General features: G+C 70.9%; 185 protein-coding genes, 1 tRNA gene and 6 pseudogenes (1 of these 192 only partly in view). 80 read left to right on the top strand and 112 right to left on the bottom strand.

The genetic code is table 11. The annotated features are described in order from the left end of the window. Positions 1–423: 423 nt before the first annotated feature. From AB0F91_RS22835 to dnaE, 3 genes are all read right to left on the bottom strand, one after another. Complete coding sequence (locus AB0F91_RS22835) at positions 424–1,620, bottom strand: low temperature requirement protein A (RefSeq protein ID WP_360600191.1); 1,197 nt, start codon at positions 1,618–1,620, stop codon at positions 424–426. A 483-nt stretch (positions 1,621–2,103) separates the two neighbouring features. After that, a complete protein-coding gene (locus AB0F91_RS22830; protein WP_360600189.1) occupies positions 2,104–3,579 on the bottom strand; it encodes an MFS transporter in 1,476 nt (491 codons plus the stop codon). Further along, positions 3,579–7,166 (bottom strand): DNA polymerase III subunit alpha, encoded by a 3,588-nt coding sequence (dnaE, locus tag AB0F91_RS22825; RefSeq protein ID WP_360600187.1) that lies wholly within the window; start codon positions 7,164–7,166, stop codon positions 3,579–3,581. Before dnaE ends, AB0F91_RS22830 begins: the two co-directional genes overlap by 1 nt. 374 nt (positions 7,167–7,540) lie before the next feature. Here dnaE and AB0F91_RS22820 point away from each other — a divergent pair, with 374 nt between their 5' ends. From AB0F91_RS22820 to AB0F91_RS22805, 4 genes are read left to right on the top strand one after another with little or no spacing between them, the layout of a single operon-like run. Further along, positions 7,541–8,224 (top strand): FadR/GntR family transcriptional regulator, encoded by a 684-nt coding sequence (locus tag AB0F91_RS22820; protein ID WP_360600214.1) that lies wholly within the window; start codon positions 7,541–7,543, stop codon positions 8,222–8,224. Continuing rightward, entirely contained in the window at positions 8,217–9,476 is a 1,260-nt protein-coding gene (locus tag AB0F91_RS22815; RefSeq protein WP_360600185.1) for an L-asparagine permease, read from the top strand. The genes AB0F91_RS22820 and AB0F91_RS22815 overlap by 8 nt, the downstream gene beginning before the upstream one ends. Further along, positions 9,473–10,435, top strand: a complete 963-nt coding sequence (locus AB0F91_RS22810) for an asparaginase (protein WP_360600183.1) — start codon at positions 9,473–9,475, stop codon at positions 10,433–10,435. Before AB0F91_RS22815 ends, AB0F91_RS22810 begins: the two co-directional genes overlap by 4 nt. 60 nt (positions 10,436–10,495) lie before the next feature. Beyond that, the gene (locus tag AB0F91_RS22805; protein WP_360600181.1) at positions 10,496–12,121 is read left to right on the top strand and encodes a CocE/NonD family hydrolase; all 1,626 of its coding nucleotides are present in this window, start codon (positions 10,496–10,498) and stop codon (positions 12,119–12,121) included. On the opposite strand, the gene AB0F91_RS22800 is transcribed toward AB0F91_RS22805, so the two are convergent. Together AB0F91_RS22800 and AB0F91_RS22795 are read right to left on the bottom strand one after the other, a co-directional pair. Next, positions 12,111–12,878 (bottom strand): metallophosphoesterase, encoded by a 768-nt coding sequence (locus tag AB0F91_RS22800; RefSeq protein WP_360600179.1) that lies wholly within the window; start codon positions 12,876–12,878, stop codon positions 12,111–12,113. The genes AB0F91_RS22805 and AB0F91_RS22800 overlap by 11 nt on opposite strands. 4 nt (positions 12,879–12,882) lie before the next feature. Continuing rightward, entirely contained in the window at positions 12,883–13,500 is a 618-nt protein-coding gene (locus tag AB0F91_RS22795) for a GntR family transcriptional regulator (RefSeq protein ID WP_360600177.1), read from the bottom strand. Between the two features lie 62 nt (positions 13,501–13,562). Between AB0F91_RS22795 and AB0F91_RS22790 the strand changes: the two genes are divergently transcribed. Beyond that, the gene (locus tag AB0F91_RS22790) at positions 13,563–14,762 is read left to right on the top strand and encodes an aminotransferase class V-fold PLP-dependent enzyme (RefSeq protein WP_360600175.1); all 1,200 of its coding nucleotides are present in this window, start codon (positions 13,563–13,565) and stop codon (positions 14,760–14,762) included. Positions 14,763–14,766: 4 nt separating this feature from the next. On the opposite strand, the gene AB0F91_RS22785 is transcribed toward AB0F91_RS22790, so the two are convergent. Beyond that, positions 14,767–15,228, bottom strand: coding sequence for a MarR family transcriptional regulator (locus AB0F91_RS22785; RefSeq protein ID WP_360600173.1), 462 nt, complete (start codon positions 15,226–15,228; stop codon positions 14,767–14,769). Between the two features lie 80 nt (positions 15,229–15,308). Between AB0F91_RS22785 and AB0F91_RS22780 the strand changes: the two genes are divergently transcribed. Then, positions 15,309–15,860, top strand: coding sequence for a carboxymuconolactone decarboxylase family protein (locus AB0F91_RS22780; RefSeq protein ID WP_360600171.1), 552 nt, complete (start codon positions 15,309–15,311; stop codon positions 15,858–15,860). Positions 15,861–16,009: 149 nt separating this feature from the next. Here the strand turns inward: AB0F91_RS22780 and AB0F91_RS22775 are convergent, their stop codons facing one another. From AB0F91_RS22775 to AB0F91_RS22760, 4 genes are all read right to left on the bottom strand, one after another. Then, positions 16,010–17,071, bottom strand: coding sequence for a hypothetical protein (locus tag AB0F91_RS22775; protein WP_360600169.1), 1,062 nt, complete (start codon positions 17,069–17,071; stop codon positions 16,010–16,012). Positions 17,072–17,520: 449 nt separating this feature from the next. Then, positions 17,521–17,592, bottom strand: a tRNA-Val gene (locus AB0F91_RS22770). A gap of 47 nt (positions 17,593–17,639) precedes the next feature. Next, on the bottom strand, positions 17,640–18,101 hold the full coding sequence (locus AB0F91_RS22765) for a peroxiredoxin (RefSeq protein ID WP_360600167.1): 462 nt from the start codon (positions 18,099–18,101) through the stop codon (positions 17,640–17,642). Positions 18,102–18,176: 75 nt separating this feature from the next. Next, positions 18,177–18,611 (bottom strand): DUF3052 domain-containing protein, encoded by a 435-nt coding sequence (locus AB0F91_RS22760; protein ID WP_285969388.1) that lies wholly within the window; start codon positions 18,609–18,611, stop codon positions 18,177–18,179. 431 nt (positions 18,612–19,042) lie between these two features. Between AB0F91_RS22760 and aceE the strand changes: the two genes are divergently transcribed. From aceE to AB0F91_RS22745, 3 genes are all read left to right on the top strand, one after another. After that, a complete protein-coding gene (gene aceE / locus AB0F91_RS22755; RefSeq protein ID WP_360600165.1) occupies positions 19,043–21,838 on the top strand; it encodes a pyruvate dehydrogenase (acetyl-transferring), homodimeric type in 2,796 nt (931 codons plus the stop codon). A 138-nt stretch (positions 21,839–21,976) separates the two neighbouring features. Continuing rightward, a complete protein-coding gene (locus AB0F91_RS22750; RefSeq protein WP_360600162.1) occupies positions 21,977–23,188 on the top strand; it encodes an alpha-hydroxy acid oxidase in 1,212 nt (403 codons plus the stop codon). A gap of 214 nt (positions 23,189–23,402) precedes the next feature. Then, positions 23,403–25,016, top strand: coding sequence for an L-lactate permease (locus AB0F91_RS22745; protein ID WP_360600160.1), 1,614 nt, complete (start codon positions 23,403–23,405; stop codon positions 25,014–25,016). Here the strand turns inward: AB0F91_RS22745 and AB0F91_RS22740 are convergent. From AB0F91_RS22740 to AB0F91_RS22725, 4 genes are all read right to left on the bottom strand, one after another. Continuing rightward, positions 24,997–25,635: a nicotinamide mononucleotide transporter family protein gene (locus tag AB0F91_RS22740; RefSeq protein ID WP_360600158.1), complete on the bottom strand. Its 639-nt coding sequence runs from the start codon at positions 25,633–25,635 to the stop codon at positions 24,997–24,999. The genes AB0F91_RS22745 and AB0F91_RS22740 overlap by 20 nt on opposite strands. A gap of 154 nt (positions 25,636–25,789) precedes the next feature. After that, positions 25,790–26,644 carry a hypothetical protein gene (locus tag AB0F91_RS22735; protein WP_360600156.1) on the bottom strand — a complete coding sequence of 285 codons (855 nt, stop codon included), beginning with the start codon at positions 26,642–26,644 and terminating at the stop codon, positions 25,790–25,792. Positions 26,645–27,020: 376 nt separating this feature from the next. Continuing rightward, a complete protein-coding gene (locus tag AB0F91_RS22730) occupies positions 27,021–28,235 on the bottom strand; it encodes an ABC transporter permease (protein ID WP_360600154.1) in 1,215 nt (404 codons plus the stop codon). Continuing rightward, a complete protein-coding gene (locus AB0F91_RS22725) occupies positions 28,232–29,155 on the bottom strand; it encodes an ATP-binding cassette domain-containing protein (protein WP_360600152.1) in 924 nt (307 codons plus the stop codon). The genes AB0F91_RS22730 and AB0F91_RS22725 overlap by 4 nt, the downstream gene beginning before the upstream one ends. 160 nt (positions 29,156–29,315) lie before the next feature. Between AB0F91_RS22725 and AB0F91_RS22720 the strand changes: the two genes are divergently transcribed. The 5 genes from AB0F91_RS22720 (at position 29,316) to AB0F91_RS22700 (ending at position 34,284) form a co-directional block, all read left to right on the top strand. After that, on the top strand, positions 29,316–30,527 hold the full coding sequence (locus AB0F91_RS22720) for a helix-turn-helix domain-containing protein (protein WP_360600150.1): 1,212 nt from the start codon (positions 29,316–29,318) through the stop codon (positions 30,525–30,527). Between the two features lie 221 nt (positions 30,528–30,748). Then, a complete protein-coding gene (locus AB0F91_RS22715) occupies positions 30,749–31,672 on the top strand; it encodes an ACP S-malonyltransferase (protein WP_360600148.1) in 924 nt (307 codons plus the stop codon). Then, positions 31,669–32,652, top strand: coding sequence for a beta-ketoacyl-ACP synthase III (locus tag AB0F91_RS22710; protein ID WP_360600146.1), 984 nt, complete (start codon positions 31,669–31,671; stop codon positions 32,650–32,652). The genes AB0F91_RS22715 and AB0F91_RS22710 overlap by 4 nt, the downstream gene beginning before the upstream one ends. 71 nt (positions 32,653–32,723) lie before the next feature. Further along, on the top strand, positions 32,724–32,969 hold the full coding sequence (locus tag AB0F91_RS22705; RefSeq protein ID WP_004559006.1) for an acyl carrier protein: 246 nt from the start codon (positions 32,724–32,726) through the stop codon (positions 32,967–32,969). A gap of 64 nt (positions 32,970–33,033) precedes the next feature. Beyond that, a complete protein-coding gene (locus AB0F91_RS22700; RefSeq protein ID WP_360600144.1) occupies positions 33,034–34,284 on the top strand; it encodes a beta-ketoacyl-[acyl-carrier-protein] synthase family protein in 1,251 nt (416 codons plus the stop codon). Positions 34,285–34,360: 76 nt separating this feature from the next. Here AB0F91_RS22700 and AB0F91_RS22695 read toward each other — a convergent pair whose 3' ends face one another. Both AB0F91_RS22695 and AB0F91_RS22690 read right to left on the bottom strand, forming a co-directional pair. Further along, on the bottom strand, positions 34,361–34,954 hold the full coding sequence (locus AB0F91_RS22695; protein ID WP_360600142.1) for a hypothetical protein: 594 nt from the start codon (positions 34,952–34,954) through the stop codon (positions 34,361–34,363). A 31-nt stretch (positions 34,955–34,985) separates the two neighbouring features. Further along, complete coding sequence (locus AB0F91_RS22690) at positions 34,986–35,489, bottom strand: DUF3145 domain-containing protein (RefSeq protein WP_360600140.1); 504 nt, start codon at positions 35,487–35,489, stop codon at positions 34,986–34,988. 266 nt (positions 35,490–35,755) lie between these two features. Here AB0F91_RS22690 and AB0F91_RS22685 point away from each other — a divergent pair, with 266 nt between their 5' ends. Next, positions 35,756–38,311 carry a hypothetical protein gene (locus tag AB0F91_RS22685; protein WP_360600138.1) on the top strand — a complete coding sequence of 852 codons (2,556 nt, stop codon included), beginning with the start codon at positions 35,756–35,758 and terminating at the stop codon, positions 38,309–38,311. 360 nt (positions 38,312–38,671) lie between these two features. Here AB0F91_RS22685 and AB0F91_RS22680 read toward each other — a convergent pair whose 3' ends face one another. Further along, positions 38,672–40,081 carry an NAD(P)/FAD-dependent oxidoreductase gene (locus AB0F91_RS22680; protein ID WP_360600136.1) on the bottom strand — a complete coding sequence of 470 codons (1,410 nt, stop codon included), beginning with the start codon at positions 40,079–40,081 and terminating at the stop codon, positions 38,672–38,674. A 146-nt stretch (positions 40,082–40,227) separates the two neighbouring features. Between AB0F91_RS22680 and AB0F91_RS22675 the strand changes: the two genes are divergently transcribed. Then, a complete protein-coding gene (locus AB0F91_RS22675) occupies positions 40,228–40,686 on the top strand; it encodes an Lsr2 family protein (protein WP_360600134.1) in 459 nt (152 codons plus the stop codon). 3 nt (positions 40,687–40,689) lie between these two features. Here the strand turns inward: AB0F91_RS22675 and AB0F91_RS22670 are convergent, their stop codons facing one another. Together AB0F91_RS22670 and AB0F91_RS22665 are read right to left on the bottom strand one after the other, a co-directional pair. Beyond that, entirely contained in the window at positions 40,690–41,418 is a 729-nt protein-coding gene (locus tag AB0F91_RS22670; protein WP_360600132.1) for a lipoate--protein ligase family protein, read from the bottom strand. Between the two features lie 93 nt (positions 41,419–41,511). Then, complete coding sequence (locus tag AB0F91_RS22665; protein WP_360600212.1) at positions 41,512–42,141, bottom strand: TetR family transcriptional regulator; 630 nt, start codon at positions 42,139–42,141, stop codon at positions 41,512–41,514. Between the two features lie 143 nt (positions 42,142–42,284). Between AB0F91_RS22665 and AB0F91_RS22660 the strand changes: the two genes are divergently transcribed. From AB0F91_RS22660 to AB0F91_RS22630, 7 genes are all read left to right on the top strand, one after another. Next, the gene (locus AB0F91_RS22660) at positions 42,285–43,370 is read left to right on the top strand and encodes an FAD-binding oxidoreductase (RefSeq protein WP_360600130.1); all 1,086 of its coding nucleotides are present in this window, start codon (positions 42,285–42,287) and stop codon (positions 43,368–43,370) included. A gap of 84 nt (positions 43,371–43,454) precedes the next feature. Further along, positions 43,455–44,570 (top strand): acyl-CoA desaturase, encoded by a 1,116-nt coding sequence (locus AB0F91_RS22655; RefSeq protein ID WP_360600128.1) that lies wholly within the window; start codon positions 43,455–43,457, stop codon positions 44,568–44,570. Positions 44,571–44,580: 10 nt separating this feature from the next. Further along, the gene (locus AB0F91_RS22650) at positions 44,581–44,817 is read left to right on the top strand and encodes a hypothetical protein (protein WP_360600126.1); all 237 of its coding nucleotides are present in this window, start codon (positions 44,581–44,583) and stop codon (positions 44,815–44,817) included. Positions 44,818–44,904: 87 nt separating this feature from the next. Beyond that, positions 44,905–45,192: a hypothetical protein gene (locus AB0F91_RS22645; RefSeq protein WP_360600124.1), complete on the top strand. Its 288-nt coding sequence runs from the start codon at positions 44,905–44,907 to the stop codon at positions 45,190–45,192. Beyond that, entirely contained in the window at positions 45,114–46,175 is a 1,062-nt protein-coding gene (locus tag AB0F91_RS22640) for a sensor domain-containing protein (protein ID WP_360600122.1), read from the top strand. Before AB0F91_RS22645 ends, AB0F91_RS22640 begins: the two co-directional genes overlap by 79 nt. A 19-nt stretch (positions 46,176–46,194) precedes the next feature. Next, positions 46,195–46,839 (top strand): response regulator transcription factor, encoded by a 645-nt coding sequence (locus tag AB0F91_RS22635; RefSeq protein ID WP_360600120.1) that lies wholly within the window; start codon positions 46,195–46,197, stop codon positions 46,837–46,839. Positions 46,840–46,851: 12 nt separating this feature from the next. Further along, positions 46,852–47,262, top strand: coding sequence for a secondary thiamine-phosphate synthase enzyme YjbQ (locus AB0F91_RS22630; protein ID WP_360600118.1), 411 nt, complete (start codon positions 46,852–46,854; stop codon positions 47,260–47,262). Between the two features lie 182 nt (positions 47,263–47,444). Here AB0F91_RS22630 and AB0F91_RS22625 read toward each other — a convergent pair. Then, positions 47,445–48,451, bottom strand: a pseudogene (locus tag AB0F91_RS22625) (ABC transporter permease). A 131-nt stretch (positions 48,452–48,582) separates the two neighbouring features. Here AB0F91_RS22625 and AB0F91_RS22620 point away from each other — a divergent pair. The 4 genes and pseudogenes from AB0F91_RS22620 to AB0F91_RS22605 all read left to right on the top strand — a co-directional run bounded on the left by AB0F91_RS22620 (position 48,583) and on the right by AB0F91_RS22605 (position 51,447). Next, positions 48,583–49,254 carry a haloacid dehalogenase-like hydrolase gene (locus AB0F91_RS22620; RefSeq protein WP_360600210.1) on the top strand — a complete coding sequence of 224 codons (672 nt, stop codon included), beginning with the start codon at positions 48,583–48,585 and terminating at the stop codon, positions 49,252–49,254. A gap of 479 nt (positions 49,255–49,733) precedes the next feature. Continuing rightward, positions 49,734–50,378, top strand: coding sequence for a hypothetical protein (locus AB0F91_RS22615; protein WP_360600116.1), 645 nt, complete (start codon positions 49,734–49,736; stop codon positions 50,376–50,378). Beyond that, positions 50,375–50,731 carry a hypothetical protein gene (locus tag AB0F91_RS22610; RefSeq protein ID WP_360600114.1) on the top strand — a complete coding sequence of 119 codons (357 nt, stop codon included), beginning with the start codon at positions 50,375–50,377 and terminating at the stop codon, positions 50,729–50,731. The genes AB0F91_RS22615 and AB0F91_RS22610 overlap by 4 nt, the downstream gene beginning before the upstream one ends. Further along, positions 50,620–51,447, top strand: a pseudogene (locus tag AB0F91_RS22605) (phosphatidylglycerol lysyltransferase domain-containing protein). Before AB0F91_RS22610 ends, AB0F91_RS22605 begins: the two are co-directional and overlap by 112 nt. A gap of 28 nt (positions 51,448–51,475) precedes the next feature. Here the strand turns inward: AB0F91_RS22605 and AB0F91_RS22600 are convergent. Both AB0F91_RS22600 and AB0F91_RS22595 read right to left on the bottom strand, forming a co-directional pair. Then, complete coding sequence (locus tag AB0F91_RS22600; RefSeq protein WP_360600112.1) at positions 51,476–52,516, bottom strand: hypothetical protein; 1,041 nt, start codon at positions 52,514–52,516, stop codon at positions 51,476–51,478. 12 nt (positions 52,517–52,528) lie between these two features. Then, positions 52,529–54,277, bottom strand: coding sequence for a proline--tRNA ligase (locus AB0F91_RS22595; RefSeq protein ID WP_360600110.1), 1,749 nt, complete (start codon positions 54,275–54,277; stop codon positions 52,529–52,531). Between the two features lie 148 nt (positions 54,278–54,425). Between AB0F91_RS22595 and AB0F91_RS22590 the strand changes: the two genes are divergently transcribed. Next, entirely contained in the window at positions 54,426–54,782 is a 357-nt protein-coding gene (locus tag AB0F91_RS22590; protein ID WP_285969414.1) for a VOC family protein, read from the top strand. 25 nt (positions 54,783–54,807) lie between these two features. Next, entirely contained in the window at positions 54,808–55,701 is an 894-nt protein-coding gene (locus AB0F91_RS22585) for a 2-hydroxyacid dehydrogenase (RefSeq protein WP_360600107.1), read from the top strand. A gap of 4 nt (positions 55,702–55,705) precedes the next feature. Here AB0F91_RS22585 and AB0F91_RS22580 read toward each other — a convergent pair whose 3' ends face one another. Next, positions 55,706–56,668, bottom strand: a complete 963-nt coding sequence (locus AB0F91_RS22580; RefSeq protein ID WP_360600105.1) for a GNAT family N-acetyltransferase — start codon at positions 56,666–56,668, stop codon at positions 55,706–55,708. 54 nt (positions 56,669–56,722) lie between these two features. Between AB0F91_RS22580 and yaaA the strand changes: the two genes are divergently transcribed. Next, positions 56,723–57,469, top strand: coding sequence for a peroxide stress protein YaaA (yaaA, locus tag AB0F91_RS22575; RefSeq protein ID WP_360600103.1), 747 nt, complete (start codon positions 56,723–56,725; stop codon positions 57,467–57,469). Positions 57,470–57,485: 16 nt separating this feature from the next. Here yaaA and AB0F91_RS22570 read toward each other — a convergent pair whose 3' ends face one another. Both AB0F91_RS22570 and AB0F91_RS22565 read right to left on the bottom strand, forming a co-directional pair. Next, positions 57,486–58,574, bottom strand: coding sequence for an FAD-dependent oxidoreductase (locus AB0F91_RS22570; RefSeq protein WP_360600101.1), 1,089 nt, complete (start codon positions 58,572–58,574; stop codon positions 57,486–57,488). A 4-nt stretch (positions 58,575–58,578) separates the two neighbouring features. After that, complete coding sequence (locus AB0F91_RS22565) at positions 58,579–60,141, bottom strand: NAD(P)/FAD-dependent oxidoreductase (RefSeq protein ID WP_360600099.1); 1,563 nt, start codon at positions 60,139–60,141, stop codon at positions 58,579–58,581. Positions 60,142–60,368: 227 nt separating this feature from the next. Between AB0F91_RS22565 and AB0F91_RS22560 the strand changes: the two genes are divergently transcribed. The 3 genes from AB0F91_RS22560 to AB0F91_RS22550 all read left to right on the top strand — a co-directional run bounded on the left by AB0F91_RS22560 (position 60,369) and on the right by AB0F91_RS22550 (position 64,478). Then, entirely contained in the window at positions 60,369–61,316 is a 948-nt protein-coding gene (locus AB0F91_RS22560) for an RIO1 family regulatory kinase/ATPase (RefSeq protein ID WP_360600097.1), read from the top strand. 351 nt (positions 61,317–61,667) lie between these two features. Then, the gene (locus AB0F91_RS22555) at positions 61,668–63,203 is read left to right on the top strand and encodes a DEAD/DEAH box helicase (RefSeq protein ID WP_360600095.1); all 1,536 of its coding nucleotides are present in this window, start codon (positions 61,668–61,670) and stop codon (positions 63,201–63,203) included. Positions 63,204–63,302: 99 nt separating this feature from the next. Next, complete coding sequence (locus tag AB0F91_RS22550) at positions 63,303–64,478, top strand: 8-amino-7-oxononanoate synthase (protein WP_360600093.1); 1,176 nt, start codon at positions 63,303–63,305, stop codon at positions 64,476–64,478. Here AB0F91_RS22550 and AB0F91_RS22545 read toward each other — a convergent pair. Further along, positions 64,475–64,939 (bottom strand): GNAT family N-acetyltransferase, encoded by a 465-nt coding sequence (locus AB0F91_RS22545; RefSeq protein WP_360600091.1) that lies wholly within the window; start codon positions 64,937–64,939, stop codon positions 64,475–64,477. The two genes, AB0F91_RS22550 and AB0F91_RS22545, sit on opposite strands and share 4 nt — an antisense overlap. Before the next feature lie 52 nt (positions 64,940–64,991). Further along, positions 64,992–65,816: a serine protease gene (locus tag AB0F91_RS22540; RefSeq protein ID WP_360600089.1), complete on the bottom strand. Its 825-nt coding sequence runs from the start codon at positions 65,814–65,816 to the stop codon at positions 64,992–64,994. Between the two features lie 358 nt (positions 65,817–66,174). On the opposite strand from AB0F91_RS22540, the gene AB0F91_RS22535 reads away from it, so the two are divergent. Together AB0F91_RS22535 and AB0F91_RS22530 are read left to right on the top strand one after the other, a co-directional pair. Further along, positions 66,175–66,858, top strand: a complete 684-nt coding sequence (locus AB0F91_RS22535; protein WP_360600087.1) for a M15 family metallopeptidase — start codon at positions 66,175–66,177, stop codon at positions 66,856–66,858. A 75-nt stretch (positions 66,859–66,933) separates the two neighbouring features. Then, entirely contained in the window at positions 66,934–68,328 is a 1,395-nt protein-coding gene (locus AB0F91_RS22530) for a mycothione reductase (RefSeq protein ID WP_360600085.1), read from the top strand. Positions 68,329–68,389: 61 nt separating this feature from the next. Here the strand turns inward: AB0F91_RS22530 and AB0F91_RS22525 are convergent, their stop codons facing one another. After that, positions 68,390–69,664 carry an MFS transporter gene (locus AB0F91_RS22525; protein ID WP_360600083.1) on the bottom strand — a complete coding sequence of 425 codons (1,275 nt, stop codon included), beginning with the start codon at positions 69,662–69,664 and terminating at the stop codon, positions 68,390–68,392. 49 nt (positions 69,665–69,713) lie between these two features. Here AB0F91_RS22525 and AB0F91_RS22520 point away from each other — a divergent pair, with 49 nt between their 5' ends. Both AB0F91_RS22520 and AB0F91_RS22515 read left to right on the top strand, forming a co-directional pair. Then, positions 69,714–70,379 carry a FadR/GntR family transcriptional regulator gene (locus AB0F91_RS22520; protein ID WP_360600081.1) on the top strand — a complete coding sequence of 222 codons (666 nt, stop codon included), beginning with the start codon at positions 69,714–69,716 and terminating at the stop codon, positions 70,377–70,379. A 178-nt stretch (positions 70,380–70,557) separates the two neighbouring features. Continuing rightward, positions 70,558–71,310, top strand: a complete 753-nt coding sequence (locus AB0F91_RS22515) for a hypothetical protein (RefSeq protein ID WP_360600079.1) — start codon at positions 70,558–70,560, stop codon at positions 71,308–71,310. On the opposite strand, the gene map is transcribed toward AB0F91_RS22515, so the two are convergent. From map to AB0F91_RS22490, 5 genes are all read right to left on the bottom strand, one after another. Beyond that, complete coding sequence (gene map, locus AB0F91_RS22510) at positions 71,193–72,050, bottom strand: type I methionyl aminopeptidase (RefSeq protein WP_360600077.1); 858 nt, start codon at positions 72,048–72,050, stop codon at positions 71,193–71,195. The genes AB0F91_RS22515 and map overlap by 118 nt on opposite strands. Positions 72,051–72,068: 18 nt before the next feature. Next, complete coding sequence (locus AB0F91_RS22505) at positions 72,069–73,892, bottom strand: penicillin-binding transpeptidase domain-containing protein (protein ID WP_360600075.1); 1,824 nt, start codon at positions 73,890–73,892, stop codon at positions 72,069–72,071. 69 nt (positions 73,893–73,961) lie between these two features. Beyond that, a complete protein-coding gene (locus AB0F91_RS22500) occupies positions 73,962–74,816 on the bottom strand; it encodes a GNAT family N-acetyltransferase (RefSeq protein WP_360600073.1) in 855 nt (284 codons plus the stop codon). A gap of 170 nt (positions 74,817–74,986) precedes the next feature. Next, positions 74,987–75,385, bottom strand: coding sequence for a VOC family protein (locus tag AB0F91_RS22495; RefSeq protein ID WP_360600071.1), 399 nt, complete (start codon positions 75,383–75,385; stop codon positions 74,987–74,989). Further along, entirely contained in the window at positions 75,286–76,206 is a 921-nt protein-coding gene (locus AB0F91_RS22490) for an AraC family transcriptional regulator (RefSeq protein ID WP_360600069.1), read from the bottom strand. The genes AB0F91_RS22495 and AB0F91_RS22490 overlap by 100 nt, the downstream gene beginning before the upstream one ends. 75 nt (positions 76,207–76,281) lie before the next feature. Here AB0F91_RS22490 and AB0F91_RS22485 point away from each other — a divergent pair, with 75 nt between their 5' ends. Further along, positions 76,282–76,536 carry a hypothetical protein gene (locus tag AB0F91_RS22485; protein WP_220237842.1) on the top strand — a complete coding sequence of 85 codons (255 nt, stop codon included), beginning with the start codon at positions 76,282–76,284 and terminating at the stop codon, positions 76,534–76,536. Positions 76,537–76,593: 57 nt separating this feature from the next. Here AB0F91_RS22485 and ispG read toward each other — a convergent pair whose 3' ends face one another. The 3 genes from ispG to dxr form a co-directional block, all read right to left on the bottom strand. Further along, positions 76,594–77,745 (bottom strand): flavodoxin-dependent (E)-4-hydroxy-3-methylbut-2-enyl-diphosphate synthase, encoded by a 1,152-nt coding sequence (gene ispG, locus AB0F91_RS22480; RefSeq protein ID WP_326569405.1) that lies wholly within the window; start codon positions 77,743–77,745, stop codon positions 76,594–76,596. A gap of 118 nt (positions 77,746–77,863) precedes the next feature. Next, a complete protein-coding gene (locus AB0F91_RS22475) occupies positions 77,864–79,087 on the bottom strand; it encodes a site-2 protease family protein (RefSeq protein ID WP_360600066.1) in 1,224 nt (407 codons plus the stop codon). 3 nt (positions 79,088–79,090) lie between these two features. Beyond that, a complete protein-coding gene (gene dxr, locus AB0F91_RS22470) occupies positions 79,091–80,296 on the bottom strand; it encodes a 1-deoxy-D-xylulose-5-phosphate reductoisomerase (protein ID WP_360600064.1) in 1,206 nt (401 codons plus the stop codon). 104 nt (positions 80,297–80,400) lie between these two features. On the opposite strand from dxr, the gene AB0F91_RS22465 reads away from it, so the two are divergent. From AB0F91_RS22465 to AB0F91_RS22450, 4 genes and pseudogenes are all read left to right on the top strand, one after another. After that, a complete protein-coding gene (locus AB0F91_RS22465; protein ID WP_326569402.1) occupies positions 80,401–80,655 on the top strand; it encodes a DUF2631 domain-containing protein in 255 nt (84 codons plus the stop codon). Between the two features lie 26 nt (positions 80,656–80,681). After that, a pseudogene (locus tag AB0F91_RS22460) lies at positions 80,682–81,254 on the top strand (peptidylprolyl isomerase). 310 nt (positions 81,255–81,564) lie between these two features. Then, a pseudogene (locus AB0F91_RS22455) lies at positions 81,565–81,993 on the top strand (acyltransferase); the annotation flags it as partial. Positions 81,994–82,105: 112 nt separating this feature from the next. Further along, positions 82,106–82,804 carry an acyltransferase gene (locus AB0F91_RS22450; protein WP_360600061.1) on the top strand — a complete coding sequence of 233 codons (699 nt, stop codon included), beginning with the start codon at positions 82,106–82,108 and terminating at the stop codon, positions 82,802–82,804. 55 nt (positions 82,805–82,859) lie between these two features. On the opposite strand, the gene AB0F91_RS22445 is transcribed toward AB0F91_RS22450, so the two are convergent. Both AB0F91_RS22445 and AB0F91_RS22440 read right to left on the bottom strand, forming a co-directional pair. Continuing rightward, positions 82,860–84,626 carry an MFS transporter gene (locus tag AB0F91_RS22445; protein WP_360600059.1) on the bottom strand — a complete coding sequence of 589 codons (1,767 nt, stop codon included), beginning with the start codon at positions 84,624–84,626 and terminating at the stop codon, positions 82,860–82,862. A 127-nt stretch (positions 84,627–84,753) separates the two neighbouring features. Then, complete coding sequence (locus AB0F91_RS22440; protein ID WP_360600057.1) at positions 84,754–86,136, bottom strand: FAD-linked oxidase C-terminal domain-containing protein; 1,383 nt, start codon at positions 86,134–86,136, stop codon at positions 84,754–84,756. A 110-nt stretch (positions 86,137–86,246) separates the two neighbouring features. Between AB0F91_RS22440 and AB0F91_RS22435 the strand changes: the two genes are divergently transcribed. After that, positions 86,247–86,495, top strand: a complete 249-nt coding sequence (locus AB0F91_RS22435; protein WP_360600055.1) for a hypothetical protein — start codon at positions 86,247–86,249, stop codon at positions 86,493–86,495. Positions 86,496–86,558: 63 nt separating this feature from the next. Here the strand turns inward: AB0F91_RS22435 and AB0F91_RS22430 are convergent, their stop codons facing one another. The 4 genes from AB0F91_RS22430 to AB0F91_RS22415 all read right to left on the bottom strand — a co-directional run bounded on the left by AB0F91_RS22430 (position 86,559) and on the right by AB0F91_RS22415 (position 89,915). Further along, the gene (locus AB0F91_RS22430) at positions 86,559–87,164 is read right to left on the bottom strand and encodes a class F sortase (protein ID WP_360600053.1); all 606 of its coding nucleotides are present in this window, start codon (positions 87,162–87,164) and stop codon (positions 86,559–86,561) included. Then, positions 87,161–87,979, bottom strand: coding sequence for a choice-of-anchor P family protein (locus AB0F91_RS22425; protein WP_360600051.1), 819 nt, complete (start codon positions 87,977–87,979; stop codon positions 87,161–87,163). The genes AB0F91_RS22430 and AB0F91_RS22425 overlap by 4 nt, the downstream gene beginning before the upstream one ends. Before the next feature lie 433 nt (positions 87,980–88,412). After that, the gene (locus tag AB0F91_RS22420; RefSeq protein WP_360600049.1) at positions 88,413–89,057 is read right to left on the bottom strand and encodes a hypothetical protein; all 645 of its coding nucleotides are present in this window, start codon (positions 89,055–89,057) and stop codon (positions 88,413–88,415) included. An 81-nt stretch (positions 89,058–89,138) separates the two neighbouring features. Next, positions 89,139–89,915 carry a glucose 1-dehydrogenase gene (locus AB0F91_RS22415; RefSeq protein WP_360600047.1) on the bottom strand — a complete coding sequence of 259 codons (777 nt, stop codon included), beginning with the start codon at positions 89,913–89,915 and terminating at the stop codon, positions 89,139–89,141. Between the two features lie 84 nt (positions 89,916–89,999). Here AB0F91_RS22415 and AB0F91_RS22410 point away from each other — a divergent pair. Together AB0F91_RS22410 and AB0F91_RS22405 are read left to right on the top strand one after the other, a co-directional pair. After that, positions 90,000–90,846, top strand: a pseudogene (locus AB0F91_RS22410) (helix-turn-helix transcriptional regulator). A 545-nt stretch (positions 90,847–91,391) separates the two neighbouring features. After that, complete coding sequence (locus AB0F91_RS22405; protein ID WP_360600045.1) at positions 91,392–92,570, top strand: hypothetical protein; 1,179 nt, start codon at positions 91,392–91,394, stop codon at positions 92,568–92,570. Positions 92,571–92,630: 60 nt separating this feature from the next. Here the strand turns inward: AB0F91_RS22405 and AB0F91_RS22400 are convergent, their stop codons facing one another. From AB0F91_RS22400 to AB0F91_RS22390, 3 genes are all read right to left on the bottom strand, one after another. Next, complete coding sequence (locus tag AB0F91_RS22400; RefSeq protein ID WP_360600043.1) at positions 92,631–92,903, bottom strand: hypothetical protein; 273 nt, start codon at positions 92,901–92,903, stop codon at positions 92,631–92,633. Positions 92,904–92,933: 30 nt separating this feature from the next. Beyond that, positions 92,934–94,040, bottom strand: a complete 1,107-nt coding sequence (gene rlmN, locus AB0F91_RS22395) for a 23S rRNA (adenine(2503)-C(2))-methyltransferase RlmN (protein WP_360600041.1) — start codon at positions 94,038–94,040, stop codon at positions 92,934–92,936. A 118-nt stretch (positions 94,041–94,158) separates the two neighbouring features. Next, a complete protein-coding gene (locus AB0F91_RS22390; RefSeq protein WP_360600039.1) occupies positions 94,159–95,811 on the bottom strand; it encodes a glutamate--tRNA ligase family protein in 1,653 nt (550 codons plus the stop codon). A gap of 182 nt (positions 95,812–95,993) precedes the next feature. Between AB0F91_RS22390 and AB0F91_RS22385 the strand changes: the two genes are divergently transcribed. Next, positions 95,994–96,641 carry a PadR family transcriptional regulator gene (locus tag AB0F91_RS22385; protein ID WP_360600037.1) on the top strand — a complete coding sequence of 216 codons (648 nt, stop codon included), beginning with the start codon at positions 95,994–95,996 and terminating at the stop codon, positions 96,639–96,641. Here AB0F91_RS22385 and AB0F91_RS22380 read toward each other — a convergent pair. After that, entirely contained in the window at positions 96,584–97,414 is an 831-nt protein-coding gene (locus AB0F91_RS22380; RefSeq protein WP_360600035.1) for a class I SAM-dependent methyltransferase, read from the bottom strand. The genes AB0F91_RS22385 and AB0F91_RS22380 overlap by 58 nt on opposite strands. A 107-nt stretch (positions 97,415–97,521) precedes the next feature. Here AB0F91_RS22380 and AB0F91_RS22375 point away from each other — a divergent pair, with 107 nt between their 5' ends. Then, the gene (locus tag AB0F91_RS22375; protein ID WP_360600033.1) at positions 97,522–98,364 is read left to right on the top strand and encodes a VOC family protein; all 843 of its coding nucleotides are present in this window, start codon (positions 97,522–97,524) and stop codon (positions 98,362–98,364) included. Here AB0F91_RS22375 and AB0F91_RS22370 read toward each other — a convergent pair. The 7 genes from AB0F91_RS22370 to AB0F91_RS22340 form a co-directional block, all read right to left on the bottom strand. Next, positions 98,352–99,713 carry an MFS transporter gene (locus AB0F91_RS22370; protein ID WP_360600031.1) on the bottom strand — a complete coding sequence of 454 codons (1,362 nt, stop codon included), beginning with the start codon at positions 99,711–99,713 and terminating at the stop codon, positions 98,352–98,354. The two genes, AB0F91_RS22375 and AB0F91_RS22370, sit on opposite strands and share 13 nt — an antisense overlap. A gap of 116 nt (positions 99,714–99,829) precedes the next feature. Continuing rightward, complete coding sequence (locus AB0F91_RS22365) at positions 99,830–100,747, bottom strand: phosphatidate cytidylyltransferase (RefSeq protein ID WP_360600028.1); 918 nt, start codon at positions 100,745–100,747, stop codon at positions 99,830–99,832. Continuing rightward, a complete protein-coding gene (gene frr, locus AB0F91_RS22360) occupies positions 100,747–101,304 on the bottom strand; it encodes a ribosome recycling factor (RefSeq protein WP_360600026.1) in 558 nt (185 codons plus the stop codon). Before frr ends, AB0F91_RS22365 begins: the two co-directional genes overlap by 1 nt. 49 nt (positions 101,305–101,353) lie before the next feature. After that, positions 101,354–102,097, bottom strand: a complete 744-nt coding sequence (pyrH, locus tag AB0F91_RS22355) for a UMP kinase (RefSeq protein WP_360600024.1) — start codon at positions 102,095–102,097, stop codon at positions 101,354–101,356. Positions 102,098–102,234: 137 nt separating this feature from the next. After that, the gene (gene tsf / locus AB0F91_RS22350) at positions 102,235–103,050 is read right to left on the bottom strand and encodes a translation elongation factor Ts (RefSeq protein ID WP_360600022.1); all 816 of its coding nucleotides are present in this window, start codon (positions 103,048–103,050) and stop codon (positions 102,235–102,237) included. 82 nt (positions 103,051–103,132) lie between these two features. Then, positions 103,133–104,017: a 30S ribosomal protein S2 gene (rpsB, locus tag AB0F91_RS22345; protein ID WP_360600020.1), complete on the bottom strand. Its 885-nt coding sequence runs from the start codon at positions 104,015–104,017 to the stop codon at positions 103,133–103,135. Between the two features lie 710 nt (positions 104,018–104,727). Then, entirely contained in the window at positions 104,728–105,123 is a 396-nt protein-coding gene (locus tag AB0F91_RS22340) for a hypothetical protein (RefSeq protein WP_360600018.1), read from the bottom strand. 426 nt (positions 105,124–105,549) lie between these two features. On the opposite strand from AB0F91_RS22340, the gene AB0F91_RS22335 reads away from it, so the two are divergent. Further along, the gene (locus AB0F91_RS22335) at positions 105,550–106,107 is read left to right on the top strand and encodes a M23 family metallopeptidase (protein WP_360600016.1); all 558 of its coding nucleotides are present in this window, start codon (positions 105,550–105,552) and stop codon (positions 106,105–106,107) included. On the opposite strand, the gene AB0F91_RS22330 is transcribed toward AB0F91_RS22335, so the two are convergent. The 18 genes from AB0F91_RS22330 to ffh form a co-directional block, all read right to left on the bottom strand. Then, a complete protein-coding gene (locus AB0F91_RS22330) occupies positions 106,108–106,956 on the bottom strand; it encodes a FliA/WhiG family RNA polymerase sigma factor (RefSeq protein ID WP_360600014.1) in 849 nt (282 codons plus the stop codon). Between the two features lie 109 nt (positions 106,957–107,065). Beyond that, positions 107,066–108,079, bottom strand: a complete 1,014-nt coding sequence (locus AB0F91_RS22325; protein WP_360600012.1) for a tyrosine recombinase XerC — start codon at positions 108,077–108,079, stop codon at positions 107,066–107,068. A 237-nt stretch (positions 108,080–108,316) separates the two neighbouring features. Next, positions 108,317–109,498, bottom strand: coding sequence for a DNA-processing protein DprA (dprA, locus tag AB0F91_RS22320; protein ID WP_360600009.1), 1,182 nt, complete (start codon positions 109,496–109,498; stop codon positions 108,317–108,319). Continuing rightward, a complete protein-coding gene (locus AB0F91_RS22315; RefSeq protein WP_360600007.1) occupies positions 109,495–109,644 on the bottom strand; it encodes a hypothetical protein in 150 nt (49 codons plus the stop codon). The genes dprA and AB0F91_RS22315 overlap by 4 nt, the downstream gene beginning before the upstream one ends. Next, positions 109,641–111,152, bottom strand: a complete 1,512-nt coding sequence (locus AB0F91_RS22310; protein ID WP_360600006.1) for a YifB family Mg chelatase-like AAA ATPase — start codon at positions 111,150–111,152, stop codon at positions 109,641–109,643. Before AB0F91_RS22310 ends, AB0F91_RS22315 begins: the two co-directional genes overlap by 4 nt. Then, the gene (locus AB0F91_RS22305) at positions 111,152–111,529 is read right to left on the bottom strand and encodes a hypothetical protein (RefSeq protein WP_360600005.1); all 378 of its coding nucleotides are present in this window, start codon (positions 111,527–111,529) and stop codon (positions 111,152–111,154) included. Before AB0F91_RS22305 ends, AB0F91_RS22310 begins: the two co-directional genes overlap by 1 nt. Continuing rightward, positions 111,529–111,909 (bottom strand): YraN family protein, encoded by a 381-nt coding sequence (locus tag AB0F91_RS22300; RefSeq protein WP_360600003.1) that lies wholly within the window; start codon positions 111,907–111,909, stop codon positions 111,529–111,531. Before AB0F91_RS22300 ends, AB0F91_RS22305 begins: the two co-directional genes overlap by 1 nt. A gap of 447 nt (positions 111,910–112,356) precedes the next feature. Then, entirely contained in the window at positions 112,357–112,680 is a 324-nt protein-coding gene (locus tag AB0F91_RS22295) for a DUF2469 domain-containing protein (RefSeq protein WP_003096226.1), read from the bottom strand. Further along, positions 112,677–113,555 (bottom strand): ribonuclease HII, encoded by an 879-nt coding sequence (locus tag AB0F91_RS22290; RefSeq protein WP_360600001.1) that lies wholly within the window; start codon positions 113,553–113,555, stop codon positions 112,677–112,679. Before AB0F91_RS22290 ends, AB0F91_RS22295 begins: the two co-directional genes overlap by 4 nt. Positions 113,556–113,597: 42 nt before the next feature. Beyond that, the gene (lepB, locus tag AB0F91_RS22285; RefSeq protein WP_360599999.1) at positions 113,598–114,509 is read right to left on the bottom strand and encodes a signal peptidase I; all 912 of its coding nucleotides are present in this window, start codon (positions 114,507–114,509) and stop codon (positions 113,598–113,600) included. Between the two features lie 31 nt (positions 114,510–114,540). Further along, on the bottom strand, positions 114,541–114,909 hold the full coding sequence (gene rplS, locus AB0F91_RS22280) for a 50S ribosomal protein L19 (protein WP_360599997.1): 369 nt from the start codon (positions 114,907–114,909) through the stop codon (positions 114,541–114,543). A 165-nt stretch (positions 114,910–115,074) separates the two neighbouring features. Continuing rightward, positions 115,075–115,821, bottom strand: a complete 747-nt coding sequence (gene trmD / locus AB0F91_RS22275) for a tRNA (guanosine(37)-N1)-methyltransferase TrmD (protein WP_360599995.1) — start codon at positions 115,819–115,821, stop codon at positions 115,075–115,077. Then, positions 115,822–116,337 (bottom strand): ribosome maturation factor RimM, encoded by a 516-nt coding sequence (gene rimM / locus AB0F91_RS22270; protein ID WP_360599993.1) that lies wholly within the window; start codon positions 116,335–116,337, stop codon positions 115,822–115,824. 26 nt (positions 116,338–116,363) lie between these two features. Then, positions 116,364–116,603: an RNA-binding protein gene (locus AB0F91_RS22265; RefSeq protein WP_003103110.1), complete on the bottom strand. Its 240-nt coding sequence runs from the start codon at positions 116,601–116,603 to the stop codon at positions 116,364–116,366. Then, a complete protein-coding gene (gene rpsP, locus AB0F91_RS22260; protein ID WP_360599991.1) occupies positions 116,600–117,043 on the bottom strand; it encodes a 30S ribosomal protein S16 in 444 nt (147 codons plus the stop codon). Before rpsP ends, AB0F91_RS22265 begins: the two co-directional genes overlap by 4 nt. A gap of 194 nt (positions 117,044–117,237) precedes the next feature. Continuing rightward, entirely contained in the window at positions 117,238–118,035 is a 798-nt protein-coding gene (locus tag AB0F91_RS22255) for a CPBP family intramembrane glutamic endopeptidase (RefSeq protein ID WP_360599989.1), read from the bottom strand. Between the two features lie 95 nt (positions 118,036–118,130). Then, complete coding sequence (locus AB0F91_RS22250) at positions 118,131–119,204, bottom strand: amidohydrolase family protein (protein ID WP_360599987.1); 1,074 nt, start codon at positions 119,202–119,204, stop codon at positions 118,131–118,133. After that, the gene (gene ffh / locus AB0F91_RS22245; RefSeq protein WP_360599985.1) at positions 119,201–120,745 is read right to left on the bottom strand and encodes a signal recognition particle protein; all 1,545 of its coding nucleotides are present in this window, start codon (positions 120,743–120,745) and stop codon (positions 119,201–119,203) included. The genes AB0F91_RS22250 and ffh overlap by 4 nt, the downstream gene beginning before the upstream one ends. A 216-nt stretch (positions 120,746–120,961) precedes the next feature. Here ffh and AB0F91_RS22240 point away from each other — a divergent pair, with 216 nt between their 5' ends. Further along, a complete protein-coding gene (locus AB0F91_RS22240; protein WP_360599983.1) occupies positions 120,962–122,755 on the top strand; it encodes an ABC transporter ATP-binding protein in 1,794 nt (597 codons plus the stop codon). Positions 122,756–122,764: 9 nt separating this feature from the next. Next, positions 122,765–123,217 (top strand): MarR family transcriptional regulator, encoded by a 453-nt coding sequence (locus AB0F91_RS22235; protein WP_360599981.1) that lies wholly within the window; start codon positions 122,765–122,767, stop codon positions 123,215–123,217. Positions 123,218–123,660: 443 nt separating this feature from the next. On the opposite strand, the gene AB0F91_RS22230 is transcribed toward AB0F91_RS22235, so the two are convergent. Continuing rightward, entirely contained in the window at positions 123,661–124,041 is a 381-nt protein-coding gene (locus AB0F91_RS22230) for a hypothetical protein (RefSeq protein ID WP_360599979.1), read from the bottom strand. 442 nt (positions 124,042–124,483) lie between these two features. Next, positions 124,484–124,612 carry a hypothetical protein gene (locus AB0F91_RS22225; RefSeq protein WP_360599977.1) on the bottom strand — a complete coding sequence of 43 codons (129 nt, stop codon included), beginning with the start codon at positions 124,610–124,612 and terminating at the stop codon, positions 124,484–124,486. Between the two features lie 83 nt (positions 124,613–124,695). Between AB0F91_RS22225 and AB0F91_RS22220 the strand changes: the two genes are divergently transcribed. After that, a complete protein-coding gene (locus tag AB0F91_RS22220) occupies positions 124,696–124,986 on the top strand; it encodes a hypothetical protein (protein ID WP_360599974.1) in 291 nt (96 codons plus the stop codon). Between the two features lie 13 nt (positions 124,987–124,999). Here AB0F91_RS22220 and AB0F91_RS22215 read toward each other — a convergent pair whose 3' ends face one another. Genes AB0F91_RS22215 through AB0F91_RS22205 form a run of 3 tightly spaced genes read right to left on the bottom strand, consistent with a single transcriptional unit; the run spans position 125,000 to position 129,021 of the window. Then, a complete protein-coding gene (locus tag AB0F91_RS22215; protein ID WP_360599972.1) occupies positions 125,000–127,297 on the bottom strand; it encodes a [protein-PII] uridylyltransferase in 2,298 nt (765 codons plus the stop codon). Then, positions 127,298–127,636: a P-II family nitrogen regulator gene (locus AB0F91_RS22210; RefSeq protein ID WP_360599970.1), complete on the bottom strand. Its 339-nt coding sequence runs from the start codon at positions 127,634–127,636 to the stop codon at positions 127,298–127,300. Further along, a complete protein-coding gene (locus tag AB0F91_RS22205) occupies positions 127,633–129,021 on the bottom strand; it encodes an ammonium transporter (RefSeq protein WP_360599967.1) in 1,389 nt (462 codons plus the stop codon). Before AB0F91_RS22205 ends, AB0F91_RS22210 begins: the two co-directional genes overlap by 4 nt. A 174-nt stretch (positions 129,022–129,195) precedes the next feature. Here AB0F91_RS22205 and AB0F91_RS22200 point away from each other — a divergent pair, with 174 nt between their 5' ends. The 5 genes from AB0F91_RS22200 to AB0F91_RS22180 are packed head-to-tail and all read left to right on the top strand — an operon-like array spanning position 129,196 to position 132,965. Then, complete coding sequence (locus tag AB0F91_RS22200) at positions 129,196–130,050, top strand: putative RNA methyltransferase (RefSeq protein ID WP_360599965.1); 855 nt, start codon at positions 129,196–129,198, stop codon at positions 130,048–130,050. After that, the gene (locus AB0F91_RS22195; protein WP_360599963.1) at positions 130,032–130,643 is read left to right on the top strand and encodes a (2Fe-2S)-binding protein; all 612 of its coding nucleotides are present in this window, start codon (positions 130,032–130,034) and stop codon (positions 130,641–130,643) included. The genes AB0F91_RS22200 and AB0F91_RS22195 overlap by 19 nt, the downstream gene beginning before the upstream one ends. A 15-nt stretch (positions 130,644–130,658) precedes the next feature. Further along, positions 130,659–131,198 carry an alpha/beta fold hydrolase gene (locus tag AB0F91_RS22190; RefSeq protein ID WP_360600208.1) on the top strand — a complete coding sequence of 180 codons (540 nt, stop codon included), beginning with the start codon at positions 130,659–130,661 and terminating at the stop codon, positions 131,196–131,198. After that, a complete protein-coding gene (locus AB0F91_RS22185) occupies positions 131,191–132,480 on the top strand; it encodes an O-acetylhomoserine aminocarboxypropyltransferase/cysteine synthase family protein (protein ID WP_360599960.1) in 1,290 nt (429 codons plus the stop codon). The genes AB0F91_RS22190 and AB0F91_RS22185 overlap by 8 nt, the downstream gene beginning before the upstream one ends. A gap of 8 nt (positions 132,481–132,488) precedes the next feature. Next, positions 132,489–132,965, top strand: a complete 477-nt coding sequence (locus AB0F91_RS22180) for a CoA-binding protein (RefSeq protein ID WP_360600206.1) — start codon at positions 132,489–132,491, stop codon at positions 132,963–132,965. Here the strand turns inward: AB0F91_RS22180 and AB0F91_RS22175 are convergent. The 4 genes from AB0F91_RS22175 to AB0F91_RS22160 are packed head-to-tail and all read right to left on the bottom strand — an operon-like array spanning position 132,962 to position 134,860. Then, entirely contained in the window at positions 132,962–133,537 is a 576-nt protein-coding gene (locus AB0F91_RS22175) for a hypothetical protein (RefSeq protein WP_360599958.1), read from the bottom strand. The two genes, AB0F91_RS22180 and AB0F91_RS22175, sit on opposite strands and share 4 nt — an antisense overlap. Beyond that, on the bottom strand, positions 133,534–133,911 hold the full coding sequence (locus tag AB0F91_RS22170) for a GntR family transcriptional regulator (protein ID WP_360599956.1): 378 nt from the start codon (positions 133,909–133,911) through the stop codon (positions 133,534–133,536). The genes AB0F91_RS22175 and AB0F91_RS22170 overlap by 4 nt, the downstream gene beginning before the upstream one ends. Beyond that, positions 133,908–134,360 carry a hypothetical protein gene (locus AB0F91_RS22165; RefSeq protein ID WP_360599954.1) on the bottom strand — a complete coding sequence of 151 codons (453 nt, stop codon included), beginning with the start codon at positions 134,358–134,360 and terminating at the stop codon, positions 133,908–133,910. Before AB0F91_RS22165 ends, AB0F91_RS22170 begins: the two co-directional genes overlap by 4 nt. Further along, positions 134,318–134,860: a hypothetical protein gene (locus AB0F91_RS22160; RefSeq protein ID WP_360599952.1), complete on the bottom strand. Its 543-nt coding sequence runs from the start codon at positions 134,858–134,860 to the stop codon at positions 134,318–134,320. The genes AB0F91_RS22165 and AB0F91_RS22160 overlap by 43 nt, the downstream gene beginning before the upstream one ends. Positions 134,861–134,974: 114 nt before the next feature. Between AB0F91_RS22160 and AB0F91_RS22155 the strand changes: the two genes are divergently transcribed. Further along, on the top strand, positions 134,975–135,151 hold the full coding sequence (locus tag AB0F91_RS22155) for a hypothetical protein (RefSeq protein ID WP_220237786.1): 177 nt from the start codon (positions 134,975–134,977) through the stop codon (positions 135,149–135,151). 6 nt (positions 135,152–135,157) lie between these two features. On the opposite strand, the gene alc is transcribed toward AB0F91_RS22155, so the two are convergent. Next, positions 135,158–136,177, bottom strand: a complete 1,020-nt coding sequence (gene alc, locus AB0F91_RS22150) for an allantoicase (protein ID WP_360599950.1) — start codon at positions 136,175–136,177, stop codon at positions 135,158–135,160. A gap of 2 nt (positions 136,178–136,179) precedes the next feature. Further along, positions 136,180–137,508: an allantoinase AllB gene (allB, locus tag AB0F91_RS22145; protein ID WP_360599948.1), complete on the bottom strand. Its 1,329-nt coding sequence runs from the start codon at positions 137,506–137,508 to the stop codon at positions 136,180–136,182. 136 nt (positions 137,509–137,644) lie between these two features. Here allB and AB0F91_RS22140 point away from each other — a divergent pair, with 136 nt between their 5' ends. The 7 genes and pseudogenes from AB0F91_RS22140 to AB0F91_RS22110 all read left to right on the top strand — a co-directional run bounded on the left by AB0F91_RS22140 (position 137,645) and on the right by AB0F91_RS22110 (position 141,707). Next, entirely contained in the window at positions 137,645–138,121 is a 477-nt protein-coding gene (locus AB0F91_RS22140) for a helix-turn-helix domain-containing protein (RefSeq protein ID WP_360599946.1), read from the top strand. A gap of 85 nt (positions 138,122–138,206) precedes the next feature. After that, on the top strand, positions 138,207–138,692 hold the full coding sequence (gene uraD / locus AB0F91_RS22135) for a 2-oxo-4-hydroxy-4-carboxy-5-ureidoimidazoline decarboxylase (protein WP_360599944.1): 486 nt from the start codon (positions 138,207–138,209) through the stop codon (positions 138,690–138,692). Then, on the top strand, positions 138,689–139,015 hold the full coding sequence (gene uraH, locus AB0F91_RS22130; RefSeq protein ID WP_360599942.1) for a hydroxyisourate hydrolase: 327 nt from the start codon (positions 138,689–138,691) through the stop codon (positions 139,013–139,015). The genes uraD and uraH overlap by 4 nt, the downstream gene beginning before the upstream one ends. Before the next feature lie 2 nt (positions 139,016–139,017). Further along, entirely contained in the window at positions 139,018–139,926 is a 909-nt protein-coding gene (gene pucL / locus AB0F91_RS22125; protein WP_360599940.1) for a factor-independent urate hydroxylase, read from the top strand. 105 nt (positions 139,927–140,031) lie between these two features. Continuing rightward, positions 140,032–140,815 (top strand): annotated as a pseudogene (locus AB0F91_RS22120) (solute carrier family 23 protein). Then, the gene (locus tag AB0F91_RS22115; protein ID WP_360599938.1) at positions 140,812–141,114 is read left to right on the top strand and encodes a hypothetical protein; all 303 of its coding nucleotides are present in this window, start codon (positions 140,812–140,814) and stop codon (positions 141,112–141,114) included. Before AB0F91_RS22120 ends, AB0F91_RS22115 begins: the two are co-directional and overlap by 4 nt. Continuing rightward, complete coding sequence (locus AB0F91_RS22110; protein ID WP_360599936.1) at positions 141,111–141,707, top strand: TetR/AcrR family transcriptional regulator; 597 nt, start codon at positions 141,111–141,113, stop codon at positions 141,705–141,707. Before AB0F91_RS22115 ends, AB0F91_RS22110 begins: the two co-directional genes overlap by 4 nt. Here the strand turns inward: AB0F91_RS22110 and AB0F91_RS22105 are convergent. The 5 genes from AB0F91_RS22105 to AB0F91_RS22085 all read right to left on the bottom strand — a co-directional run bounded on the left by AB0F91_RS22105 (position 141,704) and on the right by AB0F91_RS22085 (position 148,597). After that, the gene (locus AB0F91_RS22105) at positions 141,704–143,326 is read right to left on the bottom strand and encodes an NAD-dependent malic enzyme (protein ID WP_360599934.1); all 1,623 of its coding nucleotides are present in this window, start codon (positions 143,324–143,326) and stop codon (positions 141,704–141,706) included. The genes AB0F91_RS22110 and AB0F91_RS22105 overlap by 4 nt on opposite strands. A gap of 303 nt (positions 143,327–143,629) precedes the next feature. Further along, complete coding sequence (gene pucD / locus AB0F91_RS22100; RefSeq protein WP_360599932.1) at positions 143,630–145,900, bottom strand: xanthine dehydrogenase subunit D; 2,271 nt, start codon at positions 145,898–145,900, stop codon at positions 143,630–143,632. Then, a complete protein-coding gene (locus AB0F91_RS22095; protein ID WP_360599930.1) occupies positions 145,897–147,237 on the bottom strand; it encodes an 8-oxoguanine deaminase in 1,341 nt (446 codons plus the stop codon). The genes pucD and AB0F91_RS22095 overlap by 4 nt, the downstream gene beginning before the upstream one ends. Continuing rightward, on the bottom strand, positions 147,234–147,707 hold the full coding sequence (locus tag AB0F91_RS22090) for a (2Fe-2S)-binding protein (protein ID WP_360599928.1): 474 nt from the start codon (positions 147,705–147,707) through the stop codon (positions 147,234–147,236). The genes AB0F91_RS22095 and AB0F91_RS22090 overlap by 4 nt, the downstream gene beginning before the upstream one ends. Then, positions 147,698–148,597 (bottom strand): FAD binding domain-containing protein, encoded by a 900-nt coding sequence (locus tag AB0F91_RS22085; RefSeq protein ID WP_360599926.1) that lies wholly within the window; start codon positions 148,595–148,597, stop codon positions 147,698–147,700. The genes AB0F91_RS22090 and AB0F91_RS22085 overlap by 10 nt, the downstream gene beginning before the upstream one ends. A 124-nt stretch (positions 148,598–148,721) precedes the next feature. Here AB0F91_RS22085 and AB0F91_RS22080 point away from each other — a divergent pair, with 124 nt between their 5' ends. Further along, complete coding sequence (locus AB0F91_RS22080; RefSeq protein ID WP_360599924.1) at positions 148,722–150,125, top strand: helix-turn-helix domain-containing protein; 1,404 nt, start codon at positions 148,722–148,724, stop codon at positions 150,123–150,125. A 63-nt stretch (positions 150,126–150,188) separates the two neighbouring features. Here AB0F91_RS22080 and htpG read toward each other — a convergent pair whose 3' ends face one another. From htpG to aceB, 3 genes are all read right to left on the bottom strand, one after another. Then, positions 150,189–152,135: a molecular chaperone HtpG gene (gene htpG / locus AB0F91_RS22075; RefSeq protein ID WP_360599922.1), complete on the bottom strand. Its 1,947-nt coding sequence runs from the start codon at positions 152,133–152,135 to the stop codon at positions 150,189–150,191. Positions 152,136–152,539: 404 nt separating this feature from the next. Beyond that, entirely contained in the window at positions 152,540–153,736 is a 1,197-nt protein-coding gene (locus AB0F91_RS22070) for an aldolase (protein ID WP_360599921.1), read from the bottom strand. Further along, on the bottom strand, positions 153,736–155,310 hold the full coding sequence (gene aceB, locus AB0F91_RS22065; RefSeq protein WP_360599920.1) for a malate synthase A: 1,575 nt from the start codon (positions 155,308–155,310) through the stop codon (positions 153,736–153,738). Before aceB ends, AB0F91_RS22070 begins: the two co-directional genes overlap by 1 nt. A 120-nt stretch (positions 155,311–155,430) precedes the next feature. On the opposite strand from aceB, the gene AB0F91_RS22060 reads away from it, so the two are divergent. Then, entirely contained in the window at positions 155,431–156,195 is a 765-nt protein-coding gene (locus AB0F91_RS22060) for an IclR family transcriptional regulator (protein WP_360599918.1), read from the top strand. On the opposite strand, the gene AB0F91_RS22055 is transcribed toward AB0F91_RS22060, so the two are convergent. The 8 genes from AB0F91_RS22055 to ftsY all read right to left on the bottom strand — a co-directional run bounded on the left by AB0F91_RS22055 (position 156,188) and on the right by ftsY (position 162,282). Continuing rightward, positions 156,188–156,685 carry a GNAT family protein gene (locus AB0F91_RS22055; RefSeq protein ID WP_360599916.1) on the bottom strand — a complete coding sequence of 166 codons (498 nt, stop codon included), beginning with the start codon at positions 156,683–156,685 and terminating at the stop codon, positions 156,188–156,190. The two genes, AB0F91_RS22060 and AB0F91_RS22055, sit on opposite strands and share 8 nt — an antisense overlap. Before the next feature lie 113 nt (positions 156,686–156,798). Beyond that, positions 156,799–157,113 (bottom strand): DUF4333 domain-containing protein, encoded by a 315-nt coding sequence (locus AB0F91_RS22050; protein ID WP_360599914.1) that lies wholly within the window; start codon positions 157,111–157,113, stop codon positions 156,799–156,801. A 12-nt stretch (positions 157,114–157,125) separates the two neighbouring features. After that, on the bottom strand, positions 157,126–157,866 hold the full coding sequence (locus AB0F91_RS22045) for a hypothetical protein (protein ID WP_360599912.1): 741 nt from the start codon (positions 157,864–157,866) through the stop codon (positions 157,126–157,128). Next, a complete protein-coding gene (locus AB0F91_RS22040; RefSeq protein WP_360599910.1) occupies positions 157,863–158,339 on the bottom strand; it encodes a YbaB/EbfC family nucleoid-associated protein in 477 nt (158 codons plus the stop codon). The genes AB0F91_RS22045 and AB0F91_RS22040 overlap by 4 nt, the downstream gene beginning before the upstream one ends. After that, on the bottom strand, positions 158,336–158,836 hold the full coding sequence (locus AB0F91_RS22035; RefSeq protein WP_360599908.1) for a hypothetical protein: 501 nt from the start codon (positions 158,834–158,836) through the stop codon (positions 158,336–158,338). Before AB0F91_RS22035 ends, AB0F91_RS22040 begins: the two co-directional genes overlap by 4 nt. A gap of 29 nt (positions 158,837–158,865) precedes the next feature. After that, positions 158,866–160,323 (bottom strand): putative T7SS-secreted protein, encoded by a 1,458-nt coding sequence (locus tag AB0F91_RS22030; RefSeq protein WP_360600204.1) that lies wholly within the window; start codon positions 160,321–160,323, stop codon positions 158,866–158,868. Next, positions 160,280–160,828: a hypothetical protein gene (locus AB0F91_RS22025; protein WP_360599906.1), complete on the bottom strand. Its 549-nt coding sequence runs from the start codon at positions 160,826–160,828 to the stop codon at positions 160,280–160,282. The genes AB0F91_RS22030 and AB0F91_RS22025 overlap by 44 nt, the downstream gene beginning before the upstream one ends. 107 nt (positions 160,829–160,935) lie before the next feature. Then, entirely contained in the window at positions 160,936–162,282 is a 1,347-nt protein-coding gene (gene ftsY / locus AB0F91_RS22020) for a signal recognition particle-docking protein FtsY (RefSeq protein WP_360599904.1), read from the bottom strand. A 150-nt stretch (positions 162,283–162,432) separates the two neighbouring features. Between ftsY and AB0F91_RS22015 the strand changes: the two genes are divergently transcribed. From AB0F91_RS22015 to AB0F91_RS22005, 3 genes are all read left to right on the top strand, one after another. Further along, on the top strand, positions 162,433–163,638 hold the full coding sequence (locus AB0F91_RS22015) for an anhydro-N-acetylmuramic acid kinase (protein WP_360599902.1): 1,206 nt from the start codon (positions 162,433–162,435) through the stop codon (positions 163,636–163,638). A 10-nt stretch (positions 163,639–163,648) separates the two neighbouring features. Then, positions 163,649–165,217, top strand: coding sequence for a sodium:solute symporter (locus AB0F91_RS22010; protein ID WP_360599900.1), 1,569 nt, complete (start codon positions 163,649–163,651; stop codon positions 165,215–165,217). A gap of 120 nt (positions 165,218–165,337) precedes the next feature. Next, positions 165,338–165,949, top strand: a complete 612-nt coding sequence (locus AB0F91_RS22005; RefSeq protein ID WP_360599898.1) for a DUF3455 domain-containing protein — start codon at positions 165,338–165,340, stop codon at positions 165,947–165,949. Positions 165,950–166,013: 64 nt separating this feature from the next. Here AB0F91_RS22005 and smc read toward each other — a convergent pair whose 3' ends face one another. Together smc and AB0F91_RS21995 are read right to left on the bottom strand one after the other, a co-directional pair. Further along, positions 166,014–169,616: a chromosome segregation protein SMC gene (smc, locus tag AB0F91_RS22000; protein ID WP_360599896.1), complete on the bottom strand. Its 3,603-nt coding sequence runs from the start codon at positions 169,614–169,616 to the stop codon at positions 166,014–166,016. Positions 169,617–169,804: 188 nt separating this feature from the next. Next, positions 169,805–170,092 carry an acylphosphatase gene (locus tag AB0F91_RS21995; RefSeq protein ID WP_220237756.1) on the bottom strand — a complete coding sequence of 96 codons (288 nt, stop codon included), beginning with the start codon at positions 170,090–170,092 and terminating at the stop codon, positions 169,805–169,807. Positions 170,093–170,368: 276 nt separating this feature from the next. Here AB0F91_RS21995 and AB0F91_RS21990 point away from each other — a divergent pair, with 276 nt between their 5' ends. Then, complete coding sequence (locus AB0F91_RS21990; protein ID WP_360599894.1) at positions 170,369–171,046, top strand: hypothetical protein; 678 nt, start codon at positions 170,369–170,371, stop codon at positions 171,044–171,046. A 222-nt stretch (positions 171,047–171,268) separates the two neighbouring features. Here AB0F91_RS21990 and AB0F91_RS21985 read toward each other — a convergent pair whose 3' ends face one another. From AB0F91_RS21985 to AB0F91_RS21955, 7 genes are read right to left on the bottom strand one after another with little or no spacing between them, the layout of a single operon-like run. Continuing rightward, positions 171,269–171,967: a response regulator gene (locus AB0F91_RS21985; RefSeq protein ID WP_360599892.1), complete on the bottom strand. Its 699-nt coding sequence runs from the start codon at positions 171,965–171,967 to the stop codon at positions 171,269–171,271. Then, complete coding sequence (locus tag AB0F91_RS21980; protein ID WP_360599890.1) at positions 171,964–174,558, bottom strand: sensor histidine kinase KdpD; 2,595 nt, start codon at positions 174,556–174,558, stop codon at positions 171,964–171,966. The genes AB0F91_RS21985 and AB0F91_RS21980 overlap by 4 nt, the downstream gene beginning before the upstream one ends. 4 nt (positions 174,559–174,562) lie before the next feature. After that, complete coding sequence (locus AB0F91_RS21975; protein ID WP_360599888.1) at positions 174,563–175,174, bottom strand: potassium-transporting ATPase subunit C; 612 nt, start codon at positions 175,172–175,174, stop codon at positions 174,563–174,565. A 5-nt stretch (positions 175,175–175,179) separates the two neighbouring features. Beyond that, positions 175,180–177,276 carry a potassium-transporting ATPase subunit KdpB gene (gene kdpB, locus AB0F91_RS21970; RefSeq protein WP_360599886.1) on the bottom strand — a complete coding sequence of 699 codons (2,097 nt, stop codon included), beginning with the start codon at positions 177,274–177,276 and terminating at the stop codon, positions 175,180–175,182. Beyond that, positions 177,273–178,934, bottom strand: a complete 1,662-nt coding sequence (kdpA, locus tag AB0F91_RS21965) for a potassium-transporting ATPase subunit KdpA (RefSeq protein WP_360599884.1) — start codon at positions 178,932–178,934, stop codon at positions 177,273–177,275. Before kdpA ends, kdpB begins: the two co-directional genes overlap by 4 nt. Continuing rightward, positions 178,934–179,035 (bottom strand): K(+)-transporting ATPase subunit F, encoded by a 102-nt coding sequence (gene kdpF / locus AB0F91_RS21960; protein ID WP_360599882.1) that lies wholly within the window; start codon positions 179,033–179,035, stop codon positions 178,934–178,936. The genes kdpA and kdpF overlap by 1 nt, the downstream gene beginning before the upstream one ends. Continuing rightward, positions 179,032–179,235, bottom strand: a complete 204-nt coding sequence (locus AB0F91_RS21955) for a hypothetical protein (protein WP_360599880.1) — start codon at positions 179,233–179,235, stop codon at positions 179,032–179,034. The genes kdpF and AB0F91_RS21955 overlap by 4 nt, the downstream gene beginning before the upstream one ends. Before the next feature lie 230 nt (positions 179,236–179,465). Between AB0F91_RS21955 and asnB the strand changes: the two genes are divergently transcribed. Further along, a complete protein-coding gene (asnB, locus tag AB0F91_RS21950; protein WP_360599878.1) occupies positions 179,466–181,304 on the top strand; it encodes an asparagine synthase (glutamine-hydrolyzing) in 1,839 nt (612 codons plus the stop codon). Between the two features lie 89 nt (positions 181,305–181,393). Here the strand turns inward: asnB and AB0F91_RS21945 are convergent, their stop codons facing one another. Further along, positions 181,394–181,897, bottom strand: coding sequence for a GNAT family N-acetyltransferase (locus AB0F91_RS21945; RefSeq protein ID WP_360599876.1), 504 nt, complete (start codon positions 181,895–181,897; stop codon positions 181,394–181,396). Positions 181,898–182,080: 183 nt separating this feature from the next. Here AB0F91_RS21945 and AB0F91_RS21940 point away from each other — a divergent pair, with 183 nt between their 5' ends. Further along, positions 182,081–183,058, top strand: coding sequence for an aldo/keto reductase (locus tag AB0F91_RS21940; RefSeq protein WP_360599874.1), 978 nt, complete (start codon positions 182,081–182,083; stop codon positions 183,056–183,058). Positions 183,059–183,116: 58 nt separating this feature from the next. Here the strand turns inward: AB0F91_RS21940 and AB0F91_RS21935 are convergent, their stop codons facing one another. From AB0F91_RS21935 to AB0F91_RS21925, 3 genes are read right to left on the bottom strand one after another with little or no spacing between them, the layout of a single operon-like run. Further along, the gene (locus AB0F91_RS21935; protein ID WP_360599872.1) at positions 183,117–184,118 is read right to left on the bottom strand and encodes a Gfo/Idh/MocA family oxidoreductase; all 1,002 of its coding nucleotides are present in this window, start codon (positions 184,116–184,118) and stop codon (positions 183,117–183,119) included. A 28-nt stretch (positions 184,119–184,146) separates the two neighbouring features. Further along, positions 184,147–185,631, bottom strand: a complete 1,485-nt coding sequence (locus AB0F91_RS21930) for a CoA-acylating methylmalonate-semialdehyde dehydrogenase (protein ID WP_360599870.1) — start codon at positions 185,629–185,631, stop codon at positions 184,147–184,149. A 9-nt stretch (positions 185,632–185,640) separates the two neighbouring features. Then, positions 185,641–186,639, bottom strand: a complete 999-nt coding sequence (locus AB0F91_RS21925) for a LacI family DNA-binding transcriptional regulator (RefSeq protein WP_360600202.1) — start codon at positions 186,637–186,639, stop codon at positions 185,641–185,643. Positions 186,640–186,789: 150 nt separating this feature from the next. On the opposite strand from AB0F91_RS21925, the gene AB0F91_RS21920 reads away from it, so the two are divergent. From AB0F91_RS21920 to iolD, 8 genes are all read left to right on the top strand, one after another. Then, positions 186,790–187,674: a sugar phosphate isomerase/epimerase gene (locus tag AB0F91_RS21920; protein ID WP_360599868.1), complete on the top strand. Its 885-nt coding sequence runs from the start codon at positions 186,790–186,792 to the stop codon at positions 187,672–187,674. Positions 187,675–187,711: 37 nt separating this feature from the next. Beyond that, positions 187,712–188,728, top strand: a complete 1,017-nt coding sequence (locus AB0F91_RS21915; protein WP_360599866.1) for a substrate-binding domain-containing protein — start codon at positions 187,712–187,714, stop codon at positions 188,726–188,728. After that, positions 188,725–189,759: an ABC transporter permease gene (locus AB0F91_RS21910; RefSeq protein ID WP_360599864.1), complete on the top strand. Its 1,035-nt coding sequence runs from the start codon at positions 188,725–188,727 to the stop codon at positions 189,757–189,759. The genes AB0F91_RS21915 and AB0F91_RS21910 overlap by 4 nt, the downstream gene beginning before the upstream one ends. Next, a complete protein-coding gene (locus AB0F91_RS21905) occupies positions 189,756–190,538 on the top strand; it encodes an ATP-binding cassette domain-containing protein (RefSeq protein WP_360599862.1) in 783 nt (260 codons plus the stop codon). The genes AB0F91_RS21910 and AB0F91_RS21905 overlap by 4 nt, the downstream gene beginning before the upstream one ends. Beyond that, positions 190,535–191,464 (top strand): 5-dehydro-2-deoxygluconokinase, encoded by a 930-nt coding sequence (gene iolC / locus AB0F91_RS21900; RefSeq protein WP_360599859.1) that lies wholly within the window; start codon positions 190,535–190,537, stop codon positions 191,462–191,464. The genes AB0F91_RS21905 and iolC overlap by 4 nt, the downstream gene beginning before the upstream one ends. Further along, a complete protein-coding gene (locus AB0F91_RS21895) occupies positions 191,461–192,357 on the top strand; it encodes an aldolase (protein WP_360599857.1) in 897 nt (298 codons plus the stop codon). The genes iolC and AB0F91_RS21895 overlap by 4 nt, the downstream gene beginning before the upstream one ends. Then, the gene (gene iolB, locus AB0F91_RS21890) at positions 192,354–193,244 is read left to right on the top strand and encodes a 5-deoxy-glucuronate isomerase (RefSeq protein ID WP_360599855.1); all 891 of its coding nucleotides are present in this window, start codon (positions 192,354–192,356) and stop codon (positions 193,242–193,244) included. The genes AB0F91_RS21895 and iolB overlap by 4 nt, the downstream gene beginning before the upstream one ends. Positions 193,245–193,309: 65 nt before the next feature. After that, the gene (gene iolD, locus AB0F91_RS21885) at positions 193,310–195,148 is read left to right on the top strand and encodes a 3D-(3,5/4)-trihydroxycyclohexane-1,2-dione acylhydrolase (decyclizing) (RefSeq protein WP_360600199.1); all 1,839 of its coding nucleotides are present in this window, start codon (positions 193,310–193,312) and stop codon (positions 195,146–195,148) included. On the opposite strand, the gene AB0F91_RS21880 is transcribed toward iolD, so the two are convergent. Beyond that, positions 195,145–195,814 carry the final stretch of an MFS transporter gene (locus AB0F91_RS21880; protein WP_360599853.1) on the bottom strand. It continues 1,307 nt past the right edge of the window, so the window shows 670 of its 1,977 coding nt (coding positions 1,308–1,977); the start codon falls outside the window, past its right edge; it ends in the stop codon at positions 195,145–195,147. The two genes, iolD and AB0F91_RS21880, sit on opposite strands and share 4 nt — an antisense overlap.

Here is a 195,814-nt window from a genome sequence, read left to right as displayed (position 1 = left end):
TCTAGTTTTCTCAAAGGAAACCCCGACGAGGGGGTTTCATATAAGCTCTACTGGCTTAGTTCACTAGCACACTGTTGAGTTCTCAAGCAACACACCGCAACCCAGCCCACCCAGCAGGCGAACCAGACCACCGCGTTGTTTCAAGCTTTTTTGTTCCGGAGACCTACAGTACACCCTGTCGAAGCTCGCGCTTCGCGGGGGGCTGGTTCAGCTCCGGAGGTTTGGGACCACCCACTCTACCACCAGAGGTGGGAGCTTGGTTCGTGTTCCCGGCGGCCGCTCGGTTTCCCTGGCGACTTGGAGAACTTTACATGGCCGAAAACCGGCCCGAACAGGGGGGTCCCCTTTTCGCGCGCCGGCCCCCTGACCTGCCTCGATGTGCCGCTCAAGCCCGCGCGGGCCGCAGCAGGCCCACCGGGCCGCTCAAGCCGACCGCAGCCGCCCGTGGGTCGCGAACGCCGTCAACGCCACCAACGCGGCCGCGAGCACCGCCGCGACGTGGATGGGCGCCGGCCCGAACGAAGCCGCCAGCACGAGCACCGCCGTGACCGGGTACCCGATCGCGATCTCCCGGCACTCGTTCGTCGGCCCGATGTGCAGCAGCCACACGCTCAGCACGAACACCGCGACCGGCACCGTCACCACGAGCGCCGTGGCCAGGCCGCTGATCGCGCTGTGGTGCGTGTCGAAATCCACTGCCAGCTCGAGCCCCGTCCCGACCGCAGCGGCCGAAGCGAAGATCAGATAGTGCCCGTACCCCCAGCTCGACGTGCTGAGCAGCGACGGGTGGCGCACGAGCCGCAGGTGCCCCGGCTGGTCGAAGTACAGCCACCACATCGAGAACACCAGCACGAGCCCCGCCGCGGCGAGCCCGATGAGCGTGCCGATGTGCTCACCCTCGGACACGCCCTCCTTGACGGCGGTGGTGGCGCTCAGCACCACCTCGCCGAGCACGATCAGTGTGAAGAGCCCGTAGCGCTCGGCGATGTGGTGCGGGTGCCACGACGTGCCGCCCCGTGACTCGGCGATGCTCGGCACCGCGAGCTCGCAGACCACCAGCACCGCGAACAGGATCGCCGCCGTGGCCTGGGGAAAGCCGATCAACGCGTCGGCGACCCACAACGCCTGCACGACGGTGATCCCGCCCGCGTACCAGAGCGCCGTCGTGCGGCATTCCGGATCCGATTTCGCGGCGCGCAGCCACTGCGTCACCATCGCGAGTCGCATCAGCACGTAGCCGACCATCACCACGCGGAAGTCGCCGTTGAACGCGCGGTCCACGCCGGCCGCGACGGTAAGGCCGCCGGCGATCTGGACGAGGGTGGCCAGCCGGTAGGGCACGTCGTCGGTGTCGAACGCGGAGGCGAACCAGCTGAAGTTCAGCCAGCCCCACCAGATCGCGAAGAACACCATCGCGTAGCTCAGTATCCCGTGGCCGATGTGGCCTTCGACCAGCTCGTGGTGCAGGTCCGCGCTCGCGGCGCCGACCGCGACGACGAAACACAGGTCGAAGAGCAGTTCCAGCGGGGTGGACACGCGGTGGTTCTCACCGCTGTCGCGCGACCGCATCGGCCGGTACCACACCCGGATCCGCTGGACCGGAAAAATCCCCTGGGACATCGACGCTCCCCGCACTCACCCGACGAACGCCGTCATCCCAACACGGCCAAAGCACTCAGGCGAGCACGACCCTCCACCGAAGGGTGAATGCGGAGAAATCCGAAGTGAGAAAGGGCGGGCCCGGTTCCCCCTCTGCCGGGCCCGCCCGAGCGCCTTCGCCGCACTCCCTCGCCACCCCGGGCACTGCTCCCGGCGGTCGCCGTACGGTCCCCCGCGGACGCCGACGATCCGTTGCCTGGGAGGTGACCAAGAGTGTCCATTCCATGGAACTCCGGAACTCTCAGCCGCTCGGCCGATCGACCCATCCCCGGTCGATCGATCGAAATGCCACTGTAGGTAGCCAAAGTGTCGTGCTGAAGGCTCCATAAGGTCTACCTGGTCGCTCTGAGTAGCACCAGGGTCAAACGTAGCGTGTCACTCGGATGGAGCAGCCTCGAATTGTTGAAAATAGTTCACTGAACCTGCTGAGTGAGAATGATCATCTCACAGTCGGTGAACACCCGCTGCGCGCTCGGCCGCCTCGTGCGCCTCAGTGCGAGCCGCCCGGGCACGTCGCGCGCGCAGCTCCAGGATCGCCAACAGCAGCGCGACGCACGTCAGCGCCGCCGAGCAGCACATCGCGATGGTGAGCGAGCGGGGGTAGTTCCGGTCCGACGCCACCACCGCCGATTCGAACACCGAAGCCAGCACCGCCGTACCGATCGCCGTGCCGATGCGCTGCCCCGTCTGCAACGCACCACCGGCGGCGCCCGCCATGTTCGTGGGCACGCACTCCAGCGTCAGCGTGGTGTTCGGCGAAATCACCATGCCGCCACCGATTCCGCCGAGCAGCAACGGCAGCGCGACCGCCCAGCCCGCGGCCGACGGCGGCACTAACTCCACCACCGCCGCGACGACCAGCAGCGCGAAGACCACGAGGCTCAGGCCCGTGACGGACAGTCGCCTCCCGAACCGGGGCACCAGCCGCCCCGCGACCGCGGCCGACACGGCCGAGCCGATCGCGAACGGCGTGACCGACAGCCCGGACTGCAACGGCGTGTACCCGAGACCCTGCTGGAAGAACAGCGCGAAGACCAGCCAGACGCCGGCGAACCCGCAGAAGTACAGCGCCCCCACCGCGACGCCGGGCGCGTACCCCGGCGTACCCGTGAAAAGCCGGATATCGAGCAACGGCGCCCGGCCGCGCGCCACCACCCGGCGCTCCCACCGCACGAACCCGGCGAAGCACACCGCCGCGATCGGGAAGAGCCACCACAGGCTCCGCAGGCCGCCCTGCTGCGATTCGACGAGCGGCAGCAGCACACCCAGCACCGCGATCGCCAGCAACAGAATGCCGGCGACGTCGAGGTCGGACCGCAGCCGGACCCCGCGCCCCTCGATCTTCGGCAGGAGCCGCAGCGCGAGCCCGAACGCCAGCGCGCCGACGGGCACGTTCACGTAGAACACCCACCGCCAGCCGCCCGGATCGCCGAACACGACCAGGATCACACCCCCGAGCACCGGCCCGATGGCCGTGGAGATCCCGACCACCGCGCCGAACATGCCGAACGCGCGGGCGCGTTCGGCCCCGCGGAACAGGTCCTGGATCAGGCCGGTGTTCTGCGGAGTCAGGAAACCCGCGGCGCAGCCCTGCGCGAGCCGCGCGAGCACCAGCGTGGTCGGGTCCTGCGCCGCGCCGGCCAGCGCGCTCGTGGCGACGAACGCAGCCAGCGCGATGAGGAACATCCGCCGCCGGCCGAGCGCGTCGCCGAGCCGCCCGCCCGTGACGAGCACCAGGCCGAACGTGAGCGCGTAGCCGGACACGACCCACTGGATCGTGCCGCTGCCGGTGTTCAGGCCCCGCTGCATCGCAGGCAAGGCCGTGTTGACGATGCTGACGTCGAGCAGGGTCATGAACCCGGCCGTCAGCGTGACAGCGAGGGCACGCCACCGGAGCGGGTCCGGAACGTACTCCGTCATCAGGTGTTGGCGGTGATCCCGGGGATGCCCTTCAGCTCACCGATGAGCATCGAGCTGACCTTCACGGGGTAATCGTAAAGCGCGAACACGGTCTGGTTCTTGCCGACGAGCTTCAGGTGCACGGGGGTCTCGCCCTTGTGCGCCAGCAGCGTCGACTTGAGCTCGCTCACCACCGACTGGTCGATCTTCTCGGCGGCGGCCAGCAGCATCAGCGGTGGTTCCTCGTCGCCGTTTCCGATCTCGGACAGGTCCAGCGGCACGAGTCCGCCGCCGAACACCGACATCTTGTCCTCGCGCCAGTTGACCCGGCCCTTGACCAGCACCGCGTTGTCCTCGACGAGGTCCGCGGCGAACATCGAGTACGCCTTGGCGAAGAACAGCACCTCGATGGCGGCGTCCATGTCCTCGACCGTGCAGATCGCCCAGGGCTCGCCCTTTTTGTTCACCCGCCGCTCCAGCGAGGTGAGCAGGCCCGAGATCACGACCTCACCCTCCTTCGGCGGGTCGGCGAGCAGGCCCGCGATCGGCTTGGGCGCGTGCTTGCGCAGGATGCGCTCAGCACCGTCGAGCGGGTGCGCGGACACGTACAGGCCGAGCATCTCCCGTTCGTAGGCGAGCAGCTGCTTGCGCGGGTACTCCTCCTCGCCGAACTTCAGGTGCGCGAGCGGCGACGAGGACGGCGTGGCCTCGGCCGAGTCGTCGTCCCCGCCGAAGGAGCCGAACAGGTCGAACTGGCCCATGGCCTCCTGGCGCTTGAGCGGCACGACGGCTTCCACCGCGTCCTCGTGCACCTGGATCATCGACAGGCGGGTGTGGCCCATCGTGTCGAACCCACCGGCCTTGATCAGCGACTCGATGACCCGCTTGTTGCAGGCCACCAGCTCCGACTTGTCGAGGAAGTCGGTGAACGAGGAGTACTTGCCCTTCTCCTCGCGGGTCTTGATGATCGACTCCACCACGTTGGCGCCCACGTTGCGGACGGCACCCAGCCCGAAGCGGATGTCGTTCCCGACGGCCGCGAACCGCAGGGCCGACTCGTTGACGTCCGGCGGCAGCACCTTGATGCCGAGGCGACGGCACTCGGACAGGTAGATGGCCGACTTGTCCTTGTTGTCACCCACGGACGTGAGCAGCGCGGCCATGTACTCCGGCGTGTAGTTCGCCTTGAGGTAGGCCGTCCAGTACGCGATCAGGCCGTACGCGGCCGCGTGGCTCTTGTTGAACGCGTAGCCGGCGAACGGGAGGATCGTGTCCCACAGCGCCTTGACCGCTTCGGGCGAGAAGCCGCCGGGCAGCAGAGGGCTGGCCTTCATGCCCTCCTCGAAGCCCTCGTACTCCTTCTCGAGGACTTCCTTCTTCTTCTTGCCCATGGCTCGGCGCAGCGTGTCCGCTCGGCCCATCGTGTAACCGGCGACCTTCTGCGCGATCTGCATGATCTGCTCTTGGTACACGATCAGGCCGTACGTCTCGGACAGGATCTCGCGCAGCGGCTCTTCGAGCTGCGGGTGGATCGGCGTGACCTTCTGCCGGTTGTTCTTGCGGTCGGCGTAGTCGTTGTGCGCGTTCATGCCCATCGGGCCGGGGCGGTACAGCGCGAGCACCGCGACGATGTCCTCGAAGCCGGTCGGCAGCATGCGGCGCAGCAGGTCGCGCATCGCGCCACCGTCGAGCTGGAACACGCCGAGCGTGTCACCGCGGCCCAAGAGCTTGTAGGCCTCGGGGTCGTCGAAGCCGAGGCGGTCGAGGTCGATCTCCTCGCCGCGGTTGGCCTTGATGTTGGCCAGCGCGTCGCCGATCACCGTGAGGTTGCGCAGGCCCAGGAAGTCCATCTTGAGCAGGCCGATGTTCTCGCACGACGGGTAGTCCCAGCCGGTGATGATCGAGCCGTCGTCGCGCTGCCACACTGGGATCGCGTCGGTCAGCGGCTCGCTCGACATGATCACCGCGCAGGCGTGGACGCCGGCGTTGCGGATCAGGCCTTCGAGGCCGCGCGCGGTGTCGAAGATCGTCTTGCACTCCTCGTCGGTCTCGACGAGGGCGCGGACCTCCGCCGCTTCGGCGTAGCGTTCGTGCTTCGAGTCGACGATGCCGGACAGCGGGATGTCCTTGGCCATGATCGGCGGCGGCAGCGCCTTCGAGATCTTGTCGGCGATGGAGTAGCCCGGCTGCCCGAAGTGCACGCGGGCCGAGTCCTTGATCGCAGCTTTGGTCTTGATGGTGCCGAACGTGATCACCTGGGCGACGCGGTCGGCGCCGTACTTCTCCGTGGCGTAGCGGATCATCTCGCCGCGGCGGCGGTCGTCGAAGTCGATGTCGATGTCGGGCATCGACATGCGCTCGGGGTTGAGGAATCGCTCGAACAGCAGCTTCTGCGGGATCGGGTCGAGGTTCGTGATGCCCAGCGCGTAGGCGACGAGCGCGCCGGCGGCGGAACCACGGCCGGGGCCGACCAGGATGCCGACCTCGCGGGCGTGCTGGATGAGGTCGGCGACGATGAGGAAGTAGGCGGGGAAGCCCTTCTGCTCGATGACGCCGAGCTCGTAGTCGCAGCGCTCCTCGTAGCCGTCGGGCACGCCCTCGGGGAAGCGCCACTTGAGGCCCTCGGCCACCTGGTGGCGCAGCCACGTCGCCTCGGTGTGCCCCTCAGGCACGTCGAAGACCGGCATGCGGTCCTTGTGCGAGTAGACGTCCTCGTACGACTGCACACGCTCGGCGATCAGCAGCGTGCTGTCGGCCGCGCCCGGGACCTCCTTGTCCCAGTACTGCCGCATCTCCTCGGCCGACTTGAGGAAGTAGCCGTCGCCGTCGAACTTGAACCGGGTCGGGTCGTTGAGCGTCTTGCCCGCCTGCACGCACAGCAGCGCCGAGTGCGTGTCCGCCTGGTCCTTGGTGACGTAGTGCGAGTCGTTGGTCGCGAGCGGCTTGAGGTCGAGCAGCTTGCCGATCTCAAGCAGGCCCTCGCGCACGGACCGCTCGATCGGTAGGCCGTGGTCCATCAGCTCGAGGTAGAAGTTGTCGGCGCCGAAGATGTCTTTGTAGTCCGACGCGGCCTGAATCGCGGCCTCGCGCTGACCCAGCCGCAGGCGGGTCTGCACCTCGCCCGACGGGCACCCGGTGGTGGCGATGATGCCTTCGTGGTTCTCCGCGATCAGCTCGCGGTCCATGCGCGGCTTGCGGTAGTAGCCCTGGATCGAGGCGATCGACGAGAGCTTGAACAGGTTCCGCAGCCCGGTGGCGTTCTCCGCCAGCATCGTCATGTGCGTGTACGCACCGCCACCGGAGACGTCGCCGCCCTCACCGAACTCGTCGGAGCCGCGCTGGCTGGCCTGGCCCCAGAACACCGGCTTCTTGTGGAAGCGGCTCTCCGGCGCGATGTAGGCCTCGATGCCGATGATGGGCTTCAGGCCGTGCTTCTTGGAGGTCTGGTAGAACTCGTCGCCGCCGTACATGTTGCCGTGGTCGGTCATGCCCACCGCGGGCATGCCCAGCCGCGCCGCCTCGGCGAAGAGGGGTCCGATCTTCGCCGCACCGTCGAGCATCGAGTACTCGGTGTGGACGTGCAGGTGGACGAAGGAATCGTTCGACACCAGCGAAAACCTCCCCTAGGCAGACGGCTTCCCGGTTGTTGCTGCGGCGCGGCCCGGGGTTCTCCACCCTAGTCCGCGCTCGCGCTGCGCGGCTCGGTAGGGATCCTCTCTCCTCACCCGCCCGCCGCGCCCGCCGACATGCCGCCCGGGGCCCGACGAAACCTTCGCGCGTGACGCCACGGCGCCACCTTCGCACGCCCCACCGACCGAACCCGTGTGAGTGAACCGGCCCACAGGATTCCGGTGATTCCGCCCCTCCGGTTGCGGGAGACCTCCGCCTGACTTGACACCGGTTCGGCGGAACTTCACGATCTCGATCCATGAACCTGTCTGACAGCCAGACAGCCGGACAAGGCCCCCGTCGCGTGAGCGCCATGGAGGCCGTGCTGGCGTACCTGCGCCGCGCCATCGAACGCGGCGAGTACGCCGTGGGCGACAAGCTGCCGTCCGAAGCCGCGCTGAGCAAGGAGTTCGAGGTCAGCCGCTCGGTCATCCGCGAGGCGCTGCGCGGGCTGCAGGCGCTCGGGCTGACCGTCTCCCGCACCGGCAAGGGCACGTTCGTCACCGCGACCGGCCCGGCCGAGAGCCCCACTTTCGGTGACTATTCGGCGCGCGACCTCATCGAGGTGCGCCGCCACGTCGAAATCCCTGTGGCGGGGTACGCGGCCCTGCGCCGCGACGCCGACCACCTCGACCTGCTCGGTCACCTCGTCGAACGGATGGAGCTCGAGACCGACAACACGGCGTGGGTGGCGCTCGACTCGCTGTTCCACATCACCATCGCCCAAGCCTCCGGCAACCCGGTGTTCACCAAGGTCATCGAGGAGATCCGCGACGCGCTGGCCCGCCAGTCGGCCTTCCTCAACCAGCTGGGCGACCGGCGGGCGAAGTCGAACGTCGAGCACCGGGGGATCGTCACGGCGATCACCGAGCGCTCGCAAGAGCGGGCCGTGGCCGCGATGACAGCGCACCTCACGCACGTCGAGCAGGCGCTGACCACCATCGTGCGGCCGGGCCGCACGGCGAAGCAGAACAGGAACGACTCAAAACGTGAGTGAACAGACCCTTCCGTCGTCCGGCGAAACGGAGAAGCACGCCGACGCCGGCTACGACAAGGCGCTGAAGTCCCGCCACATCTCCATGATCGCGATCGGCGGCGCCATCGGCACCGGCCTGTTCCTCGGCGCGGGCGGCCGTCTCGCGCAGGCCGGGCCGGCGCTGGCGATCGTGTACGCCGTGTGCGGGCTCTTCGCGTTCTTCGTGGTGCGCTCGCTGGGCGAGCTGATCCTGCACCGCCCGTCCTCGGGCCTCTTCGTGTCCTACGCGCGGGAGTTCATGGGCGAGAAGGGCGCGTACGTCGCGGGCTGGATGCACTTCCTCAACTGGTCCACGACCGGTATCGCCGACATCACCGCGATCGCGCTGTACGCGCACTTCTGGTCGTATTTCGCACCGATCCCGCAGTGGGCGCTGGCGCTGATCGCGCTGGCCGTGGTGCTGAAGGTGAACCTGGTCTCGGTGAAGCTGTTCGGCGAGATGGCGTTCCGGTTCGCGATCGTCAAGGTCGCGGCACTCGTGCTGTTCATGATCATCGGCATCGTGCTGCTCGTCACGCAGCACCCGGTCGACGGCCTCGCGCCGGGACCCCGGCTGATCGCCGACCACGGCGGGATCTTCCCGCCCGGCGTGCTGCCGATGATCCTGATCGTGCAGGGCGTGGTGTTCGCGTACGCGTCGGTGGAACTGGCGGGCGTCGCGGCGGGCGAGACGGAGAGCCCGCAGAAGATCATGTTGGTGCTCACCGCAGCGATGTCGAGCCTCAACTCGGGCCTGTACTCCACCGGTCGGATCCTGCGGTCGATGTCGGTCGCGGGTTCGGCGCCGAAGTTCACCGGCGTGATGAACCGCAACCAGGTGCCCTACGGCGGCATCCTGCTCATGGCCGCGGTCTGCGTGCTCGGCGTGGGGCTCAACTACGTGGTGCCGAAGGACGCGTTCGAGATCGTGCTGAACTTCGCCGCGATCGGCATCCTCGCCACGTGGGCGATCATCGTGCCCTGCCACCTGCTGTTCGTGCGCAGGGCGAACCGCGGTGAGCTGACGCGGCCGTCGGTCCGGCTGCCGGGCTCGCCGTGGACCGAGCTCACGGCGCTGGTGTTCCTCGCCGCCGTGGTGGTGCCGATGGCGTTCGACAAGACGGGCCGGATCACGGTGCTCGCGCTGCCGGCGATCGTCGTGGCGCTGGTGATCGGCTGGTTCTGCCTGCGCAAGCGCATCGACATCAGCGCGTTCGAGAAGGCCGACCAGTGAGCGCCCCCGAACAGCGCGTGCCGCGGCACGTCCCCCTGGTCCACCTCCTGCGCGACGGCATGGTCGAAGGCGTGCACCACGGTTCGGTGATCGCCCTGGCGCCGGACGGGTCCACGCTCTTCGCCGCCGGCGACCCGGACGTCGCGATGTACCCGCGCTCCACGGCGAAGCCGCTTCAGGCGACAGCGATGGCGCGGCTGGGCCTGATGCTGCCGCCGGCCGGGTTCGCGATCGCCGCGGCCAGCCACTCGGGCGAACGCCGGCACCTCGACGCCGCGGCCGCCGTGCTGGCCGGCCACGGCCTCACCGTCGAAGACCTCGGCAACCCGGCCGACTACCCGTTCGACCCGATCGAGCGCGACGCGTGGGTCGCCGAGGGCCGGCAGCCCGAGCGCCTGGCGCACAACTGCTCCGGCAAGCACGCCGCGATGCTCGCCACCTGCCGTGAGCAGGGCTGGGACCCGCGCACGTACCTCGATCCCGGGCACCCGCTGCAGCTCGCGATCCGGGCCACCGTCGAAGACCTCACCGGGCAGACCGTGCCGCGCGTGGCCGTGGACGGGTGCGGCGCGCCGCTGTTCGCGCTGTCGCTGCGCGGGCTCGCCCGGGCGGCCTCGCGGCTGGCCACCGCCGCAACCGGCACACCGGAAAGCTCGGTGGCCCAAGGCATCCGGCAGCACCCGGACCTCGTGGGCGGCACCCGGCGAGACGTTACCGCGGTGATGGCCGCGGTGCCCGGGCTCCTCGCGAAGGACGGGTTCGAGGCCGTGCAGCTCGCCGCGCTGCCCGACGGCACGGCCGTGGCACTGAAGATCGCCGACGGCGGCGACCGCGCTCGGCCCGCCGTGCTCGCGGCCGCGCTGCAGCTGTGCGGGGTCGACGCCGGCGTGCTCGAACCGCTCACGAGTCCGGCACTGCGGGTCACCTCGGAACTCGGCGGCCACCCGCGAGCTGCGTGACCCCGCTCACGCGAGACGGGTAGCTTCGAAAGCGTCCGGCTTGGTGAAAGGGGTAAACCTGTGCTGCAGCGCGTCGCCGACCTCCTGCTCGGTCTCCCGAAGGCGGAGGGCCCGGCCCCTGTCGCCACCAAGGGCCTGCGGATACCCATGCCCGACGGAGTCCACCTCGTGGCCGACCGGTACGCGCCGGCCGGCCGGCTCTCGGGGCCGGTGGTGCTCGTGCGCACCCCGTACGGGCGCAGCGGGCCGATCGCCGCGCTCTTCGGCAGCGTCTTCGCGCGCCACGGCCTGCAGACGGTGGTGCAGAGCACGCGCGGCACGTTCGGCTCCGAGGGCGAGTTCCGCCCGTTCCACCGAGAACGCGAAGACGGCATCGCCACTGCCGAGTGGCTGCGCGCGCAGCCGTGGTGCGACGGGCGGCTGGCGACGGCGGGCCTGAGCTACCTCGGGCACACGCAGTGGGCGATCGGGCCCTACCTCGACCCGCCGCTCGAAGCGATGGCGCTGGGTGTGACGGCTTCGGAGTTCGTGAGCACGTTCTACCCGGGCGGGGTGCTCGCGGCCGACAACATGGTGTCGTGGTCGGCCATGATCGGCCGGCAGGAGGAACGGTTCGCGGCGCTGCCGAACCCGCTGCAGAAGCGCAAGACGCGCCGCGCCATGGCGCACCTGCCGCTGAAGGCCGCCGACGTGGCCGCGATCGGCAAACAGGTGCTGTTCCTGCGCGACGTGACCACCCACGCCGAACCGCACGACGGCTACTGGGCCATGTCCGACCACAGCGCCGAGGTGGCCGGGCTCACCGTGCCCGTCAGCATGGTCACCGGGTGGTACGACCTGTTCATCCAGGGCCAGCTGCGGGACTTCCGCACGCTGCAGGATGCCGGGCGCGCGCCGCGGATCACGATCGGGCCGTGGGCCCACGGCGACCCGGCCAGCCTGCGGATCTCCGTGCAGGACCAGGTCGGGTTCCTGCGCGCGCACCTGCTCGACGACCGCGCGCAACTGCAGCGCTCCCCCGTGCGGCTGTACCTGCAGCAGGCGGCGACCTGGCTCGACTTCGACGCGTGGCCACCCGAGTCCACGGAAGCCGACTCGCACTTGCGGCCGATCGGCGGTCTCGGCGAGGTGGTCGACGGCGAGGCCCGGCCCACCGCGTTCACCTACGACCCCGCCGACCCGACGCCCGCGGTCGGCGGTCCGCTGCTGACGGGCGCGAACAAGCAGCAGGACAACAACGCGGTCGAGGCGCGCGAGGACGTGCTCGTGTTCACCGGCGAACCGCTGATCGCCGACCTCGACGTGATCGGCGAGGTGAGCGCGACCGTGTTCGTGCGCACCGAACTGGGCCACGCCGACGTGTACGTGCGGATCTGCGACGTCGACCAGGACGGGCGCTCCCGCAACGTCACCGACGGCATCCTGCGGCTGCGACCCGGCGCGCCCGAGGCGGACTTCGACGGCATCGTGACGGCGCAGGTTCGGCTCGACCCCACGGCCTACCGGTTCCGCCGCGCCCACCGGCTGCGCGTACAGGTGGCGGGCGGCGCGTTCCCGCGCTTCGCCCGCAACCACGGCACGGGCGAACCGGTGGCCAGCGCCGTCGACGGCAAGGCGAACCGGTTCGAGATCTTCCACGACGCAGCGCACCCTTCGCGGGTCACGCTGCCCGTCTTCAGCCGCTGAACGCCACCACCCGCTGGTGGGTGGTGAGCCGGCCGTCGTCGTGCAGCACGTGAAGCAGCAGTGACGGCGGCCGCTCGAGGTCGATCGGCCCGCCCTCGGCCCACGAGCGGTCGGCACCGGGCTCGACGGGCAGCAGCCCACCGGAGACCACGCCGGGGGCGACGCGCACGGGGACGCCCGCGAACGTCGTGGCGGCGCCGGTGTGGACGTGGCCGCAGAGCAGCGCGAGTACCCGCGGGTGGCGCCGCAGGACCTCGGCGAGGCGATCTTCGCCCGTCTGGCGGATGGCGTCCACGAGCGGGATGCCGACCTCGACCGGCGGGTGGTGGAAGGCGACGAACGCGGGTCCGGCGTGGGCCGTGAGCGCCTCGTCGAGCCAAGCCAGCGTTGCGTCTTCGAGGTAACCCGCGCCCTGGCCGGGGATCGTCGAGTCGCACATGGCCACGAGGACGCCGTTCACGTCCGTGGCGACGTTCACCGGTGCGGCGCTCGCCGGCTCGCCGAGCAGGCCCTCGCGAAAGGCCTCGCGCACGTCGTGGTCGCCGGGGCAAGTGAACACGGGCGCGGGGTGCTTGAGCAGCTCGGTCGCGCGACGGTACTCCTCGGGCAGGCCGTGGTCGGCGAGGTCGCCCGTCACGAACACGGCTTCGATCGGGTGCGCGAGGGCGCGCAGGTAGTCGAGCACCGCGGTGGTGCGCGCGTCGGCGCGGTCGCCGCCGTCGAGGTGGATGTCCGACAGGTGCGCGAAGACCTTCATGCCGTCAGCTCCGTTCGAGGTATGCCAGTGCCTTGACCCAGTTGCGGATGAGCAGGGCTGTCGCGCGGGGACCATCGCCGGAGCGCAGCGCGTCGGCGATCGCGCGGTGCTCGGCGATGCTCTCGGCGGCCCGCTCGGGGCCGCCGAAGTACACGGATTCATAGCGTTTGAGCAGGGGCTTCGTCTGCTCGATCAGGCGCAGCAGATGCGGGTTGGTGCAGCGGGAGAGCAACAGCTCGTGCCAGCGATCGTCCACAGCGGACAGATCGGCGCCGGAGGGCAGGGCCGTCATCTCGTCGGCGATGGCGTCGAGCGCGTCCGGCAGCAGGGTCAGGTCCAGCGGCGAGGTCCAGCGCAGGGCGAGCGACTCCAGCTCGGCGACCAGCGGGTAGAGCCGCCGGGCCTCCTCCGGGTCGAGCGGCGCGACGAGGAACCCGCGGCCGGGCGCGGCGACGAGCAGCCCGCGGTCGGCGAGCCCGATGAGCGCTTCCCGCAGGGGCGTGCGGCTCACGCCGAGCTCGCGGGCGAGGTGCACCTCGTTGATCCGGGTGTCGAGCCTGCCGTCGAGCACCCGCGCGGTGATCTCCGCGATGAGCTCAGCCCGCAGGAGTCGCTTGGTCATCCGCGCAGCATTACACACGAACCGGCATTGCATACAGACATGCCCTACTGTATTCAGTCTCCATGGTCAGCATCCAGCCCGCCGACGTGGCGCGCGCCCGCGCCGAGACGCCCGGCTGCTCCGGCGTCGTCCACTTCAACAACGCCGGTTCGGCGCTCCCGCCCGCCCGCGTAACCGACACGATGGTCGACTACCTGCGAGCCGAAGCGCTGGTCGGCGGCTACGAGGCCGCTGCGGCGGCGGCCGAGCGCACCGAAGCCGTGTACACGTCCGTGGCGAGGCTGATCAACGCCGCGCCCGAGGACATCGCCATCACGGATAACGCGACGCGCTCGTGGCAGGCGGTCTTCTACGCGCTGCGCTTCGGCCCGGGCGAGAAGATCCTGACCTCCCGCGCCGAGTACGCGAGCAACGCGATCGCCTACCTCCAGGTGGCGCGCCGCACCGGGGCGCGCGTGGAGGTGGTCGCAGACGACGAGACCGGCCAGCTCGACGTGGCCGACCTGCGCCGCCTGATCGACGACGACGTGAAGCTCATCACCGTGAGCCACGTGCCGACGCAGTGCGGCCTGGTCAACCCGGCCGAGGAGATCGGCAAGGTCGCGCGCGAGGCCGGGATCCCGTTCCTGCTCGACGCGTGCCAGTCGGCCGGGCAGCTCGACCTCGATGTCGAACTCCTGCAGTGCGACGCGCTGTCCGCCACGGGCCGCAAGTACCTGCGCGGGCCGCGCGGCACCGGCTTCCTCTACGTGCATCCGCGACTACGCGAGCGGCTCGAGCCGGCGACGCTCGACCTCCACTCGGCCAGCTGGGAGTCGCCGAACGAGTTCGTGGTGGACCCGACGGCGAAGCGGTTCGAGGTCTGGGAACGCGACTACGCGGCCGTGCTGGGGCTCGGCGCGGCCGTCGACTACGCGCTCGAATGGGGCCTGCCGGCGATCGAGCAACGCGTGGGCGAGCTGGGCGCGACGCTGCGCGGCCGCCTCGGTGAGCTCGACGGCGTGCGGGTGCACGACGTCGGCGCGCGCAAGTGCGGGCTCGTCGCGTTCAGCCTCGACGGCCTCGGCGCGGAGCAGGTGAAGGTGCGCCTGTCGGCTGCGAAGATCAACACGAGCGTGACCCACGCGACCTCGGCGCAGTACGACTTCACCGCCCGCGACCTGCCCGACCTCGTCCGCGCGTCGGTGCACTACTACAACACCGAAGGCGAGATCGACCTGCTGACGAGCGAGGTGGCGAAGCTGGCCCGGGAGTCGCGCTGAGGGGCTAGCCGGCGAACCAACCCGCGACGTCGAGCCGGAAGCCGCCGCCGGTCATGGTGCGCAGGTCGGCTTCGAGGGCACGGACGCGGTCCGCGCCGAGTTCTTTCACCCAGTTCGCGCGCAGCGTTTCGAAAATCGCGGCGGAGCGGGCGAGGGAGTCGATGCCGCGCGGGGTGAGCCGCACGAGCTTGCGGCGGGCGTCGCCGGGGTCGTCGGCGCGCTCGGCGTACCCGAGCTGCTCCAGGCGGTCGACGGTCTTGCCCGCGGCCTGCTTCGAGACGCCGAGTCGTTTGCCCAGCTCCGACGCCGTGGCCCCGCGCGGTCCGATGGCTTGCATCGCGAAGCCGAATGTGGGACGCACGTCGGGGTGACCCTGGCGGGCGAGCTCGGTGTGCAGGTCGTCGATCAGCGTGCGGAAGCCCGAGAACAGCAGCAACGGCAGCTCGAAGCCGGGCGCGTCAGCCATGCCGCTTGCCAAATTCGACAACCAGGTTTACCTTCTGGAATTCGACAACCACGTTGACGACTTTACCTCAGGAGGGTTCCGTGCCGCACTTCCCCGAGCACACCGCCGAGAGCGCCCCGCCGGCCGCCCGCCGCGCACTGGCGGCGACCGAAGCCCAGTTCGGCTCGTTGCCCGCCGCCGTCGCCCGGCTGGCGACGTCGCCGGAGCTGCTGAACGGGTTCCTCAAGCTGAGTGCTCTGTTCGAGACGACCACGCTCTCGCCGTTGGAACGCGAGACGCTGATCCTGGTGGTCGCCACGCGCAACGGCTGCCACTTCTGCGTTGCGCTGCACACCGCGAAGCTGGTGCAGCTCGACGCGCCGGCTTCCCTGATCGTGGCCCTGCGCGCGGCGGAACCACTGCCGGTCCCGAGACTGGAGGCGCTGCGCCGGTTCGTGCTGACCACTTTCGCGACGACCGGTGATGTGCCTGCCGCCGACCTCGACGCGTTCCTCGCCGCCGGCTACACCCCACGGCAGGCGCTCGAGGTGGTGCTGGGTATCGGCGCGTACACGCTCGCGACGTTCGCCAACCGGCTCGTGGCCGCTCCCCTGCACCCGAGCCTGGCCGGGCACGCGTGGACCGCCGCCTGACGGTGGCCGGGCTCGGAAGATCACCCGTTTGCCGCAGTCCCCGACGTATCCACGCGGCCCCGCCGGGCCTCCTGCTCCACGTTCGCCCGCGACGCGCACCACGCGGCCGGGCCTGTCGAGGGGGCAGGCCCGGCACTGGGCGGCCAGCATCAGAACGGCGGCGGCTCCGCCCGGCTCGGCGGTTCCACCGCGGTCCACTCCCGGTAGTGCTTGACCGCCTCGCGGATCGCGTATGCCGCGGCCAGTACCGCGATGATCCAGCCGGTGACGCCTTGCGGGAGGTCGTAGTCGCCGTTCGGGGCGGTGAGGTAGCCGTAGACGTAGTTGCCGGCGAGGTACAGCAGGCCCATCCACGGCTGGGCTCCGCGGGTCATGATGTTCAGGCAGGTGGCCGAGCCGAGCAGGGTGCCGCCGACGCCGAGGACGGTCCCCACGACGGTCAAGCCCGCACCGCTGTCGAGCGCGTAGCCGAGCAGCACGAGGCCGATGGCCGTCAGGGAAGCCGGGTGCAGCAGCGCCCGCAGCGCGGACCGGCGCGTCGACCAGTTGGCCAGCATGAGCAGCAGGATCGAGAAGCTCACGACCGCCGGCCCCGCGATCACGTTGAAGCCGCCGGTGGCGAGCTCGTCCGAGGTCGGGCGGTCGTCGTCGGACAGCAGCCGGGGCACGATCGCGCCCGCGAAGAGCAGTGCGTCGACGAGCGTGCCGACGAGCCACATCCGGGTGACCTTCATCGGACGCGGCGGCTCCGGCTCGACCACGACCGCGATTCCCGCTGCCTGCAGCGTCAGGAGCTCGTGGCGTTCCCGGAAGCGCCACGAGTAGTAGCCCGCGGCGGCCAGGACCACGAGGGTCGTGAAGAGCAGCAGGATCGGCCGCGAAAAGTCCACGAGTGCCTGGAGGTGTGCGCGCGAGTCGGCGTCGCCGAGGTCGCCGGCCACGACCGCGGTGCCGGCGAGACCGCCGAAGCCCACTCCGGCCAGCACCCAGGTGACCAGCGTGAAGGGGAACGCCGGCGAGAACCCGGCCCGGCCGCGCCGCAGTGCGTTCTCGACGTACCACCGCGACGCCGCCTTCCGCCCCGCCCGGAGCACGACCACCCCGACCACTGCGACGAGCGCCTGCACGAGCACCCGCATCCACGACACGCCCGGCCCGCGCAGCGCCCCTTCCGCGACGACCGCGGTGCCCACGGAAGTGCAAAAGAGCATCGCGAAACACCCGAACGTCCAGCTCACCCGCCGATACGCACGCTGCGCGTCCACCCGTCCCCCCAGCGCGGACCGGCGCCGCCCGATCACGCTCGAACCAGCGTAGGGCCACCCCTTCGCCCCTGACGCTCCCCGCACCCGACCGATCGCCAACCGTTACGGACCAGACAAAGGCGACCACCGCCGGGGCCCTCCGCCGACACCACCCAACGCAACCACCACCGGGGCCCGGCAGACGCCACCACCCAAGACGACCAGCGCGGGGGTCCGGGGCTTCACCACCCAAGACGACCACCGCGGGGTCCAGAGGCGACACCACCCAAGACGACCACCGCGGGGGTCCGGGGGCGAAGCCCTCCGGGCGGGGTTTGGGGGTTGCACCCCCAAAAGACACCGCGGGACAACCCGGTCCGCGCGTTCCGCGGACACAGTCCACCCAGAGAACCGCGTGGGCGCAGCAGGGTTCGAACCTGCGACCGCTCGGGTGTAAACCGAGTGCTCTTCCGCTGAGCTATGCGCCCGGCGGCGGAACCCCGCGTCGAAGTCGAAGCGGGGTTCCGCCGGAAAGTCAGGCCAGTTCGGCCACGGCCTTCTTCCACGCCGACTGGTCGCGGGCTTCGCCGGGCTGGTTTACCTCGGCGAAGCGGACGATGCCGTCGGTGTCGATGAGGAACGTGCCGCGCAGGGCCATGCCGGCCTTGTCGTTGAAGACGCCGTAGGCCTGGGCGACGGCGCCGTGCGGCCAGAAGTCCGAGAGCAGCGGGAACTGGTAGTTCTGCTGCTCGGCCCACACCTTCAGCGAGAAGACCGCGTCGACGGAGACGCCCAGGATCTGGACGCCCTGGGTGTCGTAGTCGGCGAACTCGTCACGCAGCTGGCACAGCTCGCCGGTGCAGGTCCCGCTGAACGCGAACGGGAAGAAAACCAGCAGCACCGGCTTTTCGCCCTTGAACGACGACAGCGTGACGGGCTGCTTGTTGTAGTCGTTGAGCGTGAAGTCCGGGGCTGGCGTACCGACCTCGACGGTCATGCGGCGAATCCTCTCCGAAAGCGATCACGAAACCTGCGCCGACAACCCTATCGTGTCAGGTGCGCAGGACCCGGTTCACCGCTGTTTCGCCTTCGAAGACTTCGGCGACACCAGGCGGGTCCCGAGCCAGTCGGCTCCCACGCTGATGTTGGCGGTCTGCGACAGACCGACCTGCGGCACGGCTTCGGCGATCTCACTGGGCTCGACGTGCCCGGGCTGACCCGTCTTGGGCGTCAGCACCCAGATCACGCCGTTCTCGTCCAGCGGACCGCGGGCGTCGACCAGGGCGTCGCCCAGGTCGCCGTCGTCTTCGCGCCACCAGAGCAGCACGACGTCGATGACTTCGTCGGCGTCCTCGTCGAGGAGTTCGGCGCCGATCGCCTCCTCGATCGCCGCGCGGACGTCGTCGTCGACGTCCTCGTCCCAGCCGATCTCCTGGACCACCATGTCCGGCTTGATGCCAAGGCTCTCGGCGACGCCGGCAGTGCCTGCGTCTCCCGCGGCGACCACTGCTTCCACTCCTCCAACTACGACGGAGCGCGGTGGTCGGTCACGCAGGTGAAGCTGCGCCGGCCACCACACTCGGGTACACGGTTGTCGATAGCGAACACTGGCGCGGCGCTGCGCGCAACCGTCCACACCGGATCTTTGACAAGTCGTGTCGCAGCGTGGCGGCCCCCCGGGGTCTTCGGTGACCCCGGGACAGGTGTCTGTGGGAAGTGTCGCACGACCGCTCCGGCAACCCCCGGAAACCTCTCCTCTAGTGTTGTGGAGAGAAAAACGCGCGCGCGATACACCGCGTGCGGGGAGTGGTGCACTCGGGGCGACCCTTGTTACCGGACAGTAAAGGTGACGGGAGCCGGGCCGGGGACGACGATGGGAATCGGCGTGCACTCCCGCCCAGCAGCTACAACGGCTACAACCAGCTACAAGGAGACCCCTTGGCCCCGCAGAACGACGGCGCCTCCGGCAAGGAGACCCCGGCACGCGTACGCGTCATCCGTGACGGACTCGCGGCGCACCTGCCCGACATCGACCCGGAGGAGACCGCCGAGTGGCTGGACTCCTTCGACGAGGCGCTGGCCAGGGGTGGCCAGCAGCGCGCGCGTTATCTGATGTTGCGCATCCTGGAGCGCGCTCGCGAACGCAACGTCGGCGTGCCCGCGCTCACGTCCACGGACTACGTGAACACCATCCCCACGGAGAACGAGCCGTGGTTCCCCGGCGACGAGGAGATCGAGCGCCGCTACCGCCGTTACATCCGCTGGAACGCCGCGATCATGGTGCACCGCGCGCAGCGGCCGGGCGTCGGCGTCGGCGGCCACATCTCGACCTACGCCTCGTCCGCGGCGCTGTACGAGGTGGGCTTCAACCACTTCTTCCGCGGCAAGGACCACTCCGGTGGCGGTGACCAGGTCTTCTTCCAGGGCCACGCCTCCCCGGGCATGTACGCGCGGGCGTTCCTCGAGGGCCGCCTGTCCGAGCAGCAGCTCGACGGCTTCCGCCAGGAGTACAGCCACGCGGGCGAGGGCGGCGGCCTGCCGTCGTACCCGCACCCGCGGCTGATGCCGGACTTCTGGGAGAACCCCACGGTGTCGATGGGCCTCGGCCCGATGAACGCCATCTACCAGGCCCGATTCAATCGTTACCTGCGCGACCGCGGCATCAAGGACACCAACGACCAGCACGTCTGGGCGTTCCTCGGCGACGGCGAGATGGACGAGCCGGAGTCGCGCGGCCTCATCCACGTGGCCGCGGGCGAGGGCCTCGACAACCTGACCTTCGTGATCAACTGCAACCTGCAGCGGCTCGACGGTCCGGTGCGCGGCAACGGCAAGATCATCCAGGAGCTCGAGTCGTACTTCCGCGGCGCGGGCTGGAACGTCATCAAGGTCATCTGGGGCCGCGAGTGGGACTCGCTGCTGCACGCGGACCGCGACGGTGCCCTGGTCAACCTGATGAACGTGACGCCGGACGGCGACTACCAAACGTACAAGGCCAACGACGGCGCGTACGTGCGCGAGCACTTCTTCGGCCGCGACCCGCGCACGAAGGACCTGGTCAAGGACCTGTCCGACGCCGACATCTGGAACCTCAAACGCGGTGGCCACGACTACCGCAAGGTGTACGCGGCGTACAAGGCGGCCATGGAGCACCACGGCCAGCCGACGGTGATCCTCGCCCACACCATCAAGGGCTACGGCCTCGGCCCGGCGTTCGAGGGCCGCAACGCCACGCACCAGATGAAGAAGCTCACGCTCGACGACCTCAAGCTGTTCCGCGACGCCCAGCGCATCCCGATCAGCGACGCCGAGCTCGAGCGCGACCCGAAGCTGCCGCCGTACTTCCACCCGGGCCCCGACTCGCCCGAGATCGAGTACATGATCGGCCGCCGCAAGGCGCTGGGCGGCTACCTGCCCGAGCGCCGGCCGAAGCACGCCAAGGCGCTCGTGCTGCCGGGCGACAAGGTCTACGAGGGCATCCGGAAGGGCTCGGGCAAGCAGGAGGTCGCCACCACGATGGCGTTCGTCCGGCTCGTGCGCGAGCTGGCGAAGGACTCGGAGATCGGCAAGCGCGTCGTCCCGATCATCCCGGACGAGGCCCGCACGTTCGGTCTCGACTCGATGTTCCCGACGGCCAAGATCTACAACCCGCACGGCCAGACGTACACGTCGGTCGACGCGAGCCTGATGCTGGCCTACAAGGAGTCCGAGAAGGGCCAGCTGCTGCACGAGGGCATCAACGAGGCGGGTTCCACCGCGTCGTTCACGGCCGTCGGCACCTCGTACGCCACGCACGGCGAGCCGATGATCCCGATCTACATCTTCTACTCGATGTTCGGGTTCCAGCGGACCGGCGACGGCCTGTACGCGGCGGCGGACCAGATGGCGCGCGGCTTCGTGCTCGGCGCCACCGCGGGCCGCACCACTCTGACCGGTGAGGGCCTGCAGCACGCCGACGGGCACTCGCTGCTGCTGTCGGCGACCAACCCGGCGGTCGTGGCCTACGACCCGGCCTACTCCTTCGAGATCGCCCACATCGTCCGCGACGGTCTGCGGCGCATGTACGGCGAGACCGGGCCGCACGGCAACGGCGAGAACGTCTTCTACTACCTGACGGTCTACAACGAGCCCTACCAGCAGCCCGCCGAGCCGGAGAACCTCGACGTCGACGGCCTGCTCAAGGGCCTCTACAAGTACGCCGACGCCCCGGCGGGCGACGGCCCGGAGGCGCACATCCTCGTCTCGGGCGTCACGATGCCGGACGCGCTCAAGGCCCAGCAGCTGCTGGCCGAGGAGTGGGGCGTGCGCGCGGCGGTGTGGTCGGCCACGTCGTGGACCGAGCTGCGCCGCGAGGCCGTGGAGATCGACCACGACAACCTGCTCCACCCGGCCGACAGCCCCCGCGTGCCGTACGTGACGCAGGCGCTGTCGGGTGTCAACGGGCCGGTCGTGGCGGTGTCGGACTGGATGCGTGCGGTGCCGGACCTGATCCGCCCGTGGGTGCCCACCGACATGCTCACGCTCGGTACCGACGGGTTCGGCTTCTCCGACACCCGCCCGGCCGCCCGGCGCAAGTTCCTCGTCGACGCGCAGTCGATCGTGGTCGGTGCCCTCACGGCGCTCGCCAAGCGCGGCGAGATGGCGCAGGACAAGGTGACCGAAGCGGTGCGCCGCTACCGCCTCGACGACGTCTCGGCCGCCGGCCCGCAGACGTCGGACTCCGGCAACGCGTAAGCCGTAGTCGCCGCAAGACCCTCCGGGCCGGGCAATGGCCTGGAGGGTCTTGCTGTTTTGAGGCCCGATCCTACTAAGCTAGACATCGGATGTATCTAAGCCTTGAGGTACCCAGCGCCTGAGGAAGGGTGATCGAGCGTGACCCAGCGTCGTCTGCCGCGGCCGAGTGAACTGAAGCAGATCCTGCGGCCGAAGCCGATCTTGCTCAACCCGACCGAGCGGCGCCTGTCCAACGCGCACACGATCGCCGACCTGCGGATGATCGGGCGCAAGCGCACGCCGCGCGCCGCGTTCGACTACACCGACGGCGCCGCGGAGCTGGAAGACAGCCTGCTGCGCGCCCGGCAGGCCTACCGGCGCGTGGAGTTCCACCCCAACGTGCTGCGCGGAGTATCCGATGTGGACACCACGCGGACCGTGCTCGGCAAGACCTCGGCACTGCCGTTCGGCTTCGCGCCCACGGGGTTCACGCGCATGATGCAGCACGAGGGCGAGAGCGCCGTGGGCCGCGTGGCCCAGCGCAACGGCATCCCGATGGCTCTCTCGACCATGGCGACCACCTCCATCGAGGACCTCGCCGCGGCGGCCCCTGAGGCACGCAAGTGGTTCCAGCTATACGTGTGGCGCGACCACGGCGCCGGTGAAGATCTGATGAATCGCGCGTGGGAGAACGGCTACGACACGCTCCTGCTCACCGTCGACACCCCGGTGGCCGGCGCGCGGATGCGCGACGTGCGCAATGGGCTCACGATCCCGCCGGCGCTCACGCTCAAGACGTTCGCCGACGGCGCGATGCACCCCGCGTGGTGGTTCAACCTGCTCACCACCGAGCCGCTCAGCTTCGCGTCGCTGAACCACTTCGACGGCACGGTGGCCGAGCTGCTGGCCCAGCTCTTCGACCCGACGCTCGACTTCGACGACCTCGACTGGGTGCGCCGCACCTGGCCGGGCAAGCTCGTAGTCAAGGGCGTGCAGAACGTCGCCGACGCGCGGGATGTGGTGAACCACGGCGCCGACGGCGTGGTCCTGTCCAACCACGGCGGCCGCCAGCTCGACCGCGCGCCGACGCCGCTGGAGCTGCTGCCCGCGGTGCTCGACGAGATCCAGGGCACCGCCGAGGTCTGGGTGGACACCGGCATCCTCTCCGGCGGGGACATCGTGGCCGCGATCGCGCGCGGCGCCGACTTCGTGCTCGTCGGCCGCGCGTTCCTCTACGGCCTGATGGCCGGCGGCGAGCGCGGCGTGCAGCGGTGCGTGGACATCCTGCGCACCGAGATGATCCGGACCATGCAGCTGCTGGGCGTGCGCCGCGTCGAGGACCTGCGGCCCGCCCACGTCACCCTGCGCTGACCTGCTCCCTCCCGCCCGGCCCCGACCATCAACGCACCGAACGCCGCATTGGGTGCTCTCAACGCACCCAATGCCACGTTGGGGTGGTCGTCCCGATTGGTCCAGACGTGCGACACCGGGTTGACGTACCGGTGGGTCTGTGACGAGTATCTCAGCCACCTCGTGAAAGGCTGTTTCCGCGATCCGGAAACAGCGGTCCCCCCGGGAGGTCGGCTTGTTCGTGCAGGACCTGGCTCCGCTCGGTGGTCTCGGGCTATCGGCGCTCGTCGCGGTGGTGCCGCTGGCCGTGGTGCTGGTGCTGCTGGGGGTGGTCCGGACCAAGGCCCACCACGCCGCGCTGATCGGCCTCATCGTGGCGCTCATCGTCGGCATCGCCGTGTACGGGATGCCCGTCGGACAAGCGATTTCCGGTGCGCTGCAAGGGGCGGCGTTCGGGCTCTTCCCGATCCTGTGGATCGTGGTCAACGCGCTGTGGATCTACCGGATCACCGTGCACACGGGGCACTTCGACGTGCTGCGCCGCTCGTTCGGGCGGATCTCCGACGACCCGCGGTTGCAGGCGCTGATCATCGCCTTCTGCTTCGGCGCGCTGATGGAGGCGCTGGCCGGCTTCGGCGCGCCCGTGGCGATCAGCGCGGTGATGCTCGTTGCCGTCGGGTTCGGGCCGGGCAAGGCCGCCGTGGTGGCGCTGGTCGCGAACACCGCACCGGTGGCGTTCGGCGCGATGGGCACGCCCGTGGTGACGCTCGCACAGGTGACCGGGCTGCCGCTGGAGCAGGTGTCGTCGATCGTCGGGCGGCAGACGCCGTTGCTGGCCCTGTTCGTGCCGCTGCTGCTGGTGATCATCGTCGACGGCAAGCGCGGCCTGCGCGAGACGTGGGTGCCGGCCCTGGTGTGCGGCGTCGCGTTCGGCGTGGTTCAGTTCCTCGCCTCGAACTTCGTTTCGCCGCAGCTGGCCGACATCGGCGCGGCGCTGGCCGGCGCCGCCGCGCTCGTCGCGCTGCCGATCACGCGCCGCGCGGTGCCCGCCGAGGTCCGCGCGCAGGTGCTCACCGGGTCCCGCACCGCGACGCTCGACCGGCCGGACGAGCGCGGCGAGGTCGTGCGCGCCTACCTGCCGTACGCGTTGATCATCGTGATCTTCTCGCTCGCGCAGGTGCCGCCGATCAAGAAACTGCTCGACGCGGCCACGTGGAAGTTCCACTGGCCCGGCCTCGACGTGCACGGCCCGGACGGCAAAGCCGTGTCCGGCAACACGTTCTCGCTGCCGTTCCTCAACACCGGCGGCACGCTCGTGCTCATCGCCGGGCTGCTCACCCTCGTGGCGTTCAAGGTCGCCGCGGGCACGGCCGGGCGGGAGTGGCTGGCGACGGTCAAGGAGCTGCGGTTCGCGATCGTCACCGTGACCGGGGTGCTCGCGCTGGCTTACGTGATGAACCTGTCCGGCCAGACGAGCACCATCGGCACGTTCATCGCCGCGGCCGGCGCGGGGCTCGCGTTCCTGTCCCCCGTGCTCGGCTGGTTCGGCGTCGCCGTCTCGGGTTCGGACACGTCGGCCAACGCGTTGTTCGGCGCCCTGCAGGTCACGGCCGCGCACCAGACGGGACTGCGCGCGGACTTGCTGGCCGCGGCGAACAGCTCCGGCGGTGTGCTGGGCAAGATGATCTCGCCGCAGAACCTGACCATCGCGTGCGTCGCGGCCAACCTGCCGGGCGAAGAGGGCAAGCTGTTGCGCAAGGTGCTGCCGTGGAGCATCGGGCTGCTGCTGGTGATGTGCCTGATCGTGTTCGGGCAGAGCACCCCCGTGCTCAGCTGGATGCTGCCGTGACCGCCCGGTGCGCGACCACGCGCTTGGCCGAACGGTTCCAGTTCCACGAGCCGTGCACGACCAGCACCGCGAAAACGACGTAGATCGCGGCGGAGAAGTACAAGCCCGAGGAGATCTGCAGCGGCACGCCGATCGCGTCGACCACCAGCCACACACCCCAGAACTCGACCAGCCCCGCGCCCTGCGCGCCGAAGGCGACGAGCGTGCCGACGAAGATCGCGGCGTCCGGCCACGGCGCCCACGACGCGTTCAGCGCCTGCAGCACCAGCGCCATCACCACCGTGCCCACGACGAACGCGCCGACCATCGCCCAGCGCTCGGCGGGCCGGCCCGTGCGCACGACCACGCCGTTGACGGGGTCGGTGCGGCGGCGCCACGCCCACCAGCCGTAGAGCGAGATCGCGAGGATCGCGATCTGCCGCCCGGCCAGGCCGCCCAGGTGCGCGGAAACGTAAACGGAGAACAGCAGGATCGTCGCGCCCACCTGCACAGGCCAGGTCCACAGCGTTCGCCGGTCAGCAAGGAACACGACCGCGAGCGCGAGCACCTGCCCCACGAGCTCCGCAATCGAGACCCACTGGCCGAACACCGTGACACCGTGCTGCAGCAGGAAGTCCACGTCCGCACCCTTTCTCGTCCCCCAGTTGACTTTCGCGCCAACACCCCGGGTGGGCGCGGGATTCCCCGGGGTGTGAGGCGGGCGACACCGTCCCGGCACGCGGACAGGCCCGGTGCCCTCCCGATGCACCGGGCCTGCCCGAACCGCGCCGGGATCAGCGATCGACGCGGTTGAACCCGACCGGCGGGGTCGGGGTGTCGTTCACGGCTTGGTGGCCGTTTCCCGGCTGAACGGGCTGCGTGCGGGCCTGCGTGGTCTGGGCCGCCTGCGTGGTCTGGGGCTGTGCCCGAGTGGTCTGGGCCTGCGGCCGGCCGCCGACCTGGCGCTGACCACCACCGTTGCCCGAGCTCAGCTGGCCCTGCAGGGTGGTGAGCCAGCCGCCCCAGCGGTCCTGGGCGGGCTTGATGAGACCGCCGCCGAAGCCGACCACGATCACCCCGCCGATGGTCGCCAGCACCGTGATGAGCACCGGGCCGGTGATGGCGGTGGCGATGTTGACCTGGCCCAGCGCGGCGATGATGCCGAACGCCATGATCAGCCAGTAGGCGACGGTGCCGAGCAGCCGGCCCGCCGGCCGCGTGGACATCGCCGAGTTCACGACGTCACGCACGACCTTCGCGATGGCCGCGGCCACGACGATCAGCACCAGCGCCACCACGATCCGCGGCAGGAACGCGATGATGTCGTTGAGCAGCTGGCTGACCGGATTCGACTCACCGAACACGCCAAACGCCAGCTGGAGCGCGATCAGCAGAATGAAGTAGTAGACCAGTTTCACGAGGATGCCGGTGGCGTCGACATTCGCCTGCTTCATCATTCCGGTCAGCCCCGTCTTCTCGACGAGCCGGGAGAATCCGAGTTTTCCGAGCACCAGAGACAGCGCTTTGGACACCGCTTTCGCGATCAGCCAGCCGATCAGCAGGATGATCAGAAAACCGACGAGTTTCGGGACGAACGTGGCCACCAGATTCCAGGCCTGTCCGAGTCCGTCCTTGAGTTGCTCACCCACGCTGGCTCCCTTCGTCGTGGATTCCCGACTGCGGACCGTTGCAGCGGGTCGATGATCAGGTACCCAGCCAGCGGGAGTGCGTTGCACCACGATCGAGTGAGACGACTGGCGCCGGAAGATCAATCACGGCCATACTTGTACTACCGGTGGGGACCGGGGAGACGAGGCCGTCCGGCGCAGCGTAAACCGCAAGCGCCGGGCGGCCTCGAGCATTTGCGGGTATTACGACCGGGCGTATTCAGCGGGTGTTCGCGTCGTCGCCCTGCGAATACACTTCAGGTTTCGCCGGACCCGTCAGGGCTTTCAGCACCCGTCGAGGTTTTCGGCAGGCCTGCGGGTTTCACAGGGCGACGACACGTGTTCACCGAACGGACACTCAGGCCGCGCGCAGCGCGTCGCGCAGTTTCACCTTCGCTCCGGTACGCATCACGGCGTTGCGATAGATCCGCGCGGCCAGCCAGATCAAAAGCGGAATCAGCAGCACCACGAGTCCCACCGACACCACAGCTTCCCACACGGGCACCCCGCCCATGGCGAGCCGCATCGGCATCAGCGTCGGCGCGAACACCGGGATGATGGAGAGCACCTCGGCGAACTTGTTCGACGGGTCCGACGGCAGCACCGAAATGCCGACGACGTAGCCGACGATCACCAGCATCAGCGCCGGCGACACGGCGCCGCTCACGTCCTCCTGCCGTGACACGAGCGCGCCGAGCGCGGCGAACACGATCGAATACATGAAGAACCCGAGCAGGTACCACACCACCAGCCAGGCGACGGTGCCAATGGCCGCGGAGACCGAGATGGTGAGCACCCCCGTCCCCAGGCCCGCGGCGATGCCGACGATCCCGATCGCGAGCATCTGGATCAACCCGACCGTGCCGATGCCGAGCACCTTGCCCGCCATCAGCTGCCACGGCTTGATGGTGGACAGCAGCAGCTCGACCACGCGCGAGGTCTTCTCCTCGACCACGCCCTGCGCCACGGTCTGGCCGTTGAGCAGGAGCGACATGTAGATGAGGATGCCCGCGATGATGCCGAGCACGAGCTGCTGGCTGTCGTAGTCGTACGGTTTCTCCAGCGGGGGCAGTTCGTCGATGCTCGCACTCGCGACGGCGGCCTCCACCTTCGCCGGATCACCGTGCTGTGCGAGGATCTCCGAGTTCTGCGCGACGCGGCCCGCGAGCACGGTGAGCACGTTCTTGAGGTTCCCGTCGAGATCCTTCTCGACCTGCACGTGCACTCGGTCCGCGCCCTGGACCAGCAGTGCGTCGATCGAACCGTCCTTCAGCTTCGTGAGGCCGGCCTGGTCGTCGGGAACGGGCTGCGTGGCGATGTCCTGGCCCACCGACCTCCCGATCGCTGTCAGCGGCGCCGACAGCGGTGCCGCGGCCGGCACGTAGCCGACGGTCGCGTCGGGACCGCTGCTGCCGCCCACGAGCTTCAGCACCACGATCGCGGCGACGATGAGGATGAGCAGCACGAGCGTGCTGATCCGGTAGGCCTTCGACTTCAGCCGCGTGCTGATCTCGCGCGAGGCGACGAGCCCGACTCCGGACAGCGGGCTCATGCGGACGTCGGGCGTGCTCATGCCGCCGCCTCCTCGTGGTGGTGCTCGGTGACGACGGAACGGAACAGATCGGTGAGCGACGGGAGCTTCCGCGCGAACTCGCGCACCGGCCCGGTCGCCAGCGCCGCGCGCAGCACGACCTGGTCGTCGGCACCGTCGACCAGCTCGAGCTCGGTCACCGCACCGTCGCGGCCCAGCACCGTGACGCCGGGCAGGTTCGCGGCCCAGCCGTCGGCCGCCTGGGGCGCGTCGACGAGCAGCCGCACTGCGCCGCCGGCCCGCAGCTGCGAGACGGTGCCCATCGCCTCCATCCGTCCACTCCGGACAATCCCGATGCGGTCGCACAGGCGCTCCACCAGATCCAGCTGGTGGCTGGAGAACACGACGGGCACGCCGTCGGCGGCCTTCTCCTTGAGCACCTTGCTCATCACGTCGACCGCGACCGGGTCCAGGCCCGAGAACGGTTCGTCCAGCACGAGGATGCGCGGTTCGTGCACCAGCGCGGCCGCGAGCTGCACGCGCTGCTGGTTGCCGAGACTGAGCTTCTCCACCTCGTCGTCACGGCGGGCGGCCACACCGAGGCGTTCGGTCCAGCGCTCGGTCGACGCCTTCGCGTCGTCCGCCGACATCCCGTGCAGCCGCGCGAGGTACGTCAGCTGCTCGCCCACCTTCATCTTCGGGTACAAACCACGCTCTTCCGGCATGTACCCGATGTGCCGCCGGGTCTCGTGCGTGATCGGCGATCCCGCGAAGCGCACCTGGCCCGCGTCCGCGCTGAGCACCCCGAGCGCGATGCGCATCGTGGTGGTCTTGCCCGCGCCGTTGCTGCCGACGAAGCCGAACAGCTCGCCGGGCCGCACGTCGAAAGTCATCTTCTCCAGTGCCACGACGGTGCCGTAGCGTTTGGAGATCGCGTCGATCTCCAGTCCGGGCTCTGGCATCGGCCCTTTCCCCCTTGTTGTCGCAATTCGGTGACGTACATCACCGATTACGGATCGTAGAGTTCCCGCTGGACGGTGCATAGCGCCCCCGGTTGCGTGTCCGCCGCCGAAAGTTGCCGACCGAATGTCCAACTAGGATTCCCGTGGAGGATCGGAACGAATGGCAGAGACGACGGGGCGCCGGGTCCCCAAGCACCACGGGCTGTCGGCGAAGACGCTGCGCTCGCTCGACCACGCCTCGGGGCGGCTCGCGAGCGCGAGCGTCGCGGTGATGGAACGCCGACTGGTGTGGTTCGGGCGGCTGCCCGCCGACCAGCGCGCCAGCGTGCTGCTGATCACGCAGGCGGGCGCGGCGGGGTTCGTCGACTGGCTGCGCGACTCGAAGGAAGCGCTCAAGCTCACCACCGAGGCGTTCCGCGACGCGCCCGCCGAGCTGTCGCGCTACATCAGCCTGCGCCAGGCCGTGAGCATGGTGCGGCTCGCGATCGAGCAGTTCGAGGAGCAGCTGCCGGAGTTCGCCGCGAACGAGGCCGAACGCGCGGCGCTGATCGAGGGAATCCTGCGCTACGGCAGGGAGATCGCGTTCGCCGCGGCCAACTCCTACGCCGCGGCGGCCGAGGCGCGCGGCGCGTGGGACGCGCGGCTGGAAGCGCTCGTCGTCGACGGCATCGTGCGTGGCGACGCCGAGGAAGCCGTGCTCTCGCGCGCGGCCGCGCTCGGCTGGGACCCCGCCTCGGCCGCGACCGTGATCGTGGGCAATCCGCCTTCGGAGGACCCGCCGACGGTGGTGTTCGAGGTCCGCAGCCGCGCGGCCCGCGTCGGCCGTCCCGTGCTGCTGTCGGTGCAGGGCTCACGGCTGGTGATCGTGATCGGCGGTCCGACCGAAGGCGGCGTGAAGGAACGCGAAACGCTCTCGCGGATGTCGGCGGTGTTCGCTGATGGGGCGGTGGTCGCCGGTCCCACCGTGCCGTCGCTCGCCGAAGCGCACCACAGCGCGGCCGAAGCGCTTTCGGGCCTGCGTGCGGTGGTCGGCTGGCCGGGCGCGCCGCGGCCCGTCCGCTCCGACGACCTGCTGCCCGAGCGCGCGCTTTCAGGTGATCCCGAGGCCGAGCGCCTGCTGGTGGAGCTCGTCGCGCGGCCGCTGGAGGAGGCGGGCCCCGCGTTGCAGCGCACGGTTGAGACCTACCTCGAAAGCGGTGGCGTGCTCGAACGGTGCGCGCAGACGTTGTTCGTGCACCCCAACACCGTGCGGTACCGGCTGCGCAAGGCCGCGGAGCTCACCGGCCGCAACCCGACCGAGCCGCGCGACGCGTTCGTGCTCCGGGCCGCGCTCACCGTGGGCCGGCTGGCCCGCGCCCGCGGCCTCTGGTGACGCTGGTGCCGGCCCCGGCGGTGACTCCGCGTGACCCGCCCGCGCGCGACACCGGTCCCGTGACGGACTTCACGGCAAGCGATGGTTGAATCCCACAAGGCATTTGGGTTAAGGGCAAGGTTCCACCGCGCGTCTTTGGAGGTTTCCTCCAATAACCCCGCACGGACTTGGTGACCGCCCGCATCTGGGTGCGCACCCCTGCCCGTGGTGTCATAGACGACGTGACAGCAGCAGTCCTCTCCCCCAGCCAGGGCTCACAGACCCCCGGCATGCTCTCCCCGTGGCTCGAGACCGACGGCGCACGCGCGCGCGTCGAGGAGTGGTCCGCCCGCGCCGGGCTCGACCTCGTCCGCCTCGGCACGGAAGGCGACGCCGAGGAGATCCAGGACACCGCGGTCACGCAGCCGCTGATCGTCGCGCTCTCGCTGCTCTCGTTCGAGCGCCTGCAGCAGGTGGCGCCGGTGGCCGACGACGCGCCGGTGGCCGGCCACTCCGTGGGCGAGCTCGCCGCCGCCGCGATCGCCGGGGTGCTGACCCCAGCCGACGCCGTGGCGCTGGCCGCGGTGCGCGGCGCCGAGATGGCCAAGGCCTGCGCGCTGGAGCCGACGTCGATGGCGGCCGTGATGCTCGGTGACCCCGAGCAGGTCGTCGCATGGCTCGAAGAGCACGGGCTGGCCGCGGCCAACCGCAACGGCGCCGGCCAGATCGTCGCCTCGGGCGCGGCCGACGCCATCGAGCGGATCGTCGCCGAACCCCTGGAGGGCACGAAGATCCGTGCGCTCAAGGTCGCGGGAGCCTTCCACACGCCGTACATGGCGCCGGCGGAAGACGCCCTTCGCGAGCACGCCGCCGGCCTCACCCCGGCCGACCCCACGCGCCCGCTGCTGTCGAACGCCGACGGCACCGTGGTCACCAGCGGCACCGAGTACCTGGAGCGGCTCGTCGCGCAGGTCACCCGGCCCGTGCGCTGGGACCTCACGATGGACGGCCTCGTGTCGCTCGGCGTGAGCAGCACCGTCGAACTCGCGCCCGCGGGCACGCTGACCGGCCTGGTCAAGCGCCAGCTCAAGGGCGTCGTCACCACAACCACCGCGCTGAAGACGCCGGCCGAGCTGGCGAAGCTGCGCGAGGAGGACGCCCAGTGACCGACCGTCCCAGCCTGCGCCAGAGCACGGGCCCCACCAGCACCCGGATCCTCGGCGTCGGCAGCCACCAGCCGGAGAGGGTCGTGACCAACGACGACCTCTCCCAGCTCATGGACACCAACGACCAGTGGATCCGCGAGCGCGTGGGCATCATCGAGCGCCGCTTCGGGAACAAGGACGAGCTGCTCGTCGACTTCGCCGTCGCCGCCGGCACCGCCGCGCTGGAAGACGCGGGCGTCGACCCGTCCGAAGTGGACACGGTCATCCTGCCGAACTGCACGATGCCCTCGCCCATCCCGAACGCGGCCGGCCAGGTCGCCGCGCGGCTCGGCATCCCGAGCCCCGGCGCCTTCGACATCAACGCCGCGTGCGCCGGCTTCTGCTATGGCCTCGGCGTGGCGTCGGACCTGATCCGCGCCGGCTCCGCGAAGAAGGTGCTCGTGATCGGCGCCGAGAAGCTCACCGACGTGGTGGACCCGACCGACCGCGCCAACGCGATCATCTTCGCCGACGGCGCGGGCGCCGCGGTGGTCGGCGGCTCCGACGAGCCGGGCATCGGCCCGGTCGTGTGGGGCAGCGCGGGCGACCTCGTGGACCTGATCTACATGCGCGACGAGAAGTGGATCTACCAGGAGGGCCAGTCGGTCTTCCGGTGGGCGACCACGAAGATCGCGCCGATCGCGATGCGCGCGCTGGAGGCCGCGGGCCTGCAACCGTCCGATGTGGACGTGCTGATCCCGCACCAGGCCAACCTGCGCATCGTCGAGTCGATCGCGAAGAAGCTGCGCGCCGCCGGCGCGCGCGAGGACATGGTCGTGGCCGACGACATCAAGTACTCCGGCAACACCTCGTCGGCGTCGATCCCCCTGGCGCTGGACCACATGCGCAAGGCCGGTACCGCGAAGCCGGGCGACGTCGTGCTGGCGATCGGTTTCGGCGCCGGGCTCTCGTATGCCGGGCAGGCCTTCGTCTGCCCCTGATGGATACTTCCCTCGCGGGCGCTGTGCCCGCGAGGTGGACCTGTAGAAGAACCGAGAAGGGAACAACTCCAATGGCTGACAACGCTGAGATCCTCGCCGGCCTCGCCGAGATCGTCGAAGAGGTGGCCGGTGTGGCTCAGGACGACGTCACCGCCGAGAAGTCGTTCGTGGACGACCTGGACATCGACTCGCTGTCGATGGTCGAGATCGCCGTGCAGGCCGAGGACAAGTTCGGCGTCAAGATCCCGGACGACGAGCTCGCCAACCTGAAGACCGTGGGCGACGCGGTGAACTACGTGTCCGCCAACTCGAAGTAAGTCCTCTCCGTACCCGGGCCGGGGATGCTCCCCGGTCCGGAGCCGAGACCTTGTGGAGACTCCCATGAGCAACATCGACGTCGTGATCACCGGTATGGGGGCGACCACGCCCCTCGGCGGGGACGTCGCGTCCACCTGGGACGGCCTGCTGTCCGGCCGCAGCGGCATCCGCCCGCTGACCGCGGACTGGGTCGAGGAACTCGGCCTGCCCGTGAAGATCGGGGCGACGCTGGCCGTCGATCCGTCCGAGGTCCTGCCGCGGGTCCAGGCCCGCCGGCTGGACCGGTGCGAGCAGGTGGCGATCATCGCCGCCCGCCAGGCCTGGGCCGACGCGGGGTTCGCGGAGCAGACCGACGAGCACACCGACGTCGAGCCGGAACGCCTTGGCGTGTCGATCGGCACCGGTGTCGGTGGCCCGATGACGCTGCTGAGCCAGAACGACCTGTTGCACCAGCAGGGGCTCCGCAAGGTGTCGCCGCTCACCGTGCCGATGCTGATGCCCAACGGGCCGGCGGCGCACGTGAGCATCGACCTCAAGGCGCGAGCGGGGGTCCACTCGCCCGCTTCGGCCTGCGCCTCCGGCGCCGAGGGCATCGCCACCGGCTACGAGATGATCCGCTCCGGCCGGGCCGATGTCGTGGTCGCCGGCGGGACCGAGGCGTGCATCCACCCGATCACCCTCGCGGGCTTCGCCCAGGCGCGCACGGTGTCGACCCGCAACGACGACCCGGCGGCCGCGTCCCGGCCGTTCGACGCCGGCCGCGACGGCTTCGTGCTCGGCGAAGGCGCCGGGGTGGTCGTGCTGGAGCGGGCCGACCTCGCCAGGGAGCGCGGTGCGCGGATCTACGCGAAGCTCGCCGGCTACGGCATCACGTCCGACGCCTACCACATCACGGGCAACCACCCGGAAGGCATCGGGCAGATCGCGGCGATGCGGGCGGCCATGAGCATGGCCGGCCTGTCCCCGGCGGACGTCGGTCACGTCAACGCGCACGCGACGTCCACTGTGGTCGGTGACATCGGCGAGGCGGCGGCGATCCGCAAGGCCGTGGGCGACCACGCCGTGGTCACCGCTCCGAAGGGCGCGCTCGGCCACCTCGTCGGCGGTGCCGGCGCGGTCGAGGGCATCGCCACGATCCTCGCGATCTACGAAGGCGTGGTGCCCGCCACGCTGAACCTCACCGACCTCGACCCGAAGGTGCAGCTCGACGTGGTGTCGGGCGAGAACCGCAAGGTCGAGCTCACCGCGGCGCTCAGCAACTCGTTCGGCTTCGGCGGTCACAACACCGCCCTGCTGTTCACACCGGCCGCCTGATCGGTTCCACCGCAACGAATCAGGGCCCCTCCCGTCGTGGGAGGGGCCCTGATTCGTTGTCCGGACCAAGGTTGGTTCAGCATTTCTCTTGTTCGGGCAAGGTTCCGCCGGTGACGGTGTCGATCTTGTACCCGCCGCCTTCGAGGATCATCGGCAGCACCAGGCGCCACCGGATGCAGCCCTCCTTGAGCGCTTCCGGTGCCTCGTTGGACGACTGCGTGCTGGTGAAGCCCACGAGCACTCGCAGCGACGAGCCGGCGCCGGGTTCGATGCGGTACAGCAGGATGCTGCCGTCCTTCGTGGACCTGTAATCACTCGTCCACTTCGTGCGGGGGTTGTCCGCGATCCGAGCGTTGCTGACCGAGCGCGTCCATTGGTCGTAGTCGTGGCGGTTGATGCCGTCGAAGTAGTCCTGCAGCACGGTGCGCACGGCTTCGCCCTCCGGGTGCCGGGCGGCGTCGTCGGTGACCTTGACGTCACCGGGGCCGGGCTGGTCGTTCTTGTCCACCGGCGTCGGCGTCGTGGGGACGATGGAGCCGGCGGTGTCGACCACCGGGCGGCGGTACAGCTCGCGCGCGAGCAGGCCACCGCCGACGGTGATCGACAACACCACGACGAGGACGGGTACCAGCCACCGCTGGCGGGCGGGTGCGGGCGGACGAGCGATCACCCCCGAGAGGGTACCCACCCGCCCGCGGGCGTCACCCGACCTGGTGCAGCCACGTGACAGGAGCGCCGTCGCCGGCGTGGCGGTAGGGCTCGAGCGCCTCGTCCCAGCTCGCCGCGAGCAGCTCATCCAGCTTGTGGGCCAGGGACTCCCCGCCACGGGTCATGCTCACGAGGGCACGCAGCTGGTCCTCACCCACCACGATGTCGCCGTTGGCGCTGGTCCGGCCGTGCCACAGGCCCAGTCCTGGCGCGAAACAGAACCGTTCGCCGTCGACACCGGCACTGGGTTCCTCGGTGACCTCGAAGCGCAGCATCGGCCACGCCTTGAGCGCCGAGGCCAGTCTGCCCGCGGTACCGGAAGGCGCGCGCCAGCCGCACTCGGCACGCAGCTGTCCGGGACTGGCGGGCTGCGCCGTCCACTTCAGCTCGACTCGGGCCCCGAGGGTGCCCGAAATAGCCCACTCGACGTGCGGACACACCGCAGACGGCGACGAGTGGACGTACACCACGCCTCGGGTGTTGCCACGAGTGCTCACTGCTGACCTCCGCTTGCTCGACGAGGGACGTCTTCCCCTACGACCTCTCGAGCTTCGCTTCGGCTTGTGGGCCTTCCATGCCACTCCCCGATCTGTGTAGCACATTCTGCACCCCAACCGTGCCGTTTGGCCACACGAACACCACAAGTCGCATGGGAGTCCCTCCTTGAGGAGGGAGGCTCGCCGACGCGTCCGCGTGTAGCACGGATCTGCGGGGTCGGCACGCTAGCGTGGGCCGCGAAACGGACGAGGTGAGGAGGGTTTCGGTGCGACTGGTCCGCCTCGGGCAGCAGCCATCGCGCGTCGCCGAGGATGTGCGGGCGGCACTGGCCTCCCTCGGCCGCGGCAGCACCGTGATCGGTGGCGTGGCCCTGATCGGCGCCCGCCCGGCCGGCGGCGAGCGCGCCGTCGAGGCCGTGGTGGTGCTACCGAAAGGTGTGCTCATCGTGATCGGTGTCGACCTGCCCGACCCCGCGCTGCGCCTCGAAGCGCCCCTCGGTGGCCCGTGGAAGGCCGACGGCTGGCCACTGGTCCACGGGGACGAGGCCGTCAACCCCGCCACCGAAGCCCTGGACCTCTCGGCCGAATGCGAACGCCGCATCGCCGAGCTGGCGCCGGGTTCCGGCCCGGTGGGCACGATCGTGGCGGTCGGGCCGTACGTCGAAACGGTCGACCAGCCGCCCGCGGACCTCGCCGGGCCGGTGCGCGTGCTGCACCCGACGCCGACGACCATGCTGGCCGCGACGGTGTCGCTGGCCACGGCGCGGAGCCCGCGGTCGCTGGACCAGGCGCGGGCGCTGATCGGTGCGCTGGCGCCGGACGCGCCGGCGATGTCGGACGAGGTACTGCTGGGTGAGGGGTTCGTCCGGTACACGGACGATCCGCCGGTTCCTGCAGTGGTGCCTGCTCCTGTTTCGGCTCCTGCTCCTGCTTCCGGTGTGTCGAAGCCTGCGCAGCGCACGCGCATCACCTCGGTGCCGCCGCCACCGCCGGTCATCCCGACCACCCGGCCCGTGCCGCACGTCGCCACGCCTTCCCTGGCGGGCATTCCGGCCGAGGCACCGGCTTTCTCCGGTTCGTCCACTTCGGCCACTTCCCCGGCCGCTGTTCCAGACCAGACCGGCCACCTCGCCACCGCACCCACCCCATCAACGGCGGCACCAGGCTCGTCCACTTCGGCCACTCCCCCGGCCGCTGTTCCAGACCAGGCCAGCCACCTCGCCACCGCACCCACCCCATCAACGGCGGCACCAGGCTCGTCCACTTCGGCCACTCCGCCCTTCCCCGCGGCCGTCCCCCCGGCGGCGGCGGAAACCACCGGCACCGAGCCGGACCCGGCGATCCACCTCGCCGACGCCCCGACGGAGTCCACCACCCCACCGACCTTCCCCGGCGCGCCGGGCGACTCCGCCTCGCCTGCCGTGGCCGAGGAATCGGCTGCGTCGGCGGATCAGCCCGGCAACGCGACCTTCCCCGCTGCGGCGGGTACGGCTGGTTCGCCGGCCGCCGCGGAGTCGATCACCGAGCCTGAGCAGGCGATTCCTCTCACCGACGGGCCGACCGAGTCCACTGCCGCGCCGAGGTTCCCCGGCGCGGAGGCGAACGGTCCGTCCACTTCAGGCGGTGGCCGGGGTGATTCGTTGGAGTCGGCGGCGACGGAGAAGATGACGTCACCGAAGCAGAGTGGGCCGAATCAGCGTGGGCAACGGCCGGCTGCGCAGCGAGCGGCGCCTGCGCCGAGGCCGGCCCCGCCGGGGAATGGCCACGGCGGGCCGACTGGCACTCCCCCTGCGACGCCCGGTGGAAAGCCGCCGGTCTCCGCTGGTTCAACGTCTCCTGTCTCTGCCGGCGGTAAGCCTCCTGTCGGTCCTGGTGGAACGTCTCCCCACTTCGCCGGTGCTAAGTCGCCTCTCGCTGCTGGGGGAACGTCTCCCGAGTTCGCTGGTGGCAAGCCGCCGGTCGCTCCGGCCGGACAGTCTTCTGTCGCTGCTGGGGGCAAGGCCGCAGTCGGTCCTGGCGGCAAGCCCGCCGTGGTCGGCACCAACGCCGGTGGCAAGCCGCCCGCGCCGGCAGCTCGGCGAGGTGCCACGGCGAGCGTGACCGGAGCGAGCCCGTCGAGGGCCGTGTCGTCGGCTCCGTCGGCCTCCGGGTCGGTGGAGGTGCCCGCGGGTGGCGGTGCGCCGCCGCGGGAGAAGGAGCAGTCGCGGACCGTGCGCTGGGTGCCGGTGGCCGCGATCGGCTTGCTGGCGATCCTTCTGGTGACGGCGATCGTCGTGGCGGCGACCGGCGGTGGCGGGGGCGGCGAGGCCGCTCCGGCGCCCAGCTCGAGCGCACGCCCGGTGCCGCCGCCCGCGGCCGTGAGCAGCGCGCCCGCGAGCAGCGCGGCGCCGAGCCTGTCGTTCGAAGCGCGGGCGAGCAGTTCGGATCAGCGGTGCGCGTCGCACGCGTTCGGAGACGTGCAGGCCAGCCTGCAGCAGACGAGCTGCTCCGCCGTCAGCCGCGCCAGCTACACGGCCCTGGTCGACGGGCGCGCCGCCGCCGTGACGATGGCCGTGGTCCAGTTCCCCGACGCCGCCCAGGCCACGCACTTCAAACAGGTCGCCGACACCCCGGGCGGCGGCGGCATCCTCGACGTCGCCACCGAGACCGGCAAATGGCCGGGCCCGCCCCCGCAGTTCGACAGCGCCGCCTACGCCAGCAAACTCGACGGCAACGGCGTCCGGCTGGTGCAGGTCGTGTGGCAGTCCGGTCCGTCCACTCCGGACGACCCCGGCCTCACCCGCGCCGCCCAGGGCGCCCTCGCGATCGTCATGCCCGCCTGACCGCAGCCGACCCCCTGGCGACCGGCACACGAAGTCGCGCCGGCCGCTCCCGCCCGCGGGCCGTCCCTGCCCGCCCCACAGCCAAACCCGGCCCGCAGCGAACCGCCACACACCGCACCGCCCCCGGGCAACCGCACGCGGCCGCCGAAACACCCCAGACCACGCAACCCACGACGCACCCGCGGTGATCCTGCCTGCCGAACCACCACCCACCCCGAACCCAGCGCCTTCGCACAGCAAACCGCCCCCACACCGCACCGCCACCGCACAACCGCACGTGGCCGCCGAAACACCCCAGACCACGCAACCCAGCGGGTCCCCGGCAATCACCGGGGACCCGCCACTTTCACCCAGCCCTGCCTACAGGCCGTAAGCCTCCAGCAGCCGCAGCCAGACCTCGCTGATCGTCGGGAACGCGGGGACCGCGTGCCACAGGCGGTCGAGGGGAACTTCGCCCACGACGGCGATCGTCGCGGAGTGCAGCATTTCGGCGACGTCCTGGCCGACGAAGGTGACGCCCAGCACCACGCCGCGGTCGGTGTCGACGACCATGCGGGCCTTGCCGGTGTAGCCGTCGGCGGACAGCGCCGAGCCGGCGACCGCGATGTCGATGTCGACGACGCGGTCGGCCGAGCCCTCGCGGGCCTCTGTGAGGCCGACGGAGGCCACCTCGGGGTCGGTGAAGATGACCTGCGGCACGGCGTGGTGGTCGGCGGTCGCGCTGTAGCGGCTCCACGGCGCGGTGGAGATGTCCTCACCGCGGCCGCGCGCGGCGACGCTGTCGCCGGCCACGCGGGCGGCGTACTTGCCCTGGTGGGTCAGCAGCGCGCGGCCCGTCACGTCGCCGGCGGCGTAGAGCCAGCCACCGTCCACGGCGGACACGCGTCCGCTCTCGTCCACCTCGAGCGGGCCTTCCGTGGGCAGGCCGAGGACCTCAAGCCCGACGTTGCCGGTCGCGGGCACGCGGCCCGTGGCCAGCAGCAACTCGTCGACCACCAGGTCCTCGCCGCCAGTGAGCTTGAGCGAGGCGCCGCCGCCGTCCACAGCGGACACCTTGTCGATGCCCGAGCCGGTGTGCACGGTCACGCCGTCGGCGCGCAGGCCGGCGAGCACCAGGTCGCCCGCGAACTCCGGCAGCCGCGGCAGCGGGCGCTCGCCCGTGATGATCAGGTGCACCTGCGCACCCAGTCGCGCCCACGCCTGCGCCATCTCCACGCCGACGACGCCACCGCCCAGCACGCCGAGCCGCGCGGGCACGGCCGACGAGGACGTCGCGTCGCGCGAGCCCCACGGCTTGATCGTGTCGAGGCCGGGGATCGGCGGGTGGTGCGGCACGCTGCCGGTGCAGACGATCACGCCGTGGCGCGCGGTGAGCACCAGCCCGTCGGACAGCGTCACCTCCCGTTCACCGGAAATCCGACCGTGGCCGCGGATCGGCTCGACGCCGACCCCGCGCGCCCAGTCCACCTGGCCGTGGTCCTGCCCCTGCGGGTCGTCGCGGCCGGTGAACGAGTCCCGGCGGGCGAGTACTTGCGCCGGGTCGAGCGCGTCGCCGACCACCACCCCCGGCATGCGCTTGGCCGCGGCGAGCAGGTTCCCCGGGCGCAGCAACGCCTTGCTCGGAATGCACGCCCAGTACGAGCACTCACCGCCGAACAACTCGTGGTCGATGAGCGCCACCTTGAACCCGCCTCTGGCGGCGCGTTCCGCGGCGACTTCACCGACCGGGCCGGCCCCGAGCACCACGACGTCGAAAGTCTGTTCTGACATGGGTTCAGCGCACACCACCGCGCGGCTTCACGCAAGCCAGCCGTTATCCTCTTCCACGAGCTGCAAGAAATCGGCGATACCGGGTGACCGGGTCGTCGCCGTGCCGATTGCACGCACGACCACGATCGAGCACGGAGGGCTTTCGCATGGCCAAGAACACCGCCGTCCACGTGTTGGACGACCTCACCGGCGAACCCGCCGCCGAGACGGTGGGCTTCGGCCTCGACGGGCTCGACTACGAGATCGACCTCTCCGCCCACAACGCCGCGGCACTGCGGGAAATCTTCGATCCGTATGTGACGAACGGCCGTCGGACGGGTGGGCGCAAGCAGCGACCGCGGATGGTGGCGGGGGCGAAAGCCGTGGAACCACAGGAAGTTCCGCCGAAGGCCAAGCCCGCCAGGCGCGCCGCCGCAGCGGTGAAGACGCCGGCCCGCCCGGCCAAGCAGGCCGAACCGGCGCCGAAGACCACGCGGGCCAAGCAGGCTCAGCCGGTGAAAAACGCGACCGCGGACCCGAAAGCCGTGGTGAAGACCACTGAGCCGAAGCCGGCCCGACGTCCGGTGAAGAAGATCCCCGCCGTCACGTTCTCCGCCGGCGAATAGCGCTCACCGGCGCTGTTTGCCGTCCGCGTGCCAGCCGTCGTAGTGGTAGCGCGTGTCCAGCAACACGCGCTGCCGCTCGAGCTCCGCGTCCGTCGGCGGCCGCGGCACGAGCGGGCCGAGCAGCCCGGCGGCGGCGGCGCGCACCACCGACTCCACCTCGCCTTCGGCCGGGCGCACGCCGTGGTCGACCAGCGCGGCGACCTTGCTGCGGTGCGAGTCGAGCGGCTTCGGGTCCGGCGGCGGCCCGGTGAGGTAGGCGCCGACGCGCGCGGCATCGGTGTCGATCAGCAGCGTCGAGTGAGCCAGCAGCCCGTTCTTGGTCCGGAACACCGCGAACCCGCACAGCTTCGCATCACCCACGAACAGGCCGCGCTCACCGAGCCGCGGCGGCAGGCCGAGCTTCTCGACGGCCGCCGACATCACCAGCCCGAGCATCTCCAGAGGCCGGTCGGCCGGGCCGGGCAGCACGAGCGTGACGTTGAGGTTGCCCGGGTCGTGGAACACCGTGCCGCCACCACTGGCCCGGCGCAGCACCGGCACGCCGTCACGTTCGCACTCGGCCACGCGCACCTCGCGCGCCACCTTCTGCCCGCGGCCGACGACCACGCTCACGGGATTGCGCCAGAGCCACAGCACCGGCGCGGCCGGGCCTTCCCGCAGCAGCGCCTCGTCGAACGCCAGGTTCTCCGCCGGGTCGCTGAACTCCGCACGCACGTCCGACACGGTGTCCACAGCGCTCCTCCGCGACCTCGCCCGCCGAAGATCCGGCGTCCCCGAAGAACAGGCTGGTCGACGAGATCGTAGCTCCCGGGCGTCGGCTCTCGGCTAGGCGGACGGACGCCAGTGCGGCACGCCGACGAGGATCATCCGCAGGCGCTTGCGGGCCAGCTCCAACGTGCGTTCGTCGGCTTCGCGGTCGCCGTGGCGGACGTCGAGCAGGTCGACGACCGTCGCGAGCATGGCCGTGACAATGAGGTCGGCCAGCGCGTGGAGGTCTTCAGTGGGCCACTCACGCAGGTGGTCGAAGCGGGCGAGGTCGATGGCCAGGTCGCTGGAGAACAGCCGCAGCTCCACGCCGATGGCGCGCGCCACCGGGCCGGTGCCGGCATAGCGCTCGCGCGTGACGAATCGGAAGTGGTCCTCGTGCGCTCGCACGTGCTCGTACAGCGTGCGCACGGACGCGTCGATCATGCCGTGGTGGCTCACGGGCTCGGTGCGAGCGGAGCGGATCATGCCGCGCAGCGTGCGCGTGGTCTCCTCGACCAGCGCGACGCCGAGCTCGTCCATCGAGGTGAAGTGCCGGTAGAACGCGGTGGGCACGATGCCCGCGTGCTTGGTGACCTCACGCAGCGACAGGCTGCCGAACCCGCGGTCGGCGAGCAGCTCCAGTGCGGCGTCGAGCAGCGCCTGGCGGGTGCGCTGCTTGCGCTCCTGCCGGCTCACCGCCGCCGGCATCTCCGCTTGGGACACGTCCGGCAGCGTACTGACCCCTTCAGGATGGTCCACGTCACATCACCTCGCTCCCGCGTTGACAGCCACCCGGGCCGTGCCCCCACACTAGCGAGTGTACAGATGTGCACTCAAACTCGGAGGGCGTGATGACAGCTTTGCTCCCGCAGCGGCTGCGCGGGCTCGCCTCGCTCGCCGAGGCCCTGCTCACCCCGCACGGCGCCGACCGCTACCTGGAACTACTCGATCCGATGCTGGTCCGGCGCGAGATCCGCGGCCGCGTCGTCGACGTCCGGCACCAGACGCCGGACACGGTCACGTTCACCGTCCGCCCGAACCGCGCGTGGCAGGGCTTCGAGGCCGGGCAGTACGTGCGCCTGACCGTGGAGATCGACGGCGTCCGGCGCACCCGCTGCTACTCGCCGTGCGGGCCGGGTGGCGGCGACCTCGAGTTCACCGTGAAGGCCGATCCGCAGGGCCTCGTGTCGCGCCACCTGCACGCCACCACTCGCGTCGGGACGGTCTTCGGGCTCTCCGCCGCGGGCGGGGAGTTCACACTGCCCTCGCCGCGGCCGGAGCGGATCGTGCTGGTCAGCGGCGGCAGCGGCATCACGCCGGTGCTCGCGATGGCGCACCGGCTCGTCGCCGAGGGGCACCGCGGCGAGGTCGTGTTCCTGCACTACGCCAACGCCGCCGACGACGTGCTCTACCGCGCCGAGCTGGCCGGGCTCGCCCAGCGCCACCGCGGGTTCCGGGTGGTCCACGCGTACACCCACGGCCGGGGCGGCGACCTGCACGGGTTCTTCTCGAAGCAGCACCTGGAGCGGGCCGCGCCGTGGTTCCGCGACGCCGAGACGTTCGTCTGCGGCCCGAAACCGCTCATGGACTCGGCCCGCGAACTGTTCGAGGCTGAAGGCCTCGGTGAACGACTGCACACCGAAGAATTCACGGCACCACCGTTGGTCTTCGACACGAGCGCGGCCGAGGGCACCGTGCGGTTCGCGCGCAGCGGCCGGGAATGCGCCAACTCGGGCATGCCGCTGCTGGAGCAGGCCGAGGCCGCGGGCCTGTCGCCGGAGCACGGGTGCCGCATGGGCATCTGCTTTTCCTGCACCCAGGTGAAGACCGCCGGGCGCGTGCGCAACGCCCGCACCGGCGAGGTCTCCGGCGAAGCGAACGAAGAGATCCAGCTCTGCATCAGCGTCCCGGTCGGGGACGTCGAGATCAACGCCTGAGCGTCGGCGTGACGCACACCATGCCCCGCCCGATCGCGACGCCCGACCGGGTGCGGGTGTCCCGCAAGACACAGGAGGTACGCCATGACAGGACTTCAGGACCGCCTCACGCCGGAGCAGATCAAGGAGTTCGGCCGCGAGCTCGACGCGCTGCGCCGGCGCGTCGTCGACGACCTCGGCGAGGCCGACGTCGAGTACATCCGCACGATCATCAAGACCCAGCGCGGGCTGGAGGTCGCCGGGCGGGGGCTGCTGTTCGCCGGCTTCCTGCCGCCCGCCTGGGTCGCCGGCGTCGCGGCGCTGTCGCTGGCCAAGATCCTCGACAACATGGAGATCGGCCACAACGTGATGCACGGCCAGTACGACTGGACGCGGATCCCGGAGCTGAGCTCGCAGCGCTTCGAATGGGACAACGTCGCGCCCGCCGAGAACTGGCGGCATTCCCACAACTACCTGCACCACACGTTCACGAACATCCTCGACAAGGACCGTGACATCGGTTACGGCATCCTGCGGATGGACGCGGCCCAGAAGTGGCACCCGTACTACCTCGGCAACCCCGTGTACGCGACGCTGCTGGCCCTGCTGTTCCAGTGGGGCGTGATGCTGCACGACCTCGAAATCGAGCGGGTTTTCAAGGGCGAGCGCACGTGGGCAGAAAACGTGCCGGTGCTGCGCAAGATCGTGCGCAAGGCCGCGCGCCAGATCGGCAAGGACTACGTGCTCTTCCCGCTGCTGACGGGCCCGCTCGCGCCGCTGACGCTGGTCGGCAACGCGAGCGCGAACCTCGTGCGCAACCTGTGGGCGTTCGCGATCATCTTCTGCGGCCACTTCCCCGCCGACGTCGAGAGCTTCTCCCAGGAAGAGACCGATTTCGAGTCGCGGGGCCAGTGGTACCTGCGCCAGATCCTCGGCTCGGCCAACATCACCGGCGGCCCGCTGTTCCACATCCTTTCGGGGAACCTCTCGCACCAGATCGAGCACCACCTGTTCCCCGACATCCCGGCGCGGCGCTACCCCCAGATCGCGGCCGAGGTTCGCGAGATCTGCGAGCGTTACGGCCTGCCGTACAACACCGGGCCGCTGCGCAAGCAGCTGTGGTCGGTGGCCAAGAAGATCGTGAAGCTGGCGCTTCCCGGAACGCCTTCGGGCGGCCCGGAGGTTACGGTGGATCCCGACCGGCAACTCCGAGCAGCCTGAGGAACCTCACATGGTGGGTCAGTTCGAAAGCGGCAAGGACACGGTGCAGGAGCTCACGGAATCCGCGGCCACCCACATCGGGGCGATCGCGACGATCATCACCGGCGCCGTACGCGACATCGCGCGCGAAACCGGCAGCTGGCTCACCGACGTGATCGAGATGAGCGAAGCCTCGCAACGAGCCCGCGAGGACAACGCCCGTGGCCACACCGCTCACCCAGCCGAGCAGCGTCCCGAAGAACACTGACGTGCCGGGCCGGGCGGGGGAAATCCCCCACCCGGTCCAGGGCGAACCCGGTGGTCGGCCGGCCTTGTGGCGGGCAGACTTCGGGGCATGACTTCTCGGGCCGCGGACGCGCGCACGCCGCGGCGCGGGTGGTGGCCCGGGCCGCCGCTGCAGACGCGGGCGGAAGCGGCGTGGCTGGTGGCGGCCGGGGTGCTGTCGCCGCTCGCGCTCGTCGTCGTGCTCGCCGGGCTCGCGATCGGCGTCGCCTTGAGCCCGCTCGGGCTGGGGCTGCTGGTGCTGGCGGGGGTCGTGCGAGGATGCGGCTGCTCGGGGGCTTGCACCGGCGGCTGGCGGGCGTGTTGCTCGACGCACCGCTGCGCGCACCGGCGCCGGTGACCCTGCGGCCCGGGCTGTGGCACTGGCTGGTCGCGCGGCTCGGCGACCGGCACGCATGGCGTGCGGGTGCGTACCTCGTGCTTCGCGTCCCGATCTCGTTCGCCGGGTTCGCCGTGGCCGGGTCGCTCCTGGTGTTCGGCGTCGCGGCGGCGAGCTACCCGGCGTTGTGGTTCTTCACGCGCGACGTGCTGCCGGTCTACAACATCGTCAGCCGCACGTGGCCGGGCACGGTGCTGTGGGCGGTCGGCGGTGTGATCGCGCTGGCCGCCCTGCCGTGGGTCGTGCACGCGCTGGCGCTCCTCGATCGGCAGCTCGGGCGGCTGCTGCTGTCCGGGCCCGGGCTGTTGCAGCGCCTGCGGTTCCTGGAGGAGACGCGGGCGACGGCGCTCGAGGACGCGGCGCAGCGGTTGCGCCGCATCGAACGCGACCTGCACGACGGGGCCCAGGCGCAGCTCGTCGCGATGGCGATGAAACTGGGACTGGCCAAGGAAGAGCTGGCCACGGACACCGTCGACCTCGACCAGGTGCGCACACTCGTCGAGACCGCGCACGGCAACGCCAAGCAGGCTCTGGTGGAGCTGCGCGACCTCGCGCGCGGCATCCACCCGGCCGCGCTGGACAAGGGACTCGACGTCGCACTGTCCACTGTGGCCAGTTCAGCCGGGATGACCGCGACGGTGTCCGTGCGGCTGGGCCGCCGCCCGCCGCCGTCGCTGGAGGCAGTGGTGTACTTCGCGGCCGCGGAGCTGATGACGAACGTGGCGAAACACTCAGGAAAGCCTTGCACCGTCCGGATCGACGAGCACGACGACGTACTGCGTCTGACCGTCACCGACCCCGGTCCCGGTGGCGCGGCGGTGGTGCCCGGCGGCGGGCTGGCCGGGATCGCGGAGCGGCTGCGGCCGGTGGACGGCGAGCTGACCGTGGCGAGCCCGCCCGGCGGCCCGACCGTGGTCACGGCCGAAGTCCCCCTGCCTCGCTAGGCTGGCGGCAGGGGGACGCATGCGGATCGTGATCGCCGAGGACTCGACCATCCTGCGCCAGGGCCTGGTCGAGCTGCTGGGCCTGCGCGGCCACGACGTCGTCGCGGCGGTGAAGGACGCCGCGGAGCTGCGAGCGGCCGTGCGCGCGCACCGGCCCGACGTGTCCGTGGTCGACATCCGCATGCCGCCTTCGCACACCGACGAGGGCCTGCGCGCGGCGATCGAGCTGGGCGAGGAGCTGGCCGGCTGCGCCATCCTGCTGTTCTCGCAGTACGTGGAGACGAAGTACGCCAAGCAGCTGCTCGCCGACCAGGCGGGCGCCGTCGGCTACCTGCTGAAAGATCGCGTCGCGGAGGTCTCCGACTTCCTCGACGCGCTGCGCCGAGTCGCGGCCGGCGAGACGGTGCTGGACCCCGAAGTCGTGCGCCAGCTCTTCGCCGCCACCGGCCGGTCGGGCCCGCTCGCGGAGCTGACCGCCCGCGAACGCGAAGTGCTCGACCTGATGGCGCAGGGCCGGTCCAACTCCGCCATCGCCGCGGACCTGTTCCTCTCGGCGGGCTCCGTGGAGAAGTACGTGACGAGCATCTTCGCCAAGCTGGGCCTGCCGCCGTCGGAGGGCCACAACCGCCGGGTGCTGGCGGTGCTCCGCTACCTGGGTGTCTGAGACGCTGTCGGTATGTACTCCACCGAGCTCGAAGTGCACACGGGCAACACCGCCGTGGTGCACGACCTGACCCACGAGGCCGAGCAGTTCCTGCGCGACGCCGACGCCACCGACGGCCTGCTGCACGTCTGGGTACCGCACGCGACGGCCGGCCTCGCGATCCTCGAGACCGGCGCCGGCAGCGACGACGACCTGCTCGCCGCACTGGAGGACATCCTCCCCCGCGACGCGCGCTGGCGGCACCGCCACGGCAGCCCGGGCCACGGCCGCGACCACGTGCTGCCGGCGCTGGTACCGCCGTACGCGACGATCCCCGTGCTGGGCGGCGTGCTCGCGCTGGGCACCTGGCAGTCGATCTGCCTCGTCGACACCAACGTCGACAACGCCGTGCGCAAGATTCGCTTCAGTTTTCTTTGCGGCTGACTTGTCTGCCCCGCCTGTGTCGTTGGCCCCGGCGGAGCCGGGGCGGCGAGATCGCCATTGAGCCGGCTTCCGGATGGGGCGCTCGGATCGGCCGGGGGTCGATCGCACCGCCCCATCCCGAAGCCGACGCGAACTCGCTGGTGGGCGCCTCGGCAGGGTGAGATGGGTGGCGGCGCCGGATATCAGCCGGTCGCGACCTCGATGCGCCGTGCCGTGGGCTGCGGTTCGGGTGGCTCGGGCCGCGGGCGGCGCGGCCAGAGTGCCAGGGCCAGGCCGACCGCGAGCAGCCCGGTCAGGGTCCAGAAGCCCGTCGTCACGTCCGGGGCGTCCGGTACGCCCTGCAGCAGGCTGCGCAGGCCTTCGGTCGAGAAGCGGAACGGCGTCCACGACCACAGCAGCGCGCGGTAGGCCGGATTGAGCAACTCGGGCACCTGCCCGGCCACCGCGGGCGCCACGAGGCACAGGTGCGCCAGGATGGCCAGGGCTCGCAGACCGAGCAGCCGCAGCAGACCGGCTTGCAGCGCGGCGAACGAGATGACCGTGAGGAACAGGAAGCCGAGCACGTCCCAGGTCAGCGGCAACGTCGAGTCCCACAGGGCGGCGAAGCCCACGAGCACGCCCGTCACCAGCACGCCACTGCCCAGCACCTGCGCCAGGCGAACCGGAACACTGACGCGCCGGCCGGCGCTGAGCCGCACCAGGACGGCACCGGCGACGAGCGAGCCCAGCCACGCGAGCGCGCTGGCGGCCGGCGGCACGATCCGGCCCGCGACGCTCGCCGGGTGCAGCATTTCGAGCCGCGGCTCGCCGGGCAGCCACCGGGCCGCACCCGCGAGAACCTGCTGCGCCACCTGCGTGCCTGCCGGGTTCACCGCGCCGGAGAGCACGACGGTGGCGGCCGGGCCAGGACGGAGCTCCAGGACTCCGTAGACCTCCTTGTCCGCCAACACGTTCCGGGCCACGGCCGGATCGGCGACGCGCCAGTCGAGCTGCGTGCCGCCGTAGGAGGTGATCTGGCGCGCCAGCCCGGCCACCGGTGGGGGCGCCGAAACGGCGACGGGCACGCGATCGGGCGCGACCGTGGCCTGCGCCCCGAAGGTCAGGACCCCAGCACCACAGCGGCGAGCGCACCCGCCAGCACCGCGACCAGGGCGAACGCACCCACGGGGCGTCGGGCAGCAGCCGGCATGACCGCCTCCCAGCAATTCTTCCTATGTTGAATTATGACCAATGAAGTCGCGCCCTCCAGAAAGTCAACAGACGTTGAATACTTCCGCCGGTACCCTCACGGCCGTGACGACGACGCACGCGCACCGGCTGGTGCTCTGGGACATCGACCACACGCTCGTGGACCTCACGGGCGTCGGCAGCAGCTGGTACGCCACGGCGCTCACGGCCATGGGCACCGAGCTGCGCACCCACCCCGACTACGGCGGGCGCACCGAGCGTGCGATCACCGCCGACATCCTCACCACGCACGGCATCGAGGCGACCGAGGAGAACATCCAGCGCCTCTGGAGCGAGCTGATCGCCGTGGCCGACGAGGCCCGCGCCACGCTGCACGAGGCCGGCCGGGCGCTCGACGGCGCGGCGGCGGCGCTGGCCGCGATGGCCGGCCACGGCGCCGTGCAGACGCTCGTCACCGGCAACCTGCCGGAGATCTCGCTGCACAAGCTCGCCGCGTTCGGCCTCGACGAGCACCTGGAGCTCGAGATCGGTGGGTACGGCTCGCTCTCGGCGCACCGGCCCGACCTCGTCCCCCACGCCGTGGCCGCGGCGGCCGCCAAGCACGGCACGGCGTTCGCGCCCGGCGACATCGTGGTGATCGGCGATACCCCGAACGACGTGAAGGCCGCCCTCGACAACGGTGCCGTCGCGGTCGCCGTCGCCACCGGGCACTACAGCGCCGAAGAGCTCGCGGCCTCGGGTGCCCACACGGTGCTGCCCGATCTCGCCGACCTCGACTCGGTGCGCAAGGCCGTGCTCGGCTGAGCGGCCCAACCCCTGTTTTCGCCCCGCACGGGGGTTTCGGCGCGCGCCCAGGCCGCCGTGCGGGATCCCGCCGCTGCTCGGGCAGTGTTCCCTGAGCCCGCATCCGCCATCGGGTCAAGGTTTTCCCTCCGGGGTAAGGATGTCGCCTTGAGGCCCGGACGCAAGACTCGGATCAAGACGACCGCATCGCCGGCGGCGGGGACCGCCCGCGGTGCCGGCGCGGGCGACGCGGGCGGGCGGCCGGAAGGCCGAGACGCGAGCGGTTCGCCGTGCTCTGGCGCCGCCTTCCGTTCACCACCACCGTCGTGCTCGCGATCCTCGTTGCCGGGGTCGCGAGCGGCAGGCACGCTGTGGCAAGCCGCCGAGCACCAGCCGTCCTTCGCCTACTACTCCTTCGGTTTGCCGTCGCTGGAACACAGCCGCTGGTGGACGCCGGCGACCGGCCCGTTCTTCGCGCTGCGCCGCTGTTCTATCTGCCGATGGCCCGCACTTTCGCGCTGCTGACAGGGTTCGCGGAGTGGCAGCTCGGCACGCGCCGCACGACCCTGGTGACCGTCGGCGGGCAACTGGCCGCGGCGGCGATCCAGTTCCTCGCGCTGTGCCGCCATTGCGGCTGGACGTGGGCCGCGCACATCGCGACCGCCCTCGACGTCGGCTTCTCCGGCGGCACCCTCCCGGCCATCGCCGTGGCCAGCGCGACGCCGCGCGCCGTGGCGGCTGCGGCTGCGCGCCGGGCTGTGTGGGTCCGCGGGCGTCACCACCGTGTACGTCGGCACGCTCGCGGATCTCGTGCACTTCTTCGCGCTGGTGCCGGCCCTGCGCTCGGCCCCCGGTTGGCCGGCAAGGCGCGGCTGCGCGAACCGGTGCGGTCGGACGTGCGCGAGTGGCGCCTCCTGGCGGGCGCGGGACTGCTGCTGCTCACCGTGGCCGTAGTGGTCATGTGGCTCGTTCCCGGCGAGGGCCCGTTCGGCCCGGCCGACGCGGTTTCCCCGTCGGCACCGGAGGTTCTCGTCACGGGTGTGCTCGTGGTGCCGATGCTCAACGGCCTGCGCCGCGGCTCGCGCGTCGCGTGGCGCTGGGCCGTGGGCCGTGTGTGTTCGCGGTGTCGCAGGTGCTCGTGGTGAGCGGGGTGCCGGCCGTGGCGCAGCTCGTGCGTGCCGAGTACGACAGCCACGGGCTATCGCTTCTCTTCGTGGCCGATCTCTTGTGGACGGTCGAGCTGGTGCTGCTGATCGCGGCGAGCGGCGCGTTCCGCGTGCCCTCACGCCGGCGTCGCCGCAAGCCGCTGCGCGGCGGACCGGACGGCAGTTTCGCCCGGCTTCTGCTGGGGCGCAACGGAGGTAGCACGATCGCGTGGATGACGACGTGGCCGCAGAACGCGTACTCCGTCGCCTCCGATGGCGCGTCCCGGCAGATGTGCGACAACTCCGGTCTGGTGCTGTGCGTTTCTCTGCGACGGCCGCCACCGTCGGCGTGACGCGCGAGCCGGACTGGCAGCAGGTGCAGGTCGCGGAGGACACGCTCGTCGATCTCGAGAACCTGGAGTTCCGCGGGACAGCCGGGCAGGACGTGCGTTCGGCGCTGATCAAGGCGCGCAAGGACGGCATCGAGTCACGGCTGGTGCGCCTGGTCGATCAGCCGCCGGCGATCCGCGAGCAGGTGCGCGTGCTGTCGCAGGAGTGGATCGGCGACAAGGGCCTGCCGGAGATGGGGTTCACGCTCGGCGGTGTCGCCGAGGCGATGGACCCGGCGACACGGTGGGGCTCGCGATCGACGCGTCGGGAACGGTCGAGGGCATCACGTCGTGGCTGCCGGTGCACACGGGCTCGGGCACCGTCGGCGGGTGGACGCTCGACGTGATGCGCCGCCGGCCGAGCGGGTTCTGACCCGGTGATGGAGTTCTTGATCACCTCGGCGTGCCTGGCGTTGCGCGAGGAGGGCACGTGGTTCGTCTCGCTCCCCGGCGCGCCGCTCGTGCGCAGCCGTGGCTCCGCGCCGGCGCGTGCGGTGGACCGGGTGCTCGACGCGGTGGGCGCGCGGATGGAGCCGTACTGCTGGTTGCGCTCGCTGCACGCGGTCAACGCGAAGTTCCAGCGCGGCGCGAGCCGCTGTACCTGGGCTACCACGACGAGGCCGACCTGCCGCGCATCGGCCTCGCGCTCGGGCGTGCGTACCTGCAAAGGGCTGGGCTGACGGACTTCGCGAAGCTGGCGTTGCGGCGTCAGCGCGTGGTCGGCGGCGGAGTGGTCGTGGACCGGTCGGCCGCCGGCACGCCGCGGTAGCTCCGCAGCAGGCGGACGACGTCGGCGCGGCTGGTGGCGTCGTCGGTGTAGACGAGAAGCACCACGGATTGCGTCGCGGTGGCCAAGGCGAGCGCGCCGACGGTGACGTGCTTCTGGGTGCAGGCGCCGGTGCCGTCCTGGGTGACGTCGGCGAGCACCACCCGGGCGGGACGGGTTGTGCCTTCGAGCTGCACGGTCGCGTCCTGCGCCGGCGCGTACGTCACCTTCGCGCCCGGGTCGTAGACACTGCCGACGAGGTCGCCGACGGCTTTGCGCGCGGCGGCTTCGGCGTTGCCGCCGTCTTCCGTCGTGACCCCGGACCCGCCGTGGCGGCTGTCGCTGCCGCAGTAGCCGCGGCCCACGGACGCCGTGGTGCTGAGCAGGATCCCCGGCGAGGTCGCCGTGCCGTCCCAGCCGTGGACCACGCCGGGTTCGGGAGTCCAGCTCGGCGGGACGTCGTAGGCGAAGCTGCCGTCGCGCGCGGCCACGGAGGACCAGCCGTCGACCACCGCGGGCACGACGACGTGCGGTTCGGGCCGGAAGGTGACCGGGCCCCGCGGCGACGGGCTCGCCGGGTGGTGACGGGCGGCACCGAAGAAGTTCACCGCGGCCACCCCGAGGGCGATCACGGCCACGAGGATCCACAGCGCCCGCGACGGCCGCCGCTTCAACCGCGTGGGTGGACGGCGCGGCGGCCGGATGCGCTGGGGCTCCGCGCGCGGCGCGTGCCCGGTGACGGCGGGATCCTCGGCGTACCAAGGAGTTCCGTCGGCCTTTTCGCTGTGCGCCGACCGCGGATCGCGCCCCGGTTCGGCCACCGGCTCGGCGGCGGGCGGCCCGGAAACCGGGGAGCCCGTGCCGTAGCCGGCGGCCGGGAAGCCGGGTGCGTCAGCGGGTTCGTACCCGCCGACGCCGGTGAGGGCGGCGTTGTCCTCGTAGCCGCCGTCGTCCTCGCGGCCGGAGCGGCCGAAGAGCCCCACCGGTATGCGCCGTCAGGAGCGGATGAGCTTGACCAGGTGGCCGACGACGGAGTCGACCGGGATCTCCTCGCGCTCGCCGGTGCGGCGGTCCTTGACCTCGACCAGCCCGTTGGCCAGGCCACGCCCGACCACGAGGATCGTGGGCACACCCACCAGCTCCGCGTCGGCGAACTTCACGCCCGGGGTGGCCTTGCGGTCGTCGAACAGCACGTCGACGCCGGCCGCGTCGAGCTCGGCAACGAGCTTCTCCGCACCCGCCGCGATGGTCTCGTCCTTGCCGGCGACGACCACGTGCACGTCGTAGGGCGACACCTCGCGCGGCCAGACCAGGCCGGACGTGTCGTGGTTCTGCTCGGCGAGCACGGCGACCAGCCGCGAGACGCCGACGCCGTAGGAGCCCATCGTGATGCGGATCGGCTTCGAGTCGGGGCCGAGGGCGTCGAGCTCGAACGCGTTGGTGTACTTGCGGCCCAGCTGGAAGATGTGGCCGATCTCGATGCCGCGCGCGGCGACGAGGGTGCCGTGGCCGTCGGGCGAAGCGTCGCCCTCGCGGACCTCGGCGGCCTCGATCGTGCCGTCGGGCGTGAAGTCGCGGCCCGCCACGAGGTCGAGCACGTGGTGGCCGTCCTGGTCGGCGCCGGTCACCCACGCGGTTCCGGTGACCACGCGCGGGTCGACGAGGTAGCGGACGCCGTTCTCCTTCAGCGCCTTCGGGCCGATGTAGCCCTTGACGAGGAACGGGTTCTTCGCGAAGTCCGCGTCCTCCAGCAGCTCGACTTCGGCGGGCTCGAGCGACGCTTCGAGGCGCTTCATGTCGACCTCGCGGTCGCCCGGCAGCCCGACGCCCAGGAGCTCCCACTCCTTCGCGCCCGGCTGGCGGACCTTCAACATCACGTTCTTGAGCGTGTCGGCCGCGGTGAACTCGCGGCCGAGGCCGGCGGCGTTGAAGAACGCCACGAGCGACTCGATGGTCGGCGTGTTCGGCGTGGCGTGCACCTGCGCGGCGGGCAGGCCCTCGATCGGGCGCTCGGCCGGCGCGGGCGTGACCACGGCCTCGACGTTGGCCGCGTAGCCGGACTCCGTGCTGCGCACGTAGGTGTCCTCGCCCGTCTCGGCGACGGCGAGGAACTCCTCCGACGCCGAGCCACCCATCGCGCCCGACGTCGCGGCGACCACCACGTACTCGAGGCCGAGGCGGTCGAACAGCTTGGTGTAGGCGGCGCGGTGCGCCTGGTAGGAGCGCTCCAGGCCCTCGTCGTCGAGGTCGAAGGAGTAGGAGTCCTTCATCACGAACTCGCGTCCGCGCAGGATGCCGGCGCGGGGACGCGCTTCGTCGCGGTACTTCGTCTGGATCTGGTACAGCGTGACCGGGTAGTCCTTGTACGAGCTGTACTCGCCCTTCACGGTGAGCGCGAACAGCTCCTCGTGCGTCGGGCCGAGCAGGTAGTCGGCGCCCCGGCGGTCCTTGAGGCGGAAGAGGTTGTCGCCGTACTCGGTCCAGCGGCCGGTGGCCTCGTAGGGCTCACGCGGCAGCAGCGCGGGGAACTGGATCTCCTGCGCGCCGATCGCGTTCATCTCCTCGCGCACGACCTGCTCGACGCGGCGGAGCACCCGCAGGCCCAGCGGCAGCCACGAGTAACCACCCGGGGCGACCCGGCGGACGTAGCCGGCACGCACCAGCAGCCGGTGGCTGGGTACCTCGGCGTCCGCCGGATCCTCGCGCAAGGTGCGGAGGAACAACGACGACATCCTGGTGATCACGGTGGACTCCCTGCACTGAGAGACTGAGAAGCTGAGCGGGCGATGAGCGGGGTTTGACCGACACAGCGTAGTCAACCGCCGCACGCCCACTCCACCCGGTTATCGCGTGGTCGGAGTTTTGTCGGTGCCCCGGGCTAGCGTCGGCGGCATGGCACTCGAACTTGGCATGATCACCATCGACTGCGCGGACCCCCGGGTCCTCGCGGACTTCTGGACGCAGGCGCTCGGGGTCGCGGTCGAAGCGGACTACGGGCCGTTCGTGATGCTCGCGCGCCCCGGCGGCGGCGGGCCCGCGCTGGCCTTCCAGCAGGTCCCCGAGCCACGCACAGTCAAGAACCGCGTGCACATCGACTTCTCCGCGCCCGACCGCGAGGCGGAGGTGAAACGCCTTGTCGGGCTGGGTGCGAGCGAGCAGGAGCGGCACGCGCAGCCTGGCATCGAGTGGACGGTGCTGGCCGATCCGGAGGGCAACGTGTTCTGCGTGGCGCAGGCGGGCGCGCACTGAGGCCGGCGGCGCTAGGTTGGCGGGCATGAGCGCGCGAGTTCTCCTGCCCTGGACCGACATCGAGCTGCCCGCCGGGCTGGCCGCCGCGTACTACGACGGCGTCACCCCGCCCGGCGACGACCTGTCCGGCGTGGAGTTCTACGTGCTGCCCTACGACGCGGGGCGCGAGCCGCCGAAGCTGATCGGGAAGCTGCCTTCGCTGCGTGCGGTGCAGGCGCTCTCGGCCGGGGTCGAGGCGCTGGTGCCGCTGGTGCCCGAGGGCGTCGTGCTGGCCAACGGCCGAGGTCTGCACGATCTCAGCGTGGCCGAGCATGCGCTGGCGCTGATCCACGCGGCTCAGCGGGACCTGCCGCGCTGGTTCGCGCAGCAGACCACCGGATCGTGGGAGCGCGAGCACACGCGTTCGCTCGCCGACAGCCGCATGCTGCTCGTGGGCTACGGCTCCATCGGCCACGCGATCGAGCGGCAGCTGCTGGCGGCCGAGGCAATGGTCACTCGGGTGGCGAGCCACGCGCGCGAGGACGTGCACGGCATCGCCGAGCTGCCCGAGCTGCTGCCATCGGCCGACATCGTGGTCCTGATCCTGCCCGAAACCGAGGCCACGAGGGGGCTGCTCGGCGCCCACGAGCTCGCGTTGCTGCCCGAGGGCGCGTTGGTCGTGAACGTCGGGCGCGGCTCCGCGATCGACACCGCCGCGCTGCTCGCCGAAACGACCACCGGCCGGTTGCGGGCCGCACTCGACGTCGTGGACCCCGAACCGCTGCCGGCCGATCATCCACTGTGGAGGGTGCCGGGCGTGGTGGTCACGCCGCACGTCGCCGGCGGTTCGGCGTCGTTCTACCCGCGCGCGAAGAAGCTCGTGGCCGGGCAGCTGCGCCGCTTCGTGGCCGGGGAACCGCTGCTGAACGTCGTCGAATAGCGCTTCAGATCGGCAGCACGTAGCCGTAGTAGGTGTCGGCGATCTCGTAGCCGCAGCGTTCGTAGATGCCGACGGCGCTGTGGGCGTTGTCGGTGTCGACGGACAGGGCCGAGCGCTCGAACCCGGCGTCGCGGGCGTGGGCCAGCGTGTGGCCGAGCAGCGCCGTCGCCACGCCGCGGCCGCGCAGCTCCGACCGCGTGCCGACGTAGTCGACGTACAGCTCGCGCACGCCGGTGCCCGCGAAGTCGGCCGGGTGGAACGCGCTGAGCACGAACCCGATCACTGCGTCGTGCGCCGGGGTCAGGAGCAGGAACGACAGGTCGCCGCGGAAGTCCTTCGCGCCCGTGATGCGGTGGCGCCAGGCTTCGGGCGACAGCTCGGCGCTGCCCCAGTGGCCGGAGAAGGTCGCGTTGCGGGCCACGCGGGTGAGGTCGTCGTAGCGCTCGTCGAACGCGACCACCTCGTACTCGGCCGGCAGCGGTCGCGCGGGCGGCAGCGCGCTCAGGTCGGCACGCATCTCGACGAACGACCGCGCGCGCCGGAACCCCGCCCGGACCAGCGCGTCGAGGTACCAGTGCTCGTTCTCGTGCGCGCCCGCGTGCAGCTCCAGCGGAGCCTCGGGGAAGGCGCGCTCGTGCACGCGTTTGCCGGCGTCGAGGAACCACGTGGTGAGGTGCGCGGCGACGTCGGCCGTGCGGAACTCGGGGTGCGTCATCGCCTCGACGCGCGGCATGTGCACCGGGTCGGCGGTGTCGCGGCGGCGGATGGCCGCGTAGCTCACCAGGCGGTCGCCGGCCCACCCGCCGGTGCTGGCGAGCGCGAGGTCGAGCTCGGGCCCCCGCATCTCCTCGCGCAGGTCGGCGGCGGTGTAGTGCTCGCCGGTGCGGTCCACCTCCTCGGCGGCCGCGAACACGGTCGCGAGCTGCTCCGCGTCGCCGAGGGTGAGCGGGCGCCAGGTGAGCTCCATGACCTCAGCGTAGGTGGGCGGTGAACAGCGGTGCACCCCGATTACCCTCGTCGTGTGCTGGTGCTCCTTCCTCCTTCCGAGACGAAGGCCGACGGCGGCAAGGGCGCGCCGCTCGACCTCGAGACGCTGTCCTTCCCCGAGCTCAACCCCGTGCGGGCCAAGCTCGCCGACGCGCTCGTCGAGCTAGCGCAAGACGTCCCCGCGAGCCTCGCCGCGCTCGGCATCTCCGAGCGCCAGCGCCACGAGGTCGCGCGCAACGGGAGCCTGTGGACCTCGCCGACGCTGCCCGCGCTGCGCCGCTACACCGGCGTGCTCTACGACGCGCTCGACATCGGCAGCTTCACCCGCGCCGGCCTGGAGAAGGCCCACCGCCGCCTGGCCGTCACGTCTTCGCTGTTCGGGGTGGTCTCGGCCACCGACCCGATCCCCGCGTACCGCCTCTCGGGCGGCAACAGCGTGCCGGCGCTGGGCACCGTGCGCAGTCTGTGGAAGCCCGCGCTGGAACCGGTGCTGCAGGACATCGAGGGGCTCATGGTCGACCTGCGCTCGGGCACGTACTCGGCGTTCGCGAAGCTGCGCCCCGGCGCGGTGACCGTGCGCGTGGTCACGGAGGACGCCGCCGGCAACCGCACCACGGTGAGCCACTTCAACAAGGCCTACAAGGGCCGCCTCGCCGCCGTGCTCGCGACCTCGCGCACCGAACCATCCACTGTGGACGAACTGGTGAAGGTGATCACCAAGGCCGGTCTCACGGTGGAGCGCACCGGCGACTACTCCTTGGAACTGCTGACCGACGACTGATCTTTTGTGCTGAGCCTCAGCCGAACCGCGAAGGCGAGCACGACATCAGCAGATCCGCCGGCAGGTCTTCGCCGAGGACGAGCGCGGCGATGAGCTTGCCCGCGTACGGTGCCAGCGTCAGCCCCGCCGGGCCGAACCCCGTGGCCAGGAACAGCCCCGGCGCGGCCTGCCCGAGCAACGGCAGCGTGTCCGGCGTCGCCGGACGGAAACCCACGCGGGTCTCGGCGAGCGTCGCGTCGGCCAGGCCCGGCGCGACGGCCAGCGCCTGGTCGAGCACTTCGCGCTGCCCGGCGGCCGTCACGCGGTAGTCGAAGCCGGAGTCCGTCTCGCGCGTCGCGCCCGCCACGACCCGGCCGCCCGCGAAAGACAGCAGGTAGTGGCTCGACCGCGGCAGCACCACGGGCCACGCGGACGTGTCCGTGTCCGGCAGGTCCAAGTGGCTGATCTGCCCGCGTTGCGGCGCCACCGGCACGGCGATCCCGAGCGGTTCGGCCAGCTCCGCAGACCACGCGCCCGCGGCGAGCACCACGGCGTCGCCGGTCAGCTCCTCGTCGCCGGCGCGCACGCGGGAGCCGGACAACAGCGTTGCCTCCGCCGCCACGAACCGCGCGCCCCGCTGCTCCGCGGCGGCCACGAGCGCCGCCCGCATCACGCGGCCGTCGACCCGGCCGGCACCGGACAGGTGCACAGCGGACAGCTCGGGCGCCAGCGGTGGGAACAGCTCGCGCGCCTGCGCTGGATCCAGCCGCCGCACCGCGCCCGCCCCGGGTGCGTCCGCGACCCTCTCGACCAGCCGCCCGTAGGCCTCGTCGAGCTCGGCCGCATCCGCCGAGACGACCATCCCGCCGACGACCTCGAACGACGCGTCCAGCCCCTGCTCACGCAACGCCGCGGCCAGCTCCGGGTAGTACGCCCCGGCGGCGGCCGCGAGCGGGTAGATTGCGCTGTCCCACCGCGAGGTCCAGGGGCTCACGATCCCCGCGCCCGCGTCCGTCGCGGCGCCGGACAGCCCGGCGTCCACCACCACGACGTCGGCCCCGCTGCTCACGAGGTGGTAGGCCGTGGCTGCTCCGGCGATCCCGCCGCCCATCACGATCACGCGCATGCTTTCACCCTGCCTGCTCCGGGCCACGCCGTCGAGCGAGCACCGCCATCGCCGCGTTGTGCCCGGGGATCCCGCTCACGCCGCCCCCGCGCACGGCACCGGCGCCACACAACAGCACGCGCTCATGCGCGGTCTCGACGCCCCACTTCCCCGCGTCGTCCGGATCTTCGGCGTAGGGCCAGGACAGATCGCGGTGGAAGATGTGCCCGCGCGGCAGCCCGAGCTCGGCCTCCAGGTCCAGCGGCGTCTTCGCCTCCACGCACGGGTCGCCGGCCGCGTCGCGCAGCAGGCAGCTCTCGATCGGCTCGGCGAGCACGCTGTCCAGCGACGCGATCGTGGCGCGCAACGCCTCGGCCCGCGCCCGCTCGTTGTCGGCCTCGAACAGCCGCGCCGGCATGTGCAGGCCGAACAACGTCAGCGTCTGCACGCCCGCCGCGCGCTCGGCCGGGCCGAGGATCGACGGGTCGGTGAGCGAGTGGCAGTAGATCTCGCACGGCGGCAGCGTCGGGATCTCGCCCGCCGCGGCCTCGGCGTACGCGGTTTCGAGCTGCGAGTAGGTCTCGTTGACGTGGAAGGTGCCGCCGAAGGCGTCGCGCGGGTCCACGGCCGCGTCGCGCAGACGGGGCAGCCTCGACAGGACCATGTTCACCTTGAGCTGCGCGCCTTCCGGGCGCGGGCCGGGCTCCTCGCCGAGCAGCCGCGCGAGCGTGTCGGGGGCGACGTTGGCGAGCACGTGACCGCCCGCGACGACGTGTTCGGCGCCGTCGAGCGTGTAGCGGACCTCGCCGTCGGGCGACACCGACCGCACCTCGGCGCCGGTGACGAGCGTGGCCCCGGCGCCACGGGCGACATCGGCGAGCGCGCCGGTGACGGCGCCCATCCCTCCGACGGGCACGTCCCAGTCGCCGGTGCCGTTGCCGATCAGGTGGTAGAGCAGGCAGCGGTTCTGCCGCAGGTCGCCGTCGCCGGCCCCGGCGAAGGTACCGATGAGCGCGTCGGTGAGCACCACGCCGCGCACGGTGTCGTCGCTGAACAAGCCGGTGAGCGTCTCCGCGATCGGCCGCTCGAACAACGTGGCCCACGCTTCGGCGTCGCCGATGCGGGCTTTGAGGCCTTCCCGGCTCGGCAACGGTTCGGTGAGCGTGTCGAACGTCGCCGCCGCCACGCGCCCCGCCCGTGCGTAGAACTCGCGCCACGCGTCGAAGTCCTTTGTGGACCCGGTGACGGCGCGGAAGGCCGCCGCGGTGCGCGCGTCGTCTCCCGTGTCGACAAGGAGACCCGTGTCGCCGGACGGTGTGTAGGACGACATCCGGCGCCGGCGCAGCTCGACGCCCAGGCCCAGGTCGGCCGCGATCTTCCGCGGCAGCAGGCTCACCAGGTAGGAGTAGCGCGACAGGCGCACGTCGACGCCGTCGAACGCGCGGAACGACACCGCCGCTCCCCCGATCTCACCGCGCCGTTCCAGCACCAGCACCGAGCACCCGGCCCGGGCCAGGTAGGCCGCCGCGACCAGGCCGTTGTGGCCGCCGCCCACGATCACCGCGTCGTACTTCCCACCGCTGTCCATGCGGCCGAGGTTAGGAGTATTTCGCGGGGCCCGTTAATTCGGTTGCGCGAGCCCCTCGGGCCCCGGCATGCTGCTCGCGAACCGGCGGGGTGCCGGTGGCCGACGGAAGCGAAGGAGGTGCGTCGTGGCGAATGTCCGGGCGCTGACCTGCCCACTTCCGTCCGCCCCCCTCGGCTAGAGCTTCCGCGCTCGCCCGGTGGGGCACCCCGATCGAGGAGAACCCACCAGTGCGCGAGCACGACTACGAAGACCTTCACGCGTCCGATTTCGAGCGTCCCCGTCGTGGGCGGCGCTTCAGGGACGAGCCCGAACCGACCCGCCGGGGCCGGCTCACCGAGGGCGAGCGCGTCCGCCTCGCCCAGGCGCGCGACGACGCCTACACCGAGACCGACCTCCCGGACGGCGCCGACCGCTGGACCACCTGGGACGACGCCGACCAAGGCCCCCACCCGAGGCCCGGCTGGGTGGTCACGGAGCTCGGGGCCGTCGACACCGACCTGGGAGTGCTCAAAACCGGCAAGGAGGCCGACGTGCACCTCCTGCGCCGCAACCTGCCCGGCACGGACGGAGTACTGCTGGCCGCCAAGCGCTACCGCGGCGACGAGCACCGGCTGTTCCACCGTGACGCCGGGTACCTCGAAGGCCGGCGCATGCGCCGGTCCCGCGAGATGCGGGCCATGACCGGCCGCACCTCGTTCGGGCGCAACCTGATCGCCGAGCAGTGGGCAGTCGCGGAGTTCGCGGCGCTGAGTCGTCTGTGGACGATCGGGGCGCCCGTGCCCTATCCCGTGCAGCGCCACGGGACCGAGCTGCTGCTCGAGTTCCTCGGCGAGCCCGACGGCACGGCCGCGCCCCGGCTGGCACAGCTGCGCCCGGAGCACGACGAGCTGACCGAACTGTGGGAACAGGCGGTGTCGGCGCTGGAACTGCTCGCCACGCAAGGGCTCGTGCACGGCGACTTGTCCGCGTACAACCTCCTGGTGCACGAAGGGCACCTGATGGTGATCGACCTCCCGCAGGTCGTCGACCTCGTCGCGAACCCCCGCGGCCGCGAGTTCCTCGAGCGCGACGTGCGCAACCTCGCGGGCTGGTTCCAGGCCCGTGGCCTGCCGGAACGCGTCACGAACGTCGAAGACCTCGTGGCGGAGCTGGCCTACGCCGCAGGGCTGGGCTGATCCGCCGGCCGTACCGTGGGTGGCGTCGCGGCGCTGGGCCGTTCGGCTGTGGCACGGGACACGACTGCGACGCCGCCCACAACCGGAGACCTGGGTGTGAAGCAGAAGCCCTGACTCCGGTACAGTCAACACAGACCGCAACCGGCGGCGTGGATGAGTTGGTGTCCGTCGCCTCCAAAGCCCACTGACGGGCTCGCGGTGAAATCCGAAGCATTTCCATCGGCGCTCGATGGTGGGAACTCCTGAGCGCGCCGGGTCCGTCCCTGTGAACGCCCATTGCACACCATCTTGCCCTGCCTGCGAGCGGGCAGCCCGGGCCTCCTTGTGACGTGCCACGTCCGAGAGGCATAAGTGACAGTCACGTTCAACTCCGGCCATTCCGCTGCGTCGTCCCACTCGGGGCCGGGCCGCGGTGACCGTACCGACCGCAAGCCGCGGCAGCGCCCCGCGCGTGGGGACTTCCTCCGCGACGACGCCGTCGAGACGGTGGCCACGAAGACCTTCGCGGAGCTCGGCCTGCCCGACGAGCTGCTGCGCGCGCTGGCGGAGGCCGGCATCAACTCGCCGTTCCCGATCCAGTCCGCCACGATCCCCGACGCCCTCGCGGGCCGCGACGTGCTGGGCCGCGCCCAGACCGGTTCGGGCAAGACGCTGGCGTTCGGCCTGGCCATCCTGGCCCGGCTCAACGGCGGCAAGGCCCGGCCGAAGCGCCCCCGCGCGCTCGTGCTGGTGCCGACCCGCGAGCTGGCCATGCAGGTGGCCGACTCGCTGACCCCGCTCGCCAAGTCGCTCGGCCTGTGGTGCCGCACGGCCGTGGGCGGTATGGCCTTCACCCGTCAGGCCGACGCGCTTTCGCGTGGCGTCGACCTGCTCATCGCCACCCCGGGCCGGCTGTCGGACCACGTCCGGCAGGGCACCGCGTCGCTGAGCGACTGCAACTTCATCGCCCTCGACGAGGCCGACCAGATGGCCGACATGGGCTTCATGCCGCAGGTGCGGGAGATCCTCGACCTCACCCCGGCGCGCGGCCAGCGGCTGCTGTTCTCGGCGACGCTCGACGGCGACGTGAACAAGCTGGTGCAGCAGTACCTGACCGACCCGGTCACGCACTCGGTCGCGCCGTCGACCGCGAGCGTCGACACCATGGACCACCACGTGCTCCAGGTTTCGCACCAGGACAAGCAGGACATCATCACGCAGATCGGTGCCCGCGAGGGCCGCACGATCATGTTCGTGCGCACCAAGCACCACGTCGACCGCCTCACCGAGCGGCTGCGTGAGCAGGGTGTGCACGCGGCGGCGCTGCACGGCGGCAAGACGCAGGGGCAGCGCAACCGCGTGCTGGCCGACTTCAAGGAAGGCCACACCCCGGTGCTGGTCGCCACGGACGTCGCCGCGCGCGGCATCCACGTGGACGACATCTCCCTGGTGCTGCACGTGGACCCGGCCGCGGACCACAAGGACTACCTGCACCGCGCGGGCCGAACGGCGCGCGCCGGTGCGTCGGGCGTCGTCGTCACGCTGGTGACGCACGACCAGCGCCGCACCGTCCGCCGGATGACCGACCGGGCCGGCGTGCGCGCCGAGACCACGGTCGTCCGCCCGGGCGACGCGGAACTCTCGCGCATCACGGGTGCGCAGGAGCCGAGCGGCGAGCCGGTGATCGAGCGTCGCCGCGAGTCGCCGCGACGCAGCGGTGGCCGTGGCTTCGGCGGTGGCCGCGAGCGTGGTGAGCGCAGCTACGGCGAGAACCGTGACCGCGGTGGTTACGGTTCGCGCGAAGGCCGCCCGAGCTTCGGCGGCCGTGGGCGTCAGCAGCGGTCCGGCAACGGCGCGGGCCGTCCGCAGCGGCCGGGTCGTCCGCAGCGCCGTGGTTACGACAGCTGAGTTTCCGTTCGAGGAAAAGCCCCGCCTTCGTGCGGGGCTTTTCCTTTGTGTGGCAGGGCCCACGGTTACGCATGTGACTCGGGTGGGACACTGCGGGACGTGAACGCCATCCCGCAGCTGCCGCCCGAGAACGTCTTCGACTGGCTCGACACCGAAGCCGAGAAGCGAGCGGACGCGGGTTTGGTGCGGCGGCTGCGGGCCCGGCCCGCGCAGGCGGAAGAGCTCGACCTCGCCGGCAACGACTACCTCGGCCTGGCCCGCGACAAGCGTGTCGTCGGCGCCGCTGCGGCCGCCGCCATGCGCTGGGGCGCGGGCGCCACGGGCTCGCGACTCGTCACGGGCTCGACCGAGCTACACGCCGAGCTGGAGCTCGAACTGGCGCGCTTCTGCGGCGCTCAGGCGGCGCTGGTGTTCTCCTCGGGCTTCGCCGCGAACCTCGGCGCGGTGACGGCCCTGTCCGGCGCCGAGTCGGCGATCGTGACGGACAAGTACATCCACGCCTCGCTCATCGAAGGCTGCCGCCTGTCGCGCGCCGACGTGGCGGCCGTGGCCCACGCGACGCCGTCGGCCGTCCAGCACGCGCTGTCCACGCGCCGCAAACCGCGCGCCCTCGTGGTCACGGACTCGGTCTTCTCCGTCGACGGCGACCTCGCCCCGTTGGGCGAGCTCGCGGAAATCTGCCGCGGCGCGGGTGCCGCCCTGCTCGTCGACGACGCCCACGGCTTCGGCGTCCTCGGCGAAGGCGGCCGCGGCGCCGTCCACGCGGCCGGCCTGTCCGCATCGCCGGACGTTGTCACCACCCTGACGCTGTCCAAGTCCCTCGGCGCCCAGGGCGGCGCCGTTGTCGGCCCGCGACGCGTGATCAAACACCTCGTGGACACGGCGCGGAGCTTCATCTTCGACACCGCCCTCGCGCCCGCCAGCGTCGCCGCCGCCCTGACGGCGCTGAACGTGCTGAAGGCCGACCCTTCGCTGCCCACGAAAGTGACCGACAACGCCGGCAATATCGCGATGCAGCTCAAGGCCGCCGGCCTGCGAGCCAGCCTCCCGGACGCCGCGGTGATCTCGGTGCAGGCCCCGTCCGCCGAGGCCGCCGTCACGTGGGCCGAGTCCTGCGCCGACCAGGGCATCCGCGTCGGCTGCTTCCGCCCGCCGTCCGTCCCGGACGGCATCTCGCGCCTGCGCCTCACCGCCCGCGCCGACCTCACCGAGGCGGAAGTGGACCGCGCCGTGAAGGTCATCACCGCGACAGCCCCGAGGGGGGCGGCTTCCTAGCTCGCCGCAGGGCGCTGCGCAGGATCCTTCGCGACACGGCGCATGGTGATGTGCGGGATGCCGTCGTCGAGGAACTCTTCGCCTTCGGGCACGAAGTCGAAGCGCGCGTAGAGGCGCTGGGCGTACGTCTGCGCGTCCAGGACGAACTCGCCCGAAGCGCCGGACAGAGCGGCCTCCATCAGCGACGCCGCGAGGCCACGGCCGCGGGCCGACGCGGCCGTGACGACGCGGCCGATGCGGGACACGCCATCCGGGTCGGCGAGGACGCGCAGGTACGCGGTGACCTCGCCGGCGGAATCCGTGAACCACAGGTGCCGCGTCGACGGGAGCAGGTCACGCCCGTCGACATCGCCGTAGGCGCACTCCTGCTCGACGACGAATACGTCGGCGCGCAGGCGGAGGATGGCGTAGAGCTCGGCGGCGGTGAGTTCGGGGCCGGTCGCGTGGTGCGGGGTCGTCACGACCCCTGCTTAACACAGCTCAGCCGAGGACCCACGGCGGGGACGGCACAGCTCAGCCGAGGATCCGCGGCTGCGACTGCGCCGCGATGTCGTCCGCGTACGTCGACACGCGGGTGTACACGCCGGGCTTGCCGGCCTTCGCGCAGCCGTCGCCGAAGGAAACGATGCCGATGAGGGTGTCGCCGACCACGAGGGGACCGCCGGAGTCGCCCTGGCAGGCGTCGATGCCGCCGTCCCGGTATCCGGCGCAGACCATGCTCGACGGGTCGTAGGTGTCATACGCCGACTTGCACGTGGAGTCGCTGACGAGCGGCACGACGGCGCTGCGTAGGTAGTCGGAGCGGTCGCCGCCGTCGGCGATGCGGCCCCAGCCGAGCACGGTGGCCTGGGTGCCTTCGGCGTACTCCGCGCGGTCGCTCGCCGACGCGATCTTCGCCGGCCGGTAGGGCAGCTGGCCGCGCACGCTCAGCACCGCGACGTCGGCGCCCTTCGTCGGGTCGGAGAAGTCCGGATCGACCCACTCGCGCGACACGGTGAGCACCACGCCGTCGCTCGTGCGCTTGTCCTGGCGGCCCGCGACCACGCGCACGTTGTTGCTGGGCAACGCCGCGGCGCAGTGCGCGGCCGTCGCGACCGCGGTGGAGCTCACGATCACGGCGCCGCAGAACTGGTTCCCGTTCTGGTCGGCGAGGTACACGGCGTACGGGTGGTCGGACAGCGTGGCCTCGTCTCCGCCGACGATCCGCGGCTGCGCGCCGGAAGGCGGCGTGGGCGCGTCCTGTGCCGACGCCGTGCTGACCGCGATCGGCACCGTCACCGCGGTCACGAGCAAGGCCCCGGCCGCGAGAAGGAGCGGACGGCGGAACTTGGCGGGCATGGGATTCCCCTTCGGCAGAGCATTCGACCAAGACATTCGGGAGGCATTCGGCAAGAGCAAGCAGCGGGATCGCGACGCGTGAACGAGCAGCCGCGATTACCCTAAACGGAGCAGGCCCGAAATGGTGTCACTGGAACGGGTGGACTCAGCGCTCACGGAGCGAGTTTGATTGGCTGGTTCCATGCGACGGAGAGCGACGGCCGCGGGTGGCATCCTGATCACATCCCTGCTGGTCGGCTGCAGCCCGCCGACGCCCTGGGCCCCGCCCGGAACGCCGTCTCCGAGCGCAACGAGCCGGACAAGCACCCCACGTCCGACAACCCGGACAGCGACGAGCCCACCACCCGTCACCTGGCAGGTGGGTGCACACCCGCTCCCCCGCCGTCCCGACGGCTTCGGCGAGATCCTCCCGACGCCACCCGAACTGGTGAACCGCGCCCTGCCGACGCGCGACTTCCTGCCGCCTCCGACCGGCGACACGTACACGTCGAAGATCGTCCCCGTCCCCGCCGACGTGCTGGCGCGCAGCACCTGGCAGGCCGCGTGCCCGGTGAGGTCGACGGACCTGCGCTACGTCACGCTCTCGTTCTGGGGCTTCGACGGGCGCGCCCACACCGGCGAGCTGGTCGTGAACCGCACCGGTGCGCAGGCCGTCGTAACCGTCTTCGCCAAGCTCTTCGCGAAACGGTTCCCCCTCGAAGAGATGCGCGTGACCAGCCCCCAGGAGCTCGACGCGCCACCCACCGGCGACGGCAACGACACAAGCGCCTTCGTCTGCCGGCCCGTCCGCGGCGAGACGAACTGGTCCGCCCACGCGTACGGACTGGCCGTGGACGTGAACCCGTTCTGCAACCCGTACACGAAGGGACCGCTCGTGTTGCCGGAGCTGGCGTCGGCCTACCTGGACCGCTCGCACGTACGGCCCGGCATGGTCGTCGCGGGCGGACCGGTCGTGCGCGACTTCGCCGCCGTCGGCTGGAGCTGGGGCGGCGCGTGGACCTCGCCGGTGGACCGGATGCACTTCACAGCCACCGGGCACTGACCACGGGAACACCCGGTCGGGCCGCACAGTTGACTAGGCTGGGAACGCCCGTTCTACGGCTTTCGGAGGAAGATCGTGCCGCACTACGACCTGGTGATCGTCGGGACCGGATCGGGGAACTCGATCCTCGACCCGCGCTTCGCCGACCTGAAGACGGCGATCGTCGAGAAGGGGACGTTCGGCGGCACGTGCCTCAACGTGGGCTGCATCCCGACCAAGATGTTCGTCTACGCCGCCGACGTGGCCGCAACGCCTTCGCACAGCTCGCGTTACGGCGTGGACGAGGAGCTGAAGGGCGTGCGCTGGCCCGAGATCCGCGACCGCATCTTCGGGCGCATCGACCCGATCGCGGCGGGTGGCGCGGAGTACCGGAAGAACCACGAGGACAACAAGAACGTCGACGTCTACCAGGGCGAAGGCCGCTTCACCGGCATGAAGGAGCTGCGCGTCAGCTTCACCGACGGGCGGCCCGACGAGGTGCTGACGGCCGACCGCTTCGTGCTCGCCGCGGGTGGGCGCCCGGTCGTGCCGGACGTCCCGGGCCTCGCGGAGACCGGCTACCACACCTCCGACACGATCATGCGGCTCGACGCCCTGCCCCGCCGCATCACCATCCTCGGCGGCGGCTACATCGCGGCGGAGTTCGCGCACGTGTTCGCCTCGTTCGGCGTGGACGTGACCGTGGTCCTGCGCTCGGGCGCGATGCTGCGCGGTGAGGACGAGGAGGTGAGCGCCCGCTTCACCGAGCTGGCCGCGGAACGCTTCGACCTGCGCCGTGACCGCAAGATCCTGCGGGCGCACCGAGAAGCGACGGGTGCGGTGCTGGAGCTCGAGGGCCCGCAGGGCGCCGAAAAGCTCGAGACCGACCTCATCCTGGTCGCCATCGGCCGCAAGCCGAACTCCGACGTGCTCGACGTCGCGGCCACCGGCGTCACCACCAAGGCCAGCGGCCACGTGATCGTGGACGACCACCAGGAGACGGTGGTGCCGGGCATCTACGCGCTCGGTGACATCTCGTCGCCCCACGAGCTGAAGCACGTCGCGAACCACGAAAGCCGTGTGGTGCAGCACAACCTGCTGCACCCGGACGACCGCATCGAGGCCGACCACCGCTTCGTGCCGCACGCGATCTTCACCTCGCCGCAGATCGCCTCGGTGGGCCTGACGGAACAGGACGCGCGCGCTCGCGGTGTGTCCTACGTCGTGTCCAAACAGGACTACGCCGGCATCGCCTACGGCTGGGCCATGGAGGACACGACGGGCTTCGCGAAGCTCCTCGCCGACCCCGCCACCGGCCGGCTGCTGGGTGCGCACATCATCGGCCCGCAGGCGTCGTCGGTCATCCAGCCGCTCATCCAGGCCATGAGCTTCGGCCTCGACGCCCGCACCATGGCGCGCGGCCAGTACTGGATCCACCCGGCGATGCCGGAGCTGATCGAGAACGCGCTGCTGAACCTGCCGCTGGACTGAGGAATTCGACGCAGGAAAGGCCTCCCCGGTTCCTGACCGGGGAGGCCTTCGTCGTTGCGGGTCAGACGTAGCGTGGCCGCCCGGCCAGGACGCCGAAGAACATCTGCGCGCACATCACCACGATGAGCACGATCAGCGACACCGACCAGCTGCCCGTCGCGTCGTGGAGGAGGCCGAAGACGAACGGGCCGACGGCCGCGAGCAGGTAACCGTAGCCCTGGGCCATCCCGGACAGGCGCGCGGTGTCGGCGCCGGTGCGGGCGCGCAGGGCGATGACGGTGAGGGCGAGCGAGAAGACGCTCATGCCGACGCCGATGAGCACGCTCCACAGCAGCGGCGCCGCGCTCGGTGCGACGAGCAGGCCGGCCATCCCGGCCAGGCCGCACAGGCCCATGCCGAAGATCCACCAGCTCTGCGTGCCCTGCCGCGCCGCGATGGGCGGGATGACGAGGCTGATGGGCACGGCGATCACGGAGATCAGGCCGAGCAGCAGGCCCGCGTCGCCCTTGCTGACGCCCGAGTCGATGAAGACCTGTGGGAGCCAGCCCATGACCACGTAGGCGATGAAGGCCTGCAGACCGAAGAAAATCGTGACGATCCAGGCGAGCGGGCTCCGGATGAGGGACCGTCCGCCGCTCGTGGCCGCGGTCGGTCGCGGGGCACGGCCGGTGCCGCGTGCGGCGAAGAGCCAGACGGCCAGCGCGAGCCCGCCCAGCACGGCCCACGAGCCTAGGGACAGGCGCCACCCGCCAAGCGCCGTCTCCAGCGGGGGGCTCGCGGCGGACCCCGCGGCGCCGCCACCTTGCAGCGCGGCCGTGTAGACGCCGGTCATCATGCCGACGCGCGCCGGGAAGGAATCCTTGATCACCACGGGGATCAGGACGTTGATCAAGGCGATGCCGGCCGTCGCGACGAGGGTACCGCCGAGGACCACAAGCTCACCGTCGACGACGCGCAGCACCAGCCCGGCCGTGAGCACCGCCAGCGCGAACCCGATCGCCGAGCCGATGCCGAACCGACGGGAGAGCAGCGGCGCCGCCAGGCCCGCGCCGGCGAAACACAGGCCCGGCAACGTCGTCAGCACGCTCGCCCAGATCGCCGACGCGCCCAGGCTGCCGCGCATCTCCGCGAGCAGCGGACCGACGCTCGTGATGGCCGGGCGCAGGTTCAGCGCCGTCAGCACCACGGCGACGGCCAGCAGCGCGCCGCCCGCCATCACCCCCGGCCGGCGCACGCCGCCGCGCTCCTCGTCTTCGATGCCGCCTTCGAGTTCGAGCTCGAGACGGTCGGAGTAGGAGGCGGGGCGTGGGGTGGGATCCCAGGACTCGACGGACACGTCCGCTACTATCGCATACATAGGATGATTGGATGAAGGGATTAATCCTGTGCCTCTCGCCACCACCCGGCGTGCGGGCCTGGTCGACCAGGTCATCGACCAGCTGCGCGACGCGATCGCACAGGGGGAATGGCCGATCGGACAGCGCATCCCCACCGAGCCCGAGCTGGTCGCCCAGCTCGGCGTCGGGCGCAACACCGTGCGCGAGGCCGTACGCGCGCTCGCGCACACCGGCATCCTCGAAGTCCGCCAGGGCGACGGCACGTACGTGCGCGCCACCAGCGAAGTCTCTGGCGCCCTGCGACGCCTGTGCGGCACCGAGTTGCGTGAGGTCCTCCTGGTCCGCCGCACCCTGGAGGTCGAAGGCGCACGCCTGGCCGCCGCCGCCCGCACCGACGCCGACCTCGCGGTCCTGCGCGCCCTCCTCGACCGCCGCGACACGGACCAACGCGACGGCCGCGTCGACGACTTCGCCCGCACCGACGCGGAGTTCCACCTCGAGATCGTCCGATGTGGACACAACAGCCTGCTGTTCGAGCTCTACCGCGGCCTGATGGAGGCCATCACCGCCAGCGTCGCCTCCACCTACGACGCCCCCGAACACGCGGAGGTCATCAAACACCGGGGTCTCGTCGACGCCATCGAAGCCCGCGACGCCACCCGCGCGGCCACCGAAGCGGGCGGCTTCCTGGACGAACTCCTGGCGCGGGCCTGAAGAATCAGGCAAAACGGCCGACTGACCACGTCTTCCCGCAGCGCGCCCTGCCATCGCGCCGTTCGCCCCTTGTCGTGCTGCTCGTGGTCGCCGGTGCCACCGCCGCGGCCGCCGGCACTCCGTCGTGCCGCAAGTACGTCGCGCTCGGCGACGCGTACACCGCCGGGTCCCTGATCCTGTGGCAGCAGCTCAGCTGGTGCTTCCGCTCGAACAACAACTACCCGTCTCGAACCTGGCGCACCCACAGGTCACGCCGTCGCCGAGCATCCCGCTGGCCACGCAGCAGCCGCAGTTCGACGCGCTGCACGCCGACACCGACCTGGTCACCATCGGCATCGGCGGCAACGACGACAGCGTCTTCGGCGACCTCACCGGCACCTGCCCCACGCTGCGCGCCGACGACCCGACCGGCGCGCCGTGCCAGGCGCACTACACCGCGAACGGCGTGGACACCATGGCCGCCGCGGTGCGGGCGACCGGCCGCAACGTCGCGAAGTTCGTGAAAGGCGTGAAGGACCGCTCCCCCGCCGCGACGATCGTCCTCGTCGGCTGCCCGCGCCTGCTGCCGCCCACGGGCACGTGCCCGTGCGTGATCCCGTTCGCCGACGGCGACTACGCGTGGGCCGGCGGCGCCGCGTGGGTCAACGGGCAGAGCACCGACATCGTCGAAGCCGTGGCCTACCACCCGTTCCGCGCCGGCATGGAAGCCGAGGCGAAGCTGATCGACCAGGAGCTCGGCGTGTACACCAGCGCCGAGGAACCGACGCCGAAGAGCAAAGGCCGACCCCGCTCAGCTGGCCCGGACCGCGCACCTCACGGCAGCGTGAGGATCTCCGCTCCGTCGGCCGTGACCACGAGGGTGTGCTCGAACTGGGCCGTCCACTTCTTGTCCTTCGTGGTCACGGTCCAGTTGTCGTCCCACACGTCGTAGTCGATGGTGCCGAGGGTGATCATCGGCTCGATCGTGAAGGTCATGCCCTCCTCGATCAGCGTGTGGACCGAGGGCTCCTCGTAATGCAGCACCGTCGGCGCGGTGTGGAACGACGGGCCGACCCCGTGGCCGGTGAAGTCGCGGACCACCCCGTAGCCGAACCGCTTGGCGTACGCCTCGATCACGCGGCCGATCACGTTCAGCTGCCGGCCGGGGCGCACCGCCTTGATCGCGCGCGCGGTCGCCTCACGGGTGCGTTCGACGAGCAGCTTCGCCTCCTCGGAGACGTCGCCCGCGAGGAAGGTCGCGTTGGTGTCGCCGTGGACGCCGCCGATGAAGGCGGTGACGTCGATGTTGCAGATGTCGCCGTCCTCGATCACGGTCGAGTCGGGGATGCCGTGGCAGATCACCTCGTTGAGCGAGGTGCAGCACGACTTCGGGAAGGCGCGGTAGCCCAGCGTCGACGGGTAGGCGTGGTGGTCGAGCAGAAACTCGTGCACGACCTTGTCGATGTCGTCGGTGGTCGCGCCCGGCTTGACGGCCTTGCCGCCCTCCTCCAGCGCCTGCGCGGCGATCCTCGACGCCACGCGCATGGCCTCGATCACCTCGGGCGTGCGCACACCGTTGCCGGTGTCCCGCTTCGGCGCCGGCCGGTCGACGTACTCGGGGCGGGCGATGTCGGCGGGAACGGCGCGGCGCGGAGTCTGGACGCCGGGCTTCAACGGGGCACGAACGGACATGCCCTCCAGACTACGACGTCACTTCGCGGCCACGCCCGCGAGGAACCGGTGAGCGGCGTCGACGGCCGGTTTCGACGAGCCGGCGTCGGTGAGCAGCACCGCGAACGCCAGGTCGCCCTGGTAGCCGACGAACCAGCCGTGGGAGTGCGTGCCGTCGCCGAACTGGGCCGTACCGGTCTTCCCACGCACGTCGGGCAGGTCGCGCAGCGCGGTGGCCGTGCCGGTGGTCACGACGTCGCGCATCATCGAGCGCACGGCGTCGAGCACCTCGGGCCGCGGCGCCGGGCCGAGGCCGCTCACCTTGGCCGGCCGGCCGCGCACCAGCGTCGGCGAGGGGACCTTTCCCGACTGCACGGCCGCGGCGGCGAGCGCCATCCCGAACGGGCTCGTGACCACGGTCCCCTGGCCGAACCCGTTTTCCGCACGCTGCACCACCGAATCGGCCTGCGGCGCGGACCCGGTGACGGTGGTGAGGCCGGGGATCACGAAGTCGGCGCCGATGCCGAGCGAGCGCGCCGCGTCGGTGAGCGCCGCCGGTGAGAGGTCGGCGGACAGCTGCGCGAACGTCGTGTTGCACGACTGCGCGAACGCCTTCGCCAGCGGCACCGTGCCCAGGTCGAAACGGCCTTCATTGGGCACCACGCGGCCGGCGAACGTCACCGTGCCCGGGCAGGCCACCGGTGAGTCGACTTTCACGCGACCGGCCGTGAGCGCGGCCGTGGCGGTGACGATCTTGAACGTCGACCCCGGCGGGAAGCGGCCGGTGAGCGCGAGTGGGCCCTGTTCGTCGGCGGGCTCGTTCTGGGCGACGGCCAGCAGTTGCCCCGTCGACGACTGCAGCGCCACGATCGCTGCGGCGGTCTTCACGGGAGCCAGGGCCCGCTCGGCAGCGGTCTGGACGTGGGTGCTGAGCGTGCTCGTGAGGGCAGGCGGGTCCTTCGGCGGCACAGCGTAGAGCTCACTGGCCTCGCTGCCGGTGACGTCGAGCGAGACGATCCGCCAGCCCGCGCCGCCCGCGACCTGCTGCTCGACCATCGACCGCAGCGCGGGCAGGATCTGGCGGCCGGTGTCGCGGTCGTCGGGCAGGAGACGTTCCTGGCTCGTGAAGCGGACGCCGGGCAGGTCGTAGATGGCGGGTTTGACTTGCTCGTAGTCGGTGTCGCGCAAGGAAAGCACGGGATACGCGGTGCCGGGTGTGGTGGCTTTGATGCCGTCGAGCACGGAGCGGCCGGTGACCGTCGGCTCGAAGCGGTGCAGCGCCGAGCCGAGCTTGCTGGCGACGGCCGTGGTGTCGCCCGTCTTCGCCGGGTCCACGACGACGCCGATCACGGTCTGCGGGCGTAGCAGCGGAAAGCCGTCGCGGTCGAGCACCGGCGCGGGCTCGGCCGGGTCGGCCACGATCGCGATGCTCTGCGACGGCGCCAGCTGCGGGTGCACGACGGTGGGCTGCCAGTGCACCTGCCAGCCGTCTTCGGCCGAGCGCAGCTGTGCGTCCGAGGTGTAGCTCCAGGTGCGGCCCTTGGGGAGGTGCCAGGTGAGGCGGTAGCCGCCGGTGGCGTTGTCGCCCGACTGCTTCACGGTCTCCTCGCTCGCCTCGATCGACTCGGGCTTGAGCGCGGTGCGGACCTGGGTGAGCAGGGTCTTCGCGGCGTCGGGCGAGTCGGTGCGCGCGGCGGCCGCGGCGAGGTCACCGGAGCTGACGGCGGTGAGGAACGCGGCGAGCGTGTCTTCCGGTCCGTCGGCGGAGAACAGGCCGCAGCCGGCGAGCGGCAGGGCGGTCAGGACAGCGGCCGTCAGGGCCGCTGCGCGGTGTCGACGATGCGGGTGCCGACCAGGTGCCATGTGTCGGATCGAACCAGCCCGACGGGCGGGTCCCGGGCCGAAACGCCGAACCGGAAGGGCGAATCCAGTTCAGAACAGGACGGTCGCGTACTGGCCGACCTGCTGGAATCCGATTCGGCGGTACGCGGCGAGCGCGGGGCTGTTGAACGCGTTCACGTAGAGGCTCGCGGTGCGGCCTAGGCCGTGCACGAGCTGGTTGACGACCGCGGCCGTGCCCGCGGTGCCCAAGCCTGCGCCGCGGCGCTCCGGGTGCACCCACACCCCCTGGATCTGGCCGACGCCGGCCGACATCGCGCCGATCTCGGCCTTGAACACGACCTCGCCGTCTTCGAACCGGGCGAACGCGCGTCCGGTGGCGATCAGCTCGCTGACGCGGGCGCGGTAGCTGGCGCCGCCGTCGCCACTGCGCGGGTCGACGCCCACCTCCTCGATGAACATCGCGACGGCCGCGGGCAGGTAGCGGTCCAGCTCGTCGGGCCGCACCGCGCGTACGTGCGGGTCGGCTTTGACGTGCGGGCTCCCGTCGAGCGCCATCAGCGGCTGGTCGCCCCGCACTTCCCGCGCGGGCCCCCACTCGCTCGACAGCTCGTCCCACAGCCCCAGCACCTGCTCGGCGGGCCCGACGAGCGACGAGCACGTGCGCTGCCTGCGCAACGCCCGGTCCGCGAACGACCGCAACGCCGACGCGTTGCCGCGCAACGGAATGAGGTTCGGGCCGACGAAGCACAACCCCTGGAACCGCGTGGACCGCCCCGGGCGGCCATCGGCGGCCCAGAGTTCGCCACCGAGCCGCCAAGGGTCGAGGCCCGCGGCCTCGACCCTGGCGCTGACCATGCAGCTGCTCACCGGGTCGGCGGCCAGTGCGGCGCGCACTGCCGGATAGTCCCGATCGTCGAGCAGCCGTGCACCTGCAAGCCGCAACACAGCGTCCAGAGTGCCAGATGACGCGGATGAACGGAACGCGAGCCTGCCGACACGCTCAGATGAACGGTGCAATCGGACACCTGCGGCGCTGCACGTACAAGGTCGAAGGGACGGGTGGGCCCTGAAGGGGCGGATGGGCTGTTGGTGACGTTCGAACGGCCGGTCCGGTATCACGCGCCCCGGTAGGTGCCGATCGTCCAGCTGTTGCCTTCCGGATCGCGCAGGCTGAAGGTGTGCGAGCCGTAGTCCGTGTCGTGTGGGTCGAGGGTGATGTCGCCGCCGGCGGCGCGGACGCGGGCGTGGATGGCGTCGACGTGGTCGGAGACGACGTAGACCGCGCCGGTGCCCGGTTTCATGGCGTCGTGGACGTCGTCGGCGGGGCCACCGGTGCTGCCGAGCATCACGGCGCCGCCTTCGGGCCAGCGGAGCTCGGCGTGGGCGATGGCGCGCTCGGCGCCGCCGGGGACCATCAGCGTCTCCTCGAAGCCGAGGACGTCGACGAGGAAGCGCACGGCCGCGGGGGCGTCGTCGTAGCGGAGGGCGGGCCAGACTGTCGGTTGAGGTGACATGCCCTCGAGTCTGGTTCCGAGGGCACCGCGTCGTCTTGGAGGAACGGGAGCTCTTCGGCGATCCACGTCCGCGGCGAGCACCCCGCCAGCGCCCGCCACTCGTTCGACAGGTGCGCCTGGTCGTAGTAGCCGGCCTCGACGGCCACCGAGGCCAGGTCCGAAGCGCCGGCACGAAGCAGCCGACCGGCGCGTTCGAAGCGGAGCACCCGCGCGACCTGCTTCGGGGCCAGCCCGACCTCCGCGCGGAAGCGTTCGCCGAAGTGGCGCCGGCTCCAGCCGACCGAGGAGGCCAGGTCGGTGACCCGCACACCGCCCGCCCGCACCCGAAGAAGACGCCACGCCTCCCCCAGTTCAGGGGCCGGCGACGGCGCCCCGGAAGCCGAAGTGGCCAGCACCTCGTCCAGCACGGCGAACCGGGAAGGCCAATCCGCAGCCTCGGAAAGACGCGAAGGCAAGGAAGCCCACGGCCGGCCGAGCTCGGCGAGGTCCACGACCCGCCCGCTCAGCTCGGCGGCCGTCACGCCGAGCAGGGAACGCACGCCCAGCGGGTCCAGCTCCACGTGCAGGCCCCGCTGCACCCGGTCCTGCGTGATGAGCGCGGGCGAGGTGTGCAGGCCACCGACCAGCGCTTGCAGTGTGCCCTCGCCCGACAGGCCGGCGAAGCGGATCGGCTGCTCCAGGCTGATGATCAGCGTCACGTGCCGGGACGGCAGCCCGCGGTGCACGGTGAGGGTGACGTCGTCCTGGGCGTAGCCGATGTAGCGCGTGACCAGCGGCCGCAGCACCGGGTGCGGCAAGCGGGTGGCCCAGCTGTGACTCACCTGACCAGCGTAGGCCGAGAAGCGCCGGTTTCTGCTACCACGGACAGCGGGGGCCACCGGAGAAAGGACGCGCGAGTGACGATCCAGGAGCAGGCCCAGCAGCTCGAACTGCTGGCCGACTCGGTGCCCACTGGCATCGCCCTCGCGACGAAGGGCGAGCTGGAGGACCTGCAGTCCCAGGTCCTCGGGCTGCTCGGCGAGACGTCCACCGCCACGTCCATCCAGGGCGCGATCCAGCTGGCGAGCCAGCAGATCGACGAGGTCGCCGCGGCCCTGGAGAACGTGCGCATGCAGATCAAGGACGCCGCCCAGCACCACCTGCAGGGCTGAGAACACGAAACCGGCCCCGCGCGACGTACGCGGGGCCGGTCCGACAAAGCCGGAAACTCAGCCGACCGTGACGCTCGGCGAGCCCTCGCCGATGCCCTCGCCGGCTTCCTCGGCGATGCGCATGGCCTCTTCGATCAGGGTTTCGACGATCGCGTGCTCGGGCACGGTCTTGATGACCTCGCCCTTCACGAAGATCTGGCCCTTGCCGTTGCCGGACGCGACACCCAGGTCGGCCTCGCGGGCCTCGCCGGGGCCGTTGACGACGCAGCCCATGACCGCGACGCGCAGCGGGATCTCCATGCCCTCCAGACCGGCCGTGACCTGGTCGGCGAGCGTGTAGACGTCCACCTGCGCGCGCCCGCACGACGGGCACGACACGATCTCCAGCTTGCGCGGCCGCAGGTTCAACGACTGCAGGATCTGCGCGCCGACCTTGACCTCTTCGACCGGCGGAGCCGAGAGCGACACGCGGATGGTGTCGCCGATGCCCTGGCGCAACAGCGCGCCGAACGCGACGGCCGACTTGATCGTGCCCTGGAACGCGGGGCCGGCCTCGGTGACGCCGAGGTGCAGCGGGTAGTCGCACTGCTCGGCAAGCAGCTCGTACGCGCGCACCATGACCACCGGGTCGTTGTGCTTGACCGAAATCTTGATGTCGTGGAAGTCGTGCTCGGCGAAGAGCGAGGCCTCCCACATCGCCGACTCGGCCAGCGCCTCGGGCGTGGCCTTGCCGTACTTCTCGAGCAGGCGCTTGTCCAGCGAACCGGCGTTGACGCCGATCCGGATCGGCGTGCCGTGGTCCTTCGCGGCCTGCGCGATCTCCTTGACCTGGTCGTCGAACTTGCGGATGTTGCCCGGGTTCACACGCACGGCGGCGCAGCCGGCCTCGATGGCGGCGAACACGTACTTGGGCTGGAAGTGAATGTCGGCGATCACCGGGATCTGCGACTTCTTCGCGATCGCGGGCAGCGCCTCGGCGTCGTCTGCGGACGGGCAGGCGACACGGACGATGTCGCAGCCGGCGGCGGTGAGCTCGGCGATCTGCTGGAGGGTGGCGTTGACGTCGGAGGTCAGCGTCGTCGTCATCGACTGGACGGAGATGGGGAAGTCGCTGCCGACACCGACGGAACCCACGTGGAGCTGGCGGGTTTTGCGGCGCTCGGCGAGGACGGGGGGCGGCAGTGCTGGCATACCTAGCGCGACGGTCACGTCCCCAGCCTACCTACTCCATCCGGCCGCGCTTCAACGAAGTCAACCGTCACGGTGAGCAGCGTTACCCCCGGTCGGGGGCCTCTCGGCCGGGTAGTGACCCGACCGGTGGGACCGGTTACTGCAAGCGAATCGGGTTGACGATGTCCGCTGTGACCGTCAGTAGAGTGATGCCGCCGCCGATCACGACGAGCACCATCGTGACGGCCGACAGCTTGGTGTAGTCGACCGGTCCGCCCGCCGCCTTGCCGCGCAGGCCGCGCAGCCAGTCGCGCACCTTCTCGTACCAGACGACGGCGATGTGCCCGCCGTCCAGCGGCAGCAGCGGCAGCAGGTTGAACACGCCGATGAAGAAGTTCAGGCTGGCCAGCAGGAAGAAGAAGATCTGCCACAGCCCCTGCTCCACGGCCTCGCCGCCGATCCGGCTCGCACCGACGACGCTGACGGGGGTGTTCGGGTCGCGCTCGCCGCCGAAGATCGCGCTGACCACGGCCGGGATGCGCTGGGGGAACTCCACGAGGCGCTGCGCGGTCTGGGCGAACATGTCGCCGGTGAAGGAGAACGTGGCGCCGATGCCGGTGAGGCCGTTGTAGTGCAGGTACGCCGGCGGGATCACGGTGGAGGCGCCCATCATGCCGACCTCGTGCACCTTGCCGTCGGTGCCCAGCCGCTGCACGCGCGGGATGTCCACCTGCAGGTTCACGGTCTGGTCGCCGCGCTGCACGGTGATCGGCGTGAGGCCCTTGGCGTTCTGCACGACCTGCAGCACGTCGGTCCAGCTCTCGGTGGGCTTTCCCGCCACAGAGACGATCTTGTCGCCCGCCTTGATCCCGGCCGTCTTCGCCGGCGTCGGTGCGCCGGGCGGGCACGAGGTGTCGCTCAGCTGCTGCGTGGTGGTGGCCGGGCGGGCGCACGACGTGCTCTGGATGATCGGCTGCACCGGCTCCGACGCGGCGGCGATGTTCGGCAGGCCCATGGTGATCGACATCAGGTAGAGCACGATGAAGCCGAGGATGAAGTGCGTGATCGAGCCCGCCGACATCACGACGGTGCGCTTCCACGTCTTGAACCGCCACATCGCGCGCGGCGCCTCGTCCGGGGTCACCTCGTCGAGCGCCGTCATGCCGGCGATGTCGCAGAACCCGCCGAGCGGGATCCACTTCGCGCCGTACTCGGTCTCGCCGCGCCGGAACGAGAAGATCGTGGGCCCGAAGCCGATGAAGTACCGGCGGACCTTCATCCCGAACATCTTGGCCGTGACCATGTGGCCGGCCTCGTGCAGCGCGACGGAGATGCAGATGCCCAGGGCGAACAGCACCACCCCGATGATGTAGGCGAGCACGCGCTACTTCCCCTTACCCAGCATCGATCCTGCGCGCCCTCGAGCCCAGCGCTCGGCGGCGAGTACGTCCTCGACGTCGCGCGGCTCGCGACGCCATTCGTCGGCGGCTTCGACCACCTGGGAAACAGTGTCCACAATCGACGTGAAACCGGTGTTCTGCGCGAGGAAGGCGGCCACGGCCTCCTCGTTCGCCGCGTTGTAGACAGCCGGCAGGCAGCCGCCCACCGTGCCGGCGTGGCGCGCCAGCTCGACGGCCGGGAAGGCCTCGTTGTCGAGGGGTTCGAACGTCCAGCTCGCGGCCGTGTCCCACGAGCACGCCGCGGCGGCGCCAGGCACGCGCTCGGGCCAGTGCAGCGCGAGCGCGATCGGCAGCCGCATGTCCGGCGGGCTGGCCTGGGCGATCGTCGAGCCGTCGACGAACGTCACCATCGAGTGGATGATCGACTGCGGGTGCACGGTCACGTCGATGCGCGCGGGCTCGATGCCGAACAGCAGCGCGGCCTCGATCAGCTCCAGGCCCTTGTTGATGAGCGTGGCCGAGTTGATCGTGATGACCGGGCCCATGGACCACGTCGGGTGCGCCATGGCCTGCTCGATGGTCACGTCGGCGAGATCCTCGCGCTTCTTGCCGCGGAACGGACCGCCCGACGCGGTGAGCACCAGGCGCGCGACCTCGTTGTCCCGACCGGAGCGCAGGGCCTGCGCGATGGCCGAGTGCTCGGAGTCCACCGGCACGATCTGCCCCGGCTTCGCAGCGGCGAGCACCAGCGGCCCGCCCGCGATGAGCGACTCCTTGTTGGCCAGCGCGAGCGTCGAGCCGGTGGCCAGGGCTTTGAGCGTGGGCTGGAGGCCCTGCGACCCCGGCAGGGCGTTGAGGACGACGTCGACGTTCACCGCGTCGATGAGCTCCGTCACGGCGTCGGCACCGGCGAAGATGCGCGGCATGCGGAACTCGCCCCGGGAGTAGCCGCGCCGCTGGGCCTCCGCGTACAGCGCGAGCTGCAGGTCTTCGACCACCGTCGGCCGGCTCACGGCCACGGCCGCCACGCCGTGGGCCAGGGCCTGCGCGGCGAGCGCCTGCGGGTCGGAGCCGCCGGCGGCGATGCCCGCGACGGTGAACAGGTGGGGGTAACGAGCGGTGACGTCGAGGGCCTGGGCTCCGACGGACCCGGTCGAGCCGAGCACGAGGACGCTTCGCGAGGTAGTCATCGCGCACCATTATCGCCCGCCGAGCCGCGGCCCGTCTCCGCGGAGCACTCGGGGGTGTGGGATCATTGCCGCGTACGAGGTTGAGCGGGTCAGGAGGAGTGATCGTGGCAGGCAAGGCGATCGAGAAGCGCCCCGAAGTGGACCCGCGCGACGAGCCGTCGGCCGAGTGGGGCTGGCACGGCTCGTTCCCGAAGGCCACGCGCATCGCCGGCTGGGTCAGCGTCGTCATCCTGCTGCTCATGCTCAAGGGCAACCACGAGAACAACACCGAGAACGTGTGGCTCATCGGCCTCGCCGCGTTCCTCGCCCTGTTGCTGGTGCTCGACTTCCGCAAGCGCCGCACGGCCTGGCGTAAGTAAGTTCACGGTCGCTACCTTGCGGGGCCATGAAGTCACGCTGGGTCGCTCTTGTTCTTTCGGTCGTGGCCCTCTCGGTACTGGGCTCCGTGGCGCTGTTCGCCGCGCCGGCCACTGCTGCGTTCGCCGCCGTTCAGGTTGCCCGCTGTCCTTTCACGCCGACGCCGGACAACCAGGGGGCCCGCCCGGTGCTCCGGCCACTGCCGGTGGCGTTGACGCGCGGGACGGTCGAGGTGACCTTCCACTTCAACTACGGGCCGGTCACCGTGCGGCTGAACCGCGCCGTGCGGCGACCTCTACGAGGTCGAAAAGGGTGGCCCGGGCTACCGGTTCCCGGACGAGGTGTCGGGCACGGAGACGTACGAGCGCGGCACCATCGCGATGGGCAACCAGGGCAGGGGACCAACGGGAGCGAGTTCTTCCTCGTCCATTCCTTCGCGCACATTCCCGCGCAGTATTCGGTGCTGGGCAAGGTCGTGCGCGGCATGGACGCGATCGACCGGATGGTGCAGGACGGCATCATCCCGGCCGATCCGAACGGACCGCTGGGCGGCGCGCCGAAGCATCCGGTGAAGATCGCGACGGCTTCGTTCGGCCGCTAGACCAGGCGAAGGGTCGGTCGTAGGCGTCCAGCTGTCCAACTTCCTCAGTGAACTCATCCACAACGTCCGCTCGATCACACGTCGCTTCCGCCTCCCACGCGGCGACCACCGACGTCGGGATTCCGGCCGGGTACAGCGGGACGAGCATCTCGAGAAGCCGCTCCCGATCCCGCGGTCTGACGCGTCTCGAGTCCGCATCCCCGGAGCCAATGCCGGTCCAGCACCTGTTCTGCCGGTGTCGCGGCTCTCGCGGACTGCTTAACCCCCGACAGGTGACCGGCGGAACAGACCCCGGGTGGGCTCGACGCCCATGGCCACAGCCCCGGCCACCAGCGCCTCGCGAGCCGGCGCGGTGTTCTCACCCGGCGCGGCCGACAACAGCTACGCCGGACTTTCGCGGTCCACATCCACCCGGAAACAGCCCTTGACCAGCACGAAGTCGGGCGGCGGACCGGGGGAGCTCATGCTGATGACCCACGAAACCTACCTCGCCACCAGGCGGTTCCCCGCGCTCGACGGGGTGCGCGCGATCGCCGCGGTGCTGGTGGTGGTGTTCCACTTCGGGGGCAGCGCGTGGGTGCGCGCGAACGGGTGGATCGGCGTGCACGTGTTCTTCGTGCTGTCGGGGTTCCTGAGCACGACGCTGGCGTTGCGCGAGGAGGACCGCACCGGCCGCGTGTCGCTGAAGAACTTCTACCTGCGGCGGGCGTTCCGGATCCTGCCGGTGTACTACGTGGTGCTCGGGATCTTCGTCGTGGTCACCGCCGCCAGGGGCGAGCTGCGCTCCAGCGGCCTGTTCGGCGCGCTCCCCCGGGTTCGCGACGTTACTCAACGGGTTCCACGTCGTCGGGGTGTTCGGGGTCGCGTGGACGCTTGGCGTCGAGCAGAAGTTCTACTTGCTGTGGCCGCTGCTGGCGTTCGGCGTGGCGGGGCTGGGTTCCGCACGGAGGTTCGCCAAGAAGTTCGGGCTCGCGGCGGCACTGGCGGTCGTCCTCGTGGCCCTCGTGCCCGGTGCTGCCGTACTCCGGCGCGTACGCGTCCATCGTCATCGGCTGCACGGTGGCGATCGTTCTGCACCACCGCAACGGGTTCGCGGTACTCAAGCCCCTCACGCACCCGGGGTCGGTCTCGCCGTCGCCGCGGCGATCGTGGTGCTGCAGGTGTTCTTCACCGACCTCACCGTCGCCCTGCACGACGACGGCGGCGTCGCGGTCGGCACGGCCTACGCGGTGCTCGTGGCGCTGCTGCTGCCCTCGCTGCTCGCGGGCGGGCCGCTGAGCCGGCTGCTGTCGGTGAAACCACTGCGGTTCCTCGGGGAGCGGTCGTACTCGCTCTACCTCATCCAGTCCATCGCCGGCTGGATGCTCGCCGGGCTGGTGCCGCAGCTGGCCCACCCGCGCACGCTCACCGCGGTCGGCGTCACGGCCGTCGCGCTGCTGATGGCCGACCTGCTCTACCGCTGGGTCGAGCTGCCGATGATCGCGCTCGGCCGGCGGGTCACCGCGAAGCGCCCCGAGCCGGCCCCGGTGCAAGAGCCCGTCCCGGCATAAACGAAGGAGCCGCCCCGGGAGGGAATCCCGGAGCGGCCCGTACACCCGGAACTGGTCAGCGTTCGCTGGTCGGCGCCACCAGCTCGCTCGGCCCGCCGCCGGACTCCCCGGCGACCGCGGCCAGCTCCTCGCCCACCGATTCCGAAGTCTTGCCCTTGTCCTTCGTGAGCAGCGACGCGACCGCGCCGATCAGGCAGACCACGATGGCGAACCCGAACGCCACGGCCAGACCGTCCTGGAACGGACCCGAGATCAAGTTCGGGAAGAAGCTGCGCCCGGTCAGGAACGAGGCCTGGTCCGGCGGCAGGCTGCCCAGCTGACCGCCCAGCAGCTGCTGGATCGGGTTGTAGCCGAGGAACGCCGCGAAGAGCACGGCCACCGCCGGCAGGTGCGCCACCTGGTCGGCCGGCCCGGCCGGCACGCCGTGGGCGGTGAGGCCCTGGAACATCGCCGACGGGAGGTTGTCCGACAGGCCCGCGATGATCAGGCTGAAGAAGAAGCCGATCGAGAGCACCATGGCCGCGTTCTGGAACGTGGTCATCATGCCCGCGCCGGAGCCGCGGGCGTCGGCCGGCAGGCTGTTCATCACCTCGGCGCGGTTGGGTGAGGAGAACATGCCCATGCCGATGCCGTTGACGAGCAGGATCGCCGCGAACGCCCAGTAGTTGAAGTTCACCGGTAGCAGGATCAGCAGCAGGAAGGTGATCGCGGTGATCACCAGGCCGCTCGACGCGAGCAGCCGGCTGCCGATGCGGTCGGACAGGATGCCGGCCGTCGGCGCGGACACCAGGAAGCCGACGGTCATCGGCAGCATGTAGATGCCGGCCCACAGCGGTGTCTGCTCGAAGGTGTAGCCGTGCTGCGGCAGCCAGATGCCCTGCAGCCAGATGATCAGGATGAACTGCAGGCCACCGCGCCCGAGCGACGCCGTGAGGTTCGCGAGATTGCCCCAGCTGAACGACCGGATCCGGAACAGCGACAGCCGGAACAGCGGGTTGGCCACCTTGGTCTCGATGACGATGAACGCGATCAGCACCGCCACGCCGCCGATGAGGCACGAGAGCACCATCGGGCTACCCCAGCCGGTCGGCGAGGAGCCGTAGGGCTGGATGCCGTAGGTGATGCCCACCAGCACCGCGATCAGGCCGACCGCGAAGGTGATGTTGCCCCACCAGTCCATCTTCGCGTGCTTGCGCACCCCGGTGTCGTGCAGCTTCACGTACGCCCAGATCGTGCCGACCACGCCGAAGGGCACCGACACCAGGAAGATCAGGTTCCAGTCGACAGGCGCGAGCACACCGCCGACGACCAGGCCGAGGAACGAACCCGCGATCGCCGCGACACCGTTCATGCCGAGCGCGAGACCACGCTGGTTGGCCGGGAACGCGTCGGTGAGGATGGCCGACGAGTTCGCCATCAGGAACGCGCCGCCGATGCCCTGCACGATGCGCCAGCCGATCAGCCAGAGCGCCGCCGCGTCACCGTCGAACCAGGTGACGGCCAGGAAGATCGACGACACGGTGAACACCGCGAAGCCGAGGTTGTACATCCTGGCCCGGCCGTACATGTCCCCCAGCCGCCCGAAGCTCACCACCAGTACGGCGGTGACCACCAGGAAGCCCATGATCATCCACAGCAGGTAGCTGGTGTTGGCCGGCTCCAGCGGGTTGATCCCGATGCCCTTGAAGATGTCGGGCAGTGCGATGAGCACGATCGACGAGTTGATCGTCGCGATCAGCATGCCCAGCGTCGTGTTGGACAGCGCGATCCACTTGTATCGCGGACCCAGTTCCGCGAGTGAATACGTTCTGCGCTCGGCCACAGTGAAACCTTTCTCTCGTTCCCTTAGCTAGGCTAAGCAAGTTGCTTGCCTGTGGCAACCAACTTCGTAAATCGGTTACGAGAGAACCGTCACAGGATGATCACCGTCCTTTGAGGACCCTTTACGTTCACTCGACCGAGTGAAAAGCAAACACCTTCCCCGGATTGAGGATTCCGTGCGGGTCCAGTGCGTTTTTCACGGCCTGGTGCATCTGCAGCACGGCCGGTCCGAGCTCGTTTTCCAGCCCCGGCCGCTTGAGCAGGCCCACGCCGTGTTCGCCGGTCACGGTGCCGCCGAGGGCCAGCGCGTCGGCCACGATGTCGTCGAACGCGGCCTGCGCGCGCCGCCGCGCGTCCTCGTCGCCGGCCGGCGTGCTGAGCAACGGGTGGAGGTTGCCGTCGCCGATGTGCGCGACGTTGGCGATGAGCGTGTTGTGCCGCTTCGCCGCGAGGTCGATGCGCGCGAGCATTTCGGGCACGAGGTGGGTGGGCACGCAGACGTCCTCGGTCAGCAGCGGGCCGAGCCGCTCCAACGCCGGGTACGCCAGCCGCCGCGCGGCGAAAAGTGCGTCGGCCTCCGCTTGGTCCGACGACTGCGCCGCCCAGGTGGCGCCCGCCTTTTCGAAGCACTCGAGCATCACGGCGGCCTCGTGCTCCCCCGCCGCACCCGGCGCGTCGCTGCGGCCCAGCAGCACCACCTCCGCGTCGGCCGAGAGACCCATGTTCTTCCACTCGTCCACGGCGACGAGGCAGTGGCGGTCGACCAGCTCCAGCGCCGAGGGCACCACGCCGGCCGCCCGGATCGCGGCAGCCGCTTCGCCTGCGGCGACGGTGGAGTCGAAGTAGCCCGCCACCGTGCTCTCGGGCGCACGCTGGGCGCGCAAGCGCACGGTGATCTCGGTGATGACGCCGAGCGTGCCCTCGGAGCCGACCATCAAGCCGGCGAGGTCGTAGCCCGCCACGCCCTTCGCGGTGCGGCGCCCGAGCCGCACGAGCTCACCGGTGCCCGTGACGACCTGCAGACCGAGCACGTAGTCGCGGGTCACGCCGTACTTCACGCAGCACACACCGCCCGCGTTGGTGGCGACGTTTCCGCCGATCGTCGACCACGGGGAGCTCGCCGGGTCCGGCGGGTACCAGAGGCCGTGCTCGGCGCAAGCAGCCCGCAGGTCGTCGTTCACGACGCCCGGGCCGACCACGGCGAGGCGCTCGACGGCGTCGATCTCGTGGATCGCCGTCATGCGGTCGGTGACGAGCACGACGCAGCCGGCCACGGCGTTGGCGCCGCCGGACAGCCCGGTGCCGGCGCCCCGCGTGACCACGGGCGTGCCGTGCTTGAGGCAGACCTTCACCGTGGCCTGGACGTCTTCGGCGGAGCGGGGCCGCACTACGACCTCGGGCAGCGTCCACGGCGCCCATTCGGCTTCGTCGTGGGCGAAGCCGCGCAGCACGTCGGGGTCGCGCACGAGCACCTCGGGCGGCAGGACGGCTTGCAGGTCTTCGATCAACATGGGCGCTCCCGATCGCATTGCGGCTTCTCCCGCCAGGTTAGGGCGCCGGGATGTCGAACCGGCGGCCTCTGCTTCGACGTAGGAGTAGAGACCGATTTCAGGAGGCAGCCATGGGGACCACTTCACGCGGGATCGCGATGTTGCGGGCCGTCGCCGCCGGGCGCGCGAGGGTGACCTGCAGCGCCGAACCGGACCTGTTCGTCGACGGCCTGCCGTGCTGCGACCAGTTCACCGCCCACGCCCTGGCCCACGAGGGTCTCGTGCGCCCGGCACGGCTCGGGCTCGTCGGGCAGCAGGTGCCGGCGGAGCTGACACCGGCGGGCGCGGCCCTGCTGACGACGGTGGCCGCGGCGGCATGAGATGCGGCAGGGCCCTGTCGTCTCGCCCGAGCGCGAAACGACAGGGCCCTGGTCCGGGGACGGCTACGTGTTGAGCGTGCCGTAGACGATGATGTTGTCGAGGTAGCTGTGCGCGGCGGCGTCGAACGCCCCGCCGCACGTGATGAGGCGGATCTGCGGGTCGGTGGTGTTGCCGTAGACCGCTTCGGTGGGGAACTCCTTCTTCGCGATCTGGTCGACCTTCGTGACGGTGAAGGTGGCCTTCGACCCGTCTTGGCGCCCGATCACGACCTGGTCGCCCTTCTTCACCTCGTGCAGCCGCCAGAAGATGCCTTTCTGGTGGTTGCCGTCGATGTGCCCGAGGACCACGGCGGGGCCGACCTGACCCGGGGTCGGGCTGTTGGAGTACCAGCCCGCCTGCAGTGGTTCGGTCACCGGCGGGACCTGGACGGTCTTGTCGGCGTTGAGCCCCAGCGGCACGAGCGAGGAGTGCGCGTCGATGCTCGGCACGTCGAGCGACACCGGCACCGACCGCGCGAGCCCGACCACGGGTGCGGCGCTCACGGGCGCGGCCGGCTGCTGGGCCGGGGTCGGTTCCGCGCCACAGCCGGACAGGGCGAAGGTGGCGACGAGGGCCACCAGCAGAGCGAAGAACCCGAACCGGCGTCGGGTCACTCCACGGTCACTCACTGAGCGAACACCGTGGCGAGCGAGCCGTCACCGGTCTCCGGCGCGCCGGCCGGGATGACAGTGACCTGGCCGGGGCCCTGGGCCGGCGGCTTGGCAGGCGCGGTGGGCTGGGTGGGCTGGGTGGGCTGGGTGGGCGTGCTCGGCGTCGCCGCGACCTTCGCGCAGGTGGAGGAGGCGAGGACGATGTCGCCGCTGCCCAGCGCGCCGGCGGCCTTGCCGCCGAGGAGCTTCACGTGCAGCGCGTTGACGGTGAGGGAGCCGTCGTCGTGCTTGATCTGCTCGTTCACGATCACCTGCACCACACCGGGCACGCCGATCTTCTGGTTCGGCGCGGTGCCCACGGGCAGCTTGCCGATGCGGCCCAGATCCAGGCCCGCGAGCTCGGACGACGCGGTGATGCCGTCGGGCGTCGACGTGCACTCGGAGCTGATCACGCGCGCCTTCGGCGTCGCGCCTGCGAGCGGCGCGAGCACGGGCAGCGTGGCGTCGACGATGGAGGCCTTGGAGGCGACCTTGCCGTCGGTCTTCTTCGCGGAGCTACTGACCGCCTTCGCCGTGACCAGGCCCTTCAGCGGCACGTCCACCACCGACGCCGACGTGGGACCGTCCGTGTTCGACGGCGCGATCTTGCCCGTCTCCACTGAGATTCCCTTGTCCCCCAACACTCCCGCCAGCAGCGAGACCGACGCGGACGCGCCGTAGGCCGACCCGGCGGGCGCGTCGGCGGCGACCGCCGAGGGGGCGGCGGTGGCGAGCAGCGCAAGGGCTGGAGCGGCGACCACGAGGGTCCGTCCGCGCAGCAGGGCAGAACGCATGAATTGTCCTTTCGAACACCAAGAATGGAACCGCCCGCGGATCCCCGAATCCGCGCGTGACCCGACGCAACTGTCGATCACCGGCGAGAACGCGACGCTATCAAGGGGGACCGGAATTGCAAAGCAAGATCCACTGCGCAGTGCGCCGGTCAGCCGAGTCAGTGACCACGTTTTCCGCAATTTCACCACTAAAGAGTGATGTAACGCTGGGGTTTTGCCGGAGTATTTTCACTCTGCGCTAGGTCCTTCCGGCACCTACTTGGCGGATTGCTCGCGCCACCACTCTTCGGGGTGATCCTGGGGATGGGTGATCGGCGGGTACTCACCGTCATGTGACCACTACGGCGGCTCGGGGTTTTCGTCAAACTCCGTGGGAAATCGGCGCGTGGAATTGTCCACTATGGAGCATGGGGTGGCATTCACGAGCCGCCGGTCAGCACGACGTCGTGATCCGCCGTCGTGCCGGCGACCAAAAACAGAAGGCCGCTCTCGACGGCGCGTCCGGAACTTTCAGCAGGTAGTAACCCGCACGCAGCCCGGACAGCCGGTAGCCGCTGACCGCGGTCCACGTCCGGTCGAGCGTGGCGAGGCTCTGGCTCGTCGCGACGGCGGTGTCCCTCGCGACCGGCTTGCCGTCCTCGACGACGTGCCCGGTCGCCGGCACGACCGGTCCGATCACGTCGGCGGCCGTACCGCTGCGCATGGTGAACCGGCCGGTGGTGACCACGCACGAGGCCGCCAGCCCGCTGCGCCGCACGCCGTCCTCGGTCACCCGCCCGCTCAGCGTCGCCGTCACGGTCTGGTGCGCCCGCAGCGTTCCGGAGAAGCCGCCCGGCAGCGGCTGGTTCGTCCGGATCCCGTTGAGCGCCATGCGATCCGCGGGATCCGCCGACGCACCCGTCACGTGGACACCGTCGACCTGCCGGCCGGTCTCGTTCGTGAGTGTGAGCGTCCCCCGGACCGCCGCACCTGGCTCGTACGTCGTGCGGTCCAGGCTCAGCGCCGCGTCGAGCTTCACCGCCGCCACGGCCGCATCCCCGTCGAGCGGCGCCGCCACCACGGCCACGGCCACGGCCACGGGCAGCGCGAACCACAGGGACTTGCGCGTGACACCCCCGGTGAGCCCATCGCCCCGTCTCAGGAGCGCGGCTTTCGCGGCTCAGACTCCCGCGCCACCGTCGACGCGGAGAACGGCGCCCGTCACGTAGGAGGCGCGGTCGCTCAGGAGCCAGGCCGCGGCTTCCGCGATCTCGGCCGGCTCGGCGCCGCGGCGCAGAGGCGTCGCCGAGACGAGGCGGTCCTGCAGGCCCGGCGATTCCGCTTCCCACGCGCGGATCATCTCGGTGAGGGTGTTGCCCGGGGCGATGGCGTTGACGCGGATGCCTTCCGGGCCGTAGGTGACGGCGGCGGACTCGGTGAGGCTGTTGACGGCCCGCTTCATGGCACCGTACGCGGGCAGCTCGGGGTTGCCGCGCAGGCTGCCGACCGACGACGTGTTCACGATGGCGCCCGTGCCCGCCGTCGCGCGGATGACGGCGACCTCCGCGGCCATGGCGAGCCAGACGCCCTTGAGGTTCACGGCGAAGACGTGGTCGAACTCGGCTTCGGACAGGCGGTCCAGCGGGCCGGGTTGCTGGATCGTGGCGCCGTTGTTGAAGGCGATGTCGAGGCGGCCGTACAGCTCGGCCGCGCGGTCGACGGCGGCGCGAACGCCGGCCGCGTCGGCGAGGTCGCAGAGCACATAGTCGGCGGTGCCGCCGGCGGCGCGGATCTCTTCGGTCACGGTCTTGAGCTGGGCTTCCGTGCGGGCGGCCAGTAGCACGCGGGCGCCTTCCCCGGCGAACAGGCGCGCGGCGGCGGCACCGATGCCCCGGCCCGCGCCGGAGACGAACGCGACCTTGCCGGCCAGCAGGCCGGGTGTTTCGTGGAGTTCCATGAGCCCAGGCTGCGCCGTCGCGGTGCGCCCATTCAGGCATCGGCAGTACCTGGCTGAGCGCCGTGAGGCGCGGATACTGGAAGTGTGGACAGGCGAGAACTGGCCGGCTTCCTGCGCAGCCGGCGCGAGCGGATCACCCCGGACGACGTCGGGCTGCCCGCGGGGCCACGCCGACGCACGCCGGGGCTGCGCCGTGAGGAGGTGGCGCAGCTGGCGTTCATCTCGACCGAGTACTACACCCGCCTCGAGCAGGCCCGCGGCCCGCACCCGTCGCGCGAGGTGCTCGGCGGGCTCACGCGCGCGTTGCGCCTGAGCGACGCCGAGCGGGAGCACCTGCACCACCTCGCCGGCGAACCCGCGGCGCCGCTGCCCGGCCCTTCGCGCGTCGTGCGCCAGAGCATCCTCGACTTGCTGGACCGGCTGCCGCAGGCCGCCGCGATGGTGATGTCGGCGACGTACGAGGTGATCGCCTGGAACGACCTCGCGGCCGCCCTGATGGAGGACTTCTCCGCGCTGCCCCGGCGCGACCGCAACCTGGTGCGCCGCGTGTTCCTGCGCCGCGACGACCAGCGCCTCTACGGCGTGTCCGACGCCGACGAGTTCGCCCGCTACGCCGCCCGCAACCTGCGCGCCACCGCCGCCCGCTACCCGGACGACCCCGAGGTGACCGAGCTCGTCCACGACCTGCTCGCCGGCAGCGAGCACTTCGCGCGCCTGTGGGCTTCGCACGACGTGGCCGCCCAACCCAGCCTGCGCAAGACCTTCCGGCACCCGGTGGGTCGGGCCCCTCACGGTCAACTGCGACGTGCTCGACCTGACCGACCGCGACCAGCACGTGGTGATCTACACGGCCGTACCGGGCTCGCCTTCGGAGGAAGCCATGCGGCTGTTGTCGGTGATCGGCACGCAGCGCATGGACGTGACCAGCTGACGCTCGGAACACCGCGACGGGGTTCACCGGCAACGCGCCGGATCCGGCGTGAACTCCCGGTCGCGTCGCACCACGAGCGCGTCACCGGGGTCGACGCGGGCTCTCCCCTGAACTCCGCCGCTACGAGGTCTTCGGCCGGCACAGCGTGGCTCTCGGGGAGCGGGCCGTCGCCGGCCAGGTCCAGCGGGGTCGTACGGAACGCCGCCCACGCCGCAGCTCGATGACGGGTCGAGCTCGACCGCGCGCAGGTCGACGCCGTGTTCCTTCCAGTCGTCCGCGACGGCCTGGGCCGGCCCGTGCCGCAGTCGGTGACGCCGTCCGACGGTGACCACGGTTTGGCCGGTCTGGACCAGGGCGTGCCGATCTGGCTGTGCGCCGCTCCGCGTCAAGTGTGGGAAAGGCTGCGGCCACAGCTGCGCCACTCCTGGCTCAAGCGCGGTCCTTGCCGAATCGGGCGAATGAGCGCGTCGAGATCCGAGTCCGCAGGGATTGGTTACCCCTTGATCTCAGGACAACTGCCACCGTCGGTGCCTAAAGTGTGGCTGGTGGAGCCGTTGACAGCGATCGCGACGATCGCGGCGAAGTACGGGGCGGCGCAATTGGTCCGGGCGCTCACCGGGAACGACGGTCTCAGCGGTCTGGCCTCGGAGTTACTGGGCGAGCTGGTGGCCAGCGAGGATCGGCTGGGCGAACAGCTGGCCGGGATCGGCCGTCAGCTCGACGAGTTGTTGGACCAGCGTTATACGACCGCCCTCGCCGGCGGGCAGCGAGTGCTGCGCGACGCGAGCACGGCCCCCGATGCTCACTCGCGGGGCGCCGAACTGGCACGCGCGCGTGATTTGTTCCGTGAAGCTGCCGCAGCGGCTTCGACGAGAGCCCCGCTGCAGGTCGCAGTAGCCGAGCGATACGTGGCGCTGTGCTCCATCGCTTCCGGTCGGCATGACGCCGTTCCCACGGCGCTGCGCACGCTGAACGAAACGGCCTTCCAAGCACTGATCAACGCGCTGCCGCTGTTCGGCCCCAAAGCCTATGAACAGGCGCGAAAGCAACTCTCCTGGTCGGGCCGGATGGGCTTGCGCGGCCGACGCGAGGAGCGGGTCGACGAGTTGGGCAGCGATATCGTCGACGCGGTGGACGGTGTGGTGGACCTCGCCCTCAACCTGCTTGAGGAGTCTCAAGTCCTCGCGAGGGGACTCGGTCAGGAACTCGGGCCGGAACTCGACGTGGACTATCTGTTCCCTGATGGGTATGCCCAAGACGAGCGGCTGACCAGGACCGCGCAAGTGGTGATCCGGCCGACGGGGCCCGGACCACTGCAGTTCGGCCCGTTGACGGTGAGCTTCGGCGAGGTCGAAGCGTCTCCCGCCAGGCAGCCGCCGTTCGCACCGGACGAACTCTCACAGTGGGCCGCGGCAGTCGCTCAAGGACTGCCTCAGGTCCGGCCACCGGGATTCGAAGTGGAAGTGACGGTTCGGGCTGACTTTTTCGTATCTCCCGCTCTCGTCGTCGCTTTGCGGCCCGGTTTGGTTCTGGCAGACGAGGTTCCACACGAGGTGGTACCAGGTGTACTGGGTTTCACTGGCGTCGCCGGTGGCATGCTTGCCTCCGGGATGCAGGAGGTCCGTCTGCCCTACTTCGACACCCGGCGATTCGTGAACGAGTGGACCGTGAACGTGAACAACGTGCTGATCTTCCAGTCCTCGGATCGCCAGTTGCTCAAATGAGGCCGCCGCGCTCGCCCGATCCGCCCGCAGGAGACGGGTGCCCCTCAGACCGGTCGGGCGTCAGCGAGTGGCGAGCCAGGGAGCGAGCAGCACTTCCAGATCCGCATCCGACAACGCCCGCGGGCTTTCGCCGAAACCCTGCCACCGCGAAGCGTCGCGCGCGGCGTGGAAGTCCACGGAGTACGCGCGCATCAGCACGTACATGAAGCTCTCCGAATCAAAACGCTCACCCAGCAACGTGCGGGCCGCACGAGCAACCGCCACCCCGCCGGTGATGTCGCGCAGCTTCAGCTCTTCCGCAGCCGGGTCCAGCAGACACGGGGTTGAAATCACAAGAACTTTCCCATCACTGAAACGAAAAACTCAGCCTTCGGCAGCCAACTGGCCACACGCGGCAGCAATGTCCTGACCACGGGTGTCACGCACGGTGCAGGCTACGCCCCCCGCGTTGACCAGCCGCACGAACTCCCGCTCCACCGGCTTCGGCGAAGCGTCCCACTTCGAACCCGGGGTCGGGTTGAGCGGGATGACGTTCACGTGCACCAGCTGACGCAGGTGCTTGCGCAGCCGCTTCGCCAGCAACTCCGCTCGCCACGGCTGATCATTGATATCCCGGATCAACGCATACTCGATCGACACCCGACGACCCGACGTGTCCGCGTAATACCGCGCGGCCGACAAGACCTCGTCCACCGACCACCGGTTGTTCACCGGCACCAGCGTGTCCCGCAGCTCGTCATCCGGCGTGTGCAGTGACACCGCCAAGCGCACCTGCATCTCCTCATCCGCCAGCTTCCGGATCGCCGGCGCCAATCCCACCGTCGACACCGTCACCGAACGCTGCGAAATCCCCAACCCCGACGGCGCCGGCTCCGTAATCCGCCGCACCGCCGCCACCACCCGCTTGTAGTTCGCGAGCGGCTCACCCATGCCCATGAACACGATGTTCGACAAGCGGCCGGGGCCGCCGGGCATGGCGCCGTCGCGCATCACGGCGGCGGCGGAGCGGACCTGGTCGACGATCTCGGCCGTCGACAGGTTGCGGTCGAGGCCGCCCTGGCCGGTGGCGCAGAAGGGGCAGGCCATGCCGCAGCCGGCCTGGCTGGAGATGCACAGCGTCGCGCGGTCCGGGTAGCGCATGAGCACGCTCTCGAGCAGCGTGCCGTCGTGGGCGCGCCACAGGGTCTTGCGCGTGGCGCCGTTGTCGGCCGACAGCGCGCGGACTTCGGTGAGCAGCGGCGGCATCAGGTCCGCGACCAGGCGCTCACGTGCGGCCGCCGGGATGTCCGTCATGTCGGCCGGGTCGACGGTCAGGCGCGAGAAGTAGTGGTTCGACAGCTGCTTCGCACGGAAGGCCTTCTCCCCCAGCTCCACCGCGGCCTCGGCCCGCTCGGCGGAGGTGAGGTCGGCGAGGTGACGCGGCGGCAGGCCGCGCTTGGGCGCGTCGAAAACAAGGGGGAGGGCAGTCATAACCGATCCAGTATTCCACGTCCACCGGACACGCCGTCACCACTCCCCCGGCCGTGTGCCGCCGGTCACCACCGGCGGCTGAGACACGGCACGACGAACCGGCCACCCGCGCCTGCGATCAAGCAGTGAGGGTCTCGAACCGCCGCAAGGTCTCGTCACGGCCCAGTGCCTGCGTGATCGAGTGCAGGTCCGGGCTGCGGGTGGAGCCGGTGATCGCGATGCGGATGATCTGCGAGGCCTCGCGGATGGAGCCCGGGTACGCGTCGGGATCCTTCTTGAGTTCCTTGGCGTTCTTGGCGAAACCGTGCTTCGCCGCGACGTCGCGGATCTGCTGGAACCACTCCTGGCCGTCGTCGAGCTGCCGGTAGTCCGCGACGAAGTCGGAGGCGACGGCGCGCACGACGTTCGGCGCCACGCCCAGTGCGGCGATGCGCTCGTCGTCCGGGCCGGTCACGGGGGCGTGCAGCTGCGGGAAGAAGAACCCGTAGACCGCGCGGAACTCGCTCCACTTCTTGAGGTCCTTGCGCGGGTTCTCGGCGCCTTCGCGCTCGACGGCCAGCGCGCGCAGGGCCAGCTCCTCCGACGACTCGAGCACCGACAGCAGCTCCGGGTCGAACCGCTGCGCCCACGTGCGCACGGCGGCGAGGATCTCCGCGCCGGACATCGTCGCGATGTGGTCGGCGGAGATGTCGTCGAGCTTCACGAGGTCCACGAGCGGTCCCGCGACGCCCATCTCGTCGAGGTTGATCGGCTCGTCCAGGGCCTGGGCCAGCGGCAGCTCGGCGAGGCGGCCGTTGGCGAGCCCGCGCAGGTAGTACAGGACGGCCTCGACCGGGTAGCCGGCCTCGATGTAGAAGTCGACCGACGCCTCGGGGTCCTTGCGCTTGGACAGCTTGCGCTTGCTGCCGCCCTCCTGCTTCATCAGCGGGGCGATGTGTGCGTAAGTGATCGGCTCGAAGCCGAGCGCGTCGAACAGTTGCTGGTGCACCGGCACGGACGAGATCCACTCGTCGCCGCGGATGACGAGGTTCACGCGCATGAGGTGGTCGTCCACGGCGTGCGCGAAGTGGTAGGTCGGCAGCCGGGGGCTCTGGTCGGAACTCTTGAGGATCACCACGTCGTTGCGGTTGGCCTCGGCTTCGATCGTGCCGCGGATGGCGTCGGTGAAGCGCACGCGCGCGCCGGTGTCGTCGGGCGCGCGGAACCGCACGACCCACGGCTCGCCGGCGTCGAGCTTCGCCCGCACGTCGGCCGGGTCGGCGTCGCGCCAGATCGCCCAGGAGCCGTAGTAGCCGGTGGGCAGCTTCGTGGCCTGCTGGCGCGCGGTGATGGCCGCGAGCTCGTCCTTCGTCGCGAAGTCGATGTACGCGCGGCCTTCACGCAGCAGCTCCCGCACGTAGGACAGGTAGATCTGCTCACGGCCCGACTGCTGGTACGGGCCGTAGTCGCCGCCCCGCAGCGTGTCTTCGTCAGCCTGCAGACCGAAGTAGGAGAAGCCGCGCTCGAACTGCTCCAGCGCGCCCTCGACCTCGCGCGACTGGTCGGTGTCCTCGACGCGCACCAGGTAACGGCCGCCGGAGCGACGGGCGACGTCCTGATCGATCGTGGCCACGTAGATGCCGCCGATGTGCACGAACCCCGTGGGGGACGGGCCGAACCGGGTCACCTTCGCGCCGTCGGGCAGCTGCCGCACCGGGTAGCGCTGCTCCCAGTGCTCGGGCTCGGGCAGGTCCACGGGGAACAGGGCGTCGATGACCACTCGGTCCAGCATGGGGGGTCGGGTCTCCCAGGTCGTGTCAGGGCTGTCGTTACGGGGCGTCTTCCTACTCCTTCGAGTATCTCCGACCACCGCGAACGTCCCTCGCGCAGGTCCCCGACAGTCGGCAGGTTGCAGTCCGACCGTTTCCGATATATCGTGAACAAGTCGCAACCGTTCGAGAGAGGAACACCGACATGAGGCACCCTCACCCCGGTGTGCGAGGCGCGCACCAACACGGAGAACACGGTCGTCCCGCTTTCGGCCCCTTCGGCCGCGAGTTCGGCGACTTCGGCTTCGGCCCCGGCGGCCCGATGGGTCGCGGCCGGCGAGGCCACGGCGGTCCCGGCGGACGGAGGGGCCACGGCCCGCGTCGCGGCCGGCGCGGTGACGTCCGCGCGGCGATCCTGACCCTGCTCGCGGAACAGCCGAGGCACGGGTACGAGATCATCCGCGAGATCGGCGAGCGCAGTGGCGGATTCTGGAAGCCCAGCCCCGGCTCGATCTACCCGACGCTGCAGATGCTGGCCGACGAAGGCCTGGTCGTGAGCAAGGACGAGAACGGCAAGAAGCTGTTCGAGCTCACCGACGAGGGCCGCGCAGCCGCGGAGCAGCAGACCGGCACCCCGCCGTGGGAGCACTTCGCCGAGGACGTCGACCCCGTCGAGGTCGACCTTCGCAAGGCGGGCGCCACGCTCGCGGCGGCGGTCGTGCAGGTGATGCGCGCCGGCAGCCCGAGCCAGCAGGCCCGCGTCGTCGACGTGCTCAACGATGCCCGCCGCTCGGTCTACTCGATCCTCGGCGAGGTCGAGGAAACCGACGAGTCGACGGAAGAAGCCGAGTGACCCGGCAGGACGAGGCCGGTGGGCTTGACCCGCGTGTGCACGCGGTAGCCCACCGGCAGCGTCACCCCGGCCCCGCCGGCCGTGCTGACCGTGCGCTTGTGCACTTCGGCGACGGCCCGCGCGGCGACCTGCGCGCTGAACTCGATCTTCAGCACTGACTCCATGGCGGCGTGATCGGTGAACAACCAGCGCGTCGCCACGCGCCGGAGGCTGAAGCCCTCGCCTTCGAAGAACCGCTCGACCTCCGCGGGGTCGTAGTGCGGGAGGTCCGCCCGCAGCCAGCCGCCGTAGGGCTCGCTCGTCGCGTCGAGGTCCACGATCAGGATCGACCCGCCGGGCCGCAGCACGCGTTCCGCTTCGCGCAGCCCCGGCTCGCAGCCGGGGCCGAAGAAGTACGCCGTGCGCGCGTGGACCACGTCGACGCTCGCGTCATCGACCGGCAGCCGCTGCGCGCGGCCTTCGCGAACGGACACGTTCGGCAGTTCCCGCACACGCTTCGCCGCGTCGCGCGCCAGCGGTGCGTACGGCTCGACGCCAAGCACCGAGCGCGCGTCGCGGGCGAAGCGCGGCAAGTGGAACCCGTCCCCACAACCGAGGTCGAGAACGTCGCGCCCGGTCCAGTCGCACTCCTCGCGCAGGACGCGCCAGATCTCGCCGTCGACGTCCTGCGCGCGGTTCTCCACCTCGTAAGCCTGCTGGTAGTACCAGATGTTGGGGCTCGGCAAGACCTCCGTCGCCCGAGACCGGCCTGTGGAGCGGGGGAACCATCGCACGAACTTCTCCAACGACGTCGGCTGCGAGCCGGTTCCGGGGTCCGGGGCTCACAGCGAAAAAATCACGGGCACCGCATAGACTTCTTGCTCACCGGGAGGAGGCCGCGATGACCATCGGTTCGGCCAGCACAAGCGCGATTCCGGCCGGCCTCCCGTGCTGGATCGAGGTTGCGTGTCGCGACGAAGCGGTCTCGCAACAGTTCTACACGGGCTTGTTCGGCTGGCAGTACGACGTGCGCCGCGACCCCGCCGCGCCGACCGGCCGCTACTGGATCTCGTCGCTCGCCGGCGAGCCGACGGGCGGCCTCTACCAAGCCGGGGCGCAGACCGAGCCCGGCTGGACGCTGCACGTCTCCGTGCCGCACACCGCGAGCGCGGCCGAGTGGGTGGAGCACCTCGGCGGCCGGGTGACGCTCGGCCCCGTCGCGATCCCGGAACGCGGCAGCATCCTGCACGCGATCGACGCGGCGGGCGCGCCAGTGGTGTTCTGGGAAGCACCGCAGGACTGGCGGTTCGTCACCGGGATCCCCAACACGTTCAGCGGCGCCGACCTCAACGCGCACGACGGCGCGGCGGCCGACCACTTCTACACCAAGCTCTTCAACTACACGAGCCACCAGATCGGCGACGGCGAGAGCGTCGACTACGCGGAATACCTCATCGAGCACACGCCTGTGCTCTACCGCTACGTGATGGGCCCGGAGTACAGCCGCGCCACTCCCCCGCACTGGCTCGTCTACTTCGAGGTCGACCCGGCGCGCGGCTGCGACGCGACAGCGGGCCAGGCGCTGATGCTCGGCGGATCCGTGGTGATCCAGCCGTACGACACGCCCTTCGGCCGCATGGCGATCCTCGCCGACCCGGACGGCGCGGTGTTCGCGGTGATCGACCACTCGCGCACGCTCGACGACGTCGGACGCGCCGAGGTCGACGACCCTTACGACGACTGAGCCTCACAACGACTGGGCCGCAGCAACCGCGTCAACACGACGATCGCGGCGTAGCCCCCGGCGACCACCCACATCGCCGTGCCCGGCAGCAGCCCGCCGACAAGCGCTACGCCGACTGCGCCGCCGGTCTGGCGTGCTGCGTTGAGCACACCAGCGGCGATGCCCGCCTTGCCGGGCAACGCATTCATGGCCAGCGACGTCATCGCGGGCATTGCGAGCGAGCAGAACCCGAAGACCACCGAGAACACCACCAGCAGCACCGGTGACCGCTCGTCCGGCAGCACCGCCATCCCCGCCGCGCCGACCAGCGCCGTGAGGCTGCCGGCGACGATCGGCAGGCGAGAACCGATCCGGTGCGTGAGCCGGCCGCTGACGAACGCATTGAGCCCCACCGCGAGCGTGAGCGGAACCAGGGCGAGCCCGGCGACGAGCGTGTTGAGGTGCCACACACGTTGCAGGAACAAGGCGAGGCAGAACAGCGTGCCGTAGAGGCAGAAGTTGAACAGGCCGCCGATCGCCGTCGCCACCGCGAAGGCCCGCACGCGCAGCACACCCAGTGGCAGCACGGGCACGGCGATCGCCTTTTCCGCGACCACGAACGCCGTCCCGGCCACGACGCCGGCTCCGACGAGCACGAGCGTGGTCGCGTCCGCCCAGCCCGAGTGCCCCGCCTCAATGAACCCGGCGACCACGCACGCCAGCGCGGCAGTGCCGAGGACCTGTCCGACGCCGTCGATGCGGGCTTGCCGGCGCGCGGTGGTTTCGGCGACGTACCGACGCGTCAACGCGATCGCGATCAACCCGACGGGGACGTTCACCGCGAAGACCAGCCGCCAGTCGGCCAGCCCGACCGCGAGGCCACCGAGCATCGGTCCCGCCGCGAGCCCGACGCCGCTCATCCCGCCCCACACGCCGAGCGCGCGGGCCCGGGCGCCGGCGTCGGGGAACTGGTGCACGATCAGCGCGAGCGACGCCGGCAGCAGCGCCGCCGCGCCGGCCCCCTGCACCCCGCGGGCGGCGACGAGCCACGGCAGGGAATCCGCTGCGGCACAAGCGATCGAGGCGAGCACGAAGACCGCGACGCCGATCTCGAAGACGCGCCGCGACCCCCACCGGTCCCCCGCCTCGCCCCACGTGAGCAGGAACGCGGCGAGCGCGACGGTGTAGGAGTCGACCACCCACTGCAACGCGGCCGTGGACGGTTCGCCGAACTCGGCGCCGATGGCCGGCAGCGCGAGGTTCACGATGGTCGCGTCGAGCGTGATCATCACGAACCCGAAGCACACCGCGGCGAGCGCCAGTCGGGCCGAGGAGCGTTCGCGGGTCGAAGGTGGGGTCGAGGCGGTCATGACCTCGAGTGAAACGCGCGGACGCTTCGGTGGTCCACGAACCGTTCGCTACCCCTGGGAGGCCCAAGCTCTCAGCGCAGGTCCGCGGGTCGGGCGGCTCAGGTGGGTCAGGTGCCTCACGCGGGGACGAACGCCGACAGCAGCAGCCAGGAGACGACGGCCGAGGGCAGCAGCGAGTCGAGGCGATCCATGATGCCGCCGTGGCCCGGCAGGAGCGTGCCCATGTCCTTAATGCCGAGGTCGCGCTTGATCAGCGACTCGACGAGGTCGCCCAGTGTCGCGGTGAGCACGATCGCCGCGCCGAACACCACGCCTTGCCAGGTCTGGCCGTGGAGCATCAGGCTGATCGTGAGGATGCCGGCCACGATGCCGGCGACCATCGACCCGGCGAAGCCCTCCCAGGACTTCTTCGGGCTGATCGTCGGTGCCATCGGGTGCTTGCCGCCGAGCACGCCGGCGATGTAGCCGCCGGTGTCGGAGGCGACCACGGCGATGAGGAACGTAAGGACCCGGCCGACGCCGTCCTCAGGCGGCACGAGCATCGCGGCGAACGCGCCGAACAGCGGCAAGTACGCGCTCGCGAACACCGAAGCCGAGATGTCGCGCAGGTAGCCGTCGGCGCCGCCGGGCAGCCGCCAGAGCAGGCAGGCGAGCACCGTGATGACGAACGCCGTGAGCGCGCCCGCGCGGCCGAACGGCCAGGCCAGCCAGATCATCGCCTGGCCGCCGACGAGCACGGGGATCATCGCGACCTTGATGTTCGCGACGCGCTTGAGCACGCCGGCGAACTCGAAGGTGCCGACCCCGATCGCGATCGCGATGACTCCGATGAAGATGAAGCGGACGGTGAGCAGGGAAACGATGATGGCCGCGCCGAGCACCAGGCCCACGCCGATGGCCGCGGGCAGGTTGCGCCCGGCCCGGGAGTCCTTCTTGGCCGGCTCCGGCTGTCCACCCGGTTCGGGCTTGTCAGCCGGGTCCGGCTGCGGGGTGTGCTCCACCCGCTCGTCTCGTTCCTCGCTCACCTGGCTCATCAGACCTCGAGCAGCTCGGCTTCCTTGTGCTTCACCAGCTCGTCGACCTGGTGCACGTAGGTGTCGGTGAGGTTCTGCAGCTCCTTCTCGGCGCGCGCGACCTCGTCCTCACCCGCTTCGCCGTCCTTGGCGATCCGGTCGAGCTCCTCCTTGGCCTTGCGACGGACGCTGCGGATCGACACGCGGGCGTCCTCGCCCTTGCCCTTCGCCATCTTCACCATCTCCTTGCGCCGCTCCTCGGTGAGCTGCGGGATGACGATGCGGATCACGTTGCCGTCGTTGCTGGGGTTGACGCCCAGGTCGGACTCGCGGATGGCCTTTTCGATGGCACCGAGCTGCGTCTGGTCGTAGGGCTTGATCAGCGCCATGCGCGCCTCGGGCACGTTGACACTCGCCAGCTGATTGAGCGGGGTCATCGCGCCGTAGTACTCGACGACGATGCGCGAGAACATCGACGGGGTGGCCCGGCCGGTCCGCACCGACGTCAGGTCGTCCTTCGCGACGGACACCGCTTTTTCCATCTTCTCCTCGGCGTCGAGGAGGGTCTCGTCGATCACGGCTACTCCCGGTGTTGTGATGGTCGAACCTGTGCTGATCCCAGCAGGTCTAGGCCGACACCCCGTCGGCGGGGGTGCTGACCAGCGTCCCGATCCTCTCACCACTCACCGCACGGGCGATGTTCCCCTCGGTGAGCAGGTTGAAGACGATGATCGGCATGTTGTTGTCCATGCAGAGGCTGAACGCGGTGGCGTCGGCGACCTTGAGGCCGCGCTCGAGCACCTCGCGGTGGCTGATCTCGTGGAACATCGTGGCGCTCGCGTCGATCTTCGGGTCGGCGGTGTAAACACCGTCCACGGCCTTGGCCATGAGCACGGCTTCGCAGCCGAGCTCCAGCGCGCGCTGCGCGGCGGCGGTGTCGGTGGAGAAGTACGGCATGCCGACCCCGGCGCCGAAGATGACCACGCGGCCCTTCTCCAGGTGCCGCTCGGCGCGGCGCGGGATGTACGGCTCGGCGACCTGGCCCATCGTGATGGCGGTCTGCACGCGGGTGGGCAGGCCTTCCTTCTCCAGGAAGTCCTGCAGGGCCAGGCAGTTCATCACGGTGCCCAGCATGGCCATGTAGTCGGCGCGGTCACGGTCCATCCCCCGTTGGGACAGCTCCGCACCGCGGAAATAGTTGCCACCGCCGATCACCACCGCCACCTGCACGCCGGTGCGCGCGACCGCGGCGATCTGGCGCGCGACGGAGTGGACGACGTCGGGGTCGACCCCGATCGAGCCGCCACCGAACATCTCGCCGCCCAGTTTCAGCAGCACCCTTCGGTAGCCACCGTCGACCCGGTCACCCATCTGTGTGTCGCCTCCTGTGTTCGATGACCGCCGTTCCCCTTTGTGAGGGGGCGCCGAGCGGCTGGACCCGACTGTGCCCCCGTCCCCGCACCGCGGAGACGGGGGCACAGTGGCAGAACCTAGTCCCAGTACCTCGCTCAGGCCTGGCCGACCTCGAACCGGGCGAACCGGGTCAGGGTCACGCCGGCCTCGTCGAGGAGAGCCTTCACGGTCTTCTTGTTGTCCTTGACCGATGGCTGCTCGAGCAGGACGTTGTCCTTGTAGTACGCGGTGACCTTGCCCTCGATGATCTTCGGCAGGGCCTGCTCCGGCTTGCCCTCTTCGCGGGCGGTCTGCTCGGCGATGCGGCGCTCGTTCTCGACGATCTCGGCCGGCACCTCCTCGCGGGTCAGGTACTTCGCGCGCAGCGCGGCGACCTGCATGGCGGCACCGCGGGCGGCTTCGGCGTCGTCACCGGTGAACTCGACGAGCACGCCCACGGCCGGCGGCAGGTCCGAGCCGCGGCGGTGCAGGTAGGTGGCGGTCTTGCCCTCGAACGCGACCACGCGGCGCAGCTCGAGCTTCTCGCCGATGCGGGCCGAGAGCTCCTGCACGGCGTCGATCACGGGCTTGCCGTCGAGGTCGGCGGCCTTGAGGGCCTCGACGTCGCTGGTCTTGAGGGTCTTCGCGACCTCGACGATCTTCGCGGCGAGCTGCTGGAAGTCGTCGTTCTTGGCAACGAAGTCGGTCTCGGAGTCGAGCTCGATGAGCACGCCGCCTTCGCCGGTGACGAGGCCCTCGGCGGTGGCGCGCTCGGCGCGCTTGCCGACGTCCTTGGCACCCTTGATGCGCAGGAACTCGACGGCCTTCTCGAAGTCGCCGTCGTTCTCTTCGAGGGCCTTCTTGCAGTCCATCATGCCGGCGCCGGTCATCTCGCGCAGGCGCTTCACGTCAGCGGCGGTGTAGTTCGCCATCGTGTTGAATCCGTCCGTTTCAGGTACGTGTGAGGTGATCAGCGCCCGGGCGGCCCTGCGCGGGCCACCCGGGCACGGTGGATCAGGAGTTGGCCGGGGCCTGCTCGGTCACGGCTTCGGGGGCCGCCTCGGTGGCGGCCTCGGTCGCGGCAGCCGCCTCGGTGGCGTCGGCCGCGGCGGTCTCCGAACCGGCGAGCAGCTCCTTCTCCCACTCGGCCAGCGGCTCGTCCGACGCCACGCCCGGCTCCGGCTTCGCGTCGGCCGACGCTCCACCACGGCTCGAACGGGCCATCAGACCGGCGGCAGCGGCCTCGGCCACCACCTTGGTGAGCAGCGCGGCCGAGCGGATCGCGTCGTCGTTGCCCGGGATCGGGTAGTCGACCTCGTCCGGGTCACAGTTGGTGTCCAGGATCGCGACGACCGGGATGTTCAGCTTGCGAGCCTCGCCGACGGCGATGTGCTCCTTCTTCGTGTCGACGATCCACACCGCGCTCGGCACCTTGGCCATGTCGCGGATACCGCCGAGGGTCTTCTCGAGCTTGTCCTTCTCGCGGGTGAGCGTGAGGATCTCGCGCTTGGTGAGGCCGGCGAAGCCGCCGGTCTGCTCCTGGGCCTCGAGCTCCTTGAGGCGAAGGAGGCGCTTGTGCACGGTCTGGAAGTTGGTCAGCATGCCGCCGAGCCAGCGCTGGTTCACGTAGGGCATGCCCACGCGCGCGGCCTCGTTGGCGATGGCTTCCTGAGCCTGCTTCTTCGTGCCGACGAACATGATCGTGCCGCCGTGCGCGACGGTTTCCTTGATGAACTCGAACGCACGGTCGATGTAGGTCAGCGTCTGCTGCAGGTCGATGATGTAGATGCCATTGCGCTCGGTGAAGATGTAGCGCTTCATCTTCGGGTTCCACCGACGGGTCTGGTGTCCGAAGTGCACGCCGCTGTCGAGCAGCTGCTTCATGGTGACGACGGCCATTGCCGGAATCACACCTTCTCTGTAGTCGCGCACCCCCGCGGTTCGCGCCCGCGGACGTGCTCGTTCGGTTTGTCGCTCGCGGCCGGGTGACCGCTCGCCCTGGTGCTCGTGCCGACATCCGGACCCCGGTGTTCTCACTGCCGAGAATCCCAGGGACCGCCGGGCGCCGTGCGACTCCTCCGTCCGGGCCTCCGCTGGTGTTTCAAGCGGAACCGGCCGGGCCGCGCGCACGAGCACGCGAAGTCAGCCCAGCGAGTGGGCTGCGGGAAAGATTCTACCCCCTGCCACCAGGGGCGCCCCCACCGGCAGCGCTCCCGCCCGGCGGATTTGTCCACAACTCAGGGCTGCCTGTGGATAACTCGCCTTGTTGGCAGGGTGCCGGTCCGGGGGTGCCTCATGATCGAACCCGTGACGACGACCTCGTGTTCCTCGCAGCGTTCCTCGACGCCCCGGCTGGTCTTTGCGCTGAGGCGCGGCGCTGTGCGGGCGTTGCGTGTTCTGCGGCCTTCGGGTGGTGCAAGCACTTCTGGTGTGCTCGCGGATCCGGGAGTTCCGCGGGTTCTGGCCGCTTCAGGTGCGTCGCCTGCTTCAGGCGGCTCGCGCGCTTCGGCTGACCTGTGTGCTTCGGCTGACCTGTGCGCCTCGGCTGACCTGGGCGCTTCGGATCTGTTGGGCCGCCCGGATGGTCGAGGTGCCGGGGGTGCGGCGGGTCAACGAGGGGCGCCTTGGGTTTCCCGACTCGCCTTACCGGGCTTACCTGCCTTCCCGAGCGGCTGTGCCATGCCGGGCGACTTCGCATTGCCGGGCGGGCCTGCCATGCCGAGCGAGTCCGCCGTGCCGAGCGGCTCCGCCTTGCCAGGCGGCTCTGCCAAGCCGGGCGTCACCGCCATGCCGGGCGACTCCGCATTGCCGAGCGGGCCTGCCATGCCGAGCGAGTCCGCCGTGCCGAGCGGCTCCGCCTTGCCAGGCGGCTCTGCCAAGCCGGGCGTCACCGCCAAGCCGGGCGACTCCGCATTGCCGAGCGGGCCTGCCATGCCGAGCGAGTCCGCCGTGCCAGCCGACTCCGCCTTGCCAGGCGGCTCTGCCTCGCCGAGCGACTCCGCCAAGCCGGACGGCTCCGCCTTGCCGGGCGGGCCTGTCACGCCGAGCGAGCCTGCCTTGCCGAGCGAGCCTGCCTTGCCGAGCGAGCCTGCCTGCCGAGCGAGTCCGCCGTGCCGAGCGAGCCTCCCTTGCCGAGCGGGCCTGCCTCGCCCAGCGAGTCCGCCGTGCCGGGCAGCTCTGCCAGGCCGGGCGGGCTTGCCTTGGCGGGCGGGCTTGCCTTGGCGGGCGAGCCTGCCTTGCTTCCCGGGCCTGCCTTGCTCGGCGGCACTGCCCCGCCTGACCGGCCGGCGCTGTCCGGCCGGTCGAGGCTGGCCTGCCCGGCCGCGTCGCCGAGCCGGGGCACGGTAGCCGGAAGGCCGGTGCTGCCCGGGAGGCCTCGGCGGGGCCGCCACCGGCGCCCGGCCCCGCCGTTGTGGAGGCAATGGCTCGATGTGCTGCGCCGGGCCGCGGGCCGGGCCCGGCTGGTGCTGGGCGCCGCGCTGGTGCTGCTCACCGTGTTGCCCGGCGCGTGGGCCGGGAGGGCGTTCGCCGATGTTCCGCCTGCAGCGAATGCCGGCGCACAAGCCGGGCGGTTGGCCTGGCCGCTCACGCCCCGACCGAAGGTCACCCGGTTCTTCGAGCCGCCCGCCACGGTCTACGGGCCCGGCCACCGCGGCGTCGACCTGGAAGCCGCTGCGGGGCAGCAGGTTCTCGCGGCCGACATGGGCGTCGTGATCTTCGCGGGCGAGGTCGGGGGCCACGGCGTCGTCGCGGTGGACCACGACGGCGGCCTTCGCACGACCTACCTTCCCCTCACCCCGACCGTGGCCGCCGGCGACCAGGTTTACCGCGGCCAGCCGCTGGGCACCGTCGCCGCCGGGCACCCCGGCTGTCCCACCACCACGTGCTTGCACTGGGGCGCCCGCAAGGGAGAGGAGTACATCGATCCGCTGGCGCTCGTCGGCACGCCGGGCCGAGTCCGGCTGAAACCGTGGGCCGACCCGCGGTAATCAGGTGCTGGGCTGCTCCGTGAGCTTGGCACGCAGCCGCATCACGGCGCGGGTGTGAAGCTGGCTCACGCGGGACTCCGTGACGCCCAGGACCTTGCCGATCTCGGCGAGCGTGAGGCTTTCGAAGTAGTAGAGGCTGACCACGATCTTGTCCCGCTCCGTCAGCTGGGCGATGGCCTCCGCGAGCTGGCGGCGGTTGTCCTGGTCGACGAGGACGGCGACGGGGTCGACGGCGCCGTCGTCGGGGAGCGTGTCGACGAGCGAGCCGCTGTCCTTGCCGGCCGCGACGAGGTCCTCCAGCGCGACGACGCTGGTGAGCTGGAGCTGGCCGTACAAGTCGCGCAGGTCGTCGAGGCCGATGTTGAGCTCGGTGGCCAGCTCGGCGTCGGTGGGGGTCCGGTGCAGGCGCGCGCCCAGGCGTTCGAGGGCGCGCTCGGCCTCCTTCGCCTTGCTGCGCACGGCGCGGGGCACCCAGTCCTGGGAGCGCAAATCGTCGAGGATCGCGCCGCGGATCCGCTGCATCGCGTACGTCTCGAACCGTAGCCCGCGGGCGGGCTCGAACTTCTCGATCGCGTCGACGAGGCCGAAGATGCCGGACTGCACGAGGTCGCCCACGTCGACGTGCGTCGGCAGGCCCGTGCCCACACGGCCGGCGACGTACTTCACCAGGGGCGCGTAGTGCAGCACGAGCCGGTCGCGCGACACCTGGTCCGGCTTGTCGGCGAACTGCTGCCACAAGGCCTGGATGCCCGCGTCGACGTCATGACCGGGACGCCCGTCCTCGCTGACGGCGCCCTCGCCTCCGGCAGTGCTCACCCCGGCGTCCGTGACTTGCGGCGTGGAGGTCATTGCCCGGTCGTTCTCGGCATGCGGCTCAGTATGGTCTCCGTGCTCGTGCGGACGCGCGTGCGCCGGCGGTTCGGCCCCCGGTTTTCCGGCCGAGCCGCCACCTGCCTCGTCAGGCCCGTGGGTGTGCTCGATCATGGATCGCCTTCAGCCGATCGACGGTCACGTGAGTGTAGAGCTGGGTCGTGGCAAGCGTAGCGTGACCGAGCAGTTCCTGAACGCTCCTGAGATCGGCACCTCCTTCCAGCAGATGCGTCGCGGCCGAGTGGCGTAGTCCGTGTGGCCCCATGTCCACTGCCCCGGGTACCGCGGCCACCGCCTCGTGCACCACGCGCCGCGCCGCGCGCGGATCGAGCCGGCTGCCGCGAACCCCCAGGAAGAGGGCCTGTTCCGACTTCGGACCGGACAGCTCCGGGCGGCCCGCGTCGAGCCACGCGGTGAGCGCTTCGGCCGCCGGAACACCGAACGGCACCGTCCGCTCCTTGTCCCCTTTCCCGATCACCGAGACGACACGCCGCCCGAAATCGACCGCGCCGACGTCCAGACCACACAACTCCGACACCCGGATGCCACTCGCGTAGAGCAGTTCGACGAGCGCACGGTCACGCAGCGCAACCGGATCCCGCTGCTCGGCTCCCCTCGCGGCGGCTTGCATGAGCTCGTCCGCCTGATCGGCTCGCAGCACGCCCGGCAACGTCCGGTGCGTCCGCGGCGCCGCGAGCCGGCCGCCCGGATCCGCCTTCAGCACCCCCTGACGGTGAGCCCAGGCGGTGAACGTCCGCGCCGCCGCCGCCCGACGCGCCAAGGTGGTCCGGCCCGCGCCGTCGGCCCGCTGCCCGGCGAGCCACGCGCGCAGCAGCCCGATGTCGAGATCGGCGAGCCTGCGGTTCTCGCCCTCCGCCGCGGTCAGGAACCCCAGCAGCGACACCACGTCGCCCACGTACGCCCGCACCGTGTGCGGCGACAGCCCGCGCTCCAGCGCCAGATGCCGTTCGTACTCGGCCACCAACGCGCGCTCCGGGCCCGGCAACTCCTCGCGCACCGCCCGCAGATCCGGCCGCTGCGGGCCTTTCCGGTGCCCCGAAGTGCGCGGGGCCGCGTCCCGGCGGGCGCTCGCTGACGACATGCCGATCACGCTGCGCGAACCACCGCCCGAGGTCAAGCATCGCCACGCCGTTCTCCTCGGTGCGGCGCGGCTGATCCGCTGGCCGCGAGCGCCACGGATCGCGTAGCCGAACGCTTTGTCCGGTGCCCTTCATCAGCCGCCCGACACCACCCGGCACCCGGCACCAAGCGATCTCGCACGACAGCTTGTGCGGTGCGTGGTGTGGCCGCAGGCGCTGCCCGGCGCACGCTGCGCTGGTCAACATGGTGCCGCGCGGACGATGCGCCGCCACCCGGTGTCGCCGCGGACGGCGAAGCCGTCGATTTCCAGTTCGGGCAGCAGGGCGCGTACGCGATCGACCGGGACTCCCGATTCGGTGGCGACCTGGTCGGCCGAACGGCCGGCACGGGGTACGAGTGCTTCGTAGACGCGGAGGGCTTCCGGGGCAAGAACGTCGGTGGGGCGGCGCGGCCGGGGGTTTTCCGGTTCGGGGGCGGAGCCGAACCGGCCGACGGTGTCGATCACCTCGTCGACGGAGGTGACGAGGGTGGCCTTGCAGTCGCGGATGAGGGCGTGGCAGCCGGCGGAGTTGGCGGATTGAACGGGGCCCGGCAGCGCCATCACGACTTTGCCGAGAGCGCCCGCGGTGGTCGCGGTGTTGCGCGCGCCGCTGCGGATGCCGGCTTCGACGACCACGGTGCCGTCCGTGAGGCCGGCGATGAGGCGGTTGCGGACGAGGAAGCGGTGGCGCGCGGGTGGGGTGCCGGGGGCGTACTCGCTGACGACGGCGCCGCCGGTGTCGGCGATGCGCTTCAGCAGGTCGACGTGGCCGGCCGGGTAGCCGATGTCGACGGCACAGCCCAGCACGGCGACCGTGACGCCGCCGGCGCCGAGAGCACCGCGGTGGGCGGCGCCGTCGATGCCCAGGGCGGCGCCGGAGAACACCGGGACGCTGCGAGTCGCGAGGCCGTGGGCGAGCTCGGCGGAGTTGTGTTCTCCGTAGTTGGTCGCGAGGCGCGCGCCGACGACGGCGACCGCACGGTCGGCCGCCTCCGCGAGGTTCGCGCCGCCGCGGACCCAGAGGCCGAGCGGGGCCGCGACGTTCTCGATTCCGCGGCCGCTCGCGACCGCCAGCGACAGCAACGGCCACGCCGGCCACTCGTGGTCCTCGGGCACGACCAGCCGGGCTTGGGTTTTCGCGGCCCTCTCCAGGTCTTGCTCGGCCAGGTCGACTTCGCGCCGTGCGGCGGTTTCGCGGCGGACCTTGTCGGGGCAGTCTCCGCTGCGGACGCGGGCCGCGGCCTCGACGGGTCCGCGCTCCCCCACGAACGCCACCAACGCCGGCGCCGGGGGCTCGGCGACGCGCAGCAGGTAGGCGCGGGCGAGGCGTTCTTCGTCGGTGGCCGTTGCGACGGGCTGTTGGGTGGGCAGAGCCGTCACGCCGCACCTCTCAGTCTCACGAGCGACAGCCGGCGCGGCGCGAGGACGGCGCGCACGCGGGCGGGATCGCGTTCGGGCTGGTTGTGGGGATTCGGGACGAGACGCAGGCGGCGTTTCACAGCGGATTCCTTTCGGGGGCGGGTCATGCGGCGGTCCTTTCGCGGAAGTCGAGAGCGGCGGCGACGTGGTCGGGGGTCGGGTGGGGCGTGGCGGACAGGTCGGCGAGCGTCCAGGCGATGCGAAGGCAACGGTCGGCGCCGCGGGCCGTGAGGAGGCCGCGGTCGAGGGCGCGGTCGAGCAGGGCGGTGGTGGCCGACGGCAGCAGGAACTCGCGGCGCAGGGCGGGGCCGGGGACGTCGGAGTTGGCGCGCCAGCCGTGCGTGCGCCAGCGGTGAGCCGCGCGGTCGCGGGCGGCCAGGACACGGGCGCGGACCGTCTCGGACGATTCGGGCGCCACGGACTGGTGAGCGGAGATGGCGGTCAGCGGCCGCAGGCGCACGCGGAGGTCGACGCGATCCAGCAGCGGTCCCGAGATCCGCCCGAGGTAGCGCCGGCGGACGATCGGCGAGCAGATGCAGTCGGTCTCGCGCGGCGGCGCGCAGGGGCACGGGTTGGTGGCCAGGATGAGCTGGAAGCGGGCCGGGTAGCGGACAGAGCCCTTGGTGCGGGCGATGCGAACCTCGCCCTCTTCGAGGACGGTGCGCAGCGAGTCGAGGCGGTGGCCGCTGAACTCGCAGACCTCGTCCAGGAACAGCACGCCGCGGTGGGCCCGGCTGATGGCACCGGGCGTCGCGATGCCGCTGCCACCGCCGACGAGCGCCGCGACGGTGATCGAGTGGTGCGGCGCGACGAACGGCGGCACGGTCACCAGCGGCGAAGCCTTCGACAAGGAGCCGTCGAGGGAGTGGATGGCGGTGACCTGCAGTGATTCCTCGTGGGACAACGCGGGAAGCAGGCCCGGCAGGCGTTTGGCGAGCATCGTCTTGCCGACGCCCGGTGGACCGGTGAGCAGCAGGTGGTGCCCGCCCGCGGCGGCGACCTCCAGCGCCCAGCGAGCTTCGGGCTGGCCGACCACGTCGACGAGGTCCGGCACTTCCGGTGGTTCGGCTGCGACGGTTTCTGGACTCGACTCGAGTTCACCTTCGCCCTTGAGCCACGCGACGAGGTCGGCCAGACGCGAGACGCCGGCGACTTCGAGGCCGTCGACGAGCGCGGCTTCGTAGAGCGACTCCGAGGGGACGACGGCTCGCTCGTAACCGGCGGCGCGGGCGGCCAGGAGTCCGGGCAGCACTCCGCGGACGGGGCGGATGCGGCCGTCGAGGGCCAATTCGCCGAGGAGGATGGTGCGGAGGAGTTTCGTGGCCGGGACCGCTCCGTTCGCGGCGAGCACGGCTGCGGCGATGCCGAGGTCGTAACCGGAGCCGACCTTGGGAAGGTTGGCGGGCGAGAGGCCAAGCGTGACTTTGCCGTCGGGCCAGGGCTGGCCGGAGTTGCGGACGGCCGAGCGCACGCGGTCCTTCGCTTCTCTCAACCCGGCGTCGGGCAGTCCGACGAGGGTCACCCTGCTCAGTCCGCCGCCGAGGTCGGCCTCGATCTCGATCACGCGGCCTTCGATGCCGAGAAGCGCGACGCTCCAGGCTTTGGCGATGGGCATCAGGCCACCTCCGCAACGGTCGCGCGGGTCGCTTCGCGGATCTCGGCGTGGCGACGCCGGACAGAGAGCAGCCCGATGCGACGCACTTTCGCTGTGGGCAACATGTCGCCCGCACCAACCATGTGAGTCGCGGGGACAAGCTCGACACGGCGAACCGGCGGCGATGCAAAACCGCAGGCTGCTTCGGTGGCCATCAGGCCGCCCCCAGCAACGGCAACGCAGAGCGCCAAGGCTGGGGCGATGTAGTTGCTCCGGGGCAGCGCGACGCGGGGCAACTTCGCGAGGACGCCCGCTCCACGTGGGTCGCCAAGCTCGAGGGAGTGGGCTCGGTGCGGGTTCGGCAGCGGTGGAACGCCGTGCGCGGTGGTGATGGGCATCAGAAGGCTCCCGCGATGTGGTGGACCTGCGGGTGGGCCCCGGCGGGGGCGAAGACGGTCACGACGTCGTAGCGGGTGCGGCACCAGCCGACGCGGTGGGCGCGCAGCCAGCGTTGGGCGGCACGGTGGATACGGGTGATCTTCTCGGCCGTCACGGATTCCGCCGGGGAGCCGTAGGCGTTGCTCGCGCGGGTTTTGACCTCGCAGAAGACGACCTTGTCGCCGTCGGCCAGTACCAGGTCGAGTTCGCCTTCGCGGCAGAGCCAGTTGCGGCTGAGCACCACCAGGCCCGCGTTCTGCAGGTGCCGGGCCGCCAGGTCTTCGCCCCAGCGGCCGAACGCGCGGCGCCACTGGGCGCCCGGGTCCGGGCCGTCGTTCATCGCTCCCCCTCGGCCGCGCCGTCGCCGGGCCTTCGCCGGCTGTCACGGTGCGTGTGCGACTTACTGTCTCAGAGTGACGAGGGCAGGCGCCACCATCGAAAAGCCGGGCTGTGGACAACTGGGGAGTTGTGGATAACCGAGGCAAGCGGGGCGGAAGGCGGCGTGAAAATGTCGGTGCCGGGTGCCGGCGCCAGACGCCGACATTTTCACCAGGCAACAGACCCGCGACGCGAGGAATCAGCTGAGCCCAAATCAGCAGGTGCGGCAACGCGGGGCGGGCCACACCGAAGCGCCGGGCTTCGAGACATCGAGGTCGCGCGCACAAGGCCGCTCGGACGGCTGTTGGCCGATCCGAAATCGGCGATCCGGCAGCGGTCGGGCCCACGAAGGAGACGTGAAAACGGCCACCCGGGCGGACCCGGGTGGCCGGTGAAACCGAGAGGGACCTCAGCCCGAGAAGGGGCCGTCCTCAGGGAGGCGGAGGTCGGGTTTGTCGAGTTCCTCCACGTTGACGTCCTTGAACGTGATGACGCGGACGTGCTTCACGAAGCGGGCGGGGCGGTACATGTCCCAGACCCACGCGTCCGACATGCGGACCTCGAAGTACACCTCGCCGCCGCCGTCACGTACCTGTACGTCGACTGCGTTGGCCAGGTAGAACCGCCGCTCGGTCTCCACCACGTACGAGAACTGGCCGACGATGTCGCGGTACTCGCGGTACAGCGAGAGCTCCATCTCGGTCTCGTACTTCTCGAGATCCTCTGCGCTCATGAAATCCGCGCCCCTCCTCGCGTTCGTCTTGCTGCTCCGGCGGCGGAGCGTTCATTCTTACCCACCGAGCGGGCCAGGGCACGGACCGGCGCGCTCGGGTTTTCCCGAGAACCATTCTCCTCCGCGGCGGCTTCCGAAGCCGCGTTCTCCAGAGCAGCGTAGGTGAGCACGACCGGGTGCGGTGGGGTGAGTCCGTGTGCGAGGGCCGCAGTGGCCACATTCGTGTAGGACCAACGGTGCGCGGGGCTCGGGCCGTGCTCGGTGAGAGCCCGCAGGTGGTCGGCGGTGCTGTAGCCCTTGTGCACGTCGAAGCCGTAGTGCGGCAGCTCGTCGTGCAGGCCGGCCATGATGCGGTCGCGCGTCACCTTCGCGAGCACCGACGCGGCGGCGATGGCGGCGACGCTGCGGTCGCCCTTGATGACCGCGACGTTGGGCATCGGGATGCCCGGTACCGGGAAACCGTCGGTGAGCACATACCCGGGATGGCCGCGCAGAGCGGCGACCGCGCGCCGCATCCCCTCGAGGTTCATCACTCGGATGCCGAGCAGGTCGATCTGTTCGGACGGGATCACGATCACCGCGTAGTCGAGGGCGCGCTTGAGGACCAGGTCGTAGACCCGGTCGCGGGCCTTCGCGGTGAGCAGCTTCGAGTCGGTGAGCTCCGGCAACCGTGCGCCGTCGCCGGGGCGCAGCACGCAGGAGGCCACCACGAGCGGGCCCGCGCACGCACCGGCACCGGCCTCGTCCACCCCGGCGACGGGGCCGAGGCCACGGCGTTCGAGAGCACCCTGCAGACCCCAGAACAGCTCGCCGCGCACGACGGCACGCGGCGGCCACAGGGGTTCGGCCGGGGTTCGGGAAGCGGGAACGGTCACAACTGCAATACCCGTCTGACGGACCTTCTCGGGTGGGACACCCTAACGTCTCGCCTTGCGCAGGCCCGCCTTCACCCGCCGGCCGACGAACAGCGTGGGCACGGCGGCGGCGAACCCGAGACCGAGCGGCAGGCCCTCCTGCCATGCCGGGGCACCGAGGGCAACCGGCTGGGCATCGGCCTGCGGATCGTGGTCCGTGACCCCGCCCCAGCGGCTCGGCGGAAAGACGATGATCCGGGCCTTGCCGATCACGTCGCTCACGGGCACGGCACCGTTGGCACCGCCCCCGCCCTGGTACCGCGAGTCGGACGAGTTGTTGCGGTTGTCGCCCATCACCCAGAGGGTGCCCTGCGGCACCTTGACCGGCGCGAACGACTCCTGCATCGCGTGGTCAGGGTCTTCCCAGTGGATGTACGGCTCGTCAAGTGCCTTGCCGTCGACGATCACGCGGTTCTGCGGATCGCAGCACTGCACGGTCTGGCCGCCGACGGCGATCACGCGCTTCACGAAGTCGCGCTCGTCCGGCGGGGCGAAGCCCACCAGCGAGCCGAGACCCCGGAGGCCGCGGACGATGATGTTGCTGGATTCCTGCGGCGCGATCTCGTTCTCGGTCCACGCGGGCGGACCCTTGAACACGATCACGTCACCCGGCGAGGGATCCGTGAAGTCGTAGGTGACGCGGTCGACCAGAATCCGGTCACCCGTGCAGCCGGGGCAGCCGTGAAGCGTGGCCTCCATGGACCCTGAGGGGATCATGAAGACCTTCGCCAGGAAGGCCTGGATCAGGATCGTGAGCACCAGGGCGATCGCGATCAGGATCGGCAGTTCCTTCCAGAACGACCGCTTCTTCTGAGGCTTGCCCCGCCGGTGGGAGCCCCGACGCTCTTCGGAACGAGAATCGTCCGAGCCGTCGGGGTCGTCCTCAGCGGCGTTCTGGGGCACGGGGTCGACCACGTCGCCAGGCTACCGGGTACCGCGTGGGCACTCAGGAAGCAGAGGTGGTCTCGCGGTTCTCGCGGCGCTCCTTGATCTTCGCCTTCTTGCCACGCAGGTCGCGCAGGTAGTAGAGCTTCGCGCGCCGCACGTCGCCGCGCTTGAAGACCTCAACCTCGGCCAGGTTCGGCGAGTGCACCGGGAAGGTGCGTTCGACGCCCACGCCGAACGAAACCTTGCGCACGGTGAAGGTCTCGCGGACGCCGCCGCCCTGGCGGCGGATCACGACGCCCTGGAAGACCTGGTTGCGCTCGCGGTTGCCCTCGATGACGCGGACGTGGACCTTGAGCGTGTCGCCCGGGCGGAAGTCCGGGATGTCGGAACGCAGTGACTGCGCGTCCAGCGCGTCCAGGGTGTTCATCGGTGGTCCGTCCTCGTCGATTCGGTAGTGCTTGCGTATCTCCCCGGGCGCGCAGCAGTGCTACGGCCATACCCGGGAGCTGATGGCGGGCTCGTGAACGAGGCGGTCCACTCACGCCAACCTGTCGATTATGGCAGAGGCGCTGGTGCCCGCTTCGCACGGGGTCTAGCCGAGGTCCTCGCCGAGCCGGTCGAGTACCTCGTGATCTCGGCTGTTCAGACTACCCTCCGGCAACCGGGCCAGGAGATCCGGGCGCCGCAGCGCCGTGCGTTCCAGCGCCTGGTCGCGCCGCCAGCGCTCCACGAGGGCGTGGTTCCCGGAGCGCAGAACGTCGGGCACCGCCAGGTCGCGCCACACTTCCGGGCGGGTGTAGCTCGGGCCTTCGAGCAGCCCGTCGGAGAACGAGTCCTCGGCCGCCGACCGCGCGTTGCCGAGCACGCCCGGCAGCAACCGGACCACGGCCTCCACGATCACCAGCACCGCGGCCTCGCCGCCGACCAGCACGTAGTCGCCGATCGACACCTCATCCACGGGCATGCGGCGCGCGGCGTCGTCGACCACGCGCTGGTCGATGCCCTCGTAGCGACCGCATGCGAAGACCAGGTGCGCCTCCTCGGCGTACGCGTGGGCCAGCTCCTGCGTGAACGACTTGCCCGCCGGCGTCGGGACCACGAGCCGGGTCTCCGGACCGCAGACCTCGTCGAGCGCGGGCCCCCAGACCTGGGGCTTCATGACCATGCCGGGGCCACCGCCGTACGGCGCGTCGTCGACCGCGCGGTGAACGTCGTGGGTCCAGTCGCGCAGGTCGTGCACGCCGATCTCGATGAGGCCGCGGTCGATCGCCCGGCCCAGCAGCGCGGCGCGCAGCGGGTCGAGGTACTCCGGGAAGATCGTGACGACGTCGATGCGCATCTAGGCCTCGTCCAGCAGGCCTTCGGGCGGGTCCAGCACCACGCGCCCGCCCGCGACGTCGACCGCCGGGACGATCGCGCGCACGAACGGCACGAGCACTTCGCGCCCGGCCACGTCGAGCTCCAGCAGCTCCCCCGCCGGCGAGTGCACGACCTCGACGACCTTGCCCACAACCGTGCCGTCGGCCAGCTCGGCGCTGAGGCCGGCCAGCTCGTGGTCATAGAACTCGTCGGGGTCGCTCGTCGGCGGGAGTGCGGCGGTGTCGATGAGCAGCAACGCGCCGCGCAGGGTCTCCGCGACGTCGCGCGTGAGGACCTGCTCGAAACGCACCAGCAGCCGCCCGCTGTGTTCGCGGGCGGCTGCGATGGTGAGATCCCTCTTGCTGCCGTCACGCAGCTGCGTCGTGACGACCGCACCAACGGCGAACCGCTCTTCGGGCGAGTCCGTGCGCACGTCCACCGCGAGCTCGCCGCGGATACCGTGCGCCTTCGCGATGCGGCCTACTACGACGTCCATCCTGACCGTCCGAGTTCCGCCGCGGGTCAGCGATCGGTGTCGACGACGTCCACACGGACGCCGCGGCCACCGATGCCGCCCATCACGGTGCGCAGAGCAGTCGCCGTGCGACCGCCCCGGCCGATCACCTTGCCGAGGTCGTCGGGGTGCACGTGCACCTCGAGCGTGCGGCCACGGCGAGTGGTCAGCAGCTCGACCCGGACCTCGTCCGGGTTGTCGACGATCCCGCGCACCAGGTGCTCGAGGGAGTCAGCGAGAAAACTCACTCGGACTTCTCGCCCTCAGCGGCTTCGGCCTTGTCGGCCTCGGCCTTCTTGGGAGCGGACTTCTTCTTCGGCGTGGTGGCCTCGGCGGAGGGCTCCTCGCCGGCGGCAGCAAGCGCCGCGTTGAACAGGTCCTGCTTGGACGGCTTCGGCTCGGCCACCTTCAGGGTGCCCTCGGCGCCCGGCAGGCCCTTGAACTTCTGCCAGTCGCCGGTGATCTCGAGGATGCGCTGGACCGGCTCGGTCGGCAGGGCGCCGACGCCCAGCCAGTACTGGGCGCGGTCGGTGTCGACCTCGATCAGGCTCGGCTCTTCCTTCGGGTGGTACTTGCCGATCGTCTCGATGGCCTTGCCGTCCCGGCGGGTGCGCGCGTCGGCGACGATGATGCGGTAGTACGGCGCACGGATCTTGCCGAGGCGCTGCAGCTTGATCTTGACGGCCACGGGTGTGGGTACTCCTCAGTGCTCTCTGGTGCAGGGTGGGCGCACGACGACCGCGTGGGGACACGATCACGGGCACCCGAAGGTCAGGAGCTCCCGAACGGTGAGAGGGTCCGGACGGAAGCGGGCAAGCGAACATTCTGCCAGATGGTTCGAAGTGCCTGCGCAGGGCCTCGGAAGACGGGCCGGCGCGCACCTCAGAACGAGCTGACCCCGAGCGAGCCGAGCAGGATCGCGACCGAGGGCAGGAAGTTGTTCATCGAGTGCGCCACCACGCTGCCCGGCAGCCGGCCCGTGGCGAAGCGCGCCAGGCCGATCGGCACGGCGATGACCAGCAGGAGCGTGGTCCGCAGCGGTTCGAGGTGGCTGGCGGCGAACACGGCCGTGGACAGCAGGAAAGCCGCCATGCGACGCAGGCGTTCGCTGCGCCACTGCAGCCGCTCGACCGCACCCCAGAGCAGGCCGCGAAAAATGATCTCCTCGCAGATCGGCCCGAGCAGCCAGAGGTAGACGAACGTCACGATGGCCGCCGACACCGACATCTTCCGGTCGTCCACCAGCGCGCTGATCGCCGACGTCGCGTCGGCCGAGCCCACGATCTCGGTCCACACCCAGGCACTCAGCGATGTGAGCACCAGCCCGAGCAGGCCGAACTTGAGCCCGAGCTTCACGTCGGCCCAGCGCCATTCCAGGCGCAGATCCAGCTTGGGTCCGTTGCCGCGCACGACCGTGGCCAGCAGCGCGACGCCGGCGGCGAACATCGCGGGCAGCATCGTGCCCAGCAGCACCGTGCGGATCGGCAGCGGCTGCCCGGCCGGCGGATCACCCAGCAACGCGCTCACGAACGCCGCCGACGCGATGAGCACGGCCTCCACAAGCAGGAACGCCCCGAAGCCCCACCGGTGCGGCGGGTACTCGCGCGGCGCGCTCACCAGGTCCTCCGGACGGATCGGCGTGGCACCCGGAATCGGTTTCCGGGGCTGGGAAGTGGTCACGCCGGCCCTCCGGTGATCGCTCGGCTCACCGGTCGAGCGTAACCGCCGAGGAGACTTCGCACAGTACTCGGGCGATCACCGATGCATGAGGGGTTTCAGCCGAAAACCGTGCCACGCAGGACGACGTGCGACGGGTGGCGCAGCACCGCGAGATCTTCACGCGGGTCGGCCGGGTACACGATCAGGTCTGCCGGAGCGCCGTCTTCGATGCCGGGGTGGCCGAGCCACTCGCGGGCGGCCCAGGACGCGCTCGCCAGCGCCTGCTCGCGGGTCATGCCGGCGCGGTGCAGCGCTTCGACCTCGTCGGCGATGCGGCCGTGGGCGACCATGCCGCCCGCGTCGGTGCCGGCGAACACGCGCACGCCCGCCTCGACGGCCGAGGAGACCATGTCGGCGACGCCCGCGTGCAGCGCCCGCATGTGCGCCGCGTACGTGGGGTACTTCGTGGCCTGGTCGGCGATGCCGGGGAAGTTCTCGATGTTGATCAGCGTCGGCACGAGTGCCACGTCACGGCGCGCCAGCTCCGCCAGCTGCTCCGGGTTCAGCGCGGTGCCGTGCTCAAGGCAGTCGATGCCCGCGTTGATCAGTCCCGGCAGGGCGGCTTCGCCGAAGACGTGGGCGGTCACGCGGGCGCCGAGGTCGTGCGCGACACCGACGGCCTCGGCCAGCACGTCGTCGGGCCACAGCGGCGCGAGGTCACCCTCGCCGCGGTCGATCCAGTCGCCGACGAGCTTGACCCAGCCGTCGCCGTCGCGCGCCTGTTCCGCGACGGCCTCGGGCAGCAGCGCGACGTCGTCCAGCTCGATGGCGAAGCCGGGGACGTAGCGCTTCGGCAGGGCCAAGTGCCGGCCGCAGCGGATGATCGTGGGCAGGTCGGCGCGCGCCTGCAGCGGCCGCACGTCGAGCGGCAGGCCGCAGTCGCGGATCAGCAGCGTGCCCGCGTCGCGGTCGGTCACCGCCTGCTCGGCCGCCTCCGCCACCGGCACCGCCCCGTGCGGGCCGAGGCCCGGGTGGCAGTGGGCGTCGACGAGGCCGGGCACCAGGAATCCGCCGGTCGCCAGCGTCTCCGCGCCGGGGACGGACTCGAACGAGATGCGCCCGTCGGTGATCCAGAACTCACACGGCGAGCCGTCGGGCAGGACGGTGCCGGAAAGGTGCAGGGCGCTCAATTGTTCTTGGGGTCCTTCGGCAGCTTGAACTTCGTCGGGTCGAAGCCCGGCACGTCGTTCATGCCGCCGAGCTGCGACAGGTCGGGCATCCCGCCGCCGGTGGGCATACCACCCGGGGGCAGCATCGGCATGCCGCCGGGGAAGCCGCCGCGGACCTTGGGCTGCGTGGGGCCGCGCCCCTTGCCCTTCTTCCCCTTCTTGCCCTTGCGCGTCTTGCTGCCGCCACCGCCGCCGAAGCCGAAGCGCCCGGCCATCTGCGCCATCATCTTGCGGGCTTCGAAGAAGCGGTTGACCAGGTCGTTGACCTCGCGGACGGTGACGCCCGAACCGTTGGCGATGCGCAGCCGGCGCGAGCCGTTGATCAGCTTCGGGTCGTCGCGCTCGGCCGGGGTCATGCCGCGGATGATCGCCTGCAGCTTGTCGAGGTGCTTGTCGTCGACCTGCGCCAGCTGGTCCTTCATCTGGCCCGCGCCCGGCAGCATGCCGAGCAGGTTGCCGATCGGGCCCATCTTGCGGACCGCGAGCATCTGCTCGAGGAAGTCCTCCAGCGTCAGCTGGCCGCTGGTCAGCTTCGCCGCGGCCTTTTCGGCCTGGTCTTGGTCGAAGTGCTGCTCGGCCTGCTCGATGAGGGTGAGCACGTCGCCCATCCCGAGGATGCGCGAGGCCATCCGGTCGGGGTGGAAGGTGTCGAAGTCCTCGAGCTTCTCGCCGTTGGACGCGAAGAGGATCGGCTGGCCGGTGACCTCACGAACCGAAAGCGCGGCACCACCGCGGGCGTCACCGTCGAGCTTCGTGAGCACCACGCCGGTGAAGCCGACGCCGTCGCGGAACGCCTGGGCCGTGGTCACGGCGTCCTGGCCGATCATCGCGTCGACGACGAACAGGATCTCGTCGGGCTGGACGGCGTCGCGGATGTCCGCGGCCTGCTTCATCAGCTCTTCGTCGACACCGAGGCGGCCCGCGGTGTCGACCACCACGATGTCGTGCTGCGCGTGCTTGGCCTCTTCGATGGCGCGGCGGGCGACGTCCACCGGGTCGCCGACGCCGTTGCCGGGCTCCGGCGCGAACGTGACGACTCCGGCGCGCTCGCCGACGACCTGCAGCTGCGTGACGGCGTTCGGGCGCTGGAGGTCACAGGCCACCAGCATCGGCGCGTGGCCCTGTTTCTTCAGCCACATCGCGAGCTTGCCGGCGAGCGTCGTCTTACCGGCACCCTGCAGGCCCGCGAGCATGATCACCGACGGTGGGTTCTTCGCGAGGTTCAGCCGGCGCGTCTCGCCACCGAGGATGCCCACGAGCTCCTCGTTGACGATCTTGATGACCTGCTGCGCCGGGTTGAGCGCCTGCGAGACCTCGGCGCCCTTCGCCCGGTCCTTGATCCGGGCGATGAACTCCTTGACCACCGGCAGCGCGACGTCGGCCTCCAGCAGCGCGATGCGGATCTCGCGCGCGGTGGCGTCGATGTCGGCGTCGGACAGCCGGCCCTTGCGAGACAGCGTCTGCAGGGCGGCGGTGAGCCGATCGGAGAGGGTGTCGAACACGGGTGTGCACGCTCCAGCTGGGTCGTCGTTCGCGTACCGGGCATCGCTGGGCGACCCCGGCAACCTCCCAGGGTAGCGGTCCGGACCCGGTCGCCTCGCGGGTGCGCGAACCTTCCTAGAAGTTAGTACGCACATGCGTACTAATCTTGAACGCCACTTCCCGCAAGCGCAAGAGAATCGCTCGACTCGGCAGAGTGAATCGGTAAACATCTGCGTATGACTTCAGCAACGACACCGCGTCCGACGCTGGCCGAGCCGGAGGCGGACACCGACGAGAAAGCGCCGTTCAGGCGCATCGCCGCGCTGTTCCGGCCGCATCGGGCACGGATGGCCGGGCTGTTCGCGCTCCTGGTGGTGCAGGCCGGACTCGGCGTCACCTCGCCGTTCCTGCTGCGGGCGATCCTCGACGACGCGCTCCCCCACCGCGACGCGCTGCTGGTGAGCGTGCTGGCACTCGGGATGATCGCCGCGGCGCTGGGCTCCGGCGCGCTCGGCGTGGCGACGACCGGCCTGTCGAACACGATCGGGCAGCGCGTGATGAACGAGCTGCGCGTGTCGGTCTACGGGCACCTGCAGCGCATGTCGCTCGGCTTCTTCACCCGCACCAAGACCGGCGAGATCCTCTCGCGGGTGTTCAACGACATCAGCGGCGTGGACAACGTGGTCACGACCACCGCGGCGTCGATCGTGCAGAACGGCACCACGGCGCTGGCGATCGCCGTGGCGATCCTGATCATGGACTGGCAGCTGGCGCTGCTGTCACTCGTGGTCGTGCCGCTGTTCCTGCTGTTCACGTTGCGGCTGGGCGGCAAGCAGCGCAAGCTCGCCCGCGGCCGGACCCGGCGGATGGCGCGGCTGACGACGATCGTCGAGGAGTCCCTGTCCGTCACCGGAGTGCTGCTGGCCAAGACCATGGGCAACGAGCGGCAGATGCGCGAGCGGTTCGCCGAGGAGTCGCGCGAGGTCGCGGCACTGGAGCGCAGTGCGGCGCTGGCCGGGCGCTGGCAGCGGGCTTCGCGGACGATGAGCCTCACGATCGTCCCGGCGCTCGTGTACTGGGTCGCCGGACTGGAGCTGGCCGGCGGCTCGGCGCCGGTTTCCCTCGGCACGGTGGTGGCGTTCACGAGCATGCTCAACCGGCTGCTGGGGCCGGCCACCGCCATGCAGACGGTGAGCCAGAGCGTGGGGGCGGCGAAGGCGCTGTTCGGGCGGATCTTCGAGGTGCTCGACCTGGGCGTGGAGATCGACGACCGGCCGGGGGCGCGGGAGCTGGGCGTGCGAGAGGGCGCGGTGTCGATGCGGTCGGTGTCGTTCCGCTACGACGACGACGGACCGTGGACCCTGCGCGACATCGACCTCGACGTGGCGCCGGGAACGACCACGGCGCTCGTCGGCTCGACAGGTTCGGGCAAGACCACGCTCGCGTACCTCGTGGCGCGGCTGTACGAGGTGATGGACGGCCGTGTGGCCATCGACGGCACGGACGTCCGCGACGTCACACTCGCGTCGCTGGCTGCGGGAGTCGGGTTCGTGTCGCAGGAGACGTACCTTTTCCACGCTTCGGTGCGGGAGAACCTGCGCTTCGCCAAGCCGGACGCCACCGACGCGGAGATCGAGGAGGCCGCGAAAGCGGCGCACATCCACGACACGCTCGTGAAGCTGCCCGAGGGCTACGACACCGTGGTGGGCCAGCGCGGCTACCGGTTCTCCGGTGGCGAGAAGCAGCGGATGGCGATCGCGCGGATCCTGCTGCGGAACCCGCCCGTGCTGATCCTCGACGAGGCCACGAGCGCGCTCGACAACCGCACCGAACGCTCCGTGCAGGCGGAGCTCGACCGGCTCGCCGCAGGCCGCACGACGCTGACCATCGCGCACCGGCTGTCCACTGTGGAGAACGCGGACCAGATCGTGGTGCTCGACACCGGCCGGATCGTGGAGCGCGGCACGCACGCGGAACTGCTGGCGCTCGACGGCCGGTACGCGCGGCTCGTGCGCGGGGAAACCGCCTAATGTGGCGGTATGCAGACCGAAGCCGACACCCGCCGTGCCGACGAGCTGGCCGAGCTGGCCCGTCACGTCCGGGAGGGAGTCGGGCGGCTCAACTGGCGCATGCGCTCGGAGGCGGACTCGCCGTCGCCGGGCCCGACGGTGCTGGCCGTGCTGTCGCGGCTCTACCGCGCGGGCACGCACTCGCCGAGCGAGCTCGCGGAGGCCGAGCGGATGCATCCGCAGTCGTTGACCCGCGTGCTGGCTTCGCTGACGGCGCGGGGGTTGATCACGCGGACGGCGGACCCGTCGGACGGGCGTCGATCGTTGCTCGACATCACGCACGCCGGGCGCGTGGTGCTGCGGGAGTACTCGATCTCGCGCGAGCAGTGGCTGGCAGCGGCGATGGAGCGCGCCCTGAGCCCGACGGAGCAGCAGCTGTTGCGTATGGCCGCGGACCTGATGGTGCGGATGGCGGATTCCTGAACTCCCCCAGGGGTTCCGGGACGCGGCCGCTCCCCACGGCCGGCCCCGGAACCTTGGCGGAAGGGCTCACCTCCCCGGGAGCCTTCCGCCGCGTGCACGCCAGGCGGATGCCCCGTCACCCGCTCGCCGCCCCCAGTACCGGGCGAACGCGTTCCGCCTTGCGTTGGGGAGAAGTCTGCCGGGACACAGGCGGGCGAGGCAGTGTGAAGACCCCCAACCGGAGTTGCGTAGAACTACTCAAGCCGCGGGTCTTCGCCCGCACGCCGGCCTCGGGAACGGGCACTCGCGGCCTGCTCGGCGGCGGCGCGGGCCGTGGCCACCACGTTCCTCCGGCGAAGGTGGTTCAGCAACCGTTGAGGCCTTCGGCCGGTTCACGTCCGGTGAAGCCCTTGGCGATCTCCGCGCCGCTGACGTCGGCGCCGTCGACCTCGCAGACGCGACAGCTACAGGCGGGTGTCGGGCCCCACGGACTCGCTCACGCATTCGAACGACGGCTCGGCCTCGGCCAGCGCCTCGGCCGAACAACCCACCGCGCACGCCGCTGCCTGGAGCACCTCGGTGACCACCTCGACGTCCACGGACGGCGCGGCCGCCAAGGCCCCGTTGCGCACGTCCACGCGCCCCGCGAGGCCGGCCAGCGCGTGCGCGAGCGCGTGCTGCCCCGCGACGAGCTGGGTGACCACCTCGGTGAGCTCCCCCAACGTCGCCGCTTCGCCGTCCGTGCGCAACGAGCCGGCCAGCTCCTCCGCACACGACCTCAGGTGCGCCGCGACCACGGTGGGCGGCAACGAAAGCCTCGGCAGGTTCTGCTCGGACCCCAGCACCTCACACCCCGCCCTCCGCACAGCCGCTCCGGACCCGCGCCATATTGCCACCGGGGCCCGTCTTCGCTAGCGCGACACCCCGATCGTGTGACGGGCGGGTCGGGTAACGGGGCTGGTCAGCCCGGTTGGGTGCGGGGTTGGGGTGGGTGGAGGTGTTTGCGGGTGGGGACAGTTCTGGGGTTTTCGGTGGGCTGCTGTCCTCGCGGGGGTGTTGCGTGGGGTGTGGGAGTCGGGGCCTCGCAGGGCGTGTTGCGTGGGGTGGGCACCCCGAAGCTGGATTGTGTTGACGGCCGGTGAGCCGTCCGCAAAGAGGCTTCGGATCGGGGTGCCGGGACGGGTCTGGGTGCAGGTTCCGTTGAGTGGGGGCGGAAGTCGGAGGGTGGATACGGCGTGAGTTGGATGGGTGGGCGAGCGGGCGGAGTGGAGGTGCCGCGCGGTGGGGTCAGTTCAGGAGGTCGGGGTTGAGCTGTTCGAACCACTCGGCGAGGGTGGTGAAGTCGGCCGCGGTGAGGCCGGTACGGGGATCGGCGCGGTGCAGCAGAGCGGCGCCGGGTGGTGCGCGGACACCCACGCGCGGTCCGCGGCGGCGATTTCGTCGTCTACCCAAGCGAAGGACCGCCCGGCGGCGAAGGTCACCAACGGCCGGGTTTTCCAGTGCAGGCCGTCGATATGGGGCTGGGCCGGCTCGTCGACGAGTGGCAGCGCCGGCAGGCCGAGGCGCGGGGCGATGACGTCGTCGGCGTCGGTGAACCAGGTCGTGGCCCACACGAGCTCGCACGGCAGGGCGGCGAGCCGCGCGCCGTGGGCAGGGTCGAGGCGCGCCAGGAGCGGGTGCTCGGCCGGGCCGGGCAACGGCGGGAAGAGCGGGTAGTCCGAGGCGCCGAACGGGATGAGGGGACCGTCGACGTCGAGGAAGAGGAGGGGCGGGCCACCGGAAAACCGTAGCCCGCCTGCACGCTCACGAAGCGGCTGCCAGCACGGCCTCCTCGACTTCGGCGCGCCAAAGGGAATCGATGCGGCCGGTCGACGGACTGACGGCGAAGGAGTCCACGACGGCGCCGCCGAGGGTGGTGGCTTTGGCCCAGTGCACGGAGGCGCCCGAGCGGCTCAGGGCGCGGGCGACGCGGAAGAGCAGGCCGATGCGGTCGGTGGCGCGCAGTTCGAGCACCACGGTGTTGGGGCCGCTGGTTTCGTCGTCGAACCAGAGGACCTTGGGCGCGACGACGGACGACGCAGTGGAGGCGTAGTCGCGTTCCTTGGCGGCGAGGCGTTGGGTCAGGGGCAGAGTGCCGGCGACGGCGCGGGAGAACTGTTCGCGCAACAGCGCCGAGTCGGGCAGGGAACCGAACTTGGGTGAGGCGGTGAAGACGCCGACGCGGTCGCGCAGGACGGCGGCGTGGACTTCCAGCGAGTTGAGCGCCAGGACGCCCGCGGCGGGCGCGAGGAGTTCGGCGCGCGACGGGACGGCGAGGGTGACCGTGACGACCTTGCCGTGGGCGGTGATGCGGACCTCACCGATCCCCGACCGGACGGCTTCGGTCATGAGCTCGCGTTGTGAACTGTCGAGGGGATCCGGCGCGGTGAAACCCTTGCCGTGGAGGGCTTCTTCGCCTGCCGCGACCAAGTCGGCGAGCAACCGGGCTTTCCAGTCCGTCCAAACGCCCGGGCCGGTGGCCAGGGAATCGGCGCGCGTCAGGGCGTGGAGCAGATCCAGCAGTACGACGTCGCCGTCCAGGGTTTTGACCACGCGGGACACGGTGGCGGGGTCGGCGATGTCGCGGCGGGTGGCCGTGTGCGGGAGCAGGAGGTGGTGGCGGACCATGGCGGCCACCGTTTGCACGTCGGTAGCAGGCAATCCGAGGCGTGCGGCCACCTGAGCGGCGATGTCGGCGCCCAGCTCGGAGTGGTCGGCGTCGCGGCCCTTGCCGATGTCGTGCAGCAGCGCGCCGATCAACAGGAGGTCGGGGCGCGCGACGGTGGTGGTCAAGTGGGCGGCCTCGACGCATGCCTGCACGAGGTGCCGGTCCACCGTCCACTGGTGCACGGGCGACCGCGGCGGCAGGTCGCGCACGGCGCCCCATTCCGGGAACAGCCGGGCCCACAAGCCGGTGCGATCCAACGCCTCGACCGCGTCGACCAACCCCTCCCCCGTGCCGAGGAGCTCCACCAGCGCGTTGCGCGCCTCGTCCGGCCACGGCGCGCGCAGCTCGGGTGCGGAGTCCGCCAGCGTGCGCAAAGTGCCGTGCGCGATCGGTTTGCCCGTGCGCGCCGAAGCGGCGGCAACGCGCAACAGCAGAGCCGGGTCCTTGGCGGGTACGGCGTCGCGGGCCAAGGAAACCTCGTCGCCGTGCAGCACCACGCCCTCGGCCAACGGGGTGCGCGAAGGCCGACGGCCGAACCGCGGCCGGGAAGGTTCCACAGTGGACCGCAGGGCGACGTCCACGGCATACGCGATCGTCCGCCCCGCGCCGGAAAGCTTGCGGGCCAACGCGAACCGGTCGGCGAGCCCGAGCTCCGCAGCCACCACCTCGGCTTCGGGGGCGCTCAGGATGTCCCGCTCGCGGCGAAGCTCCCGACGCAGCTCCGTGCGCACGTCGAGCAGCAACGCCTTGGCCGCCAGCAGCTCTTCCCCCGGACGCGCCGTGAGCTGCGCCAGCGCCAACGCCTCCAGCACCGCGAAATCCCGCAGTCCCCCGCGGCCGTGCTTGAGATCCGGTTCCGCCGACTGCGCGATCTCGCCACTGCGCCGCCACCGGGTGCGCACCGAGTCGGCCAGCTCGTCGAGCCGCTTGCGGGCCGTGCGCCGCCACTGGTCGCGCGCGGCGGACGCGAGCCGTTCGGTCAGCTCGGCGCCGCCCGCGAGGTGGCGGGCGTCCAGCAAGCCGAGTTGCGTCCGCAGGTCCTCCGACGCGACCTTCAGCGCTTCACCCGGCGTACGCACCGAGTGGTCGAGCCCCAGTTTCGCGTCCCACAGCGGATACCACAACGCGTCGGCGAGCTCACCGACGCGCGGGTTCCCGTTGTGCACCAGCACCAGGTCCAGATCCGAGAACGGCACCAGCTCGCGCCGCCCCAGGCCGCCGACGGCGACCAGCGCGACACCGGGATCAGCGGTGTCCACGCCGGCCGCCGTGGCGCCCTTCGCGAGCCAGAATTCGTACAGGTCCACCAAGGCCGCCCGCAGCGCGGCCGGACCGTGGCGGCCGTCGAGCAGCTGTTCTCGAGCCCGGACCAGTTCACCCCCGTGAGTGCTCACCTAGAGCGCGTCCGCTCCGCGCTCGCCGGTGCGCACCCGGATCACGGTCTCGACCGGCGTCACCCACAGCTTGCCGTCACCGATCTTGCCCGTGTGCGCAGCGGTGGTGATGGCGTCGAGGACCTTCTCGACGTTGGCGTCGTCGGTCACGACCTCGATCTTCAGCTTCGCCACGAAGTCCACGGAGTACTCGGCGCCGCGGTAGACCTCGGTGTGGCCCTTCTGCCTGCCGTAGCCCTGGACCTCGCTCACGGTCATGCCGAGCACGCCCAGCTGCTCCAGCGCGGAGCGGATGTCGTCGAGTGTGAACGGCTTGACGATCGCGGTGATGAGCTTCATGCCTTGGTCTCCTCGAACTTCGCAGGGGCGATGGCGGACTTGACCGGGATCGTGGTCGGCTGGCCGATCCCGCCGCCCATGCCGGTGAAGTCGTAGGCGCTCTCCGCGTGCTGCGCCTCGTCGATGCCGCTCACCTCGTCCTCGGTGCTGACGCGGAAGCCGCCCGCCTTCTTGATGACGAACCCGATGATGAAGGAGAGGATGAACGAGTACGCGAGCACCGCGCCTGCCGCGGCCGCCTGGCGGCCCAGCTGGGTGAAGCCACCGCCGTAGAAGAGCCCGTCGGCGCCGAGGGAGTTGACGCTCGTGGTGCCGAAGAAGCCGATGAGCAGCGTGCCCACGATGCCGCCGACGAGGTGGACGCCCACGACGTCGAGCGAGTCGTCGAACCCGAAGCGGTATTTCAGCGACACGGCCAGCGCGCACAGCACACCGGCGATCACGCCGATCGCGATCGAGCCGAGCGGGCTCACGAACCCGCACGCCGGGGTGATCGCGACCAGACCCGCGACGGCACCGGAGGCGGCGCCGAGGGTGGTCGGCTTGCCGAACTTCAGCTGCTCGACCAGCAGCCAGCCGAGCACGGCGGCCGCCGTGGCCACGGTCGTGTTGGTGAACGCGACGGCCGCGAGGTCGTTGGCGGCCAGCGAGGAACCGGCGTTGAAGCCGTACCAGCCGAACCACAGCAGCGAGGCGCCCAGCAGCACGAACGGCACGTTGTGCGGCCGTCCGGTGTCCTTCGGGAAGCCCTTGCGCTTGCCCAGCACGATCGCGAGGGCCAGACCCGCCGCGCCGGCGTTGATGTGGACCGCGGTACCACCGGCGAAGTCGAGCGCCTTCAGGTTGTTGGCGATCCAGCCGCCGACCGAGTTCTCACCGAGGAAACCGTTGAACGAGAACACCCAGTGCGCCACCGGGAAGTACACGACGGACACCCAGATGACCACGAACAGCGTCCAGCCCCAAAACTTCGCGCGATCCGCGATCGCGCCGGAGATCAGCGCCGGCGTGATGATCGCGAACATCAGCTGGAACATGCAGAAGGCCAGCAACGGCAAGGCGTCCGGGCCCGGCCAGGGGACAGCCGGTGCGGAGTCCGTGGCCGACGCGGCGAAGCCGACCAGCTTGCCGAAGGTGTCCGACAGCCCGGCGAGGTCGAAGTTGCCGACCAGGCCGCCGAAAGCGTCGTTGCCGAAGGACATGGAGAAGCCGAAGAGAACCCAAAGCACCCCCACCACGGCCAGCGCGATGAAGTTCATCATCAGCATGTTCAAAACGCTCTTCGCGCGGACCATGCCGCCGTAGAAGAACGCCAGTCCCGGTGTCATGAGCATGACCAGCGCGGCGCCGGCCAGCACCCACGCGGTATCTCCTGCGTTCAGCACAATTGTCCTCCCGTGCCCTGGGTAGATGACCCGGAAGTCTTGGTTCCGGGTGTTTCGCGGGGCGGCGCCGAAGGTTTCACGGGCGTGAACTCATCCGTCGCGGTTGTTACGGGAAGGTTTCCCGCCACGCGGGGTGGGGTGTCCGATTGCGAAACGTCATGGTCGAATAGCCGCATGACCTCGGCCGGACCCGGAAATGACCCACTGCCACGACGGGTGGTGGAAGCACTCCGGTGTTCGGTGTGCCTTGCCCCGGTCGGGTCAGCGGGCCGCACGGTGCGTTGCGAAAAGGGCCACTCGTTCGACTTGGCGCGCCAGGGTTACGTCAACCTGTTGCACGCACGCATCCCCGCCGGCACCGCCGACACCGTGCCGATGGTCCAGGCGCGTTCGGAGCTCCTGAATTCGGGCGCGTACGCACCCCTCGCCGACGAGCTCGCCCGCGTGGCCGCGCCGGCCGCCACGGGCCTAGTGATCGACGCGGGCGCCGGCCCCGGTTACTACCTCGCGCGTGTGCTCGACGCGGCGCCCGAGGCGACCGGGCTCGCGCTCGACGTGTCCGCCGTCGCGCTGCGCCGGGCCGCCCGTGCGCACGAGCGGCTCGGCGCCGTGGTGTGGAATCTCTGGGAGCCGTGGCCCGTCGGCGACGGCGTGGCTTCCGTGGTCCTCGACGTGTTCTCCCCGCGCAACCCCGCCGAGTTCCACCGCGTGCTCGAGCCCGGCGGCGTGCTCGTGGTGGCCGCGCCGCTGCCCGGGCACCTCGCCGAGCTGGGCGACCTCGTGCTGTCCGTGGACGAGCGCAAGGAGGAACGGCTCGAAACCTCGCTCGGCGACCGCTTCACGCGCGTGTCGCGAGTGGACGTGGTCCGCACAGCGCCGTTCACCGCACGCCAGGTGCACGACGTGGTCGCCATGGGTCCCGCCGGTTTCCACCTCGACCGCGACGGCCGCAGGGCGCGTCTCGAAGCCGCCGAGGGCCGCGATGTGACGCTCGCGGTGGGGGTGAGCGTGTGGCGGAGGCAGCCGTGACGCCGGCCGCGCTGCTGGCCGACGCGACGTGGGTGCGTGCCCGCATCGGCGGCGCCGCGAAGCTGTACGGCTGCGCGGCGCCCGAGGTGATCGGCACGATCTGGTGGTACTCGCTGTCGTCCGTGCTCGTCGCGCCGACGATGGAATCGCTGGCCTCCGGCGGTGAGGTGCTGGACCCGTCGCTGGACGCCGTCGAGCTCGACATCGTGTCCGACGGGCGGTTCCGCGGCTCCCGTTCGACGCGGGCACTGAGCGGGCCGCTCGGCCCGGCACTCGGCGCGGCGCTGGGCACGGCCATCACCACCACCGCCGAGGTCACCGGTGCCCGGGCGCGAGCGCTGGGCGCCATCGCGACGGACTCGATCGCCAACCGCCTGCTGTGGGCTTCCGCGCCGCAGCTTGCCGCCGACGTCGTGGCGTCCACCGGCCTCGGCCTGCCCGCGCCGCGGTACGTCACGGTCGGCCGGACGCGGGCGGTGAAACGGGCGTCGTGCTGCCTGATCTACGAAGTGGGCAACCCGAAGTGCGTCAGCTGCCCGCGGCAGACGCCCGCGGAGCGCGACGCACGGCTGCGTGCGGCCCTCGGCGGCTAGGACTCACACCCCGGCCTGGCACCACAGCGAAGCACTTCGACTGCGTCTGCGCGTCGATCGGCCCGACCTGGTCCGGCGCGAACCGCTGCACGCCGGCGCTATCGGAGAACCTCGGCCACGCGGGCAGGCTCGCGCCGTTGGGGTCGCCGGTGCAATGCCACCGCGGCCCGGCAGCAGCTGTCGCGCACGATGATCGGATACTGGACGAACTTCGCGCGCGGGTCCGCCGGTCTGCCGGCTCGAACGGTGGGCCGGCCGGCGCTCGCCGCGTTCACCGAGGACGGCGGCGAATCTTCCTGGCCGACGGTGCCGTCGCCCTACGTCGTGTGCGTCGACGATCAAGCGCTGCCACCGGATGCCCAGCGGCGGATGGCCGCCCGCATCGGCGGCCAGGTGGACGAAGTGCGCGAGGTGCGCGAGATGCACGTCAGCCATTCGCCGTTCCTTGCCGAACCCGCGAGCTGTGGCGGACATCCTGAAGTCGGTGTGACGATCAAGGTTCGGGAGGGATGGCCCGCGGCAGCCGCGCTGAGTAGCGTGACGGCTGATGAGTGAACGCACCTGGGGCTTCCGCACCCGCGCCCTGCACGCGGGTGGCACGCCCGACCCCGCCACCGGCGCGCGCGCCGTGCCGATCTACCAGACCACCAGCTTCGTGTTCGAGGACGCGGCCGACGCGGCCAACCTCTTCGCGCTGCAGAAGTACGGCAACATCTACAGCCGCATCGGCAACCCGACCGTCGCCGCGTTCGAGGAGCGCCTCGCGAGCCTCGAGGGCGCCATCGGCGGCGTGGCGACGGCGAGCGGCCAGGCAGCGGAGTTCCTCACCTTCTCCGCGCTGGCGGAGGCGGGTGAGCACATCGTGTCCGCGAGCGGTCTCTACGGCGGCACTGTCACGCAGCTCACCGGCACACTCAAGCGCTTCGGCGTCGAGACGACGTTCGTCAACGGCGGCATCGAGGACTACGCGAAGGCCGTCACCGACAAGACGCGGCTGATCTACACCGAGGTGATCGGCAACCCGTCGGGCGCCATCGCCGACCTGGCCGGGCTCGCCGACCTCGCGCACTCGCACGACATCCCGCTGGTCGTCGACGCGACACTGGCGACGCCGTACCTGTGCCGCCCGATCGAGCACGGCGCGGACATCGTGCTGCACTCGGCCACGAAGTTCCTCGGCGGCCACGGCACCACGCTCGGCGGCGTGGTCGTGGAGTCGGGCCGCTTCGACTGGGGCAACGGCAAGTTCCCGCGCATGACCGAGACCGTCGACTCGTACGGCGGCCTGAAGTACTGGGAGAACTTCGGCGAGTACGCGTTCTGCACGCGCCTGCGCGCCGAGCAGCTGCGCGACATCGGCGCGGTGCTCTCGCCGCACTCGGCGTTCCTGTTGCTGCAGGGCGTGGAGACGCTGCCACAGCGGATGGACGCGCACGTGGCCAACGCGAAGGCCGTGGCGGAGTACCTGAACGCCGACGCGCGCGTGGCCTGGGTTTCCTACGCCGGGCTGCCCGATCACGCCGACCACGAGCTGGCGCGCAAGTATCTGCCGGCCGGGCCGGGCGCGGTGTTCTCGTTCGGGGTGAAGGGCGGCCGGGCCTCGGGTGAGAAGTTCGTGGAGTCGGTGGAGCTGCTGTCGCACCTGGCGAACGTCGGCGACGCCCGCACGCTCGTGATCCACCCGGCCTCGACCACGCACGCGCAGCTGTCGGACGACCAGCTGGCGGCCGCCGGCGTCGGCCCGGACCTGATCCGGCTTTCAGTGGGGCTGGAAGACGTCGAGGACATCCTGTGGGACCTCGACCAGGCGCTGGACAAGGCGGTGGCGAACCAGTGACGACGGCGGTGAACTACGACGTTTCGGCCGTGGAGCGGCGGCGAATCCTCGGCCGCACGCGGTCGGTGACGGTGATCGGCGCGTCGGCCAACCCCGCGCGGCCGAGCTACTTCGTGGCGACGTACCTGACGTCCTCCACGCGGTACGAGGTCAACTTCGTGAACCCGCGCCTCGACACGCTGCTCGGCAAGCCCGTGTACCCCACGCTGGCCGACGTGCCGGGCGAGATCGACCTGGTGAGCGTGTTCCGCAAGCACGACGACCTGCCGCAGGTCGCCGAGGAGGTCATCGCGGCGGGCGCGCGCACGTTGTGGCTGCAGCTGGGCCTGTGGCACGAGCAGGTGGCCGACCGCGGCCGCGAGGCCGAGCTCGACGTGGTGATGAACCGCTGCGTGAAGATCGAGCACGCGCGCTTCGCCGGTGGCCTGCACCTGGCCGGCTTCAACACGGGCGTGATCAGCTCGCGGCGCCAGTCCGCGCCTTAACGGACGGCCAGAGGGACCACGACCACGGCGGCGATCAGCACCACGAAACGCCGATCGCCACGGGACGCGGTGTAGTGCAACGTCAGCGTGGCCGGCAGGTCCGGGTAGCGCACGACGCCGGCCACGACCGTCGCGGCGAGCACGAGGAGCGCGGGGACGGCCCACCGCCACGGGAACGGCGGGCGCGTGACGCGGGAGGTGTCGGCGGTGACCGTCTGGCGCAGGCCCTGGTACCAGTCTTCGCGCCGCTTGGCCGAGCGAATCACCGCACGGGCCCGCACATACGCCGGTGTGACGACCCCCAGCAGCGCCACGACGACGAGCACCGGCACCAGGACTTGCTGCACGACCACGCCCACGACCAGCCCGGCCACCACCAGCGCGGTCCCGGCCACGCCCACCCACCAGCGGTAGATCCGCCGCTGCTCGGCGATCAGCGGGTCGTCCACCCGCGCCGCCGGCACGCGCACACCGAACGGCACCGTCGGCTTCGCCACCGACGGCATCACCCACGCACTGGCCAGCAACAGCACCGGGACCAGCAGGTGCCGCAGGACGATCACCTCGATCACGCGCGCACCTCCTCGAACGCCCGCAGCGTCGTTTCACAGTGGCCGAGGACTTCGCGTTCGCCCAGCCCGTGGGCGATCGCCTCGGCCAGCAGGGTCTTCAGCCGCGCCTGCCACTCGGCCGCGAAACCCGCGGTCGAGACCCGCTGCACCACCGCGCCGCTTTTCCGGGTGATCAGCAGCAGCCCCTCGCGCCGCAGCTGGTCGTAGGCCTTGTTCACGGTGTGGAAGTTGATGCCGAGGTCCACGGCGAGCTGGCGTGTCGAGGGCAACGGGTCGCCGTCGGCGAGCTCACCCGCAGCGATCGCCTCGACCACGCGGTCGTGGATCTGCTGGTAGATCGGGACCTCGCTGGTGAGGTCGACGTCGAGGATCATCGGTGCTCCAGGAAGGTGCGCAGGACGGTGACCACGCTCGCGTCGAGCACCTGGTCGTCGACCGGTGTGCCGGTCGCGTGCTGGAAGTGGTCCACGGGCAGGAGCTGCGGCAGCGTGTGCAGGGCGGCGGCCAGCGGCGGCGTGGTCCGGCAGGGCACCTGGCTGTCTCGCGTTCCGCATGTCAGCAGGACGCGCGTGCCCGGTCGCGCGATGGACGGCGGGTAGACGGCGTCGTCGCTGCGGACGAAGTGGGCGCTGACCGGGTTGAAGACGGCCTGCTGCGGGAAGGTCGCGAGCTGGGCGCTCATCCCGGTGTAGTCGAGTGGGCGGCCGGCGCGGAAGTCGGTGATCACTGTGGTCAGCGCGACCTGGTCGGGCGCGGTGAGCTGGGCGTCGAGCTGGATCTTCAGCAGGTCGAGCAGCCGGAGGTCCTGTGGTGCGAGCAGCACGAGGTTTTGACGCGGACGTGCCGCGCGACGAGCATCGCCCGCAACCCGCCTTCGCTGTGCCCGACGATCGACACGTCGTCGCGGTCGACCTCGGGCTGCTTGGCCAGCGTCTGTTCGGCGACGAGGGCCTGCCTCGTGAACGCCAGCAGCTCCAGCGTCGCCGGATCCAGCCCGCCGAGTCGCGTGCGGCCGGTGCCGTACTTGTCGAACCGCAGCGTGGCCACGCCGTCCTGGTCCAGGGCGTGGGCGAGCAGCTTCAACGTTCCCGGCGTGACCGTGGGCGGCTCGTCGCCGTCGCGGTTCGTGGGGCCGCTGCCGGGGATCACCAGCGCCGCCGGCACCCGCGTGCCGACCCGGTGCGCGGGGACGTGCAGCGGGCCGTAGGCGGTCACGCCGTCGGAGCCGAACTGCACTTCCCGGTCGGTTGCCGCCACCGTGCCGGCCGCGGCGGTGGTTCCGCTCGCGACCAGCACGGCGGCGGGAAACAGGCCAAGGCTCATAGGTCTGTTCTACAACTCATAGAACACGTGTGCAAGCTCTGCTTCCGCAACCCGCGGCCACTGCGCCCCGGTCCTGCCGCGAGGGGCTGGTCAGGCCCGTGAGAAGGTGGCGGCATGGCCAAACCGACCCCGCTTCAGATGCGCAACGCCCTGGCCGCCGTGTTGATGGCGGCGGGGTTCATCTGGAACGTCGTGACCGGCGGACCGTGGTGGCTCGGGGCGATCTTCGCCGTCGGCACGCTGCTCTCGTGCGCCTCGATCTACCTGAACCGGCCCGGGGCGAACTCCTAGCACCTCTCAGGCCGTCGTTTCGGTGAAGCGCGAGATGACGGCTTCGCGGCCGCGTTTGGTGAGCTCGCCGTAGAGGCGCAGGCGGGCGAGGCCGCCGTCCGGGTAGATGTCGAGGCGGGCCTCGGTGATCTGCGGGCCGTCTTCGAGCGCGAAGCGGTGGCGGGTGTCCGGCTGCAGACGCGTGCGGGGAAGCAAAGAAACCCAGTCGCCGTCGTCGAGGCGGCCGGAGAGCGCGGCCCAGCCCGGCGCGTTGCCCTTGAGGTTGCTCGTGTCGACCTCGGCGAAGCGGACGATGCCGGCGCCGGCGAGGCGCACGGTCACCCAGTCGTTGCCGTCGTCGCGGCGGCGCGCGGTTTCCCAGCCCTCGGCCTGGTGCGCGGCGAGCCCGGGCGAGAACAAGTTGCTGGGCGACGAGTAGAACATGTTGCTGCAGCCCGTGACCACCCCGCCGTTGGCCAGCGCGGCGAGGTCGAGCGAGCGCGGGTCCAGCAGCGCCGGGTCGGGCACCGGCGAACCGTGCACGCGCAGGCGGGCCACGCCGCCGTCCGGGTGCTGTGTGAGGCGGACGTGGGTGAACCGCCGGGACGACGACACGTCGAAGAAGTTCTCCGCGTCGCCGACCACCGGCTCGTGGTCCACCAGCACCTCCCAGTCCACTTCGGACAGTTCGGCCGCGCTCGGGTAGCCGGGCACCGACACCGCTTCCACCGACACGAACGGCGGGTAGTTGCCCTTGAAGAACGCCGTGTCCACCACCACGCCCGACACCACACCGGCGACGCCGAGGCGCAGCACGGCCTGGTCGTCACCAGGCTCACGGTGCCGGCGCGTCTCCCAGCCGTCGTAGACCTGACCCTTCGGCCCGAACGTCTCGGCCCGGTGCGCGGGGCGCCACGGGTTGACGAGGTTCTCCTTCTCGGCGAACAGCTCGTCGCTCGCCCACATCACCGTGCCCCCGAACACGCGCGAAGCGAGGTCCGGCCGGGCTGTCCACTCGGGACGGTCGTGCGACACGTGGTCCTCCATCTCTAGCAGTTCCCCCTGGTCAACAGCTCTCCCCGCGGCTCGTCGCCGGTCACCGGCGAACCCCGCAGCCACGTGCCGCGCACGACGCCGGCCAGCGGTCTTTGGTCATACGCGCTCACCGGGTTGCGGTGCTTGAGCGCGGCCACGTCGACGACGAACGCCTCATCGGGCGCGAACACCGAGAAGTCGGCGTCGTAGCCCACGGCGAGGTGGCCCTTGCGCGTCATTCCCACCTGCGCCGCCGGGCGCTCGGCCATCCAGCGCACCACGTCGGCGAGGCCGAATCCGCGTTGGCGCGCCTGCGTCCACACCGCGGGCAGCCCCAGCTGCAGGCTGGCTATCCCACCCCACGCGAGGCCGAAATCGCCGGTGTCGAAGCGTTTCAGCTCCGGCGTGCAGGGCGAGTGGTCACTCACGATCGTGTCGATCACGCCGCCGGCCAGGCCCTGCCACAGCAGTTCCCGATTGGCCGCCTCCCGGATCGGCGGGCAGCACTTGAACTGCGTGGCGCCGTCGCGGATCTCCTCCGCGACGAAACTCAGGTAGTGCGGGCACGTCTCCACCGACAGCGCCACACCCTCGCGGCGCGCGCTCGCGATCAGTGGCAGAGCGTCCGAAGAGGACAGGTGCAGCACGTGCGCGCGGGCGCCGGTGCGCCGGGCCGCCTCGATCACGTGCGTGATGGCCAGGTTTTCGGCGCCACGCGGGCGCGAGCCGAGGAAGTCGGTGTACTTCTCGCCGTGCGGGTCCGGTGCGGCGTCGATGGCGTCGGAGTCCTCCGCGTGCACGATCATCAGCGCGTCGAACGAGGTCAGCTCGCGCAGCGCTGCCTCCAGGCCCGCGGCGTCGAGCGGCGGGAACTCGTCGACGCCGGAATGCAGCAGGAAGCACTTGAACCCGAACACGCCCGCCTCGTGCAGTGCGCGCAGAGCGCCGGTGTTGCCCGGGATCGCGCCACCCCAGAAACCGACGTCCACGTGCGTGCGCCCCGAAGCCGCCTTGCGCTTCACCTCCAGGGCGGCGACGTCGACCGTCGGCGGCAGGCTGTTGAGCGGCATGTCGACGATCGTCGTGACCCCGCCGGCGGCGGCCGCACGCGTCGCGGTCTCGAAGCCCTCCCATTCGGCCCGGCCGGGGTCGTTCACGTGCACGTGGGTGTCCACGAGGCCCGGCAGCAGCACCTCGTCGGCGGCGAGTTCGACCACGCGATCACCGGGCAGGTCGACGATTCCCCGCTCCAGCGCGACAATCCGGCCGCCGTCGACCCCCATTGTCGCGGAGCCGGCACCAGCCGCCGTTACCGCACGTGCGGCGCGCACCACGAGATCCATCTGTGGGCACACTCCTTCTCCTGTCGGCAAGACCGGCCAAGTTGTTTCACAGTACGGAAATTCTCTTTCGCCAACCGAGATTAACCACCACGCTCTCGCCTCGTCAACGCCTCGCTCTCCACGTTACGGTCACGGGGTGGAGCTAGAAGCCGAGTTCACCAGCGAACCCTTCCAGGGCGAGGGCCCCCCGCCGGAGCACGCCGTGCGCGCTCGCGACGCGGCCCGAGACGCCGGACTCGACACCGACTTCGGTCCACTCGGCACACTCGCGCGCGGCCCTGCCGACGACCTGGTGAACGCACTGCCGGCCATCGCGCGGGCCGCGCTCGAAGGCGGTGCCACGCGCGTCACCGTCCAGCTCCGGCGCACCGACGAACCCGCGCCGGCCCCGCCCGTCGAGCTCAACACGGCGCTGGCCCGGCTCATCGCCGACGTCGAGCGCGAGCTGGGCGCGAAGCTCGGCGACCTCGACCGCCCGGACAAGCAGCGGGCAGTGCGGCTCTTGCGCGAACGCGGCGCTTTCAGCCTGCGGAAATCGGTGTCCGCGGTGGCCGAGGCACTGGGCGTCACGCGCTTCACGGTCTATAACTACCTCAACCGGGAAGTGGACTGACCAGCGCGTTCAACAAAATGTTGACGGTGGCGCGAGGGCGCCGTACCGTCGGCAGGCACCAGCTCCCCCGCAGCGAGGAGATCCCGTGCCACTCGCACTCGCCGAGTTCAACACCGCCGCCGCCGCCGACGTGCGGCCCGCCCTCACGGCCTGCCTGGCCGTGCCGCGCTGGGTCGACGCGGTGCTCGCGGGCCGGCCGTACGCGGACTTCGACGCGCTCCTGACCGCCGCTGAAAAAGCCACCCCCCTGCACCGCGACGAGGTGCGCGCCGCCATCGCCGCCCACCCGCGGATCGGCGAAAAGCCGACGAGCAAGGGCGCCGACGCTGAGTGGTCACGCTCCGAACAGTCCGGTGTGGACAACGCCGACGAGTTCGCTGCCGCCAACGCCGAGTACGAAGCCCGCTTCGGCCACGTGTTCCTCGTGTGCGCCGGCGGTCGCAGCGGCGCGGAACTGCTCGCGGACCTGCGGTCGCGGCTGGGCAACGACCCTGAGACCGAACTCGACGTGGCGGGTGCGGAGCTGGCGAAGATCGCCGAGCTGCGCCTGCGGAAAGCGATTGACGCATGAGCTTGGTGACTACGCACGTGCTCGACACCGCCGCGGGCAAACCCGCCGCCGGCATCGCCGTGCGCTTCGAACGCGTGGACGGCACGGGTGGCACGCCGATCGCCGAGGGCGTCACCGATGACGACGGCCGCGTCCGCGACCTCGGCCCCGACACCCTCGAACCCGGCGTCTACCGGTTGGTCTTCGACACCGGCGCCTACCTCGGGCCCGAAGCGTTCTTCCCCGACGTCACCATCGCGTTCCGCATCGCCGACGGCAGCTCGCACCACCACGTGCCGGTGCTGCTGAGTCCCTTCGCCTACTCGACCTATCGCGGGAGCTGACCGTGGGAATCTCCTTGGGCCCCAACCAGTACGGCAAGGCGGAGGTCCGCTTGGTGACCGTCCGCCGCGACGGGCCGGTGCACCACCTGCGCGACCTCACCGTGTCCACGGCCCTGCGCGGCGACCTCGCCGCCACACACCTGGCCGGCGACAACAGCGCCGTGCTGACCACCGACGCGCAGAAAAACACCGTATACGCCTTCGCGAAGCAGCAGGACGTCGGCGAGATCGAGGATTTCGCGCTGCGCCTGGGCCGGCACTTCGTGGCCACGCAGGAGGCGATCACCGGCGCGCGCGTCACGGTCGCCGAGCACGCGTGGGAGCGCATCCCGGTCGAGGGCAGGCCGCACGACCACGCGTTCAGCCGCTCCGGCGGGGAAAGCCGCACCACCACTGTGACCGTGCACGCCGGCCGCGCGTGGGTGGTGTCCGGTGTGGACGGTCTGACCGTTCTCAAGTCGGGCGGCTCGGAGTTCCACGGCTTCCCGCGCGATGAGTACACGACCCTCGCGGAGACCGACGACCGCATCCTCGCGACCGCCGTCACCGCGCGCTGGCGCTACGACGGCGACCCGGCTGACACCGATGGCCCGGGCGTTGCCTGGACCAAGAACCACCAGGAGATCCGGCGGACGCTGCTGCAGGCGTTCGCCACGAAACACAGCCTGTCGTTGCAGCAGACCCTGTACACGATGGGTGAGGCCGTGCTGCTCGCACGGCCCGAGGTCGCCGAGGTCCGGCTTTCCCTGCCGAACAAGCACCACTTCCTCGTCGATCTGAGCCCCTTCGGCCTCGAGAACTCAGGCGAGGTGTTCTACGCCGCCGACCGTCCGTATGGCCTCATCGAAGGCACCGCGGTCCGCGACGAAGCCGAAGAGCCCGGCCCGGCCTGGACCGACGCCGTGCTCTAGCCCCGAATCCCCACCGGGAGAGCACGTGTTCAGAACGACCATCCCGTCGATGTGCGCCCGAAGTGGCCGCAACTCGTGCTCGGCGGAATCCAGCACGTGGCGGCGATGTACGCCGGCGTGGTGGCCCCGCCGCTGGTGATCGGCGCGGCCGTCGGGCTCTCGCCCGGGCAGCTGAGCCTGCTCATCAGCGCGTCCCTCTTCACCGCCGGCCTCGCGACACTCCTGCAGACGCTCGGCGTGTGGCGCTTCGGCGCGCGGCTGCCGCTGGTCAACGGCGTCACCTTCGCGTCCGTCGCGCCGATTCTCTCGATCGCGCAGCAGCACGTCGGCAACGCGCTGGGCGTCGTCTACGGCGCGACGCTCGCCGGCGGTGTGTTCGTGGTGCTGGCCGCGTCGTTCTTCGCCAAGCTCACGCGGTTCTTCCCACCGGTGGTGACGGGGACCGTGATCACGCTCATCGGCGTCTCGCTGCTGCCCGTGGCCGTGCAGTGGATTTCGGCGCAGCAACCGGCCGCGCGACCGAGCGGGCTGCTGCTGGCGGGCGTCACGCTGGTCGCGGTGCTGGTGTTCACGCGGTTCCTCACGGGTTTCTGGAGCCGGATTGCGCTGCTGGTGGGCCTCGTCGCCGGGACGCTGCTGGCGTGGGCCGCTGGGCGAAATCGACACATCGACACTCAACCAGGCGCCCGTGTTCGGCGTCGCCACACCGTTCCACTTCGGCAGGCCGGCGTTCGACATCGCGGCGATCGTGGCGATGTTCATCGTGATGCTCGTGGTCATGGCCGAGAGCACAGCCGACCTGCTGGCGCTCGGCGAGATCGTCGGACGGCCCACCACGAGCCGGACCCTGGCCGAAGGCCTGCTGCAGACGGGCTCGCCACCGCCGTGAGCACCGTGTTCGGCGGGTTCGCGTGCACGGCGTTCGCGCAGAACATCGGGCTGGTGCGGACGCTGGCGAAGGCGTCGTCCGAGCACCCGGGCAACGTCGCGATCGTGGCCGCGTCTTGGGGCGTGGGCCTGATTCCCATCGCGATGCCGGGTTTCTGCTCGGGCTTTCCGGCGGCGCTGCAGGTGGTGCTGAACTCCGGGATCAGCGCGGGCTGCCTCACGGCCGTGGTGCTGAACCTGGTGTTCGGCGAGCGGTTGATAGAACGCTCTACCGCCACGGAGCTATCCTCGGTGCCGTGACAGGCACGAAGGACCGCATCCTGGCCGCGGGCGCGGAGTTGTTCCGCCGCGGCGGCTACACCGGCACTGGCGTGAAGCAGATCGTCGAGAACGCCGGCGCGCCCTTCGGCTCGCTGTACCACTTCTTCCCCGGCGGCAAGGAACAGCTCGCCGAAGCGGTCATCCGCACGTCGGGGATGGAGTACGCACAGCTCTACGATCTCTTCATCGCCCCGGCGCCCGACGTGGTCGCCGGCATCGAGGCGTTCTTCGCGGCCGGCGTGACGACCCTGCTGGACACCGACTACGTCGAGGGCTGCCCGATCGCCACGGTGGCGTTGGAGGTCGCGACGACGAGCGAACCACTGCGCCGGGCGACGGCCGACGTGTTCACGGCGTGGATCGACGCGGGCACGGAGAAGTTCGCCGCGTTCGGGCTGCCGGCCGAGCAGGCGCGGGTGCTGACGATCGCGCTGATCACCAGCCTGGAGGGCGCGTTCGTGCTGGCGCGCTCGATGCGTTCGCCGGAACCGATGGCGGTCGCGGGTGCCGCCGTGGTCGACGTGGCCCGGCGGATCCTGGGCGAGCTGGGGCACGACGGGAAGAAGCGCTAGCGGTACTCGGGCGTCCAGCGGGCTCGCCGGACCGTCTCGGCGAGGTGGTCGTCCGGCCGGGCGACGCCGTCCTTCACGGCCTGCTCGGCGACCGCGATGGCGATCCGCGTGGCGACTTCCGGCACGTCGTCCCACGCCGGCAGCAGCGGTTCGTCCGGGTCGGCGAGGGCGGGTGACGCCTCGCCGAGCGTCTTCGCGGCGACGCGCATCATCGCGTTTGTCACGCGGGTGGCGCCGCAGGCCGTGACGGCCAGGCCGATGGCCGGGAAGATGTAGACGTTGTTGCACTGCGCGACGCGGCGCTGCTTGCCGTCGCGCTCGATCGGCGCGAACGGCGACCCGGTGGCGACGAGGGCGCGCCCGTCGGTCCACTCGTCCAGCTCACGCGGGTGCGCCTCGGCGCGGCTGGTGGGGTTGGAGAGCGGGAAGATGATCGGCCGGTCGGTCTTGGCGGCCAGCTCGCGCACGAGGTCCTCGGTGAACGCACCCGCCGCCGTCAAGAGGCCCAGCAGCACGCCGACGTCGACGTTGTGCACGACGTCGGCCAGCCCGGTGCCGGTCCAGCCCCGGGTTTTCGCGGCGGGCTGGGCGAACCGGCGCTGGCTTTCCGACAGGTCGGTGCGGTCGTCGGTCAGCACGCCCACGATGTCGACGACCCAGATCCGCTCGGCCGCCTCCGCGTCGGACAGGCCCTGCACGACCATCTCCTGGCGGACCATGTCGAGCACGCCGATCCCGGCCGAGCCCGCACCGAGCATCACGACCTGCTGCTGGGACAGCGGCCGCCCGGCCACCTTCGCCGCGCCGTGCAGCGCGCCGAGCGCGACGGCGGCGGTGCCCTGGATGTCGTCGTTGAAGGTGAGCATGCGGTCGCGGTAGCGCTCGAGGATGGGCTCGGCGTGCGCGGTGGCGAAGTCCTCCCACTGCAGCAGCACCTCGGGCAGCTCTTCGCGCACTGCCGCGACGAAGTCGTCGACGAATGCGTAGTACTCGACGTCGCCGATGCGACGGTGGCGCCAGCCGAGGTACTGCGGGTCTTCGAGGCGCTCGACGTTGTCGGTGCCCACGTCGAGCACGATCGGCAACGTGCGCGCGGGGTCGATGCCGCCGATGAGCGTGTACAGCGACAGCTTCCCGATGGGGATGCCCATGCCGCCGATGCCCTGGTCGCCCAGCCCGAGGATGCGCTGGCCGTCGGTGACCACGATGACGTCGACGTTTCGCCGCGGCCGGTTCCTGAGCACTTCCCTGAGGTGTTCGCGGTCGGGATAGGCCACGTACAGCCCGCGCGGGCGCCGGTAGATCTCGCTGAACCGCTGGCACGCCTCGCCTACGGTGGGCGTGTAGACGATCGGGAGCGTCTCCTCGAGGTGCTCGGTGAGCAGCCGGTAGAACAACGTCTCGTTGCGGTCCTGCAGCCCGCGCAGGAACACGTGCTTGTCCAGCTCGGCCTGCTGGCGCGCGAGCTCCTGGTAGGTGTGCGCCACCTGCTCGCCGATCGTCTTCTCTGCGACCGGCAGCAGCCCGAGCAGGCCGAGCTCCCGCCGCTCGTCGTGGGTGAACGCCGTGCCTTTCGTCGTCAACGCGTTGAACAGCCGCTCGTGTCCGCGGTCCGGCATGCGCACTCCCCGTCTGATCCACATCGGACGTTCCGCGTCGACTCAACCACGGCGCCGCGACGCCCGCCAGCTCGCCATCCACCAACCCGACACCCCGGCTCGGAACCGGCAATAGCGGCTCCGGCAACGCAGCCGCGGCTTGCTCGGACGCCACAGTGGACGAATACCTGAGATCGAAGGCGGCCTGGTCCACGGTGAGCATGCCCGGCGCGCCGGCGCTCAGTCCGGCGACCACCGCCGCAGCGAGGTCCGTGGGCAGGTGGGCCCGGCCGGTCGGCCCGGCCCCGGCGAATTCGCCGGGCCCTACGTCCCCGTCAGGTGTTCCGGCCTGACCGGCACCCGGGTGAGCGCCAGGCCCGTCGCGGCGCGGATGGCGGCGACGATGGCCGGGGTGGAGGAGATGGTGGGCGGTTCGCCGACGCCGCGGAGGCCGTAGGGGGCGTGGGGGTCGGGGCGTTCGAGGACGTCGATGGACATCGGGGGCATGTCGAGGGCGGTGGGGATGAGGTAGTCGGTGAAGGAAGGGTTGCGGACGCGGCCGGCGTCGACCTGGATTTCCTCCATGACGGCGAGGCCGAGGCCCTGGGCGGAGCCGCCCTGGATCTGACCGAGGACGGCCTGCGGGTTGAGCGCGCGGCCGACGTCCTGGGCGCAGTCGAGGGCGACGACCTTGACCAGGCCCAGCTCCACGTCCACGTCGACCACGGCGCGGTGGGCGGCGAAGCCGTACTGCACGTGGGCGGTCCCCTGGCCGGTGCCGGGGTCGAGCGGATAGGTGGGACGGTGGCGCCATTCGACCGCCTCGTCGAACGTCGAGGAGCCCAGCACCGACGCGAGATCCGCCAGCACCACGCCGTCGGCCGCGACGAGCTTGCCGCCGGCCGCGCGCGTCGAAGCGGGAAGCCCGGCGTGGGCCAGGACGCGTGCGCGCACGGCGGCGGAAGCGGCCTGCACGGCGCCGCCGGTCACGTAGCTCTGGCGCGAGGCCGACGTCGACCCGCCGTTGCCGATGGAGGTGTCCATGGGCAGCACGGTCACCTGCTCCACGCCGAGCTCGGTGCGCACGATCTGCTGCATGATCGTCACGAGCCCCTGCCCGACCTCGCACGCCGCGGTGTGCACGGTGGCCGCGGGCTCGCCGCCGACGAGCTGCAGCCGCACGCGCGCGGTGGAGTAGTCGTCGAAGCCCTCGGAGAAGCAGACGTTCTTGATCCCCACGGCATACCCGACGCCGCGCACGACGCCTTCGCCGTGCGTGGTGTTGGAGACGCCGCCGGGCAGGTGGCGCAGGTCGAACGAGCGCGCGGCGGGCAACGGCCTGGCCCGCAAGCGTTCCAGCAGCTCGGCGACGGGCGCGGCCGAGTCCACGACCTGGCCCGTCGGCATCACGGCGCCCTCGGTCATCGCGTTGCGGATGCGCAGCTCGACCGGGTCGAGGCCGCACGCGGCGGCCAGCTTGTCCATCTGCGACTCGTAGCCGAACGCGGCCTGCACCGCGCCGAAGCCGCGCATCGCGCCGCACGGCGGGTTGTTCGTGTAGGCACCCCAGCAGTCGACCGACACATTGTCCACTGTGTACGGTCCGACGCCGAGCGTCGCCGCGTTCGCCACCACCGCACCGGTGGACGACGCGTACGCGCCGCCATCGAGGAACAGGCGCGCACGGACGTACACGAGCCGGCCGTCGGAGGTGGCGCCGTGCTCGTAGTACATCTTCGCCGGATGCCGGTGGACGTGGCCGTAGAAGGATTCCTCGCGGTTGTATACCATCTTCACCGGCTTGCCGGTATGCAGCGCGAGCAGACACGCGTGCACCTGCATCGACAGGTCCTCGCGGCCGCCGAACGCCCCGCCGACGCCGCCGAGCGTCAGCCGCACCTTCTCGACCGGCAGCCCGAGCGCCGCGACGATCTGCTGCTGGTCCACGTGCAGCCACTGCGTCGCGACGTACAGGTCCACGCCACCGACCGTGTCCGGTACCGCGAGGCCCGACTCCGGCCCGAGGAAGGCCTGGTCCTGCATGCCGACCTCGTACACGCCGGACACCACGACCTCGGCTGGCACGTCGGAAGAGCCACGCCGGATCCGCACATGCCGCACCACGTTCCCGCCGTCGTGCAGCGACGGACCCTCGCCCCGCACCGCCGCCTCGGAGCTGGTGACCGGCGACAGCTGTTCATACGTCACCCTGATCCGCTTCATCGCCCGCCGTGCCGTCTCCGGGTGGTCGGCGGCGACGAGCGCCACGGGCTCGCCTTGGTAGCGCACGACGTCGTCGGCCAGCACCGGCTGGTCGGCGTGCTCCAGCCCGTAGCGGTTGACGCCGGGCACGTCCTCGTGGGTCAGCACCGCGTAAACCCCTTGCACCGCAAGGGCTTCCGTGAGGTCGATCCCGGTGATCCGCGCGTACGGGTGGGGGCTGCGCAGGGTCGCGCCCCACAGCATGTCCTCGTGCCACAGGTCCGAGGAGTACGCGAACTCGCCGCGCACCTTCACCGTGCCGTCGGGCCTGGGCGCGTCGGCGCCGACACCGTTGGTAGTGCCGGTGGCCTGCGAAGTGGTGGTGGTCGTCATCGGTCCTCCCGCAGCCGGGCGCTCGCGGCACCCAGGTCACGGGCGATCACGGACTCGTCCTCCTCACGCAGCGCGCCGTGCTCCACCACGGTCCGGCCGCCCACGAGCAGCCGCGCCAACGGCGGGGTCGCGCCCAGCACGAGCGCGGCGACCGGGTCGGTGATGCCCGCGTAGCCGAGCCCGGACAGGTCCCACACGGCGAGGTCGCCGAGCTTGCCCGCCTCGATCGAGCCCAGCTCGGCGTCGCGGCCGAGGCAGCGCGCGCCGCCCATCGTGGCGAGCCAAAGCGCTTCCCGGGTGGTCAGCGCCGTCGGCCCGCCGCGTTGGCGAGCCTGCAGCAGCGCTTGGTGCAGTTCCTCGCCCAGCCCGCCGGACTCGTTGGACGCGGCGCCGTCGACCCCGAGGCCCACGGGCGCGCCGGCGTCCAGCAGGTCGCGCACGGGAGCGATGCCCGCGCCGAGGCGGCCGTTGGACGTGGGGCAGTGCGCCGAGCCCGTGCCGGTCGCGCCGAAGCGGCGGATCGCGTCGGGCGAGAGGTGGATGGTGTGCGCGAGCCAGACGTCACCCGCCAGCCAGCCGAGCTTGTCCGCGTACTCGGCCGGCGTGCAGCCGACCTCGGCCAGGCACTGGCGTTCCTCGTCGAGCGTCTCGGCCAGGTGCGTGTGGAGCCGCACGCCCTTGCGGCGCGCCAGGTCCGCCGCGCCGGTCATCAACCGCTCGGTGACGGAGAACGGCGAGCACGGGCCGACCGCGATCCGCAGGTGCGCGTCGGGCGACGAGTCGTGGAACCGGTCGATCACCGCCTCCGTGCCGAGCAGCGCGGCATCGGTGCCCTCGACGAGGTTGTCCGGCGGCAGGCCACCGTCGGGCTCGCCGCGGTCCATCGAGCCGCGCACGAGGTGCAGCCGCACGCCGATGCGCTGCCGGGCGGCGACGAGCGCCTCGACCTGGTCGCCGCCGTCGCGCGGGAAGACGTAGTGGTGGTCGGCGACGGTCGTACAGCCGGTGAGCGCGAGCCGCGCCATCCCGGCGGTGCCCGCGGCGTGCGTGATCTCAGCGTCGAGCCGGCCCCACACGGGGTAGAGCGCGACGAGCCACTCGAACAGTGTGGAGTCGGCCACCATCCCGCGCGTGGCCCACTGGTAGAGGTGGTGGTGGGTGTTGACCAGGCCCGGCGTGACGAGGCAGCCTGTCGCGTCGACGTGCTCCTCGGCGTCGCCGGTGAAGGTGCCTTCGCCCACTTCGGCGATCACGCCGTTGTCCACGAGCACGTACCCCGAGTCGTACTCGGGGCCGCTGACCGTGGCGATCGCGGCGTTCTTGACGACCGTCCTCATGCGACGCCCGCCTTCACAACGGCAGCGGCCCGCACGGCGTCGAGGATCTTCTCGTAACCCGTGCACCGGCACAGGTTCCCGGCCAGCGCCTCGCGGATCTCCTCGTCGCTGGGCCGGGCCACGCGGTTGAGCAGGTCGTGAGCCGCGACCACCAGGCCAGGCGTGCAGAAACCGCACTGCACGGCGCCGTTGTCCAGAAAGGACTGCTGCACGGGATCCAGCTTGTCGCCCTCGGCGAGTCCTTCGACCGTCCGCACGGAGCGGCCCTCGACCTGGCCCGCCGCGACGAGGCACGAGCACACCGGCACGTCGTCGAGGTACACCGTGCAGGCCCCGCACTCACCCTGTTCACAGGCGTTTTTCGAGCCCGGCAGGCCGAGCCGCTCGCGCAGCACGTAGAGCAGGCTCTCGCCTTCCCACACGTCGTCGGCCTCGCGGGCCTCGCCGTTGACGGTCACGTTCACGCGCACGTGCGCTCACTCCCCCGATGTTCGTCCCAGGCCCAGGTCAACGTGCGCCGAGCGAGCACGGCCAGGGCGTGTCTGCGGTAGTCCGCGCTGCCGCGGACGTCGTCGATCGGCGCGGCGGCCTCGGCCACGAGCTCGCCGAAGCGCCGTTTCAGTGAGTCCGCCAACGCCACGGGCGCGTCCCACGGCAGCTCGGCGGCGAGGAATTCCTCGGCCGCGTGGGCCCGGAGCGGGGTGGGGGCGGCGGACCCGACGGAGGCGCCGACCTCGCGCTGCGCAGGCCGCAGGTTCACCGCGAAGGAGCAGACTGCGATCACCATCGCGTTGCGCGTGCCGACCTTCGCGAACTGCTGCGGACCCGCGTGCGCGGGCAGGTGTATGGCGGTGATCAGCTCGTCGGGCTCCAGGGCGTTGCGCTTCACGCCGAGGTAGAACTCCTCCGCCGGCAGCACCCGAGTGCCCCGGACGGACGCGACCTCCACCCGCGCGCCGAGCGCCAGCAGTACCGGGTGCGTGTCGCCGGCCGGTGACGCGGCGCCGAGGTTGCCGCCGACCGTGCCGCGGTTGCGGATCTGCGGCGAACCGACCGTGCGCGAGGCCATCGCCAAGGCCGGCAACGGTTCACCCAGCTCGGTGATCACGCGCGAATAAGGCACGGCCGCACCGAGCCGGACGGTGCTTCCCGAGTGCGGGCTGCCCGAAAACGTGGCGTCCGAAGTGGACCACTCCGCCAGCTCCGCGACACCGGTGAGATCGAGCAGCGCGGCGGGGCGGCGGTGGTCGAAATTCAGCTCGACCATCACGTCCGTGCCGCCGGCGATCGGCACCGCGTCGGCGCGTTCGGCCTTCACGGCCAGTGCCTCGGCCAGATTGGCGGGTCGCAGGAAATCCACGCTCGAGCTCCTCCCCTCGGGCTGATGTCCCAGTACACGCCGAACGCGCCCGCGCGGCAACGGTGCCCCGCCATGAAAGCCGCCCCAGCGGAAGACCACCCGGTTGTGCTTTCCTACAAGTCTGATGACGACCGTGAGAACCCTGCTGGGCCTGCCCGGCCTGCGCCCGCACCCGAGCACCGCCGCGGACCTGCTCGATCGAGCCGTCACACGGATCTACGTGACCGAGCTGCCGGACCCGGGCCGCTACCTGACGGCGGGCGAGCTCGTGCTGTCCGGGCTGCTGTGGTGGCGCGCGCCGGGCGACGCCGAGCCGTTCGTGGCGGCGCTCGCCGCCGGGGGCGCCGCCGCGCTGGCCGCGTCGGGTGCCGACGCCGGTGGCATCCCGGAAGACGTCATCGACACGTGCGCCCGCCACGGCGTGCCGCTGCTGGAGGTGCCACCGGACCTGTCGTTCGCCGTGGTCACCGAACGCGTGGTGCTCGCGCTCGCGGCCGCCGCCGACGGGGCGCGCAAACGCTTGCTCACCGCCGCCGCGGAGGACGCGCCGCTGGAGGACCTGCTGGCCCGCGCGGCCGAAGAACTCGGCACGGCGTGCTGGGTGCTCTCGGGCGTGCCCCGCGTAGTGGCCGGCACGGCGCCGCTGCCGGTGTCGGCGGCCGAGCCGGTGCGCCAGTTCGCCGCCGACCGTGCCCGGCCGACGGCGGCGGGCGGCCTGACCGTGCTGCCGGTGGCGAGCCGCCACGCCGTGCCGTGGCTGCTCGCCGTCGACGGGCCGCTGAGCACCGCGCAGACCGAGCTCGCCGAGGAGCTGGCCGGGCTCGTGGGCTTGGCTCGCGCGCGGTCTCGGCCGTCGCCGGCACCGCTCAGCGGGAACGTCCGCGCGGTCGCGTTGCGAACGGAAGGCAGCGCGGAGGCCGACGACGTCCTGGTCGAACTCCTGGCCACGACAGGCTCGGCCATCTCCACAGAAGCGATCAGGCCCACCGGCGGCCGCGACCACACGGCAGCCCTCGTCGCCGACGACGGTTCGTGGCCCGCCGACTGGGCCGACGACGCGGTGACCGCTCTGTCCACAGTGGAACCTCTCCTGCGCGCGACGCGGATCCTCGCCGGGGTCAGCGACCCCGTCCCCGCGGCGGAATCACGCGGCGCGTTCGAAGTGGCGCGCCACGCACTTTCCCTCGCGGCGGATCGGGAAGGCGACGTGGTGGTCGTTCCCGCCGCCGCGCTCGGCGTACACCAACTCCTGCTCGCCGGCACGTCGACCGAACTGCGCACCGCGTTGCGCCGGCGCCTGCTCGGCCCGCTGCTCGACTACGACGCCGAGCAGCACTCGGACCTCGTGCGCACCGTGCGCGTGTTCCTCGAGTGCTCCGGCTCCCCCACGCGCGCGGCGAAAACCCTGCACATCCACGTGAACACCCTGCGCTACCGCATCGGCCGCGCCGCCGAGCTGCTCGGCGTGGACCTCACGGACTTCGTCGCCCAGGTCGACGTCTACCTGGCGCTCGCCTCGGAGTCCTGAACCACCGTGAAGGGCACCGCAAGGGGATCGGAGCCCCTCGAGGTGCCCTTCACGGACCGATGGTCAGAGAGCCTTCGCGGCCCGGTCGGCGACCAGCTTCAGGAACCGGCCCGGGTCGGCCAGCTCGCCGCCCTCGGCCAGCAGCGCCATGCCGTGCAGCAGCTCCGCCGTCTCGGCCAGTGAACCGTCGGCCGGGTTCTCCGCGAAGGCCTTGCGCAGCCCGGAGACCAGCGCGTGCTCCGGGTTGAGCTCCAGCACCCGCTTGATCTGCGGCAGCTCCTGGCCCATCGCGCGGTACATCTTCTCCAGCGTCGGCGTCATGTCGCCCGAGTCGCCCACGATGCACGATGGCGAGGTGGTCAGCCGCGCGGACAGGCGAACCTCCTTGACGCTGTCGGCGAGCGTCGCCGACATCCACTTGAGCAGGTCCTCGTACTCGGCCTTCTGCTCGTCGGACGTCTCGTCGCCACCGAGGTCGACCTCACCCTTGGCGACGGACTGGAACGACTTCTCCTCGAACCCGCCCACGCCGTCGACCCACATCTCGTCGACCGGGTCGGTGAGGATGAGCACCTCGTACCCCTTGGCGCGGAACGCTTCCAGGTGCGGCGAGTTCTCGATCACCGTGCGCGACTCGCCGGTGAGGTAGTAGATGTGCTCCTGGCCTTCCTTCATCCGCGAGACGTAGTCGCGCAGCGAGGTCGGCTTCTCCGCGTGGTGCGTGGACGCGAACGACGAGATGTCGAGGATGGCCGGGCGGTTCTCCGGGTCGTCGAGCAGACCCTCCTTCACCGCGCGGCCGAACTCGCGCCAGAACGTGGCGTACTTCTCGGCGTCCTCGGTCATCATCGTCTTGATCGTGGAGAGAACCTTCTTCTCCAAGCGCCGCCGGATCGCGCGGATCTGGCGGTCCTGCTGCAGGATCTCGCGCGAGACGTTGAGCGAAAGGTCTTGCGCGTCGACCACACCCTTGATGAAGCGCAGGTAGTTCGGCATGAGCGCTTCGCAGTCGTCCATGATGAACACGCGCTTCACGTACAGCTGCACGCCGCGCTTCGCGTCCCGCATGAACAGGTCCATCGGCGCCCGCGAGGGGATGAACAGCAGCGCCTGGTACTCGAACGTGCCCTCCGCCTGCATGCGGACGGTCTCGAGGGCGTTGTTCCAGTCGTGGCTGATGTGCTTGTAGAACTCCTGGTACTCCTCGTCGGACACCTCCGACGAGGGCCGGGCCCACAGCGCCTTGCGCGAGTTGACGGTCTCGAACTCCGGCTCGGCGCGTTCTTCAACGCCCTCTTCGGAGCTTTCTTCGGCAGCGTCCAAGGGGCCGGTCTGCTTGGCCATCCGCACGGGCCAGGTGATGAAGTCGGAGTACCGCTTCACGATCTCGCGGACCTTCCACTCCGACGTGTAGTCGAAGAGGTGGTCCTCGTCGTCGGCCGGCTTGAGGTGCAGCGTGACCGCGGTTCCCTGCGGCGCGTCGGCCACCGGCTCGATCGTGTAGGTGCCCTCGCCCTCGGACTCCCAGCGCACGCCGTCGGCGGTGCCCGCCTTGCGCGTCACGAGGGTGACCTTGTCGGCGACCATGAAGCTGGCGTAGAAGCCGACGCCGAACTGGCCGATCAGGTCCTGGGAGCCGGCCGCGTCTTGGGATTCCTTGAGCTTGCGGAGGAACTCGGCGGTGCCGGACTTGGCGATGGTGCCGATGAGGTTCACCACGTCGTCGCGGCTCATGCCGATGCCGTTGTCGCGGACGGTGAGGGTCCGGGCGTCCTTGTCGAGGGTGAGCTCGATGTGGAGGTCCGAAGTGTCGGCTTCGAGGTCCTTGTCGCGGTAGGTCTCGAGGCGGAGTTTGTCGAGGGCGTCGGAGGCGTTCGAGATGAGCTCGCGGAGGAAGATGTCCTTGTTCGAGTAGATCGAGTGGATCATCAGCTGGAGCAGCTGGCGGGCCTCGGACTGGAATTCCAGGGTTTCGGGCTGTGCTGCTTGAGTCGCCGCTTCTTGAGACATGGTGTTGCGTTTTCCTTTCCCACCCCACACCAGAAGGACGGCCGCGAGCCTACCTGGGGGTGGGCTGGGTCGGTTGGGGGTGCAGGCCCGCGCGGGGCGTGTCGTGGGCTCTCGGTCCGCGCAGGGCGTGTTGCGTGGGGTGTGCACCCCGAAGCTGGATTGTGTTGACGGAGGCTTCGGATCGGGGTGCCGGGGCGGGGCTGGGTGCAGGTTCCGCTGGGTGGGTGGGCGCCGGTTGGTGGGGGTGGCGCGGCCTGGGTGGTTAGTGAGTTGGGTGGGCGAGTGGCGGTGGGTGGTGACCGAGCGCCCCCATGTGGCGTTCGGTGCGCTCAGCGCAACCAATGCGGCGTTCGGTGCGTTGGGCGCAAGGAATGTGGCGTTGGCGTGCGGCCGGGCGGGGCGCGTCAGGCCAGGCGGCGGGCGTAGCGGTCGAGGGTCGCGGCGTCGAAGGGGAGTTCGGCCGCTTCCAGGGCGCCGCAGTGCAGGCCGCCGAGGAGGTAGCGGGCGAGGGCCTCGGCGGTGGCCGGTTCGTCGAGGACGCCGGTCGAGGCTTGGGAGGCGTAGTCGCTGAGGCGTTTCACCGCGGCGGGGAAACCTTCCCGGTAGAAGGCGTAGGTGGCGGCGAAGCGGGTCGGCAGCTGGTTCGGGTGGAGGTCCCAGCCCTGGTAGAAGCCGTTTTCCAGGGAGCGGCGGACCAAGCGCAGGTGTTCGGCCCAGGCGCCGGGCAGGTCGTCGCCGAGGGGTAGGCGGTTGGTGGAGCCGTCGGAGAGGCGTACGCCGGTGCCGGCGGCCGCGACCTGCATGAGGTGCTTCGCGAAGTCCGCGGCCGGGTGGGCCATGCTCTGGTAGGCGGCGCCGATGCCAAGGCCCGCGCTGTAGTCGTAGGTGCCGTAGTGCAGGCCGGAGCAGCGGCCGGCGGCGGCCTGGATGATGCGGGCCGCGGTGACGGTGCCGTCGTGGGCGAGGATGGACTGCGCGGTCTCGATCTGTACCTCGAAGCGCAGCGTGCCCTCAGCCAGGCCGTGGGCGACCTCCAGCTGCCCGAGCACTTCGGCCGCCACCGAGACCTGCTCGACGGCGGTGACCTTCGGCAGCGTGACCACGAAGCCGTCGGGAAGGTCGCCGTTGCTGAGCAAACCGTTCAGGAACAGGTCCAGGGTGCGGATGCCGCGTCGGCGGGTGGTGGCCTCGAAGCTCTTGAAGCGGATGCCCACGAACGGCGTGCCGCCCGTGGTCGCGAGTGTCTGCCCGGCGGCCAGCGCGGCGGCGTCCTCGGCTTCGTCGCCCGGGGTGCCGTAACCGTCCTCGAAGTCGATCCGCAGGTCCTCGATCGGCTCGGTGAGCAGCTTCGTGCGCACGCGCTCGGCGACGTCCGCGTCGAGGCCGAGCACGTCACCGCGCTCGACGAACACCCGCATGGCCTGTTTGCCCCAGTCGGCGACCAGGCGGGTGCGGTACTGGGACGCCGGCACGTACACGGTGTGCACGGGCCGGCGACCCGGCGGCTCACCGGGGTACAGCGCCGCGACGCGCGCGTCGGCCTCGGCCAGGCGCGCGTCGGCGGCGGTGTAGACGTCCTCGGTGAGCCTGCCGTCCCGCATTACTTGATGTGCTCGTAGGCCGGGAGTGTGAGGAAGTCCGGAAACTCGTCGGCCAGCGCGACCTGCTCGAACAGCTCGACGGCCGGGGTGAGCACGTCTTCGGAGACCTCGGCCGACAGCTCACCGCGCACCTCGGCCAGCACGCCGCGCACGAGCTCCGCGGTGACCGTGTCGCCGGTGTCGAGCCGCGTGCCGTTCTTGACCCACTGCCACACCTGCGAACGGGAGATCTCGGCCGTGGCCGCGTCCTCCATGAGGTTGTGGATGGCCGCCGCGCCGTTGCCGCTCAGCCAGGAGGCGATGTAGCGGATGCCGACCTCGACGGCGGCGCGCAGGCCGGCCGCGGTGGCGTTGCCCGGCGTCGAGGCGACGTCCAGGAGCTGGTCGGCCGTGACGCTGACCTCGTCGCGGGTGCGCTCGAGCTGGTTCGGCTTGTCGCCGAGGACCTTGTCGAACTCCTCCTTGCAGAGGGCGACCATGCCGGGGTGCGCGACCCAGGAGCCGTCGAACCCGTCGGCGGCCTCGCGCGCCTTGTCGGCGTGGACCTTCTCGAACGCACCCTCGTTGACCTTCGGGTCCTTGCTCGGGATGAACGCCGCCATGCCGCCGATCGCGAACGCGCCGCGCTGGTGGCATGTGGCCACGAGCAGTTCGGTGTAGGCACGCATGAACGGCGCGGTCATGGTCACCGAGTTACGGTCCGGCAGCACGAACTTCTCACCGGCGTCGCGGAAGTACTTGATCACGCTGAACAGGTAGTCCCAGCGGCCGGCGTTGAGGCCCGACGCGTGCTCACGCAGCTCGTAGAGGATCTCCTCCATCTCGAACGCGGCCGGGATCGTCTCGATCAGCACGGTGGCGCGGACGGTGCCGTGCTCGATGCCGAGGGCCTTCTCGGCGTGGGTGAACACGTCGTTCCACAGCCGCGCCTCGAGGTGGCTCTCCATCTTCGGCAGGTAGAAGTACGGTCCCTTGCCGCGCTTGAGCAGCTCAGCCGCGTTGTGGAAGAAGTAGAGGCCGAAGTCGACCAGCGCGCCGACGCCCTGGCGACCGCCGAAGGTGAGATTGCGCTCGTCGAGGTGCCAGCCGCGCGGGCGCACCACGATGGTGGCGTGCTCGACGTCGTCCTTCAGTGCGTAGCTCTTGCCACCGCTCTCCAGCGTGATGGTCTCACGGATGGCGTCGGACAGGTTGACCTGGCCGGACACGACGTTGGCCCAGTGCGGCGTGTTGGCGTCCTCGAAGTCGGCGAGCCACACCTTGGCGCCGGAGTTGAGCGCGTTGATGGTCATCTTGCGGTCGGTGGGACCGGTGATCTCCACGCGGCGGTCACGCAGCGCCGGCGGCGCCTCGGCGACCTTCCAGTCGCCTTCGCGGATCTCCTTCGTCTCCGGCAGGAAGTCGAGCCGGCCGGTCGTGCGGGCCTCTTCGCGGCGCTTGCCGCGGGCCGCGAGCAGCTCGTCCCGGCGCGCCGCGAAGGCGTCGTGGAGCCCCGCCAGGAAGGCGAGGGCTTCCGGCGTCAGGATCTCGTCGCCGCGCTCCACCGAGCCGCCGAGGACCTGGACTTCAGACATGCGAAACACCCCGAGTCGTTCTTGGATAACGTCCCTACGGTTTTTACCTGACGGACTATAGTTTCTGCATAGCGGAAGCTCAAACGCGTCTGTGAAGAGGACCTGTGAGGAGGACCACCGGTGGCAGCTGAGAAAGGCGGACGGGACGGCGGCGTCCAGTCCCTGCAGCGCGCGTTCGAGCTGCTGGAGCACCTCGCGGACACGGGCGGGGAGGCCAGCCTGTCGGAGCTCGCGACCCTGTCGGGGCTGCCGATGCCGACCATTCACCGGCTGATCCGCACCCTCGTGGACCTCGGGTACGTCCGGCAGAACACCAACCGTCGCTACGCCCTCGGCGCGCGGCTCATCCGCCTCGGCGAGAACGCGAGCATGCAGTTCGGCTCGTGGGCGCGGCCGCTGCTGGTCGAGCTTGTGGAGGAGGTCGGCGAGACGGCCAACCTCGCCGTGCTGGAGCGCGACGAGGTCGTGTACGTGGCCCAGGTGCCCTCGAAACACTCCATGCGCATGTTCACGGAAGTCGGCCGGCGCCTGCTGCCCCACGGCACCGGGGTCGGCAAGGCGATGCTCGCGCAGCTGCCCGCCGACGACGTCGCGGCGCTTTTGGCGCGCACGGGCATGCCCTCGTACACCGAACACACCTACACCGACCCCGAAGCACTCGCAGCGGAGCTCACTCGCATCGCTTCGCAGGGCTACGCGCTGGACGAGGCGGAGCAGGAGCTCGGGGTCCGGTGCGTCGCCGTCGCGGTGCCCGGCATGCCGGTGCCCGCGGCGGTGTCCGTGTCCGGTCCGTCGGGCCGGCTGACCGCGGACGCGGTGGCGAGTATCGCGCCCGTCGTGCAGAAGATCGCCGACCGGCTTTCGCAGCAGCTGCCGGTCACCTGAGCTCGCCTTCGAGCAGGTCCATGAGCAGGCCGTCGTGGAAGGTGCCGTCGGGGCCGCGTTCGTACCGGCGCAGCAGGCCGACGGGCCGGAAGCCGAGCTTGGTGTACACGTGCACGGCCTTCTCGTTGGCCGCGGCCGGGTCGATCGTCAGGCGGTGGTGGCCCTGGGCGAACAGGTGCGCGGCGAGCACGCGGATGGCCTCCGCGCCGAGGCCGCGGCCGTGGTGGCTCGGGGCGACGGCGATGTCGATGCCGGCGTGGCGGTACTGCGGGTCGAGCTCCTCGGAGCTCTGGATGAGCCCGACGACCTCCCCGTGGAGCTCGATGGCGTAGCTGGAGAAGCCGGCTTCCTCCTCGAGGAGGCTTTCGACCTCGTGCACGGCTTCGCCCCACCACCGCGCGACTTCGGGCGTGGACAGGATTTCCTGGGCGCACTGCCGATCGTCCCGCGTGAGCGGACGCAGGCGGACGCGCGGGCCTTCGATGGTCATGACCGGGTTTCCTCTCGTCTCGGGTGTGTTCGGGTGACGAGGGGAAACGGGGCGGTCCACGCGGGCGTCAATCCATGGCAGGAGTGTGCGCCGGCGCGGGCCGGTGTGTCACCTCAATTGCAGATGACGTGGTCATCGACCTTCACGGAGTAGCGGACGTCGCTGCCGTTCACGGTGTTGACGGTCGCCGTGAGACCGGCCCGGGTCGTGCCGGCACTCAGCTCGCAGCGCATCTGCTGCCCGACCTTCGCGTCGATCGACCCCGGGCACGTGACGGAGTCCGGCCGCTGCCCGATCGACCGCTGCAACGCGTCGGCGATCCCCTGCTCCAGGTCGGCCTTCGCCACCTTCCGCTGCACCTCCACGTGCGCGGGACACCCGGCCACCAACGCGATACCGCACACTGCGACAACCACCCGACGCAACACTGTTTGCCTCCTCTAGGCCCAGACGGAACGCGGAATCAGCTCGAGCAGGTCGCACCGCAAATCCAATGCGGCGACGAGTTCTTCGGGATCACGGTGATCGGCGAGGCGGTCGTAGACCTCGAAGTTCGCGCCGAACAAGGAGAATCCCCGGAACTGGCGGGGGTCGGTCTTCAGGAAGTGGGTGACCGGCGGTGCCAGCACCGCACGCGCGAAGCGATCGTCGCCGGTGAGCACCTCGTAGCGCTCATCGAACTCGGCGTCGCCCACTCGAAGGTCGCCGCGTCCGATCGAGGCGTTCACGCGGCTCTCCAGCCGCACCGCCGGGCCCACCTGCAGGGCCGGGCCGAGTTTCGGAGTGCGCACCCACACGGCTCGCGCGTAATAGGTGGCCACTCCGCGTTGGCGCACCTTGAACCTGGCGCAGAGGAAGGAACGTCCCCGGTGCGTCCCGCTCACGATCTCGTGCGCTTCGAACGCCTCGGGCGGCTGGGCGAACACACTGGTCGGCGAGAACAGCTCGTCCGCGAAGGAACGCTGCAGGTGCTGGTCACCTTCGTTGTAGTAGACGCAATAGGAGTCGTTGCGCTCCTCGTACCGCCAGCCACGCCGCGGCGCTTCCTGGTTCAACCGCTGCAGCACCCCGGCTTCGGCGCGCTGCATGCTCCGGTTGTTCCACACCACGAACCAGGTCACCGCGGCCGCGATCAGGAGCGTGCCGCCGATGACGATCACGAGGATCAGCGCGACACTCACCGGGTCGATTCCTGGTCGTACACGGAGAAGTCGTCGAACTCGCCCTCCGGCGGCGCCTCGCGAACCGGCGGACGCGGCGGCGGAGCCACCGAGGTCGGGCGAGGAGCACCGAAGAGCTGCTCGTCGGAGTCGAGCACGCGGTCGAGGAACTCCGTGCTGCCGAGGCCGCGGCGCACCACGTCAGCCTGCATCCGCGCCGCCGCGGCCTGCGCTTCGTCGATCGCTCGCAGCACGTCCGCCGACAGCACGGCGGGATCGGTCTCGCGGGCGCGTTCGCTGAAGGTGACCGACGCGATCGCGCCGCCGGGACCGGCGACCACGGTGACCACGCCGTCGGGCGAGGTCGCGGTGCCCATGGCGTCTTTGAGCTCGTCGGCGACCCGTTGGTACGCCTCGGCCCGCAGGCGGTTGTCGGTCGCGGCCGCGTCGATCGCTTCGATGCGCGCCAGCAGCTGCCGCGCGGTGTCGTTCATGCCGCCTGCTCCGGTTTGATCGTGGCTAGGAACTTCTGGAAGTCGTCGATCACGTGCTCGAACTGGTTCTCCAGCAAGGCCGACAGCACCACGTGCAGCACCGCGCGCCGCTGCGGGTCCCGCTGGTCGCGCATCGCCAGGAACACCTGGAACTGCACGAGATCCACCTGCTTGCCCTTGAGCCCGACGGTCAGCTTCACCGCCTGCGTGAGACCCGGGTTCTCCGCCGAGCCGACCTCGTTGCGCCGCCCGAGCTGCACGCCCTGGGCGCCGGCCGCGCGCAGCTTCTCCACGGCCTCGTCGCCGACGGCGGTGAGCGCGACGTCGTCCTCACGCAGCTCGCCGGTGATCGTGACGTTCGCCGTGAACCCCTCCCGAGCCGACGCGGGGTTCAGCGCGACGAACGCCGCGTCCGGCGTGCCGACCTCGTCGGGGGGAACCGAGCGCCACCCGTCCGGCAGCTCGAACACGATCGGGACGGGGAAGGTGCCTGCCACTGTGTCTGCTCCAAATCTGCTGGTTCTGCTCAGAAGCCGAGGAAGTCGCCGACGGCGCCCGCCGCGTCCGAGATTCCATGCCCGACGTCGGACGCCACGTCGGCGACGTCACCGGCCACGTCCTGCACGGTGTCGACGACCTCACCCGGGTCGATACTGAGGTCGAACCCGACCTTGCCACCGATACCCAGGGCCACGCCGACCGAAGCGCCGACGTGGAACTTCCCGTCGTCTCCCATGCCGAACTGGCCGCTCGCCTCGGCCCCGACACCAGCCCACGCCTCGCCGTGCGCACCGGCGGTGACACCGGCGACCTCGGCGCTGACGTTGCCCTCGACGCGGCCGCCCGCGAACCCCTCGACGCTGCCCTGCATCCCCGACCAGCCGAGCGACCCCTGAGCGGACGCCTTGGCCCCGACTTCCGCCGAGGCGTCGCCCTTCACCGCAACGTGGTCGCCGTAGTGAATTTCGCCTTGTGCGCTGCCCTTGGCCAAATACGCCTCGGCCGACGCGCCCGCAGTCAGGCCGAGCGCTGAAGCCCCCGCGTGGGCCTCGGCCCCGGCTCCCAGTGCCGCGCCCTCGATCTTGCCGCTGCCGCCGAAGGTCCCGTCGCCGAACTTGCCGTCGAGCGAACCGTCGACCAGGTCGACGCTCGCCGAGGCCGACACGGTGCTCTCCGACGTGTCGATGCCGAGCTTTTCGAGCAGGCCGCCGAGTTTGTCGGTGAGCATGCCGTCGGACTGCGAACCCCATTCGCGGGTGTAGTTCTTGCCGCCCTTGTGGTCCTGCCAGCCACCGGGGTCCTCCTCGACCTCGGCCCATTCCTTCTTGTCAGGGTCCCACTTCTTCGTCTTCTTTGTGTCGCGCTCCTCGGCGCCGAACTCGTGGGTCTTGCCGAGATCCTTGGAGTAAGTCCCGTCGTCCTTCTTCTCGAAGCCCAGCTTCTTCGCCGTGGAACCGCCTGCCGCTTCGAGAGCGGCGCGGGCGGCCCTCAGGATCCGCTCGGCCTCCTGCGTCGCGGACTGGCCGGGGTCGGCGAAGGCCGGGACCGCATGTCCTCCGGTGAGGGCCTGGTAGGCCTGCACGGTCCACAGCGCAGACGCGGCCCGGGTGGCCGCCTGCCCCTGCGTGTACAGCTCGATCGCCCGCTGGGCTTCGGACTGGCTGCGGGTGAGAGCGTCGCCGTAGTCCGCGAGGGCGTTGGCGCCGGTGCCCAGCACGCCGATGGTGTCGCACCACTTCTTTGGTTCCTGGCCGAACGTCTCGCGGAACCGGTCGCTCGCCTCGCCGGTCCACTGCTTCGCGTCGACACCGGACAGGCCATCGGAGATCGCGGCCATCCTCTGGATGTTGCGGACGAGTTCCTTCAGGTCACCCGAGATGAACCGCGGTTCCCCCGGGAGGAGTTCCTCGGGTCGGTCGTCTCCCCCAGCTCGGCGGCCATCAGAACACCGGCCCTTCGCGGTCCGCCTCGGCGACGGGGCCAGGGCCCTCCACCTCGGACTTCGGACCGGGGAACAGCTCCCGGGAGCGCTCGGGGCTCATCACGTCCGGCGGGAGTTCGTCGATCGACCCGCTGATGCGGCCGGTCCCGCCGCCGGTCCACGCGGGACCGAGCTTCTCGGTTTCGGCCGGACCGACGGACCTGTGCAGGATCTCGCCGAGCGGGCCGAAGATGCCGCCGTCCGAAGGCCCGCCGAACGCCTTCGCCGCGGTCTTCACGATCGCGTCGCTCGCGGTGTCGTCGGCGCCCGCGTAGCGGACCGCCGCCGTGCGCAGGTCCTCGCCGTGGCCGTGGGCCTTGCCGGTGAGTCCTTCGACGACGGACGCGATGTCTGCGATGAAGCTGCCCCAGCCCGCCTGCACGCCCGCGTGGCCGTAGTCGCCGCTCGGCCCCTGCCACAGCAGGCCCGCGGCGCCGCCGACCACGTCACCGATGGTGTCGGCGGCGCGCTCGAGCTCCTCCGTTACGGCGTCGAACCCGCCCGTCATCCCCGCGAACCCCTCGTCCGGCTGTCACGACGTGATCACCGTGGCAGAGACCGGCGGGGCTTCTGCGCTCTTCGCCCGTTGATCACCTCAACGGGCGAATTTCACCCTCAGCCGAGCAGGGCGTCCACGAACGCGCCGGGCTCGAACGGCGCCAGGTCGTCCGGTCCCTCGCCGAGGCCGACGAGCTTCACCGGCACCCCGAGCTCCTTCTGGACCTGGAAGACGATGCCGCCCTTGGCGGTGCCGTCGAGCTTGGTAAGGACGATGCCCGTGACGTCGATGACCTCGGAGAACACGCGAGCCTGGGCGAGGCCGTTCTGGCCCGTGGTGGCGTCGAGGACCAGCAGGACCTCGTCGACCTTCGCCTGCTTCTCGACGACGCGCTTGACCTTGCCGAGCTCGTCCATGAGGCCGGTCTTGGTGTGGAGGCGGCCGGCGGTGTCGACGAGGACCGCGTCGGCGCCTTCGTCGATGCCGCGCCTCACCGCGTCGAACGCGACGGCCGCGGGGTCGGCGCCTTCCTTGCCGCGCACGACCGACGCGCCGACTCGTTCGCCCCAGGTCTGGAGCTGGTCGGCGGCCGCGGCGCGGAAGGTGTCGGCCGCGCCGAGCACCACGGTGGAGCCCTGCGAGACGAGCACGCGCGCGAGCTTGCCGGTGGTAGTGGTCTTGCCGGTGCCGTTCACGCCGGCGACGAGCACGACGGCGGGCTGCTTCTGGCCGTCGATCTCGTGCGGCAGCGCGCGCACGGCGCGGATGCCGTCCGTGGACAGCGAAGCGGTCAGGACCTCGCGCAGCATTTCGCGCGCTTCGGCGGGCGTGCGCACCGCGCGGCGCGAAAGCTCGTCCCGCAGACGTTCGACGATCTGGGTCGTGGTGGCGGCACCGAGGTCGGCGATGAGCAGCGAGTCCTCGACGTCCTGCCACGAGTCCTCGTCGAGGTCACCGGCGCCGAGTAGGCCGAGCAGGCTCTGGCCGAACATCGAGCGCGACTTCGACAGCCGCCCGCGCAGGCGCTCCAGGCGACCGGTCGCGGGGTCGATCTCCTCGATCGGGAGGACCGGCTCGATCGGTTCCACCGTGCCCTCGACCGGCGCGGCCGCGGGGCCCTCCGACTCGGGCTCGGGCAACTTGACGTCGCGCATCGTGCGCTGGTCGGAGTCGCGCGGCACCGCGGCGTCGTCGCCCACGGCGGGCTGGCCGTCGACCTCCGGGCGGTCCGCGACCGGGTGCTCGGCCGGTTCCACCGGCGCAGCGACAGCGTCGGCCTCACCCCCCGGCGCGAAGGTGATGCCGCCGGACGCGGTGTACCCGCCGCCCTTCGGCTTCTCCTCGACCTTGCGCGTCTGTTCGAGGCTGATCCGCCGCCGACGTGCGATGAGCAGCCCGGACACCAGCACGGCGACCAGGACGACGACGGCGACGATGACGATCCAGAACCAGGTGCTCGACACGCACCCATCCTGTCATCCGCTCCTCGGCTCCCCCGGACACCCCACCGAGCTACTGCCTTCAGGCCAACGGATCACACGCCGAATTCCGATTCGGCCAAGACTTCACGACTCGCCTTGCGTCTCCGCTTCACCCCGGCTAAACCACTCCGGATGAAAACCCACGGCTTCCGCGTCCTCGGCCTCCTCTCGGGGACTTCGGTCGACGGCATCGACGTCGCCGTCGCCGACCTGCACGCCGAAGACGGCATCGTGGTCCTCACCCCGCTCGGCGAGCTCGACGTGCCCTTCACCGCGGAAACCCGCGAAGCCGTGCTGGCCGCGCTGCCGCCCAACCCGAGCAGCGCCGAGGCGCTCACCGTCCTCGACACCCGCGTCGGGCAGGCCTTCGCCGAAGCCGCCGCACGGGGCATCGCCGAGCACGGGCCCGTGGACGTGATCGCCTCGCTCGGCCAGACCGTCTACCACTGGGTGGAGAACGGCGTGGCGCTCGGCACGCTGCAGCTGGGCCAGCCTGCATGGATCGCCGAACGCACCGGCACGCCCGTCGTCGCCGACCTGCGCATCCGCGACATCACCGCGGGCGGCCAGGGCGCCCCGCTAGCCAGCACGCTCGACGCGTGGTGGCTGCGTGGCCTCGCCGAAGAGACGGGCGAGGCCGTGGCCGCGCTCAACCTCGGCGGCATCGCCAACATCACAGTGGTCGGCGAGCGCGACGCCGTGCTCGCCTACGACACCGGCCCCGCCAACGCGTTGCTCGACCTCGCCGCCGCCCGCGTGACCGGCGGTGAGCAGCACGCCGACGTCGACGGGAAGCTCGCGCTGGCCGGCACCGTCCGCCACGACCTGCTCGACCGGCTGCTCGCCGACCCGTACTTCGCCGCCGCACCACCGAAGTCCACCGGCAAGGAGCACTTCCACGGCGCCTACCTCGACGCCGCCCTCGCCGGCCTCCCGCCACTCACCGGCGAAGACCTCCTGGCGACGCTCACCGAGCTCACCGCCGCGACCGTCGCCGCCGAATGCCGGCGCCACCACGCGGCGACGCTCGTCGTGTCCGGCGGCGGCATGTGCAACCCCGCCGTGATGGCGGCGCTGGCCGGCAACCTCCGCGGCGTCGCCCTGCGCACCAGCGACGAGCTCGGCCTGCCCGGCGCGGGCAAAGAGGCGTACCTGACCGCGCTGCTCGGCTGGCTGAGCTGGTGCGGCGTGCCGGCCACACTGCCTTCGGCGACCGGCGCGCGCGGGCCCCGCCTGCTCGGCGCGCTCACGCCCGGAGCACACCCCCTGAACCTTCCGGCCCCACTGGGGGGCACCGTGGACCGCTTGCGGGTCACGGAAGTTGGCGCACGACGGTAGGAGAATCCCCATGAACCCAGTCGATCTGGTGATCGTCATCGTGTACCTGGCGGCGATGCCGATCATCGGCGTGCTGGTCGGTCGCAGACAGAAGTCCGCGAACGACTACTTCGTCGGCGAACGCAGCATGCCGTGGTGGGCCGTCACGCTGTCGGTCGTGGCCACCGAGACGTCCACACTCACGGTGATCTCGACGCCGGGCCTGGTCTTCGGCAGCGAGTTCCTCTTCCTCGAGGTGGCGTTCGGCTACATCCTCGGCCGCATCGTCGCCGCGTTCGTGCTGCTGCCGCGCTACTTCCGCGGCAACTACGTGAGCGCTTACGAGTTCCTCGGCCGCCGCTTCGGGCGCGGGCTGCAGGGCACGGCGTCGGTCACGTTCGTGATCACGCGCCTGCTCGCCGAGGGCCTGCGGCTGTTCGCCGGCGCCATCCCGATCAAGGCGATCCTCGACCACTACGGCATCCACACGTCCTACTGGCACATCGTGGTACTGCTGACCGCGCTCACGCTCATCTACGCGTTCGTCGGCGGCATCAAGTCGGTGATCTGGGTCGACGTGATCCAGTGGTCGCTCTACGTCCTCGGCGCGATCGGCGCGGTCGTGTTCCTCTCGACCAAGCTGCCCGACGGCTGGACGTCGATCGCCGCGAGCCAGGGCCGCTTCCAGCTCACCGACTTCACGTCGAACATCATCACCAGCCCGTACGCGTTCATCGGCGCCGTGGTCGGCGGCGCGTTCCTGTCGATGGCGTCGCACGGCGCCGACCAGCTGATCGTCGGGCGGCTGCTGTCGACCAAGAGCCTGCGCGACGGCCAGCGCGCGCTGATCGGCTCGTCTTTCGTGGTGTTCGTGCAGTTCGCGCTGTTCCTGGTGGTCGGCGCGATGCTGTGGGTCTACACGGGCGGCAAGACGGGCGCGACGGCCACCGCGGTCGCGGCCGGGAAGATGTCCGGCGACGACGTGTTCTCCAACTTCATCGTCAACGACCTGCCCGTGGGCCTGGCCGGTCTGCTCATCGCCGGCATCCTCGCCTCCACGATGGGCGCACTGGCCTCGGCGCTCAACGCACTGTCCACTTCGACCATCGCCGACCTCTACCAGCGCTTCACGCACCGCTCGGTGGAGGACTCGAAGCTGCTGCGCCACGGTCGCATGTGGACGCTGATCTGGGCGGTGGTGTTCGCGATCTTCGCGTCGCTGTTCACCAACTCCAAGGACCCGGTGATCCAGCAGGGTCTCGGCATCGTCGGCTACACCTACGGCGCGCTGCTGGGCTCGTTCTTCCTCGGCCTGATCGTGAAGAAGGCACGCCAGGCCGACGCGGTGGTCGCGTTCGCGTGCTCGGTCGTGGGCATGGCGTTCCTGATCCTGTTCGTCAAGTTCGACAAGGCCACCACGGCCGTGCACATCCAGTTCGGTGCGGCCACGAAGACGCTCGTGCCGCTGGCCACGTACTGGTACACGTTCGTCGGCGTGGTGATCACGATGGTCGTGGGCGGGCTGCTCGCGCTGCGCCACCGCGACGCCGACCCGCACGCCGCCGAGGTCGACGCGCCGAAGGCGGAAGTCGCCGCCTGACCGGCGCTTGACCACACCGTCGGGAAATTTTCCCCGATCGGGTGAACCGTCCCGGGGTGGGCGCTCGTGCACCTGACGAGCGCCCGCCACCGGATGACGGGCCCGGATCAGGCGGGGACGATGAAGCGGATTTCTCTGGCACTGGCGGCGGGTTCGATGATCCTCCTGGGCGGTGCGACGGCGTGTTCGTCGGCCTCCGGGGCAGCGGCGGCCGACCCGGGCGCGCCGGCGAAGGCGGCGGCCGGAGCCCAGTCCGGAACGCAGGCGCAGGACCAGACCGGGACCCAGGGCGGCACCCCCGAAGTGATCGCGGCCCCCGCGCAGGTGCAGGTGCCGCCGGGCAACAAGCGCGTGGCCACCTTCCACGGCGAGGGCGTGCAGATCTACGGCTGCACCGACGGCGCGTGGACCCTGATCCAGCCCGCGGCCATCATGTCCGACAACGGCAAGGCCGTGGCCCTGCACAGCAAGGGACCGGTGTGGACGTCCACTGTGGACGGCAGCACGGTCGCCGCCACCGCCGTGCCCGGCAAGGCCGTGCAGCACGCCGACGCGATCCCCGAGATCCTGCTCAAGTCCGACCAGGACACCGGCAAGGGCGTGTTCGGCACCGTTACCTACGTGCAGCGCCTGGCCACCAAGGGCGGCCTCGCCCCGAAGGGCGCGTGCACCACGGGCCAGCAAACCTCCACGCCCTACTCGGCCGAGTACGCGTTCTGGGCCGCGAACTGAAGCACGCGAGGCAACGAATAAGGGGCTTCCCGGAAGTGGGAAGCCCCTTTTCGCACGTCCGGAGTCAGCCCGCGGGCACGGGCTCCTCGTCGCCGGAGCGCAGGCGCTGCGAGATCACCTTCGTGATGCCGTCGCCCTGCATGCTGACGCCGTAGAGCGCGTCGGCGATCTCCATGGTCGGCTTCTGGTGGGTGATGATGATCAGCTGCGACGAGTCGCGCAGCTGCTCCAGCAGCCCGATCAGCCGGCGCATGTTGGTGTCGTCGAGCGCCGCCTCGACCTCGTCCATCACGTAGAAGGGTGAGGGGCGGGCGCGGAAGATGGCCACCAGCATGCCCACGGCCACCAGCGACTTCTCGCCACCCGACAGCAGCGACAGCCGCTTCACCTTCTTGCCCGGCGGGCGCGCCTCGACGTCGACGCCGGTGGCGAGCAGGTCGTTGGGCTCGGTGAGGACCATGCGGCCCTCGCCGCCGGGGAACAGCACGCCGAACACGGTTTCGAACTCGCGCGCGACGTCGGCGTAGGCCGAGGCGAAGACCTCCAGGATCTTCTCGTCGACCTGCCGGATCACGGCCTCGAGGTCCTTGCGCGTGTCCTTGAGGTCCTCGAGCTGGGTCGAGAGGAACTTGTAGCGCTCCTCCAGCGCCGCGAACTCCTCCAGTGCCAGCGGGTTGACCTTGCCCAGCAGCGTCAGGTCCTTCTCCGCGCGCTTGGCGCGGCGGGCCTGCGTGTCGCGGTCGTACGGCATCGGCGGCGGCATGGTCACGTCCTCGCCGCGCTCCTTGGCCGCCTCGTACTCGGCCACCTCGCCGGCGCTCGGCGGCACCGGCACGTCGGGGCCGTACTCCTGGACCAGATCTTCCAGGCCGATGCCGAAGTCCTCGGCGATCTTGGCCTCGAGCGTCTCCAGCCGCAGCCGCTGCTCGGCGCGCAGCACCTCGTCGCGGTGCACGGCGTCGGTCAGCTTTTCGAGCTCGCCGGACAGCTCGCGGACCTTGGCGCGCACCGCGCTAAGCGCGGTCTCGCGGGTCTGACGCTGCGCCTGGGCTTCGTCGCGCTCGGCGGCCGCGCGCTGCACGGAGTGCTCGATGCGTTCCAGCGCGAGCTCACCCGCGTTGACCACGGCGTTGGCGATCGCGGCGCCCCGCTCCCGCGCCTCGCGGGCCTTGGCCGCGCGTTCGCGCGCCTGCTGCTCGGCGTGCGCCGCGCGGCGCAGCGACTCGGCGCGCCCGGCGATGCTGCGCGCCCGCTCCTCGGAGGTGCGCTGCGCGAGCCGCGCCTCCATCTCCTCCTGGCGGACGACGGTCAGCTGGGCCACGGCCTCGTCGCGCTCGGCCGTGTCGGGGTCGTCCTCCACCGGCTGCTCGGCGACGGCGGCGAGCCGCTCTTCCAGCTCCGCCAACTGCTCCAGCGCCTGCTCGCGGCTCTGCTCCACCTTCGCGCGCTGCCCGGCGAGGCGCTCAACCTCGGCCTGCGCCGACCGAGCGGCCTGCTGAAGCCGGTTCAGCCGCTCCGACGAACGCGCCTTGCGGACCTTCGCGTCGCCGAGCGCGTCCTTGGCCTGGCCGACCTCTTCCCGCCGGGCCTGCTGCTCGGCGCGGGCGCCTTCCAGCTCGGCCGTGTGGCGCTCCAGCGCGCGCTCGGCCGTGCGCAGCCGCTCGCCCGCCTCGTCGACGGCGGCCTGGACCTCGATCACGCTCTCGCGCGCGGCCGAACCACCGGCGACCCAGCGGGCACCGAAAACGTCGCCCTCGCGAGTCACCGCACGCACATCCGGGTGGCTCGCCACCAGCTGGCGCGCGGCGTCGAGGCCGTCGACCAGCGCCAGCTTGTCCAATGCCTGCTCCACGGCCGGGCGCAGCTGCTCGGGCGCGGTCACGACCTCACGGGCCCAGCGGGCGCCGTACGGAAGCATCGGCCACGACGATGTGTCCACAGTGGACCCGTAGCCACCCAGCACGATGCCGGCGCGGCCGGAATCGGTGTCCTTCAAGTACTTCAGCGCCGTCAGCGCCTGCTCGCCGCCGGCCACGGCCACGGCGTCGGCCACGGGCCCGAGCGCGGCGGCCAGCGCCACCTCGTGGCCCGGCTCCACCGTGAGCAGCGCGGCGACCGAACCCAGCAGGCCCGGCAGCTCGTGCGACGCACCCAGCAGCGCGCCGGCGCCGTCTTTGCGCTTGAGGCCCATCGACAGCGCCTCGACGCGCGCCCGCTCCGACGCGATCTCGCGTTCGGCCGAGCGCTCGGCCTTCACCAGCTCTTCGACGCGGGCCTTGGCGGCGTTGTTGGCCTCGACCGCCCGGTCGTGGCGTTGCATCAGGTCGGCGTCGTCGGACTCCTCGACACCGCCCTCGGCCTTGGCCTCTTCGAGCTCCTCCAGCGCGATCTCCGCGCGCTCGGCGGACTCCTGCAGCGACACCGACAGACGGTCGATCTCGTCGGCGGTGGCGCCGTTCTTGCTGCGCAGCGCCTCGACCTGGCCGGTCAGCTTCGCCATGCCCTCGCGGCGGTCGGCGATGGCCCGCACCGCGGCCCAGTGGGCGCGTTCGGCGGCCTGCACCCGCTGCTCGAGATCCTCGCGCCGCAGCACGGTCTCGGCCAAGAGCTCGCGGGCCTCCATCACGGCCTCGTTGAGCTCCTGCTCGCGCTCGGCGACCTGCTCGGCCTCGGCCAGCAGCTCCTCGGGGTCGCGCCCGCCCGTCGGCGCCGAGACGTCGGAGGACAGGTGGCGCTGGCGCTCCACGGCGAGCCGTACGGTGCCGCGCAGGCGCTCGGCCAGTGCGGAGAGCTTGTACCAGGTCTCCTGCGCGGTCTGCAGCTTCGGCGCGTCCTCGGCGAGCGAGGCCTCCAGCTCCGTCTCCTCGGCGGCCACGACCTCCAGGGCCTGCTCCACCTCGGTGCGGCGCTGACGCGCGGTGCGCTCGTCCGCCTCTTCCCGGGCGATGGCGTCGCGCTGGGTCACCAGGTCGTCGGCCAGCAGGCGCAGGCGGGAGTCACGCAGCTCGGACTGCACCGACTGGGCCTTGCGCGCGATCTCGGCCTGCTTGCCCAGCGGCTTGAGCTGGCGGCGCAGCTCGGTGGTGAGGTCGCCGAGGCGGTCGAGGTTGCCCTGCATGTTCGCGAGCTTGCGCAAGGTCTGTTCCTTGCGCTTGCGGTGCTTGAGGACGCCCGCGGCCTCCTCGATGAAGGCGCGGCGCTCTTCGGGCTTCGACTCGAGGATCGCCGACAGCTGGCCCTGCCCGACGATGACGTGCATCTCGCGGCCGATGCCGGAGTCCGACAGCAGTTCCTGCACGTCCATCAGGCGGCAGCGGTCGCCGTTGATCTCGTACTCGCTCGCGCCGTCGCGGAACATGCGGCGCGTGATGGAGACCTCGGTGTACTCGATGGGCAGCGCGCCGTCGGTGTTGTCGATGGTGAGCGTGACCTCGGCGCGGCCCAGCGGGGCGCGGCCCGCCGTGCCGGCGAAGATGACGTCTTCCATCTTGCCGCCGCGCAGGTCTTTCGCGCCCTGGGTACCCATGACCCAGCGCAGTGCGTCGAGGACGTTCGACTTGCCCGAACCGTTCGGGCCGACCACGCACGTGATCCCGGGTTCGAACCGCAGCGTGGTGGCCGAGGCGAAGGACTTGAAACCCTTCAGCGTCAAGCTTTTCAGGTGCACTTGGTGCGGACCTCTCCGGCCTCGGGTACTGGCTCTACAGTCCGCCAAGGCTACCTGGGCACCCGCCGTGATCGCGGGAGGCTGCCTTCCGCGGCGCGCCTAGCACAGAACGCAGCGCACCGGCAACCCGTTGTGTCCCACCCGTCACAGCGGCCACCCGGGCGGCGCAGTGCTCCCGGTGCTGCCGCTCAGCGCTCGGCGAAGCCCGTCAGACCGCCCTTCGCCGGGCTCCAGCGCTCGACAACGTGATCCACACTTCCGGGTGATTCTCCCGACCTCAGGGTGGCCAACAACCGCTCACAGTGGTCTCGGCCACCCTCCGCTACCACCTCGACACGGCCGTCGGGCAAGTTGCGGGCGAAGCCGACCAGACCCAGCTCCAGCGCGCGGCTCCGGGTCCACCAGCGGAAACCGACCCCCTGGACTCGCCCGTGGACCCACGCCGCCAGCCGAATGTGTGTTTCTTCCTCACTCACGCGTCCATCCTGCCCTACGACACCTGCTGCGGACAGTGACGGGGCAGGCCCCGTACCTGCGCGAATGGGTCACAGGCGGTGATAACCTCCCGGCCGGGGTCCGCGTCCGGCGCCCCGATCCCCTGAGCGCTCCGGGGAGCCGGACCGAACCACGCCACGACTTCCAACCTCCGGAAGTGGTGCCCGAACGCTTGGAGCACCCGTCGAAGCCGGGAGACGGCGTCGTCCTGACTGCCCCGACCTGCTACAGCGATGAACCGCATGTAAGGAGCCTGCATGTCCCGTCCCGACGGGCCGGATCCGAGCTCACGCATCTCCGTCGCACCGCCGAGGGCCACGAGCGGCCTGATGAACCGGACCGGCTACGCCATCCTCGGGGTGAGCGGCCTCGTGGTCGCCACGGCCTTCGCCGCGGTCGCCGAACTGGCGGGGCCGGGCAGCACCACCGCCACGTCCACCACCGTCCCCGGCGGCGGCCAGGGCACCTTGCCGGGCAGCTCGCAGGTCGTGCCGGGCAACGCCGTGCCGGGCGCCCCGATGACCGTGACCGGCGAGCCGACCGCGGGCGACCCGACGTCGGTCCCCCCGACCCCGACCACGGTCGTCTCCACCGGAGCGGACGGCGTGCCGACCACCACCGTGGTCGTCCCGCCGCCGAACAACCCGCCCGGTCAGCCGGGGCAGCCCGGACAGCCCGGCGGTCCGGGCAACAACCCGCCCGGTAGCAGCAACACCGTGAAGCCGCCGCCGCCGCCGTCGAGCGACACCCCGCCGACGTCGACTAGCAGCGCCCCGCCTTCTTCTTCGGATAACCCGCCGACCTCGTCCCGGTCCGACCCGCCGCCGAGCAGCACCGGCGGGGGTGGGTCCACCAGTGGCGAGCCGCCGAGCTCGCCGCCGGTGTCGTCCTCCACGGACGTCCGCACGACCGACCCGACCGGTCCCACCAGCTGACTACACGACGATGGCCGCCCCGCGGGGCGGCCATCGTCGTGTTCAACGCACCGAATGCCGCATTGGGTGCGTTGAATGGGGCCTGGCGCGCAGCGCCTCCATTGAGGGTGGTGGCGGGGGCATGGATGGAGCAACCAACGCCACATTGGGGTGCGGGCCGCAGGGGCGGCCATCGCCGTTTCCGGCACTCTCCGGACCCCACCCCTCCCGGGGCGGTGGGCGTCAGGCTTCGAAGCGGTACCCCATCCCGGGTTCCGTCAGCAGGTGCCGCGGGCGTGAGGGCTCCGGCTCCAGCTTCCGCCGCAGCTGCGCCAGGTACACGCGCAGGTAGTGCGATTCCGTCTCGTACGACGGGCCCCACACCTCGTGCAGCAGCTGCTTCTGCGCCACCAGCCGCCCGCGGTTGCGCACCAGCAGTTCCAGCACCCCCCACTCGGTCTTGGTCAGGTGCACCTCGCGGCCGTCGCGCCGGACCTTCTTCGCCGCCAGGTCGATCGTGAAGGAACCCGTGTCCACCACGGCTTCCGCGCCGTCGGACCCGGCCACAGTGGAGCGCCGCACCGCGGCCCGCAGCCGCGCGAGCAGCTCGTCCATGCCGAACGGTTTGGTCACGTAGTCGTCGGCGCCCGCGTCGAGCGCCTGGACCTTGTCGGCCGAGTCGCCGCGGGCCGAGAGCACGATGATCGGCACCGTGGTCCAGCCGCGCAGGCCGGCGATCACCTCGGTGCCGTCGAGGTCGGGCAGCCCGAGGTCGAGCACCACCACGTCGGGTTTGGTCTCGGCCACGGCCTTGAGCGCCGCGGTGCCGTCGTGCGCCGTGATCACCTTGTACCCGCGGGCGTTGAGGTTGATCCGCAGCGCGCGCACGATCTGCGGTTCGTCGTCGACCACCAGCACGGTGGCCGCCTTGTCCGGACTCACGTGCTCACTCCCTCCACGGCCTCGTCAGCGACTGAGCCGGCGGCCTCGTCGATCTTGAGGAGGTCCTTGTCCGGATTCTGCCCGGTGTAGGCGGGCAGCGAGATCACCACGGTGAGGCCGCCACCCGGCGTGTCCTCGGCCCGGATGCTGCCACCCATCGCCTCGATGAAGCCCTTCGCGACCGACAGCCCGAGCCCCACACCAGGCGTCGAGTCGCGGTCGCCGCCGAGCCGCTGGAACGGCGCGAACGCCGAGTCCGCCGTGCCTTTCTTCAGGCCACGGCCGTGGTCCACGATCCGCAGTTCCACGTACTCGCAGTGCGCGCTGGCCCGCGCCGAGACCACGCCACCACCGTGGCGCAGGGCGTTGTCGAGAACGTTGGCGATCACCCGTTCGAGCAAGCCCGGATCGGCCAGCACCGAAGGCAGGCTCACGTCCACGCCCACCTTCACCTCACGCGAGTTATCCACATTGGACAGTGCGTGGGCCACCACCTCGTCGTAGCCCACCGGCCGCAGGTGCGGAGTGACCGCGCCGGTGGCCAGGCGGGAGGAGTCGAGCAGGTTGTCGATGAGCCCGGCGAGCCGGTCGGCCGAAAGCTCGATGGTCTCCTGCAGCTCTGCGGTGTCCTCCTCGGACAGTGACAGGTCCGGCGCGCGCAGGCTGCCGATCGCGGCCTTGATGGACGTCAACGGCGTGCGCAGGTCGTGGCCGACGGCCGAGAGCAGGGTGGTGCGCAGCTCCGTCGCCTCGGCCTTGCGCTCGGCCTCCGCCGCGGCCGCGGCCATCCGCTGCTGGCGCAGCGCGAGCAGCGCCTGCCCGGCCACTGCCTCCAGCACGCGCCGGTCGGCCGCCGGCAGCGCCCGCCCCCGCAGGGTCAGGTGGACGTCGGCGGTCACCGCGATGTCCACGTCGGCCTCATCCGGGTCGCCACACGGGAACTGCCCGGCGATCGCGACCTTCTGCCACACTCCGTTCTTCTTCTCCAGCAGCGTGACCGACGTCAGGCCGAAGTTCTCCCGCACCTTCTCCAGCAGCCGCTCGATCGGGTTCGGGTTCGTCAGCACCGTGCGCGCGTACGACGCCAGCAGCGCCGCTTCCGTTCGCGCCCGCGCGGCCTGGCTGCCGCGCCGGGCCGCCGAGGCGACGACGAGAGCCACCAGTACGGCGACCACGATCATCGCCACGAGCGTGACCACGTTCTGCGGGCTGTGCACGTTGAGCGTGTACAGCGGTGGCGTGAAGAAGAAGTTGAGCAGGCCCGCGCCGAACACGGCCGCGATCACCGCCGGGCCGAGCCCGCCGACGAGCGCGACGATCACCGTCGCAAGCACGTAGAGGATCACGTCGGTGGAGAACTCGACGGTGTCGCGCAGCAGCACGCCCAAGCCGGTCGCAAGGATGGGCAGCGCCAGGCTCAGCACCCAGCCCAGCACGAGCCGTGACGGCGCCAGCGGGCTCGCGCCGAGCCGTGCCCGCAGCCGGCCGCCCGCGTAGGAGTGCGTGACCATGTGCACGTCGATCGAACCGGACTGCTGCACTACGGCCGCGCCGATGCCTTCGTCGAACAGCCGCGCCACCCGTGAGCGGCGGGACGTGCCGATCACGAGCTGCGTGGCGTTGACCCCGCGCGCGAAGTCCAGCAACGCGGTGGGCACGTCGTCGCCGACGACGGCGTGGAACGTGGCCCCGACCTCCTCGGCCAGTGTGCGGCTGCGGGCCATGGCCGTGGGCCCCAGACCGGACAGCCCGTCGCCGCGCAGGATGTGCACCACCTGCAGCTCCGCGCCGGCGCGCGTGGCGATGCGGCTCGCGCGCCGGATGAGCGTCTCGCTCTCGGGGCCGCCGGTGATGGACACGACGACGCGTTCGCGGGCCTCCCAGGTGTCGGTGATCTTCTGTTCGGCCCGGTAGCGCTGCAGAGCGACGTCGACCTGGTCGGCGACCCACAGCAGCGCCAGCTCGCGCAGCGCGGTGAGGTTGCCGGGGCGGAAGTAGTTGCCCAGTGCGGCGTCGATGCGCTCGGCCGGGTAGACATTGCCGTGCGCGAGCCGGCGCCGCAGCGCCTCCGGGGTGATGTCCACGAGCTCCAGCTGCTCGGCCTTGCGCACGACCTCGTCGGGCACGGTCTCCTGCTGCGTGACGCCGGTGATGCGCTCGACGACGTCGTTGAGGCTCTGCAGGTGCTGCACGTTGACGGTGGAGAGCACGTCGATCCCGGACTCGAGCAGCTCCTCGACGTCCTGCCAGCGCTTGTCGTGGCGCGCGCCGGGCACGTTGGTGTGCGCGAGCTCGTCGATGACGACGACCTCGGGCGCGCGCTTCAGGATCGCTTCGAGGTCCATCTCGGCGAACTCGTGCCCACGGTGGCTGACCGTGCGCCGCGGCACGATCTCGAGGCCGTCGAGCAGGTCCGCGGTCTTCTGGCGGCCGTGGGTCTCCACGAGGCCCACCACGACGTCGGTCCCGCGTTCCAGCCGACGCCGGGCCTCGCCCAGCATCGCGAAAGTCTTGCCCACGCCCGGAGCCGCGCCGAGGTAGATCCGCAGTTCTCCTCGACGCGGCTTCGGGGTCGTCCTCGGTGTGCTCACGCTGTCAGTGTGCTCCTGGCGCAGTGGAATGCACGGCCAGGTTGAGCAGCAGCACGTTCACGCTCGGCACACCGATCCCGGCACCGGAGGTGTTCGCCTCGACCAGCTCGCGCACCTTGTCCTCGCTCAGCCCCGTGTTCTTCGCGACGCGCGGGATCTGCAGGTCGGCGTACGCGACGCTGATCGACGGGTCCAGGCCGGAACCGGAAGCGGTCACGGCGTCGGGCGGCACCTGGGCCGGGGCGACGTTCTCCCGCTTCGCGATGGCGTCCTTGCGCTCGGTGATGGTCTTCACGAGGTCGGCGTTGAACGGGCCCTTGTTCGACGCGCCCGAGGTGGACGGATCGGCGGGCCCCAGGTCGTCCTTCGACAACGCCGAGGGCCGGGTGTGGAACCAGGGGTCGTGCGCCGGGTCGGCCGCGACCGGGTCGATCCCGATCAGCGACGACCCCACGGCCTGCCCGTTCTGCGTGACGACCGAGCCTTCCGCGTTCGACTGCAGGCCCGGGATCCGCCCGATCGCCCACACGGCGAGCGGGTAGATCAGCCCGAGCAGCACGGTCATCGCGATGATGACGCGCAGGCCCGCCCAGGTCTGCTTCACCAGTGAGTTCATCAGATTCACCCGATTCCAGGGATGTGGCGCACGATCAGGTCGATCACCCAGATCCCGAGGAACGGGCTCACGATGCCGCCGAGGCCGTAGATCAGCAGGTTCCGGCGCAGCAGCGCGGAAGCCGACGACGGCCGGTACCGCACGCCCCGCAGGGCCAGCGGGATCAGGGCGACGATGATCAGTGCGTTGAAGATGACGGCCGAGAGGATGGCCGACTGGGGCGTCGCCAGGTGCATGATGTTCAGCGCGCCCAGCTGGGCGAAAATGGACGTGAACATCGCGGGCAGGATGGCGAAGTACTTCGCGAGGTCGTTGGCGACACTGAACGTGGTGAGCGCACCGCGCGTGATGAGCAGCTGCTTGCCGATCTCCACGATCTCGATGAGCTTGGTCGGGTTCGAGTCGAGGTCGACCATGTTGCCGGCCTCCTTCGCGGCCGACGTGCCCGTGTTCATCGCGACGCCGACGTCCGACTGCGCCAGCGCGGGAGCGTCGTTCGTGCCGTCACCCGTCATCGCGACGAGCCGCCCGCCCTCCTGCTCCTTCTTGATGAGCGCCATCTTGTCCTCGGGCTTGGCTTCGGCGAGGTAGTCGTCGACGCCCGCGTCCGCGGCGATGGCCTTGGCGGTGAGCGGATTGTCACCCGTGATCATCACCGTCTTGATGCCCATGGAACGCAGTTGCCGGAACCGTTCCTTCATGCCCGGCTTGACCACGTCGGACAGCCGGATCACACCGCGCACGAACGCGCGTCCGCCGGCTGCCTCCGCGACCACCAGCGGCGTGCCGCCCTGCTGGCTGATCTCGTCGACGATCCGCTCGGTCTCCTCCGGCATCGCGCCGCCGCGCTCGCGCACCCACTGGCGCACGGCCGAGGTGGCGCCCTTGCGGACCTCGCGGTCGCCGAGGTCGACACCGCTCATGCGCGTCTGCGCCGTGAAGGGCACGAACTCGGCGAGCTTCTCGTCGTCGCCGGCCTTTTCGGGCAGGGCGTGGTTCGCCGCGATCAGCTCGATGATGCTGCGGCCCTCGGGCGTGCCGTCGGCGAGGCTGGACAGCCGGGCCGCGCGGGCCAGATCGTCCACGGTGGACCCGCCGACGGGGATCAGCTCGGTGGCCTTGCGGTTGCCGAAGGTGATCGTGCCCGTCTTGTCGAGCAGCAGCGTCGAGACGTCGCCCGCGGCTTCCACCGCGCGCCCGGACGTAGCCAGCACATTGCGCTGCACCAGCCGGTCCATGCCCGCGATGCCGATGGCGCTGAGCAGCGCGCCGATCGTGGTCGGGATGAGGCAGACGAGCAGCGCCGTCAGCACGATCACCGACTGTTCCTTGCCCGAGTACCCGGCCATCGGTTGCAGCGCGACCACGGCGAGCAGGAAGGTGATGGTCAGGGTCGAGAGCAGGATCGTCAGCGCGATCTCGTTGGGCGTCTTCTGCCGGGAAGCGCCTTCCACCAACGCGATCATGCGGTCCACGAAGGACTCACCGGGCTTGGTCGTGATCTTCACGACGATCCGGTCGGACAGCACCGTGGTGCCTCCGGTCACCGCCGAGCGGTCGCCGCCCGACTCGCGGATGACCGGGGCCGACTCGCCCGTGATGGCCGACTCGTCGACGGTCGCGATGCCCTCGACGACGTCACCGTCGCCGGGGATGATCTGCCCGGCCTCGACGACTACCAGGTCGCCGACGCGCAGGTCGACGCCGGGCACGCTCTCCTCGGAGCCGTCCTCGGTCAGCCGCCGCGCCACGGTCTCCTTTTTGGACTTGCGCAGCGACTCGGCCTGCGCCTTGCCGCGCCCTTCGGCGACGGCCTCGGCGAGGTTCGCGAACAGCACGGTCAGCCACAGCCACACCGCGACGAGAACCGCGAACACGCTCGGCTCGACGATCGCGAACACCGTGGTGAGCGCCGAACCGGCCCACACCACGAACATCACGGGGTTCTTCAGCTGGTGTTTCGGGTTGAGCTTGCGCAGCGCCTCGGGCATCGAAAGCCAGAGCTGGCGCGCGTTGAACGCGCCCGCCCCGACGCGGCCCGCGTTCTCGGCGTGGTGCTGCTGGTCTTCCAGGGGACTTCGAGGGGTTTCGGTGACTGTCATGCCATCGCCTCCGCAATGGGCCCGAGCGCGAGCGCCGGGACGAACGTGAGGGCCGCGACGAGGACGATGGTTCCGGTGAGCATCGTGGCGAACAGCGGCCCGGTCGTGGGCAGGGTGCCTGCGGTCTCGGGAACCTTCTTCTGCTTGGCCAGCGAACCGGCGAGGCAGAGGACCGCGATGATCGGGATGAACCGGCCGAGCAGCATGGCGACGCCGAACGAGGACTGGAACCAGTTGCTCGTGGCGGTCAGGCCGCCGAAAGCGCTGCCGTTGTTGTTGGCGGTCGAGGCGTAGCCGTAGAGGACCTCCGACAGGCCGTGGGCACCCGAGTTGCCCAGCGCGCTCTGCGTGTCGGGCATCGCCAGCGCGATCCCGGCACCGACGAGCACGAGCGTCGGCATCGCGAGCATCGAGATCGCCGCGGCGGTGACCTCGCGCTTGCCGAGCTTCTTGCCCAGGTACTCCGGCGTGCGCCCGACCATGAGGCCCGCGAGGAACATCGCGATCACGGCCATCACGAGAATGCCGTAGAGACCGGTGCCGACACCGCCCGGCGAGATCTCGCCGAAGAGCATGTTCAGCAACGGACCACCGCCGCCGAGACTCGACAGGCTGTCGTGGGCGCCGTTGATCGCGCCCGTGGACGTACCCGTTGTCGTGTCGGCGAAGATCGACGTGAGGCTCAGCCCGAAGCGTTGTTCCTTGCCCTCCATGTCGGCCCCGGCAGCCAGCGCGGCCGGACTGCTGGTAAAGGATTCCGCGGTCCAGATCAGGGCCAGCATCGCGCCCCACAGCACACCCATCACCGACAGCAGGACGTAGCCCTGCTTCTTGTTCCCGACCAGCCGGCCGAAGGTGCGGGTGAGGCTCACCGGAATCACGAGGATCAGGAACATCTCGATGAGGTTGGTCCACGCGTTGGGGTTCTCGAACGGGTGCGCGGAGTTCGCGTTGAAGATGCCGCCGCCGTTGGTGCCGAGCTCCTTGATCGTCTCCTGGCTCGCCGCCGGCGCCAGCGCGATGGTGCTCTGGCTGCCGTCGGGGTTCGTCACCGCGACGCCGGAGCGCAGGCTCTGCACCACGCCCAGCGCGATGAGCACGATCGCGAAGACGAACGCCATCGGCAGCAGCACGCGGATCGTGCCGCGGGTGAGGTCCACCCAGAAGTTGCCGAGGCGGTCGGTCTTCGAGCGGATGAATCCGCGCGTCACCGCGATCGCAACGGCCAGGCCCACGCCCGCCGACACGAAGTTCTGCACGGTGAGGCCGGTCATCTGCACGAAGTGGCCCATCGTCGTCTCGGGCACGTAGGACTGCCAGTTCGTGTTCGCCACGAAGCTCGCCGCCGTGTTGAACGCGACCGAGGACGACACCGCGCCGCGGCCGAAGTTCCACGGCAGGACCGACTGCAGGCGCTGCAGCAGGTAGAGCAGGACGATCGACGCGAAGGAGAACCCGAGCACCCCGGACGCGTAGGTCTTCCAGTGCTGCTCCGAGTCGGGGTTGACGCGGACGATCTTGTAGAAGACCTTCTCGACCCGCCAGTGCTTCCCGTTCGAGAAGACCCGGGCCAGGTAGTCGCCGAGCGGTTTGTGGACCATCGCCAGGGCGACGAGCAGTAGACCGACCTGGACGAGGCCGGCGCCGACATCACTCATCAGAATTTCTCCGGCCTCACCAGTGCGATGAACAGGTAGACGAGCAGGCCCAGCGCCAGCAGTCCGCCGACGATGTCGGCCACTGCCGAGGTGCCGCTCACAGCTTCTCCATCCCGCGCAGGGTCAAGGCGAGGACCACGAACACGCCGATCGTGAGCACGGCGTACAACAAGTCGGCCACAAGGCACCTCTCAAGACAGGTCACCCGGGGCGGGTGACCGTTGGACGAGGCAACTGTGCGGTCGTAGCGCTGCGTGCTGGAGACGGTCTGACGCCTCCTTGACGCGGTCTCCTGGGCCATTTACGCGTTCTTGACGCCGGGTGACCCCCGCCACCGCCGTTCGCCTGGTACCCCGTGGCGTTGGGTTGATCTTGACCGGTTACGCCAAGTAGTTGGTGAGTGACTCACGACACAATCGGTAGTGGATCTATGACGGAGCGTGCAATTCGGGCAGACATGGCCCGCCCGGCTGTGTTACACCAGTGTTTCGAATAGTTGTATTACCTAAGCAAAGTCACGGAGGCACGCGGATGTGCGGAATCGCCGGCTGGGTTTCCTACGACTCTGACCTGTCACAACGACAGGAGGTCGTCGACGCGATGACGGAGACGATGGCGTGCCGTGGCCCGGACGACCGCGGCACGTGGGTGCGCCGCAACGTCGCGCTCGGGCACCGCAGGCTCGCGATCATCGACCTGCCGGGCGGGCGCCAGCCCATGAGCGTGCGCACGCCCAACGGCGAGATCGCCATGGTCTACAGCGGTGAGGCCTACAACTTCACCGAACTTCGTGAAGAACTCACGAAATTGGGTCACACCTGGGAGACCGACAGTGACACCGAGGTCGTGCTCCACGGGTACCTGCAGTGGGGCGACGCGGTCGTCGACCATCTGAACGGCATGTACGCGTTCGCGATCTGGGACGAGCGCGACCAGAAGCTCGTGATGATCCGCGACCGCATGGGGATCAAGCCGTTCTACTACTACCCGACGCGCGACGGCGTGCTGTTCGGCTCCGAGCCCAAGGCGATCCTGGCCAACCCGCTGGCGAAACGCGTCGTGGACAGCGACGGCCTGCGCGAGCTGATGGCGTTCACCAAGCGCCCCGGCTGGTCGCTGTGGAAGGGCATGAGCGAGGTCGAGCCGGGCACCGTCGTCACGGTGTCGAAGGAAGGCATCCGCGCCCGCACCTACTGGAAGCTCGACGCGAAGCAGCACACGGACGACCAGGAGACCACCGTCGCGCGCGTGCGCGAACTGATGACCGACATCGTCAACCGCCAGCTCGTGGCCGACGTGCCGCGGTGCGTGCTGCTCTCGGGCGGGCTCGACTCCAGCGCCGTGACGGGTCTCGCGGCCGCGCGGCTGGCCGAGCAGGGTGAGCAGCTGCGCACGTTCTCGGTCGACTTCCTCGGCCAGGAGGAGAACTTCCAGCCGGACGAGATGCGCGACACCCCGGACTCGCCGTTCATCCGCGACGTCGCGAAGCTCGTCGGCTCGGCACACCAGGACGTGGTGCTCAACCCGGGTGAGCTGTCCGACCCGGAGGTGCGCCGCACCGTACTGCGGGCGCGCGACATCCCGGCCGGCCTCGGTGACATGGACACGTCGCTGTACCTGCTGTTCAAGGCGATCCGCGGCGAGTCCACCGTGGCGCTGTCGGGCGAGTCGGCCGACGAGGTGTTCGGCGGCTACCGCTGGTTCCACGACGAGTCGGTGCACGCCGACACGTTCCCGTGGCTGGCTTTCCGCTCGGGCCTGATGACTGAGCGGGCAGCGCTGCTGCGCCCCGACGTCGCCACGCAGCTGAGCCTCGGCGACTACGTGGCCGACCAGTACCGCACGGCCGTGGACAAGGTCGAGCACCTCGACGGCGAGTCGGAGCAGGAGGCGCGCATGCGCACCATCTGCAACCTCCACCTGAGCCGCTTCGTGCGGATGCTGCTCGACCGCAAGGACCGCGCGTCGATGGCCGTGGGCCTCGAGGTGCGCGTGCCGTTCTGCGACCACCGGCTCGTGGAGTACGTGTACAACACGCCGTGGTCGCTCAAGACCTTCGACGGCCGCGAGAAGAGCCTGCTGCGCCACGCGACCAAGCACGTGCTGCCCGACTCGGTGCGCGACCGCGTGAAGAGCCCGTACCCGTCCACCCAGGACCCCGGCTACCCCGCCGCGTTGCAGCAGCAGGTGAAGGAAGTCCTGGCGGAGCGCGACAATCCGGTGTTCCGGCTCGTGAGCCGCGAGTGGCTGACGAAGGTGTCCGAAGTGGACCCGGTGGCGATCGAGCCGACGCAGCGGGTGGGGATGGACCGCGCGCTGGACCTCTACCACTGGTTCGACATGTACTCGCCGGAACTGCAGCTGGACTGAGAGTTCGCGGCGGATCGAGCCGTGGTGCCGTGGTCCGCCTCCCCCGCGTCCGGGAGGCGGACCACGGCTCGTCTTCTCGGGTCGGCCGGTCAGAGTTCGAGACTGGCGTCCACGTCGGCGCCGTGCACGTCGAGGTCCGCGCCGGTGCCGGTGAGCAGGCGGCGGGCGGCGGCGTTGTCCACGGTGGTCGAGGCGATGAACCTCGCCGCACCACCGTCGCGCGCGGCTTCGAGCAGCACGTCCGTCACGCGCTTGCCGATGCCGCGCCCGCGCACCGAGCGGCCCAGCCACACACCGGCTTCGACCTCGACGGCCGAGTGCCCGTGCACGGGCCGCAGGCGTGCCGCCCCGGCCGCGCGGCCGTCGACCTCGACGAGCCACGTGGTTTCGATCGCGGTGTCCGGGTCGAGGCAGCGCCGCCGGTGGAACGCGAGAAACGCCTCGCGCCGCTCGGTCGTCCAGCCCGGCGGGCCCTCCACCGGAGGCATCACCTCGAGGGGGTCGGCGTCGGCGACCGCAGCTTCGAGCAGCCGGCTCAGTTCCGGCTCGTCGAGGGGGGTCAGCACGATCTCGGAATCGGAGGCTCCGGTCACGCGGCACAGCTTGGCACGAGGACCTTGGCTGCGCGACCTGGTAATACGGCTTACCAACGTGGCGGTCAACGGGCAACGTGACGACTGTCCAGTGTGGAAAGACTCCACGGCTTCGTGCCTCGCCGCTAGGGTGGTTGCGTCCGGTGTTCGCGGTGCCTTCGATGAGAACAGGAGCGGCCTTCGATGAAGTACGTCCGGCTGGGCTCGACCGGCCTGCAGGTCTCGCGTGTGATCCTCGGCTGCATGAGCTACGGCGTGCCCGACCGGGGCGGCCACGAGTGGTCCCTCGACCTCGACGATGCGCGGCCGTTCTTCCGGGAGGCGGTGGAAGCGGGCATCACCACGTTCGACACCGCCAACACCTATTCCGACGGATCCAGCGAAGAGATCACCGGCAAACTCCTCGGCGAGTTCACGCGACGCGAGGAGATCGTGATCGCCACCAAGGTCTACAACCGCATGGGCCCGGGCCCCAACGGCGCCGGCCTCTCCCGCGGCGCCATCATGACCCAGATCGACGCCAGCCTGCGCCGCCTCGGCACCGACTACGTGGACCTGTACCAGATCCACCGCTACGACGAGAACACCCCGATCGAGGAGACCATGGAGGCCCTGCACGACCTCGTGCGCGCCGGCAAGGTGCGCTACCTGGGCGCCTCCTCCATGTGGGCGTGGCAGTTCGCGCAGGCCCAGTACGTTGCCGATCTCGGCGGCTGGACCCGCTTCGTCTCCATGCAGGACCAGTACAACCTCATCCAGCGCGAGGAAGAACGCGAGATGCACCCGTTCTGCCTCGACCAGGGTGTCGGCGTGCTGCCGTGGAGCCCGCTGGCCCGCGGTCGGTTGACACGTGACTGGGGCGAATCGACCAAGCGCAGTGAAAACGACCGGTTCGCCGAGAAGCTCTACTCACAGGCGGAGGAGGCCGATCGCCGCGTTTCTTCAGCGGTGGCGGAGATCGCTGCGGATCGTGGGGTTTCGCGGGCCCAGGTCGCGTTGGCGTGGATGCTGCACAAGCCGGCGGTCACGGCGCCGATCTTCGGCGCGACGAAGCCCGGGCACGTGGCGGATGCCGTGGCGGCTGTGGAGCTGGGGCTCACGGAGAAGGAGATGGCGCGGCTGGAGGAGCACTACGTGCCGCACGTTCCGGCGGGTTTCTGAGTTTTGATCGTGCCCCGATGTGGCCTCGGGTCGAGTCCGCATCGGGGCGACGTCGGAGCTACCGGCGAACCTCACTCACCTGCACCGGCCGCCGTTCGCGCCGCGAGAGTTCGCAGGCCTCGGCGATGTAGAAGGCCTCCAGCGCGTCCTCGGCACCCGCGGGGCTGGGCGCCCGGCCGGCCGCGACGTCCAGGAAAGCCTGCAACTCAGCCACGTAAGCCGGCCGGAACCGCTCCATGAAGCCGGGGTACGCGGGGCCCGGCAAGGGAGCCACACCGGGCTCCACGGAGTTCAGCGGCGAGCGGTCATCCAGACCCACCACCACACCGGACCGAGACCCGAGGGCCTCGAAGCGCACGTCGTAGCCTGCGCCGTTGTAGCGGGTGAGCGAGACTGTCGCGAGGGTGCCGTCGTCCAGGGTCAGCACCACCGCGGCGGTGTCCACGTCGCCGGCGTCGACGAAGAATTGGGCGCCGCGGTTCGCGCCTGCCGCATAGGCCGACACCACCTCGCGGCCGGTGACCCAGCGGACGATGTCGAAGTCGTGCACGCCGCAATCGCGGAAGAGGCCGCCGGAGTGGGGGACGTAGTCGGCGGGGGGCGGTTCCGGGTCCAGGGTGGTCGCGCGGACGGTGTGGAGCCAGCCCAGCTCACCCGAAGCGACGGCGACGCGGGCGGCCCGGTAGCCGGCGTCGAAGCGGCGCTGGAAACCGATCTGGACGGGTACGGAGGAGCCCGCGATGTGGTCGATGACCGCCAAGGTCCCGGTGATGTCGGCGGCCACCGGCTTTTCGCAGAAGACCGGGATGCCCGCGTCGACGGCCTTCACGATCAGGCCCGGGTGAGCGTCGGTGGCCGCGGCGACCACCAGGGCATCCAGGCCCGCCTCGAACAGCTCCTCGATCCCGGAAGCGGCCTCGACGCCGAGTTTCGCGGCCGCGGCCCGGGCGCGCGCCGCGTCGACGTCGGCGACGACCACCGAGGAGACCTCATCGAAGCCCTTGAGCGTTTCGGCGTGGGCGGTGCCGATCCGGCCGGTGCCCGCCAGTCCCAACCTCATCGTGGAAGCCTCCTGCTCGTCGGAAGGATCAGTGCGTGGGAAAACCGAGGTCGACGCCGTGCGGCTGCCGCGGCCAGCGCGACGTCACGGCCTTCGTACGGGTGTAGAAGCGCACACCCTCGGCGCCGTGCACGTGCGTGTCGCCGAAGAGGGAGTCCTTCCAGCCGCCGAAGGAGTAGTAGGCCATCGGTACGGGGATGGGCACGTTGATGCCGACCATCCCGACGGTGACGCGCCGCTCGAACTCGCGCGCGGCCAGGCCGTCGGTGGTGAAGATGGCGGTGCCGTTGCCGTACGGGTTGGCGTTGACCAGTTCCAGCGCCGCCTCGAACGTGTCAGCGCGCACCACCGACAGCACCGGGCCGAAGATCTCGTCGGTGTACACGGTCATGTCCGGCGTCACGTGGTCGAGCAGCGTCGGGCCGACCCAGAAGCCATCTTCACGAGCCGCGAGACCACGGCCGTCGACGACCACCGAAGCGCCCGCGCGTTCACCGGCGTCCACATAGGACACGATCCGGTCCCGCGCGGCAGCGGTCACGACCGGCCCCATCTGCGAGGAAGCGTCCACGCCAGGCCCGGTCGTCAAGGAACGCGTGCGGGAAGCAATGGCCGAAACCAGCTCATCGGCCGTGTCACCGACCGCGACGACCACCGAGATCGCCATGCACCGCTCCCCGGCACTGCCGTACCCGGCGGACACGGCGGCGTCGGCCGCACCCGCCACGTCGGCGTCCGGCAACACGACCATGTGGTTCTTCGCCCCGCCGAGCGCCTGCACGCGCTTGCCCGCCGCCGTCGCCGTCTCGTACACGTGCCGCGCGATCGGCGTCGAGCCCACGAACGACACCCCGGCGACGTCCGGATGCGTCAGCAGCGAGTTCACCGCCGCGGCGTCACCCTGCACCACGTTGAGCACGCCCGGCGGCAACCCCGCCTCGGAGAACAGCTCCGCCAGCCGCACCGACGCCGACGGATCCCGGTCGGAGGGCTTGAGGACGAACGTGTTCCCGCAGGCGATCGCCACGGGGAACATCCACATCGGCACCATCACCGGGAAGTTGAACGGCGTGATCCCGGCGACCACGCCCAGCGGCTGCCGCAGCGAGTACGCGTCGATCCCCCGCGAGACCTGCTCGGAGTGCTCACCCTTGAGGACCTGCGCGATGCCGCACGCGAACTCCACCACCTCGAGCCCGCGCTGCACCTCGCCCGCGGCGTCGGAGAGCACCTTGCCGTGCTCGGCGGTGATCAGCGCGGCCAGCTCGTCGCGGCGGGAGTCCACCAGCTGGCGGAACGCGAACATGATCTTCGTCCGCTGCGCCAGCGAGCTGTCGGACCAGTCGCGCGAGGCCTTGACCGCCGATGCGACCGCGGCGTCCACATCGGCCGGCCCGGCGAGCACGACCTGGCGCGCCACCTCGCCAGTGGCCGGCTGGAAGACGTCGCCACGACGGGTCGAGACGCCGACGGTGCGTGCGCCGTCGATCCAGTGCTGGACGAGTTCGGTCACGAGAAGCTCCTAGCGACGGGCGGTGGTCGAGCGAACCACCAGGGAAGGGTGCAGCAGGTGCCGGGCCGGAGTCGTGCGCTCACCGCGCACGCGCTCCAACAAAGCTTCGAAGGCCAGGCGGCCCATCTCGGTGCGCGGCTGGTCCACGGTGGTCAGTGAGACGTGCCGCAGTGAAGCCAGTGACGTGTTGTCATAGCCGACCACCGACACGTCGCCGGGGACGCGCAACCCATTGTCCTCCAAGGCGGAGATCGCGCCCACGGCGTTGAAGTCGTTGCCCGCCACCAATCCGGTGGGCAGGTCGGCCCGGTCGTACGTGCTCAGCAGCTCCAGCACGGCCTTCTCGCCCGCGGTGTCCGTGTGCTCACTGCGCACCACGATCGGTTCGAGCCCCTGCGCCGTCATCGCCCGCCGGAACCCCCGGCGACGTGCCGCGGCACCGGCCGCTCCCCCGCCGTCGAGGTGCGCGATCCGGCGGTGCCCCAAGCCCACGAGGTGCTCGACGGCCAGCGCCGACCCCGCCTCACCGTCGTCGTTCACCGTGTCCACCCCGGCCGCGCGCGAAGTCCGCGACACGAGCACGACGGGACACTGGCGGGCCGCGGCTTCGATCGCCGACGCGGGCACGACCGGCGAAAGCAGGATCACCCCCGCCGGCCGGAAGGACAGCAGGCTGCGCAACGCCGTGCTCTCCCGCGAGGGCACACGCCCACCGGTGTTGAGGATGAGATCGAACCCGGCCGCCTGCGCCGCCGCGTCGAGACCCTCGACCACGTCGGCGAAAAACGCGTTGCGCAGGTCGTTCACCATCACGCCGAGGACCGTCGACGTGCGGCTGGCGAGCGAGCGCGCCATCACGTGCGGCGAGTAGCCCAGCTCCTCCGCGGCCTTCAGCACCGCTTCCCGGCGCAACGCCGAAACGTTCGGCGCGTTGCGCATCACGAGGGAGACGAGCGCACGGGAAACCCCCGCCCGCGCGGCGACGTCCTCCATGGTGGGCTTCACGATTCGCTTGCCTCTCCGCCGGAAACCGGCCGGAAACCGGCCCTTGACTCGGGTGTGGCCGACGCTACAAGCTTAGAGCGCTCTAATCAATAGAGCGCTCCAACGCGCACCGAACGGGCCAACGCCAAGGGTCACCGCACGGAGAGGGTTCCCATGACCGCCACCATCCGCATCGCCGCCGCACCGATCTCCTGGGGGGTGTGCGAAGTGCCGGGCTGGGGCCGGGTCCTCGACGCGCCGACCGTGCTCGGGGAGATGGCGGAGCTGGGCATCACCGCCACCGAACTCGGCCCGCCCGGATACCTGCCACGCGACCCTGGCGAGCTGAAGAAGCTCCTCGGCGGCCACGGCCTCGACCTCATCGGCGGTTTCCTCGCCGTGGTGCTGCACGAGAACCCGGAGGCCGCGCTCGCCGAAGCCGAAGACTCGGCGGCGCTCTTCGCCGCGTGCGGGGCCGAGGTGCTGGTGCTCGCCGCCGCGACCGGCCTCGACGGCTACGACGAACGGCCCGCTCTCACCGACGCCGAGTGGGCCACCCTGATCAGCACCGCCGGCCGCATCCGCGACGTCGCGGCGGGCCACGGCCTCAAGGCCGTGCTGCACCCCCACGTCGGCACCCACGCCGAGACGCAGGCCGAAGTCGAACGGTTCCTCGCCGACTCCGACCTGCCGCTGTGCCTCGACACCGGCCACCTGCTGATCGGCGGCACCGATCCCGTCGAGCTGGCCCGGCGGTACCCGGACCGGATCGGGCACCTGCACCTCAAGGACGTGCGCGGTGAGCTGGCCGAAGCCGTCCGCAAGGGCACCGTCGGGTACACCGAAGCGGTGGGCAATGGTCTGTACGTCCCGCTGGGTGAGGGTGACGTGGACATCGAAGCCATGGTTCGCTTCGTGCACGAAGCGGGCTACGACGGCTGGTACGTGCTGGAGCAGGACACGGCGCTCGACGAGCGCAGCCCCGTGGACCTGCCGAAGCGGGACGTGGCGACGAGCCTGGCCTGCCTCGCGGCGATCGTCGGCCGCCTGGCCGGCTGAGAAGACAACGAGGAAGACGAAGCGAGGAGAGACGACGATGTCCCATCGCTTGAGGCGCGGGGTGCCGAAACCGCGCTCGAGGGCCGCCCGGGTCGTGGCGGGGCTGCTGGCCACGGGCCTGCTGCTGTCGGCGTGCACCGGGCCCGCGGCCGAGCCGAAGGCCACCGCCCCCGCCGCGGCGCCGGTCGAGTCCGGGCCGCTGAAGGTCGCCGTGATCACCCACGGCACCGCGGGCGACGCGTTTTGGAACGTGGTCAAGAACGGCGCCGAGCAGGCGGGCAAGGACCTGGGTGTGCAGGTCGAATACGCGTCCGACGGTGACCCGGGAGCGCAGGCCAAGCTGATCGACAACGCCGTCGCCCAGCAGATCGGGGGCCTGGTGGTCTCGATGGCCAACCCCGAAGCCCTGCAGCCCTCGATCGAGGCGGCAGTGCGCGCCGGGATCCCGGTCATCACCATCAACTCCGGCGAGGACAAGAGCGCGGCTTACGGCGCACTCACCCACGTGGGCCAGAACGAGTCCATCGCGGGCCAGGAAGCCGGCAAGAAGTTCAAGGACCTCGGCAAGAAGAAGCTGCTCTGCGTGATCCACGAGGCCGGCAACGTCGGCCAGGCACAGCGCTGCGACGGCGCGAAGAACGGCTTCGGCGGCGACGTGCAGACGCTGCAGGTGGACATCTCCAACCCCACCGACGCCGAGTCGCGCATCCGCGGCGCCGTGCAGACCGATCCGTCGATCGACGCCGTGCTCACGCTGAACTCGCAGGTCGCCGCCCGCGCCGTGAGCGCGATCAAGTCGGTGGGCTCGAAGGCGCAGGTCGGCACGTTCGACCTGAACTCCGACGTGGTGGCCGCCATCAAGTCGGGCAACGTGCTGTTCGCCGTCGACCAGCAGCAGTACGAGCAGGGCTACCTGCCGGTCGTGTTCCTCAAGCTCTACCGCGACAACGCGAACATCGTCGGCGGTGGCAAGCCGGTGCTCACCGGCCCCGACCTGGTCGACAAAGCCACTGTGGACAAGGTCGGCCAGTACGTGCAAAGGGGCACCCGATGACCACCACCACGCTCGACGAACGGCTCGGGAAACCGAAGCTCATGGACCGGCTGGTGGTCCGGCCGGAGATCGGCGCCCTGCTCGGCGCGGCTGTCGTCTTCCTCTTCTTCTCGCTCGTCACCGAAAAGTTCTTCAGCGCCAGCGGCGCCGCGACCTGGCTCGACGACGCGGCGACGCTCGGCATCATGGCCGTGGCCGTCTCGCTGCTCATGATCGGCGGTGAGTTCGACCTGTCGGCGGGCGTGATGACGGCGTCGACCTCGCTGGTCACCGCGATCCTCGCGACCCAGGCGGGCTGGAACGTGTGGCTCGCCCTGCTGGCCTCGCTGGTCTTCGCGCTCGTCGTGGGCGCGTTCAACGGCTGGCTCGTGATGAAAACGGGCCTGCCGAGCTTCATCGTCACGCTCGGCACGTTCCTCGCGTTGCAGGGACTGAACCTCGGCGTGACGCGGCTGGTCACGGGAACCGTGCAGGTTTCGGGCATGCGCTCGACCGACGGCTACGCGTCGGCCGGGTTCGTGTTCGCCTCCACCGTGAACATCGGGGGCACGCCGTTCCAGATCTCCATCGTGTGGTGGATCGGCGTGACGGCGGTGGCCGCGTGGCTGCTGTCGCGTACCCGCTTCGGCAACTGGATCTTCGCCGTCGGCGGCTCGGCGGCCAGCTCGCGTGCGGTCGGCGTGCCGGTGGTGCGCACGAAGATCCTGCTGTTCATGGGCACGGCGCTCGCGGCGTGGCTCGTCGGCTCGATCAACATCCTGCGGTTCGCGAGCGTGCAGGCCAACCAGGGCATCGGGCTGGAGTTCCAGTACATCATCGCCGCGGTGATCGGCGGCTGTCTGCTCACCGGTGGCTACGGCTCGGCCGTGGGCGCCGCGATCGGCGCCCTCATCTTCGGCATGGCGCGCCAGGGCATCGTGTTCGCCGGGTGGGACAGCGACTGGTTCATGCTGTTCCTCGGGATCATGCTGCTGGCCGCGGTCCTGGTCAACAACGCCTTCCGGCGGCGCGCGGAAAGGGTCCGGCGATGAACGCTCCCCTGATCGAGGTCAAGGACGTCGGCAAGAGGTACGGCAGCGTCGTGGCGCTGCGCGATGTGTCCACAGTGGTCAACGCGGGCGAGGTCACCTGCGTGCTCGGCGACAACGGCGCCGGGAAATCCACGTTGATCAAGATCCTCGCCGGTGTGCACCAGCACGACCGTGGCGAGTTCCTGGTCGAGGGCGGGCCCGTGCGGTTCACCTCGCCCCGCGAGGCGCTGGACCGCGGCATCGCCACGGTGTACCAGGACCTCGCGGTGGTGCCGCTGATGAGCGTGTGGCGCAACTTCTTCCTCGGCTCCGAGCCGACGACCGGGTTCGGCCCGTTCCGGATGCTCGACCGGAAGAAGTGCCGCGAGACCACGAAACAGGCGCTCGCGGACATGGGCATCGACCTGCGGGACGTGGAGCAGCCCGTCGGCACGCTCTCCGGCGGTGAACGCCAGTGCGTGGCCATCGCGCGGGCCGTGCACTTCGGCGCGAAGGTGCTGATCCTCGACGAGCCCACAGCGGCCCTGGGCGTGAAGCAGGCCGGGGTCGTGCTCAAGTACGTGGCGCAGGCCCGCGACCGCGGCCTCGGCGTCGTGCTGATCACGCACAACCCGCACCACGCCTACCCGGTGGCCGACCGGTTCCTGCTGCTCAAGCGCGGTGCCGCGCTCGGGTCGTACGAGAAGTCCGAGATCGGCATCTCCGAGCTCACGCGGCAGATGGCGGGCGGTGCCGAGCTGGAGGCCCTGGAACACGAGCTGCGCGCGGTGGAGACGTGAGTCTCGAGGCGCTGACCATCGGCCGGGTCGGGGTGGACCTCTACCCCGAGCAGAGCGGCGTGCCGCTGGCCGAGGTCGCCACGTTCGCCAAGTCGCTCGGCGGCACCGCGACCAACGTCGCGGTCGCCGCCGCGCGGCTCGGCCGCCGCACCGCCGTGCTCACGAAGGTGGGGCCCGACGGGTTCGGCGGCTACGTGCGCCAGGCGCTCACGGGCTTCGGCGTCTCGCCGGAGTTCGTGGGCACCTCGCCGGCCCTGCAGACACCGGTGGTGTTCTGCGAGCTGAACCCGCCGGCCGACCCCCCGCTGCTGTTCTACCGCTCCCCCATCGCGCCCGACCTCACGCTGACCGACGCCGACGTGCCGTGGGACGTCGTGCGCGAGGTGCCGCTGCTGTGGGTCACGGGCACGGGCGTCTCCACCGAGCCCGCGCGCACGACGCAGCGCAAGATCCTCGAAGCGCGCGACCGGCGCCGGCACACCGTGGTCGACCTCGACTACCGGCCGATGTTCTGGCCGGACGTGGAGACCGCGCGTGAGGAGATCGGCTGGATGCTCGACCACGTGACGGTGGCCGTCGGCAACCGCGCGGAGGTCGAGGTGGCCGTGGGCACGGCGGACCCGGAAGAGGCCGCGGACCGGATGCTCGCCCGTGGCGTGCGGCTCGCGGTGATCAAGAAGGGCGCGGAAGGCGTGCTCGTCGCGACCCCCGAGGGTCGCGCGACGGTGAAGCCGCAGCGCGTCGAGGTGGTGTGCGGTCTCGGCGCGGGCGACGGCTTCGGCGGCGCCCTCGTGCACGGGTTGCTGTCGGGCTGGGAGCCGGTGCGCCTCGCGGAGTACGCGAACGCGGCCGGCGCGCTGGTCGCGGCGCGGCTCGCGTGCGCCGACGCGATGCCGACCGCCGCGGAGATCGAGGAGCTGCTGTGACGCCGTTGCTGACCGACGAACGCTGGAGCGAGCTGCTGCGCGTGCGGGCCACCGACCCGGGCGGGGTGCGGCGGGCATACGCGTCACGGCGGCGGCGCGAGAACCTGTTGTCGGACAAGGGAACCCTGTTTCTCGTCGCCGCCGACCACCCGGCCCGCGGGGCGCTGGGCGTGGGCGGCGACCCGCTCGCGATGGCCGACCGCCGGTCGCTGCTCGAACGGCTGCTGGTGGCGCTGGCCAACCCGGCCGTCGACGGGCTGCTCGCCACGCCCGACGTCGTCGAGGAACTGCTGCTGCTCGACGCGCTCCACGACAAGGTCGTGATCGGCTCGATGAACCGGGGCGGCCTGGCCGGCGCCGACTGGGAGATCGACGACCGCTTCACCGGCTACCACGCCGCATCGCTCGTCGACTGCCGGCTCGACGGCGGCAAGATGCTGCTGCGGCTCGTCGACGACGATCCTGGCACCGTGCCGACGCTGCAGGCCTGCGCGGACGCCGTCACAGAGCTCGCTTCTTACGGCCTCGTCGCGATGGTCGAGCCGCTGCCGTACGCCCGGGCCGAAGGCCGGCTGGTGCTGCAGAAGGACGCCGCCGCGCTGGCCCGGGCCGTCACGGTGGCCTCGGGCATCGGCGTGACGTCGGCGCACACCTGGCTCAAGCTGCCGTCGACGGACGACACCGCCGTGCTCGGCGCCACGACTCTGCCGGTGGTGATCCTGGGCGGGGTGCCGTCCGGCGACCCCGCCGCCGACCTGGCGTCGTGGGGCCGCACCCTGCGACACGACGTAGTGCGCGGCCTGGTGGTGGGCCGTACCCTGCTCTACCCGCCCGACGGCGACGTCGGGTCCGCCGTGGCAGCTGCCGCGAAGATCCTGGAGGCCGCGAAGTGAGCGCACTGCACCGTCCACACGGGACACTGACCGACGACTCCGACCCGGTTCTTCTGACGCCCGAAGCGGCCGGCTGGTCGCACACCGGCCTGCGGGTGCTCAAGGTCGGTCGCCGGCTGCCCCGGATGATCGAGACCGGCGAGTTCGAGGCGTTCGTGCTGCCGCTGTCCGGCTCGCTCACCGTGCGCGTCGACGACGAGGAGTTCGAACTCGAGGGCCGCGACTCCGTGTTCTCGCGGGTCACGGACTTCGTCTACGTGCCGCGCGACGCCGAGGTCGAGCTGACCTCCCCCACCGGCGCCGAGGTCGCGCTGCCGATGGCCCGCTGCGAGCGCCGGCTCGAACCCAGGTACGGCGCGGCCGAGGAGGTGCCCGTGGAGGTCCGCGGCTCGGGCCAGGCGAGCAGGCAGGTCACCAACTTCGGGGTCCCCGGCGTGTGGGACCACGCGGACAAGCTCAACGCCTGCGAGCTCATCACGCCCGACGGCAACTGGTCTTCGTACCCGCCACACAAGCACGACGAGGCGAGCGAGTGCGAGGTCGTGAACGAGGAGATCTACTACTTCCGCATCGCCGGGCGCGACGGCGTCACGCCCTCGCGCGAGGGCTTCGGCCTGCACCGCACCTACACCGCCGACGGCGAGCTGGACGAGGATGTGGCCGTGCGCGACGGCGACGTGTTCCTGATCCCGCGCGGCTATCACGGCCCGTGCGTCGCAGCCCCGGGTTACCCGATGTACTACCTGAACGTGCTGGCCGGGCCCGCCGAAGAGCGTTCGATGGCGTTCTGCGACGACCCCGCGCACGGCTGGGTCCGCGACACCTGGGCGTCTCAGGAGCTGGATCCGCGGTGTCCCGTCACCGATTACGAAGGACGCGTCTCATGAATCTTTTCGCCGGCCCGGGGGCAGAGCACCCGGCGGGGGCGCAGGGGCCTGGCCCCCGCAAGACACTGAAACTGACGACAGCGCAGGCGCTGGTGCGCTGGCTGCTCGCGCAGCGGTCCGAAACGCTCGACGGGCGCGAGGTGCCGCTGTTCCCCGGGGTCTTCGCGATCTTCGGCCACGGCAACGTCCTCGGCCTCGGCACGGCGCTGGAAGAGCACCGCGACGAAATCCCGGTCTGGCGCGGGCACACCGAGCAGGGCATGGCGCTCGCGGCCGTCGGCTACGCGAAGGCGGCGCAACGTCGGCAGGTCGGCGTGGTTACGTCGTCGATCGGCCCGGGCGCGCTCAACATGGTGACGGCCGCGGGGGTCGCGCACGCCAACCGGCTGCCGGTGCTGCTGCTGCCGGGCGACACGTTCGTCAACCGCGCGCCCGACCCGGTGCTGCAGCAGATCGAGCCGTTCCACGACGGCACGGCGACGGTCAACGACGCCTTCCGCGCCGTGAGCCGCTACTTCGACCGCATCACGCGCCCGGAGCAGCTGCTCGCGACGTTGCCGCAGGTCGCGCGGGTGCTCACCGACCCGGCCGACTGCGGGCCGGTGACGCTGGCGCTGCCGCAGGACGTGCAGGCCGAGACGTTCGACTTCCCGCCAACGCTCTTCGAGCCCGTGACGCACCGGCTGCCGCGCCCGCGCCCCGACCGGCGCGCGGTGACCGAGGCAGCCGGCGTGCTGCGCGCGGCACGGCGTCCGCTGCTGGTCCTGGGTGGCGGCGTGCGCTACTCGGGTGCGGGTCGCCGTGCCCTGGAGTTCGCCGAGCGGCACGGCATCCCCGTCACGGAGACCACGGCCGGGCGAACGCTGGTGCCGCACACGCACCCGCTGTACGCGGGACCGTTGGGCATCACCGGGTCCTCGTCGGCGAACGCCGTCGCCGCATCAGCCGACGTGGTGTTCGCGGTGGGTACTCGCCTGCAGGACTTCACCACCGCGTCGTGGACCGTGTTCTCGCCCGAGATGCGGCTGGTCACGCTCAACGCGGCCGCGTTCGACGCGGTGAAGCACGGCGCGCTGGCTGTCGTGGGCGACGCCTACGCCGGGCTCGACGATCTGGCCGCACAGCTGGAAAGCTGGCACGTCGATCCACGGTGGACCACCCAGGCCGCCGAGGAACGCGTCAAGTGGGACGCGCACGTCGGCTCCTTGCGTTCTGCCACCTCGGAGATCCCCAGCTACGCGCAGGTCGTCGGCGTGGTCAACGACCTGTCCGAGCCCCGCGACTACGTGATGACCGCGTCCGGCGGGCTGCCCGGTGAGCTGATCGGCGGCTGGCGCGGGTCCGGCGAGGTGAGCATCGACGTGGAGTACGGCTTCTCGTGCATGGGTTACGAGCTCTCCGGCGCATGGGGCGCCGCGATCGCCCACGACGGCGGCCTCGTGACGACCCTGCTCGGCGACGGCTCGTACCTGATGCTCAACTCGGACTTGTTCTCCGCCGCGTTCGCGGGCCACCCATTCGTCGCGGTGGTCTGCGACAACGACGGGTACGCCGTGATCGCGCGTCTGCAGCAGGGTCAGGGGGGCAAGCCGTTCAACAACTTCTACGCCGACTGCCGGACCTCCCACGCCGAGCCGCCCCGCGTGGATTTCGCGCGGCACGCGGAAGCCCTGGGCTGCGCGGTGTTCTCGGCTTCGTCGGTCGACGATCTCCGGGACGCCTACGCCGAGGCGCGCGCGGCCGCCGTCGCAGAAAGCCGGCCCGCGGTGGTCGTGGTGCGCACGCTGCCTGCGGCGTGGACGGAAGCCGGCGCGTGGTGGGAGGTCGGCGTGCCCGAGCACCTGGCGGGCCGCCCGGACTTCGACGCCGCGAAGCCCGGGCAGGTCCGCTACCTGAGCCGCTAGGCCCAGAGCTTCGCCAGCGCGTCGACGTCGAGGACGGTGGCGAACTTCGGGAAGATCCGGCCGGTGAGGAACTCGTGGGTGCCGGGCTCGGGGTCGGCGCTGGCGTCGTCGAGCACGAGAATCCGGTAGTCGCGGTCCATCGCCTCGCGCACGGTGCTGAGCACCACGCCGCTGGTGCTGATGCCGGCCAGCACGAGGGTGTCGACGTCGCGCCCGCGCAGCTGGGTGTCGAGGTCGGTGGTGGTGAACGCGCCGACGCGGATCTTGCGCACCGAGACGTCCTGCGGCTGCGGGCTCAGCCGCTCGTCGATCTGGGTGGCCGGGGCGTCGGCGTGCATCACCGCGCGGCTTTCGGGCGTCACCATGCGCGCGAACACGCTGGTGGACGGGATGGCGTCGAACTCGGCGTCGTCGAAGCCGACGCGGACCCAGCCGACGTGCCCGCCGTGGGCGCGGACGTCGGAGATCGCGGTGCCGACGCGGTCGAGGAGCGCCTGGTCGTCGGCGACGCGGCTCACGATGCCGGCTTGGTAGTCCATGACGAGCAGGGCGGTGCGGGCCGGGTCGAGCTGTTCGGTCATTTCCGGGTGCCTTTCAGACGGGGTCGATCGCGCCAGCGTCCGGTCGAGGACGTTGACGAGCAGGAAGACGATGCTCGCGATCACC

It is taken from the genome of Amycolatopsis sp. NPDC023774 (assembly GCF_040639695.1).
Classification (GTDB): Bacteria; Actinomycetota; Actinomycetes; order Mycobacteriales; family Pseudonocardiaceae; genus Amycolatopsis.
This window is presented reverse-complemented; position numbering and strand designations above follow the sequence as displayed.

Bases quoted from the DNA above. Each gene is read 5' to 3' on its own strand.
- AB0F91_RS22835 (WP_360600191.1), bottom strand. From the start codon at position 1,620: ATGTCCCAGGGGATTTTTCCGGTCCAGCGGATCCGGGTGTGGTACCGG.
- AB0F91_RS22830 (WP_360600189.1), bottom strand. From the start codon at position 3,579: ATGACGGAGTACGTTCCGGACCCGCTCCGGTGGCGTGCCCTCGCTGTC.
- AB0F91_RS22820 (WP_360600214.1), top strand. From the start codon at position 7,541: ATGGAGGCCGTGCTGGCGTACCTGCGCCGCGCCATCGAACGCGGCGAG.
- AB0F91_RS22800 (WP_360600179.1), bottom strand. From the start codon at position 12,878: ATGAAGGTCTTCGCGCACCTGTCGGACATCCACCTCGACGGCGGCGAC.
- AB0F91_RS22795 (WP_360600177.1), bottom strand. From the start codon at position 13,500: ATGACCAAGCGACTCCTGCGGGCTGAGCTCATCGCGGAGATCACCGCG.
- AB0F91_RS22790 (WP_360600175.1), top strand. From the start codon at position 13,563: ATGGTCAGCATCCAGCCCGCCGACGTGGCGCGCGCCCGCGCCGAGACG.
- AB0F91_RS22785 (WP_360600173.1), bottom strand. From the start codon at position 15,228: ATGGCTGACGCGCCCGGCTTCGAGCTGCCGTTGCTGCTGTTCTCGGGC.
- AB0F91_RS22775 (WP_360600169.1), bottom strand. From the start codon at position 17,071: ATGCTCTTTTGCACTTCCGTGGGCACCGCGGTCGTCGCGGAAGGGGCG.
- AB0F91_RS22765 (WP_360600167.1), bottom strand. From the start codon at position 18,101: ATGACCGTCGAGGTCGGTACGCCAGCCCCGGACTTCACGCTCAACGAC.
- AB0F91_RS22730 (WP_360600154.1), bottom strand. From the start codon at position 28,235: ATGAGCACGCCCGACGTCCGCATGAGCCCGCTGTCCGGAGTCGGGCTC.
- AB0F91_RS22725 (WP_360600152.1), bottom strand. From the start codon at position 29,155: ATGCCAGAGCCCGGACTGGAGATCGACGCGATCTCCAAACGCTACGGC.
- AB0F91_RS22720 (WP_360600150.1), top strand. From the start codon at position 29,316: ATGGCAGAGACGACGGGGCGCCGGGTCCCCAAGCACCACGGGCTGTCG.
- AB0F91_RS22705 (WP_004559006.1), top strand. From the start codon at position 32,724: ATGGCTGACAACGCTGAGATCCTCGCCGGCCTCGCCGAGATCGTCGAA.
- AB0F91_RS22700 (WP_360600144.1), top strand. From the start codon at position 33,034: ATGAGCAACATCGACGTCGTGATCACCGGTATGGGGGCGACCACGCCC.
- AB0F91_RS22680 (WP_360600136.1), bottom strand. From the start codon at position 40,081: ATGTCAGAACAGACTTTCGACGTCGTGGTGCTCGGGGCCGGCCCGGTC.
- AB0F91_RS22675 (WP_360600134.1), top strand. From the start codon at position 40,228: ATGGCCAAGAACACCGCCGTCCACGTGTTGGACGACCTCACCGGCGAA.
- AB0F91_RS22665 (WP_360600212.1), bottom strand. From the start codon at position 42,141: ATGCCGGCGGCGGTGAGCCGGCAGGAGCGCAAGCAGCGCACCCGCCAG.
- AB0F91_RS22660 (WP_360600130.1), top strand. From the start codon at position 42,285: ATGACAGCTTTGCTCCCGCAGCGGCTGCGCGGGCTCGCCTCGCTCGCC.
- AB0F91_RS22655 (WP_360600128.1), top strand. From the start codon at position 43,455: ATGACAGGACTTCAGGACCGCCTCACGCCGGAGCAGATCAAGGAGTTC.
- AB0F91_RS22650 (WP_360600126.1), top strand. From the start codon at position 44,581: ATGGTGGGTCAGTTCGAAAGCGGCAAGGACACGGTGCAGGAGCTCACG.
- AB0F91_RS22645 (WP_360600124.1), top strand. From the start codon at position 44,905: ATGACTTCTCGGGCCGCGGACGCGCGCACGCCGCGGCGCGGGTGGTGG.
- AB0F91_RS22640 (WP_360600122.1), top strand. From the start codon at position 45,114: ATGCGGCTGCTCGGGGGCTTGCACCGGCGGCTGGCGGGCGTGTTGCTC.
- AB0F91_RS22635 (WP_360600120.1), top strand. From the start codon at position 46,195: ATGCGGATCGTGATCGCCGAGGACTCGACCATCCTGCGCCAGGGCCTG.
- AB0F91_RS22630 (WP_360600118.1), top strand. From the start codon at position 46,852: ATGTACTCCACCGAGCTCGAAGTGCACACGGGCAACACCGCCGTGGTG.
- AB0F91_RS22615 (WP_360600116.1), top strand. From the start codon at position 49,734: ATGGCCCGCACTTTCGCGCTGCTGACAGGGTTCGCGGAGTGGCAGCTC.
- AB0F91_RS22590 (WP_285969414.1), top strand. From the start codon at position 54,426: ATGGCACTCGAACTTGGCATGATCACCATCGACTGCGCGGACCCCCGG.
- AB0F91_RS22585 (WP_360600107.1), top strand. From the start codon at position 54,808: ATGAGCGCGCGAGTTCTCCTGCCCTGGACCGACATCGAGCTGCCCGCC.
- AB0F91_RS22580 (WP_360600105.1), bottom strand. From the start codon at position 56,668: ATGGAGCTCACCTGGCGCCCGCTCACCCTCGGCGACGCGGAGCAGCTC.
- AB0F91_RS22570 (WP_360600101.1), bottom strand. From the start codon at position 58,574: ATGCGCGTGATCGTGATGGGCGGCGGGATCGCCGGAGCAGCCACGGCC.
- AB0F91_RS22565 (WP_360600099.1), bottom strand. From the start codon at position 60,141: ATGGACAGCGGTGGGAAGTACGACGCGGTGATCGTGGGCGGCGGCCAC.
- AB0F91_RS22540 (WP_360600089.1), bottom strand. From the start codon at position 65,816: ATGCCCGCCAAGTTCCGCCGTCCGCTCCTTCTCGCGGCCGGGGCCTTG.
- map (WP_360600077.1), bottom strand. From the start codon at position 72,050: ATGTCCGTTCGTGCCCCGTTGAAGCCCGGCGTCCAGACTCCGCGCCGC.
- AB0F91_RS22505 (WP_360600075.1), bottom strand. From the start codon at position 73,892: ATGGCACCTGGTCGGCACCCGCATCGTCGACACCGCGCAGCGGCCCTG.
- AB0F91_RS22495 (WP_360600071.1), bottom strand. From the start codon at position 75,385: ATGTCACCTCAACCGACAGTCTGGCCCGCCCTCCGCTACGACGACGCC.
- dxr (WP_360600064.1), bottom strand. From the start codon at position 80,296: ATGACTACCTCGCGAAGCGTCCTCGTGCTCGGCTCGACCGGGTCCGTC.
- AB0F91_RS22440 (WP_360600057.1), bottom strand. From the start codon at position 86,136: ATGTTGATCGAAGACCTGCAAGCCGTCCTGCCGCCCGAGGTGCTCGTG.
- AB0F91_RS22435 (WP_360600055.1), top strand. From the start codon at position 86,247: ATGGGGACCACTTCACGCGGGATCGCGATGTTGCGGGCCGTCGCCGCC.
- AB0F91_RS22425 (WP_360600051.1), bottom strand. From the start codon at position 87,979: ATGCGTTCTGCCCTGCTGCGCGGACGGACCCTCGTGGTCGCCGCTCCA.
- AB0F91_RS22415 (WP_360600047.1), bottom strand. From the start codon at position 89,915: ATGGAACTCCACGAAACACCCGGCCTGCTGGCCGGCAAGGTCGCGTTC.
- rlmN (WP_360600041.1), bottom strand. From the start codon at position 94,040: ATGACTGCCCTCCCCCTTGTTTTCGACGCGCCCAAGCGCGGCCTGCCG.
- AB0F91_RS22390 (WP_360600039.1), bottom strand. From the start codon at position 95,811: ATGCTGGACCGAGTGGTCATCGACGCCCTGTTCCCCGTGGACCTGCCC.
- AB0F91_RS22385 (WP_360600037.1), top strand. From the start codon at position 95,994: ATGAGGCACCCTCACCCCGGTGTGCGAGGCGCGCACCAACACGGAGAA.
- AB0F91_RS22375 (WP_360600033.1), top strand. From the start codon at position 97,522: ATGACCATCGGTTCGGCCAGCACAAGCGCGATTCCGGCCGGCCTCCCG.
- AB0F91_RS22370 (WP_360600031.1), bottom strand. From the start codon at position 99,713: ATGACCGCCTCGACCCCACCTTCGACCCGCGAACGCTCCTCGGCCCGA.
- AB0F91_RS22365 (WP_360600028.1), bottom strand. From the start codon at position 100,747: ATGAGCCAGGTGAGCGAGGAACGAGACGAGCGGGTGGAGCACACCCCG.
- pyrH (WP_360600024.1), bottom strand. From the start codon at position 102,097: ATGGGTGACCGGGTCGACGGTGGCTACCGAAGGGTGCTGCTGAAACTG.
- tsf (WP_360600022.1), bottom strand. From the start codon at position 103,050: ATGGCGAACTACACCGCCGCTGACGTGAAGCGCCTGCGCGAGATGACC.
- rpsB (WP_360600020.1), bottom strand. From the start codon at position 104,017: ATGGCCGTCGTCACCATGAAGCAGCTGCTCGACAGCGGCGTGCACTTC.
- AB0F91_RS22330 (WP_360600014.1), bottom strand. From the start codon at position 106,956: ATGACCTCCACGCCGCAAGTCACGGACGCCGGGGTGAGCACTGCCGGA.
- AB0F91_RS22325 (WP_360600012.1), bottom strand. From the start codon at position 108,079: ATGTCGTCAGCGAGCGCCCGCCGGGACGCGGCCCCGCGCACTTCGGGG.
- AB0F91_RS22315 (WP_360600007.1), bottom strand. From the start codon at position 109,644: ATGACCCGCCCCCGAAAGGAATCCGCTGTGAAACGCCGCCTGCGTCTC.
- AB0F91_RS22310 (WP_360600006.1), bottom strand. From the start codon at position 111,152: ATGCCCATCGCCAAAGCCTGGAGCGTCGCGCTTCTCGGCATCGAAGGC.
- AB0F91_RS22305 (WP_360600005.1), bottom strand. From the start codon at position 111,529: ATGCCCATCACCACCGCGCACGGCGTTCCACCGCTGCCGAACCCGCAC.
- AB0F91_RS22300 (WP_360600003.1), bottom strand. From the start codon at position 111,909: ATGAACGACGGCCCGGACCCGGGCGCCCAGTGGCGCCGCGCGTTCGGC.
- AB0F91_RS22295 (WP_003096226.1), bottom strand. From the start codon at position 112,680: ATGAGCGCAGAGGATCTCGAGAAGTACGAGACCGAGATGGAGCTCTCG.
- rplS (WP_360599997.1), bottom strand. From the start codon at position 114,909: ATGAACACCCTGGACGCGCTGGACGCGCAGTCACTGCGTTCCGACATC.
- trmD (WP_360599995.1), bottom strand. From the start codon at position 115,821: ATGCGCATCGACGTCGTCACGATCTTCCCGGAGTACCTCGACCCGCTG.
- rimM (WP_360599993.1), bottom strand. From the start codon at position 116,337: ATGGACGTCGTAGTAGGCCGCATCGCGAAGGCGCACGGTATCCGCGGC.
- AB0F91_RS22240 (WP_360599983.1), top strand. From the start codon at position 120,962: ATGACTTCAGCAACGACACCGCGTCCGACGCTGGCCGAGCCGGAGGCG.
- AB0F91_RS22235 (WP_360599981.1), top strand. From the start codon at position 122,765: ATGCAGACCGAAGCCGACACCCGCCGTGCCGACGAGCTGGCCGAGCTG.
- AB0F91_RS22210 (WP_360599970.1), bottom strand. From the start codon at position 127,636: ATGAAGCTCATCACCGCGATCGTCAAGCCGTTCACACTCGACGACATC.
- AB0F91_RS22200 (WP_360599965.1), top strand. From the start codon at position 129,196: ATGACCTCGGCCGGACCCGGAAATGACCCACTGCCACGACGGGTGGTG.
- AB0F91_RS22185 (WP_360599960.1), top strand. From the start codon at position 131,191: ATGAGTGAACGCACCTGGGGCTTCCGCACCCGCGCCCTGCACGCGGGT.
- AB0F91_RS22170 (WP_360599956.1), bottom strand. From the start codon at position 133,911: ATGATCCTCGACGTCGACCTCACCAGCGAGGTCCCGATCTACCAGCAG.
- AB0F91_RS22160 (WP_360599952.1), bottom strand. From the start codon at position 134,860: ATGAGCCTTGGCCTGTTTCCCGCCGCCGTGCTGGTCGCGAGCGGAACC.
- AB0F91_RS22155 (WP_220237786.1), top strand. From the start codon at position 134,975: ATGGCCAAACCGACCCCGCTTCAGATGCGCAACGCCCTGGCCGCCGTG.
- alc (WP_360599950.1), bottom strand. From the start codon at position 136,177: ATGGAGGACCACGTGTCGCACGACCGTCCCGAGTGGACAGCCCGGCCG.
- allB (WP_360599948.1), bottom strand. From the start codon at position 137,508: ATGGATCTCGTGGTGCGCGCCGCACGTGCGGTAACGGCGGCTGGTGCC.
- uraH (WP_360599942.1), top strand. From the start codon at position 138,689: ATGAGCTTGGTGACTACGCACGTGCTCGACACCGCCGCGGGCAAACCC.
- AB0F91_RS22105 (WP_360599934.1), bottom strand. From the start codon at position 143,326: ATGCCGGACCGCGGACACGAGCGGCTGTTCAACGCGTTGACGACGAAA.
- pucD (WP_360599932.1), bottom strand. From the start codon at position 145,900: ATGACGACCACCACCACTTCGCAGGCCACCGGCACTACCAACGGTGTC.
- AB0F91_RS22095 (WP_360599930.1), bottom strand. From the start codon at position 147,237: ATGAGGACGGTCGTCAAGAACGCCGCGATCGCCACGGTCAGCGGCCCC.
- AB0F91_RS22080 (WP_360599924.1), top strand. From the start codon at position 148,722: ATGACGACCGTGAGAACCCTGCTGGGCCTGCCCGGCCTGCGCCCGCAC.
- htpG (WP_360599922.1), bottom strand. From the start codon at position 152,135: ATGTCTCAAGAAGCGGCGACTCAAGCAGCACAGCCCGAAACCCTGGAA.
- AB0F91_RS22070 (WP_360599921.1), bottom strand. From the start codon at position 153,736: ATGCGGGACGGCAGGCTCACCGAGGACGTCTACACCGCCGCCGACGCG.
- aceB (WP_360599920.1), bottom strand. From the start codon at position 155,310: ATGTCTGAAGTCCAGGTCCTCGGCGGCTCGGTGGAGCGCGGCGACGAG.
- AB0F91_RS22055 (WP_360599916.1), bottom strand. From the start codon at position 156,685: ATGACCATCGAAGGCCCGCGCGTCCGCCTGCGTCCGCTCACGCGGGAC.
- AB0F91_RS22040 (WP_360599910.1), bottom strand. From the start codon at position 158,339: ATGAACGACACCGCGCGGCAGCTGCTGGCGCGCATCGAAGCGATCGAC.
- AB0F91_RS22025 (WP_360599906.1), bottom strand. From the start codon at position 160,828: ATGACGGGCGGGTTCGACGCCGTAACGGAGGAGCTCGAGCGCGCCGCC.
- AB0F91_RS22015 (WP_360599902.1), top strand. From the start codon at position 162,433: ATGAAAACCCACGGCTTCCGCGTCCTCGGCCTCCTCTCGGGGACTTCG.
- AB0F91_RS22010 (WP_360599900.1), top strand. From the start codon at position 163,649: ATGAACCCAGTCGATCTGGTGATCGTCATCGTGTACCTGGCGGCGATG.
- AB0F91_RS22005 (WP_360599898.1), top strand. From the start codon at position 165,338: ATGAAGCGGATTTCTCTGGCACTGGCGGCGGGTTCGATGATCCTCCTG.
- AB0F91_RS21990 (WP_360599894.1), top strand. From the start codon at position 170,369: ATGTCCCGTCCCGACGGGCCGGATCCGAGCTCACGCATCTCCGTCGCA.
- AB0F91_RS21975 (WP_360599888.1), bottom strand. From the start codon at position 175,174: ATGAACTCACTGGTGAAGCAGACCTGGGCGGGCCTGCGCGTCATCATC.
- kdpB (WP_360599886.1), bottom strand. From the start codon at position 177,276: ATGACAGTCACCGAAACCCCTCGAAGTCCCCTGGAAGACCAGCAGCAC.
- kdpA (WP_360599884.1), bottom strand. From the start codon at position 178,934: ATGAGTGATGTCGGCGCCGGCCTCGTCCAGGTCGGTCTACTGCTCGTC.
- AB0F91_RS21955 (WP_360599880.1), bottom strand. From the start codon at position 179,235: ATGGCCCAGGAGACCGCGTCAAGGAGGCGTCAGACCGTCTCCAGCACG.
- asnB (WP_360599878.1), top strand. From the start codon at position 179,466: ATGTGCGGAATCGCCGGCTGGGTTTCCTACGACTCTGACCTGTCACAA.
- AB0F91_RS21940 (WP_360599874.1), top strand. From the start codon at position 182,081: ATGAAGTACGTCCGGCTGGGCTCGACCGGCCTGCAGGTCTCGCGTGTG.
- AB0F91_RS21935 (WP_360599872.1), bottom strand. From the start codon at position 184,118: ATGAGGTTGGGACTGGCGGGCACCGGCCGGATCGGCACCGCCCACGCC.
- AB0F91_RS21920 (WP_360599868.1), top strand. From the start codon at position 186,790: ATGACCGCCACCATCCGCATCGCCGCCGCACCGATCTCCTGGGGGGTG.
- AB0F91_RS21915 (WP_360599866.1), top strand. From the start codon at position 187,712: ATGTCCCATCGCTTGAGGCGCGGGGTGCCGAAACCGCGCTCGAGGGCC.
- AB0F91_RS21910 (WP_360599864.1), top strand. From the start codon at position 188,725: ATGACCACCACCACGCTCGACGAACGGCTCGGGAAACCGAAGCTCATG.
- AB0F91_RS21905 (WP_360599862.1), top strand. From the start codon at position 189,756: ATGAACGCTCCCCTGATCGAGGTCAAGGACGTCGGCAAGAGGTACGGC.